Source organism: Mycobacterium sp. ELW1, from assembly GCF_008329905.1.
Taxonomy (GTDB): Bacteria; Actinomycetota; Actinomycetes; order Mycobacteriales; family Mycobacteriaceae; genus Mycobacterium.
The window spans coordinates 1,486,289-1,714,919 of record NZ_CP032155.1; the positions used below are offsets into that span (position 1 = coordinate 1,486,289).

The window sequence follows — 228,631 nt, forward strand, 5'->3', positions numbered from 1 at the left end:
GCCGCCACACAACCGAGCGCGTACATGGCGGCGAAGACGTTGCCGAGTTCCTTGTTGCCTGAGCCCGCATCGAAGGCGAAGCCAATTGTGGTGGCGATCACAGCAATCAGGACGGCGGCCCACCATGGCACGCCGGACAGGTTCGGGTGCGCCGAGCGGTTCGCGGGCGCCACGGAGGACCTCGCTCGCTGTGCTGACACACGTAGACCGTACCGGCTCCGGCTGAATGTGGACCGTCAGCGGGGCCGCAAGCGGAGGGGTCGTCCGGGGCTTTCTCCTAGACTGTCTTCTCTGTGAGCCTGAGCCTGGGAATTGTCGGTCTGCCCAACGTGGGAAAATCCACCCTATTCAATGCGCTGACCCGCAATAACGTGCTGGCAGCCAACTATCCGTTCGCCACGATCGAGCCGAATGAGGGCGTCGTCCCGCTGCCCGACCCGCGGCTGACCAAACTGGCCGAGATCTTCGGCTCCGAGCGGATCCTGCCGGCGCCGGTCACGTTCGTCGACATTGCCGGCATCGTCAAAGGCGCCTCGGAAGGCGCGGGGTTGGGCAACAAGTTCCTGGCCAACATCCGCGAGTGCGACGCGATCTGTCAGGTGGTCCGGGTGTTCGCCGACGACGACGTCGTGCACGTCGACGGCAAGGTGGACCCGAAGTCCGACATCGAGGTCATCGAGACCGAGCTGATCCTGGCCGATCTGCAAACCCTCGAGAAGGCCGTGCCGCGGCTGGAGAAGGAAGCCCGCAACAACAAGGACCGCAAGCCGGTGTTCGAGGCCGCTGTGGCTGCGCAGGAGCTACTGAACGGCGGCACGACCCTGTTCGCCAGCGGCAAGGACTGGTCGCTGCTGCGCGAGCTGAACCTGATGACCATCAAGCCGTTCCTGTACGTGTTCAACGCCGACGAATCGGTGCTCACCGATGACGCGCGCATCGCCGAGCTGCGTGCGCTGGTGGCGCCGGCCGATGCGGTGTTCCTGGACGCGAAGATCGAGGCCGAGCTCCAAGAACTCGACGACGAGTCGGCAGCCGAGCTGCTGGAGTCGATCGGCCAGAGTGAGCGCGGGCTGGATGCGTTGGCGCGCGCCGGTTTTCACACGTTGAACCTGCAGACCTATCTGACCGCGGGGCCAAAAGAGGCGCGCGCCTGGACAATTCACCGTGGGGACACCGCGCCGAAGGCGGCCGGAGTGATTCACACCGACTTCGAGAAGGGCTTCATCAAGGCTGAGGTCGTGTCCTACAACGACTTGGTGGAAGCGGGCACGATGGCCGCGGCGAAGGCGGCAGGCAAGGTGCGGATGGAAGGCAAGGACTACGTCATGGCCGACGGTGACGTGGTGGAGTTCCGGTTCAACGTGTAGGTCGCGTCCCTGAAATGACACCGCAAGTCGTCCTCAGCGGGCAGTTGGTGTGTGCGACTGATGACGAAGCGGCGACAGTCCACCGGCATCTGCCACGTCACGTCGAGCTGACGCGTGCCGAGTCGGGGTGTGTCTCATTCGAGGTACATCGGACCGATGATCACTATGTCTGGCAAGTTGACGAACGGTTTGTCAACGACGCAGCATTCGACGCGCATCAGGCGCGGGTTGCCGCGAGCGAGTGGGGTCGGGTCACCGCAGGAATCGAACGCCGGTACTCGATCCGTCGAACGATGGATGAATCGTGACTCAGAGGTTGAACGTCTAGTCGGACGGTTCACCATCGAGATTGCCCTGAAGGCTGCGATCCGACGAAAATCACGACCATAGCGGCGGTCTCGACGTTGATTGGCAGCGGAATGCGGTGGAGTTCCGCTTCAACGTCTAGGGGACCTGTCGGTGGGCGGGTCTAGCTTGGGCGCCATGAAGCTAGTGTCGATCCGCGTCATCACCGCAGATGTGAAGCGTCTCGTCTCGTTCTACGAGATGGTCACCGGGGCCGAGGCGATCTGGGGCAACGAACTATTCGCCGAGATCCCTACACCGGTGGGCACGCTGGCCATCGGCAGTGACAAGACCGTGCCGTTGTTCGGCGCGGGATCTGCCGAACCGGCCGCCAATCGCAGCGCCATCATCGAGTTCATCGTGGCTGACGTAGATGCCGAATACGTACGCCTGCAGGGACAATTGGACGAGGTCGTCACCGAGCCGACCACCATGCCATGGGGCAATCGCGCGCTGTTGTTCCGCGACCCCGACGGCAACCTGGTCAACCTGTTCACCCCGGTCACCGACGATGCTCGGGCCAAGTTCGGCGGCTGATCTAATGACGGGTATGTCGCTCGTCGACCGCGCGCTCGCCGGGTTGTCTCGCCAGCTCGGTGACCCCACCGGATTCGCAGGCCGAATCGTCGGTCGGGTCCTCAACCGTGGCAATCGGTCACTTGTCGTCGCCGCCGTCGCTGCCACGGAGTGCGGGCTGGCCGCCGACATCGCTGACATCGGATTCGGCGGGGGCGTCGGACTCGACATCTTGCTCGATCGCGAGGGCACGGCTGTGCACGGCGTCGAGATGTCGGAGACGATGCTCGCACAGGCGCGGCGTCGGTTCGCTGATGACATCGCTCGCGGTCGGTTACGCCTGTACGCCGGCCGGATGGAGAGTCTGCCTCTCGACGATTCCGCACTGGACGCGATCATCTCGACGAACACGATCTACTTCGTGCCCGATCTCGCCGCGGCGTTCGCAGAGCTCGCTCGCGTACTGCGCCCGGGCGGGCGATTGGTGCTCGGGATCGGTGATCCGGATCAGATGGCCAAGATGCCCTTCACCCGCCATGGTTTTCGGCTGCGGCCCGTCGACGAACTCGTGTCGGCTATCCGTGAAGCTGGTTTCGATCAGATCGAGGACAGGCGGGTGGGTAATGGCCCACGTGCCTTCCATCTTCTGGTGTGCGACCGTCCGGTGATCTAACGGCAGCAGTTCGGGTCCAGGACAGTGCAGAGCGCCACCAGCGCTTCGCGGCACGGTCGGTGGTAGACGTTCATTCCGCGGCGCTCGGATTCGACCAGACCTGCGCGACGCAACTGGGACAGATGGTGGCTGACGGTTGACTCGCTCAGTTCGACCGCCGCTGCCAGGTCGCAACTACACACCTCGCCCGCGTCCGAACCGAACAGCAATGAGACCAGCTTGACCCGAACAGGGTCCGCTAAAGCCTTGAGCCGCAACGCGATCTCGAGTGCCGCCTGATCGCTGACGGGACCGGCGGCCACCGGCGCGCAGCAGACCGGCGCGGACATGTCCACCGTGGGCAGTGTCTTCGGCATGACCACATCTTGCCATGGATATTGACATACGTCGAAGAGGTGGCATCATCGTGTATGTCCGTAGTTCGACATAAGCCACATAGGTAGGAGCCGTCATGTCCCGCGCTCAACTGGCCCTCAACGTCGATGACCTGGCCGAGGCCATCACGTTCTATTCGAAGTTGTTCAACACCGAACCGGCCAAGGTGAAGCCGGGTTACGCGAACTTCGCTGTCGTCGACCCGCCGTTGAAGCTGGTCCTGCTTGAAAACCCAGGAAAGGGCGGCACCATCAACCACCTTGGCGTCGAGGTCGAATCAAGCGAGACCGTCCACGCTGAGATCGCCCGCCTCACCAACGAAGGTCTGTTCACCGACGAGGAGATCGGCACCACCTGCTGCTTCGCCACCCAGGACAAGGTCTGGGTGACGGGACCCGCCGGAGAGAAATGGGAGGTCTACACCGTCCTTGCCGATTCGGACACCTTCGGCAACAGCCCCGAACACTCTGAGGGAGGCACCGCCGAGGGCGGCGTCTGCTGTGGCGGCGCCGCTGCCGATGCCGACGAATCGACCGCTACCAACGCCTGCTGCTGATCGTGAACGCCCCCTCAGCAGTCGGCGTCGACACCGCGGTCGTCGGGAAGCTGTCGCTACTGGACCGATTCCTGCCGGTATGGATCGGCCTTGCCATGGCGGTCGGTCTACTCCTGGGTCGTCTGGTACCCGGGCTGAACACCGCGCTGGACAAGGTGCAGGTCGACGGCATCTCGCTGCCCATTGCGCTGGGCCTGCTGATCATGATGTATCCGGTCCTGGCCAAGGTCCGCTACGACCGCTTGGACACCGTCACCGGGGACCGCAAACTACTCATCAGTTCGCTGCTGTTGAACTGGGTCCTCGGGCCCGCGCTGATGTTCGCCCTGGCCTGGTTGCTGCTGCCCGATCTACCCGAGTACCGCACCGGACTCATCATCGTCGGCCTCGCCCGCTGCATTGCCATGGTCATCATCTGGAATGACCTCGCCTGTGGCGACCGCGAAGCCGCCGCCGTCCTCGTCGCCCTCAACTCGGTGTTCCAGGTCGTCATGTTCGCAGTGCTCGGCTGGTTCTACCTGTCCGTGCTGCCTGGCTGGCTGGGGCTGGCACAGACCACCATCAGCACCTCGCCGTGGCAGATCGCCAAATCAGTGCTGATCTTCCTGGGCATCCCACTGCTCGCCGGCTACCTATCCCGGCGGCTGGGGGAGAAAGCCAAGGGCCGCGAGTGGTACGAATCCACATTCCTGCCGAGAATCGGACCGTGGGCCCTCTACGGGTTGCTGTTCACCATCGTCATTCTTTTTGCGCTGCAAGGTGATCAGATCACCAGTCGCCCGCTGGACGTCGTCCGCATCGCTCTGCCGCTCCTGGCTTACTTCGCGATCATGTGGGGCGGTGGATACCTGCTCGGCGCACTACTCGGGCTGGGCTATCAGCGCACCACCACCCTGGCGTTCACCGCAGCGGGCAACAACTTCGAGCTCGCGATCGCTGTCGCCATCGCCACCTATGGCGCAACGTCCGGGCAGGCACTCGCCGGAGTGGTCGGCCCCCTGATCGAAGTGCCCGTCCTCGTTGCCTTGGTCTACGTCTCGCTCGCACTCCGACGCCGTTTCACTGACGCCGCTTCACCGCGGACCCCGAAGCCTGACAGGAGCACACCATGAATGACGCCACCACCACGAAGCCCACCGTGCTCTTTCTGTGCACCCACAATGCTGGCCGTTCCCAAATGGCGCTCGGATACTTCAACCACCTCGCCGGAGACCACGCAGTGGCGAGGTCGGGAGGCTCGGAACCAGCCAACGAAATCAACCCCGCCGCCGTGGCCGCAATGGCCGAGATCGGCATCGACATCGCGCGGGAGTTCCCCAAGCCATGGACCGATGAGATCGTCCGGGCCGCCGACGTCGTGGTCACCATGGGGTGCGGTGACTCTTGCCCGTTCTTCCCCGGAAAGCGTTATGAGAACTGGGAACTGCCCGACCCCGCAGGCCAGGGGATCGACGCCGTCCGCCCGATCCGCGACGAGATCGAGGCGCGGGTGCGCGGGCTTCTCGCCGAACTCGGCATCCAACCCGCCGTGTGATCTCCACACCAGTCGAGTTCCGCGATGAGTTCGGCCTGATGCGAGAGTCTCAAAGGCATGGGAAAGCTGATTTTCACCGCGAGCATGTCCATCGACGGCTACGTCGCCGATACTGCCGGCGACTTTCAATGGTCGGCCCCCGAGGGGGCGGTGTTCGCCGTCCACGTCGAGCGGATGGGCGAAATATCGACCGAGGTGCTGGGGCGCCGGACCTTCGAGTTGATGGAGTACTGGGAGACCGATCCCGTCGACCAGGTCTGGACCGCGGCCGAGCAGGAGTTCGCCCGCCGCTGGCGGCGCATCGACAAGGTGGTGGCGTCCTCGACCCTCACGCGCGACGACATCGGATCGGACCGCGTCCGTCTGGTGCCGGACTTGAGCCTGGCAGAGCTGAAGCGAATCGTCGACGACGCGCCCGGAGTGGTCGAGATCTTCGGGCCGACCGTCGCGGCCGACGCGATCCGGGCCGGCCTGATCGAGGAATTCCAGTTCTTCGTGGTCCCGAAGGTGGTGGGTGGCGGGCTGCGCGCACTACCCGACGATGTGCAGCTCGATCTGGCGCTCGCCGGGCACGAGACGTTCGACAACGGCATTGCTCATCTGCGCTACGTACCTCGCGGAGGCTAGCCGTTAAGCAAGGCAACCCTTATGTGTGACAGCAAGATTCGATGTCGGGGTAACGCGCCCGAAGCGGGCGGTGAAACCTAGACTCACGCAAGACAAGGTCAGCGGCGGCCAAGGGGGTCGGGTGGACGGGGGTGCACAGGTCTCCGTCGACGCGCTGGCGGCAGAGGCGGGTTTCGCAGCACTGCCGCCAGACGCCGGCATCGTCGTGCAGAACTCCGAGGGTGAGATCATCGCCGCCTCCACAGTGGCCCAGGAGATCCTCGGGTTGTCGTCCGACCAGATGCTCGGTCGGACGTCGCAGGATCCGCGCTGGGCCGCCGTGGACGAAGACGGCCGATTCCTCGAAGGGGAAGAGAACCCCGCCATGGTCGCTCGGCGCACCCGGGTCGCGGTGCGGGACAGGATCATGGGCGTCCATCGCCCCGGCAGTGACGCCGCGGGACGCCACGTCTGGCTTCGCGTCGACGCCGTACCGCTCTTCCGAGCCGACAACCCCGACCCGTGGGTGGTGGTGGCGGCCTTCCGGCCGCTCAGCGGCGAACCCTTGCACGCTCTTCAGCTACGCGATCCGAGCGCCTCTTTCGGATGATTGCCGAGTACAGCTCCGATATGGTCGCCTGGCAGCTGGTCGTGGACACCACATTCCTGTGGGTGTCGCCGGCGTCGCGCACCGTCCTGGGCTTCGAGCCGGACGCGCTGATCGGGACCTACGGGATCGATCTGGTCCACCCCGACGAACGTGCCTCGCTGGCGGAAAGCTGGAAGACCACCAGCGGTGCGGTGACGAGATTCACGATGCGAATGCGGCACGCGGATGGCCAGTACCGCTGGATCGAGACCACCGCGCACGTCCTGCCCGCCGACGGGAACATGCCGCAGCAGATGATCACCGCTCACCGCGACGTGAGCGACCGCGTGCAGGCCGAACGTGCCCGCGACGCCGCGGTGCGGATGTTCGAACTGGCGATGAGCCATGCCACCATCGGCGTCGGCTGGCGCAGGCGTGACGGAACACTCTCTCGGGTCAATCCCGCGCTGTGCAACATCCTCGGAAGACGCGCCGAGCAGCTGATCGGACACTCGCTGGAAGAGTTCGCCACAGACGGATCCGAATTCGAGGACGCCATCGCCGCCGTGCACAGCGGAGCGCATAGCCACCACGAAGGTGAACGCCAGTTCGTCCGGCCGGACGGGACGGTGGCCTGGTGTCTTCACACCGAAATCGGGTTGCCCGACGAGTCCGGAATGGTCACCCATTTTCTGGTTCAACTCCAAGACATCACCGAACAGAAGCGGGCCGCCGCTCAGCTCGAACACGCTGCGTCGACTGACCCGCTCACGGGACTGTCCAACCGGACTGTTCTGGAAGATCGACTCACTCGCGCTCTTGCCAGGGCGAGACTCACCAAGACCCAGGTTGGCGTGTTGTTCATCGACCTGGACAACTTCAAGAGTGTCAACGACCGATACGGCCATGATATGGGCGATAAAGTGCTGTGCGAGATAGGAATTCGTTTATCCACCGCGGTGCGTGACGCCGACACGGTTGTCCGCCTGGGCGGCGACGAGTTCGTCGTGGTCCGCGAACGGCTACACGACCTCACCCAGTTGGACGACCTCGCCGAGCACATCCGTCGCCGTCTGTTGGCACCCTTCGACCTCGATTCCCACGCGCTGAGCATCAGCGCCAGTATCGGCCGCGCCGCCGGCTCTGATCTCACTGCCGCGCAACTACTTTCCCGGGCCGACGAAGCGATGTACCGAACCAAACGCGACCGGCCCGGCCGGGGTTAGGCACTCAGGCGTAGCCGACCCAGCCGCGAAAGGTGAACGCCGTAAAGAACTCGGTGACATCGGTGAAGCCCGCCTCTCGCAGAATGGCACGGTCCTCGTCCGGCGAGAGAACAGGAACCTCGCCGGCAATGGCGTTGCGCGCCTTGTCGACATCCGCAGGATCGATGCCCGCAGCGATGAGGTTCGCGACGTGCCTGCCGATCCACAAGTCCCGTTCACCACCGTCGTGCGGAAAGCTCATGTGCGCAACGACGAACGGTGCACCGGGCGCCAACCGCTGCCGGACCTGTGCGACCGTCTCGAGGCGGAGCTCCCGGGGCAGGAAGTGCAGTGTCAACAGACTTGTCGCGGCGGCGAATGGGCCGTCCGGAGCGTCCTCGATGTATCCATGGTGCATGCGCACCCGCGCCGCATGCGGTCCGAGGTTTCGCGCCGCAAGCTGCAGCATTGCCGCCGACGGGTCCACGGCGTCGAACGTCCACCCCGGCTGGGCTTGGGCGAATGACTTGGTTTCCAGGCCTCCGCCGGCCCCGAGCACCAGAACCCTGGCATCGGACGGCGCGCGTTCATCGATGAGAACCGTGGCCATCCGGTGGATGTCGCGGTAGGCGGGCACCATCTGCGCCGCGCGGTCGGCGTACATCTCGACGTGGCGCGGATCATCGAACGGGTTCGTGGTTGAGGTCACCTCCCGATGGTGCTGACGGACGAGCGATATCGGCAAGGGGATTTGCTAATCAGGCAATGCGGCGGCGTCGGGCTGGCCGCTGCCACCCGCGCGCTAGTATCCGCCAATGCGCGGAACACGTTTGGTCGGAGTCCCTCTCGGCCTGTTGGCCATCGCACTCATGAGTGCGGCGTGCGGGAATTCCAACCAGACCGCCCAACAGTCGCCTCCCAGCACACCTGCCAGTACGTCGATGGCGCCCACGCTGGAAGCGGTCGCGTTCGGCACCAAGGTCGACATCGCGTCGTCCGACGGCACGGCGGCCTACATCGTCGACAACCTGCAGCCGGTGCCGCCCGACGCCCAGATCGTCCCGGCCAAGGGCGCGATGTACGCCGTCGACGTCACGATCGTCGCCAAGAGCGGCACACCGACCTACAACGGCTTCTACCTCGTCGCGCGCGCCGCCGACGGGTCGAACATCGCGCCCGCCGTCGGTGCTGTCCGGCCCGGCATCACCTCAGGCCAGCTCGCGCAGGACCAGCAGGTCGCCGGCCACGTCGCCTACGACGTCCCGCCGGGCCAGACCATCACCGCGATCCAGTTCCGCGACCCGAAAGGCAAGGTGCTGGCGGTCTGGGGCGCGGGGTAGGTTCAGCTCGGGAGGTGGGTCATGCGATGGGGGATCGGACGATCGGTGACCGCGCTGTGCGGCGCGGCCGCTGCTCCGATCGTGTTCGCGTCGGTGGCCTCGGCCGACACGGCGCAGGCCACCATCGACGACCTGCAGTCCCAGGGCTACGTCGTCGCGATCAACTGGGTCGACGGCAATACCGGTGCGCCGTTGTCATCCTGCCGGGTGGTCGCCGTCCACAATCCCGACAGCTCGCCCGGGGAGTCGACCAGCGCGACCACCGTCTACGTCGACCTGTCGTGCCCGCACCGTGAGTCGCCGGTCGGTATCGGCGTCGGCGTCGGCTTCTGACGAATCAGTCTGCCAGGACCTGTATTTCGGCACCGAGTCGATAGCTGTCGACCAGGGGTAGCGTGTCGCCGCTCCAGAACCGGCCGGGATCGAACCAGTTCTCGTTCTTCTCGGTGTCCAGCAAGCCCATCTCCTCATAGGTGATGGCCACCGTCTCCGCGCAATAGGCCGTCTGCAACCCGACTTCACGCTCGGCCTGCTTGCGCCGCTCCGCGGATTGTCGAACCTTCTTGTGTACGACCGGGATTCCCCGCGTCCAATCGCTCACCGTGGGTAGCCGGCCGCGCAGCCAGCGGCCGGTCAACCGCGCGGTCGACGGGAACGGGGTGCCGTCCATCCGGGCGATCACCTTGAGCAGCTGATCTTCGTGCTCGCGGCTGACGTCGGGGGTGAGCTGGCGCAGCCAGCACCGCTGACCGTAGTGGTGCAGCCATTGCTCGACGGCCTCCCGGGCATCGTTGAGCTGTACCCCGCGGTGATTGGTGCCGGTCCACAGGTCCAGCAGCTTGTGGCCGAGCTCGGCATGCCAGATCAACGGCGGCAGATCGTCGATCGCCACCGTCATGCCGACATGGTTGACCGGCGCGTTGGTCAAAGTCTGGATCGCCCGGTCCGGGCCCGACCCGCCGCGGAACAACCAGACGTCACCGGTTCGGGTTTCGTTCAGCGCCTGTGTCAACGACACGGTGTGCTCACTCACCAGCGCAGCATAATGTGATCGCATGCGCGGTATCTGGAAGTGGATCGGTCTGGCCGGTGCGGCCGGCGTCGTCGCGGGCGGGGTACTCGTCGCCCGGGACCAGCGGCGCCGCAAGGCATACACCCCCGACGAGATCCGCGCCCGGCTGCACCAGCGGCACGTCGAAGCCGCTAAAAACCAGGTGGCACCGAAGAACTAGGCCACCGCGTAGAGCCGGTGGGTACCGCTGAATCCCTTCAGTTCGGCGTCCCGCCCCTCGTCGAAGGTCTGCTGATCGCCGACGGCGGTCCGCACCGACTCGCTCACCAGGATCTCGCCGCCGTCGGCCTGACTGGCGACGCGGGCTGCCATCGCGACGTTGCGGCCAAACAGGTCGTCACCGCGGCGCACCGACTTGCCCATGTGGATACCGATCCGCACTCGAATGCTGTTGTTTCGCAGCCTTTTCGCGTCGCGGGCCAATTCCCGCTGCATCGCCGCCGCGCAGCTCACCGCAGCGGCGGGATCGGCGAAGGCCACCATGAACCCGTCGCCCTGACTCTTGACAACGTGGCCGTCGTGTTTGTTCACCAACCGCCGGACCATCCGGTCGTGGCTACCGATGAGCTTGACCCACGCTCGGTCCCCGATGCGTTCGTTGAGTGCCGTGGACTCCTCGATGTCGGAGAACATCACCACCACCTTGCCGTCGGGTGCCAGCCGGGCCAGATCGGGCCGCTCCACGTCGGCCCAGTCGGCGAGCTCCTCGATCGACGATCGCACCGCGCCGCCCAGGCCCTGGGTGCGGACCAGGTTGGCGGTCTGCCACACCTGCTTGACCGCCTCCCGGCCGCCCGTCCACAGCATGTTGCGGGTGTCCAGGCGCCCGCGCAGCTCCTCGGTTTCCCGCCGGCTGGCGGCCAGCCGTGAGCGCATCACCAGCAGCGCGATCGCCTCGGCCACGGCCAGCACCGCCAACACCGCAGCCACGATCGTCCAACCCACTGTGCGCCGCCCTTCTGTCCGCGATCCTGAACAGATGATGCCTCCTTACTACGAGAGCAGATTCATCCGTGCGAATCACCCCCGGCGCGCGCAGGCCATCTGGCTGCGCTGGACGCGACTGCTACCCCAACCCGGCGACGCGGTGGCCGACGTCTGGGTGATGCTGTTCGACCCCGACGGCGCAGGCAACCGCGCCCTCAAGGTGGCCCACCCGCTGTCCGACGCCGACTACCTGTCCGATCCGTGGTCGGCCAGGATCGCCGACACCGTGATCGACGACGTGCACGCCCGCGCGACGCTCGACGGCGCGTCATGCGACCTGGCCATCACCCCCGGTGACGAACCGCCGGTCAAACTCCTCACCGACCGCTCCTATACGGCGAAGTTCCCGACCGCCAAGACGCAGGTACGCCACCCGCTGGCCCGTTTCGACGGCACGGTGACCCTCGGCGACACCCGAGTCGCCGTCGACTCGTGGACGGGCAGTGTCAACCACAACTGGGGCAGCAAGCACACCCCGGCGTACGCCTTCGGCCAGGTGTGCGGATTCGACGAGCACCCGAAGTCCAGCCTGGAGGTGGTCACCGCGCACGCCGCCCTCGGACCGCTGCGGTTGCCTGCCACCACCCTGTTCGTCCTGCGCCACGCGGGCTGGGAGGTGGCCGTGCGGTCGATACTTGGCACCCGGCGCACCCACGGTTCGTACGAGCCGTTCCGGTGGTCGTTCGGCGGCCGTACCGACGGATTCGAGCTGCACGGCGAGATCCGCACCGAAACCGGCGATGTCATCGGGCTGACCTACACCGACACCAACAGTGCCATCAAGTACTGCTACAACTCCGCGCTGGCGAACTGTCGAATCACCCTGTCCGGCAACGGTCTTGATGCCGAGCTGACCGCGTCGCGCCGCGCGATGTTCGAAATCCTGACCGACCAGCGGCACGGCGGCGTGCCGCTGTTGGCCTAGCCGCGGTCGCCGGACCTTGAGCAATCCGCCCAGTTCAGGGCTTTCGCCTGCGTAAACTGCGGCCGTGGGGGACAGCCGCACCTGGCCCGTCATGCGTCGAGGCAAGGAACTCGCCGCGATCCAGGCGAGCCTGCAGGGCCGGCCTGGCCAATGCGGAACTCTCCTTCTGGGCGATGCCGGTGTCGGCAAGACCACGTTGGCACGGATGGCCGCGCGCACGCTGCGCACCGCCGCGGTGTGGGTCGCCGGCACCGAGTCCGCGCGCGATGTGCCGCTGGGGGTGTTCGCCCATCTGCTCGCCAGCCCGATGCCCACCGACCCGGTAGCCATGCTGGCCGCCGCATTCCACACCGTTCGCCGGGAGAAGCTGGCGCTCATCGGCGTTGACGACGTGCACCTGGTCGACCATCTGTCCGCGACGCTGCTACACCAGCTGGCTGTCGAAGGCGCGGTGCGCATCGTGGCGACCGCCCGCAGCGGCGAGCCGATTCCCGAGACGATCACCGCGCTGTGGAAAGACGGCTACCTGGCCCGATTGGATGTCGCTCCCTTCAGCAAGGCCGAGTCGGTGGCGCTGGTCGAGACGGCGCTCGGGGGCCACCTCGAGCGGCTCTCCGCCGATCTGATGTGGGAAGCCTCCAGCGGCAACGCGCTGTTCGTCCGGCACCTCGTCGAAGGGGCGCTGGAAGCCGGGACCCTGCGCCAGGTCAACGGTGTCTGGCAGCTCCGCGGCGAGACAGCGGTGGCCTCGAAACTGGCGCCGTTGCTGAACAGTCGGCTCGACCGGTTGCCCGACGACGAACGGCGGGCTCTGCAGTTGCTGGCGGTATCGGAGCCGCTGACATTGGCGGTGATGTCCGAACTCGTCGACACCGACACGTTGGAACGTGCCGAGCGGCGAGGGCTGATCCGCGTCGTCGATATCAGCGGCACAGCCGAAATTCACTTCACCCACACGGTGATCGGTGAAGTCATCCGGCAGAGCCTCGGCCAGGTCGCGAGTCGCCGCCTGCGGACCGAGCTGGTGGGCGCGATGGATCTGCACCCGCCGGAGGCGCCGGTGCAACGCGTGCGTCGCGCTGAACTTGCACTCCACTCCGACACCACAATGGACGCCGAATTCTTCTCCCGCGCAGCGGAAGACGCGATCGCCCTGATGAACATCACGCTCGCCGAGCGGCTGGCCCGGGCCGCCGTCGACGCCGGTGGCGGCCTGGTGGCCTCCGAACTGCTCGCGCGGACATTGCTGTGGCAGGGGAGGGCCCCGGAGTCCGAAACGATCCTGGAATCCTTCGACCCCGACACCCTCACCGAGTTGGAACTGGCCCGCTGGGGCATGGCGCGAATTGCGAATCTCCAGTGGTCGATGGGAGATGCCGCGGCCGCCGCCGAGATCCTGAAGATGTTGCAGCAGAGGATCACCCACCCCCGCATCCGGGTGGGGGTCGACAGCCTCGCGGCGGCGCTGGCCGTACTCGACAACCGACTCGACGAGGCCGCAGAGCTGGCAGACAAGGTGCTCGCCGATCCGAGCGCGCCACCGATCGCCGTCGGGTGGGCGGTCTTCGGCGGTGGAATGGCGGCCGCGCTCAAAGGATGCACCGCCGACGCGGCGCGGCTGGCCGCGCGAGGCCACGAGGTCTACGACAAGATCGACGGGCTGCTGCGGTTCCTGCTGGCACTGGGTGAGGTACGCGCCCTGACGCTGGCCGGGGATTTCGCTGCCGCGCAGGCCCGTTCGGGTGACATCGTGCGGATCACCTCGCCCAGCCAGTACCGTGCCCGCGCGATGGCGAACGTCCTGGCCGGCACCGTGGAACTGGGCAGGGGACAACTGCGGGTGGCGATGGGCCGCCTCGAGGAGACTCTGGCCGCCCTCAGCGGTGAGGCCGCCGCCTCCTGGAACGTTCCGGCCAGATTGCTTCTGGTGCAGTGCTATTGCGGACTCGGCTACGATTCGGCCGCCGCACCGCTGGTCACCGAACTACGGGACCTGGTGAGCCGCGCGGCGACGATGTTCGAACCTGCGGTGCGGATCGCCGAGGCGTGGCTGGCCGCAGCCATGGGCCATGTCAGCGGCGCGGTCACGATGGCCCTGCGCGCCGCCGACGTCGCCGCCGAGTCGGGCCAACGTGCCATCGAGCTGATGGCGCTGCACGCCGCCGCACGATTCGGTGACACGACCTGCCTGCCGCGGATAGTCGAGGTGGCCGCGGTGATCGGTGGGCCGCTGGCGGCGATCGATGCGGCACACGCCACCGGTCTGATGAACAACGATGGCGCAGCGGTGTTTTCAGCGTCACAAGAGTTCGAGCGAATCGGCGCCCTGTTGTCGGCGGCCGACGCCGCAGCGCAGGCCGCGGCACTCTTCGATGCCGCCGGACAGCGCAGGCATTCACTGGAAGCCGCGGCGGCCGCCGACCGGCTCGGCAAGGAATGCGGCGGATTGAAGACTCCTGCACTGATGGCCACCTCGAAGCCGCTGCCACTGTCCCGGCGGGAACGCGAGATCGCCCAACTGGTGGTGCGCGGATTGTCCAACCGCGACATCGCCGAACGGCTCGTGGTGTCGACGCGCACCGTCGAGGGGCACCTCTACCGGATGTACCTCAAACTCAACGTGACCAGTCGCGAGGACCTGCGCGACATCATCCGCCACGCGCTCGATGACGGCGGGCCTGGTTGACTGGCGGCATGGCCATCCTCGTCGTCGGCAGGCTCGAACCATCGCTGGAGAAGCAACTGACGGCCAAGCACACACCGCTGCGCCACCCCGTCGACGCGCAGCAGGCCGACGAGGTCACGGTGATCGTGTGCGGTGGCCGGCCGGGTGTCGATGCCGCGCTGATTGATTCGTCGCCCGCCTTGGGTGCCATCGTGAACTTCGGCGCCGGGTACGACGCCATCGACGTCGACGCGGCGCGGGAACGGGGGATCGGGGTGAGCAACACGCCCGACGTGCTCAACGACACCGTCGCCGACACCGCTCTCGGGCTGATCCTGGACACCATGCGCCGGTTCAGCGCCGCCGACCGATACCTGCGGGCCGGCCGCTGGGCCACCGAGGGGCCGTTCCCGTACACCCGCGACCTCAGCGGCAGCCGCGTCGGCATCCTCGGGCTGGGCCGGATCGGCTCGGCGATCGCTACCCGATTACGCGGATTCGACTGTGCCATCGCCTATCACAATCGCCGCGAGCTACCCGACAGCCCGTACCGCTACGCCGCCTCACCGGTGGAGCTGGCCGCTTCCGTCGACGTCCTGGTGGTCGTCACCGCCGGAGGACCCGACACCGCGCATCTGGTGGATCGCGACGTGCTGGAGGCGCTCGGGCCGGACGGTTTCCTGATCAACGTCGCCCGGGGCAGCGTCGTCGACCAGGACGCACTGATCGAGTTCCTGGAAGCGGGCCGGCTGGCCGGCGCCGGTCTCGACGTCTACGCGGCCGAGCCCGACGTGCCCGTCCGGCTGTGGGAACTCGACAACGTGGTCCTGTTGCCGCACATGGGCAGCGCCACCGCCCGAACCCGAACAGCCATGGCCACTCTGGCGATGCGCAACCTGGAGGAGTTCCTCGCCCGCGGTCAGCTGGTCACACCGGTCTAGCGGGTGACGAAGGAGACGACGGCCTCACTGAAGGCGTCGTTGTCGTCCCCGGCGGCGGTGTGGCCGGCATCGGAGAGTTCGACGAACTCCGCGCCGGGCACCTTCGTCAGGAAGTCTTGCACCCCTTCGGCACTGACCACATCGGACAGCTTCCCCCGGATCAGCAGGATCGGGATGGTCAGGTCGATGGCGGCCTGTTCGAGCCGCTCCACCCGGCCGAACGGATCGTCTTTCGGGGCGGTCAGGAACGCCGGATCCCAATGCCAGAACCACCGGCCGTCCCGGAACCGCAGGTTCTTCTTGAGACCGTCGAGGTTCTTCGGCCGTGTGCGGTGCGGAAGGTATTCGGCGATGGCGTCGGCGGCCTGTTCCAGGTTGTCGAAGCCGTCCACATTGCTGAACATGAAGTCCCGGATCCGGGCGCTGCCGTCCTTCTCGAAGCGGGGCACCACGTCGACCAGTACCAACTTCGTCACCACGGCAGGACCGGCCTCCTTGGCCACCAGAATGCTGGTCAGCCCGCCCATGCTGGCCCCGATCAGCACCACCGGGCGGCCGATCTGCTCGAGCACCCGAAGCACGTCGGCGGACAGCGAGTCGACGCTGTAGTCGGCGTCCGGGGCGCGGTCGCTGTCGCCGTGCCCGCGGGCGTCCAGCGCGATCACGTGAAAACCGTGGTCGGCGAGCACCTGCCCGGTGTTCTTCCAGGAGAACCGGTTCTGCCCGCCGCCGTGCAGCATGAGGATCGTCGGGCGCTCGGCCGCCGAGGCGGCGCCCCGGTTCCACTCGTCGGCCACGAGGGCGAGCTCGTCGGTGCCGCGGAACTCGACTGTCTGACCGCTGTTCGTGCTGCTCACCGGCATCCTCTCGACCGAACCTGAACAGCACGTTACATAGCGGTCCTATCGATGAGTTTCGGGACCCCGGCCGGTCAATCCCTTCGACTGTCCCGGAGAGGAGACCCCCATGCCCACGATCACCCCGTCGCTGTGGTTCGACAACGACCTCGAGGAGGCGATGCGGTTCTACACCGGCATCTTCCCGAATTCGTCCATCGAGTACGTGAATCGCTACACCGACGCGGGTCCCGGCACCGCCGGCCAGGTCGTGTCGGCCGGCTTCACCCTGGACGGCAGCCGGTTCGTCGGCATCAACGGCGGCCCGGTGTTCTCGTTCACCGAAGCGGTGTCCTTCCTGATCGAGTGCGCTGACCAGGCCGAAGTCGACTACTACTGGGATGCGCTGGTCACCGGTGGCCAGGAATCGCAGTGCGGTTGGCTCAAGGACCGATTCGGGCTGAGCTGGCAGGTGGTGCCCACCCGGCTCTATGAGCTGTTGTCCGACCCCGACCAGACCCGGGCGGCCGCCGCGACCAAGGCGATGCTCGGGATGCGCAGAATCGTCATCGCCGAGCTGGAGGCCGCTGTGGCGAACCCGTGACGGCCCTCACAGCGCCTACCGGTAGCCTTTCGCCCCAAGTGCGGGTGATCGGAGCCCGGTAACGCCGCAGAGGGAGAAACATGGCCGACGAGCCTGCCGAGCCTGCCGACGAGGCCACCACGGCCGTCGAGCTCGGGGTTGACGGGGAGACGCCCGCACCGGCGAAACCGGCGCGCTCGCATGTCCAGCTGGCGCTGATCGTCGGCACGGCCGTCGTGGTCGCGCTGGCCGCGTTGACCGGGTGGCTCGGCTACCGGGCCTACGAGTCCAGGCAGACTGCCCAGCTGCAGAACCTGCTGGTCGGAGTGGGCCGCCAGGGTGCGATCAACCTGACGACCATCGACGCCGCCGAGGCCGACAAGGATGTGCAGCGCATCCTCGACTCGGCCACCGATGCGTTCTACGACGATTTCGCGAAGCGGGCCCAGCCGTTCATCGAGGTGGTCAAGCAGGCTCAGTCCAAATCGGTGGGTGAGGTGACCGAGGCGGGCCTCGAGTCGGTCTCGGGCAACGAAGGCCAAGTTCTGGTGGCCGTCACCGTCACCACCTCCAATCGGGGTGAACCGAACCAGCCGAAGCGCTCCTGGCGGATGCGTCTGACGGTCAAGAAGACCGGAAACGACGAAGCGAAGGTTTCGAAAGTGGAGTTCGTACCGTGACGACTGACGATGCCAAACCAGACGAGGCCAAGTCGGATCCCGAGGTGATCGAGGACGAGACCACCGCGGCCGCAGTCACCGACACCGACGGTGATACCGAGGCGCCGGCTGCTCCCGAAGCCGCTCCGGCCAAGCGGTTCAGCGTCGCCCGGGCGGTGGCCTTCGGGGTGCTGCCGATCGTGGCCCTGCTGCTCGCGGCGGCGGCCGGCTATCTGCGCTATGAGGATTCGTCGCGCCGGGACGCCGACACCGCCCGCACCGAATCGGTGCAGGCGGCCAAGGACTCCACCGTCGCCCTGCTGAGCTACAAGCCGGAGTCGGTCGAAAAGGACCTCGGCGCGGCGCGCGACCGGCTGACCGGAAGCTTCCTGGACGCCTACACGCAGCTGATCAACACCGTGGTCATCCCCGGCGCCAAGGAGAAGAAGATCTCCGCCCTGGCGGCCGTGCCCGCGGCGGCGTCGGTCTCGGCCAAGCCCGATCACGCGGTGGTGCTGCTGTTCGTCGATCAGACCGTGGTCGTCGGCACCGATGCACCGACCAACACCGCCTCCAGCGTGCGGGTGACCCTGGAGAAGGTCAAAGACCGGTGGCTCATCTCGGGATTCGATCCGATCTAGTGAACTCCGGCGTTCGATGACCGAGCCGCGCTGGATTGACGTCTCCGCGCCGGCCGTGCAGCTGCGCGCGCTCAGCTGGGGCCCCGACGACGGCCCGATCGCGTTGTGCCTGCACGGTTTTCCCGATACCGCCTACGGCTTCCGGAAGTTGGCACCCCATCTGGTGGCCGCCGGCTACCGGGTCATCGCGCCGTTCATGCGTGGCTACGTGCCCTCGTCGCTTCCCGCCGACGGCAGCCAGCACATCGGGGCCGTGATGGACGACGCGCTGCGGGTGCTCGCCGCGTGCAATCCCACCGGAGCCGACGTGGTCATCGGCCATGACTGGGGTGCGATCGCCGCGACCGGCCTGGCCGCGATGCCGGACAGCCCGTTCACCAAGGCCGTCGTGATGTCGGTGCCGCCGTCGGCGGCGCTGCGTCCCGGGGCCGGCAGGAAGCTGGCCAACCGGGGCCGGCTGCTGCGCCTGCTTCCGGCCCAACTCCTGCGCAGCTGGTACATCACCTACTTTCAGCTGCCGTTCGCCCCGGAGCGCTCGTCGTCGTGGATCGTCCCGCTGCTGTGGCGCCGCTGGTCGCCCGGCTACAACGCCGCGCAGGATCTGCGCCACGTCGACGCCGCCATCGGCACGCCGGATCGCTGGCGCGCCGCGCTGGGCACCTACCGGGCCACGATCCGCAACACCCGCCCGCCGAGCCGCTACGCCGAGCTGAACCGGCTGTGGCTGGAGGTGCCGCGGCTGCCCACGCTGTACCTGCATGGCAGCGACGACGGTTGCATGACAGCGGAATTCACCCCCTGGGTGGCGGGTGTCCTACCGCCGGGCAGCGCGGTGGCGATCGTCGAGCACGCCGGGCACTTCCTGCAGCTCGAACAGCCTGACGTGGTGGGCGGGCAGATCGTCGATTTCCTGCGCGCTACTTCTTCTTGAAAGCCGGATGCTGGCTGGCCAACAACGGCAACAACAGCCGCCGCGGTGTCAGGTGATAGATCGCCGTCGCCGCCCGGTTGAGCCGTCCGGGCACCACGACCGGTTTGCCTGCCGCCAGCCCGTCGACGGCCGCCCTGGCGACGTCCTCGGGTGACACCCACAGTGGCTTGGGCAGTGCGGCCTCGGCGTCTTCGGTGGAAAACCCGGCGGCTTCGCCGAACCCGGTGTGCACCGGGCCCGGGCACAACGCGGTGACGGTGATGCCACTGGCTGCGAGTTCCTGGCCCAACGCCCGGCTGTAGGAGAGCACGAACGCCTTGGCCGCGCCGTAGACGGCCTGCCCGGGCAGCGGGCCGAAGCCGGCCACCGAGGCGACGTTGAGCACCGCCCCGCGCTGCCGGCTCACCATGCCCGCCACGAAGCGGGTACACAGATCGACGACCGCCGCGACGTCGACCTCCACGACGTTCAGTTCCGCGACGGGGTCGGCCGCAGCGACCGGGCCCATCGTGGACAGCCCGGCGTTGTTGACCAGGATGTCGACGTCCAGCCCGAGTTCGGCGACCCGGCCCGGAAGCGCTGCCCGCTCGCGGGGCTGCGAAAGATCAGCGCCGACAACAGAACTCGGTCCGGGAAGTGATTCGGCGAGCGCGGTGAGCTGCTCGGTGCGGCGCGCCACCAGTACGACGTGATGGCCGCGCGAGGACAGCACGCGGGCGAGTTCAGCGCCGATGCCGGAGGAGGCTCCGGTGATCAGCGCGGCGCGGGCGGGACCGGGAGTCGGCAGCACCAGGCCAGCCTAGGACAATGGCCGCCATGGCTGCCAGCAGAGCGATGACCGCGGTTGACGCGCAGATGTTCTGGATGTCGGCCGTCGTTCCCAGCGATCAGCTGGTCTTGTACGCCTTCGACGGGTCGCCCGAGTCGCCCGAGGTCGCCGTCGACGAACTGCGCCGGCGGGCCGAGGCGTGCGACGAGCTGCGGATGCGGGTGGTGGACGGCAGCCGGTGGCGATACCCGCGATGGTGCCGCGGTGACGTCAGCGCTGATCAGTTCGTGCTGCACGACGCCGGGGTAGTGGACTGGCAGGGCTGCCTCGACGCTGCCGCCCGGTTCCGTGGTGACCCGCTCGATCTTCACCGAATGACTTGGCGCGCACACATTTTCCCGCAGGTTGTAGGTGTGCCGGGATGCCGAGGGACGGGATCGGTGGTGGTCATGCAGACCGGTCATGCGTTCGCCGACGGCACCAGGGGGACCCTGCTCGGCGGGGCGCTGCTCGGCCGGCGGCAGCCGGTGCCGGTGCCCGCGCCCGTGCGGCGTGGTTTTCTGCCTGCCCGCGGTGTGGCCGCTGCGCGGGCGTATCGCCGGCTCGTGCGCGACACCGAGGCCGGGCGGGTGCCGCCGGCCGCTGCGGGCGTTCCGCTGCTCAGCATCAATCAGCGGCCCCGCGCCACGCCGGTACTGCGGACGCTGGTGCTGGAGCGTGACCAGCTGACGAAACCCACCGTCACCATCGGAGCCTTGGTGGTGATCGCCGAGGCGCTGGGTGGCTACCTCGCCGCGCGTGGTGAGGACACCTCGGGGTTGGCGGCCGAAGTGACGATGGCCGGACCACAGAGTTCGGGCGGGCACAACAACTTTCGCAATGTCGGCATCCGATTGCACCCGGAGGTCGACCGCGCCCGGCGGACGGAGCTGATCTCCGCCGAGCTGGCCGCCCAGCGCCTGCGCGGTGAGCACCCGGCGCTGCGGGCGTCGGCCGCGGCGTCCGCCGCCGTCCCCGCGGCGCTGTTGCGCTGGGGTGTGCGGCAATTCGACCCGGACGCGCGGTCCGCGACGGTCACCGGCAACACCGTGGTGTCCAGCGTGAACCGCGGGCCGGCCGACCTGTCCTTCGGCGGATGCCCGGTCCTGCTGGCCGCCGGGTGGTCGGGGCTCTCGCCGATGATGAGCCTGACCCACGGAGTGCACGGCCTTGGCGACACCATCGCACTCAGCGTGCACGCCGATCCGGGCAACGTCGACATCGAGGACTACCTTGACCGGTTACGCGTTGCGTTTGGCCGCTGAGGTGTAACGCCGACAGGCGCCGATGCTCTAGGTTTACCTGCGTGACTGCCTACAGTGTCGGACTGCTCATCCTTCGTGTGGTGCTCGGCGTGACCATGGCCGCCCACGGTTACAACAAATTCTTCGGCGGCGGCCGGATCAAGGGCACCGCCGGTTGGTTCGAGAGCATCGGCATGAAGCCCGGGACCTTTCATGCCCGGGTGGCGGCGAGCACCGAGATGGCCGCGGGCATCGGCCTGGCGCTGGGGTTGCTGACGCCGATCCCGGCCGCGGGCTTCGTGGCGCTGATGCTGGTCGCGGCCTGGACGGTCCACCGGCACAACGGCTTCTTCATCGTCAAGGAAGGCTGGGAGTACAACCTGGTGCTGGCAGCGGCGGCCGTCGCGATCGCCGCGACCGGTGCGGGCAAGTACAGCCTGGACTATCTGCTGTTCCACGGCACGGACCTGGCGCACTGGCTGCGCGGTTGGTGCGGTCTGCTGATCGCACTGGTGCTCGGACTGGCCGGCGGCATCGGCCAGCTCGCGATTTTCTACCGCCCGCCCGCCAAGTCCTGACCCTCGCAGTCCCGCCGCGCGGGAATTCGCACCCGCCCGACTAGAACACGTTCTAGTCTTTTTGCCATGGGATTTCTGAAGCAGGAAGTGCCCGTCATCGACTTCGAGTCGTGGAGCAAGGGCACGCGCGCGGAGAAGATCAAACCGATGGCGCGGCACTGGGCCGAGGTGGGCTTCGGCACGCCGGTCGCCCTGCACCTGTTCTACGTCGTCAAGATCCTGCTCTACGTGTTCGTCGGAGCGCTGTTCGGTCTGGCCACCTCGGGCATCGGCGGACTGACCGACATCGGGTCGTGGTGGTCGGAACCGATCGTCTACGAGAAGGCCGTGCTCTACACGATGCTCTTCGAGGTCGTCGGGCTCGGCTGCGGCTTCGGACCGCTGAACAACCGGTTCTGGCCGCCGATGGGGTCGATCATCTATTGGTTGCGCCCCAACACGATCCGGCTGCCACCGTGGCCCAACCGGGTGCCGCTGACCAAGGGCGACAACCGCGGACCCGTCGACCTCGCGCTCTACGCGGCGCTGATCGTGATGATCCTGGTGGCGCTGTTCTCCGACGGCACCGGGCCCGTCCCGGAGCTGGGCACCGAAGTAGGTCTGCTGCCGACCTGGCAGATCGCGACGGTCGTGGCGCTGCTGGCGCTGGCCGGTCTGCGTGACAAGGTGATCTTCCTGGCCGCCCGCGGCGAGGTGTACGGCGCGTTCGCGGTGGCGTTCCTGTTCAGCGGCGTCGACATCATCATCACCGCCAAGCTGGTGTGCATGGCGATCTGGATCGGCGCCGCGACCTCCAAGCTGACCCGGCACTTCCCGTTCGTCATCTCCACGATGATGTCCAACAGCCCGGTGGTGCGGCCACGCTTCCTCAAGCGGATGTTCTTCAAGAAGTTCCCCGAAGACCTTCGGCCCGGCCCGATGTCGCACACGCTGGCCCATGTGAGCACCGCCATCGAGATGGGTATTCCGTTGGCGCTGTTCTTCTCCCACGGCGGATGGCCGACCACGATCGCGGCCATCGTGATGGTGTGCTTCCACCTCGGCATCCTGTCGGCCATTCCGATGGGTGTGCCGCTGGAGTGGAACGTCTTCATGATCTTCTCGGTGCTCTCGCTGTTCGTCGCGCACGCTCAGATCGGGATCACCGACATCACCAGCCCATGGCCGATCCTGTTGTTCTTGGCATTGGCCACCACCGTCGTCCTCGGAAACACGGTGCCGCGCAAGGTGTCCTTCCTGCCCGGCATGCGCTACTACGCAGGCAACTGGGACACCACGCTGTGGTGCGTGAAGCCGTCAGCTGAGGCGAAGATCGAGCAGAACTTGGTGACGATTGCCAACATGCCGGCCGCGCAGCTCGAAAAGTTCTACGGCAGTAAGGAAGCCGCGCAGATCCCGCTCTTCATGGGGTATGCGTTCCGCGCCTTCAACACTCATGGCAAGGCGTTGTTCACCTTGGCTCACCGTGCGATGGCCGGTGCCAATGAAGAGGACTACTCGATCACCGACGGCGAGCGCATCTGCAGCATGGCGATCGGCTGGAACTTCGGCGACGGGCACATGCACAACGAACAGTTGATCGCGGCCATGCAGAAACGCTGCCACTTCGAACCCGGCGAGGTGCGCGTGGTGCTGCTCGACGGCCAGCCGCTGCACCGGCAACGCCAGGAGTACCGGCTGGTGGATGCCGCGACCGGCGAATTCGAGACCGGCTACGTCAACGTCGCCGACATGGTGAACCGGCAGCCGTGGGACGACACCCTGCCGGTCCACGTGACTTCGGAGCGGCGGGCAGGAGCGTAGCGACTCGGGGATCGGCACGGCTGACCGAACGGTTGGTTGACCCGCGTGACGGCCGTCAAACGACGTGTGTTTTGATCCAAAGATCACCCCGTCGTAAAGGAGTAGGCCGATGGCTGAAGCGGTAATTGTCGAAGCTGTACGTTCACCAGTTGGAAAGCGCAACGGTGGTCTGTCCGGTGTGCACCCCGCCGAGCTGTCGGCCCAGGTGCTCAACGGTCTGGCCCAGCGCGCCGGCATCGACCCCGAGATCGTCGACGACGTCATCTGGGGCTGTGTCATGCAGGCCGGTGAGCAGGCCCTCGACATCGCGCGTACCGCGGTGCTGACCGCAGGCTGGCCCGAGTCGGTTCCCGGTGTCACCGTCGACCGCCAGTGCGGCTCCAGCCAGCAGTCGGTGCACTTCGCCGCCGCCGGTGTGGTGGCCGGCCACTACGACGTCGTCGTCGCCGGTGGTGTCGAGTCGATGTCGCGCACCCCGATGGGCGCCTCGCTGGCCAACGGCGGCAATCCCTACTCGGCCGGTTTCAAGGGCCGCTACGACCGCACGCCCAACCAGGGCATCGGCGCCGAGATGATGGCCACCAAGTGGGGCCTGAGCCGCACCGATCTCGACCAGTTCTCCCTGGACTCGCACGAAAAGGCGGCTGCCGCACAGGATTCCGGCGCCTTCGAGGATCAGATCGTCGGCATCAAGGATGCCGAAGGAAATGTGGTGCTCAAGGACGAGGGCATCCGCCGCGGCACCACGCTGGAGAAGATGGGCCAGCTCAAGCCGGCGTTCTCCGAGGACGGCGTGATCCACGCAGGCAACTCCTCGCAGATCTCCGACGGCTCGGCCGCGCTGCTGTTCATGTCGGCCGAGAAGGCAAAGTCGTTGGGGCTCAAGCCCCTCGCCCGCGTGCACACCGCAACGCTGGCCGGCTCTGACCCGGTGATGATGCTGAGCGGCCCGATCCCGGCCACCCAGAAGGCTCTCGCCAAGTCCGGCCTGAGCGTGGCCGACATCGGCGCCTTCGAGGTCAACGAGGCGTTCGCACCGGTTCCGATGGCCTGGCTCAAGGAGATCGGCGCCGACGAGAAGAAGCTCAACCCCAACGGCGGCGCGATCGCGCTGGGCCACCCGCTCGGTGGCTCCGGCGCGCGCCTGATGACCACGCTGCTCTACCACATGCGCGACAACGGAATTCGCTACGGTCTGCAGACCATGTGCGAAGGCGGCGGCCAGGCCAACGCCACCATCCTCGAGCTGCTGTAGTGACCGACGTCGAAGCCCCCGCCGCTCTCGGAGAGCGGCGGGGCAACGTCCTGCTCATCACCATCAACCGCCCGGACGCCCGTAACGCGGTGAACGGCGCGGTCAGCACCGCCGTTGGTGACCTGCTTGCGCAGGCTCAGGACGACGCCGACGTCTGGGCGGTGGTGATCACCGGTTCCGGCGACAAATCCTTTTGCGCCGGTGCCGACCTGAAGGCGATCTACCGGCGGGAGAACCTTTTTCATCCGCAACACCCGGAGTGGGGTTTCGCCGGCTACGTCGGGCACTTCATCGACAAGCCCACCATCGCCGCGGTCAACGGCACCGCGTTGGGCGGCGGGACCGAACTGGCATTGGCCAGCGACCTGGTAATCGCCGAGGAGAGCGCCAAGTTCGGGTTGCCAGAAGTCAAGCGGGGCTTGGTCGCCGCGGCGGGCGGCGTGTTCCGCATCGTCGAGCAGTTGCCGCGCAAGGTGGCCATGCAGCTGCTGTTCACCGGCGAACCGATCACCTCAGCCGAGGCGCTGAAGTGGGGCCTGATCAATGAGGTCGTGCCGGACGGCACCGTCGTCGACGCGGCTTTGGCTCTGGCGCAACGCATCACCGTCAACGCGCCGCTGGCCGTGCAGGCCAGCAAGCGCGTCGCGGTCGGTGTCGACGACGGCGTGATCACCGCGGACGAAGCCGGCTGGACTCGCACCATGCGCGAGATCGGCCCGCTGATGAAGTCCGAGGACGCCAAGGAAGGGCCGCTGGCCTTCGCCGAGAAGCGCCAACCGGTCTGGAAGGCGCGCTGACCTAGTTAGGCCGTCGCTGGCTTGGTCGTCGTCGGCGTGGCCGACGGCGACTCGGTCGGCGACGACGTGGTCGTGGTCGGCGTAGTGCTCGTCGTGCTGGTCTCCGTGTTCGGGGCGGGCGCATCGGCCGGGCTGAGCACGGTGTCGATCATGTAGATGTACGCGCCCCGAGCGGTGTAGCCGCACACCAACTTCGCGGTGTCGTTGACCTTGATGTCGCCGCCCTTGCCGGTCACGTTCACCGGGCTGCCCTGTTGCGTCGGCATCTTGCCGTGCAGATCATCGGGACCCAGGTAGCCCAGCACCAGGTGGTAGTACAGCGTGGACGTCAGTGCGGCCGGGTCGCTCTTCAGCTGCGCCAGTGTCGCCTCGTCGAGCTTGGCGAAGGCGTCGTTGGTCGGGGCGAACACCACGTACGGGCCGCCGTCGATCACGCTGCCGATGTTGACGGCCGGGTTGAGGCCACCGGAGATCGCCGCGCTGAACGTGCTCAGGTCCGGGTTCGCGGCGATGGCAGCCGTCGCGGGCTGGTTGCCCATGCTCGTGAACGAGCCGGAGCCGCTCGGGATGCGGTTCTTGTACGCGTCGCAGCCGGAGCCCTGCGGATCGGGCAGCTGGCTCATGCTCGGCACCGGGATCTCCGACGTGGTCGGGGCCGCCGGGGTGGTGGTGCTCGGCGTCGGATCGGCGTAGGCCTGGACGGCCGTCGGGATCGCGACGGCGATGGCGGCCAGTGCTGCGGCGACGCCAAGGGACTTGGTACGAGTGCTCACTTCGGCTCCTTTTGAGTCTCTAGTGGAGTCGGCGAAATGCGGGTCCCCGTTACCGCTGCGCCCCGAAGAATCGTACTGGCAGCAAAGCGTCAGTCTCAAAACAGCTGGTTAAGCCCTAGTCAGAGCGCTGCCCGGCGCACCCGCCAGCACAGCAGCGCGGCCAGCGCGCACAGTGCCGCCGCCAGGTAGAAGGCCAGGTTGTAGGTGCCCTGCACGTCGCGCAGTCGGCCCGCGCCGGCGGCCGCCACGGCTGCGCCGAGCTGATGGGCGGCGAATACCCAGCCGAAGACAACCGGAGAGCGGGCGCCGAAGTACTCACGGCACAGCACGATCGTCGGCGGCACGGTGGCCACCCAGTCCAGGCCGTAGAAGATGATGAACACCCACGTGCCCGGTTCGGCGTGCGGCGACAGCAGCGCGGGCAGTGCCAGCAGCGACAGCCCGCGGCCGAGGTAGTAGACGACCAGCAGCACCCGCGGGTCGACCCGGTCGGTGAGCCAGCCGGACAGGATGGTGCCCGCGACGTCGAGCACGCCGACGGTCGCCAGCAGTCCCGCCGCGACGGTGGTGGGCATGCCGTGGTCATTGGCCGCCGGAATGAAATGCGTCCCGATCAGACCGTTGGTGGTCATACCGCAGATCGCGAAGCTGCCGGCCAGCAACCAGAACGCCGGCACCCGCGCGCCGATCAGCAGGCCGTCGAATGCCGCCCGGAAACTGGATGCCGGAACTGCTTGCGGCGCTTGGGCTTCCGTCGCGCCGTAGGGGAGCAGGCCTTTGTCGGCCGGGTAGTTGCGCATCAGCAGCAGCACCGGTGGCACAACGGCCAGCGCTGCGCCCGCGACGATCAGCGAGGCCCATCGCCAGCCGTGGCGAGTGGTGACCTCGGCGACCACCGGCAGGAAGATCAGCTGCCCGGTGGCGCTCGCGGCGGTGAGCACCCCGGTGACGAGTCCGCGGCGCTGTTCGAACCAGCGCACCGCGATGGTCGCGACGAAGCCCATCGATATCGCGCCGGTGCCGCCGCCGACCAGCACGCCCCACAGCAGCACCAGCTGCCAGCCGGCGGTCATCAGCACGCTGGCCGCCGATCCCGTCGCGATCAGGACCAGGGCGCCCGCCAGCACCGGGCGCACGCCGAACCGATCCATCAGTGCGGCCGCGAACGGCGCGGTCAGCCCGAACAGCGTCATGTTGACCGCCATCGCCAGCCCGACCACACCGTGCGACCAGCCGAACTCGTGGTGCAGCGGGTTCATCATCACGCCGGGCACCGACCGGAAGCCCGCGGCACCAAGAATCGCCACGAAGCTGACGGCGGCCACCACCCAGGCCCAATGCAGGCCAGTGCGGGCTTTCGGAGTGGAAGTCGTGGTCACGGGATCACTCTGACGGACCGCGCGATCGGCGGCTAGTGGCAAGAAAGACACCATTCGTCAAAAACATGCCAGACTGGTCGAGTGCATCGGATAGCCGTCCTGTGGGTCGAACCCGTCGTCGGCTTCGACGCGGCAATCGCACCGACACTGTTCGGCGCTGCCACCGGCGCCGACGGGAAGGCGCTCTACGAGGTGGTGACCTGCGGACTGAGCAGGGCTCCGGTCGCCACCACGAACGGCTACGCGATGGTGCCCGCCGCCGGGCCGGAGGTGCTGGCGACCGCGGACACCGTCGTCATCCCCGGCACCCGCTACGCACCCGCCCGCGCGCGCGGCGAGCTCGACGCCGATCTGGCCGCCGCGCTGGCCACCATCCGGCCCGGGACCCGCATCGTGTCGATCTGCACCGGCGCGTTCGTGCTCGCCGCCGCAGGGTTGCTCAACGGCCGGCCGGCCACCACGCACTGGCGCTTCGCCGACGACCTTCGCGCACTGCACCCCGAGGTCATGCTGGACGAGAACGTGCTGTTCGTCGACGACGGCGACGTGCTCACCTCTGCGGGTCTTGCCGCGGGAATTGACCTGTGCCTGCACATCATTCGCCGTGACCACGGTGCTGCTGTAGCCAACGAGGCGGCCCGCTACTGCGTGGTCCCGCCGTGGCGGGAGGGCGGTCAGGCGCAGTTCATCGAACGGCAGGTGCCGCCCGACCCGCATGGGCACACATCCACTGCGGCCACGCGGCAGTGGGCCCTGGGCCACCTCGACGAGCCGCTGTCGATCGAGCAGCTGGCCCGCCACGCCCAGATGAGTGAGCGCACTTTCTGCCGCCGGTTCCGCGACGAGACCGGGCAGTCACCCGGCGGGTGGGTGCGCAGCCGGCGGGTGGAGCGGGCCCGCGAACTCCTCGAGACCCACGACCTGCCTGTCGACGAGGTGGCCCGCCGCGCGGGGCTCGGATCCGGCGCGAATCTGCGGCACCATCTGCGGCGAGGTCTGGGCATGTCGCCGTCGAGCTACCGCAAGGTCTTTCAGGGCTCCTGACCACGTCTGCCTACGATGTCGGCCATGGCCGAACCATTGATCATGTCCGTCGGCGGGCACAGCCCCGAACTGCACGCCGAATCCTGGGTCGCACCCAACGCGGCGGTGATCGGCCAGGTGCGCCTCGCTGCGCGGGCCAGCGTCTGGTACTCGGCGACGTTGCGCGCCGAGGCCGAATGGATCGACGTCGGCGAGGGCAGCAATATCCAGGACGGCTCCACCGTGCACGTCGACCCGGGCTTCCCGGTGAAGATCGGGGCGGGCGTGACGGTCGGGCACAACGCCGTGCTGCACGGCTGCACGGTCGAGGACGGCTCGCTGGTCGGCATGGGGTCGATCGTGCTCAACGGTGCCGTGATCGGCGCGGGATCGATCGTCGCCGCCGGCGCGGTGGTGCCGCAGGGCATGATGGTGCCGCCTCGATCCCTGGTGGCCGGGGTGCCCGCCAAGGTCCGCCGCGAACTGTCCGACGCCGAACTGGATGGCAATCGGATGAACGCCGCTGTCTACGAACACCTCATCGACCTGCATCACGACTCCGCCTAGCCGCCGGCGGGATCGATCTCACACAATGGTCAGGTTTGCGCCAGGGCAAGACTGCCGATATGTCCTAGCGTGAAGTCGATGCGGATCTTGGTCACCGGTGCCACCGGATACGTCGGTTCCCGGCTGGTGGCCCGGCTGCTCGACGAGGGTCACGAGGTCGTCGCCGCGACCCGCAACCCGGAGAAACTGGGCCGGTTCGGCTGGTGTGACCGGGTGACGGCGGTCGTCTTCGATGCCGACGATCCGACCTCCGTCGAGACGGCGCTCGCCGTCTCCGGGCACATCGACGTCCTCTATTACTTGGTGCACGCCATCGGCCAGCCCGGCTTCCGTGAGCGCGACAATGCGGGCGCGGCGAATGTCGGGAAGGCGGCGGCTGCTGCCGGCGTGGGGCGCATCGTGTACCTCGGCGGCTTCGTGCCCGCGGACGACACGCTGTCCGAGCATCTGGCCGGCCGCGCCGAGGTCGCCGCGGCCCTCGCCGTCGAGGGCGGCGCCGAACTGGTTTGGCTCGGGGCGGCGGTGATCATCGGCGCGGGCTCGACCTCGTTCGAGATGGTCCGCTACGTCGGCGACCGGTTCTGGGTGATTCCGCTGCCGCCGTGGGCCGACCACGACATCGAGCCGATCTCAATCAGCGACGTGCTGTACTACCTGCTGGCCGCGGCCGACCCGGCCGCCGTGCCGGCGGGGGCGTACGACATCGTCGGGCCCGACGTCGTGACCTACGGCGAGCTGTTGCACACCTACATCGATGCGGCGGGTGAACTGCGGGCCGGGCTGCCGGTACGCGACATCGTGCCGCAGGCGGTCGTCGGCCGGGTGGCCGGTGCTGCCGTACCGGTTCCCAGCGGATTGGCCGCCGATCTCATCGAATCGCTGGACCATCCGATGACGGCCTCGGACACTGTCCTACGTGATCACGTCCCGGACCCGCCCGGTGGACTCACCACCGTCGAGGACGCCGTCGCCGCCGCGGTGGCCAGCCCGCCGCCGTGTCCGGTCGACCGACTGGCCGACCCGCATCATCTGGCCGACAGTGATCCGATGTGGGCCGGTGGAGACGCGCTACGACTACGACGGGTGGCCGCCACGGTGACGCCCGGGGTGGCGCGCCCCGCGCTGCGACTGCTGAACTCGGTGCCCGGCCCGCTGGCCGGGGTGCTGCGGACGGGGCTGGACCTGTTGCTGGCGAAAGTTCGCCTGTTATGACGATGCTGGCTGAGCTTCGGTCGGTGGCTTCCAATGTTGCTGTACCGCATCAGGAGTGGCCGTCGGCGATCCGCCGGCGGCGCATCGCCGTGTGTGTGGTGCTGGTTCTCGGCGCGGCGCTGCTCGGCCTGTCGCTGACGCGCAGGCCCGGAGACGCGGCGTTCTATTGGCTGACGATGGCGTTGGCGGCGACGTGGGCGTTCGGTGCGCGGGCGTCCGGTCCGGTGCATCTGGGGTGCATCCGCTGGCGCGGGCGAAACCAGCGCCCGGTCATCACCGGGCTCGCGATCGGATTGTTGCTCGGCGGCATCTTTGTGCTCGGCGGTTTGGTGACCCGTGAGATACCGCCGGTGGCCGAGGCCATCACCCGCGTGCTGGAGTACGCCAATCACGGCAGCCTGCTGCTGATCGTGGTGATCACCCTGGTGAACGGTCTGGCCGAGGAGATGTTCTTCCGCGGCGCGCTGTACACCGCATTGGGCGCCTTCCACCCGGTGGTGATCTCGACGGTGCTGTACACCATCGCGACGTGTGCCAGCGGCAACTGGATGCTCGGCTTCGCCGCGATCATCCTCGGCACGGTGTGCGCCCTGGAACGCCGAGCCACCGGCGGCGTGCTGGCACCCGTGCTGACCCACGTGGTGTGGGGTCTGATCATGGTGCTGGCACTGCCGCCGATGTTCGGCATCTGGCACTAACGCAGCGGGTGGGCGATCTCGTCGTGCGGCATGCGCGCCGCGACGAGCGCGACCGCGGCCAGTAGCACCGGAGCGATACCGGTCACCGCGAAGATGAATTCCACCGGAACCACTTTCGACAGTGGGCCCGCGACCGCCATCGACACCGGCATGAACGCCAGCGAGACGAAGAAGTCCAGACTCGACACCCGGCCCAGCATCTCCGGCGGCACCCGCCGCTGCAGCAGCGTGCCCCAGATGACACCCGCGCCCTCGCAGAGGCCGATGACGAACAACGCCACCAGCATCACCGGCAGTGAGGACGTCACACCGACGATCACGAAGGGCAGTGATCCCGCGCCCCACATCGTCATCATCACGGTGAGGTAGCGCCGCGGCAGCGGCCGGGAGGACACCGCCACGGCCCCGATCGCACTGCCCAGCCCGAACGAGGCGAGCATCAGGCCGTACACCTGCTCCCCGTGGGCGAAGCGGTCTCGCGCGATGAACGGCAGCAGCACCTCGATCGGCCCCATCGCCAGAAACACCCAGGTGCAGGCGAACAGCAGCGTCCAGCGCAACCACGCCGTGTGGAGAACGAACCGCAGGCCGTCCCTGAGATCGGTGAGCGCATGCGGCTTTTCGCGTGCGACCGTCATGAGCATGTGGGAACCTTCGCCGGGTCGCATGGACACCAGCAGGGTCAGCCCGACTGCGAACAGCACGGCCACGGTCACCGAGCCCAGTGCAGGAAAGGTGAGTCCGACGACCACGCCCGCCGCGGCGGGGCCGATGGCCTGCTGCAGGGTGGGCCGGATCGCGCCTTCGACGCCGTTGGCGGCCAGGAGTTGCTCGGCAGGCAGGATGCGCGGCAGGTAGGCGCTGTAGGCCGGGAAGAAGAACGCCGCGCCGATACCGAGAACCGCTGCCGCAGTTGCCATGTGCCACAGTTGCAGCTCGCCGAGCATGCCGAGGACGGCGACGGCGCCGGTGGCGGCGAGGTTGGTGAGCTCGACGGCGATGATGATCGCGCGCTGCGATACCCGGTCGGCGACAATGCCGCCGACGAGGATGAAGGCCAGCATGCCCACGGCCAGGCAGGCTGCGACCAGAGACAGGGCGGCCGGGTCGTCGGCCAGGGCGATGACTTGCAGAGCCATCACGACGGTCCACATGCCCTCGGCGAACAGTGAGATCGACATCGCCGCGATGAGCAGCCGGAATTCCCGGTATCGGAATGGCGCGAGCACGCGCCAGCGGCCGGTGGATCTCACCGGCTCGATGTCATGGTGCGTACTCATGCCATCGATGGTCGCTGACCGGTCTGCGCCACGTCCAACGATTTTCGGTCAGCCGAACAGGTCGTCGAGCGACGGCGCGGGGCGGCCGGCGAGTTTGTAACTCACCCACTGGTTCAACGAGATTCCCTGCTCGGCGGCCTCGACCACCAGTCGTTCGTGCAGCACGGGCGAAGTGCGGACCGCGAACTTGCCGCTGTAGCGGTGGTCGGTCAAGGACTCCGGCGGGTCCATGCCGATCTCAGCCAGTTCGTCGAGTTCCTGGGCGATCAACTTCTCGACACGCTCGATCGCTTCATGGGGCGTGAGTGCCGTCGCGTACCGGCCTTTGAACTCCAGGCAGAGTCCGAGGTACTGGCAGTAGTCGTCAGACCATTCGGCGCGGTACGTGTAGTTCGGCATCGCCCCATGATGGCCAGGTGGTCCGACATTTCCGGTGGCCGTGTGCGTCCGGGGGTCACGGGGGTGACTGGCTTTTCCGGAACGTGATATCACCGGCGATATCACGTTCTGGAAAAGAGTGGTACAGCCTGCCCGGTCAGTCGTCGGTGAACGTGGGCGAGCGGTGCTCCTGGAAAGCCCGGGTTCCTTCACGGAAGTCCTTGGAGTTCAACAGGATCAGCTGGCCTTCGCTCTCGCGGCCGATGGCGCTGTCCAGCTCGGTGAGCGTCGCGGCGTTGATCGCCTGCTTGGTCTTGCGCAGCGCGATCGCCGGGCCGGATACCAGCTTGTCGAGCACCGCGGCCACACCGGCCTCCAACTCGTCGGCCGGATACACCTCGCTGACCAGACCGAAGTCGAACGCGTCGGCCGCTGAAATGCGTTCGGCCAGAAGTGCCATCTTCATGGCGCGGGCCCGCCCGATCGACGCAGCCACCAACGCCGACGCGCCACCGTCGGGCATCAGGCCGATCTTGGTGAACGCCAGCAGGAAAAACGCCTTCTCCGAAGCCAATACGATGTCGCACGCCAGCGCGAGCGACACCCCGACCCCGGCCGCCGGCCCGTGCACCACCGACACCACCGGCTTTGGCAGGTTCACGATCGCGCGCACCGCACGGTTCGCCTCCTGCAGCACCTCGTCCGGGGTGTCCGGGCGGCGCTCGGACTGATCCTCGGCGCTGATGCCCGCACCGGAGCTGAACCCCCGCCCGGCCCCGCCGAGCCGCACAGCGCGGACCGCAGCGTCGCCGGCCGCATGCTCGAGGACGTCGGCCAGCGTTCGCAGCATGATCGCGTTCAGCGAGTTCAGGCTGTCCGGCCTGTTCAGCGTCACCGACAACACCCCGCTGTCGAGCGACACGGTCAGTTCCGGGACACCGGTGTAAGCGTCGATGGTCGTCATGGCAGCACCTTAGCCCCGGCGGGGGCGCAACCCACGACGGGTCGGGCCAGGTGTAAATAGTTAAGGCGGCGATCAATCAACTGGAGGGTAGACACCTATGGCCGGACCACTGCACGGCTTGCGCGTCATCGAATTGGCGGGCATCGGACCCGGCCCGCATGCCGCGATGATCCTCGGCGACCTGGGCGCAGACGTCGTCCGCATCGACCGGCTCGGCAAGGGCACCGGCACCCCCAGCAACGACTACCTGCTGCGCAACCGTCGCTCGATCGGCGCCAACCTCAAGGACCCGAACGACCGCGACATGGTTCTGGGTCTTATCGCCAAGGCCGACGTCCTCATCGAGGGATTCCGTCCCGGCGTCACCGAACGCCTCGGGCTGGGGCCGGAGGACTGCGCCAAGGTCAACGACCGCCTGATCTACGGCCGCATGACCGGCTGGGGCCAGGACGGGCCGCGCAGTCAGCAGGCCGGCCACGACATCAACTACATCTCGCTCAACGGCCTGCTGCACGCCGTCGGCCGGGTCAACGAACGTCCCGTCCCGCCGCTGAACCTGGCCGGTGACTTCGGTGGCGGGTCGATGTTCCTGCTGGTCGGCATCCTGTCCGCGCTGTGGGAGCGGGAGCGCTCCGGCAAGGGCCAGGTCATCGACGCGGCCATGGTCGACGGCTCCAGCGTGCTGGCCCAGATGATGTGGGCGTTCCGCCACATGGGCATGTGGAGCGACGAGCGCGGCACCAACATGCTCGACACCGGAGCGCCCTACTACGACACCTACGAGTGTTCCGACGGCCGGTACGTCGCGGTCGGCGCGATCGAACCGCAGTTCTACGCCGAACTGATCGAGAAGCTCGGGCTCACCGCCGCCGACCTGCCCGACCAGAACGACACCACCCGCTGGCCGGAATTGCGCGCGGTGCTCACCGACACCTTCGGCAAGCACGACCGCGACCACTGGGCCACAGTGTTCGCCGGCAGCGACGCCTGCTGCACGCCGGTGCTGTCGTTCGCCGAGGTCGACACCGAACCGCACAACACCGAGCGCAAGACCTTCTACACCGAGGCGGGCTCGACGTTCCCCGCTCCCGCCCCCCGGTTCTCCCGGACCGCGCTCGACACCCCGGCCGCACCCGGCGTACCGGGAGCCGACAACGAGGCCGTCCTGCGCGACTGGGTATAGTCCCCAACCAACCAGTAGGTCGACGTATCTGAGTATGTGAAAGGAAACCATTCGTGGAGATCAAGGACGCCGTAGCCGTCGTCACCGGCGGTGCCTCAGGTCTGGGCCTGGCCACCACCAAGCGGCTGCTCGACGCAGGCGCCTCGGTGGTCGTCATCGACCTCAAGGGTGAAGAAGTCGTCGCCGAGCTGGGGGAGCGCGCCAAGTTCGTCGCCGCCAACGTCACCGACGAAGAGTCCGTCACCAAGGCGCTCGACATCGCCGAGTCGCTCGGCCCGGTGCGTATCAACGTCAACTGCGCCGGCATCGGCAACGCCATCAAGACCCTGGGCAAGGACGGTCCCTTCCCGCTGGACGGTTTCAAGAAGGTCGTCGAGGTCAACCTGATCGGCACCTTCAACGTGCTGCGCCTGGCCGCCGAGCGGATCGCCAAGACCGAACCCCTGAAGGGCGAGGAGCGCGGCGTCATCATCAACACCGCCTCGGTCGCGGCCTTCGACGGCCAGATCGGGCAGGCCGCCTACTCGGCGTCCAAGGGCGGTGTGGTCGGCATGACCCTGCCGATCGCACGCGACCTGTCGCGCAGCCTGATCCGCGTCTGCACCATCGCCCCGGGCCTGTTCAAGACCCCGCTGCTGGGCTCGCTGCCCGAGGAGGCGCAGCGCTCGCTCGGCCAGCAGGTGCCGCACCCGGCCCGCCTCGGAGATCCCGACGAGTACGGCGCCCTGGCCGTGCACATCGTCGAGAACCCCATGCTCAACGGTGAAGTGATCCGCCTGGACGGCGCGATCCGGATGGCTCCGAGGTAGGACCATGGCCATCACGACGAAGTTCACCGAGACCTTCGGTGTCGAGCACCCGATCGCCCAGGGCGGCATGCAGTGGGTCGGTCGCGCGGAACTCGTTGCCGCCGTTGCCAATGCGGGCGGACTCGGCTTCATCACCGCGCTCACGCAGCCGACTCCGGCGGATCTGAGCAGGGAGATCCAGAAGACCCGCGAGCTCACCGACAAGCCGTTCGGGGTGAACCTGACGATCCTGCCGGCCATCAACCCGCCGCCCTATGACGAGTACCGCCAGGTGATCGTCGACGAGGGCATCAAGATCGTCGAGACGGCCGGCTCCAATCCGGCGCCGCACCTGCCGATGTTCCACGACAACGGCATCAAGGTGCTGCACAAGTGCACCTCGGTGCGGCACGCAATCAAGGCGCAGAGCCTGGGCGTGGACGGCATCAGCATCGACGGTTTCGAGTGTGCCGGACATCCGGGTGAGGACGACGTTCCTGGCCTGGTGCTGATCCCGGCGGCGGCCAAGGAGATCGAGATCCCGATGATCGCCTCCGGCGGTTTCGGCGACGCGCGCGGCCTGGTGGCCGCGCTGGCGCTCGGCGCCGACGGCATCAATATGGGGACGCGCTTCATGTGCACCGTCGAGTCGTGCATTCACGACAACGTCAAGCAAGCGATCGTCGACGGTGACGAGCGCGGCACCGAGCTGATCTTCCGCAGCCTGCACAACACCGCCCGGGTGGCCTCCAACGTCGTCTCGCGTGAGGTCGTGGAGATCCTCAAGGGCGGCGGGCAATTCGAGGACGTCAAGGATCTGGTCGCCGGTGTGCGCGGCCGCAAGGTATTCGACGACGGCGACATCGATGCCGGCATCTGGACTGTCGGCACCGTGATGGGCCTGATCCACGATGTCCCGACCTGCGAGGAACTGATCAGCCGGATCGTGACCGAAGCCGAAGAGATCATCGGCGGACGGCTGGCGGGAATGATCGACAGCCAAGACGCAAAAGTGCCCGCCTGATCCCAGGCGGGCACCACCCACATCAAAGCTCCGGACGGCGCGTCACCGCATCAGCGGTGAGGCGCCGTTTGGCGCTGCGCTCTAGCTCGCGTTGGCGAGCGGGGGCTTGTCCTCGAACTGCTCGGAGGTGTCACCCTCCACGAGGAAGTCGCCGTGATACAGCGCGTCGAAATCGATTTTGATGACATCTGCACTGGTGTCGTCGATCCACATACCCAGGACTCTATGAGTCGCCATTAAGGAATCTTTGAGCCCCGATTCGGAGTTCCCTGGCAATTCTTACTCCCGAGTCAGGTCGTGGCTTACTCAAAAGTCAGGTTGGTCACACGTGACGCCAAAAACCGCCTGCGACTAGGGTGGCTCTGAGCAGGGAGGACATCACAGACATGTCACAGCAGACCGTCGACAACCCGTTCTTCGCCCGCTTCTGGACGGTGTTGTCCGCCCACGAGTCACAGGCCATGCGCAAGCTCCGCCGAGAGAATCTCTCAGGGCTGCACGGGCGTGTCCTGGAGGTCGGCGCGGGTACCGGAACCAACTTCGAGTTCTACCCCGACACGGTGACGGAGGTGGTCGCGCTCGAGCCGGAAACCCGACTCGCGCCGCTGGCCAGACAGGCCGCCGACGCGGCCCGGGTTCCCGTCACCGTGGTCGAGTCGACCATCGAGACCATGCCGGCGACCGAACCCTTCGACGCGGTGGTGTGCTCGCTGGTGCTGTGCTCGGTCGCCGACCCCGACGGCGTGCTGCGGCAGCTCAACTCCGTGCTGAAGCCGGGCGGCGAGCTGCGCTACTTCGAGCACATCGCCGCCGGCGGATGGCGCGGTCAACTGCAGCGACTGGCCGACGCCACGATCTGGCCGCGGTTCGCCGGTAACTGCCATACCCACCGCGACACCGAGCGCGCGATCTCCGGGGCCGGATTCGTCATCGAGACCGCCCGCCGCGAGGCGCAGTTCCCGGCATGGGTGCCCCTGCCCGTGCACGAGGTCGCATTGGGGCGGGCGACGAAGAACTAGTTCTTCAACAATTCGGGCAACTGCTGCAGCAGCGTCGGCAGCGCGGTGCTGGCCGACTCCCGGATCGTGAGCGTCGCATTCTCCGACAGCGGAGTCGGTTCGGGATTGACCTCCACGACGACGGCCCCGCGGGCCAGCGCCACATCCGGCAGGCCGGCCGCCGGATAGACGATCCCGGACGTGCCGACCACCACCAGGACGTCGGAGGTGGCCACCGCTTCGACGGCGGACTGCCACGGCTCGTCGGGCAGCTGTTCGCCGAACCAGACGATGCCGGGACGGATCAGTCCGCCGCATTCGCATTGCGGCGGCATCTTCTCCAGTTCGGGCTCGGGCATGTCCGGCAGTGGACTGTGGTAACGCGAACCGCAGGTGTCGCACCAGAACTCGAAGAGGCTGCCGTGCAGGTGATGCACCGGTTTGCTCCCCGCCCGCTCGTGCAGATTGTCGACATTCTGGGTGATCACCGAAACTTCGGCGTAGTCCTGCCAGGCCGCCACCGCGCGATGCCCGTCGTTGGGCTCGACTTGCTGCACCAGGTGATGGCGCCACAGATACCAGGCCCACACCCGTTCAGGGTGGTTCTGCCAACCGTCTGTGCTCGACAGTTCGTAGGGGTCGTACTTGGCCCACAAACCGGTCTTGTCGTCGCGGAACGTCGGCACGCCGCTCTCGGCGGAGATCCCCGCCCCGCTCAGTACCGCGATACGCACATCCCCCAAAATAGCCGGTCTAGGCGATACTTAGCATGTGTCGGATTTGGGGGTCTGGTTACGCGTCGACGGACAGGCCTCGCGGCCGTTGTTCGATCAGCTCAGAACACAGCTCATCGAGGGGATCCGGGACGGGCGACTCTCGCCCGGCACCAGGCTGCCCACGGTGCGCGAGCTGGCCGGTCAGCTGAATCTGGCCGTCAACACCGTCGCGCGGGCCTACCGGGAGCTGGAAACCGCGGGCATCGTCGAAACTCGCGGCCGCTTCGGAACCTTCGTGGCCCGCGCCGATCCGGCCGACGCCGCGATGGCCGCGGCGGCCCACGCCTACGTGGAAGCCGCCCGCGCGCTGGGGCTGGGCAAGCAGGAGGCGCTGCAATATCTGGACAACGCGTTCGGCTGAACCGTCAGCCGAATTCCAGCAGGGTGTAGGAGCCGCGGAACCGCTTCGTCGGGCCGAAATTCCAGATCGCCGGCCACACCTTGTCGAAGAAGAAGCCGCGGCCCTTGGGCATCGGGATGTCGTGGACCGCGGTGATCCCCGGCACCGTGTTGACCAGGTCGGCCAGCTGGACGGTGGTCAAGCTGAACGGCATCGGTGGGACGCGGTAGTGCTTCGAGGACTTCATGCCCTTCGGGGCAAGCTTCTTGACGAACACCGGCGGCACGTCGAAGAACATCTGACCGCCCGGAAAACGCTTGGCGCACTGGGCAATAAGATCCATCGCCTCATTCGGCTGTAGGTACATCAACAGGCCTTCGGCGGTGATGAACACCCCGTTGGCGGTTTCCACCCGGTCCATCCAGCTGTAGTCCAGCGCGGACTGCGCCAGCGCGGTGATTCGCGGTGACGACGGCAGCAGGCGCTGCCGCAGCTCGATCACCGGCGGCAGGTCCACCGACACCCAATAGAACTGAGGATCCGCTATGGCGTCGCTCAACCGCCAGAAGCTGGTCTGGAAACCTTCGGCCAGCGCGACGACGGTGGCCTGCGGGTGCGTGCGCAGATAGTTGACCGCGCAGGAGTCGACGGCCAGCGAGCGCAGCGCCATCTCCTGGCCCTTGCGACCGAACTTGTCGAAGTCGAAGTCGATGGACTCGACGACCTTGATGGCCATCGGATCGCGCAGGATCGCACCGGGCAGGCTCGCCTGGTGGGCGCGACCGTTGAGGGTCAGCAGCGCGGTTTCGGAGACGCCACCCAGCTGGCTGGCGTCGATCTTTTCCGTTGTCATGTCAATACCTTCGCCAGAGTGCGCAAGTTGCGCGTGGTGGTCGACGACTTGTAGCGCTTCTTACCCATCGTCTTACCGATGGCCGAGTCCAACGTCGAAGACTTGGGGACCTGCCAGTACAGGACGCCGTCACCGCGTTCGATCTTCTCCTTCGGGCCGGCATCGCCGGCCAGGCCGGCGAGCTCGTCGAGAACTTTCCCGTCGCTGACGAACGTCACGTACGAGTGATACCCCTCGACCTCGGGTTCGAACGGATAGCCGTCGGCGATGGCGCGAAGAGTCTCGACGTCGTAGACCAGCACCCAGGCTTCGTAACCGAACGCATCCCGAAGTGCCGCTTCGGCTTTCGTGCGCACCGTCGTGGCGGCGGCACCGCTGTCGAGCAACACGTTGCCGCTGGCGAGGATGGTCTTGACGTTCTTGAAGCCGGCGTCGGTGAAGGCGGCGGCGACGTCGGCCATCTTCATCGTCGTTCCGCTCACGTTCACACCGCGCAGGAAAGCCGCGTAGCGGGTCATGTTCTCGATGCTAGCGACGTAGGCTCGAAGTATGTCCCGTCAGGTGTTCGACGACAAACTGCTGGCGGTGATCGCGGGCAACTCACTGGGCGTGCTCGCGACCATCAAACGTGACGGCCGCCCGCAGCTGTCCAACGTGACGTATCACTTCGACCGGCGCAATCTCGTCGTCGAAGTGTCCATCACCGAACCGCGCGCCAAGACCCGCAATCTGCGCCGCGACCCGCGGGCCTCGATCCTGGTGTCCTCCGACGACGGCTGGTCCTATGCCGTCGCCGACGGCAACGCCACCCTCACTCCGCCCGCCGCGGAACCACACGATGACACCGTCGAAGCGCTCGTCGCGCTGTATCGCAACGTCGCCGGTGAGCATCCGGACTGGGACGACTACCGACGCGCCATGGTCACCGACCGCCGGGTGCTGCTGAAGCTGCCGATCTCGCACCTCTACGGAATGCCGCCCGGCATCCGCTGACTTGCACGTTTATGCGCGGCCTTCGGCCGTGGGTTCCGGCGCCGCGTTAGTCTGACCGCATGGCCGAATCAGAGTCCGAACCGCAGGACGACAACAAGCGCAAGTTCCGTGAGGCGCTGGAGCGCAAGAAGGCGAAGTCGGCGGGCGGCTCAGCGCACACGGACAGCGGGCCCAAGCAGCCCCGCTCGCACGGGCCGGTGGAGAACCGGCGGGAATTCCGCCGCAAGAGCGGCTAGCTGTACTCGGTTAGGACGTTGGTGTCAGTCTGCTGATCGGTGGTTGGCCTCCGATAGCTGAGTGGCGTCGTTGATTGTTGTAGTCCTCGAGCCACGGGGCAAGGGCGGCAGTGCGGGCGGCGTTGGTGGTGAATATCTGCCGGTAGGCCCATTCGGTCTGCAGTGTGCGGTTGTAGCGCTCCACCTTTCCGTTTTGCCAGGGGCAGTGCGGCTTGATGAAGACGTGTTTGGCGCCCAGGTTTGCGATGACTGCGGCGACATCGGCGGAACGCCGATAGCTCCAGTGGTTGTCGGTGATGACTCGCTCGATGGTCGAGATCCCGTGGGTTCTGAAGTACTCGGCGGCTCTGGCCAGAAACCCACCGCAGGTCGCGCCCTTTTCGTCGGGCAAGATCTCTGAGTACGCCAGCCGCGAATGGTCGTCGACAGCGGAGTGCACGTAGTCGAACCCGATGCGCGCGTTCTTACGGGCGGCGGTGTCGCCCATCTTTTTGCCGTGTGCCTTCCAGCCACCCCCGTCGGGGATGCGCCCAATCTTCTTGACGTCCATGTGAATCAGTTCGCCGGGGTGCGCCCGCTCGTAGCGCACCGCGGTTGTCTTCGATGCCCGGATTACCTCACCGGTCAGCGGGTCACAATCCCGCAGATACGGCATCTGGCGACGGCGCAAGATCGCCGACACCGTCCGGGCCGGCAGACCCAACTCGGCGGCGATCCAGTCCTGACCCCGCCTGCTGGTGCGGCGCAGCTCTATCACCGCATCTTCAACCACAGATGGTGTGCGACGTGGGCATCGACGCGGTCGTGAGGACCGATCCGACAGGCCGGCAAAGCCTTCAGCGTGGAACCGGCGAACCCACCGGTGAGCGCACTGGCGAGAAACTCCCAGTTCGGCGGCGACATGAGACACCGGACGGTGTCCCTCAACGATCCGCTCAACGAGCAGCAGACGACCATGAACGGTCAAACGGGCATTAGCGTGGGACACGAGGACCTCCGTGGACTGGTGAAGACGTCAGACATCTCCACTAAGCCCGGAGGTCCTCCCTACAGCAATAGCGATCCGTCACCAATGTCTAAGCCGAGTACAGCTAGCCGGCGGCCTGCTCGGAAACCTCTGCCGCAGGACGTGATTCCTGCCAGAGAATGGCCGCCAGACACGCCAGGGCCAGCACCCCGACGCCGATCGCGAACATGGTGCCCCCGGTGCGTAGCCCCCACGCCTGCGCGGCGAAACCCTCCCCGATCACCGGGATCGAAATCGCGACGTAGGCGACCACGAAATAGGTGGAGCTGACCTCGGCTCGCCGCTCCGCCGGGGTACGTTCGGCGACCGCGGCCAAGCCGCGGCTGAAGCTGATGCCTTGACCGACGCCGGCGACCACGGCCGCGGCGATCAGGCCGACCAGCGACGAATAGTGCAGGGCGACAACCAGAATGCCCATGCCGACCGCGAGGATGGCGCAGCCCAGCGCCACCGCACGCTGCGGCTCGATACGGGTTCCGGCGATCTGCGCGATCGCCGAGGCGCCGAAGATCGAGCCGGCCATCACACCGGCCAGCGCATGGTTCCCGATCCCGATGACGTTGGTCAGCAGCGACGGCGCCACCGAGGTGAACAGCCCGGTGACGGCGAAGCCGGCAAAGGCGGCCAGCGCGGCGGTGATGAACACCGATCGCACCTCGGGCGGCACCGAAAGCCGTTGCAGGCCCAGCTTTCCGGTGCGGCTCGACGTCTCGGGCACCGACAGGATCGCGACCGCGGCCAGCACCATCAACCCGATGTGGACGAGGTAGGTGAGCTTCAGTGGGCTCGGCGCGTACTGCGCCAGGATGCCGGCCAGGATGGGCCCGGTGCCGAGGCCGCCGATGTTGGCGATGGTCGCCACCGCCGCCGCGCGGGTCCGCCAGTTCGGCGGCGCCGCTTCGATGACCGCCGCGGTGGCGGTGCCGGTGAAGAGGCCCGCCGACAATCCGGACAGCACCCGGGCCACGAGAAGCTCGGGCACCGAATCCGCGACCAGGAACACCACCGCACTGGCCAGCGCGGCGCCGACGCCGGCCAGCAGCACCGGCCGTCGGCCGATGGCGTCGGACCAGCCGCCGAACACCAGCAGCGCGAACAACACTCCGCCGGCGTACGTGGCGTAGACGACGGTGGTCGTCAGCACAGTGAAGTGCATCTGCTCGGAGTACAGCGCGTACAGCGGGGTCGGCAGCGTGGTGCCCACCATGATCGCGGCGAACGCGTAGGCCAACAGGGCAAAGTCGAAACCCCGCCGGGTTCTGGTCATGTTGTCTTGGAACTCATCGGCACCTAGACACCATTCCCGTCCCCGGCGGGATTCTCACCTCAACATCTAGTGGTGTGTGGCCTTCTCCGCACCCACACCGGTCAGCGACCGGACCTCCATCTCCGCGTTGAGCTCCGGATCACCGGCGTCCTTCGACGTCAGCGTTCCGACGATGCCGAGGATGAACGCCAGCGGGATCGACACGATGCCGGGGTTGGCCAGTGGGAACCAGTCGAAATCGGCGCCGGGGATCATCGCGGTCTTGTTGCCCGAGACGGCCGGCGAGAAGACAATCAGCACCAGGCAGCTGATCAAACCGCCGTACATGCTCCACAGGGCGCCGCGGGTGTTGAACCGCTTCCAGTACAGCGAGTACACGATGGTCGGCAGGTTGGCCGAGGCCGCCACCGCGAACGCCAGCGCCACCAGGAACGCGACGTTCTGGCCGTTGGCCAGGATGCCCAGTCCGATCGCGGCGATACCGAGCACCACTGCGGTGATGCGGGAGACCTTGACCTGTTCCTCCTCGGTCACCTTGTGACTCTTGAGCACGCTGGCATAGACATCGTGGGCGAAGGACGCCGACGCGGTGATGGTGAGACCCGCGACCACGGCCAGGATGGTGGCGAAGGCCACCGCCGAGATGACGCCGAGCAGGATCACCCCGCCGAGCTGGAATGCGAGCAGCGGTGCGGCCGAGTTCTGTCCGCCGGGAGCCGCCAGGATCTTATCGGGGCCGACCATCGCGGCCGCGCCGTAGCCCAGCGCCAGGGTGAACAGATAGAAGGCGCCGATCAACCCGATCGCCCACACCACCGAGCGCCGAGCCTCTTTCGCGGTCGGCACCGTGTAGAAGCGCATCAGCACATGCGGCAGGCCCGCAGTGCCGAGCACCAGCGCCAGCCCCAGTGACAGCAGGTTGATCTTGGAGGTGGTGTTGGCGCCGTACTGGGCGCCGGGGGCCAGCACGTCACGGCTGGCGACACCCTTGGTGGTGGCCTCATGCACCATCTGCTGCGCCGAGCCGAGGATCTCGGAGAAGTTGAACCCGAACTTCACCAGTACCAGAGCGGTCATGATCGCCGCACCGGCGATCAGCAGGACGGCCTTGATGATCTGCACCCAGGTGGTGCCCTTCATGCCGCCGACCAGGACGTAGACGATCATCAGCACGCCGACCACCGCGATGACCAAGGACTGGGCTGTGCGGCCGTGGACGTCGAGCAGCAGCGCGACCAGTCCGCCCGCGCCGGCCATCTGGGCCAGCAGGTAGAACAGTGACACCGTGAGCGTCGAGGTGGCCGCGGCCACCCGCACCGGCCGCTGCTTGAGCCGGAAGCTCAACACATCGGCCATCGTGAATTTGCCGGTGTTGCGCAGCAATTCGGCGACCAGCAGCAGGGCGACCAGCCAGGCCACCAGGAAGCCGATCGAATAGAGGAAGCCGTCATAGCCGTACACCGCGATAGCGCCGGCGATGCCGAGAAAGCTTGCCGCAGAAAGATAGTCACCAGCGATGGCGATGCCGTTCTGCGGTCCGGAGAACGCCCGCCCGCCGGTGAAGAACTCGGTGGCGTTGGTGTTGGTGCGGCTGGCGCGGATCACGATGAACAACGTGATGAGCACGAAGGCCACGAAGATGCTGATGTTGACGACCGGATTGCCGATTCGGGCTGCCTCGGCGAGGACGGTGGTGCTCACTTCGCCGTGCCTTCCATCTCGGTGCGGATGGCCTCGGCGCGCGGGTCGAGTTCCCGATTGGCGAACCGCACGTACAGGCCCGTGATGACGAACGTCGTCACGAACTGGCCCAGACCGATGAGCAGTCCGACGTTGATGTTGCCCCACACCTTGATGGCCATGAAGTCGTGGGCGAAGGCGCCCAGCAGCACATAGGTGGCATACCAGATCAGGAAGAAGACCGTGGTGGGGAACACGAAGCGGCGCAGCGTGCGGCGCAGCTCCTGAAACTCGGGACTGGCCTGCATGGCCAGGTATTGGGCCCCGCTGGGATGGGTCTCCCGTGGCGGCAGGTCGGTTGTGGACACCGCGTGCTCCTCAGCTCGAAAAGGTGTGAACTCCGGTCGTGTTCACAGACTATTGAGAGGTGCATCACAGTCCTAGAGCGCGCACGGACCATGCGTTGAACGGTTGGCGGTCGGCGCTGAACGGTCTCGATTCCCCGGGCCGCTTCGCTCCACCCCGCCGGTCCGCTCAGCCGCGGGGGACTCGTTCCAGACCCATGCCCATGCGCTCCGGCACATGCATGCGGGCGAAGATGCGCGCCACATCGGGGGGCACATCGGTCCGGGTGATGCGGCTGACGAGCACCATCGTCGCGAACGCCAGCGGAACGGTGATGGCGGCGGGGTAGCCGATCAGCGTCGTCAGCCAGCCGCCGAGCACGTCGTCGCCCACCCGGCCGGTGATCGCGACGAGGATGGCCAGACCGGAGGCCAGTGCGCCGACGGCCAACCCGGCGATCGCCCCGGCCGCGGTCAGCCCGCGCCACCAGATGCCGAGGACCAGCAGCGGGCACAGCGTGGACGCGGCGACGGCGAACGCCAGACCCACACCGCGCGACAGCTCCAGGACCGGCGCGACGACCGACAGCGGAATCGGGATGAGGCCGGCGATCAGCGCCACCATCCGGAAGTCGCGGACCCGCCCGCGCAGCACGTCGGTGGACAGCGCGCCGGCGATGCTGACCAGCAGACCGGGCGAGGTCGCCAGGAAGGCCGCGATGGCGCCGGCCGCGACCAGCGCGCCGAGCAGTTCGCCGGGCAGCCCGGCGATGGCGGCCGACGGCAGCAGCAGCACCGCGGCGTCGGCCTTGCCGGTGATGAGCAGCTGCGGCACATACAACCGGGCGAACACCCCGAGCAGCACGGGGAACAGATAGAACAGTGACAGTAGGGCGATCACGCTCAGCGCGGTTCGGCGCGCGGCGCGCCCGTCGGTGTTGGTGTAGAAGCGGACCAGCACATGGGGGAGGCCCATCGCGCCGAGGAATGTCGCCACCATGATGGAAAACACTTGGTAGAGAGGATGTTTCCCACCCAATCCACCGCCGCTGACGATCCACGCCGAGCCGTCGGCGGGTGCGCCGACGACGACGGGGGTCTGAGCTCCGGCAGCCAGCGTCAGCTTGCTGCCCTTCTGCAGTTGGTATTCGCCGGAACTGGGCAGGGTGCCGCTGTGGGTCGGGCCGTTCACCGTCACACCGGCCGGGTCGGCGACCGTGACGACCACGTCGGTGTCGATGCTGACGACGGTCGGCTGGTCCACCGTGGGCGGGAGCGGACCGCCGAGTGCGGGGTGTTCGTGTCCGAAGTGCATGAGCAGCGCCAGCGCGGGCACCGCGACCGCGGTCAGCTTCAGCCAGTACTGGAACGCCTGGACGAACGTGATCGAGCGCATGCCGCCGCCGACGACGTTGGCGATCACGATCCCGCCGACCGCCAGCGGGCCGATCCAAACCGGCACGCCGAGAAGGGCTTTCAGGGCAAGTCCGGCGCCCTGATATTGGGGGATCAGGTAGAAGATGCAGACGGTGACGACTACGAGCATCGCGACCCGGCGCACCCTCGGCGACCCGAGCCGGAACTCCGCGAAATCCGGCACGGTGTAGGCGCCGGAGCGGCGCAGGGGAGCGGAGACGAACAGCAACAGACCAAGGTAGCCCGCGGTGAAGCCGACCGGGTACCACAGCGCGTCGGCGCCGTACTTGGCGATCAAACCGGCGACCCCGAGAAACGAGGCCGCGGAGAGGTATTCACCCGAGATCGCGGCGGCGTTCCATCGTGGGCCAACGGTACGGGACGCCACCAGGAAGTCGGATGTGGTGCGCGAGAGCCGGACACCGTAGGCGCCGACGGCCACCGTCGCCACCGCCGCGGCCAGCAAGCCGCCTGCGGTCAGTGCCGTCGCCGTCGGCCCGCTCATGGCGGACTCTCATCGTCGACGACGCCCATGAAGTCTCGCTCACCTTGTTCGGCCAGCTTGATGAACAGCCGGCCGATCGCGTAGAGCGCGGGATAGACCAGGACCGCCAGGGTCAACCAGTTCAGCCGAACCCCGAATATGGTGGCGGCGGACAGTTCTGGGAACACCGCGTTGATCAAGGGCAGTGCCGCCATCCCGCCGGCCACCAGGGCGGCCAGTCGCAGCGCCAGACCGAGCTGGGCGCGCATCAGTCCGCGCACCAGCGCGTCCCCGACCTCGGTCTGCTCCTGCACCTCCACGCGGGTGTGCACCAGGCGGCTGCCGCGCCGGTGGGCCAGCACCACACGCTCGCGCTGCGGGCGACCCGGCCTAGTCATCGGCCGTCCCCGGCCGGAAGGTCCGCATCGGATCACGGATCAGCCGGTCGCGCAGTTCGCGGGCCTGGCGGCGGCTGACCGGAAGCTCGACCGGCGCCGACGCCCCGTTGGCCCGCAATCGCACCATCGTCGAGGCGCCGGAGGTGCGCAGCCCGGTCACCATGTTCAGCGCGACGAGATATGACCTGTGCACCCGCTGGAACCCGCGGCTGCGCCAGCGGTCCTCCAAGGTGCTCAATGGAATCCGCACCAGATGCGAGCCGGAGGCGGCGTGCAGGCGGGCGTAGTCGCCTTCGGCCTCGACCCAGCCGATGGTGTCGCAGCGCACCAACTGGGTGACCCCGCCGAGCTCGACCGGGATGGTGTCGGCCTGCGGTTCGTCGGCAGGCGGGGCCGGCTCTGCGGCGCGTGCGGACACCACCCGCCGGACCGCCTCGTCGAGTCGCTCCGTGCGGATCGGTTTGAGCAGATAGTCCAGCGCGCCCACCTCGAAGGCCGCCAGCGCCTTGTCATCGTGCGCGGTCACGAACACGACAGCAGGTGGGTGAGCGAAATTGCCCAGCACACTGGCCAATTCGAGTCCGGAGAGCCCCGGCATGTTGATGTCGAGGAAGATCGCGTCCACGGTGCGCTCGTTGATGATGCGCAACGCCGACGTGGCATCGCCGGCGCCGGTCACCTCGGCGACGTCGGGATGCTCGCCGAGCAGGTAGGTGAGCTCGTCGAGCGCCGGGGCCTCGTCGTCGACCGCCAGCACCCACAGCCCTGCCATGGTTCTCCTTAAACCCGTACGCCCGCGCGGAACTTGGGCACCCGCATGATCACCTTCGTGCCCGCACCCGGGGCGGTCTCGACCACCAGACCGTAGTCGTTGCCGAACGCCGCGCGCAGGCGATGGTCGACATTGCTCAGCCCGACGTGGGCGGCCTGCTCCCCGTCGCCCAGAACGTCGCCGTGCCCGGAGCGCAACGTCTCGGGGTCCATGCCGATGCCGTCGTCCTCCACGCTGATGACGCAGTCGGAACCCTCATTGCGAGCGATGATTTCGATCGATCCGGCCTGCCGCCCGGCCAGACCGTGGCGCACCGCGTTCTCGACCAGCGGCTGCAGCGCCAGGAAGGGCACCACGACGGTCAGCACCTCGGGAGCGATCTGCAGGGTCACCGAGAGATTCGGCCCGAACCGGGCCCGTTCGAGGGTGAGGTATCGATCGATGTTGCGCAGCTCGTCGGCCAGCACCGTGTACGGGCCCGCGGAGCGGAACGAGTAGCGGGTGAAGTCGGCGAACTCCAGGATGAGGTCGCGGGCCCGGTCGGGGTCGGTGCGGACGAACGAGGCAATCGTGTTGAGCGCGTTGTAGATGAAGTGCGGGCTGATCTGCGCGCGCAGCGCCAGCACCTCGGCGCGGTCGAGGCGGGCCCGCGACGCGTCGAGCTCGGCCAGCTCGAGCTGGCTGGCGGCGTACCGCGCGACCTCGGCGACCGCACCCAGCATGCCCGGCGACGGTTCGGCGGTGTTGACCACGACGAGCACGCCGATCACCATGTCGTCGTCGTCGAGCAGCGGCTGGGCCACCACCGCGGGGGTCTGATCGCGGGCGAGCACCCGGCGCTGCCCGGAGATCGCGTCCCTGGCCGTGTGGTGACAGACCTCGAGGATGGCCGGCGTCCACACCGCGGCACCGGGCGGATCGATTGCCAGCAGGGCGGTGTCGCCGTCGTAGAGCGCGACACCGTCCGAGCCGGTGAGCCCCCGCAGGTGCGGGGCAGCGCCCGTCGCGGAGTCGGCGTTCAGGCCTTTGCGCAGCGAGCGCGCCGCCAGCGACGCGGTGTGCAGCGCGGCGTGCACCGTCCGCTCGGCCGGTGTGGTGACCACGCTGCGGGTCAGTACGGCGATCGCGCCGACGATCAATGCGACCGCGGCGAGCGCGACGGCCAGCGCGAGCGCTACCGCACCCGACATGTCGGCGCCTCGCTTACTGGACGGGGCAGATCACGCCTTGCGCCGCCAGCTCCAGGCCGATGTATCCCGGTATGCCGCCGATGCATGCCTGATGCGCGACCGCAGGAGCAATCACCCGTCTCATGCGTTCACGATTGCACACCTGAGCGGCCCAGATACCCGAACCGATCCGATCGTCGTCCTAGACTGTCGGCCATGGCGAGATTGCAGCTCACCGGAGATCCCGCGTCCGACGATCTGTTGAGTGAGGATCCGTTCGCGCTATTGACCGGCATGCTGCTTGATCAGCAGATCCCGATGGAGACGGCGTTCGCCGGGCCCCGCAAGATCGCCGAGCGGATCGGCGGTATCGACCCCCGGCTGATCGCCGACTGCGACCCCGAGCAGTTCACTGAAGAGTTCTCGAAAACACCTGCCGTGCACCGGTTTCCGGGATCGATGGCCAAGCGTGTGCAGGACCTGGCCCGCGAGATCGTCGACCGCTACGACGGCGACGCCGCGCAGCTGTGGCTCGACGGCGATCCCGACGGCGCCGAGGTCCTGCGCAGGCTGAAGGCGCTGCCCGGCTTCGGTGAGCAGAAGGCCAAGATCTTCCTGGCCCTGTTGGGCAAGCAGTACGGCGTCACCCCGAAGGGCTGGCGCGAGGCGGCCGGTGACTACGGCAAGGCCGGCACCCACATGTCGATCGCCGATGTGGTCGACAAGGGGTCGCTGGACGAGGTCAGGGCGTACAAGAAGAAGATGAAGGCCGCAGCGAAGGCGAAAGCCTGAGTCATAGAGTGGGCGAAGGCGAAGGCCGGATAACGGAGGATCCATGAAGACTCACATCAATTGCCCGTGTGGCGAAGCGATCAGCGCCAAGGACGAGGACGAACTCGTCGACCTCACCAAGCAGCACCTCGCCGCGGCGCACCCCGGCATGGATTACGGCCGGGACGAAATCCTGTTCATGGCCTACTAGGCACTGTCATCGAACCAGAACTGAGAGCGACGTTTCGCCGAAATTTTCGCTCTCAGTTCTATCTCGATGCGCTCAGGCCACCCCGACGGCGGCCTCGAGTTCCGCGAGCGCGGTGTCGGTCAGCGGAATGAGGTCGTCGACGTCGGCCATCACCTCACGGTCGGCGATGTACCCGACGCCGATTCGGTCGGCGTAGGAGCACAACGTCACGTTGAGCGCCATCCCGTCGTACACCACGGACACCGGATAGATCTCGTCGACGCTGGCGCCGTTGAGGTAACTCTGCCTGGGCGGCCCCGGCACGTTCGAGATCGGCAGGTTGTAACTGGGCCGCACCCATGAGCTGAAGGGCAGCAGCGGAGCCAGCGCCGTCGGCACGACAGCCGGCATGAGGACCATCAGCATCGCGCCCGGGCCCCGAGCCGCAACCTGGTGCTTGACCCCTGCCATCGCCTCGTGGATCAGCCGCAGCCGCTCCGCCGGGTCATCGCGGTTCGTGGCCAGCGGGCACAGCCCGAGCCCGAACTGGTTGCCGTGCCCGTTGTCGCCGGCGTCCGCGTCGCGATCGCGCACCGTCACCGGGCACAGCGCCACCAGCGACTGTTCGGGCAGTTCGTCCTGTGCGGTCAGCCACTCCCGCAGCACACCGGCGACCAACGCCGTCACGACGTCGTTGCCGGTGACACCGGCTACGTGCTGGATGGCGCGAATTCTGTTGTGGTCCAGGCTGGTTGCCGCAAAGGCCCGCTGGTGACCCAGCTTGGTGTTGAACCGGGTGTGCGGTGCGCCGAACGGCGCCGCGATCGTGGGCGTGATCAGTCCGCCGACCAGGGTGGTCACTTCCGCCGATGCGACGTTGCGGGCCAGACTCAATCCGGACGCCGCGACACCCGCGACGTCACGCACCACCGACAGCGGATTGAGACCGCGGCGGCGGGGCGGTTCGGGCGGCGAGGCGTCGGCGTAGAACGGCGGCATGTCGCGCCGGTCCGGATCTTCCGAGAGCGAATCGGCGACCATCTTCAGGCCCGCGACGCCGTCGATCACGATGTGATGGATCTTGATGTACAGGGCGAACCGGCCACCCTCCAGCCCGTCGATCAGATACGCCATCCACATCGGCGCCGACCGGTCGAGCGGCTCGGCGTGCAACTCCGACACCAGCTCCCACAGTTCCGTGGTGCCCGCATCGGGCGGCAATGTCAGCCGGTGCAGGTGGTGGCCCATGTCCAGCTCGTCGACTTCGCGCCACACCCACAAGCCGCCGGTGTCCACGCCGCGGTGCGGGCGCCGGCGCAGCCGCGGGTCGACCGGGTCGGAGGCGGTCAGGGCTTGGTCGTAGAGCTCGTCGACGAAGGTCGTGCTCGAGGTCCCGCTCGGCGGGGTCATGATCAGCGCGACGGCGACGTGCATCGGGCTGGAGATCAGCTCAGCCGTCAGCATCATCGCGTCAAGTGGGTCGAGCGTCTCCATGTGGTACCGACCCCCGTCGGGTTGGAATGCCGATCCCCAACCCTAGCGCGGCTTTTCGCGCCTCAGGGGACGACGGTGGAACCGATGGTCGGCATGAAGGTGCACTGCTTGTCGACAGTGGTGACCTGGCCGAAGATCGTCGACATGATGCTGCCGGAGCCGGTGTCGGCGATGGCGGTCAGCGTGGTCGGGCCCGCGGAGTTGATGTCCGGGTTGGGCTTCAGCGTGACGCTGCCCGACTTGCCGCTGGTCAGGTTGACCCAGGTGACGTTGAGGGGGAGCTTCTGCTCGGCGGCGGGGGCGGGAGTGCCGACCGCGGTGAAGACGTAGGCGGTCTGCCCGGCGGCCGGACCCGGGGTCGGGATCTTGGCCGGCCCGGCGACGGAGATCGCGGTCGCGATCACATTGCCGCCGTCCTTGAGGCAGCCGTTGCTGATCGACGGATACATGAAGTCCTGGGTCGGCGGGCTGGCCGGGTCGTAGTTCGGCGGAGTCGCCGCCGCGGGCGCCGGGGCCGGCGTGGCGACGTTGATCGAGTTACCGGCCGGCGTCGCCGACGGGGTGGGCGGGGCGGCCGGGTTCACGACGGTCACCGGGGTGGGGACCTCGGGCAGTGCCTCCGGTGCCGGGCCGACGGCATGCGCAGGGTCGATGCCGACCGGCAGATGTGCTTCGGTGCCGAAGATCGAGCTGGGTGCGGCGCCATCGGGCAGATGTTCAGGCAGGGGGACAGGGCCGTTACCCGTGCCGGGCGTCAGCAACGGCGTGGTGCCGTGCGCGACGCCGAGCGCCTGGGGGGCGGCGGGGGGAGCCGCCGCAGGCAACGCGGCCGACGGGCCGGCGGCCCCGCCCTCCTGCACGAACTTGGTCACTTGCTGGGCCAGCGCCGCCGAGCCGCCCGGCGTGGTGGCACCACCAGCGAGTTGCGAAGCCGCCGCGAGCAGCAGCGACTGCGCCGATGAGGGGTTCCCCGCGGCCTGCTGGACAACCGGGCCGAGCATCTGCATGGCGTCGAGGCCGGGCAGCTGGCCGGGATCCAGCGGGATGGCCGGATCCGCGGCCGCGACCGGGCTGAACGCCAGGTTGGTCGCGGCCACGAACGCGGCGGTGGTCAGCCCGATAGCCATTTTGGCGATCTGCGGCACGGTGAACTCCCTCATCGGGTGGTGGTTGGTCAGGGCAGAGCGGACAGCGGCAGCAGCTGGCCGAGGCCGGCGCCACCCGGGGTGGTCGGCGCGACCGGGCCGCTGGCCGGCGGTACCCCGGCCGGTCCGGCAACCCCGGTCGCCACGGGGGCGATGGGGGCCGGGTTACCGACCGACAGGCTGTCGCCGACCTTGACCGGGAACGGCATGTCCGTCGGCGTCAGGCTGCCCAGGTCACCGGGCACTCCGAGCTGATTGAGCAGCGGGGCGACGGCCCCGGTTATCCCGCCCGGTGCAGGAGCCGCCGGTGCGGCCGCGGGGGCGGCCGGGGCCGGCATGCCCGGCAGGGTGGCGGTGGCCGGAGCGCCGCCGATCGGCGAGACCGGCAACGTCGACGGTGCGCCGGTGAGAGCCGACGCGCCGCCGAGAGCGGTCGCGGCGGATTGCAGGATCGCCGCGGCGCTGGCCGGGTTCGTGACGAACTGCTGCAACATGTTCAGTGCGGGCACGCCGGGAACAGCCGGCGAGACACCGGGGTCGGCGGCGGCCGACGGGCTCAGTGCGAGTGCGGCCGAGCACAGCCCGGCAGCCGCAATCGCGTTGGCGGCGAACAACTTTGAAATACGTGACATGGTCATCCCAATCCCTCGATTGCAGGTCTGAACCCGAAGGTAGTCCGTTACTAGAGTTACTCAAGTGACACGTGTGGTGTTTATGCAACCGTTACGGCAGTGATGGTCTTGTGTGATGCGCGGGCCCGTCGCACCGGCCTCGGGTCCGGCGCGCTCACGTGCGCGTAGCGCCTGTCAGCGCGCCGGATTCGCCGCGTCGCTACAGTCGCCACGTGGACACGAAGGCCCGGGCGCGGCCAGCCTGGCTGGCCCCGGTGCTGCTGATCGTCAGCGTGACCGCGCGGCTGGGGTGGACCTACCTGGCGCCCAACGGCGCCAACTTCGTCGACCTCCACGTCTATCTCGGCGGTGCGGGAGCGCTCGACCACCCCGGCACGCTGTACTCCTACGTCTACGCCGACCAGACCCCAGACTTCCCGCTGCCGTTCACCTACCCGCCGTTCGCGGCGCTGGTGTTCTATCCGCTGCACCTGCTGCCGTTCGGACTGGTCGCGTTCTGTTGGCAGCTGGGCATCATCGCCGCGCTGTACGGCGTGGTCCGAGTCAGCCAGCGGCTTCTGGGCACACCCGCCACGGATGGCCGCGCCGTCGCGATGGTGTGGACCGCCGTGGCGATCTGGCTCGAACCGCTGCGCAGCAACTTCGACTACGGCCAGATCAACGTGATCCTGGTGCTGGCGGTCCTCTGGGCGGCCTACAGCACCCGCTGGTGGCTATCGGGTCTGCTGGTCGGACTCGCGGCAGGCATCAAGCTGACACCGGCTGTGACGGGGCTGTACTTCCTGGGCATGCGCCGCTGGGGCGCGGCGGTGTTCTCCGCGGTGGTGTTCTTCGGCACCGTCGGGCTCTCGGTGGCGGTGATCGGTCAGCAGGCCCGCTTCTACTTCACCGACCTGCTCGGTGACGCGCGGCGGGTCGGCCCGATCGGAACCTCGTTCAATCAGTCGTGGCGTGGAGCCATCTCCCGCATCCTCGGCCACGACGCCGGCTACGGACCGGCGGTGCTGGTCGCGATCGTGGTGAGCGCGGTGCTGGCGCTTTTGGCGTGGCGCGCGCTGGACTCGGACCGGCTGGGGTGCCTGGTGGTGGTGCAGCTCTTCGGCCTGCTGATCTCGCCGATCTCGTGGACTCATCACTGGGTGTGGTTGGTGCCGCTGATGATCTGGCTCCTGCACGGGCCGTGGCGAAATCGATTGGGCGCCAAGGTGCTCGGCTATAGCTGGCTGGCACTGACAGTGGTCGGGGTGCCGTGGCTGCTCAGCTTCGCCCAGCCCACGATCTGGCAGATCAGCCGGCCCTGGTACCTGGCGTGGGCGGGGTTGATCTACGCCGTGGCGACGCTGGCCACCCTGGCCTGGATCGCGGCTACACCTCGCCGAGAACCTCGTTGATATCGGCGGCCATCTGTACATCCTTGTCGGTGATCCCGCCTTCGGAGTGCGTGACGAGCACGAAAGTAACTGTGCGCCAACGGATGTCAATGTCGGGATGATGGTCTTTACGCTCGGCGTGTTCGGCGACCCGGCGCACCGCCTCGATCCCGTCCAGGAACGACGGGAACTTCACCGAGCGGCGCAGCGCACCGTCGGCATGCTCCCAGCCGTCGAGCTTCGTGACGGCGGAGTTCACTTCTTCATCGGTCAGCACGGTCATAACGTTCAGTCTTCTCCGGTCTGAACGCTGACGGAAGGCCGGAAGAAAACAGGGACATCTGTCTCAAATTCGGGATTCGTCGCCATAAGTGATGTTAGGTTGCCAAAGTTGCTCGACCTGTCGTCTCAAGAAACGGGACGGGTTCGCATTCGCACGTCAACCTCGGGGGTCTTGATGAATTCCGTTGCGATGTCCACGCTCGCCCGACGGCCCGCGTGGTTGCGGGCACTCCCCGTTGAGTTCGGTGGCTGGCTCGGTGCATCGGCGGTCGCACTCGGCATCGGCGCGGCACTGGCCTCCATGCCCGCTACGGCGTCGGCCGATTCGACCGGCTCGGCCGGTACCAAGGGGCCGAGCACATCGAGCAGCTCCACCAAATCCACCGGACAGCACCGGCCCAACGTCGGCTCCACGCCCTCGGCCGCGGCGAAGGTATCCATGCCGGCCTCGAAGTCGGCCGCTGCCACCGAGGTCGTCACCCCCAAGACCACAGCGGCGGCAAAGGCGACGCTGCCCAGAGCGGCCGCGGTGCCGGGCCTGCCGACGCCGGAAACCGTCGTCGCATTCTTCGTCAGCAACGGGACCGCCGCGCACCCCAATGCCGGGATCATCGCCGGCAACGGCTACTCATGGACGGCTGAGACCTGCACGGGCACCGCTGCGTGCAAGGGCGGCAACGGCGGGTTCTTCGGTGACGGCGGAGCCGGGTTCAACGGCGGCAACGGCGGAGCGGCGGGCGGATTCGGCAACGGCGGCGCCGGCGGCGCAGGTGTGGAAGCCGGCAACGGCGGCAACGGCGGTGCCGGTGGTCTCATCATCGGCAACGGCGGCGCGGGTGGTGGTGGCGGCGAGGCGTTCGCGCAGGGCACCAAGGGCGGCAACGGTGGCGCGGCCGGCATGTTCGGCAACGGCGGCAAGGGCGGCGCGGGCGGTGTCCTCGCCGGCGAAGCCGCGGAGGGCGGTACCGGCGGCCAGGGTGGCAATGGCGGCAATGGCGGCCTGTACTACGGCAACGGTGGCGCTGCGGGCAAGGGCGGCAACGCGATCCCGATCGGCGCGACAGCCGGCGATGGCGGCCACGGTGGCAATACCGGGCTGCTGTCGATCTGGGGCACCGGCGGCGCCGGTGGCGCGGGCGGCGCATCCACCAACGGCGGCAAGGGTGGTGACGGCGGCAGCGGCGGGTTGTTCTCGATCTTCGCCAACGGTGGCGCGGGTGGCGCCGGCGGAACCAGCCCGTACTACGGCGCGACGGGTGACCACGGCGGCGACGGCGGGCACGGCGGCAGCGGCGGGCTGTGGGCGGGCAACGGCGGCGCGGGTGGTGCCGGCGGTTTCGGCGGCGGTGACGGTGGCAACGGCGGAAGTGTCGGCATGTTGTCGGTCTTCGGTCAGGGCGGCAACGGGGGCAACGGTGGCATCGGCCAGACCGGCGTGCCGGGTACCAGCCCGACGATCGGCCCCGTCGACGGCGGTCCCGGTGGGGACGGCGGACCGGGCGGCAAGGGCGGTCGGGGCGGCAACGGGAGCTTCGTCTTCGGAAGCGGCGGCGACGGCGGCGCCGGCGGTCAGGGCGGCTGGGGTGGCCAGGGCGGCAACGCGCGCTACCCCGGAACCGTCGCGGTCGGCGACGGCGCACCGGGCGGTAACGGCGGCGACGGCGGCAACGGTGGTGCCGGCGGAGCATCCGGCGGAGCTGCCGGCGTAGGTCGCTATCTCTTTGTCGTTGCGGCCAACGGCGCCAACGGAATCAGCGGTGCCGGCGGCAACGGCGGCAACGGCGGCGTCGGCAAATGGGGTGGTTACACAACGGATCCCGATGGCAACGGCGGCCTCGGCGGCTACGGCGGCCGGGGTGGTAACGGCGGCGTCGGCGGTGCCGGCGCGGCAGGCGGCCGGGGTGGTACCGGTGGCGCAGGCGGACCGGGCGGCAAAGCCGGAATCAACGGCAACGGCGGGGAAGGCGGCGCCGGTGGTGACGGGGGTACCGGTGGCCAAGGAGGTGCCGGCGGCGGCGACGGCGGCAACGGTGGCTGGGGCGCCGCAGCCGGGTCGGGCGGCGATGGGTTCAACGGCGGCAAGGGCGGCAACGGCGGCTGGGGCGGTGACGGCGGCCAGGGTGGAGTTGGCGGCGGTGACGGCGGCTCGGGCGGCGGCTGGGCCAGCGGTGGCTACGGCGGCTCGGGTCTGCCCGGCGGTAGCGGCGGTGCGGGTGGCATCAACGGTTCGAACGGCAACAATGGCGCACCCGGCCCGGCAGCCACAGCGGCCGCGGTCAGTGACGACATCACCGCACAGCGCGCGGTTGCTCCGTCGGCCAACGCGACGCCGTCCGCCACTCCGATGCAGACGCTGCAATCGATGTGGAGCGATCTGTCTCGCCAGCTGACCTACATTTTCTTCAACCGGGCACCCTCGCTCTCGCCCCAGTACTACAACCAGTCCACCGCCGGGACGATCCGAGTGGACGCCAACGGGGTAAGCAACAACGGCTATGCCGTGACCTACGGCGTGAGCAAGCAGCCCACGCACGGCACGGTCACGTTCGACAACGCCACCGGCCGCTACGTGTACACGCCCAACTCGGAGCTGGTCACCCCCGGCATCACCGATCGGTTCACGATCAGGGTCGACAACGGAACCGCAGCCGATCTGCCTGGCGCACTTGGCATGGTGCAGCAGGCGCTGCACACCATCGCCGTCCGGCTGGGCGTGGCCAAACCCGATACCGTCGAACGCGAAATCGTGGTGACGGTCAAGGGCACCGGCTATTACGGCACTCGCGCCAACAAGGCATGGTGGGTCAAACAGAGTTACAACAACTGCACGCTCATGGCGACAGCGATGGCGATCGGACAGGTCAGCGGAACCGAGCCTTCCGAGGACGAGATGGTGTATCTCGCCAAGACGACCGCCAGTGTCGTCTTTCCGGGTCGTCGGATGTACCTCGACGAGGACATCGCCAATGGCGTGGCGGTCAAGGATGCGGTCCAGCTGATGAACACCAACGCCGATTGGGGCGTCACCGCGACGACCAAGCGATACGGAACCTACGACGAGAACGGCACCAGGATCACCGGAGCCACCGCCGCGGATTCTCAGGTGGCCCTGGGTGATCTGGAAGCCGCACTGGCCGCCGGTAACGCGACGATGGTCACCGTCGACGCGAACATCATCTGGAGCACACAGTCGAAATATCAGTCCTCGGGAACGCCGAACTACACCGCTGCCGTCCATGAGGCGGTCGTGATCGCCGTCGACACGGCGAAGGGTGTCGTGTATTTCAACGACAGCGGACCCGAATACGGCCAGGACATGGCGGTCCCGATCGGCGCCTTCCTCAACGGGTGGCAGAACAATGACTACGAGCTGACCATCGTCAAGGCGAAACCCGCCACGACATAAGCTCATTGGTGTGTCCCAGATCGTCGTCGCCGGAGCGCTGATCTCCGGCGCGTCGCTTCTGGTCGCCCAGCGGCAACGTCCGCCCGAGCTGGCCGGATTGTGGGAGTTGCCGGGCGGCAAGGTCGCGACCGGAGAGTCCGAAGCCGACGCGCTGGTGCGCGAACTCAGTGAAGAACTCGGGGTCGACGTCGTCGTTGGGGAACGCCTCGGCGCCGACGTGTCGATCGGTGAGTCGATGATCCTGCGGGCGTACCTCGTCACCCACACCGGCAGGACCCTGCACCCGCACGACCACCGTGCCCTGCGGTGGGTGAGCGCCGCCGAGCTGGAATCCCTGGACTGGGTGCCCGCCGATCGGGCGTGGCTGCCGGAGCTTGCGAAACGCCTTGGCAGGTGAGCCCGCCGCCCTATGATCTGGGGCGTGCTCATGGACGTCACAGCCGACGTTGATCTCACCGACGGCCGGTTCTATGCCAGCGGCGCGGCCCGCGAGGGGTACCGCTGGATGCGTACCCATCAGCCGGTCTTCCGCGACCGCAACGGCTTGGCCGCCGCCGCGACCTATCGCGCGGTGATCGACGCCGAGCGGCAGCCGGAGTTGTTCTCCAACGCGGGCGGGATCCGCCCGACGACTCCGCCGCTGCCGCACATGATCGACATGGACGATCCCGCGCATCTGTTGCGGCGCAAGCTGGTCAACGCCGGCTTCACCCGTAAGCGGGTGCGGGACAAAGCGAAATCCATTGATGCGCTGTGCGATACGTTGATCGACGCGGTATGTGAACGCGGTTCGTGCGACTTCGTCCGCGACCTGGCCGCGCCGCTGCCGATGGCCGTCATCGGCGACATGCTCGGCGTCGCCCCCGAAGACCGCGACACCCTGCTGGCATGGTCCGACGACATGGTGGTGGCGCTGAGCTCGGTGGCCACCGAGGAGTCGCTGCTGGCCGCGGCCACCGCATTGGCCGCCTACAACGAGTTCATGACCGGCTTCGTCGCGCAGCGCCGTCGCGAACCGGCGGACGATCTCGTCAGCGTCCTGATCGCCGCCGACGTCGACGGTGAGCGGCTCACCGACGAGCAGATCTACGCCGAGACACTGCTGATCCTCATCGGTGGTGACGAGACCACCCGGCACACCCTGTCCGGCGGAACCGCCGAACTGAGCCGCCACCCCGACCAGTGGCAGGCGGTGCGCGACAACCCGGACCTGTTGCCCGGCGCGGTGGAGGAGATGCTGCGCTGGACCTCGCCGATCAAGAACATGTGCCGAACTCTGACCGCCGACACCGACTTTCACGGCACGGCGCTGCATCAGGGCGAGAAGATCCTGCTGCTGTTCGAATCGGCCAACTTCGACGAGACAGTCTTCGGCGATCCCGATACCTTCCGCATCGACCGCACTCCCAACAACCACGTCAGCTTCGGCTTCGGCACCCACTTCTGCCTGGGCAACCAGCTGGCCCGCCTGGAGCTGACGGCGATGACCCGCCGGGTGCTGGCGCGGCTGCCGGATCTGCGGCTGGTCGACGGCGCGGATCTGCCGCTGCGGCCGGCCAACTTCGTCAGCGGGCTGGAGGCCATGCCCGTCGAATTCACGCCAACCGCACCGGTTTCACGCTGAGGATTCGGCGTGGGTGTGCTCCGGTTCATCTGGCGGCGGGTCCTGGCGTTCGACCGGATTGGCTCCCGGATTCCGCAGCTCATCCAAATCTGGCTGCTGGAACTGTTTTTCGCGTTGCCGCTGGCGTTCTTCGTCGGTAAGGCCATCGACATTCACGGTGCGCTCGGGGTGCCGGGCACGGGGGGGCGATGCCCGGCACCTTCTGGGGGGCGCTCGTCGTCGCCCTGATCGCCGGCTTCTTCTTCGTGCGCGCACTGGTCACGCCCAGGATCGTCAAGGGTTCGTGGGCGCCGGTGGTGCACGCCGACGTCGGCGACTTCACCGTGTACGCCGCCAACAGCCAAGCCCGGGTCGACTACGTCTACCTGAGCAGCCACCCGTCGTACGCGCTGCTGCTCCTGCTGACCGCGCCCATTCCGGCGGTGATGGTCGCGGCGACCACCAATCAGGGTGACAGCACCTTCTACTGGCGCATCACCGGCATCGTCGGTCTGGCCATTCTCGGCTGCATGGCGCTGGCGCGGGTATTGGCTTGGTACGTCTTCAGATTCGGACGGCGGCAGCTCGACGATCAGCTGTCGGGTCTGCCGGTGTCGGCGCGCCGGCTCGGCTGGGAGATCGCCTGGAAACCGGTGCTGATGCTGGTGGTGTTGATGTACGCCATCGTCTGCATCCCGCTGGGCTGGATGTGGATCGCCGAGAAACGCACCATCGCGCGGCTGCCCCAGGTGACCGTGGCCGACGCCCGGGACCACGTCGGCGACTATCGCCGGGTGCAGGGCACGCCGGCGTCCCCGCCGCAGTACTGGGCGCCTCGCGGTACCGGACGCGGAGGCAACAACTATGCCGGGGCCGGGATCCTCGTCGACCTCGACGCCGGAGGGCAGGCGCTGCTGCTGGCGGAATCGATGTCGGTGCCCGACTTCCGCGGCGTCCTGCAGCACACCGACGGCGGTCGCCTGAACGCCACCGGGAAAGTGATCGACCAGATCACCGCCGACCAGCGCACGTACTACGGGTTCGACCCGGACGCGTTCGGCGCGGCACCGCCGGGCGGCCGCGTCATGCTGCTGCTGTCCTACCCCTAGTACTTGAGGGCGTCACCCGCGACCCGCACATCGGCGAACTGTCGCGGGTGATGCGCGGCGTGCACCGGGTGCATGAGCACGGGGTGGCGGCAGTGCGGGCACGTTTCCGGCTGCCGGCGATCCGACGAGACCGTCAGGTGGCGACAACCCGCGCACCGGACGACGTATGCCGCGCCGATCCAGTTGAGCAGCCCGAGATAGATGGCCGCGGTGGCGGCTGTGCCGAGCACCACGATGAGGGCAACAGTGAGAACTTCGTAGACCGTCATGTCCGAACCTCCTTTGACGGTATGCATTAACGGTAACTCCGCTGAGTTTGCGAATGGTGTGGAAAGCCTGTTGGAATGCCGTGCGTGGGGACGCTGGCGACTCTTTCGCGGCAATGCTGGCTGTTCGCGGTGGGTTCGGCGTTCTTCGCCGCGGCAACGGTCCCCGGCTTCCCGGCTGTCGCCGGTGCGGATGCCGCCAACTGGCTCTGCTTCGTCGGCTCCTGGTTCTTCACCGCGGCGGCCTGGATGCAGCTGGTGCTCGCCACGCCGCCGTGGAAGCTCGAATGGCTCTCGGCGGCAATCCAATTCGCAGGCACTGTGCTGTTCAATATCAGTACCGGCGCCGCGGTGTGGGCACATGCGACCGGGGTGCGCCGGCACTACGTGTGGGCACCGGACGCGTTGGGGTCGGTCGCCTTCCTGGTGAGCGCGGCGCTCGGGGTGGCGGCGGCCACCATCGCGGTGGGACTCATCGCGTTCGGTTCGCGCGACTGGCAGGCGGAGTGGATCAACATGATCGGCTCGATCGCGTTCGGCGTCTCCGCCGTGGGAGCATTCGTGCGGCGCACCGGGATCACCGAGGACGAGCTGGTGGCGAACCTCGGCACCTTCGTCGGGGCGCTGTGTTTTCTCGGTGCGGCCCTGCTGGTCCTCCCTCGTTTTCGCAAAAGGGCACCTGCGCTGCGAGAATCAGGGCCGTGAACAACCGAGACTTCCGCAATGTCGCCATCGTGGCGCACGTCGACCACGGCAAGACCACGCTGGTGGATGCCATGTTGCGGCAGTCCGGCGCCCTGACCCACCGTGGTGACGACACCATCGAACGCCTGATGGATTCCGGTGACCTGGAGAAGGAAAAGGGCATCACGATCCTGGCGAAAAACACCGCCGTGCATCGCCACAACCCCGACGGCTCGATGACAGTGATCAACGTCATAGACACCCCCGGTCACGCCGACTTCGGCGGTGAGGTCGAGCGCGGCCTGTCCATGGTCGACGGTGTGCTCCTGCTGGTCGACGCCTCGGAAGGCCCGCTGCCGCAGACCCGGTTCGTGTTGCGCAAGGCGCTGGCCGCGCACCTGCCGGTGATTCTGGTGGTCAACAAGACCGACAGGCCCGACGCCCGGATCGCCGAGGTCGTCGAAGAAAGCCACGATCTGCTGCTCGACGTCGCCTCCGACCTCGACGAGGAAGCCCAGGCGGCCGCCGAGAAGGCACTCGACCTGCCGACGCTGTACGCGTCGGGACGCGCCGGAATCGCCAGCACCACCCAGCCCGCCAACGGGGAGAACCCCGACGGCGAGAACCTCGATCCGCTGTTCGACGTCTTGCTCGAGCACATCCCGCCGCCGCAGGGCGACCCCGAGGCCCCGCTGCAGGCACTGGTGACCAACCTGGACGCCTCGGCGTTCCTGGGCCGGCTCGCGCTGATCCGCATCTACAAGGGCCGCCTCAAGAAGGGCCAGCAGGTCGCCTGGATGCGCGAGGTCGACGGCCACCCGGTGATCACGAACGCCAAGATCACCGAGCTGCTCGTCACCGAGGGTGTCGAACGCACCCCCACCGACGAAGCCGTCGCGGGCGACATCGTCGCGGTGGCCGGCATTCCCGAGATCATGATCGGCGACACCCTGGCCGATCCCGACCACGCGCACGCGCTTCCGCGCATCACCGTCGACGAGCCGGCGATCTCGGTGACCGTCGGCACCAACACCTCGCCGCTGGCCGGCAAGGTGTCCGGCCACAAGCTGACGGCGCGAATGGTCAAGAGCCGCTTGGACTCCGAACTGGTCGGCAACGTCTCGATCAAGGTCGTCGACATCGGCCGGCCGGATGCCTGGGAAGTGCAGGGCCGTGGTGAGCTGGCGCTGGCGGTGCTCGTGGAGCAGATGCGCCGCGAAGGCTTCGAGCTGACCGTCGGCAAGCCGCAGGTGGTCACCCGCACCATCGACGGCAAGCTGCACGAGCCGTTCGAAGCGATGACGATCGACTGCCCCGAGGAGTTCGTCGGCGCGATCACTCAGCTGATGGCCGCCCGCAAGGGCCGCATGGAAGAGATGGCCAACCACGCAGCCGGATGGGTGCGGATGGACTTCATCGTGCCCAGCCGCGGTCTGATCGGATTCCGCACCGACTTCCTGACGCTGACCCGCGGCACCGGCATCGCCAACGCGGTGTTCGACGGGTACCGGCCGTGGGCCGGGGAGATCCGGGCGCGGCACACCGGTTCGCTGGTGAGTGACCGCTCCGGTCAGATCACCCCGTTCGCGATGATCCAGCTCGCCGATCGTGGGCAGTTCTTCGTCGAGCCCGGGCAGGAGACCTACGAAGGCCAGGTCGTCGGAATCAACCCGCGCGCCGAGGACCTCGACATCAACATCACCCGCGAGAAGAAGCTCACCAACATGCGGTCCTCCACCGCTGACGTGATGGAGACGCTGGCCCGGCCGCTGGAACTCGGTCTCGAGCAGGCCATGGAGTTCTGCGCCGAGGACGAGTGCGTCGAGGTGACGCCGGAGATCGTGCGGGTGCGCAAGGTCGAGCTGGACGCCACCAGTCGTGCGCGGGCGAAGTCACGGGCCAAGGCCAGGGGCTGACCTGCGACCTATCGCTACTCTGAGGGGCGTGCCGACCGGACCGCGCAGCCTTCAAGCCCTGGCTGTGCTGCTGTCAGTGCTGGTCACGGCCGCCTGTACGGTCAGCCCGCCGCCGGCCCCGCAGAGCACCGAGACCACCAACGCGCCGGCGCCGCTGCCCCCCAAGGCGACCCAGATCATCATGGGCATCGACTCGATCGGCGCCGGGTTCAACCCGCATCTGCTGTCGGACCAGTCCCCGGTCAACGCGGCGATCAGCGCGCTGGTGCTGCCGAGCGCGTTCCGGCCGGTGCCCGACCCGGCGACGTCGACCGGCTCCCGCTGGGAGATGGACCCGACGCTGCTGGTCTCGGCGGAGGTGACCAACCAGAACCCGTTCACCGTCACCTACAAGATCCGTCCCGAGGCGTCGTGGACGGACAACGCCCCGATTGCGGCCGACGACTTCTGGTATCTGTGGCGCCAGATGGTCAGCCAGCCGGGCGTGGTCGACCCCGCGGGCTATGACCTGATCACCGGCGTGCAGTCGATCGAGGGCGGCAAGACCGCGGTGGTGACGTTCGCGCAGCCGTACCCGGCGTGGCGTGAGCTGTTCAACGATCTGCTGCCTGCGCACATCGTCAAGGATGTGCCGGGCGGTTTCCCGGCCGGCCTGGCCCGCGCGATGCCGGTGACCGCCGGCCAGTTCCGGGTGGACAACATCGACCCCCAGCGCGACGAGATCCTGCTGGCCCGCAACGACCGGTTCTGGGGACCGCCGGCGCACCCCGACCAGATCCTGTTCCGCCGCGCCGGGGCGCCCGCCGCACTGGCCGACTCGATCCGCAACGGCGACACCCAGGTGGCGCAGGTGCACGGCGGCGCCGCCGCATTCGCCCAGCTGTCGGCCATTCCGGATGTGCGTACCGCGCGGATCGTCACTCCGCGGGTCATGCAGCTGACGTTGCGGGCGCGCGAGTCCAAATTGTCGGATCCGGCTGTGCGCAAAGCGATTCTGGGGCTGCTCGACGTGGATCTGCTGGCCGCCGTCGGCGCCGGCAGCGACAACACCGTCACCCTGGCGCAGGCTCAGGTGCGTTCGCCGAGCGATCCGGGCTACGTGCCCACCGCGCCGCCGGCGCTGGGCAAGCAGCGGTCGCTGGAACTGCTCGAGCAGGTCGGCTTCCAGATCGACCGGACACCCACCGAGTCGCCGGTGCCGTCGCCGCCGTCGGCCGGGTCACGCACCGAGACGCCGCAGCCGGGCCCGCCGGAGATCACCCGCGGACGGGTCAGCAAGGACGGCGAGATCCTGTCGCTCGTGATCGGCGTGGCCGTCAACGACCCGACGGCGGTGGCAGTCGCCAACACCGCCGCCGATCAGTTGCGCAGTGTCGGCATCGCCGCGACCGTGCTGGCGCTGGATCCACCGGTGCTCTACGGGGAGGCGTTGGTGAACAACCGCGTCGACGCCATCGTCGGCTGGCACGCCGCGGGCGGTGACCTGGCCACCTCGCTGGCCTCGCGCTACGGCTGCCCGGCCCTGGAGGCCACGCCCGTTCCGACGGCGGCTCCGACCAGCACCACCGCCAGCCCGTCGACGACCGCCCCGACCAGCCCGCCGCCCGCGGCGACCACCATGACACCGACGAGCCCGCCGCCGCCCGCCCCCGAGTCGGGTGCGCTGGTGCAGGCGCCGTCGAACCTGACCGGAATCTGCGATCGCAGCATTCAACCCAATATCGAAGCCGCCCTTGATGGTTCGGCAAAGATCGACGACGTCATCAATCTGGTCGAACCGCGGCTCTGGAACCTGTCGACGGTCCTGCCGATCCTGCAGGACACCACGATCGTCGCGGTCGGCCCGAGCGTGCAGAATGTCAGCCTGAGCGGGGCGGTGCCGGTCGGCATCGTCGGTGACGCCGGCCGATGGGCCAAAGCCGCGCAGTAGACCGCGGTGCAGTACCCCTATGGGGCCGAGGCGGCCTTGTGCGCGCGCTTCGAACCGGCGACCCCACCCTTCTTGGCGGTGGACTTGCCGTTGTCCGCGGCGTTGGCCGGACTCGCCTTCGACGAACTGGTCGTCTTGGCCGTTCGCAGAGCCGCGCCGGCCGGCGGCGGCACGGTCGGAATCGGCCGGGTGGTCGCCCCGGGGCCGCCGATCAGGTCGCCGTAGATCGTCGTGCGCCCCTCGTTGATCTCGTTGACGAGGTCGGTGGAGGCGGTGGTGACCGCGTTCTGGATCGGGACGCGACCGGCGGCGAACGCGGCCGCGACGTCACCGGTCTGAGCCAGTGTTCCGGCGAACACCGTCGTCCCTTCGACCGCACCCGCCAGCACCGTCAGCGGGCCGGTGACGAACGCCTGGGCGGCGATGTTGACCGCGTAGTCGACGGCGTGTTTGTAGGCCGCGAACGCCCGATCCAGGGTCTCCCGCAGGGCGAATCCACCGGACGGCGTGCGCGGCGCGAGCAGCAGGCTGAAGGTGTTGGCGATCGGCACCTGGACGGCCAGCAGCGCGACGCCGAGCGCTTGGGCGACGTCTCGGCCGGCCTGCAGCGCGCCGATGAACGCGACCGGGCTGCTGATCAGCCCGTTGCCCACGCCGACCAGACCCCACCCGGTGAACGGCGCGTACGTCGGGGCGGGCGCCGGAGTGTTCGGTCCCAGACAGTAGGTGGCGCACTGCTGCGTGCTGCCGATCAGGATCGGCGTCGCGGCGAGGATGTCGCCGAGGAGGTTGATGCCGATCTGGAAGGGGATAGCGCCGACCGCCGGGACGGACAGATCGGTGAGCTGGATCCGGGGGAGGTTCACAGAGGTGACGGGCGCGCTGTGGCTGGGGATCAGCGGACTGACGGCGATGACGCCCGCCCCCGCGAGCGCGATGCTGGTCTTATAGAGCGAGTTGACAGCGGCAGGCATTTCTGGCTCCTTCGCCGAGGTGTACCGACCAGGCGAAACTTACCTGACAGCAAACTGATAAACGGCGAGTTGGCAGAAGTCGCGGGCGGTGCTTGAGCGGTCAACCAGTTCGGCCCGCGCGGGCCGGGTCAGTCGGTCGACGAGCCGGCGCTGGGGGAGTTCTTCGAGTCCCGGGCCGATCCCGCCTTCGGGCGTGTCGTGCCCGTCGCCGGCTTGCTGTCACCACTGCCCTTGGTCGGGGTCGAGGTGTCGGTGCCCGAGTCGCTGGAGTCGGTCGACTTGGTCGCGGGGGACGTCGCGGTGGTGGGCCGCAGGCTGGCTGCCGTCGGTGTCGTGGCCGTTTTGCGCGCGGAGCCGGCCTTGTTGTTCTGGCCGGACGGCGCCGGTGTCGCGGTATCGGTGGTCGGCTCGCTGGTGGCGGGTTTGGCCTCGGTCCCGGCGCTCGCGGTCGCGGAGGCGACCAGATTCTTGAGTGCGGCGGGCGGCGGGATGGCCGGCGGCCGACGCCCGTATAGGACGTCCCTGATGCCGTCGAGAATGATCAGCCCCGGGCCCCAGAACGCGCGGATCGCGGCCTTGACGGTGTCCACCGCCCCGGCGATGTCACCGTTGAGCAGATCGAGGGCAGCGGTGATGACGAATTGCGGAACGCGGATGATCACGGCCACCACGGCGTAGGCCGCCTCGACGACCTTTCCGCCCAGATATGAGGTGTCCAGGACCAGGCCGTTGAGTGCCTGCACCACGTCGGAACTGACGACTGACGTGACAAAGCCCGTGGTGGATGGGGCAGGAGTGGCATTTGCCGACTCGATGAAGCCGGAACCTATCGGGTCGGGCCGATACGCAGTTTGCTCGGGGAGGGCCGCGACCATCGAGGGCTCGGGGTTGATCGCCGAGCTGACCTCGCGGCTGATCCGATCGGCGTCCGCGGCCAGTGCGGCCAGGATCTGCGCGAGCGCAGGGCCGATGTCGGAACTCGGCAACTTCGGCGTCAGCGCGCTGAGCAGGGATTTATCGGACGGACTCAGCAGATCGGGACTGGTGGACAGCTGCGTGGTGGAGATCTGCATGTCCCTGGATGGAGGCGCGAGGGGGTTGGCCACGACCACAGTCGCCGCCACGAGTGCCACCCCTGTAGTAAGGAATGGCCCCAACGCCCGTCGCATGCCGTCTCCCTAATCCGTGTTTGCGGCACCGGCTAGGAGAACGATACCTGAGAATAGGCTGATAAGGGTAAAGACGCCGCCTGAGAATTTTTTTTAGCGAAAATTCCTGATTGCCGGGGTGCGGGCAGAAAATCCTTGTGAGCCAACCCAATTAGTACGCCCCCGTACCTTAAGGTCGGCTGAGGAAATTTGCGTACGCACAGACTGGCTAATTTCGGTGCGTCACGCCGGCGGCGCACCCGCTTTTTCGTACACCAGCCACCGCATCTCGATCGGGCGTTGATCGCGGGGAACGTCGAACACATCCTGCCCGCTGACCCATTCGGCGTACCAGCTGGTCGGCGGCCAGGTCCCGGCCGGCAGATGCTCCTTCTCGTAGTCGTGGACCGACATGTCCGACACCAGTGCCAGCGCAGACCCCGCCAGCGCCGCTGCCATCTGAGGCTGGGTGAAGATCGTGGTGTAGCACTGTTGGCCCAGCTGGAGGGCCCCGTCGTCGGGGGTGTAGTCGCGGTGCGCGACGAACGCGTTGAAGACCAGGCGACCGCCCGGGGCCAGGCACTGCGAGGCCAACTCGAAGACCCCGCGCAGCTGATCGGTCGACCGGAAGTCCGACACCACCTCCGACAGCAAAATCAAGCGGTAGTCGCGGCGCAGATCCTCCAGCGTCGCGAAGATGTCGCGCTCCAACACACGGACGGCCAGGGACTCGCTCTGCGCGGCCGCGCGGATGCTCTCGGCGAACGACGCCGTCATCTCCACCGCGTCGACCTCATGACCGCGCCGCGCCAGCGCCAACGCGTTGCGCCCGGTTCCGGCGCCCAGGTCCAGGATCGGGAAGGAGCGGGGATCGGCTGCTTCGCCGGCCAGCGCCCAGACCCGCGCGTCGGGCTCGGATCCGAACAGCGGTGGTTCGCGGGTGGCGATCCAGTTCTCGTACGCACCTTCGACCGTCCACCAGCGGCTCTTGACGTGGTAGTTCAGCACCGTTCCGACCGGGGCCGCATACGAGATGACGATCTCCGAGCGTGGTGACGCGCCGAACGCCTCGGTCAGCTGGTCGTGCAGGATGCCCCTGAGCTCATCGATCTGCTCGACGCTGAATTCGCTGCCCAACGCCGCGAACAGGTTGGCGCACATGGTCACGTACGCCTCGAGGAGGCCGGGAACGGCGGGCAGGCTGATCTCACCGGTGGCGACCGAACGCCGGAGTAGCCGGCGCGTCATGGCGCCCTGAAGCGACGGATCGGCGGTCGGGGACAGCGGCACGTTCTCCACCTGAGTCCTTCTACCCGATCCGGCGGCGGTTGTCAGTGATCGGTTTGCTCGTTCACCTGAATTTCGCGGCGGCGCGTCAGCAGACCGTCGAGCACGCTGGCGGCGCCCGCGGCGGCGGCGAAGACGATCAACAGCCACCACGGGGGACGAGCCAGCTCCCAGACGAACAGCGCGGCCCAGGCGGGCGCACCCTGGGTGACGGCCAGTACGCCCGCGGCGCAGGCCAGTGACACCGCCGGGACGCTGACCGTCACCGGTGTCCAGGTGTTGATCGCCACGGCCACCAGCGAGCCCATCGCCGCGCCGGTGGCCAGTGCGGGAGTCAGCATGCCGCCGACCGCGCCGGCGCGCAGGAACAGAGCGGTCACCAGAGGCTTGAGCAGCAGCAGGGTCCCCGCCGAAGCCAGCGTCAGCCCGGAGGCGACGCTGACCGTCAGCACGCTCTTGCCGTTGCCCGGCAGTTCGGGCCACCAGTGCGACAGCACACCGACCAGCAGCCCGGCGGCTGCGATGGCGGGGATCAGCAGCCACGAGTCGCCCACGCGGCGATCCTTGGCGTACTGCATCAGCCGGTTGAAGCCCCGGCCCACCGCGAGCGCCAGCGGGGAGATCAGGACGGCGAATCCGGTCAGCAGATAGGAGAGCTCGGGATCGGGCCAGTGCAGCGGCACCTCCAGGTGCGTGACCGGCGCGGCCACCGCGACCGCGATGCTGGAGGTGATCATCGCCGTTCCGACGGCGCGGATATTCCAGGTGCGCAGCACGATCTGGATGGCGAACAGGGCACCGCCCATCGGCACGCTGTAGACCGCCGCCAGACCTGCTCCGGCCGCGCAGCCGAGCAGGATCCTGCGATCGTCGGCGGTGAGCGCCCACCTCGAGGTGCCCAGATCGCCGAGCGCGGCGGCGAACTGGCGGGGCGCGCCCTCCCGGCCGAGCGACGCACCGGCGCCCACCAGCAGCACCTGCAGGAAGGCGTCGAGCGACAACGTGAGCCGCGGCAACGGCCGGGGAGATTCGATGGCGTCCGACAACGACGGCACCCGGGTCCGTCGCCGCAGCAGCCACCAGCCGAGGCCGGCGAGCGCCCCGCCGATCGTGGGGCCGATCGCGCGGCGCACCGGGCTCGACCCCGTCACCCCGTCCAGGAGGGTCCCGAAGCTGTAGTGGAACGTGAGGTGCTCGACGGCATGCAGCAGCAGGGTGGTCGCGGCGCCGGCGACCCCGGCCAGCAGCCCGATCGCGACGACCGCGCAGCCGAACTCCAGGTGGCGCCGGTTCACGCGCCGAATCTATGCCACCTGCGGCGGTAGGGTGGCCGACGTGGCTGAGCAGGAGACCCCGCGGTTGTTGTTCGTGCACGCACACCCGGACGACGAGACGATGAACAACGGGGTCACCATTGCGCGCTACGTGCAACGCGGCGCCGAGGTCACCGTCGTCACCTGCACCCTCGGTGAAGAGGGCGAGATCATCGACGACCGCTGGCTACGGCTCGCCGTCGACGAAGCTGATCAGTTGGGCGGCTACCGAATCGGGGAACTGACGACGGCCCTGCAGGCGCTGGGCCTGTCCGGCCCGCGGTTCCTCGGCGGCGCAGGCAAGTGGCGCGACTCGGGCATGCCCGGCACCCCGGCGCGCAAGCAGACCAAGTTCGTCGACGCCGACGTCGACGAAGCCGTCGGTCTCCTGGCCGACATCATCGACGAGCTGCGCCCGCACGTCGTCGCCACCTACGACCCCGGCGGCGGCTACGGCCACCCCGACCATGTGCAGACCCACCAGATCACCACCGCCGCGGTCGCGGCCGCGACGTGGACAGTGCCGAAGTTCTACTGGGGTGTCATCTGCGCCAGCGCTTTTCGCGACGGCGTCAACGCGCTCGGCTCCGACGATGTGTTGGCCGACTGGATCATGCCGCCCCCCGACGTCGAATTCGGATTCCCCGACGACAAGATCACCGCGATCGTCGAGGCGCCCGAGCACGTCGAAGCCAAGGTCGATGCGATCGCCGCCCACGCCACGCAGATGCTGGTCGGTCCGACCAGGCGGGCGTTCACGCTGTCCAACAAGCTCGTGCTGCCGGTGCTGGCCGCCGAACACTATGTGCTCGTCGAGGGCACGGCGGGTCCGACCAACGAGTCCGGTTGGGAGACCGACCTTCTCGGTGGACTCGGCTTCGGGCACTAGGTTGACGCCATCTCCACCCCGGCCAGGGTCGCCGGTAGGTCCGGGCCGCACGGTGGTGCTCGCCCTGCTGGCCGTCGACGGTGTCCTCTCGGCGGTCGCCGGCTCGCTGTTCCTGCCGCTCTATGTCGGTGTGGTGCCGCTGCCGATCAGTGCGCTGGCCAGCGGTCTGGTGAACCTCGCCCTGGTGTGGGCGGCCGCCTACTGGACGGACTCCGACCGGCTTGCCGCGCTACCGCTGATGACATGGCTGGTCACGGTCGCCGCGCTGACCCTGGGCGGGCCGGGCGGTGACATCGTCTTCGGCGGCCCGGGACTGATGGCCTACTCGGTGCTGATCTTCCTGGCATTGGGAGCGGCACCGCCCGCGGTGTTCCTGTGGCGGCGCACCCGCTAGCTGTACTCGGTTAGGACGTTGGTGTCAGTCTGCTGATCGGTGGTTGGCCTCCGATAGCTGAGTGGCGTCGTTGATTGTTGTAGTCCTCGAGCCACGGGGCAAGGGCGGCAGTGCGGGCGGCGTTGGTGGTGAATATCTGCCGGTAGGCCCATTCGGTCTGCAGTGTGCGGTTGTAGCGCTCCACCTTTCCGTTTTGCCAGGGGCAGTGCGGCTTGATGAAGACGTGTTTGGCGCCCAGGTTTGCGATGACTGCGGCGACATCGGCGGAACGCCGATAGCTCCAGTGGTTGTCGGTGATGACTCGCTCGATGGTCGAGATCCCGTGGGTTCTGAAGTACTCGGCGGCTCTGGCCAGAAACCCACCGCAGGTCGCGCCCTTTTCGTCGGGCAAGATCTCTGAGTACGCCAGCCGCGAATGGTCGTCGACAGCGGAGTGCACGTAGTCGAACCCGATGCGCGCGTTCTTACGGGCGGCGGTGTCGCCCATCTTTTTGCCGTGTGCCTTCCAGCCACCCCCGTCGGGGATGCGCCCAATCTTCTTGACGTCCATGTGAATCAGTTCGCCGGGGTGCGCCCGCTCGTAGCGCACCGCGGTTGTCTTCGATGCCCGGATTACCTCACCGGTCAGCGGGTCACAATCCCGCAGATACGGCATCTGGCGACGGCGCAAGATCGCCGACACCGTCCGGGCCGGCAGACCCAACTCGGCGGCGATCCAGTCCTGACCCCGCCTGCTGGTGCGGCGCAGCTCTATCACCGCATCTTCAACCACAGATGGTGTGCGACGTGGGCATCGACGCGGTCGTGAGGACCGATCCGACAGGCCGGCAAAGCCTTCAGCGTGGAACCGGCGAACCCACCGGTGAGCGCACTGGCGAGAAACTCCCAGTTCGGCGGCGACATGAGACACCGGACGGTGTCCCTCAACGATCCGCTCAACGAGCAGCAGACGACCATGAACGGTCAAACGGGCATTAGCGTGGGACACGAGGACCTCCGTGGACTGGTGAAGACGTCAGACATCTCCACTAAGCCCGGAGGCCCTCCCTACAGCAATAGCGATCCGTCACCAATGTCTAAGCCGAGTACAGCTAGCTGTTGCCCTTCGCGGCTTTGCTCCGCGCCGAACCGGCCGTCGACTTCTTGGCGCCGGGGGACGTGCCCGACTTGGCCGAGCCGCCCTTGTCCGAGCCCGGGCTGCTGCCGGCCTTGGCGGACTTGTTGGTGCTGACGGCCTTCGGGGTGGGCGCGTCCTGCGATGCGGTGGTGTCGGTGACCGCTTGCGCGGTGACCGTGGTGTCGTCGGCGGCATCGGCCGTCTGGGTGACCGCCTGCGGACGGCCGGAGTGGGCGAGGCCGGACTTGGCGGTCGCTGTTTCGGTCTTCTGCTCGACGGCGGCGCCGGCACTCGCGGCCGCGGCGGGAGTCTTGAGTGCGGCGAACGGCAGCGGCGGCAACGGAGGCAGGGGGAACGGGAACCACTGCAGGCTCCAGAAGTACGCGACCTCCTGGGTGCCGACCACTCCCAGGCTGCTCACGGTGGTCTGGGCGATTGCGGTCAGCCCGTCCCGCCAGACGGTCGGGTTCCAGAAATCGTTGACCACCGGATCCAGGAAGTCGTAGACGAAGCTGTTGGCCACCGGGATCGTGAAGTTGGGATACCAGATGTAGATCTGGTCACTGATGAGATAGCCGAACGGGATCCATCCGAGTAAATACGGGCTCAGCTCCAGGGCGAAATAATTGCCCCAGTAAAGGATCCACTGATACGCCGCGTCTATCGCGTCCGAGGCGGTGTTGTTCGCCTGCGCCGTCTTGTGAGCTCCCGGCTGGGCGGGGGCGGCAGCGACGTCGGGCGCGCCGATGGTCGCTGCGGCGGCATTGACCTGGTTGACCAGCGGCTGAACCGCAGCCGAGAGGCGGACGGAGTCCAGCGACATGGCTGTCGGCGCCGACGGCTGCACGGGAGTCAGGGCCACGGCGCCGACGACTGCCGCCGCTATCCCAGCGGTCAGATATGAACGGACGGACACGGTCATGGCGAACCCCCTGCTTCAGGCACAGCTAATACTGACAACTTACGTTGCGCGCGCGTAAGTGTTACAGATTTTCGGGCCATGTCCCGGTCACTGAGCGGGGCCGACGGGCAAGGCCGCGCGGCCACGTGCGAGGACTACTGTGTGCAGCATGTCAGTCGCCGGAGTTTCAGATTGTGGGACGTGCGGATGATTTCGCTGCTGTCGACGGTTACCGGGGAGTGGCCCTGAACTCGCAGCCAAGTAGCCCGTTGCCCACACCGGTGGTTCCGCAGCGGTCTGATGCTCCATCACCCGCTGCGCTGAGGCGCGTCCTGCGTCGAGCCCGGGACGGTGTCGCCCTCAACGTCGACGAGGCGGCCATCGCCATGACCGCCCGCGGTGAGGACCTCGCCGACCTGTGCGCCAGCGCGGCCCGGGTCCGCGACGCCGGGCTGGACTCCGCCGGCCGCCGGGGCCCGGGTGGGCGCCTGCCGGTCACCTATTCGCGCAAGGTGTTCATCCCGGTGACCCATCTGTGCCGCGACACCTGCCATTACTGCACCTTCGTGACGGTGCCGGGCAAGCTGCGTGCCGAGGGCAAGGGCATGTTCATGGAGCCCGACGAGATCCTCGACGTGGCACGTCGAGGCGCGGAATTAGGCTGCAAGGAAGCTCTTTTCACCCTTGGCGATCGTCCCGAGGCACGCTGGGACGAGGCCAAGCAGTGGCTGGACGAGCGCGGCTACGACTCCACCTTGGATTACGTGCGCGCCATGGCGATCCGAGTGCTCGAAGAAACCGGCCTGCTGCCGCACCTGAATCCCGGGGTGATGAGCTGGACCGAGCTGTCCCGGCTGAAGCCGGTGGCCCCGTCGATGGGCATGATGCTCGAGACGACGTCGCGGCGACTGTTCGAGACCAAGGGGCTGGCGCACTACGGCAGCCCGGACAAGGATCCCGTGGTGCGGCTGCGCACGCTGGACGACGCGGGCCGGCTGTCCATCCCCTTCACCACCGGCCTGCTGGTCGGGATCGGGGAGACGCTGACCGAGCGCGCCGAGACCATGCATGCGATCCGGCGATCGCACAAGGAGTTCGGGCACGTCCAGGAAGTGATCGTGCAGAACTTCCGGGCCAAGGACCACACCGCGATGGCGTCGGTGCCGGATGCGGGCATCGACGACTTCCTGGCCACCATCGCTGTCAGTCGCCTGGTGCTCGGCCCGAAGATGCGCATCCAGGCGCCCCCGAATCTGGTGTCGCGGGAGGAATGCCTGGCGCTGGTCGGGGCCGGTGTCGACGACTGGGGTGGGGTGTCGCCGCTGACACCCGATCACGTCAACCCGGAGCGGCCGTGGCCCGCCCTGGACGAGCTGGCCGACGTGACTGCCGCGGCGGGTTACGAACTGGTGGAACGTCTGACCGCGCAGCCGTCCTACGTGCAGGCGGGCGCGGCGTGGATCGATCCCCGGGTGCGCGGACATGTGGATGCGCTGGCCGATCCGGACACCGGATGGGCGCTGGACACCAAGCCGGTGGGCCGGCCCTGGCAGGAACCCGACGAGGCGTCGGAGTCCTTGGGCCGCACCGATCTTCATTCGGCCATCGACACCGAGGGCCGGTTGACCGAGACCCGCAGCGATCTGGGCAGTGCGTTCGGGGACTGGGAGTCCATCCGGGAGAAGGTATCCGAGCTGGCGGCCCGCGCGCCGGAGCGCATCGACACCGACGTGCTGGCGGCTCTGCGGGCGGCTGAACGCAACCCGGGCGGCTGCAGTGACGACGAATACCTGGCCCTGGCCACCGCCGACGGTCCGGCGATGGATGCGGTTGCCGCCCTTGCTGATTCGCTGCGCCGCGACGCGGTCGGCGATGACGTGACGTTCGTGGTGAACCGCAACATCAACTTCACCAACATCTGCTACACCGGCTGCCGGTTCTGCGCGTTCGCCCAGCGCAAGGGCGACGCCGACGCGTACTCGCTGTCCACCTCCGAGGTCGCCGACCGCGCCTGGGAAGCGCACGTCGCCGGAGCCACCGAGGTGTGCATGCAGGGCGGGATCGACCCCGAACTGCCGGTCACCGGCTACGCGGATCTGGTGCGGGCGGTCAAGGCGCGGGTGCCGTCGATGCACGTCCATGCCTTCTCGCCGATGGAGATCGCCAACGGCGTGACCCGCAGCGGCCTCTCGGTGCGCGAATGGCTGACCTCGCTGCGCGAGGCCGGGCTCGGCTCCATCCCCGGCACCGCCGCGGAGATCCTCGATGACGAGGTGCGCTGGGTGCTGACCAAAGGCAAACTGCCCACCTCGGAGTGGATCGACGTGGTGACCACCGCGCACGAGGTGGGGCTGCGTTCGAGCTCGACGATGATGTACGGACACGTCGACACCCCCAAGCATTGGGTGGGGCACCTCAATGTGCTGCGAGGCATCCAGGACCGCACCGGCGGGTTCACCGAGTTCGTGCCGCTGCCGTTCGTGCACCAGTCATCGCCGTTGTACCTGGCGGGCGGCGCCCGGCCGGGCCCGACGCACCGGGACAACCGTGCGGTGCACGCCCTGGCGCGAATCATGCTGCACGGCAGGATCTCTCACATCCAGACGTCGTGGGTGAAACTGGGTATCGAGCGCACGCAGGTGATGCTGCAGGGCGGCGCCAATGACCTGGGTGGAACGCTGATGGAGGAGACCATCTCCCGGATGGCCGGCTCGGAGAACGGCTCGGCGAAGTCCGCGGAGGAGTTGATGGCCATCGCCGCGGGCATCGGCCGCCCGGCACGTCAACGCACGACGACCTACACCGACCTGGCGGCCTGAGCTCAGACTCCCAAGTCCTGCGCCTTCAGCCAGCTCAGTGCGATGTCGGCGACCTCCGGCCAGCCGTGGTCGACGGTCAGGGAGTGGCCCTTTCCGTCGAACTCGTGAAAGTCGGTGACAGCGGGCGACTTCGCGTACCGCTTGTAGGCGCCCCGCGCGGTGACCAGGGGCACCGTGTGGTCCTCGGTGCCACCGGTGATCAGCAGCGGCCCGCGCCCGGTGTTCGCGGTGTCCGCGGTGGCGGCCGAGTTCGGCACGAAGTTGGCCGTCCCCACTTCGAAGAGTGGCTTGCACGGTGACGGAGTCGCCCACTGTTCCCACAGCGCATCGGATTCCGTCGCGCTCAGCGCATTGCCGAAACCGTAACGCCATTGACCGCGGGTCAGCCCTTTGGCGCGGCCGTGGTTGAGCGGGTTACCCAGCACCGGGAACGCCGAGCGCAATTGCGCCAGCGGCAGCGCCCGGATGCCCTTGATCGGAGCAGGATTGATGGCGACCGCGGCGGCCAGCTTGTTCTGGCCGAGTAGCAGTTGGGCGATCAGACCCCCGAACGAGTGCCCGACCGCGATGGGCGGGGTATCGAACTGCTCGACGATCGCCGCGAAGTGATCGGTGATCTGACGCAAGCCGAATCCGGCTTGCGCGGTAGGGTTTTCGCGGGTGGCGGCTACTGTCTCTGCTTCACCGGGCCACCGCGGCGCGATCGCGTGGTGACCTTCGTGGGCGAACCGTTCGATCCAGGGCTGCCACGAGGTGTGCGATACCCACAGTCCGTGGATGAAGACGATGTTGGTCATGGGCACAACGTATGTGGGCGCTGTTTACTACCAGTGGATCATCAGTGAAGCGGTTGGCTGGTGGCAGCGTCGCGCAGCGAGTGACCGAACTGCGTGCTCAAGAAAGTGCGGGCCCGGGCCTCGGGCCAACCCAGCACCGTGACGGTGAAGTGGTATCCGTTCTGCGGGCCGTAGTGGTAGAGGGTGATGTCGGCGAAGTCCTCGTCGGTGAACGAGGCGGGGAAGTCGCCCAGAGTGCGCACCTTGCGCGCGATTTCGTAGAGCGCACCGCGATGCCGCGCCGTCGCCTGCCCCAACGATTCGGCGGCCGCCTCGTCATGGACGGCTGTCGCGAGAACCAGTTGCACGATGTCGTCGTAGCGGCGCCAGAACTCCAGGTAGGAGTCGGACAACACGGTAGCCACGTCGGCGAGTGACTCGGCGCGCTCGACCTGGACGAGGGTGTCCTTCACCAGCTCCGAGGTTGTCCACATGTCCATCAGGGTGCGGAGCAGGCCCTGCTTGCCGCCGCATTGCTGATACACCGTTCCCGCGGACACCCGGCTGGCCGCGGCGATGTCGTTGATCGTGGTCGCGTAATACCCACGCTCGGCGAAGAGGGTGCGCGCAGCCGAGACCACCGCCTCGCGGGTCTGTTCGGCGTATTCGTCGCGTCGTGAGCGGGGACGCTCTGCCGGCTGCTCGGTCATGCGGGGAGCCGTCGTGCTGTCATATCGGGCCACATCGTAACAATGAAGTGTAGGTCCATTGATGGAACACTCGGTGAATTGGTTGTTGATCGTCTACACTCGCTGTAGTGTCACTTCAGTGACGTCGATGGTCTAATCGCGCACTGTCCGACGGTCAGGGGTCGCAGGTGATTGCAGGAGCTTCCTCATCCGGCGTGGATGACCAGCTGCTGCGGTTGCAGATCCTGGGCCCGCTGCGGGTGTGGCGCGGCCAGGCCGAACTGGACGCCGGACCGCGTCAACAACTCTGTCTCCTCGCGGTGCTGCTCGGGCGGGCCGGGGAGCCCGTGAGCACCGGTGCGCTGATCGATCTGATCTGGGGCGAACACGCGCCGGACAGCGCGCTCAACGTCATTCACAAGTACGTGGGGGCGCTGCGCCGCGTCTTCGAACCATCGCTGCCGGCGCGGAGTTCCGGAGCACATCTGTTCCGGCGCCGCAACGGCTACATGTTCATGCCCGGATCGGCTGTCCTGGACCTGACCGAATTCCAGCAGTGCGTCGACGTCGCACGGCGCGCTGTCGGGCAGCGGCAACCCGAGGTCGCCCTGGGACATTACGAACAGGCGCTGGCCCTGTGGAAAGGTGCCGCCGGCGACGGCCTGGACTACACATCCTCGGCGGCCCCGATATTCGCCGAACTCAACAACCGGTTCTTCGACGCCTGTGTGGCCGCAGCCGAACTGGCGCTATCGCTGTCCCTGCCGCAGCGGATCGCCGTGCCCCTGCGCCTCGCCGCCGCGATGGCGCCACTGAATGAGCCGGTGCATGCTGCCCTCATCTCGGTCTTGGCGGCCGACGGGCAACAAGCGGAGGCGCTCAACCTGTTTCGCGTCACCCGCCGGCGACTCGCCGATGAACTCGGTATCGAGCCGGGTCAGACGCTGCATCGTGCCCATCAGCGGGTGCTGCGTCAACAACCGGTGTGTGCCGAAACGCTCGTTGCCCAGTCGCCGGCGGTCATCGGCGCAATAGCGCGGACCGCGGGTTTTGTCGGTCGCTTTCGAGAGGCGGCAGCCGTCGCCGAATCGGTGAATGGTGCGATCGCGCGCGGCACAGGACTGGTGCTCGTGGAGGGTGAACCCGGAATCGGCAAAACGCGTCTACTGGAAGAGATTTGCGCCACCGCCGGGCAGCACGCGCTGATCGCGTGGGGTGACAGTCCACCGTCGGCCGGCACTCCGGCGATGTGGCCGTGGGTCCAGGCACTCAACGCAGTTGTGGCGGCACTTCCTGAGGAGGCGCGGCACCGCTGGCGCGCCGGGGAGATCGGCCACCTTCTGGATTCGGCTTCTGACGCGTTGCCGCCCCTGTTGCCCGACAGCGGGGCGCGGTTCCGTCTGTTCGAGCGGGTGACCGCGCTGATGGGGGAGTCCGCGGCTGCACGACCTGTCGTGCTGGTCATCGACGATCTGCACTGGGCTGACCGGCCCTCGCTGGAACTGTTCGCGCACTTGGCATCCAGACTTCCCGACGGTGTTGCACTCGTCGGCGCGCTGCGAGATAAAGCGCCCGCACCGCGCGCCGACCTCACCCGGATGCTCGCCCTCGTCAGTCGCGTGCCAGGTGTGCGGCGAATCCGGCTGGAACCCCTGACCCCGTCTGATGTCGCCGATCTGATCCGGATCGAGATCGGGCGAGAGCCCAGTGCCAGTGCGGCCGGCAGCATCCATCGGCGCACGGTGGGCAACCCGTTCTTCGTGCGGGAGTTGTCACGGCTGCTGGCCCACCGTGAGACGGCGGTCGGTGACAGCGCGGGCAGCGCGGAAGTGCCTGCCACGGTGCGCGACATCGTTCACGATCGGATCACCCACGTCGCCGACACCGACAGGGTCCTGCTGTTCACCGCTGCGTTGATCGGCCGCGACGTCGACCTCCGGGTGCTTGCCCACGCCGCGGGCCTCGATGCCGGGGACTGCCTCGACTGCCTCGAACCGTTGGACGAACTCGGCATTCTTGCCGCCACTGCAGATCCGTTCCAGTTCCGGTTCGTCCACGACCTGGTGCGGGAAGCGGTTGTCGAGCTCATTCCCGCACACCGCACCAGTCGCATGCATGCCCGCATTGCCGATGCGCTGCAAGCCTTTTCGGGGGAAGGCGAAGTACTGCTGGAGCGCCTCGCCCACCACCTGTGGGCCGCAGGGCCCTGCGTGGAACCGGATCGGACAGCAGACGCGCTCATGCAGGCCGCCCGGCGCGCGGTGAACAAGTGCGCATTCGAAGCGGCCGAGCACCACCTCTGCGCGGCCATCGAGTTGTCCAGGCAGGCCGGCGCGCCGGAAGTGGAGCTCGCTGCCCTGACCCAGCTCACCGCGATGGTGGGCATGCAGTCGATGTACGGCGCGCACGGATTGCGGGACATGCTGGAACGTGCGGAGCGGCTGGCGGTCGGGCTCGGACGGGAGCGCGATGCCGCCGGGTTTCTCTATTCACGGTGGGCGGCTCATGCGCAGGCGATCGAGCTCGATGTCGCTCGCCCCCTGGCACAGCGGCTACTCGAACGAGGGTGTGCGTCCGCTGATCCCGTGGTGCGCTCGTACGGCTTCCAGGCCGGGGGCATCCAGCAATGGAATGCCGGCCACATCGGTGAAGCATTCCGTTATCTCGTGCGCTGCAGGCAGTCGTTGCTCGACGAACTCCGCAACGACGAGGACCCGGTGTGCCGGGATCTGCACTGGCTGATGACGGGAATGCTGGCGGAGACCACTGCGCTGCACGGCGATATCGACTCGGCGAAAGAGCTGTTCGACGTTCTCGAGTCCGCCGCGGGCGCGGAACCGTACTTGATCACCGTGTGGGCGGCAATGGTGTGCCGGACCGCAGTGCTTGCCGGCGACCCGCACTGGGCGCTGCAGGTGGTGGCGCGCGGCCTCGAAGTGGACCCGGGCTTCAACTTCGTGTTTCTCGGGACGTATCAGAGATTGGCCGGCTGCTGGGCGGCGGCGATGACCGGTGATCGACCCGTCGATGCCGCCGCGCGCGACGCCGAGGCGCTCATCGCGGCGAACCTGCTGGATCCGCCGCGTTCCTGTGTGGCGACCTGGTGTGCGCTCGTGGCCGAAATGTGGCTTGATGCAGGCGAATCCGACCTTGCCGCGACCGCACTCGAGCGGGCCGAGCAACATATGCGTGACCACGGCCAGCGGTACGCGGAGGGGCTTGTACTTCTGATGCGCGCGCGGTTGACGCACGCCCGCGGGGCGCCGTCGGCTCAGGTGCGGGTAGCGGCGCAGCACGCCCGAGCGGTATCGGTTGACCGTGAGGCGCATCTGTTCGCCAGGCGAGCCGAGGCGTTTCTCGCCGAGCTCGATTCAGCCGCCATGCAACGCGCGGTCTGAGCGCCTGCAGTCCATTGCCAGTCCATTAGGTGTCAACAAGGACCACCTAACTTGGCAGGCAATCCCGACTACAGGAGCCTGCCATGAGTCTTGTCCGGTATCACACCGCCACGATCGACGGTATCGACGTCTTCTATCGCGAAGCCGGCGACCCCGCCAACCCCACGATCCTTCTGCTGCACGGGTTTCCGTCGAGTTCGCACATGTTCCGCAACCTGATGGTGTCGCTGGCCGATTCCTATCACCTCGTGGCGCCGGACCATGTCGGTTTCGGCCAGTCGTCGATGCCGACGATCCACGAATTCGACTACAGCTTCGACAACCTGACCGCGGTGACCGAGAAGCTGATCGCCCGGCTGGGCCTGGAACGTTTCGCCATCTACATCCACGACTACGGCGCACCGATCGGCCTGCGGATCGCCAGCGCGGCTCCGGAGCGGATCACCGCGATCATCACGCAGAGCGGTAACGCCTATCTGGAGGGCTTCACGCCCTTCTGGGACATTCTGTTCGCCCATGCCAAGGACCGCGCCGCCAATGAGCGCGGCGTTCGCGAATACTTCACCGCGAGCAAGACGTACTGGCAGTACACCCACGGCGTACCCCAGGATCGCCTGGACCGCATCGCACCCGAAGCGTGGCAACTCGATCAGGCCGGGCTGGACCGGAAAGGCAACGACGAGGTCCAGCTGCAACTGTTCTGGGACTACCAGTTCAACCTCGACGGGTACCCGGGATTCCAGGAGTACTTCCGCACCCATCAGCCTCCGCTGCTGGTCACCTGGGGCCGCAACGACGAGATATTCGGTGCCGCAGGGGCCGAGGCGTTCCGGCGCGACCTGCCCGACGGGGAGTTTCACCTTCTCGACGGCGGCCACTTCGCGCTGGAGACACACGGTGAGGAAATCAGCGGATACATCCGGGAGTTTTTGGGCAAGGTGACCGGGTAGGTCCGGTCAGAGGTTTGCGGTGAGGAAAGTGCGGATCAACGGCAGCGCTTCGTCGAGCGCACTTTCCAACAAGAAGTGACCGCCGTCGATCAGATGGATCTCGGCGTTGGGCAAGTCGACCGTGAATGCTGCGGCGCCGTGTGGGCCGAACACCGGATCGTTGCGACCCCAGACCGCGAGGAGCGGGACGCCGGACGCGCGAAAGTACTCGTGGACAGCGGCATACAGCGGGGGATTGCTGGCATAGTCGCGGAACAGTGCGAGCTGGATGAGGTCGTTTCCCGGCCGGGACAGCCGCGCGTAATCGGTGATCCAGGTGGTCGGATCGACCAACGTCTCGTCGGCGACTCCGGCCAGATATTGCCAGCGAGTCATGTCCAGCGTCAGCGCCTGGCGGACCCCCGACTCGGTCTGCGGATTCTGATGCGCCCAGTAGGCCCACACCACCCTGAAGAAATCGGGTTGGAAGCCCTCCTGGTAGGCGTTGCCGTTCTGGGTGATGATCGCCGCGATCGACGCCGGATCGCGGAGTGCCAGCCGCCAGCCGATCGGCGCGCCGTAGTCGTGGACGTACATCGCGTAGCGGTGCACACCCAGGTGACGCAACAGTCCGGCGGTCAGGTCGGTGAGTGCGTCGAACGTGTAGGTGAATTCGCCGACCGGCGGGTCGTCGGAGAGGCCGAACCCCAGATGGTCCGGGGCGATCAGGTGCCAGCGGTCGGCCAGCAGCGGCAAGAGGTTGCGAAACATCGACGAACTGGCCGGAAAGCCGTGCAGCAGGAGGAGAATCGGCGCACCGACTGGACCCGCCTCCCGGTAGAAGATCCGGTACCCGTCGATGACCGCGAAACGATGGTGGATGGCGGGCATACCGCGGATGCTACGAACGCTCAGTTGACGATCACTGGATCGGCGGCTGCACGCTCCGGTGCCGCTGCATACCGCTGCCGGCATAATCGCCCGGTGTGCTGCCGTACCGGCGGCAGAACTCCTTGATGAAGTGCGAGACGCTGCGGTACCCGACCGCGCCGGCCACCGCGGATACCCCGAGGCCGGGGTCGGCGAGAAGATCCTTCGCCAAGTCGAGACGACGGTCCTTGATGTACTGGTAGGGCGGTCGGCCGGTGGCGTCGCGGAACGCGCGGGAGAACGCCGAGGGACTCATGTTGACGCGGGTGGCCAAGGACTCGACAGACAACGGCTCGGTGAGATGATCCGAGATATGGCCCAGGGCCGCGGCAATGGGGTTACGCCGCAACTCCTCCGTGGCGAGGCGCACGAGCCGCAAACGCTGCTGACGTTGTAGCAGCCGGTACACCAGTTCATTCATCCGAAGTGGGGCCAGGACACGGCGATCGCAGCCCGTGGACAGCGACGTCAGGAAACCGACCGCCGCCACCATCAACTGGCCGTCGAGTGCTGACACCGATGGTGCATCGTTCAGATCTTGTCGTTCCCGGGCAACGCTGAGCGGGTACATGCTCGACGAGATCGACCGAGTCAGATGTGGATCGATGCGTAGGGAGCAGTACAAGACGGGGTGCCGCACCGATGACGCCGTGATTTTCACATCTACGTTCGAGCCTGCGCCGGTGATGAGGTATGCGGGCTGAGAGTCAATGCGCCGTCCGCAGACATGGGTGGTCGCACCGTTGGCCTGCGCGACGAATCCGACTGATAGTGAATCAAACTCGTACCGAAGGCGTCCCGGGGCGCAGCGGCGGTCAACCGTCAGCCCGGGCCAGGCGTCGACACCGTTGGGTCCCGGCGCGGACGCAAGTTCGGACAGTGTGGTGAGGAATCGGTCGTGGTCTGCCAGAGGTGATGCGCCGGAGGGCGAGTACTGAGTGGGTTCACTGAGTGTCACGACGCGCTCCTGTCTTGCCGAGCGGCCTTACTCGAACACGATGACTGCACGGCCGACGATGTCTCCGCGCCCCAAAGCGTCGAGGGTCTCGTTGATGTCGCTGAGGTTGGTCGGGGTCACGTGGTGTTTGATCGCGCCCTGCTTGGCCGGGGCCAGCACCTCGGTGAGGTCGTTATGGTTGCCCCAGAACGAGCCGAGGTAAGACTTTTCTCCGCTGACGAAGGGAAACAGCGGCAATTCGACGCGTTGGCCCATCAGGCCGACCTGAGCCAGCGCACCCTCGGTCCCTAGAATGGCCGCCGCGAGGCCGAGGGATTCCGCCGATCCGGCGCAGTCGAGTACGGCGTCGACCGTGCGTCGGCCGGTCAGCGACTCGAGCTCGTCCTGCACGGCCTCGGCCGACTTGTCTCGGACGTTGACGGTGTGATCGGCGCCGTTTTCGGTTGCTACGGCCAGTTTTTCATCGCTGCGGGCGAATCCCAGCACCGTGGCTCCGGCGCCGAGCAATTTGGCGTACTGAACGCCGTAGCTGCCCAGACCGCCGATGCCGTTGATGACGACCGTGCGACCCGCGCCGAGCTTTCCCGCTCGGGCAAGCTTTTTCGTCGCGCGGTACGGCGTGAGTCCGGCGTCGGTCAATGGCGCAAGGAACGCGGGGTTGACGTCGCGCTGGTCGCCGACGGAGATGACGTGATCGAAGGGCGCCACCATGTACTCGGCGAATCCGCCGTTGGGGCCGAAGCCCACGAGTTGTCCGTTGCTGCACAGTTGTTCGTTGCCTTCGTGGCACTGCCGACAGGTGCCGTCGCCCCAGTTCGGGTTGACAATCACGAGATCACCCTCGGCGAGACCGGATGCGTCGGGGACCTCGGCGCCCAATGCGGCGATGTGGCCACAGATCTCGTGTCCGGGGGTGAACGGCAACTCGACCGGGAGCCCTTCGCGGAAATAGCCGTCCAGCAGTTGGTAGTCGCTGCGGCACATCCCGGTGGCGGCGACCTTGAGCAGCACCTCGCGGGGGCCGGCCTCGGGCACGGGGATCTCGTCGAGGTGTAGCGGCTTGTTGAATTCGTGGATGCGTGCGGCGAGCATGCCGCCGAAGCTAACGAGACGCTATGGACGATCAGTGGACAAGCACTGGATGTAGCGCGTTCGTCGTGGATCGTTGTCCCTTCCGGCCCGATCCGTACCGGGGGTGGGCCTGCCACGCGCCCGTCGTGTTCGGCTGATGCCGACAGCCGGCAACCGCAGCCAGAGGAGATGCATCCATGAGCGTCCCGTACGTTTTGTTCGTCGCGACCAACGCGGCCGTCATCGGGCCGAACAATCGAGCCACCGGCTTCTTCTTTCCGGAGATCGCCCATCCGTTCCAGGAGCTGGACAAAAAGGGTATCGCCGTCGAGTTCGCCACGCCGTTGGGCGGAAAACCGCCGGAGGACGGCTTCGATGAGTCCGATGACACCCAGACCTCGTTCCTGGAAACGAAGGCATATCGGCGGCTTTCACGAAGTCGGAGGCTGTCCGAGGTCGACGTGCTCGACTATGACGCGGTGTTCTTTCCGGGTGGGCTCGGTCCGATGGTCGACATCACCGGCAACCCCGAGGTGCAGGACACTGTGCGCCGCGCATGGGATGCGGGGCTGATCGTCTCGGCGGTCTGCCACGGACCCGCGGCATTCCTGGGTGTCACCATCGACGACGGGACCCCGTTGGTTCGCGGCCGCAGGTTGACCTCGTTCTCGGACGCCGAAGAGAACGGGTACGCCGACAAGGACGTACCGTTCGATCTGGAGGCGGCCTTGCGAGAGGAGGGCGCTCTCTACGAGGCCACCGACCCGTGGCATCCCCACCTTGTCGTCGACGGGCGATTGATTACCGGGCAGAACCCGCAATCCGGCACCGTGATCGGCCAAGCTCTGGCGGATGCGTTGAAGCGGATCTGATGGAGTCCTCCACGGCGGTGGTGGTGATCGCACGCTGGGACACGACAGAAGCAGACCTCGAGAACCTGTTGACCCAGATTGCCGCATTGGGCGCGCTATCCCTCGCCGAACCCGGCTGCCTGGGGTACGAGGCTTTTCAGGATGCGGATGAGCCCACCTCACTGCTGCTCATCGAGCGCTATCGCGACGAGGAATCTCAGGTGGCACATGTGTCCTCACCGCATTATCAGGAATATGTGGTGGAACGGATCCGCCCCCTGCTGACGTCACGGCAGGTGGAGATCAAGCGAGTCCGAAAACTGGTGTAAGAGAACGAACGCATGAAACGGGTGGTGGGATCGAATCCGCTGCAACCACAGGTGCCGCTGTGGGTCGGGGAGTGCAATCGAAACGTCCGACGGTGTCGGCACGATCAGCGCGGGTATGGCTGGTTAATATACGAAACGTCTAGTATCAGTAACCACTCGCAACACCTGTTCGAACCGGTACTCCGATGGACGACAAGTTAGGGCACACTGAGTCGGCCATCCGGTCACCGGCATCGGATACTAGGCGTTCCCAGCAGCCCTGCAGACATACAGCCCCCGATTAGAGCAGACCGAGGAGAACCTCAAGTGACGTACACGATCGCCGAGCCCTGCGTCGACATCAAGGACAAGGCATGTATCGAAGAGTGCCCGGTCGACTGCATCTATGAGGGTGCGCGCATGCTGTACATCCACCCCGACGAGTGCGTCGACTGCGGCGCGTGCGAACCGGTCTGCCCCGTCGAGGCGATCTACTACGAGGACGACGTCCCGGATCAGTGGGCGTCCTACACCCAGATCAACGCTGACTTCTTCGCTGAGCTGGGTTCGCCGGGCGGTGCCTCCAAGGTCGGCCAGACCGACAACGACCCGCAGGTGGTCAAGGACCTGCCGCCGAAGGAAGAGGCCTGACGGCTCCCGTCCCGTTGCGCGCGCGGCGTCGTCCGGTTTCTGAGGCGCTGCCGGTTTTCCCGTGGGACACCCTCGCTGAGGTGACGGCGACCGCGCGGGCTCACCCGGGCGGCATCGTCGACCTTTCCGTGGGTACACCGGTCGATCCGGTGGCCCCGGTGATCCGGGAGGCTTTGGCTGCGGCCAGCGCGGCACCGGGATATCCGACGACGGCGGGGACGCCCGCGCTGCGGGCCTCGGCGGTGGCCGCGCTGCACCGGCGCTACGGCATCACCGAACTACCGGAGCACGCCGTCCTGCCGGTGATCGGCACCAAGGAACTCATCGCGTGGCTGCCGACCCTGCTGGGCCTGGGCGCCGACGATCTGGTCGTCGTTCCCGAGCTGGCCTACCCGACTTATGACGTGGCCGCGCGGCTGGCCCACGCCAGGGTGATGGCGGCCGACTCGGTGACCCAGCTCGGTCCCGAGTCGCCCGCGGTGTTGTTCATCAACTCGCCGAGCAACCCGACCGGCAAGGTCCTGGGCCGCGACCATCTGCGCAAGGTCGTCGAATGGGCCCGCGAACGCGGCACGCTCGTGGTGTCCGACGAGTGCTATCTGGGCCTGGCCTGGGAGGAAGAGCCGACGTCGGTTCTGCATCCGTCGGTCAGCGGCGGCGACCACACCGGCCTGCTGGCGGTGCACTCGCTGTCGAAGAGCTCGTCGCTGGCGGGGTATCGCGCGGGGTTCGTCGCCGGTGACCCCGATGTGGTGGCCGAGTTGCTCGCGGTGCGCAAGCACGCCGGGATGATGGTGCCGGGGCCGGTGCAGGCGGCGATGGTGGCCGCGCTCGACGACGACGCCCACGAAATAGAGCAGCGGCAGCGCTATGCGCGCCGCCGCGATGTCATGCTGGCCGCGATGCGGTCGGCGGGCTTCACCGTCGACCACTCCGAGGCCGGTCTGTATCTGTGGGCCACCCGCGGTGAGCCGTGCCGGACGACGCTGGCGTGGCTGGCCGAGCGTGGCATCCTCGTCGCTCCCGGGGAGTTCTACGGAGCCCGGGGTGCCCAGCACGTTCGGGTGGCTCTGACCGCGACGGACGAACGTATCGCCGCCGCTGTGGGGCGGCTGGCCTGAGCCAGCCGCCCCACCCAAGCGGGGTCAGTAACGCATCGTCAGTTCATGTTCCAGGGTTCGCCGTAGGTGGTGACGCTGTCGCCGGCCTTGGAGATCAGGCGGGCGAAGGGGCGCAGCAGCACGCCGCCGGCCGCGCCGGTGACGGTGCCGTGGGCGTTGGCCACCGCGACCGAGCCGTTGGGGCCTTCGACGTCGACGGAGAACGTGGCGACTTCCTGGATACCGGGGCCGTTGCCCAGGTCCGCGGAGATCGACACACCCGGGAACAGGTTCGGGGTGATCACCGAACCGAGCGGGTTGAAGCCCGTCGGGGAGATGTTGGCGTCGTCGAGCAGGATGTTGGGGGTGGTGTAGCTGAAGTTGATGCCCACACCCAGCGACCACGGGAAGCCCACCTGGTAGCCCAGCTCCAAGGTGCCCGCGAACTCATCGGCACCCGGGCCGACCACGCTGTAGACAGCCTTGCCGGAGTGGAACCACTCCCGAGTCAGCCGGTTGCGGTCCAACGGGAACACACCATTGAGGAAGGTGTCCCACTGCTGCACCGTCATCGTCCGGCCACCGCCGTCGACCAGACTCAGCTCATTATCCAACCCTGCGTGCGACGTGCCCGTACCGACGAAGAGTGCCGCGACGGCGGCGATCATCGCCACCAGCACTCGACCCATGTATTTCATCCTGACCCCTTGTGCTCAGTGGTTCGACGGTGATCGGGGGGCCCGGTTCACCGAGGTTTCTGGCGCCGTGACGGGCCTCACAGCCAGTCATGACAAAAGCCTCATCGGCAACAGATGCAACAGTGTTACCAGGTTCATCAAAAAATTTCTCGCTGAATGCGGCGCGGCTGCTTGACTGCTCCGATCAGGCGGTCGCCCGCAGGCTTAGTGACAGTAATAGCCGGACGTCGGGATCGCTCAGTGAAGTGGATAGTGCCTGCTCCAGGCGGCGTACCCGATAGCGAACCGTATTGGGGTGCACATGCAGGCCCGCCGCGGCCGCGGCCACGTCGCCGAAGCAGTCCAGGTAGACCTGCAACGTCTGGGCCAGCGTGGGGTCGGCCTCCCGCAGGTCGCGCACCCGCGGATCGATCAACCGCTCGTCGGCGGCCACCAGCGTGACGATCTCGTCGAGCAGCACCGTCGTGCGCGCCTCGGCCAGCGTGGTCACCTTGCCGAACACCGGATGCCGCTGGGCGCTGTCGAAGACGCGGTCGATCTCGCGGCGTGCCCCGGCGACGGCGGCCAGCCCGGCGATCGGAGCGGCGATCACCGCGTGCAGGTCAAGCCCGAGCTCGGCATGCAGCGCGGCGATGGTGCCGCGGATCCAGGACACCACCGCGGCGGTGCGCCCGGAGTCCGGCAGCACGACGTAGACCCGCGAACCGCCGGCGGCCACCTGCGCGTCGGGTCGGAAAGCGCTGGCGCTCAATGCCAGAACGTCGGGCAGCCGAGGGTCGGCGCCGGTGGTGACGAAGCCGATCACCGCGGCGCGGCCGTCGAGGGGGATGCGGAGGTCCCGGGCCACCCCGGCCACGTCCACGCCGTCGGGGTCGGCCAGCCCGAGCAGGTGCTGCACGGCCAGCAGGTGCGCCGACGGTCGTGCGGCCAGTCGTGCCATGCTCCGGGCGGCCAGCACCGCCGCGCCGCGCAACACGTCCTCGGCGTCGTCGGCCAGTGGCCGGCTGCCCTGCTGGACCCAGATGGTGCCCTCGAATATCGGCGGGCCGTCCTGACGATGGATGCCGATCGCCAGCCGCGGCCGCAGCCCCAGTTCGGGCCGCTCGTCGACCGCCACCACCTCGGGGCCCGCGCGCAATCGGTCGAAGATGCCCCATTGGGCGATCCACCGCAGATGCTCCGGTGGGCCGGCCCGGCCCAGGATCGACAGCCGCCGCAAATCGTCGGCCTCGTCGTTGGACGCCGAATAGGCCAGCACGTGCGACTGCGCGTCCTCGATGCTGACCATGCCGTGAGTGCGGTCGGCGATCGACTGCGCCAGCGCGAACAGATCGGTACCCGAATCGGTGAGCGAGTCGGTCCGTCGGTGGTCGAAGACATGGTTGACCAGGCGATACAGCCGCTCCCAGCGTGCTTTCGGGTCGACGGCGACGACCGCGGCACCGGCGGCGACCGCCCGGGCGACCACGGCGTCGGACGGCTCCTTGACGAAGATCGCCGCGGGGGAGCCGTGCGCGGCGACCTGGCGGTCCAGCCATCGGACGGCGTCGGCGGCGGACACACCGAGAAGGAAGAACACGTCCGCCGAGCCGGCGCTGACCGCCAGGCCCAATCGCACGTCGTCAGAGTCGATCAGCGCCGCCGAACGGACCGGCCGGTCCAGCCCCCGCGGTGCCTCGACGAGCCGCACCAACGTCGCATCCAGGGCCAACACCAGTTGACCCAGGCTGACGCCGGCTTCCCGCATGTTGTCCGATGCTACTAGCGAGCGGGTTCAGTCTTGGCGGATCAGCCAACAGTTCCGGACGCGTCGGACGCCATCCTGAAGGGCATGGACGCCCGCACCGATGTTCCCGCTCCGGCCAACGAGCCGGTTCACGACTACGCCCCCGGTTCTGCCGAGCGGGACCGCCTCACCGCGGCCCTGAACGATCTGTCCGCCAACCCCATCGACCTGCCGCACGTGATCGGCGGCGTGCACCGCCTCGGCGATGGCGACCGCATCGACGTGGTCCAACCGCACCGGCACAGTGCCCGGCTGGGCACTGTGGCCAACGGCACGGCCGCCGACGCCACCGCTGCGGTCGATGCGGCGATGGCCGCCAAACACGACTGGGCCGCCACCCCGTTCGATGAACGGGCCGCGGTGTTCCTGCGCGCCGCCGACCTGCTGGCCGGCCCGTGGCGGGAGAAGATCGCCGCGGCCACCATGCTGGGCCAGTCCAAGACCGCCTACCAGGCCGAGATCGACGCCCCCTGCGAGCTGGTCGACTTCTGGCGCTTCAACGTCGCCTTCGCCCGGCAGATCCTGGCCCAGCAGCCGATGAGTGGTCCGGGCGTGTGGAACCGCACCGACTACCGCCCCCTGGACGGCTTCGTCTACGCCGTCACCCCGTTCAACTTCACCGCGATCGCCGCCAACCTGCCGACGGCGCCGGCGCTGATGGGCAACACCGTGGTGTGGAAACCGTCCGTCACCCAGACCTTCGCGGCGTACCTGACCATGCAGTTGCTCGAAGCCGCCGGCCTGCCTCCCGGGGTGATCAACCTGGTGGCCGGCGACGGGCTTGCGGTGTCCGACGTCGTGCTGGCCGACCGGCGGCTGTCCGGTATCCACTTCACCGGATCGACCGCCACCTTCCAGCACCTGTGGCGCGAGGTCGGCACCCGCATCGCCGACTACGACAGCTACCCGAGACTGGTGGGCGAGACCGGCGGCAAGGACTTCGTCGTCGCGCACAGCTCGGCCGATCCGGATGTGTTGCGTACCGCGCTGATTCGCGGGGCGTTCGACTATCAGGGTCAGAAGTGCTCGGCCGCCTCGCGGGCCTTCATCCCGCGGTCGGTGTGGCAGACCATGGGCGACGACTTCCTCGGCGCCACCGAGGCGCTGACCTACGGCGACGTCACCGACCTGTCGAACTACGGTGGGGCCGTCATCGACGCCCGTGCTTTCACCAAGAACTCGCGTGCTTTGGAACGAGCCAAGAGCGCCCCCGGTGTCACCGTCGCCGTCGGCGGTGAATGTGACTACAGCGAGGGCTATTTCGTGCGCCCGACGGTTCTGCTCTCCGACGATCCGACCGACGAGGCGTTCAGCACCGAGTACTTCGGACCGATCCTGGCCGTCCACGTCTATCCCGACGACGACTTCGACGCTGTTCTCGACGTCGTCGACGGCGGGTCACGCTACGCGCTGACCGGTGCGGTGATCGCCGACGACCGGGCCGCCGTCCAGAAGGCGGCCGAGCGGCTGCGATTCGCGGCGGGCAATTTCTACGTCAACGACAAGCCGACCGGTGCGGTCGTCGGGCAGCAGCCGTTCGGCGGATCGCGGGCCTCGGGCACCAACGACAAGGCGGGCTCACCGCTCAACCTGCTGCGCTGGACGTCGGCACGGTCCATCAAAGAGACGTTCGTTCCGCCCACCGATCACACCTATCCGCACATGGGGGTGCAGTGATGAGCGCCTTCAACCGGATTGCCCGACCGGCCATCCTGGCCGCCAGCCGCTCGAATCGGTTGCGGCACAGTGCCGAACACCTACCGATCGCGCGTGACGTGGTCGGCCGGTTCGTACCGGGGGAGACGACAGACGCTGCACTGACCGCCGTCTGCGCGCTGCGTGACTCGAGACGAATGGTCAGCATCGACTACCTCGGTGAGGACGTCACCGACACCGACGCGGCCGGGGCCACCGTCGAGGCCTACCTCGACCTGCTCGACGCGCTCGGTGCCCGATCCGAGAATGCGGCCACCGTCCGGCCGCTGGAGGTGTCGCTCAAACTCTCCGCGCTCGGCCAGGCGCTTCCACAAGACGGCGACAAGATCGCCTTCGAGAACGCGCATACGATCTGCCACCGGGCGCAGCAGGTCGGCGTGTGGGTCACCGTGGACGCCGAGGATCACACCACCACCGACTCGACGCTGTCGATCGTGCGCGAGCTGCGCACCGAATTCGACTGGGTCGGAACCGTTGTGCAGGCCTACCTCAAACGCAGTGAGGCCGACTGCGCCGAGTTCGCGGCAGCCGGGGCCCGGATCCGGCTGTGCAAGGGCGCCTACGACGAACCGGCGTCGGTGGCCTACCGTGATGCCGCCGAGGTGACCGCGTCCTACCTACGGTGTCTGCGCACCCTGATGACCGGCAACGGATATCCGATGGTCGCCTCGCACGATCCCGCGGTCATCACGGCCGCCACCGAGATGTCGAACGAATTTGGCCGGGATACAGACCATTTCGAGTACCAGATGCTCTACGGCATCCGGGACGACGAGCAGCGCCGGCTCGCGGCGGAGGGCAACCAGGTCCGGGTGTACGTGCCGTTCGGCACGCAGTGGTACGGGTACTTCGTGCGCCGACTTGCCGAACGCCCGGCCAACCTGATGTTCTTTCTGCGAGCTCTGACCCATCGCTAGACAAGGATTCGCACCTGAGCGCACTCGACGCCGTCACCTTGCTGATCGCCGGTGTGCTCGGTGGGTTGACGGGCAGCATCGCCGGGCTGGCCTCGGTGGCCACCTACCCGGCCCTGCTGGCGATAGGGTTGCCGCCGGTGACGGCGAATATGACCAACACGGTCGCCCTGGTGTTCAACGGGATCGGCTCGGCGTGGGGGTCCCGGCCCGAACTGGTCGGTCAAGGACGCTTCATCACCCGGATGGCGCCGGTGACCATCGCGGGCGGGGCCGCCGGCGCGGTGCTGCTGCTGACCACCCCGGCCGACGCGTTCGAGAAGGTGGTTCCGATCCTGCTCGCCCTGGCCTCGGTGGCGATCGTCGCTCCGCGCGGCACACCCCATCCCGGGCGACGGCGCCGACTCGTTGTGGTGGCGGAGAGCGTCGCGATCTTCGGAATCGCGTTGTACGGAGGCTATTTCGGTGCCGCGGCGGGCGTGCTGTTCCTGGCGCTGCTGCTCAACGCGGGAGCCGACAGCCTCGCGCACGCCAATGCCGCCAAGAACATCCTGCTCGGGCTGGCCAACACCGTTGCGGCGGTGCTGTTCGCGTTCCTCGCGCCGGTGCACTGGCTCGCCGTCATCCCGCTGGGCGCCGGCTGCCTGATCGGATCCCGGCTGGGACCTGTGGTGGTCCGGCGCGCTCCGGGCACCCCGCTGCGCATCCTCATCGGTGTCGCGGGTCTGGTGCTGGCGGTCAAACTCGGGATCGACGCGTACTGACCGGGGTCAGCGAGACCAGCAGCACGCCAAGGGCAAAGGCGATGCTGATGGCGAGGGGGAATCGCCCGCCGGGGGCGAATCCGAGTGTCGCGAACACCGAGATGGTCACCGCGATCGTCAGCGTGCCGGCGAACAACAACCCTTCGCCGAGCCGGTATGGGATCGCCACTGCGACCGTGGGCAGCGGCGCCGAGAACACTCTGCGGCCCCACCACAACAACAGCAGCTCGATCGCCGCCACCACCGCAAGGATCGCCACCCACTCCAGCCGGAACCACCACCAGGCCGCGGTGCCGAGTGTCGGTTGCGGCAGCAGCCCGGTCGGATACCCGGCGACCGCCACGATGACGACCGGGACCATGTGCCATAGATAGAGAGCCATCACGTTGTCGTTGGCGATGGTCAGAAGGCGCTGCGTACGAACGGATTTCACCATCCGGTTCACCGTGGGCGCCACCGCCAGAGCCACCCCGGCCTGCACCCCGCCGAGCGCCAGCAGCGCCAGATTGGGCGGTCCGGTGTTGTTCACCACCGCGCCCGGGACCCCGATCATGCTGACCGGATAGGGCCCGACGGTGACCGCCAGCGCCAGCACGATCGCCGACAGAACGGCCACCGCGATCGCCGCGCGCCGGCACAGTGTACCGTCGTGCCAGGCGATGCCGAGCTGGTAGAGCACCCCCCAGACCAGCAGATAGTTCAGCCAGCCGACGTAGGGCAGGTGCGCGCCGATGCTCGCCACATCCACCGCCGCGACCGCGAGCGTCATCGCGAACGGCACCCATTTGCCCCACCGTCGGTGTGCGGCCACCGCGACCGGGGTCAGCGCGACCACCACCACGTAGATGCCCAGGAACCACAGGTGCATTGCCACTGCCCAGGCGCCGAAGTCGAGCTCCGCGCCCGCCACCCCGACCCGGCCGAGGACCGCCACGACCAGTAGAGCGAACACGACGTAAACCACGGTCGGTCCCAGCGGGCGGACCAGTCGCCGCCGCAGCCACGCCTGCCTGGACTCGTCGGAGGTGCGCTGGGTCCACGACACCGCGCTCGCGTAGCCGGCCACCACGAAGAACACCGGGACGACCTGGAAGATCCACGTCAACCACTGCGTCCACGGCATGTCGACCAGCGGGTTGTCCCGCCAGAACCCGCCGTCGGAATAGGTCAGCGCCGCCGCGATCCAGTGCCCGATGACGACGAACACCAGGGCGACCACCCGGTAGAGGTCAAAAGCATGGTTGCGCGCCGTCGTCGTGGTCGCCGTGTCGGTCACGTTCTCCATTGTGCGGGCGATGCGGCCCGAGGTCAGGCGGGCACTGCCGCGACGGGCATGACGACGCTGCCGCGGCAGGGTCCGGACGCGATGTCGGTGTGCCACGTGCCGCGCAGGGAGCCGTCGGGCTGTGGGGTGTAGAACGCCCAGGAGGTGGCCGGGCTCCACTGCTTCTGATAGCCGTCGCCGAGGAAGCAGTCCCACACCCAGTCGTAGGTGGTGGCCCACTCGGCACCGTTCCAGGTGTAGCGGGTCGGCTGGGGGATCGTCGGGTTACTCGGTGCGGGGCCGTCGACGACGGTGGCCACACAGGCGCCACCCGAGCACGCTGTCGACAGGGTGAACACCGCGCCGAAGTCGTTCTCCTTCTGGCGGGTGGCCGGGCTGGTGCCGGCCTTCTGGGAGGCGTAGGTGGTCATCTGGAAGCGCCCGTTCCAGGCCAGCGGCTGACCGTGCGCCGAGGCGGGGGACACCAGTCCTGCGGCGCAGATCGTCGCGGCGGCCACCAGCGTGGCACCCCAACTTTGGCGGTTCATGACTCCTCGGAACGTCGTTGCGAGTTATCAGCGTAACCGTCAGAAAACCTCACCTGTCACATCTGCCCCACGCGCGCCGGTCACGATTAGGCCTCGAAACGCTCCTTGAGCAGCAGTTGTGCGTATGCCGCGAGCGACTGGGCATCGGTGATCTCGCCCGTTCGGACCATCTCCTCGAACCGGCTGCGCTCGAACCATGCGAAGTGCATGTCCTGCTCCTCGTGCTCGCGATCGGGCTCACCCTCGACGATGTCGGTGGCCAGGAACACCCAGCCGCGCTGGCTCATGATCCCGGGCGCGACGTCGAGGCGGCCGAGCACCGTCAGCGAGCCTGCCGTGAGGCCGGTTTCCTCGCGTAGTTCGCGGGCCGCCAGATCGGCCGGTTCGATGTCGGGGTCCCCCGGGACGGTGCCCATCGGGAACTCCCAGCGGCGGGCGCCCATCGGATAGCGGTACTGCTCGACCATCGCCAGCCGGTCGCCGTCGACGGCGATGACCACCGCATAGTCGGGCCGGTCGACGACGCCGTGTATGCCGGTGGAGCCGTCTGGCCGTTCGACGATGTCCTCACGCACCGACATCCAGCGGTTGCGGTACACCTCGCGCGATGAGAGCTGGGTGATGGGCTTCACCAGGCCAGTATCTTCGGTAGCGTCGGCGGCGTGCTGCTGGCCTCCCTGAATCCCGCCACCGTCGCCGCCGGAGCCGACATCGGCGACGCCGTTCGGATCGACGGCGCCGTGTTGTCCCGCAGTGATCTCGTCGGGGCGGCGACGTCGGTGGCCGAGCGCATCGGCGGTGCCCGCCAGGTCGCTGTGCTGGCCACCCCCACCCCCGCCACGGTGCTCGCCGTCACCGGCTGCCTGATCGCCGGCGTCCCGTTCGTGCCGGTGCCCGCCGACGTCGGGGTCGCCGAACGCGCGCACATTCTCACCGACTCCGGCGCCCAGGCCTGGCTGGGGGAGTTGCCCGCCGATCTCGGTGGCCTGCCGCATGTTCCGGTGCGGATGCACGCGCGGTCGTGGCATCGCTATGCCGAGCCGGCGCCGTCGAGCACCGCGATGGTCATGTACACCTCCGGCACCACCGGCCTGCCCAAAGGTGTGCTGATCAGCCGGCGCGCGATCGCGGCCCAGATCGACGCACTGGTCCAGGCCTGGCAGTGGACCCCCGATGACACCCTCGTACACGGGTTGCCGCTGTTCCATGTACACGGCCTGATCCTCGGACTGCTCGGGTCGCTGCGGGTGGGAAATCGCTTCGTGCACACCGGAAAACCCACCCCGGCCGGTTACGCCACCGCCGGCGGCAGCCTGTACTTCGGGGTGCCCACCGTGTGGTCGCGGGTGGTCGCCGACACCGGCGCGGCCACCGCGCTGGCTTCGGCCCGGCTGCTGGTGTCCGGAAGCGCTGCGCTCCCGGTGCCGGTGTTCACTCGGCTGACCGAACTGACCGGCCAGCCCCCCGTCGAGCGCTACGGCAGCACCGAATCGCTGATCACGCTGAGCACCCGCGCCGACGGTGAACGACGTCCCGGCTGGGTTGGCTTGCCGCTCAACGGGGTCGAGACCCGGCTGGTGCACGAGGACGGTTCGGTCGCACCCCACGACGGCGAGACCATCGGCAGCCTTCACCTCAAGGCCCCGACGGTGTTCGAGGGCTACCTCAACCGGCCCGATGCCACCGCAGAGGCGTTCGATCCAGAGGGGTGGTACCGCACCGGGGACGCCGCCGTCGTCGACGGCGACGGCATGCACCGCATCGTCGGGCGGGAATCGGTGGACCTGATCAAGTCCGGCGGCTTTCGGGTCGGCGCCGGTGAGGTCGAGACGGTGCTGCTCGGTCATCCGGGCGTCGAGGAGGTCGCGGTGGTGGGCCTGCCCGACACCGATCTCGGCCAGCGGATCGTCGCATTCGTCGTCGGCGACGCCAACCCCGACGACCTCATCGCCTTTGTCGCCGAACAACTTTCGGTGCACAAGCGGCCGCGGGAAGTGCGGTTGGTCGACTCGCTGCCGCGCAACGCGATGGGCAAAGTCGTCAAGAAGGAGCTGATGAAGTGACGCTGCGGTTCAGCGAAGTCTGCATCGACGCCCACGACATCCATGCGCTCTCCGCGTGGTGGTCGACGGTGCTGGGCTGGCCCGCCGAGCCGACCGAGGACGGCGACGTGGCCCTGCGCGCCCCCGCCGGCGCCGGGCCCGACTGGCTGTTCCTGACCGTGCCCGACGACAAGGTGATCAAGAACCGCATCCACTTCGACTTCACGCCCGACGATCAGCAGGCCGAGGTCGACCGGGTGCTCGGGCTCGGAGCGCGCCACGTGGACATCGGCCAGGGCGAGCAGAGCTGGGTGGTGCTGGCCGATCCCGAGGGCAACGAGTTCTGCATCCTGTCGGCGAAGTAGCGCTCACCACCCAGGTTTCTAGCGCCGAAAGGCCGCGGCGATCTCGGCAACCCGCGGATCCGCCCGGAGCTCCTCGAGGGTCTCAGCCAGCGGCAGCCGCCAGTTCGGGTATTCGTCGATTGTGCCCGGAAGGTTCGGCTGCCGAACCTCGCCGATGACGTCGTACGGCGAGATCAACTTCAGCCGGCTCGGCGTCGACGCCAGAAAACGGTGCATCGCAAGGATGATCGACGCTTCGTCGGGTTCACCGTCGGCCAGCAGCCCTTCGCTGCGCAGCAATGCAACCCATTCCGCGCGCTCGGTGGCGGCGTTCGCTTCTTCGGCCGGGACGTCGTCGAGCAGGCCCAGGTCGGCGCGGGCGCGCACATGCTCGCCGCGGAGAAACCCTGCGGCAGTGGGCAGGTCATGGGTGGACAGGCTGGCCGCCGCACGTTCCGGCCACGCCGCCGAAGGGAGCAGCGGCTGGTCCGGGTCGGCCTCGTCGCGGGTGAACCACGAGACCGCCGAGCCGAGCATGCCGTTGGCGGCCAACGCCTCGGTGACCTCCGGTTCGACGGTGCCCAGGTCTTCACCGACGACGACCGCGCCGGCCCGGTGCGCCTCCAGGGCGAGAACCGCGAGCATGACGTCGGCGTCGTAGTGCACGTAGGTGCCGCGATCCGGGGTGTCGCCGGGCGGTATCCACCACAGCCGCCACAGACCGGCCACATGGTCGATGCGCAGACCATCCGCGTGAGACAGGATGGCGCGCAACATGTCCCGCAATCCCACGTATCCGGTGGCGGCCAGGCGGTCGGGACGCCACGGTGGGAGGCCCCAATCCTGACCGCGAGGGGTGAAGTTGTCCGGCGGCGCGCCGACGCTCACGCCGGCGGCGAGCACATCAGCCAGCGCCCACGCGTCCGCGCCGTCGGCGTCCACCCCGACGGGCAGGTCGTGCAGCACGCCGAGGGCCATGCCTGCGGTTCGTCCGGCCGCGCGTATCGCGGCCAACTGCTCGGCGCACTGCTGCTGCACCCAGGCGTGAAAGTCGACTCGCGACGCCAATTCCCGACGGGCAGCCAGGACGGCGGAACCCGTCACATCGCGCAGCAGGGCGGGCCACCGGCTCCACCGTCCGCCATGCCGCTCAGCGAGCGCGCAGTAGGTCGCCCAGTCGGTCAACCCCTCCGTGCCCGGGGATCCATCGAGCGGAGTGGGCCGGCCCACCGCGCGCCAGAGTGCTTCCAGCGCAGAGCGTTTGGCCGCCCACACCAGATCGTGATCGATGCGCTCGGTGCTTGCCGAGACGCGCAGCGCGTCCACCTCCGCGCGGGTGCCGGGGTCGGCTTGGTGATACGCCTCGAGATCCTCGATGCGCAGCGCCAGGGGATTGGAGAACCGCCGGCTCGACGGCGTGTACGGGGAGGGTTGCACCGGATGCGTCGGGCCCGGTGCGTGCAGCGGATTGAGCAGCACCGCGCCGGCACCGTGCTCGGCGACCGTCCACTCCAGGAACTCCCGCAGATCGCCGAAATCACCGATACCCCAGGATCGCTGTGAACGCAGGGCATACAACTGCAGCATCCAGCCCCACGTGTCGGGCGTCCGCGGCACCTGCGCGGGCGCGGCCACCAGCGTCACCTGCTGGCCGTCGTGGGTGTGCAGCCGGTACCAGCCCGGTGCGAGATCGCCGGGCAGCTCGTCGCTGACCGCGATGCGGCTGCCGTCCTCACCGACCAGCAGTTCGGCGCCGGGCACCGAGTGCGGGGCGCCGGTCAGCCGGACAGCGATCGTCGGGGCCAGTCGCCCTGCGCGTCGGAGCTCGGCGAGCGCGGAAAATTCGGCGCGCCGGGCGGCCTCGGTGGTCGCGTCTACGTCGAGTAACCCCAGAACCCGGATCACCACGTCGGCGTCGACCTCGACCGGCTCCCGTCGCTCGTTGCGATAGGAGGTTGCCACGCCATGGGCCGCGGCCAACTGCCGCAAGTCATCCGGAAACACGCTGCTCCTATACCCGAGCAGTCGTCTTTCACACCCGGAGCTAGTTGGCGTGCAAAGGCCCGCCTAATTCGCGTGCAAAGCCTCGTTCAGCGCGATGCCCTTGCCGTCGCGGGCGACCACCTCGACGGCGCCGGTCACCGAATTGCGGCGGAACAGAAGGTTGTTCGCGCCCGACAGTTCGCGGGCCTTGACCGTCGTGCCGTCCGGGGTGGTGACCTTGGTGCCCGCGGTCACGTACAGGCCGGCCTCGATGATGCAGTCGTCGCCCAGCGAGATGCCCAGGCCGGCGTTCGCGCCCAATAGGCAGCGCTTGCCCACGGAGATCACCTGCGTGCCACCGCCGGACAACGTGCCCATGATCGAGGCGCCGCCACCGATGTCGGAGCCGTCGTCGACGACCACACCCGCCGAGATGCGGCCCTCGACCATCGACGCACCGAGTGTGCCCGCATTGAAGTTCACGAAGCCTTCATGCATCACGGTGGTGCCCGGCGCCAGGTGCGCACCGAGGCGCACCCGGTCGGCGTCGGCGATGCGCACTCCGGTCGGCAGCACATAGTCGACCATCCGGGGGAACTTGTCCACGCCGTAGACCGCCACGTGACCTCGGCTGCGCAGCCGCAGCCGGACGTCTTCGAAGCCCTCGATCTGGCACGGCCCGAAGTTGGTCCACACCACGTTGGTGAGCACACCGAAGATGCCGTCCAGGTTCAGGCCGTGCGGCTCGACCAGCCGGTGCGACAGCAGGTGCAGCCGCAGGTAGGCGTCATAGGTGTCGAGCGGCTTGTCGGCCAGGTCCGCGATCACCGTGCGCACCACGATCGTCTCCACGCCGCGGGCCTGATCGGGGCCTGCGGCGGCTGCCAGATCGTCGGGCACTTCGGCAACGGAGAGCCGGGTGCTGCCCGACGGGCTGTACGCGCCCAGTTCCGGGTCCGGGAACCAGGTGTCGAGGACGGTCCCGTCCTCGGTGATGGTGGCCAATCCGACGCCAGCAGCAGAAGTCACGGTGCTCCACCGTAATGCATCGCGCTGCCCGCTAGCCTGGTCAGTTGTGTTGGATCTACACGCTGACCCGATCGCGCTGACCGCCGCGCTCGTCGATATCCCGAGTGTGTCGCGTGACGAGGCGCGGATCGCCGGCGAGGTCGAATCGGCGCTGCGCGCGCAGACGTCCGGCTACGAGATCATTCGCAACGGGGACGCGGTGCTGGCCCGCACGAACTTCGGTCTGCCGTCGCGGGTGGTGCTGGCCGGTCACCTCGACACGGTCCCGATCGCCGACAACGTGCCGTCGCGGTTCGACGCCGACCACTTGTACGGGTGCGGCACCTCGGACATGAAGTCCGGTGATGCGGTGTTCCTGCATCTGGCCGCCACCATCGCCGAACCGGCCCACGACATCACCCTGATCTTCTACGACTGCGAAGAGATCGAAGCCTCGGCCAATGGATTGAATCGGATCCAGCGCGAGCTTCCGGACTGGCTGACCGCGGACGTCGCGATCCTGGGTGAACCGTCCGGCGGCTACATCGAGGCGGGCTGTCAGGGCACTTTGCGGGTGGTCGTCTCGGCGACCGGTACGCGGGCGCACTCGGCGCGATCCTGGTTGGGCGACAACGCGATTCACAAGCTCGGCCCGGTACTCGACCGACTGTCCAATTATCAGGCCCGGATGGTCGACATCGACGGTTGTACGTACCGCGAAGGACTCTCGGCGGTGAAGATCGACGGCGGCGTGGCCGGCAACGTGATCCCCGACGCCGCCGCGCTGACCGTGAACTTCCGGTTCGCGCCGGACCGTACGCCGGAGAACGCACTGGCCCACGTGCGGGACGTGTTCGACGGTCTCGACGTACATCTGGAACAGACTGATGCGGCCGCCGGTGCGCTCCCCGGGCTGAGTCACCCCGCGGCGGCGGCGCTGGTGGCGGCCGCCGACGGGATGGTGCGTGCCAAGTTCGGCTGGACCGACGTCGCCCGGTTCGCCGCACTGGGCATTCCCGCCGTGAACTACGGACCGGGCGACCCGAATCTGGCGCACAAACGCGACGAACGGGTGGCGCTGGCCCAGATCACCGCCGTCACCGAGACGTTGCGGCGCTACCTCACCGGGTGAACGCGCAGTCCACCGTCTCCGCCAGTTTCGCGATCGCCCCGGCGGCCTGCGCATCGCCAAGCCGTGCCGCCTCGTTCCACGCCCACACCGCGACCCCCAACTGGCCGCTGCGCTCGGCGCCGCGGGCCGCCTCGCGTGCCGCATCGATCGCGGCGTGGGTGCCGTCGCCGACCGTGGCCAGCTGCCATGCCCGCGCCACACCCAGCTCGGGGGCGAATAACGCTGATTTGGTGCCGTGCCGGGAGTCGGCCCGGCTCAGCGCCTTCGCCGAATCGGCGATCTCGCCTTGCTGGGCCAGCGCGGTGGCCAGGTACATCAGCGACAGCGGCCCCCACGAGTAGCCGGTGCGCTCCAGTGTCGCCGCGGCTGGGCCGAGCAGTCGCGCCGCGCCGGCGGGGTCGCCCCGCGCGATCAACACCTGCGCCAGCAACACGTCACCGATCGCGCGACCCGGCTGGGCCAGCTCGGCGAAGTCGGTGAACTCACCCGCGGCGTCGAGCGCGGCGTCGGGCCGCCCGGTCATCAACAGCGTGGTGGTCTGCGCCAGGCCGACGGTGAACCGCAGCAGGCCGGGATGTTCGGCATCCAAGGCCCGCTCCACCAGTGCGTCCACCTGATCGAACCGGCCCATCCGTGCCGAGCACAACGCCGAGGCGCTGGCCGCCCACGCCACCGCCATGTCCTCGGCCTCCGGGGCCGCCAGCACGCCTGCCGCGATCTCCAGTGCGCGCGCCACATTGCCGGCGTTCATCGCAAAGGTCGCCGACAACGCCTCCAGCGTCAGCCTGGCCGCCGGCGTGCTGACCTGCTTGCGGATGTTCTGCAGAAACGCGGTGGCGCGCTCGGGTTCGGACAGCATCCAGAACTGGTTGGCCGCCCGCGGCAACGCCCAGGCCATCACTTCGTCCTCGGTGAGTGCGGCCGCATCGACCTCGGCGAGCACCGAATCCGCTTCCCGGCCGCGGCCCTGCCAGGCCAGCGCGTAGCTGAGCGCGAGCCGCGCGTCGAAGCGTTCGGACCGCGCCAGGGCCGCCCCGGCGAGCCGTTCACTCAGGGTCAGATCGCCGAGCCGCAGTGCCTGCTGTGCCGCCGCCACCACGTCATCGACGGGCTCGGGGGAGTCGCTGTCCAGTGCGAGCGCTGCGCGGCCGAGGCGATCACAGAGGTGGCGGTGGGGCTGGGCGGCGAGCTGGGCCAGGATCTCGGTCCGCAACCGCCTGGTGTCGGCCGGGTCGGCGTCCTGGGCCATCCGCTCGACGAACAGCGGATGACCGGCATACACCGTCTCGCCGAATAGCTCTGCAGCACCGGCTGTTTCGGCCTGTGCGACGGCGTCCTCGCCGGCGAGTGCGGCAAGGTCGTCGCGTGACAGCGGTTCATGCACGGCCAGGTAGCTCAGTGCGGTGCGGGCCCCGGCCGGTAGCTCGGCTACATACGCATCGACCAGACCGTCCAGTGACGTTGCCGCCGAACGGGTCTGCAGGTGCAACCGCAGTTCCAGCGGATTGCCGCCGGTGCGGCGGTACTCGTCGCCCAGGGGCTGGCCCAACGCAGCCAGCACGGCGCCGGTTTCGTCCTGATCGAGCGGGCCGACCTCGAGCGTGGTCAGCAGCCCGTCGTCGGCCAGCGCGGTCACCGCCGACGGCAGCGTCGCGCCCGCCCGGACCGTGACGATCAGCCGGGCCGACGCGTGCCGCGCCAACTGATAGACCAGGCTGGCCGACAGCGGATCGAGCAGCTGAGCGTCGTCGACGATGATCAACGTGCTATCCGCTTGGGAGAGTAGAGATTCCAGCGCCGAATGGATCAGCGCCGCCGGCTTGCCCACCTCATGGACCTCGACCAGTGGGCCGAACGCCCCGAACGGCACGGCGGCCTGGGTGGCGGTGGCCTTCACCCGGACCGGCGTCGCCTCCCCGAGCCGCTCGGCGATCTGGCCGGCCAGCGTCGTCTTGCCGACCCCGTCGGCGCCCACCAAGGCCAGCCCGCGATGACTGTCGAGCAGCTCGATCGCGCGGTCGCAGGACTGGCGCGGCACGAGCGGCCACCGATTCGGCATAGCCGGACTGTATTTGCCTCCACCGCACCGGCACGGCAATAGCCGCAAATCGGCTGCGTTAGGTTTGCCGGTGTGGAACCCGAGAACCGCGACGACGAGTGGGCGGTGTGCGTCTACTGCGCATCCGGCCCGCGTCACCCCGACCTGCTCGACCTCGCCCGACGGGTGGGGGATCTGCGCGAGCGGCGGTGCGGCGGCTGCGTTAGGTTTGCCGGTGTGGAACCCGAGAACCGCGACGACGAGTGGGCGGTGTGCGTCTACTGCGCATCCGGCCCGCGTCACCCCGACCTGCTCGACCTCGCCCGACGGGTGGGGGAGGCGATTGCCGACCGCGGGTGGACGCTGGTGTCCGGCGGCGGCAACGTTTCGGCGATGGGCGCGGTGGCCGAGGGTGCCCGGTCCCACGGCGGGCGCACCGTCGGGGTCATCCCCAAGGCGCTGGTGCACCGGGAGCTCGCCGACGTCGAGGCCGACGAGCTGATCGTCACCGACACCATGCGCCAGCGCAAACAGGTTATGGAAGACCGCAGTGACGCCTTCCTGGCGCTTCCCGGTGGGATCGGCACGCTGGAGGAACTTTTCGAAACGTGGACCGCTGGGTACCTGGGTATGCATGAAAAGCCGGTGGTGCTCCTCGATCCCACCGGCCACTACGACGGTCTGCGCACCTGGTTGGGGTCACTGGTCGAGCCCGGTTTCGTCGCGCAGGCAGCACTGGACCGGCTGGTGGTCGTCGACGTCGTCGAGGCGGCGCTCGACGTCTGCGCACCCCGGACGTGACCAGGGTTACTCTGACTCGCGGGACGGGCGACACACGGGAGGTGGCATCGATGGCCAGCAATAGTTCTGCCGAATCCGGCGATTCCGGCGCGGGAAAGTCGGGTGCGAAGCATTCGGTAGGGCTGCTCGACCTGGCCACCCGGCTGCCTGCGGTGGTGATGGATGCGCCGGTGATCGTGCGCGGCGCGCTGACCGGCCTGCTGGCGCTGCCGACCACGAAGACCTCCATCGGCAAGGTGTTCCAAGATCGCGCCGCGCGCTATGCCGACCGCGTGTTCATCCGGATGGGTGACGACAAGATCACCTATCGCGAAGCCAACGAGACGGCGAACCGGTTGGCGGCGGTGTTGGCCGACAAGGGAGTTGGCCGCGGCGACGTCGTCGGCATCATGCTGCGCAACTCGCCCCACGCCGTGCTGATGATGCTCGCCGCGGTCAAGTGCGGTGCGGTGGCCGGCATGCTGAACTACCACCAACGCGGAGATGTGTTGTCGCACAGCATCGGTCTGCTGGATGCGAAGGTCGTGATCGCCGAGTCCGACCTGATCGATGCGATCACCGAAAGCGGCGCTGAGGTCGCCGACCTGGTGACCATCGAGGATTTCGAAGAGCAGGCGAAGGGCAAGCCCACCGACAACCCGGCGTCGGCGTCACAGGTCCAGGCCAAGGACACCGCGTTCTACATCTTCACCTCGGGTACCACCGGGCACCCCAAGGCCAGCGTGATGACCCACCACCGGTGGCTGCGCGCGCTGGCGGCGTTCGGCGGATTGGGGTTGCGGCTCAACAGCAATGACACCCTGTACTGCCCGCTGCCGCTCTACCACAACAACGCGCTCACGGTCGCGGTGTCGTCGGTGATCAACGCGGGCGGCACACTGGCACTGGGTAAGTCGTTCTCGGCGTCCCGGTTCTGGGACGACGTGATCCAAATGGAAGCCACCGCGTTCATCTACATCGGCGAGGTGTGCCGCTATCTGCTGAACCAGCCGGCGAAGGACACCGACCGCGCCCACAAGATCCGCGTCATCGCCGGCAACGGGTTGCGCCCGGAGATCTGGGACGAGTTCACCCGTCGGTTCAACATCGGCCGGGTCGCCGAGTTCTACGCCGCCAGCGAGGGCAACACCGCGTTCATCAACATCTTCAACATCCCCAAGACCACCGGCATCAGCCCGATGCCACTGGCCTACGTCGAGTACGACGCGGAGACCGGCGAACCGGCCCGCGACGAGAACGGCCGGGTCCGCAAGGTGGCGCCCGGTGAGCCGGGCCTGCTGATCAGTCCGGTCAACAAGCTCTCGCCCTTCGACGGCTACACCGACAAGGAAGCCAGCGAGAAGAAGCTGGTGCGCAACGCGTTCAAAGAGGGCGACGTCTGGTTCAACACCGGCGACGTGATGAACCCGCAGGGCATGCGCCACGCCGCCTTCGCCGACCGGCTCGGTGACACCTTCCGGTGGAAGGGCGAGAACGTCGCCACCACCCAGGTCGAGGCCGCGCTGGGACAGGACAAGAACGTCGAGGAGTCGACGGTGTTCGGCGTCGAGGTGCCCGACACCGGCGGCCGGGCCGGGATGGCGGCGGTCAAGCTGCGTGACGGGGTGGAATTCGACGGCAAGGCGTTGGCCGACACCGTCTACGGCAACCTGCCCGGCTACGCCGTTCCGTTGTTCATCCGGATCGTCGAGTCGCTGGAGACCACGTCGACCTTCAAGAGCCGCAAGGTCGACCTGCGCAAACAGGGCTACGGGGCCGACGGCGAGGAGATCGAGGACCCGCTCTACGTGCTGAAGGGCCGCGACGAGGGCTACGTGCCGTTCTACGACGAGTATCCCGAGGAAGTGGCGGCCGGCTCCCGGCCCAAGGGATAGGCAGCCGCCATTTCGTCGAACTCGGCGCCACCAGGCACCATGGTGGAGTGAAGTCGACGTTCTGCGGACGGCCGGTGGCCGGTGATCGCGCGCTGATCATGGCGATCGTCAACCGCACCCCCGACTCGTTCTACGACCGGGGCGCGACCTTCACCGACGAGGCCGCCAAGGACGCCGCCCATCGGGTGGTCGCCGAGGGGGCCGACGTGGTCGACGTCGGGGGAGTCAAGGCCGGGCCCGGAACCGTGGTCGACGCCGACGAGGAAATCGCCCGGGTGGTGCCGTTCATCGAGTGGCTGCGCGCCGAGTATCCCGACCAGCTGATCAGCGTCGACACCTGGCGTTCCGCGGTGGCCAAGCAGGCCTGCGCGGCCGGAGCGGACCTGATCAACGACACCTGGGCCGGTGCCGACCCGGCCCTTCCGGAGGTCGCCGCCGACTTCGGGGCCGGGTTGGTGTGCTCGCACACCGGGGGCGCGACACCGCGCACCCGGCCGTTCCGGGTCAGCTACGGGACGACCGTGACCGGCGTGGTCGACGAGGTCATCGCCGAGGTCACCTCCGCCGCCGAACACGCGGTGGCCGTCGGGGTGGCCCGGGACGCGATTCTGATCGACCCGACCCACGATTTCGGCAAAAATACTCATCACGGTCTTACTTTGTTGCGCCACGTAAAAGATCTTGTTAATACCGGATGGCCCGTCCTGATGGCGCTGAGTAACAAGGATTTCGTCGGGGAGACTTTGGGTGTGGAGCTCACCGAACGCCTCGAGGGCACGCTGGCAGCGACCGCTTTGGCCGCCGCCGACGGAGCCCGGATGTTCCGGGTGCATGAAGTGGGACCCACTCGGCGTGTGCTGGAAATGGTCGCGTCGATCCGTGGGGAGCGTCCGCCTGCGCGGACGGTGAGGGGCTTGGCATGACCGAACTCGCCAACGACACACTTCCCGGCGACACCTGGCTGTCTGACCACAGCTGGAGCCGGCCGACCTGGACCATCGCTGAACTGGTGGCCGCCAAACGCGGCCGCACCATCTCCGTCGTCCTTCCTGCGCTCAACGAGGAGGAGACCGTCGGATCGGTGGTGGACACCATCCGCCCGCTGCTGGGCGGCCTGGTCGACGAGCTGATCGTGCTGGATTCCGGCTCCACCGACGACACCGAGATCGAAGCCATCGCCGCCGGCGCCCGGGTGGTCACCCGTGAGCAGGCGGTGCCCGAGGTGGAGCCGCAGCCCGGCAAGGGCGAGGTGTTGTGGCGCTCGCTGGCGGCCACCACCGGCGACATCATCGTGTTCGTCGACTCCGACCTGATCGACCCGGATCCGATGTTCGTGCCGCGACTGGTCGGTCCGCTGCTCACCGGCGATGGGATTCACCTGGTCAAGGGCTTCTACCGGCGCCCGCTGAAGGTCGGCAAGGGTGAGGACGCGAACGGCGGCGGCCGGGTCACCGAACTGGTCGCCCGTCCGCTGCTGGCCGCGCTGCGCCCCGAACTGGGCTGCGTGCTGCAGCCGCTGGGCGGCGAGTACGCCGGCACCCGCGAGCTGCTGACCTCGGTGCCGTTCGCCCCGGGCTATGGCGTGGAGATCGGCCTGCTGGTCGACACCTACGACCGCCTCGGCCTGCAGGCGATCGCGCAGGTCAACCTCGGCGTGCGCAGCCACCGCAACCGGCCGCTGATCGAGCTGGGTGCGATGAGCCGTCAGGTGATCGCCACACTGCTGTCCCGGTGCGGCATCACCGACTCCGGGATCGGGCTGACGCAGTTCCTGCCCGACGGGCACGACGGCTACCTGCCGCAGACCACCAAGGTCTCGTTGGCCGACCGGCCGCCGATGAACACCCTGCGCTGACCGCGTCGCTCGCCCACACCGACATTTCGCCGCAGAAATGCGAGTGCAAGCATGCGGAACGTCGATCTCGGCGCAAGTAATCTCGTGACGTGACATTGATCCTGCTGTACCTGGTGGTGCTGATCCTGATCGGCATCGTCCTGTTCGGGGTGGCCAGCCTGGTGTTCGGGCGCGGCGAGGAGCTGCCGCCGCTGCCACGGGCGACCACGGCCACCGTGCTGCCCGCCTCCGGGGTCACCGGCGCGGATGTCGAGGCCGTCAAGTTCACCCAGGTGCTGCGCGGCTACAAGACCAGCGAAGTGGACTGGGTGCTGGACCGCCTCGGCGCCGAACTGGACCAGCTGCGCGGCGAACTCTCCGCGGTGCGTGCAGCCGCCGGGCTCGACGAGCCGGTACACACCCACCACGCCGCGCCTGTTGCCGACGAGGAATCGGTGTGACGGAACCGGTGCCGGACGACGGCCGCACCCGCTGCGGCTGGGCGCAAGGGTCGCAGCTGTACCGCGACTACCACGACGACGAGTGGGGCCGGGTGCTGCGCGGCGAGGTGGCGCTGTTCGAGCGGATGAGCCTCGAAGCGTTCCAGAGCGGCTTGTCGTGGCTGATCATCCTGCGCAAACGGGACAACTTCCGGCGGGCGTTCAGCGGCTTCGACATCGAGACGGTGGCCGGCTACAGCGACCGTGATGTCACCCGGTTGATGGCCGACGAGGGCATCGTGCGCAACCGCGCCAAGATCGAGGCCACCATCGCCAACGCCAGGGCCGTCGCCGACCTCGACGTCGACCTGTCCGACCTGCTGTGGTCCTACGCCCCGCCACGGCGCCCGCGGCCCGAGACGATGGCCGACGTGCCGGCGATCACGCCGGAGTCCCAGGCGATGGCCAAGGACCTCAAGAAGCGTGGTTTCCGCTTCGTCGGCCCCACCACCGCCTACGCGCTGATGCAGGCCACCGGGATGGTCGACGATCACCTGGCATCGTGCTGGGTTCCCGGCCCGACCGCGGGGTGACGGGGCAAATCGGACCCCCTTAATCGGCCCTTTCACACCAATGCCCGCCGATAAGGAACAATAGAATCGAAAACAAGCAGTTCAGTGCCGACGCACCAGCCAAGTGCCCGGCGCTGGACCGGGTCCGTGAGCACGGGCCGGCTCGAACCTGGAGGGAGCACTCGATGGCGGCGATGAAGCCCCGGACCGGTGACGGTCCGCTGGAAGCAACCAAGGAGGGGCGCGGCATCGTGATGCGAGTACCGCTGGAAGGCGGCGGACGACTGGTCGTCGAGCTGACGCCCGACGAGGCAGCCGCCTTGGGTGACGAACTCAAGAACGTCACCAGCTAACTGATCCACCTTCGAAACCCCGCGTGGACCCGCGGGGTTTCGGTCTGCCGGTCGCCTTAAGCCGAGACCTTGCGGTAAATCTCGAGCGTCTGCTCGGCGATGTGCGCCCACGAGAATTCGTCGATACAGCGCTGCCGGCCGGCCGCCCCGAAGCGGCGCGCCTTCTCCACATCGCCCACCAGCGCATTGACCGCCTCGGCGAGCCCGGTCTCGAAACCGACCGGGTCCGTCGACTCGTAGTGCACCAGAGTTCCGGTCACGCCGTCGTCGACCACCTCGGGTATGCCTCCCACGTCGGACGCCACCACGGCCGTTCCGCAGGCCATCGCCTCCAAATTCACGATCCCGAGCGGCTCGTACACCGAAGGACACACGAAAGCCGTTGCCGCCGAGAGTATTTCGCGGATCTTCCCGATAGGGAGAAACTCCTGTACCCAGAACACGCCGCTGCGCCGCCCGGCCAGTTCCTGCACGGCTGAGCTCACCTCGGCGGCGATCTCCGGGGTGTCCGGCGCGCCCGCGCACAGCACCACCTGGATCTCCGGGTCGAAGCGGTGCGCCGCGGCGATCAGGTGCGGGACGCCTTTCTGCCGGGTGATGCGTCCGACGAACGCCACCATCGGCCGCGACGGGTCGACGCCGAGTTCGGCGAGCACCGACTCACCCCGCTCGGACGGGGCCGGGTACCAGACGTCGGTGTCGATTCCGTTCTTCACCACGTGAACGCGGTTGGGGTCCAACGCCGGATACACCGACAGAACGTCGTCGCGCATGCCGGAACTGACCGCGATCACCCCGTCCGCCGCTTCGACCGCGGTGCGCTCCACCCACAGCGACACCCGGTAGCCGCCGCCGAGCTGTTCGGCCTTCCACGGCCGCAACGGTTCCAGGGAGTGCGCGGTGAGCACGTGGGGGACGTCGTACAGCAGCGACGCGAGGTGACCGGCCATCCCGGTGTACCAGGTGTGCGAATGCACCACCGTCGCCTCGGCGGCCGCATTGGCCATCACCAGATCCGCGGACAGCGTCGACAGCGCCGGGTTGGCCCCCTTGAGGGCGGGGTCGGGCTGGTGGACGAAGACGCCTTGGCGCGGGGCGCCCATACAGTGCACGTCCACCTCACACAGCCGCCGCAACTGTGCGACGAGTTCTGTCACGTGTACGCCCGCCCCGCCGTAAACCTCGGGTGGATACTCCCGAGTCATCATCGCCACCCGCATACGCCCGACGGTAGTGGCCCGCGCTGCGCGGCGCGACCTCTTTCCCGTCGCTTCGCTCGCCCCGACCTTGTGGGTCAACGTGCTTGCGCCCGACCCCAAGTCGCTTCGGCCGCGACACGACGACCTGCAATAGAGCCGTTGGTCTAGCCGTCGGTTGCGTGTGCCGATAGGTTTGCAGGATGAGGGAATTGCCACACGTGCTGGGCATCGTCCTGGCGGGCGGAGAGGGCAAACGGCTCTACCCGCTGACCGCGGACCGGGCCAAGCCGGCGGTTCCCTTCGGCGGCGCGTACCGCCTCATCGATTTCGTGCTGTCGAATCTGGTCAACGCGCGCTACCTCCGCATCTGTGTGCTCACCCAGTACAAGTCGCATTCGCTCGACCGGCACATCTCGCAGAACTGGCGGCTGAGCGGTCTGGCCGGTGAATACATCACGCCGGTTCCCGCCCAGCAGCGTCTCGGCCCGCGCTGGTACACCGGCTCGGCCGACGCGATCTACCAGTCGCTGAATCTGATCTACGACGAGGATCCGGACTACATAGTGGTTTTCGGTGCCGACCACGTGTACCGGATGGACCCCGAGCAGATGGTGAAGTTCCACATCGAGAGCGGGGCCGGGGCCACCGTCGCCGGTATCCGGGTGCCTCGCGCCGAGGCGCACGCATTCGGGTGCATCGACGCCGACGAGTCCGGCCGCATCCGGGAGTTCATCGAGAAGCCGGCCGATCCGCCGGGCACGCCGGATGATCCCGAGCAGACCTTCGTGTCGATGGGCAACTACATCTTCACCACCAAGGTGCTCATCGACGCCATTCGCGCCGACGCCGACGACGACAACTCCGATCACGACATGGGCGGCGACATCATCCCGCGGCTGGTGTCCGACGGGATGGCCGCGGTGTACGACTTCAGCAACAACGAGGTCCCCGGCGCCACCGAGCGCGACCACGGCTACTGGCGTGACGTCGGGACGCTGGATGCGTTCTATGACGCGCACATGGATTTGGTGTCGGTGCACCCGGTGTTCAACCTCTACAACAAGCGCTGGCCGATCCGCGGGGAGTCGGAGAACCTGGCGCCCGCGAAGTTCGTCAACGGCGGCTCGGCACAGGAGTCCGTGGTCGGCGCCGGCAGCATCATCTCCGCGGCGTCGGTGCGCAATTCGGTGCTGTCGAGCAACGTCGCGATCGAGGACGGCGCCATCGTCGAGGGCAGCGTGCTGATGCCCGGTGTGCGGGTGGGCCGTGGGGCGGTGGTCCGGCACGCCATCCTGGACAAGAACGTGGTCGTCGGCCCCGGCGAGATGGTCGGCGTGGACCTGGAGAAGGACCGCGACCGCTTCGCGATCAGCGCCGGGGGTGTGGTGGCTGTCGGTAAGGGCGTCTGGATCTAGCCGGCCGGAAGCAGGTCAGGTCCGATGATCTGGACGCTGCTGCTGCCACCCCCGTCGCTGGCGGTCACAACGATGGCACCGGAATTCGGTTCGACGGCAACGGAATTGGGTTGGCGCACGGTGGCCACATCGGCGAGGATCCGGCTCGCCGCCGGGTCTTCGATATCGACCACCCGCACCGCGTTCCGCTCGGTGAGCGTGATGAACAGGCGGTGGCGCCGGGCGTCGTAGGCGAGCCCGTAGGGCTTGCCGGGTGCCTCGATTCTGGCCACCTCGGTGACCTTCGGATCAACACGTTCGAGGTAGACGGCACCGCCGTCGGTGTCGGCGAATGCGGCCAGATCACCGGAGAGCGAGACCGCGTGGGTGAGTTTGGCCCCCACCGGGGCCTGGCTGACCAGCTCACGTGTCGAGCCGTCGTACACCCACACCCCGTTTCCCTGCACATCGGCGACGGCCGCGTAGTTGCCGACGGCCGCGACACCGCCGGGCTGCGGGGGGCCGGCGGGCAGCGAGGCGACCACCTGACCGTCGCGGACGAACACGACGCCGCCGCCGCCTTCGTTGGTCACCACGATGGTTCCCGACGCCGTCGCCGCCGCGTCGTGCGGTTGCCGTCCGACCCCGGTGACGGTGGTGGTGATACGGCCGTCGGCGAGGGTCACTTCGAGGAGCTCGTCGGTGCCCTCCAGCGGGGCCAGCACGGGGCCGTCCGGACCGGCCAGGCTCAGGTGGCGCGCGGCGCTCGGGGTCGGGATCCGCTGGCGTTGCCTGCCGGTGGCGGCGTCGAACAGCACCACCGCGTTGGGATCCCGTACCGCGACGGCGGCGATACCCGACGTGCCGACGACGACGCCTTCCGGTGCGTTGCCGAGCGGGACGACGATGCCGACCGGCGCCGCGGTGGGCGGACCCGCCCTGGCCGGCTCGGCGGGCGGGGCATGCGTCGTGGTGACCGGCTGGGGTTCATCGGCGTGACCGGCGCACCCGGCTGCCACCGAGCACGCGACCGCCAGTACGCACAGAGAAGTTCGGATGCGGCGGCCCACCTGCGCTCAGTGCCCCACCCCGGTGCCGGTTAAACCGGCCGCCGCGCAGCCTTTCGCCGTCGCCGGCGCCGCCACAGCGCGACCGCGGCCCACGCCAAGGCGACCATCACCACGAGCACCAGTGCGGGGATGAGGATCGCGATGAACACCAGTGCGACGCTGACGATGTCCTCGATGGTGCTGAGCACCGGCGCCGCGGTGCCGGCCGAGGCGACGTTGGCCGCCGGGCGGACCGCGGTCTTGGTCAGGTGGACCACGAGGGCCGTGACGACGCCGATCGCGACCGGAACCCACTGACCGGTGCGGGCGAACTCACCGGGATCGGTGACCGCGGCGGTCTGCGCGGCGGTGCCCGACCCGAAGACGATGCCGCCGGCCGTCGGGCGGACGAACGTCTGGACTACGTCGTTGACCGAGTCCAGGGCAGGGATCTTGTCGGCGACGATCTCGATCAGCAGCAGGACCGCGACGATGGCGATCACCCAGCCGTTCTCCAGCCACGACCAGCCGGCCGGCAGGGAGACGAGGTCGGTGAACCGGGCCAGCAGGGCAAGGGAGAGCAGCGGGATGTAGGCGTTGAGGCCCGCGGCGGTGGCCAGCCCGAAGCCGGTCATCAGCTCCATGACGTCTCCTCATGCCGTGACGGTCTTCCCGTACAGGATGACGCGTCACCGCACGCGGCGTCAGGCGTCGGTGAGATCCATGTCCGCCGGCGTGGCGCCGCTGATGGGTTGGGAGATGAAGCTGCGGGTGGTCAGCGGGCCGCCGAACTGCTGCAGCAGGCCGCCTTGGTCGTTACGCCCGAGGTCGATCGCTTCGAATCCGAACCGCTCGATGAGTTCCGCCACCTCGCCGTTGGCGCCCGCGTCATTGCCGGATACGAACAGCACGCGGCGTCCGCCGTGACCGTCGCCGGGTTCGTGGGCGAGCACCTTGGCCCAGGTATGTCCGAACGCCTTGACCACGCGAGCGTTGGCCGACCACTCCTCGACCAGGTCCGAGGAGGCGGGGCCGCCCAGGTCGGCCGGCGAAAAGGTGCTGTAGTCAATGGCATTGGTGGCGTCGACGATGATGCGCCCGTTCCAGTCGGGCACCTGTCCGACCAGACTCTCGACCGCGTCGAACGGAACGGCCAGGACGACGACGTCGGCGAGCAGGGCATCGGAGACTTCGGTGGGCACGATGTGCGAGCCCAGTGTGTCGGCCAGCAGCGCGACTCCCGCCGGTCCTCGCGATGCGGCCACCGCGACGTCGAGGCCGATCCGCGCGAAGTGGCCCGCGACCGCCGATCCGATGTTGCCGGAGCCGATGATGGCATAGGTCATGTCAGCGTCCTCGCAGTTTTGTAGTAACCGTTAAAGTTATTTGTTGCGACGTTAGCAGAGTCCGCGATCGGGCGACGCCTAGGATCGACGCCATGGCTCGGCCCCCGAAGTTCGACCGCGCAGAAGCGTTGCGTCGTGCCATGCACCTGTTCTGGGAGCATGGATTCGAGGGCACCTCGGTCAACGACCTCACCACGGCGATGGGCATTTCGGCTCCGAGTCTGTATGCCGCATTCGGGGACAAGCAGGCTCTCTACGACGCGGCGGTCGACCTCTACGAGCTGACCGCCGTGGTGCCGCCCGCGCTGGAAGCGGCCACCGCGCGCGAGGCGTTCGAGATGATGCTGGACCGCGCGGTCGAGCTGTACACCCGGCCCGGTCATCCACGCGGCTGCTTCGTCATCGCCGACCCGCTGCTGCGGCAGCGCAGGGGAGTTGGGCGCGCCGCCATCGCCGACCGGTTGCGGCAAGCTCAGCGGGCCGGCGACCTCGACGCCGAGGCGGATGTCGAGGCGCTCACCGATTTCATCGACACCGTCTTGCGGGGTTTGTCGGCCAAGGCCCGAGATGGTGCCAGCCGCAAGCAGTTACGGGCCGCCGCCGATGTCGCCCTCAGCGCCTGGCCTAAGCGGTCGAAGCGCCGGGCTCTCTCGTCACCACGGTGAACAACTGGGCAATGCGGTCGTTCTCGACGATCGCCACATCGAAACCGGAGATCAACGGCTGCGTTCCGTCGGAATCGGGGGCGAAGACGTCGAACGCGAGAAACCCCATGTTCGCGGTCTGACGCACGGGTCCGGACTGGACGAAACTCAGGCCCGCCAGGGGGCCGTCGAGTAGTGCCTGAGCCTTCTCGTGCAGCCGGTCTTGGCCTGTGACGGTCTCGTCGGCATCCGACCACCGCACGTCCTGCGCATAGTTGCGCCGAATCACCTCGAGCCGTCGTTGCGCATCCCGCTCGTTGAACACCGCCAGCAGATTCTCCTGCATGAGTCGAGTGATGTTCGGATTCAACGAGTTTCCTCTCTGGTGCACGCTTGGGGGCACTCGCAAACTTAAATGGTCATGCAAGTTAGGTCAAGTGCTCACCAGATCAGCGGCAGCAGGCGGTAGCGGACCTTCTGGGTGTACTGCCGATAACCGTCCAGCTCCTCGGTGAGCATCTTCTCCTCGTCGACGATCCGCGCCGCCATCAACAGCAGCCCGACGACGACCAGCAGCAGAGCCCAGTACGAGCCGAGCGCCAGCGCGATCCCGATCATCAGGATCACATTGCCGAAATACATCGGGTGCCGCACAAAGCCGTACAGGCCGGTGCTCACCAGCGGCTGGCCCTCCTCGACGGTGATGTTTGCCGAGGCGTATTGATTCTGGACCACCACCCACATCGCCAGGCCCAGACCGATCGCCACCAGCACGTCGCCGACAACCGACACCCACGCAGGCACATGCGACCAGCCGAAGCGGTAGTCCAAGGCCGGCACAATGAGCATTGCGGCGAACACCACGAACGTCCCGGCGATGATGATTTTCTGGACGGGCCGGCTCTCCGCCTTCACGCCGGCATGGGAGCGCCGTTCGACGGCCTCGGGATACTTGCGGCCCAGGTACAGCGTCGGGCCGAGGCTCGCGGCGCTGAACACCGCAAGGAAGGCCCAGCCCTGCCAATAGCTCACGGTCCCCGCGGGCACGAACAGCAGTACAGCGAAGGCTGCGATACCCGCGATCGACGAGATCGCGATGCGAACCGACGTTCTCATGACTCTCCTAGACGACGTCGCGGCGCCGGTAGACGACACCGGCGATCAGTGTGATGACGACGGCGATCAGCACCATCACGCCCAGTGCCACAACGGAAACCGATGACGGTGCGGTGGTACGCCCGACCGGCGAAGCTTCGATGAGCCACCGCGGCAGCCGCAACAGTGCACCGAGATACAACGCGACGATCACGAATGTCACGGCCAGCCAGCCGATGCCGGGGTGGCGCAGCGCCACGCCGAGGGCGGCGACGCCGGCTATCACCGCCATCGCGGGCAGGAAGGCCAGCGCGGCCGCGGTCAGCCGCGGGATCGTGGCGGGTTCGCCCAGCGTCAGGCCTGCACCGATGCCGTTGCCCAGGCCGGCGCAGGTCAGCAGTATTGCCGCGCCGGTCAGCGCCGCGCCGACCGCCGACAACAACCACGCCCAGCGTGACACCGCACCGGCCAGCACCGCCTCGCCGATCCCGGACTCTTCGTCGTGGCGTAGGCGTACCACCACCGTGACCACGTACGCGGTGGTCGCCGCGGCCAGGAACTGGGTCATCGTGGTGTAGACGCCGTCGGTGCCCTGCGCCGAAAGTACCCGGGCCAGAAGCTGATTGCCCTTGGCCGCGTCCAGCAGTGACTTGGTCATCGAACCGAATGCGGCCCCGGCGATCAGCAGCCCGATCGCCCAGCCCATGGTCAGGCCGCGGTGAATCACCAGCTGGAGTCCGAAGACCCCGCCGACCGGGCGCGCATGGGTGTGCTCGCCCGAGGAGGCCAGGACACCGTCGTCGTACTGACGTCGGCTCTCCAGCGCCACGGTGGCCGCGACGAGCACAACGGCCAGCGCGGCCAGCAACCCCAGCGGCCACCAGCGCAACGCGACGAACGGGCGCATCTGCTGTGCCCAGGCGATGGGGGAGAACCAGCTCAGGGCGCTGCCGGAATTGTCGATGACGTCGCCGGCGCCGCGCACCAACACGGCTGCGGCCAGCACCCCGAGCGCGGCTCCGGTGGCCGTTCTCGCTTGCCGCCACAACTGCGCACTCAGTGCCGCAACCGCACCGAAAATCGTTGCCACGGCGGTGATTCCCAAGCACATTGCCGCGGTGTCGACCACCGCGAAACCGCTGGCGGCCATGGCGATCGTCATGGTCACCGACAGCACGGCGTTGACCAGCGCCATGACGATCAGTGCGGCGGCGGTGCGGGCATGACGACCGACGATCGAGGACAGCACGAGTTCGGCGGCACCGCTTTCCTCTTCGGCGCGGGTGTGGCGAATGACGGTCAATATCGCCAGGATCGATGCCGCCACCATCAACGTCAAGGTCAGTTCGTTGGCCATCATGACGCCGAGGTCGGTCTCGTTGCCCCCGAACATTGGACCGCCCAACATGATTCCGGCCGGGGTCTTGAGTAGATCCACCCGGGCCTGGCGCTGTGCCACATCCGGGTAGGCGAGTTTGATCGCATTGGGGGCGTACACCATCATCAGTGTCAGAGCCGAGATCCACCCGGTCAGCCGGATCCGGTCGCGACGCAGCGCAAAGCGGACCAGCGTGCCGGTTCCGGTCAGCCGGGTCGGGGCTGCGGCAGTCGCGATCATGATGCCGGCGTCCGGTATTCCCGCAGGAACAGGTCTTCCAGTGAGGCCGGCGTGACTGTCAGGTCCGCGATCCCGAGCTGGGTGAGATGCACCATCGTCGCGTCCAGCACATCGCGGCCGACGGTGAACCGGACCTGGCCGTCAGTGATGTCCACGTCGTGCACGCCCGGCCATCGGGTCACCACGGTGGGGTCGCGGTGGGTGCGTGCCGTCACGGTGGTGCGCATCAGGTGCTGGAGCTGGGCCAGTGGCCCGGATTGCACGGTGCGCCCGGCACGGATGATGGTGACTGTGTCACAGACCTTTTCGACCTCGGCCAGGACGTGACTGGAGAGCAGTACCGCGGCGCCGCGACCGGCCACCTCGCGCACGCACTCCTGAAAGACGTTCTCCATCAACGGGTCGAGGCCCGACGTCGGTTCGTCGAGAATGTAGATGTCGGCGTCGGTGGCGAAGGCGGCAACCAGCGCCACCTTCTGGCGGTTGCCCTTCGAGTACGTGCGGGACTTCTTGTTCGGGTCGAGTTCGAAGCGTTTGATCAGCCAGTCTCGGCGGCGGGGGTCCGCGCCACCGCGCAGGCCGCACAGGAAGTCGATCACCTGACCGCCGGTCAGGTTCGGCCACAGCGTCACGTCCCCGGGTACGTAGGCGATACGCCTGTGCAGCGCCACCGCATCGTGCCACGGGTCGCCGCCGAGCAGACGCACGTGCCCTCCGTCGGCCCGCAGAAGTCCCAACAGGATGCGGATGGTGGTGGACTTGCCTGCCCCATTGGGTCCCAGGAAACCGGCGACCGAGCCGGCGCGGACGGTCAGGTCCATACCGTCCAGGGCTCGGGTCCGGCCGAAAGTCTTGACCAGACTGTGGATTTCGACCGCCGCGGTGTCAGTCCGCGCTGTCGGTGCCGATGCCGTCGTCATGTTGTTCTCCCTCGGTGTGGGTCACAATTTCGCCGTGTGCGGCGAAGCTGTCGAACATCGTCGAATCGGTGAGCAGGCCCTCGGTGTACAGCTCGAGGGCCGGCAGCATCATCTCGTTGGCGTAGTCGTGCAGAACAGCCCGTAAATCCGTTGGGTTGTCATGCAATTGGAGATAGAGCAGGAAGGCGCCGCCGCCTGCCATGCCGAGATACTTCGCCCGAGCGGCCGGGTCGCGGCTCGGCTTGATGGTGCCGGCGCGGACACCGTCGTCGAGGTAGCCCTCGACGTTGGCGAACATGGTGCGCCACAGGTTCCTGGCCAACTCGCCGCCGGTCTGCATGCTGCGCACCAGGTAGGCCATCATCGGCGCGAACGACTCGATCTCCGCCGCCGCGGCCAGCCAGGTGGCCGGGTCGGTGGAGCGGATCGTCTCCGATTTCTCGCTGCGGATCTCTTCGGCGATGTAGTCGTCGCACGCTTGGCGCAATCCGTCCTTCGACCCGAAGTGGTGGATGACGAGCCCGGGGCTCACCCCGGCCGCCTCGGCGATCGCCCGAACCCCGACGTCGAACCCGCGCGCGCCGAACAGCTCGATGGCGGCGTCGCGGATCCGGGCCACGGTGGTCAGGTCCGTTGAACGCATGTTTAGGATGCTAAACACTTGTTCAATCGGCGGTCAAGCACGTACCGCCGTCGAGTCGAGGATTTCGTGGTGAGGCGGTCGCCGACGCCTCAGGCGGCAGCGCGCAAGGTGACTGGCTCGACTGCCACCGGCGCGGGCCGGGCGGCACGGTTGAGCAGGATCTCGAATGTTCGGGCGGCGCCGATCGACCCGTAGGAGTAGGGCTGCTCCCGGTGGAGCGATTCGCCGGCGCGGTCATCGATGGTGACCCGGACCCGGTGGCTGTTCGGGTCGCCGGTCGAGCCGGTCTCGGTGACGGTCGCCGACAGACCGGCCAGTGGGATTCGCACCGCGTCCTGGCGGCAGCCCACGATGAGCAAACTCTTCGTGATGCGCAACTCACCCCACGTTGCCAACACGCCGTCGCGGCGGTTACGGCGACTTTGCGAGAGATCGAAAAAGACGGCGGTAATTCCGAGGAGGACGAAGGGCACGATCAATGACGCCACCATCACGGGGCTTATCCGTGGATCCATATTCTCCCCCCAGAAACACCGTGCGGTGCCAGCCGTTAACGGCCGGACATATTCCCGCAATATTTCTGCCTCGCACCGACTTTGGCGTAAGGATGCCCACGAAAACAGTAAGGCAAACGCGCTTGCGATGACTCTTGTCGAGCAGAGTCGCCCTCAATCACGATGACCTCACGGTTGGAAATCCTATTGAGTCGAAGGCGCGGATAACTGCACTTTTGGAGAGTTTGCTGGAATTGCACATAGTGGACTCATAGCAACGATTTACCAGCTGAGAATTTGCCCTGATGCGCGCGAACATCGGGTCTGACGGTTCCGAAATTGGCATGTTTCTGCTGGTGGCAGGATTTCCTCGCGCACGACGGCAAGATCGAGTACCGCGCAATCTGCACGCTCGTTGAATATCAGCAAACTTCAAGCGTGAACATGAAGTGGAAGGGTCCGCCGTCCACGGTGATCACCGGATCATCCGCACTGCGGATCAGTCGCGGGCGGCGACCAGGATTCCGTCGCCCAGCGGGATCAGCACGGGGGTGAGGCGCTCGTCCTCGGCGATCAGTCGGGCGGCCTCCCGCACGGCAGCGACCTCGGCATCGTTGGCCGCCGGGTCCCCGGCGCGGCCGCCGAGCGCGGAGCGGTGCACGACAATCGCGCCGCCCGGGCGCAGCAGACGGATGCCCTCGACGATGAAATCGGCCTGATCTGACGGTGCAGCGTCGAGAAACACCAGGTCATAGGACTCGTCGGCCAGCCGGGTGAGCACTTCCTGAGCTCGTCCGGCGATCAGCCGGGTGCGGGACGGGCCGATCCCGGCCTCGTTGAACGCCTGCTTGGCGATGCGCTGGTGCTCGGGCTCGATATCGATGGTGGTCAGGACACCGTCGTCGCGCATGCCCGACAGCAGCCACAGCCCGCTCACGCCGGCACCGGTACCCACCTCGACAACTGCTTTGCCGCCGGACAGCCGGGCCAGTACGCTGAGCAGCGCTCCGACCGCCGGTGTCACCGCTCCGGCGCCGGCGTCCACAGCTCGCTCCCGGGCGGCCGCAACAATGGCGTCCTCGGAGATCGAACCCTCCGCATGGGCGAGTATCCGGTCGGCGCGGCTGGCCTCCGGCTGGCCTGTTTGGTCCTCGTTAGTGGCCATTCTCAGCAGCGTAGGCGCAGTTGGATCGGCGGGTGGGCAGGCGCGCCCGGCGCCGAATGAGTGCCGAATCGGCCGGTCCGAGGGGTCGGGCGGGAACGTCAAGGATGACGCGCCGTCCAGCAGTGAAAGAGCTGGACACGAATAGATAACGAAAGTATTTCTTAGTCAAACCTTAGTTAGCTCAAATCGCTCCCACACAGGATTGGGGAACGGTAGCGGGCATGGAACAGAGCCCCCGCTGGTCGGGGAATATGCCCGACAACGGTCGCGTTGTCAGGCTTGATGCGGTCGACGGCACCCAGCCGTCAACGCAGATCAACCAGGAGGATCCGACGACCACCACATTGATGGCTCCGGCGCACATGTCGCACCCCGAGCAGCTGGGGGAAGCCGAGTGGGTTGAGCCGTCCGAGGAACTGCAGGGCACTGCGGTGTTCGATGCCACCGGCGACCGGACGGCCATGCCGTCGTGGGACGAGCTGGTGCGGCAGCACGCCGACCGGGTGTACCGGCTGGCCTATCGCCTGTCGGGCAACCAGCAGGACGCCGAGGACCTCACCCAGGAGACCTTCATCAGGGTGTTCCGCTCTGTGCAGAACTACCAGCCCGGCACGTTCGAAGGCTGGCTGCATCGCATCACCACCAACTTGTTCCTCGACATGGTCCGTCGCCGCGGCCGCATTCGCATGGAGGCGCTGCCCGAGGATTACGACCGGGTCCCCGCCGACGAGCCGAACCCCGAGCAGATCTACCACGACTCTCGACTGGGTGCGGATTTGCAGGCTGCTCTGGATTCGTTGGCGCCGGAGTTCCGTGCCGCCGTCGTCCTGTGTGACATCGAGGGTCTGTCGTACGAGGAGATCGGTGCGACGCTCGGCGTCAAGCTGGGCACCGTGCGCAGCCGCATCCACCGCGGCCGTCAGGCGCTCCGCGACTATCTGGCAGCCCATTCGGGCCAGCGGGGACTGGCTGACTTCACGGCCGAATCGGCGTAGACCGACAGGCAGCGGCCAAACTGTGGCCGGCATGTCATGTCGCCGAGGGTTTCGCGCGCTACATTCGATCTAGCGGCGCGGCGCGCCAGCCATGGGCACCCATGGTCAGCGACGCGGCCGACGCGAACCCCGAGAGGAGCGCAGTGATGGTCGACCGTGGACACATGTTCCGTCGAGCATTCTCCTGGTTGCCCTCACAGTTCGCCTCGCAGAGCGACGCGCCCATCGGGGCGCCGCGGCAATTCGGTTCCACCGAGCATCTGTCCATGGAGGCGATCGCCGCGTATGTCGACGGCGAGTTGCGGATGAAGTCGTATCTGCGGGCGGCGCACCATCTGTCGCTGTGCCCGGAGTGTGCCGCCGAGGTCGAGGGTCAGAGTCAGGCCCGCACAGCGTTGCGGGATTCCCTTCCGATCAGCATGCCGAGCAGCTTGTTGGGACTGTTGTCGCAGATCCCGCAGGCGGCGCCGGACGATCCCGGCGCCCCGGACGGCCGGAGTCGCCCGGGCGGCGACATCCAGTCCGGACTCGCCGATCAGTTAGCTGAACGCACAGACCGTGACCGGCGTAAGCGCCGGTAGGGTGGATGTGAAATCGGGCAGCGTCGTGCCCGGTCCCACAGTGCGCGCTCGCGGCTGAGCGCTTGGATAGAGGTTGAACTTGAGCCCCAATCAGGACAACTCCGGCAGCAGCCCCCGGCTGGCCCCGCGTCCGGTCTCCCGGCCTGCCGTCGACCCGGCCGCCACCCGCACGTTCGGGCGCCCCCAGGGTGTCGACGGCTCGTTCGTGGCCGAGGAGCTGCGTCCCGCCAAGTTCCGCGGCGAGGTCGAATTCCAGCCCAAGGACCATGTCCCGGATCCGGTGCTGGGGGAGGCGTTCGGAAGGCCCTATCCGGGTGGTGACTCGCTTCAGCGACATCCCGCCGACGCCGGGGCGCTGGACGCTGAGCGCGATGGAGATGCCGACGACGTCGACGATCCCTGGCGGGATCCGGGGGCCGCGGCCGCGCTCGGCACGCCGGCACTGCAGCAGGCGGCACCTGTCGTCGTGGCCGGGCCCACCGGCAAGCTCGGCGTGCGTGACGTGCTGTTCGGGGGGCGGGTGTCCTATGTGTCGTTGGCCCTGTTGGGCATCATCGCGCTGCTGATCGGGTTCGCTGGCGGCTGGGTGGGCCGCAAGACGGCCGAGGTCGTCGAGGCGTTCACCACCTCGAAGGTCTCCCTGGCCACCAACAGCACCGGTGAGGTGCCGCCCGGCCGGTTCGCCAAGGTGGCCGCGTCGGTCGCCGACTCCGTCGTCACCATCGAGGCGGTCAGCGACGACGAAGGCGCCCAGGGCTCCGGCGTCGTCGTCGACGGCCGCGGCTACATCGTCACCAACAACCACGTGATCTCCGAAGCTGCCACCAATCCGAGCAAGTTCAAGATCTCGGTGGTGTTCAACGACGGCAAGTCGGTGCCGGCCAACCTGGTCGGCCGCGACCCCAAAACCGACCTGGCGGTGCTCAAGGTCGACAACGTCGACAACCTGACGGTGGCCCGCTTCGGGGATTCCGACAAGGTTCACGTCGGTGACGAGGTGATCGCCGCCGGTGCCCCGCTGGGCCTGCGCAGCACCGTCACCCACGGCATCATCAGCGCGTTGCACCGGCCCATCCCGCTCTCGGGTGAGGGATCGGACACCGACACCGTCATCGACGCCATCCAGACCGACGCCTCGATCAACCACGGCAACTCCGGTGGCCCGCTGATCGACATGAACTCTGAGGTGATCGGCATCAACACTGCCGGAAAGTCGTTGTCCGACAGTGCAAGTGGCCTCGGCTTCGCGATCCCCGTCAACGAGGTCAAGCAGACTGTCGAGGCGTTGATCAAGGACGGCAAGGTCGCGCACCCGACGCTCGGGCTCTCGGCGCGTTCGGTGAGCAACGACCTCGCCCAGGGTGCTCAGGTGGCCAACGTCAAGGCGGGCAGTCCCGCCGAGAAGGCCGGCATCCTCGAGAACGACATCGTGGTCAAGGTCGGCAATCGCACCGTGGCCGACGCCGACGAGTTCGCGGTCGCCATCCGCCAGCTCAAGATCGGTCAGGATGCGCCCATCGAGGTCATCCGCGACGGCCGCAAGGTCACGCTGACGGTGAACCCCGCGCCGGACAACTGACCCGATGTTCGCGAACGTCGGGTGGGGCGAAATGCTCGTGCTGCTGGTCATCGGGCTGGTCGTTCTGGGCCCCGAGCGGCTGCCGGGCGCCATCCGGTGGACGTCGAACTCGTTGCGGCAGGCCCGCGACTACGTCAGCGGCGCCACCAGTCAGCTGCGTGACGATCTCGGCCCGGAGTTCGAGGATCTGCGCCAGCCGCTGAGCGAGCTGCAGAAGCTGCGCGGTATGACCCCGCGGGCCGCGCTCACCAAACACCTTCTCGACGGCGACGATTCGTGGATCGGCGAGGCGTTCCAGGCGCCGGACACAGTGAAGCCGCACAGCGCGCCGCCCCCGCACGCGGTGGTGCCGAAACCCGAGCCGTTGCCGCCCGGCACGCCAGCGCCGTTCGACGCCGACGCCACCTGATCGCCTACAGGTGGCGGGTGGTGTCCAGGCCCAGCGACATCCCGGCCAGCCCGCGCCGTCGTGCCGCCAGCTTGTCGGCGATGCCCCGCAATTCCTTGCCGGCCGCCGAATCGGGCGCTGAAAGAACAAGCGGCACACCGGAATCGCCGGCCGCCACCAACGCGGGGTCCAGCGGCACCTGTCCGAGCAGGGGCACATCGGCGCCGACCGAACGGGTGAGGCTCTCGGCGACCTGGCGGCCGCCGCCTTCGCCGAAGATCTGCATCGTGGTGCCGTCCGGCATGAGCAGCCCCGACATGTTCTCCACCACGCCGACGATGCGTTGGCGGGTCTGCAGTGCGATCGCCCCGGCGCGTTCGGCCACCTCGGCGGCGGCGAGCTGCGGTGTCGTCACCACCAGGATCTCGGCGCCCGGAACAAGCTGAGCCACCGAGATCGCCACGTCGCCGGTGCCCGGCGGCAGGTCGAGCAGCAGCACATCGAGATCGCCCCAGTACACGTCGGCAAGGAACTGTTGCAGCGCCCGGTGCAGCATCGGTCCCCGCCACACCACCGGTGCGTTGCCCTGGGTGAACTGGGCGATCGAGATGACCTTCACGTCGTGGGCGACCGGCGGCAGGATCATCGACTCGACCTGGGTGGGGCGGTCGTCGGTGCCCATCATGCGCGGCACCGAGTGGCCGTAGATGTCGGCGTCGAGCACGCCGACCGACAAGCCCCGAGACGCCAGCGCCGCGGCCAGGTTGACCGTCACGCTCGACTTGCCGACACCGCCCTTACCGGAGGCGACGGCGTACACCCGGGTCAGCGAGCCGGGCTGGGCGAACGGGATCACCGGTTCGGGCGCATCGCCGCGCAGTTGCTTGCGCAGTTCGGTGCGCTGCTCGTCGTTCATCACATCGAGCGCGACGGTCACCGCCGCGGTGCCCGGCACATCGGCGACGGCCTGGGTCACCCGCTCGGTGATCTCGGTCTTCTTCGGGCACGCGGACGTGGTGAGGTAGATCTCGACGTGCACGGCGCCGTCGTCGGCGACCGAGATGCTCTTGACCATGTTGAGCTCGGTGATCGGCTTGCGCAGTTCGGGATCGATCACTTTGCCCAGCGCAATGCGCACCTGGGTCTGCAGTTCGCTCTTTTCGGACATCAGGGCCGAGTCTAGGTTGTGCGACCCCTGTCAGCGGAAACGGCCTGAGAAGTGACGCGACGTCCGTTCAAGTGCAACCTAGCTGGCCGGGCCCGGCAGCGCACCGTGCACGGCAGGCAGCGGCGCCACCGGCACCTCCGCGACCGGCTCGGGGGCCGGCGGCGGGGGTGGCAACAGCCACGGCGGCTGCCACGGGGGCGGCGGCGCTTCCGGCATCGCCTGAGGCTGGACGGCCACCGGCGGGGGAGCCTGCGAACCGAGGCAGATCACCTGGCACGGCTGCGACGGTAGCTCACTGACCGGGCCGGGCAGCGGGCCGAGCGCCAGCGATCCGGCCGTCTCGGTGTTGTTGATGCTGAGCTGCGCCAGCGGATCGGTCGGCGGCAGGCCGATGGCATTGAGCGGCAGACCCGGGCCCAGGCCCTCCGGGTTCTCCAGGTGGGCGTCCCCGAGAGCGGGTGCCGGTCCGACGATCGGCGGCAGGTTGATCGGTTCCACGCCGGTGGCGTAGGCGGCGGCCCAACCCAGCACGTTCTGGGCGTAGGCCATCGAGTTGTTGTAGCGCAGGATCGCGGTCAGCACCTGCGACTGGTTGCGTAGGTTCAGCCCGCCGCTGCACAGGTAGCGGGCCGCGGCCAACGCCGCGTCGTAGACGTTCTGCGGATCGGCCTTGCCGTCGCCGTCGCCGTCGGCGGCGTAGCGCGACCAGGTGCCGGGCAGGAACTGCATGGGTCCCATCGCCCGCGCATACACCGGGCGGCCCGCCTGGACGGTCTGGACGATGACCTCGTTGCCCGACAGGGTGCCGTCCAGCGTGGGGCCGTAGATCGGGTTGATCGCGGTGCCACGGGCATCGGTGGCGCCGCCGTTGGCGTGCATGGATTCGATGCGGCCGATACCGGCCAGCAGGTTCCAGCTCAGCCCGCAGCCCGGTGCGGCCACGGACATCTTCTGTTCGGCATTGCGGTAGGCGGCCAGCGGAACCGACGGGATGCGCAGGGACCCGATCGAGCTGACCACCATCGCCGGCGGCGGAGCCGACGGGGTGGCCGCGGCGAAGTGAAAGTTGGTGGGCTGCTTGGTCAACGCGACGACGGTGACACCCGAGGTGTCGACTTGCGGTGACACCGCGGCCAGGGGCATGACTTCCTTGCCGACCACCGGCGCGTGCGGTAGGTCGGGGGCTGCGCTGACCGCACCGGCGAGCACGACCGGGGTGAGCACAGCAATTCCGAACGCAGGCTTCCGCACCATCCGGCTGACGCGGTTTCCTATGCCCACTCGTCCGTCCTCAGATCATGCCGCCTGTGTGAACCAAGTCACCATACATATCTTCGTGACCTCAGTGGTATCCAATGGTCACCTTTGTCACTAACTCACCTCGTCGTCGACGGGCTCGACGGCCGATCGGGCCTTCTTCGCTTTGTCCTTCTTGGCCTTGCCGCCGTTTTCGGACTGCAGCGATTCCAGCAGGTCGCGGATCTCCTCGAGTTCGCGGCGAAGGTAGTCGCGGGTGGCGACCTCACCGACGGCCAACCGCAGCGACGCCAGCTCGCGGGCCAGGAACTCGGTGTCGGCTTTGGTCTGCTCAGCGCGCCGGCGATCCTCCTCGAGCGAGACCCGGTCGCGGTTCTCCTGCCGGTTCTGCGCAAGCAGGATCAGCGGCGCGGCGTAGGCGGCCTGGGTGGAGAACGCCAGGTTGAGCAGGATGAACGGGTAGGGGTCCCACCGCAAGCTCACCGCGAACAGGTTCAGCCCGATCCAGACGATGACCAGGATCGTCTGCCACGCGAGGTAGCGCCCGGTGCCCAGGAAGCGGGCGATCGATTCACTGAACCGGCCGACCGCCTCCGGATCGACGTTGAACGACAGCCGACGCGACGAGCGGGGGGTGTCGAGGCGTTGGCGCGCGGACGACTCGCTCACGTCGCCCCCTCTGCGCTGGCCGTCCGCTCGGACAGTTGTGGATCCTCGTAGCTTTCCCGCCAGTCGTCGGGCAGCAGATGGTCGAGCACGTCGTCGACGGTCACCGCGCCGAGCAGGTGGTTCTCCTCGTCGACCACGGGACCGCAGACCAGGTTATAGGCGGCGAAGTACCGCGTCACCCCTGCCAGCGACGTGTTCGGCGTGCAGCTGGGCAGGTCGGTGTCCACGATTCCGCTGACCAGGTTGGCGGGCGGTTCGCGCAGCAGCGCCTGCAGGTGCACGCAGCCCAGATAGCGACCGGTGGGGGTGGCGGTCGGGGGTCGGACCACGAACACCAGCGACGCCAGCGCCGGCGTCAGGTCGGGGTCCCGCACCCGGGCCAGTGCTTCGGCGACGGTGGTGTCGGGCGCGAGCACCACCGGGTCGGAGGTCATCAGACCGCCCGCGGTGTCGGGTGAGTGGCTCAGCAGGCGTCGCACCGGCTCGGAGTCCTCGGGGTCCATCCGCCGCAGCAGCACCTCGGCCTCGGTCGGATTCAGCACACCGAGAAGGTCAGCGGCGTCATCGGGGTCCATCGCCTCGAGGACGTCGGCCGCTCGTTCGGTGTCGAGCTGCAGCAGCAGAACGGTCTGGTCGTCCTCGGGCAACTCCTGGAGGATGTCGGCCACCCGCTCGTCGTCGAGCGCGTTGATCACCTCGGTGCGGCGCTTGGCGGGCAGATCGCGGATCGCGTCGGCCACCTCGATGGGGCGCTGGCCTTCGAACTGGTGCAGCAGCTGGGCCACGCCCTGGCCGGGCATCGACAGCGCCGACGGGGTCAGGCCCTGCACGTTGTGCCAGTCCACCACCTGGATCGTCGAACGACGGCCGAGCCGGCGGTGGCTGCGCACTGCGACCCGGGTGACCACCCAGTCCCGGACGCGGGACTGCTCGATACCCAGGTCGACGACGATCACGTCCACACCGGACATCTGCGGCAGCTCGGGGTCGTTGACCCGGACCCGGCTGTCGAGGACCTGGCCGAGCACCAGGACCTCACCGGGCCGCTGCGCGAAACGGCGCAACGACACATTGCCGGTGGTGAGGGTGACGGCGTTCGGCTCGATCGCGGTCACTCGCAGTATCGGCACGAAAATTCTTCGGCGAGTGAGCATTTCGACCACCAGGCCGAGGACGCGCGGTTGCTGGCGGACGATGCTCATGCTGATCACGACATCGCGAACGCGGCCGAGGGATTCTCCATCCGGACCGAGCACGGCCAGTCCCGCCAGCCGCGCCGCGTACACCCTGTTCACCGACGCCATAAGTCAAAGGGTAGGAGTGTAAGCGTGGAGAACGCCTATCGACCCCGTCGAACCTGCTTGTCGGTTCCGGGCAGCAGTCTCAAGATGATCGAGAAGGCCAAGGCATTGCCTGCCGACGAAGTGTTCCTCGACCTCGAGGACGCGGTCGCGCCAGATGCCAAGGCGCAGGCCCGCAAACAGGTCGGTGCGGCGTTGGCGAGCCCGGGCTGGGCAGGTCAGCTGCGGGGGTGCGGGTCAACGACTGGACCACGCCGTGGACGTACTCCGATGTGATCGACGTGGTGTCCGAGGTGGCCTCGGCCCGCGACGGGCATCTCGACGTCATCGTGCTGCCCAAGGTGACCGACGCCAGCCACGTCCATGCCCTCGACCTGTTGCTGACCCAGCTCGAGCTGACCCACGGCCTGCCGGTCGGGCGGATCGGTGTCGACGCCCAGATCGAAGATGCCAAGGGACTGGCCAACATCCATGCGATCGCCGCCGCGCCGCGGGTGCAGGCGTTGGTGCTCGGCCCGGCGGATCTGATGGCGAGTCTGAACATGCGCACCCTGGTGGTGGGTGAGCAGCCGGAGGGTTATGACGTCGGCGACGCGTATCACCACGTGTTGATGACGATCCTCGTCGCCGCCCGCGCACACGGCATCGCCGCGATCGACGGGCCGTATCTGAAGGTGCGCGACGTGGCGGCGTTCCGGCGAGTGGCGGGCCGCGCGGCAGCGCTGGGCTACGACGGCAAGTGGGTGCTCCACCCCGACCAGATCGCCGCGGGCAACGAGATTTTCTCACCCGCCCAAACCGAATACGACCGCGCCGAGCTGATTCTGGAGGCCTACGACTGGCACACGTCGACGGCGGGCGGGGCTCGCGGCGCGGTGATGCTCGGTGACGAGATGATCGACGAAGCCAGCCGCAAGATGGCGCTGGTGGTGGTCGGCAAGGGCCGGGCGGCCGGCATGCAACGTCAGGGTGAGCGGTTCACCCCGCCGAGCTAATAACTGCTGGGTGACGTAGCGGTACTGGCCGCGAGGATGACGACGAACGCGATGTAGAGCACGATCAGGGCGACGATCACCGCGCCGATGGCCACGCCGGCCACCGCGAGCCCGAAGCCGTCCTGCCCGGTGCGCTTGGTTTCCCGCATCGCGACGATCCCGAGAATGATGCCGGCGACCGAGGGCAGCCCGCACAGCAGCAGGCCGGCCAGCGACGTCACCAGCGCCGCGATGGCTTTTCCGTTGGTGCCCGGCGGTTTCGTCGGCCGGTACGGGTCGTAGGGATCGCCATAACCGGGGTAGCCGGGGTAGGCAGGCGGCGGGTACGGGTAGCCCGGGTATCCCGTCGGCGGGGGGTAAGGCGCCGGGTACACCGGCGGTGGCATCGCGGGGAAGTTCGCCGGATAGTCCAGCGGCGCGTACGGATCAGCCGGCGGCGGTGTGCCCTCCGGGTGTGGGGGATACGTCATCGGGTCAGCGCCAGGCGTAGATCGCCCAGATCATGCTGATGATCAGGGTTGCGACGCCCACCACGATCCCGGCGATGGCCAGGCCGTAGCCGCCCTGCCGGGTTCGCTTGATCTGGTTGAGCGCGAGGATGCCGCAGACGATCCCGACGATCGAGCCGATCCCGCACAGCAATCCGATGACCGACGCCACCAGCGACGAGATCGCCAAGGTGTTGGTGCCCGTTGGCGGGGCCGGGTAACCGTAGCCGCCTTGATACGGCGCCGCGCCGTACTGCGGCGGCGGAGGCGGGTAGCCGCCGGGTTGCGGAGGCGGATAGGCCGACGGTTGCTCGGCATAGCCGGGTGCCCCGTACGCCCCGGGGGACGGCGGCGGGTAGCCCGGCTGCGGGCCGTAACCCGGCGGCGGATAGCCGGGCGCGCTGTAGCCCGGCGGCGGCGGGTAGGCACCCGGCGCGTCGTAGCCGGGATAGGCCGGCGGGGTGGGCTCATAGCCCGACGGGGCACTCTCGTAGCCGGGTGACGCCGGGCTCTGTTCGATGGGCGGGGCTTCGTGCGTCCCCTCGGACGGGCCCTGTTCGCCCGCGTTCTGCGGCTTTTCGCCGGAGTCGCCGCCGGAAGCTGTCATGCTGTTCAACCTAGCGTATGTGCAGGTGGCGCGGGGCTGGCTTGCTGTTGGGGCACCAACGCCCGCGGTACCACGTTGATCAGGTTGATCAGGGATCTCACCCGCTTCGAGCGGGTGCGACACGACACGACAAACGCCGCGCACGACAGGAGAATGAGCAGTTATGACCAGCCCCTTCCCACAGGGTCAGAACCCGGGTGGCGCAGCCGCCGCGTCACGCCGCGGGCCGGTCGGCCTGCCCACCCCGCCCAAGGGGTGGCCGATCGGCTCGTATCCGACCTACGCCGAGGCCCAGAAGGCCGTCGATTACCTGTCCGACGAGCAGTTCCCGGTGGAGCAGGTGACCATCGTCGGCGTGGACCTGATGCAGGTCGAGCGTGTGACCGGCCGGCTGTCCTGGCCCAAAGTGCTGGGCGGTGGCGTGATCACCGGCGCCTGGCTGGGCATCTTCATCGGCCTGGTGCTGGGATTCTTCAGCCCCAACCCGTGGGCGTCATTGATCACCGGCGTCGTCGCCGGCGTCATATTCGGATTGATCACCTCGGCGGTCCCGTACGCGATGGCGCGTGGGACAAGGGATTTCAGCTCCACCATGCAACTGGTCGCGGGCCGCTACGACGTGTTGTGCGATCCGCAGAGCGCCGAGAAGGCGCGGGACATGCTGGCGCGCTTGAAGATCTGACGCGCTGATCACGGCGAATGCGGTCACGATCTGGCCGCATCCGGCGTGGGAGTGTTGCACATCACGGCAGGAGAGCTCTACGGTTTGGCCGCGGGGCACTGTCCTGCCGTGATGCAGCCTGCGCCGAGCGCGGACAGCTGCCGCACGTATCGCGAAGGCGGGTGAAGACAGGAGGCGGTTGGGAGATGGCTTGCCCAGGCGCACGCGCTCGGCGGGTTGGCGCGGCCGCGATCGCCGCACTGACATGCGCCTCGTTGGTCTCGTCGTGCAGCTCCGGCGACCAGGGTCTGGTGGTCAGCTTCTACACACCGGCCAGTGAGACGGCGACGTTCACCGCGGTTGCCAAGCGCTGCAACTCCGAACTCGGCGGCCGCTTTCGCATCGAACAGCGCAGCCTGCCCAAGGCTGCCGACGACCAGCGGCTGCAGTTGGCGCGCAGGCTGACCGGAAACGACCGCACGCTCGACGTGATGGCTCTCGACGTGGTGTGGACCGCGGAGTTCGCCGAGGCCGGCTGGGCGCTGCCACTGTCCGACGACCCGGCCGGACAGGCCGAGTCCGATGCGACCGACAACACCCTGCCCGGCCCACTGCAGACGGCCAAGTGGCAGGACAAGCTATACGCCGCACCGGTCACCACCAACACCCAATTGCTCTGGTATCGAGCCGATTTGGTGGCACCACCGCCGGACACCTGGGACGGTATGGTCGCGGAGGCCACCCGGTTGCACGCCGAGGGCAAGCCCAGCTGGATCGCGGTACAGGCCAAGCAATACGAGGGCCTGGTGGTCTGGTTCAACACCTTGCTGGAAAGCGCTGGCGGACAGGTGCTTTCCGATGACGGCAAGCGGGTCACGCTGACCGATACGCCCGAGCACCGGGCGGCGACGGTCAAGGCGCTACAGATCATCAAGGCCGTCGCCACCGCGCCGGGGGCCGACCCGTCGGTCACCCAGACCGACGAGGGTACGGCGCGACTGGCCCTCGAACAGGGCAAGGCGGCGCTGGAGGTCAACTGGCCCTTCGTATTCGCCTCCATGCTCGAGAATGCCGTCAAGGGCGGGGTGCCGTTCCTGCCACTCAACGACAAGCCCGAACTGAAGGGCAGCATCAATGACGCAGGCACCTTCTCCCCGAGCGACGACCAGTTCACCGTCGCCTTCGACGCGTCCAAGGAGGTGTTCGGGTTCGCCCCCTATCCGGGGGTGATCCCGGGCCAGCCCACTCGCGTCACCCTGGGCGGGCTGAACCTCGCGGTGGCCAAGACCACCCGGCATGCGGCCGAGGCGTTCGAAGCGGTGCGCTGCATTCGCAACTTGGAGAACCAGAAGTACACGTCGATCGAGGGTGGTCTGCCCGCGGTGCGCGCCTCGCTGTATTCCGATCCCGCGTTCCAGCAGAAGTATCCGCAGTACGCGATCATCCGCGATCAGCTGACCACCGCGGCGGTGCGTCCGGCGACACCGAACTATCAGGCGGTGTCGACCCGAATTTCGGCGACGCTGGCTCCCATCACCGCGATCGACCCGGACAAGACCGCCGACGAGCTCGCCGAGCAGGTGCAGAAGGCGATCGACGGAAAGGGGTTGATCCCGTGACCGCCCCAGGGCGATTACCGAGCGAGACCGCCGCGCGGTCTGATCCGCGTCGGACCGAGTCGCGTCCGCCACCCCCGCCCGCGCGTCGGCGAGTACTGCGATCCGCAGCGACGATCGCCGGTCCCAGCGCAAGCTCGCCTACCTGCTGATCACCCCGGCCGTCGTTCTCATGCTGGCGGTGACCGCCTATCCGATCGTGTACGCGCTCTGGCTGAGCATGCAGCGCTACAACCTGGCCAGCCCGGCCGACACGAAGTTCATCTGGTTCGAGAACTACCAGACCATCTTGAGCGACAACTACTGGTGGACGGCGTTCGTCATCACGCTGGTCATCACGGTGATCTCGGTGGCCATCGAATTCGTGCTCGGCATGGCGCTCGCACTGGTCATGCACCGCACCATCTTCGGCAAAGGGCTGGTGCGCACCGCGATCCTCATTCCGTACGGCATCGTCACAGTTGCGGCCTCCTACAGCTGGTACTACGCGTGGACGCCGGGCACCGGCTATCTCGCCAACCTGCTTCCGGACGGCAGTGCGCCACTGACCCAACAGATTCCGTCGCTGGCGATCATCATCCTGGCCGAGGTGTGGAAGACCACCCCGTTCATGGCGCTGCTGCTGCTGGCCGGGCTGGCGCTGGTGCCCGAGGATCTGCTCAAGGCCGCCGAGGTCGACGGGGCAGGTCCGTGGACCCGGCTGGTCAAGGTGACATTGCCGTTGATCAAACCGGCGATCCTGGTGGCCCTGGTGTTCCGCACGCTTGACGCGTTCCGCATCTTCGACAACATCTACGTGCTGACCGGTGGCGCCAATGACACCGCCTCGGTGTCGATCCTCGGTTACGACAACTTGTTCAAGGCATTCAACATCGGCCTCGGCTCGGCGATCAGCGTGCTGGTGTTCCTGTCGGTGGCCGTCATCGCGTTCGTCTACATCAAGCTGTTCGGCGCGTCCGCGCCGGGCACCGACAACGAGGTGCGCTGATGGCTGAGCGGGTCGGCACCCGGCGGGCGGTGAGCTGGATCGTGATCGACGCGATCGTGGTGATCTACGCACTCTTTCCGGTGTTGTGGATTCTGAGCCTGTCGCTCAAGCCCACGTCGACGGTCAAGGACGGCAAGCTCATTCCGTCGGAAATCACCTTCGACAACTACAAGGGCATCTTCAGCGGCGACGCGTTCAGTTCCGCGTTGATCAATTCGATCGGCATCGGACTGATCACCACGGTGATCGCTGTGGTGATCGGGGGCATGGCGGCCTACGCGGTGGCCCGGCTGGAGTTCACCGGTAAGAAGGCGCTGATCGGCGCCGCGCTGCTGATCGCGATGTTCCCCCAGATCTCCTTGGTGACACCGCTGTTCAACATCGAGCGCCGGCTCGGTCTGTTCGACACGTGGCCCGGATTGATCATTCCGTACATCACGTTCGCGCTGCCGCTGGCGATCTACACGTTGTCGGCGTTCTTCCGGGAGATTCCCTGGGATCTGGAGAAGGCCGCCAAGATGGACGGCGCGACACCGGCTCAGGCGTTTCGGCGGGTGATCGCGCCGCTGGCCGCACCGGGCATCGTGACGGCGGCCATCCTGGTGTTCATCTTCGCGTGGAACGACCTGCTGCTGGCGCTGTCGCTGACCGCCACCAACGCCGCGATCACCGCGCCGGTGGCCATCGCGAACTTCACCGGCAGTTCGCAATTCGAGGAGCCGACCGGGTCGATCGCCGCAGGCGCGATGGTGATCACGGTTCCGATCATCGTGTTCGTTCTGATCTTCCAACGAAGGATCGTCGCCGGGCTGACCTCCGGCGCGGTGAAGGGGTAGCGAGGTTTTCGATGGCCGAGATAGTCCTGGACCATGTCAGCAAGAATTATCCGGACGGCGCAGTCGCCGTGAAGGACCTGAGCCTGACGATCGCCGACGGCGAGTTCGTCATCCTGGTCGGGCCGTCCGGCTGCGGTAAGTCCACCACCCTCAACATGATCGCCGGCCTGGAGGACATCAGCGCCGGAGAACTGCGGATCGGCGGTGACCGGGTCAACGAGAAGGCACCCCGCGAACGTGACATCGCGATGGTCTTCCAGTCCTACGCGCTCTACCCGCACATGACCGTCCGGCAGAACATCGCGTTCCCGTTGACGCTGGCCAAGTTGAACAAGGCCGACATCGCCAAGAAGGTCGAAGAGACAGCGAAAATCCTTGACCTGACCGAACTTCTGGACCGCAAGCCTTCGCAGCTGTCCGGCGGCCAGCGCCAGCGGGTCGCTATGGGCCGGGCGATCGTTCGCCAGCCCAAGGCGTTCCTGATGGACGAGCCGCTGAGCAACCTCGACGCGAAACTGCGTGTGCAGATGCGCGGTGAGATCGCCCGGCTGCAGAACCGGCTGGGCACCACCACCGTCTACGTCACGCACGACCAGACCGAGGCGATGACACTCGGTGACCGGGTCGTGGTGCTGCGCGGCGGCGAGGCGCAGCAGATCGACACGCCAAGCGAGCTCTACGGGCGGCCGGCGAACCTGTTCGTGGCCGGCTTCATCGGTTCGCCGGCGATGAACTTCTTCCCGGCAACGCTCGACGGGATGAGCCTGCGGCTGCCGTTCGGCGAGGTGACGCTGAGCCAGGACGTGCAGAACGTCCTGAGCCAACATCCCAAGGCCGCCAACGTCATCGTCGGCATCCGGCCCGAACACTTCGAGGACGCCGCACTGCTCGACGCCTACGAACGCATCCAGGCCACGACCTTCGAGGTGACGGTGGATCTGGTCGAGTCGCTGGGCGCCGACAAGTACGTGTATTTCAGGACCGCCGGTGACAGCGCGAAGGCGGCCCAGCTGGCCGAACTGGCCGCCGAGTCCGGTGCCGGTGAGAACGATTTCGTGGCAAGGCTTTCCGCGGATTCGAAGGCGGCGATCGGGCAGTCGGTCGAGTTGGCGTTCGACACGACCAAGCTGCACATCTTCGACGCCGACAGCGGAGTGAACCTCACCATTGCACCCGCGGGTTAAGTGAGCGAGCCCCTGGATTCGGTCCGCGCTCACGTACGCGGCCACTTCGCCGACACCGGCATCGACGCCGAGCCGGATTCGGCCAGCGTGACATTCCTCGGGCTGGAACGCATCGAGGTGTTGCGCTTCGGGCCGGACGCCGGCGGTGTGGCTCACTATGTGACGCTTGGCTGTTCGCGGCACCCGATGACCGAGCCGACGGCCGGCATCGCCGACCCGTTGCACGGCCCGCGCGCCGAGGTCGTCCTCGCCCTGCGCGCCACCACCCCGCCCCCGGGACTGGCCCGCAGCCTGGCCGTCGTGGCGGCCACGCCCGCCGTCGAGGGGGTGGTGCTGGTCGCCGACGCTCTGATCGACCTGTCCGCGCCGCTATGGGACGGTGCCGCGTTCACCGCTGTGCTGCTGGGTGATTCGGCTCTTCCCGACCTGCCGTTGGAGGCACCCCGCGACCCGGTGCGCTTCCTGGCGGCGATCCCGGTGACGCAGACCGAGGCGGCGTGGGTACGACTCAAGGGTGCCGACGCGATGCGCCAGGCCTGGCTCGACGACGGAGTCGACGTGCTGGATCCGAACCGGCGTGCAGCGCAACCGGGTTAGGCCATCACAGCCAGTTGTTGCGCCGGAAGTTCAGGTAGAGGAACCCGCAGACCGTCGCCATGAGGGCGAGCACCGCCGGGTAGCCCCAGGTCCATGACAGTTCCGGCATGTGCTCGAAGTTCATGCCGTAGATGCCCGCGATCATCGTCGGCACCGCGGCGATCGCGACCCACGCCGAGATCTTGCGCATGTCGACGTTCTGCTGCATGCCCACCTTCGCCAGCGCGGCCTGCACCAACGACGACAGCATCTCGTCATAGGACTCGATCCGGTCGGCCGCCTGCGCCGCGTGGTCCAAGACGTCGCGCATATAGCGCAGCACCTCTTTGGACATCAGGTCCTTGAAGTCGGGATTGAATCGGCCGAGTGCGACGGTGAGAGGTGAGACCGCCCTTCGCAATTCGACGACTTCCCGCTTGAGCAGATAGATCGGCTCGATGTCGGTCTTCTTCAGCGGTGAGAAGGTCTCCGACTCGATGGCGTCGATATCGCATTCCATCAGCTCGCTGACGTCGCGGTAGGTGTCCACGACGTGGTCGGCGATCGCGTGCATGACCGCGTACGGGCCCAGGGCCAGGTGCTGGCGTTCCTCTTCCAGGTGTTTGCGAAGCCCGGCCAGTCCGGTGTGGTCGCCGTGGCGCACCGTCACGACGAAGTCGGGGCCGACGAACACCATGATCTCGCCGGTTTCGACGATTTCACGGGCCAGCGCGACCGACTCGTGCGGCACGTAGGTCACCGTCTTGAGGACCAGGAACAGCGTGTCGTCGTAGCGTTCGACCTTGGGGCGCTGGTGGGCGTGCACCGCATCCTCGACCGCCAGCGGGTGCAGGCCGAACACCTCGGCCACCGCCTGCATCTGATGTTCGTCGGGTTCGTGCAGACCGATCCAGACGAACGCCTTCTGTCCGCCGGCCTCGAGTTCGCGAACGCGTGCCAATGCGGCGGCGTGCGTGAACTTGCCGGCAAGCCGGTCGCCCTCGACGTAGACGGCGCAGTCGACCATGGCCCGCGCGACGGGCACATGGATGCGTTTGACGTCGACGGGGGTGGATCGGGTACGGGTCACTCCCAGCAGAGCCTGTGGGCGTGGACGAAACGACGGCATGACCCGACCTCCCCTTGAGCGGCAGGCGGGGCCCTGACGGGCCCCTCGGAAATGTTACGCGCCAGTAGTGTTGTCGGCGTAGTTCACGCCGGGGAGACCCTGGTCGGTGAGGTTTTGGGGGCGAGTACCCTGACGCCGTGTCCGAAACAGTGAGTACCCCCCGCGTCGTTATCGACGACGAAGAGATCTTCGCCGCTCACGTGGGCGGCAAGCTGTCCGTAGAGCTGAAGGCGCCGCTGGACACCCAGCGCGCACTGTCGATCGCCTACACCCCCGGCGTGGCCCAGGTCAGCCGCGCGATCGCCGCCGACCACACACTGGCTGCGCGGTACACCTGGTCCAATCGACTGGTCGCGGTGATCAGCGACGGCACCGCCGTGCTCGGCCTCGGTGACATCGGGCCCGCGGCGTCGCTGCCGGTGATGGAGGGCAAGTCCGCGCTGTTCAAGACGTTCGGCGGGTTGGACTCGATCCCGATCGTGCTGGACACCAAAGACCCGGACGAAATCGTCGAGACGATCATCCGTCTGCGCCCGACCTTCGGCGCGGTCAACCTCGAGGACATCTCCGCGCCGCGCTGCTTCGAGATCGAGCGCCGCCTGATCGAGGCGCTGGACTGCCCCGTCATGCACGACGACCAGCACGGCACCGCCATCGTCGTACTCGCGGCGCTGATCGGCGCCACCAAGGTGCTCGATCGCGACATGCACTCGCTGAAGGTGGTCATGTCGGGCGCGGGCGCCGCGGGCGTGGCATGCACGAACATCCTGCTGGCCGCGGGCATCACCGACATCACCGTGCTGGACAGCCAGGGCATCCTGCACGCCGGTCGCGACGACATGAACGCCGTCAAGGCCGAGCTGGCCACCCGGACCAACCCGCGTGGGCTCACCGGCGGGATCGCCGAAGCGCTCAACGGCGCCGACGTCTTCATGGGGGTCTCGGCCGGACTCGTTCCCGAGGAACTGATCGCAACGATGACCCCCGGCGGCATCGTGTTCGCGATGTCGAACCCGGACCCCGAAATCCACCCGGATGCGGCGCGCAAGCACGCGGCGATCGTGGCGACCGGGCGAAGCGACTTCCCGAACCAGATCAACAACGTTCTGGCGTTTCCCGGTGTGTTCCGCGGTGCGCTGGACGCGGGCGCGCGGCGGATCACCGAGAAGATGAAAGTCGCAGCAGCAGAGGCGATCTTCTCCGTCGTCGGCGACGACCTGGCGGCCGATCACATCGTGCCCAGCCCGCTGGATCCGCGGGTTGGGCCCGCGGTGGCTGCAGCGGTGGCGGCGGCATCCGAAGCCTGAGCGAAACTTGTTGAGGCCGACGATGTTTCGCCGGCTGATGCTGGGACTTCTGGTCCTGGCGGCGGTCGCCTGCGGGTCGCCGGCGCCGGGGCCGTCGATGGCGGTGGGCACTACAGCCGACCCGGAATACACCCTGCTGGCCAATCTGTACGCCGCCGCGCTGCGCTTCTACGGGACAGGCGCGCACGTCGAGATCGTCGACGATCCCTTGAGCGCTCTGGATTCCGGAGCGGTCAGCGTGGTTCCGGGATTCACCGGGAGGCTGCTGCAGAAGTTCGCGCCCGGCACGACGGCCCGCTCAGACACCCAGGTGTACCGGGCGTTGCTCGGGGTGTTGCCGGAAGGTGTGGGTGCCGGTGACTACACCACCGCGGCCGATGACAAGCCCGCGCTGGCCGTGACCGACGCGACCGCGTCGGCGTGGGGCAGCCGCGATCTGACCGCCCTGGTGAGTCATTGCGCGGGGCTGCGCATCGGGGCTGTCGCCTACGCCCGAGGGCTGCCGACCACGGTCGGTGGCTGCACACTGCCCCCGGTGCGCGAATTCCCGGACAAGGCAACCATGTTCGCCGCACTACGGGTGGGGGAGATCACCGCGGCCTGGACGGGGACCGCCGACACCGGTGTGCCGAGTGATGTGGTCGTCCTGGCTGACCGCAAACCCGAGCTGGTGACGGCCGAGAACATCGTGCCGCTCTACCGTCGCAACGAACTCGCTGATCCGCAGGTTCGCGCGATCAACGAACTCGCTGGCGTGCTCGACACCGGCTCGCTGGTCGACATGCGCCAGCATGTCGCCGACGGGCGCGACCCGCGGTCGGTCGCCGAGGAGTGGCTGTCCGCGCACCCGTTGGGGCGCTGAGGAGATTCAGCGCATCGGTGGGGCGAGCTTGGGCAGCACGGAGGAGAACAGCTGCTGGTAGCCCGAGCCGGTGATGCGGACGATCACGTCGAGGATCTTGGCGTCGGCGCCCACGAGGACCCGCGCCTTGTTCTTGCGGACGGCCTCGAGGATGATCTGGGCCGCGCGCTCCGGCGTCGTCCTGGCCAGCTTCTTGTCGAAGGCGCTTGCCATCGCTGCCTGATCGAGGCCTTCAGCCACGGTGGAATTTCGCGCGATCGCGGTCTTGATGCCGCCCGGGTGCACCGTGGTCACCTTGACCGGGTGCTTGGCCAGGATCATCTCCTGGCGCAGTGCTTCGGTGAAGCCGCGCACCGCGAACTTGGCCGCGTTGTAGGCGGCCTGTCCGGGTACGGAGAAGATGCCGAACAGGCTGGAGACGTTGACGATGTGGCCGTCGCCGGACTCGATCAGGTAGGGCAGGAAGACCTTGGTGCCGTTGACGACGCCCCAGAAGTCGACGTCCATGATCCGCTCGATGTCCTTGTACTGGCTGATCTCGACGTCACCGGAGTACGCGATGCCGGCGTTGTTGTAGATCTGGTTGACCTTGCCGAAGTGCGCCTTGACGCCGTCGGCGTAGGCCTGGAAGGCCTCGCGCTCGGTGACATTCAGCCGGTCGGCCTTGACGTCCACGCCGATCGCCTTGAGGCGCTGCTCGGTGATTGCCAGTCCTTCGGTGTCGATATCGCTGATGGCCAGCTTGGCGCCCGATCGGCCCAGCTCGATCGCCAGTGCCTGACCGATGCCCGACCCGGCTCCGGTCACCACCGCTACCTTTCCGGCGAACCCCTGCATGAACGACTCCTCCGAGTTGTTTGACGCGTGTTTAATGGGACCTAGGGTATCGGGTGATCGACCCGGGGGTAACAGCGGGATGGTCGTCCGCGATGCTTAGAGCATGACATTTCGCCGTATGGCCAGCGCCGGGGCGGTTGCCGGACTGATCGCCGGCGCCGTCGCGCTGGCGGCGCCCGCGCAGGCCGACACCACCACCGATGACTTCTTGGCCGCGTTGGGCAATGCCGGTATCACCGGGATGGACCCCGCCCAGGCCGTCGAGATGGGTCAGTCGATCTGCCCCCTGCTGGCCGACCGCAGCCAGAACACCGCCGACATCGCCTCCACCGTGGCCGACCGGATGGGCCGGCCGCTGGGCGCGGCCACCATGTTCACCGGCATCGCCGTGTCGTTCTTCTGCCCGCGCGCCATGCAGGACCTGGCGAATGGCAACTCGCCGATCCCGCTGGACTTGCTGAACAACTTCGGCTTCTAAAGCGGCTGCCGCTGGCTGGCGGACAGGTGTGTGCCGGATCAACCCAAGGCCCACAGTGGGTTCATCGGTCCGAAACCGATGTTGAACCCGAAGGGCTGCGGCGCCCGGGACGGCTTGTCGACTTTGATGGACGCGTGGCCCTGCCTCTGGCAGAGCGATGCGCCGCCATTGTCGCGGCATGCCGCCGTATTCGATGCCGCCCCGGCGACCGGTGCCAAAGCGGCCGTCACCGCGGTGACGCCCGCGAGAATGAGCGGCGCGATAGCGCCCTGGAGTCTGGTCGTCATCGGTGGTTCCTTTCCGCGAGATCTGGGACAGGCCATACATTTGGAAGTGACTGTCACACAGTCTGTTTGACGGTGAACTTCCCTATGCATCCAGGTTAAGCCGGTGTCTGCGCCGTTTCACGTGACTCATATCGAACGCAAAGTTCTGTGCTGCAACGGATCTGAACGCCGAAAGGCCGCGGGGAAGCCTCCAGGTGGAGGCTCCGTCGCGGCCTTGGTCGATCTAGCGCAGAGATGCTATCCGAGCGCCCAAATCGGGGCGAGGGGACCGGCTTGGCTGCCGAACCCCCACTGCATTCCAGAGTCACGCGGAGTCGTCACGATCGAAGCGTGCCCCTGCTTCTGGCACACCGACGTTCCGACGGACTCACTGCACTCTGGTGAACCACTGGTTGACGCCTGAGCGGCTGGTGCGGCCGCAATCGCGGCGGCAGCGGCCCCGGCGATGATGAACGGGCTCAGGCGGCGCAAGGTAGTGGTCATCTCGATTCCTTTCATCGGTTGTACTCGTTCTGGGCTGAATTCGAGCGGCGGGCTGCGTCAACGAACTCCGTTGTTCTGTAGTCGATTCCGCTCGTCGTCCCACGCCTCTAGCCTAGAAGGTTTCGGCCGCTTGCTCATTCAACTCATAGCGGAAACAAATGTGAGAAGCGCTTGCGGCCCGAAGCCTTCAGGCGACGACATGAGGAGGTCGATGACACCGGCGCGGCTGTCGAAGGTCGGGTGGGATCAACGCGGCCAGCGCATCGACTAAACAGCCTGTCCGCGAGCGGCTTTAGCCTTGCCGTTCCACATCTCGAGTCTAGAAACGGCTGGCCAACCTGCCATCCAGCTCATGGGAAGTTCAAATTTTGAGGACTCGGCGAGTGTAGAGGAATCGAAACTGTGAATCGGGTGTTCCCCGGTTTCGACTCCACCTCCACGGTTCCCCTGTGGGCCTGAACGATGGAGCGCACGATCGCCAATCCCAAACCGCTGGAACCAGACTCACGTGCGCGAGCTCTGTCAGCGCGGACGAATCGATCGAAGAGATTGGGTATGACCTCGGGGGGAATGCCGGGCCCGTCGTCACTGACGACCATCTTCACCGTGGCCGGGTCACCGGGTGCGATGTCGACCGCCGCCGTGACATTGACGCCGGCCGGAGTGTGGATGCGCGCGTTGGCCAGCAGATTGGCCAGCACTTGATGTAGGCGTGCTCTGTCGCCGCGGATCCGTACCTGGTGATCGGGGAGCTGGAGGTGGAAGCGGTGATCGGGCGCACTCACCGCGGCGTCGTTCACCGCGTCGGCCACCAGGTCGCACAACTCCACTTCCTCGATATCGAGATCATCTCGTTCCTCGAGGCGAGACAGCAGCAGCAGGTCGGCGACCAGGACGGACATCCGGCGGGACTCGGCCTCGATGCGCGCCAGGGCGTACTCCGTGGTCTCCGGCAGCGTCGCGCTGTCCTGCCGGGTCAGCTCCGCATAACCGAGGATCGAGGCCAGCGGGGTCCGCAGCTCGTGGCTGGCATCAGCCAGGAACTGCCGCATGCGCCGGTCGGAGGCAGCCAGGTCTGCGAGTGCGGAGTCGACGTTGATGAGCAGCCTGTTCAAGGCGTGTCCGACGACTCCGACATCGGATTCCGGGTCGGTGTCGGATTCATCGACACGCGCAGTGATGCGGGTCTCTGTTCCATCCAGCCGCAGCGTCGCTACCTGACCGGCAACTGCGGCGATGCGGCGCAGAGGCTTGAGGGCGTGACTGACCGTCCACACCGTGCCGATTCCGGTCGCCAACAGCGCCAGCACGACAAGGACGACGACGATGAGCGTCTCGTGCGCCACCGTCTTCTCTGCCGGTCCCAAGGAAACGGCTGCCACCAGCCGTTCTCCGGCACCGACGTCCCGGCTGTCCGCCCGATACGGACCGAGTTCACCGAGTTGGACGGTACGCGGCCCGCCATCAGCCCAATTCACGGCTTCCATGGCGCGCTGGGCATCGGCCGACGCCGGTAGTTGTGCGCCGTCGGCGAACACATTGGAGTAGACCACGGCGCCATCACGAACCACCGCGATCGCTGTGCCCGGCGCCTGGTTCTGGAAGGCGCTCGCGCGTCCCATCGGCATGCCGGTCGCGTCGGGGGCAATGGTGCGCTGGGCGTCCCACTTGGCATAGGCATAGGAGAACGCCGCAAGAGAGTTCGCCACCTGGGTGTCGCTGAGGCGAATCGCCTCGTCGCGCAGACTCACCACCGCCACCGTGCCGACGACGATCAAGGCGACGCTGACGATGGAGGACACTCCGATGGCGAGCTGGCGTCGAAGGGAGCGACGCCTCCACCACCGTTTCGAAGGGGTCATTGCTCCTCGGGCGGGCGCAACATGTAGCCGACCCCGCGCACGGTCTGAATCATCGGCTTCCGTCCGTCGTCGATCTTGCGGCGCAGATAGGAGATGTAGAGGTCGACGATGCTGGAGCGACCGCCGAAGTTGTAGTTCCACACCCGGTCGAGAATTTCCGCGCGGGTGACGGCGCGCCGGGCGTTGCGCATCATGTAGCGCAACAACTCGAACTCGGTCGAGGTCAACGTGATTCGCTCACCGCCCCGGGTTACCTCCCTGCTAGGGCCTGAGAGAACCAGGTCAGCAACTTTGAGGGTTTCCTCGCTGGGATCGGTCATCGCGTTGGCCCTTCGCAGCAGGCCCCGCAACCGTGCGACGAGTTCTTCCAAGCTGAACGGCTTGGTCAGATAGTCGTCGGCTCCCGCGGTCAGTCCTTGGACGCGATCCATCACCGAGTCCCTAGCGGTCAGGAAGAGCGTCGGGGTGTACCGGTCGTTCTCGCGGATCTGCTTCAAGATCTGCAAGCCATCGGTGTCGGGCAGCATGATGTCCAGGACCAGCAAATCCGGTTCGAAGTCGCGGAATTTCTCAGCGGCCTGTTCACCGTTGTGTGCCACCTCGATGTCCCAGCCCTCATAGTTGAGAGCCATCCGCACGAGATTGGTCAGCGCCGGCTCGTCGTCGACCAGCAGCACGCGGATCGGCGTTCCATCCGCGCGGGTGATCCGCGGCGATTGACCGAGCACGGCCTGCCGACGTGGACGAGAACCGGGCGCCTGAGAATTTACCGACGTAGCCATGCCATCAATGTTGGCCAAACACATGATGAATTGTCATGAAATCCATACTTGCTTCAAATGTGCGGATTTCACACCGACGTCATCGAATCGTCATGCCGTCCCGGCTGGCGGCTACATTGATCGCAGAGGCTGAGGCCTAGCCGAACGCCTCGTCGATGATCTCCTGCTGCTCGACGGCGTGCACCTTCGACGAGCCCGACGACGGCGCAGACATCGCGCGCCGCGAGATCCGCTTGATGCCGGTCAGCTTCTCCGGCAACAACTCCGGCAGCGTCAGGCCGAACGTCGGCCAGGCGCCCTGGTTCGCCGGCTCCTCCTGCACCCAGAAGAATTCCTTGGCATTCGGGTACGAGTCCAAGGTGTTGCTCAGCCGCCGCTTGGGCAGCGGCGCCAGCTGCTCGACGCGGACGATCGCGACGTCGTCGCGCTTGTCCTTGTCCTTGCGCGCCGCCAACTCGTAGTAGATCTTGCCGCTGGTCAACAGGATTCGGGTGACCTTGTTGCGGTCGCCCTCGCCGTCGGTGTAGGTCGGCTCCTCCAGGATCGACCGGAACTTCTGTTCGGTGAAGTCCCGGATGTCGCTGACGGCAGCCTTGTTGCGCAGCATCGACTTCGGCGTGAACACGATCAGCGGACGGTGCACCCCGTCGAGGCCGTGCCGGCGCAGCAGGTGGAAGTAGTTCGCCGGGGTGGACGGCAGCGCGATCGTCATCGAGCCCTCGGCCCACAGCTGCAGGAACCGCTCGATGCGGCCCGACGTGTGGTCGGGGCCCTGGCCCTCGTGGCCGTGGGGGAGCAGCAGCACCACATCGGAGAGCTGGCCCCATTTGGCCTCACCGGAGCTGATGAACTCGTCGATGATGGATTGCGCGCCGTTGACGAAGTCGCCGAACTGCGCTTCCCACAGCACCAGGGCGTCCGGATTGCCCACCGAGTAGCCGTATTCGAAGCCGACCGCCGCGTACTCCGAGAGCGCCGAGTCGTACACCAGGAACCGGCCGCCGGTCGGGGTGCCGTCCGGGTTGACGGTCAGCAGGTCCAGCGGGGTGAACTCCGCACCGGTTTTGCGGTCGATGATCACCGAGTGCCGCTGGGTGAACGTGCCGCGTCGGGTGTCCTGCCCGGAGAACCGGATCAGTTTGCCCTCGGCCAAAAATGTTCCGAGCGCCAGCAATTCGGCGAAGGCCCAGTCGACCTTGCCCTCGTAGGCCATCTCGCGGCGCTTCTCCAGCACCGGCTTGACGCGCGGGTGCACGCTGAAGCCCTCGGGGAACGCCAGGTGTGCATCGCCGATGCGGGCCAACAGCGACTTGTCCACCGCGGTGGTCATACCGCGGGGGATCATCTGGTCTTCTTCGACCGACTCGCTGGGTTCGACCTCGTGCTTCTCGAGATCGCGAACCTCGTTGAACACCCGCTCCAGCTGACCCTGGTAGTCGCGCAGTGCGTCCTCGGCCTCTTTCATCGAGATGTCGCCACGGCCGATGAGGGCTTCGGTGTAGGTCTTGCGGACACCGCGCTTGGTGTCGATGACGTCGTACATGTAGGGCTGGGTCATCGACGGGTCGTCACCTTCGTTGTGCCCGCGACGGCGGTAGCACAGCATGTCGATGATGACGTCCTTGTTGAACTTCTGCCGGAAGTCCACCGCCAGGCGGGCCACCCAGACGCACGCCTCGGGGTCGTCGCCGTTGACGTGGAAGATGGGCGCCCCACCATCTTTGCGACGTCGGTGCAGTACTCCGAGCTGCGCGAGTCCTGCGGCGAGGTGGTGAAACCGATCTGGTTGTTGACGATGATGTGGATCGTGCCGCCGGTGCGGTAGCCACGCAGCAGCGCCAGGTTGAGCGTTTCGGCCACCACGCCCTGGCCGGCGAAGGCCGCATCGCCGTGCAGCATCATCGGCATGACGGTGAAGCCCCGAGAATCTTCGGAGCCGTCTCCGTTGTATTCCAGCAGATCCTGTTTGGCCCGGACGATGCCTTCCATCACCGGGTCGACAGCCTCGAGGTGGGACGGGTTGGCGGTCAGCGACACCTCGATGTCGTTGTCGCCGAACATCTGGATGTAGTCGCCTCGAGCGCCGAGGTGGTACTTGACGTCGCCGGAGCCGTGCGCCTGCGAGGGGTTCAGATTGCCCTCGAACTCGCTGAAGATCTGCGAGTAGGGCTTGCCGACGATGTTGGCCAGCACGTTGAGCCGACCGCGGTGCGGCATGCCGATGACGACCTCGTCGAGCGCGTGCTCGGCGGCCTGGTCGATCGCGGCGTCCATCATCGGAATGACGGTTTCCGCGCCTTCCAGCGAGAAGCGCTTCTGCCCAACGTATTTGGTCTGCAGGAAGGTCTCGAAGGCTTCAGCCGCGTTCAGCTTGGACAGGATGTACTTCTGCTGGGCGACCGTCGGTCCCTCGTGCTTGACCTCGATGCGCTCCTGTAGCCACTTCTGCTGCTCGGGTTCCAGGATGTGGGTGTACTCGACGCCGATGTGGCGGCAGTACGCGTCGCGAAGCAGCCCGAGCACATCGCGCAGCTTCTTGAACTCCTTGCCGGCGAACCCGTCGACCTTGAACACCCGGTCGAGATCCCACAGCGTCAGCCCGTGGGTGTTGACGTCGAGGTCGGGGTGGCTGCGGAAGCGGGTCTTGTCCAGGCGCAGCGGGTCGATATCGGCCATCAGGTGCCCGCGGTTGCGGTAGGCCGCGATCAGCTCCATGACCCGGGCGTTCTTGTCGACGATCGAATCGGGGTTGTCGGTGCGCCAGCGGACCGGCTCGTAGGGGATACCGAGCTCGAAGAAGATCTCGTCGAAGAAGTCGTCGGAGAGCAGTAGTTGGTGGATGGTCCGCAGGAAATCGCCGGACTCCGCGCCCTGAATGATGCGGTGGTCGTAGGTCGACGTCAGCGTGATCAGCTTGCCGATACCGAGTTCGGCGATGCGCTCCTCGCTGGCGCCCTGGAACTCCGCCGGGTATTCCATCGCGCCGGCGCCGACGATCGCACCCTGCCCGGACATCAGCCGGGGCACCGAGTGCACGGTGCCGATGGTGCCGGGGTTGGTCAGCGAGATCGTCACCCCGGCGAAGTCTTCGGCGGTCAGCTTGCCGTCGCGAGCGCGCCGCACGATGTCTTCGTAGGCCGCGATGAACTGGCCGAACCGCATGGTCTCGCAGTTCTTGATCGCCGCGACGACCAGCGACCGCTTGCCGTCCTTGCCTTGGAGGTCGATCGCCAGGCCGAGATTGGTGTGCGCCGGGGTGACGGCGTTGGGCTTGCCGTCGATCTCGGCGAAGTGGCGGTTCATGTTGGGGAACGACTTGACCGCCTGCACGATCGCGTAGCCGAGCAGGTGGGTGAAGGACACCTTGCCGCCGCGGGTGCGCTTGAGGTGGTTGTTGATGACGATGCGGTTGTCGATCATCAGCTTCGCCGGGATGGCCCGCACACTGGTCGCGGTCGGGATCTGCAGCGAGCTGCTCATGTTCTTGACGACGGCCGCCGCCGCGCCACGCAACACCTGGGTCTCGTCGCCGTTATCCGACGACGACGCCGGTGCCGGCTTGGCCGCCGGCTCCTTGGCAGGCGCTTCCTTGGCGGGAGCTTTGGCCGGGGCGGCCTTCGCCGCGCCGTTGTCGGCCGGTGCGGGCTTCGCGGGGGCCGGCTTGGCCGGCGGGGGAGCCGGTGCGGCCTCCGGCGGAGCGACGGGCGCCCTGGTCGCCGTGGACTGCCCGTTGCCGCCGGCGGTCGAGTCGGTGGTCGGCTCCGGGTTGTAGTCGACCAGGAACTCGTGCCAACTCGGATCGACCGAGGAGGGGTCGTCGCGGAACTTGCGGTACATCTCCTCGACCAGCCATTCGTTCTGTCCGAATGGTGAACTAGTACTGCTCACGGCAGTTCCTCGCCTCAATTCCTTCGTCCCGGCAAGCCGTGCTCGGACGGTTTGCCCCACTCTTGCGCCACTTCACCTGGCCGCCGCCTAAAAGGCTATCGCTTCTCGGGTGTTCCCGAAGCACGTCAGCTCCATGCCCGAAGGTGGTGCGACAACCGGTCGTCGGAGGTCGGCGAACGGTTATCCGCCCGGCTCGATCGCAGGCAGCAGGTGCAAGCTCACCGGCCACCGGCTGGGCGCGGGCCCAAATGCCGCGCGGGCGTTGTTCACTATCTTTTTGCCCATCATTCGGTTGCCACCGCCACCGACCGCGGCGCCGATGCCGACGGGCAGCATCTTGCCGAATGCCATCGCCGACCGCTTGAGCGTGAACCGCTTGACGAAGTAGCGCATCAGGCGGGTGTTCAGCTGGGCCAGCGCTGGCAACGGCAGCATGTCCGCACCCTCGGCCAGCCACGCGCCGCTGGTGCGGCTCGGGCCGATCAGGTCGGCGATCGCGCCCCTGCTCTCCTCACCGACGAGCACCGCCAGCACCAGCGCGCGGCGGCGCTCCCGCTGCTCGAGCGGGATGCCATGGACGTCGGCGACGGCGAGGACGAACACCGTGGTGGCCTCCAGGAACACCAGCGTCTCGCCGGCGACCGCCGATAACGCCGCCAGTGTGCCGATGCCGGGGAACGCCGCCGCCGATCCGACGGCGGCACCGCTGGCCATCACCGCGGCCAGGTAGCGCTTCTCGAGCTTGGTGACGATCTCGGCGGGGGTGGCTTCCGGGTTGGATCGACGCAGCCGCGCGACGTAGGCCCGGACGGCCGGCGCCTGGGCGCGGGTGCTGCGCTCGAGGATCTGGGAGAGCACCCGCGCGGACATCGTCGCGTCGTCCTCGACCTTGGCCGGCAATTGCTCGCGACGGAGCTTCATGGGTGTGCCTTCCTGATAGGCGTAACACCAGGCTAACGAACGACCACCAGGGAAAGGTGCCTCGCGGTGATCCCGGTCACCGTGCGTCGGATAGCCGCAGGAGGAACAAATAAACGGCTGGGCGTGCTGTGGTTCGGCATGGCAGCATCGCGAATTGTGACGGCCACCGATAACGCGACGTCCGAGGTCGCCGAGGTGGCAACGCCGAGCCGGCTGCGGATGATCGTCGTGCTGGGCGCGCTGGTCGCGCTGGGGCCGCTGACGATCGACATGTATCTGCCTGCGCTTCCGCGGATCGCCGACGAGCTGGGGGTGTCCTCGTCGGTGGCGCAGTTGACGCTGACCGGAACGCTGGCCGGGTTGGCGCTCGGGCAGCTCATCGTCGGCCCGCTATCGGATTCGCTGGGCCGCCGCCGTCCGCTGATGGCCGGGATCGCGTTGCACATGCTGGCGTCACTGCTGTGCTTGTTCGCGCCCGACGTCGCCGTGCTGAGCCTGGCCCGCGGTCTGCAGGGGATGGGCGCGGCCGCCGCGATGGTGGTCGCCGTCGCTGTCGTCGGTGACCTGTTCGACGACAGCGACGCGGCAACCGTGATGTCGCGGCTCATGCTGATCCTCGGGGTGGCGCCGATCGTCGCGCCGTCGCTCGGGGCGGCGGTGCTGCTCAAGGCGTCCTGGCACTGGATATTCGCGGTGTTGATCGTCCTGGCGGGCGCACTGCTGCTGGTCGCCGCGCTCGCACTGCCGGAGACCCTCCCGGTCGGCAACCGTCGCCCGCTGCGAATCCGCTCGATCGTCGCGACCTACGGGACGCTGCTGCGCGATGTGAAGTTCGTCATCCTGGTGATCGTCGGGGCGCTCGGGATGGCCGGGCTGTTCGCCTATATCGCCGGCGCGGCGTTCGTCCTTCAGGGCCGCCATGGCCTGGATCAGCAGACCTTCGCGTTGGTGTTCGGCGCGGGTGCGATCGCGTTCGTGATCGCCACCCAACTCAATGTCGTTCTGCTGCGCCGGTTTTCACCCCAACGCATCCTGCTGTGGGCGCTGGCCGCCGCGACCGTGGTGGGCGCGAGCTTTATCGTGCTGTCGGTGACGCACACCGGCGGCATCTACGGCTTCCTGGTGCCCGTGTGGGCGGTGCTGGCGATGATGGGCTTCGTCATCCCGAACGCTCCCGCCGTCGCGCTGTCACGCCACCACGAAGCCTCCGGAACCGCCGCCGCCCTGCTGGGCGCTGCGCAGTTCAGTGTCGGCGCGGCCATCGCGCCGGTCGTCGGCCTGATGGGCAATGACGAGATCGCACTGTCGGTGGTGATGACCGCCGGTGTGGCCATCGCATTGGTGGCGCTGCTGTTCGTCGGCGGCACCGACGACATCGCCCACGACGTCCCCGCGTTGAGAACGCACTGAGGGCGACGACATCGCGAAAGTCTCGCCCTCGGTGCGATGTCAACGGCTTGGGGCCGCGCCCTGGGCCCGCGGGAGGCTCGATAGGCTCGATCAGGCGGCGTGACGGCATGAGGCGCGGGGGCCCACCACACGTTTGACGGGGGTTTGGCGGGAGCGCGCGCCGACACCATCGCAGTAGCCGAAACGAGGTAGTGGATATGACCAGGAACATGGCCGGCCCGGCGCCGGACGTGGACTTGGACCCCGATCCGGTCGTGGCGCCCGACGTGCCGGCCAACCCGTGGCCCGCCCTGTGGGCCATGCTGGTCGGCTTCTTCATGATCCTGGTCGACTCGACGATCGTCGCCGTCGCGAATCCCAGCATCATGGACGGGCTCCAGATCACCGACTACGACACCGTGATCTGGGTGACCAGTGCGTACCTGCTGGCCTATGCCGTGCCGTTGCTGTTGGCCGGCCGCCTCGGTGACCGCTTCGGTCCCAAGAACCTCTACATCGTCGGGCTGGCGATCTTCACCGTGTCGTCGTTGTGGTGCGGTCTGGCCGGCTCGATCGACACGTTGATCGCCGCCCGTGTGGTTCAAGGGCTCGGCGCGGCGCTGCTGACGCCGCAGACCTTGTCGACGATCACCCGGATCTTCCCGCCTGAGCGTCGCGGCGTGGCGATGAGCCTGTGGGGTGCGACCGCCGGGGTGGCCACTCTTGTCGGCCCGCTGGCCGGCGGTGTGCTCGTCGGCCGGCTGGGCTGGGAGTGGATTTTTTTCGTCAATGTCCCCGTCGGTGTGATCGGTCTGGGGCTGGCGGTCTGGCTGATCCCGGCGCTACCCACCCGCACACACCGGTTCGACGTGGTCGGGGTGGCGCTGTCCGGGATCGGCATGTTCCTGGTGGTGTTCGGCCTGCAAGAAGGCCAGGGTCATCACTGGGCGGCGTGGATCTGGGCTGTGATCGTTGCCGGCATCGGGTTCTTCACCGCGTTCGTGTACTGGCAGTCGATCAACCGCAATGAGCCGCTGATCCCGCTGCAGATGTTCGCCGACCGGGATTTCAGCCTGTCCAACATCGGTGTGGCCGTGATCGGTTTCGTCGTCACCGCGATGATGCTGCCGGTGATGTTCTACGCCCAGGTGGTGTGCGGGCTGTCGCCGACGCGCTCGGCGCTGCTGATCGCACCGATGGCGGTGTCCAGCGGTGTGCTCGCCCCGTTCGTGGGCCAGCTGACCGACCGGGTTCACCCCCGCCCGATCCTGGGCTTCGGTTTCTCGGTTCTGGCGATCGCATTGACATGGCTGTCGATCGACATGACGCCGACGACGCCGATCTGGCGGCTGGTGCTGGCGCTGACCGCGATGGGGGTCGGGATGGCGTTCATCTGGGCGCCGCTGGCCACCACCGCCACCCGCAACCTGCCGCCGCACCTGGCCGGCGCCGGTTCCGGGGTGTACAACGCGACCCGTCAGGTCGGCTCCGTGCTGGGTAGCGCCGGGATGGCCGCGTTCATGGCGTCCCGGATCAGCGACGAGATGCCGGCCGCACCGACCGATGCCGCACCGAGCGACCTTGCGGTGCTTGCGCTTCCGGCATTCTTGCGGGAACCCTTCTCCGCTGCGCTGTCGCAGTCGATGCTGCTGCCGGCGTTCGGGGCGCTGTTCGGGATCGTGGCCGCCCTGTTCGTCGTCGGCGGGTTCGGCGGACCGCGCCCGGTCCGCGACGACGACGAGATCACCGACGAGATTCCCGTCTACGACGACGGCTATGACGACGACCATTACCTGGAATACGTGGTGGACCGGGAATCGGTCGCCCCGCCGGTGCGCGACGAGCGCGACGACGCGACCGAGGTGATCAGGTGGCACCCACCGATCGCGCAGCCCGAGCCGGTTGTGGAGCCGATTGGTCTGGCGCACAACGGTTTCCCTGTGGATGGTGACGGATCACGGCATCGTCTCGGCGATCCGGGTGAGCCGCGTCGGGCCCGCCACTACCGCGACGAGCCCGCGGAGGCACAGAGCTACGGCAGGCACTCGCGGCCGGGTGACTGACCCGAGGCGTCAATTTTCGGGTTCGCCGCGCGATCTGCCGCTAGCCTGACGGCAGCATTTTGAGATCGGTAGCGCCACGAACTGTCTTCACTGTGTTGATCGCTGCAACCGGCAGCGCCGACAGCAACGGACACGCAATGACATCGATCAGGCCGGCTTCGACCGTCGCCGCGGTGGGACTTGCGACCACGGGTTTGTCGCCGGTTGTGACGCGCGGGCCGGCCTTGGGAAGGGGCTTCGCCATGACCAACTATCGCGTCGTGGTGGCCGCAGTGGCGGCCGTCAGCGTTGTGGCCGGATGCTCGTCATCGACCACATCGCCTGCCGCGCACACATCGTCATCCGCGGCGCAGGCTACCCCGGGTGCCCCGGCGGCTCCGACGGGCCCATCGGTCCCTGCGACACCTGCCGCCTCCCGCGGCACCGAAGGCACTCTCGCCACCGTGCCGTGGTCTCAGGTCGGCCCCGGGTGGCTGCTGGCCGAGTGGAGTCCGGTCACCCCGCATCAGCCTGGGGAACAACCGCCCCCGGACGAACCGACCAGCGAAACCGCCGACACCACACTGTTTCTGGTCGACCCGACCGGCAATCGGTACATCATCACGACATTCGGGCCGGGTGGCAATCTCAGCCTGGCCGATTGGTCCGGGGACGGCAGTCACGCGCTGTTCACCCACGGTGGGATGACGCCCAACTCGGCGATCTCCGTCGACCTGCACACCGGCGAGCAGACCACCATTCCGGTTGCCGGATACCCGCGCTACACCCGGCCCACCGGTACCGCCCTGCTGGTGTCGACGTCGTTCAACGGCAATGAGCCCGGAACCTTGAAAAGGGTTGACCTGAAGGGAAATGCGCAGTTCACCTACCCGACCGCCGATCTCGATGGGGCCGGCCAGTTCAGCGGTGACTACGCGGAGTCACCAGACGGCACCCAGTTGGTGCTCGGCACCGCCAACCTCGGCAACGAGGTGGTGGCGAGGAAGGACAACAGCCTTGTGGTGATGGGCAACGACGGGAAGGTCATCCGTAAGCTGCCCGTGCCGATGGCGGCGGCCATGTGCGGTCCGATCAAGTGGTGGTCCCCGGGTTCGGTGCTGATTCACTGCTCGTCCCAGCACGGCTCCGGCAGTCAGTTGTGGGAGCTGCCGCTGGACGGTAGTGCGCCCACACCACTGACCGCGCTGAACTCCGGGCAGGAGAACGACCCAGGTTTCGGCGGTGACCTCGGTGACAGCGACGCCTGGACGCTGCCAAGCGGCACCTTCCTCCAGTCGCTCGGTGCATGCGGCACTGTGTTCCTGTCCAAGCTCACCGCGGACGGGCACACGACCCGGGTGAAGATCCCCGGAGTGTCCGACAACGTGGTTGTGGCCGGCGCGGCCGACGACCGGCTGCTGGTGCGGGGCCAGGTGGGTTGCAGCGGAACGACATCGCTCGTCAGCTATGACCCGGCGGCGAATACGTCGACCGTCCTGCTCGGACCGCCGGTCAACGGCGGCGGGGTCAGCGACGCGCTGCTCTATCCGACCCGGAAGCCCTAGCCCTCCGGCTGATTCTTCCCGAACGAGTACTATGCTCGCTGAAAAAGAGAATGTAGTTTTCAGCGAGGAGAATGATGGCCGAGAAGCATTCGCTCACCGACCGCACGCTGGTCGTGTCGGGCGGTAGCCGGGGGATCGGGCTGGCCATCGCATCGGGCGCAGCCCGGCGCGGCGCCAACGTCGTCCTGCTGGCCAAAACCGCCGAGCCGCACCCGAAGTTGCCGGGCACGGTGTACACCGCGGCCGCCGAGATCGAAGCGGCCGGCGGCAAGGCCATCGCCGTCGTCGGTGACGTGCGCAGTGAAGAAGACGTCGCCCGCGCTGTCGACGCCGCGGTGACAGAGTTCGGCGGGGTCGACATCTGCATCAACAACGCCAGCGCGATCGCCACCGACCCCACCGAGACGCTGTCGGCCAAGAAGTTCGATCTGATGCAGCAGATCAACATTCGCGGCACATTCCTGTTGACCAAGGCGTGCCTGCCGCATCTGCGGAGATCGCCCAATGGCCACGTCGTCACCATCGCCCCGCCGCTGAACCTCAACCCGCGCTGGCTCGGCGCGCACCCGGCCTACACCCTGTCCAAGTACGGGATGACGCTGCTGTCGCTGGGCTGGGCGGCCGAATACGCCGACACCGGAATCGGTTTCACGTGCCTGTGGCCGGAGACCTACATCGCGACCTCCGCCGTGGCCAACTCGGCCGACTTCGAGAATGCACTGGCATCGTCGCGCAGTCCCGAGATCATGGCCGACGCGGCGGTCGAGATCATCACCTCGCCCGGCTCGAAGGTCAACGGCCGTTGCCTGATCGACTCCGAAGTCCTGCGTGCCGCCGGTGTCGAGGACCTGTCCCGCTACGGCGGGGGCGACAACCCGATCATCGACATCTTCGTCGACCGCTAGCTGACGGGCATCAGGTCCTGGTACTCGGTGCGAACACACTGGCCGTAACTGCGGAACGCCTCGAAGGGGCCGACCGCCGAGTCCAGTCCGGCCGCGACCACCGCTTGCGCCTTGAACACCCTTGCCGCAGCGCTCAGTTCGTGGCGGACCTGGGCTCCTCGCCGACCCACGCTGGGCAGCCAGACATCGCCCCAGACGGTGACCTCGGTGCGTGCCGAGCGGACCGACGCGGCCAGCGCGTCGCGGACCCGGTCGTCCTCCCCGCACATCGCGCCGGCCAGCGCGAGCGCGGTCGGCGTGTCCGCCCGGTCGAACATCGAGCGCAGCGCGATGGGCTGCACGCCGAGGATGCGCAGAGCGGCGAGGTCGCCGGCACCGGCGACCGCGACGCGCACATCCCAGCCGGCCATCACCCGGTCGAACAGCCAGCCGCCGGCCGAGTCGACAACATCGGCGACGTGGGCGCCGACAACATCGAGTTGGTAGCGGGCCGGCCTGGGTGTCCGCTGACGCGACCCGGCCACCCCATGCTGCCGGTCTCGTTGGTCGAGTTCATGCACGCCCCACAGCGTGACACTTCATCGCTAATCTGTAAAGGTCATGACAGGTTGAAGAACCGCTGGAGCGCCTGGGCCTGCATCGCCAGCAACGTCTGACTCACCTCCCAGTCCGGACACAGCGAGTCGAAACCGTGACAGGTGCCCCCGAAGACGTGCACATCGGTGCGCACACCGGAACTCATCAACAGGCCGGCATAGTCCAGCGCCTCGTCACGCAGCGGATCCAATTCCGAGCAGGTGATGAAGGTGCTTGCCGCCCCGATCATTTGGTGGCTGCGCGCGGGTACCGCGGCGGCGCTCGGTGCGGTCTCGCCGAGGTAATGCCGCCACATCGTCTGGGCCGCGGCACCGTCGAAACCGGGGGTGGAATCGAACTCCGCCTTCGATGCCGTGGGGCGATCGTCGAGCACCGGCTGGTGTAGCAGCACGCCGGCGATCGGCGGGGTCTGGCCGGCGGCGGCCCGCTGCGCCAGACCGGCGGCCAGCGCCGCGCCCGCGCTGTTCCCCGCGAGCACCAGGCGGTCGCGGTCGAGCCCGAGGTCCGGCCCCGTCGTCCAGGTCCACTGCAGCACTGTCATCGCATCGTCCAGCGCGGCGGGGAAGGGGTGCTCGGGGGCCAGCCGGTAGTCGACGGACACCACGGTGCAACCGCCACGGCGGGCCAGTTCGACGCACTGGCGGTGATCGGTGTCGAGATTGCCGAGCATGAATGCGCCGGCGTGGCAATAGATCACCGCGGGCGACGGGGATGGCGCACCGTGATAGATGCGCACCGGAACTCCTGCGGCATGGTCGTCGACGATGTCGATCCCGGTCGCGTCGAGCTGGGCGATGGTCTCGGCGCGCCGGATGTCGAGCGAGTCCCGCATGGCGGCAAGGGTGTTCAGCGACAGGTCAGAGCGTGCGGTGGCGAACGCATGCAGCGCGGGATCCAGTCGGCGGAGCAGCTCGGGGTCCGGTTCCATGGCTAGGCGACCGGCGAGGTGAACGTGTAGTCGCGTGCGCGGAACCGTCGGGTCATGGCCCAGAACGCGCCCGCGCTGCGCGGCCACTGCGTGACCACCCGGCCGTTGGGCGCCCGGAAGTAATTGCTGCACCGCGTCATCCACACGGTGCCCGCCATCCACCGGTCGACGTCGGCCAGGAAGGCCGCCATGGTCTCGGGGCGCACCGCGACGTAGCGTCTCCTGGTGCGGCGCAGATGTTTCAGGGCCCGCACGATGTAGCGGGCCTGCGCCTCGAGGACGAAGATCACGCTGTTGGAGCCGACGTTGGTGTTGGGCCCGTACAGCATGAAGAAGTTCGGGAAGCCCGGAACGGCCATGCCGAGGTAGGCGAAGGCGCCGTCGCGCCAGGTGTCGTGCAGCGATCGGCCATCCTCACCGCAGACCTCGATCTGGCCCAGGTAGTCGGTGGCGGCATAGCCGGTGGCGCACAGCACCACATCCACGTCCAATTCGGAGCCGTCCTCGGTGACCAGTGCGCGTGCCCGCAGTGCACGAGCCGGACTGGACACCACCTCGACGTGCGGTTGGGTCAGCGTGGACAGGTAGTCGGCGGCGAACACCAGCCGCTTGCAGCCCAGCGGGTGGTCCGGGGTGAGCTTCGACCGCAGTTCGGGATCGGCGACCGAGGATTCCAGATACCGAAGCGAAATGTCTTTGAACTCTTGTGTTTTGTCGCTGCCGTTCTCGATCACCGAGATGTTGCGCTCACTGCGCAGCCACAGCCGGCCCGGTAGAACTTCTTGGCGAACGGAATCCACCGGAAGACCCAGCGCTCCCGGTCGCTGTAGGGCCGGTCCGGCTTGGGCAGGATCCAGGTAGGGGAGCGCTGCACGGAGTACACCTTGTCGGCGACCTTGGCCACCTCCGGCAGCAGCTGCGACGCGGTGGAGCCGGTGCCCAGCAAGGCCACCCGGGCGCCGGTGAGGTCCACCGAATGATCCCAGCGTGCCGTGTGCATCAGCGTCCCGGTGAACGGTTCCTGCTCGCGCAGCTCGGGCAGCAGTGGGCGGGTGAACATCCCCACCGCCGAGACCACGATGTCGAAGGTGTGCTGGGCGCCGTCCGAATCGGTCAGCGTCCAGGTGTTGACGCTCGAATTCCACTGTGCCGAGGTGATTTCGGTGTTCAGTCTCAAGTGAGGCCGCAGGCCGTGGCGGTCGGTGGAGCGTTCGAAGTACTGCAGCAGCTCGGGCTGCCCGGGCCACATTCGGCTCCACTGTGAGTTCAGGTCGAAAGAGTACGAGTACAAGTGCGACTTCACGTCGCACGCCAGGCCCGGATAGGTGTTGATGCGCCATGTGCCGCCGACGCCGTCTTCACGGTCGAAGATGGTGAAGTCCCGAAACCCGGCCTTGGCCAAAAAGATTCCGAGCGCCAGACCGCCGGGGCCGGCGCCGATGATGCCGACCGACAGCGCGGTCACCCGATCCGCAGGCACTGGCCACCGTCGACGACGAGCTCTGCTCCGGTGATGAACGACGCGTGCTCGGACACCAGGAACGCCACCGCATCCGCGACTTCCATCGGCTGGCCGAGGCGGCCGCTGTAGGACCGTTCGATCAGCCGCTGCCGCGCGGTGTCATCGAGCATCGGGGTGTCGATCGGCCCGGGGAACACCGCATTGACCCGGATGCCGTCACCGGCGAGCTCGGCTGCCGCGATCTGGGTCAGGCCACGCAACGCCCATTTGGACGATCCGTACGCCGCGTGGAACGGGAAGGGCCGGATCGCGCCGGTGCTGCACGTGTTGACGATTGCCGCACCCTCGGCTGCGCGGAGATGGGGAAGCGACGCCCTGATACCGAGGAACGGGCCCAAAGTGTTGAACCGCCAACTGCTTTCGAAACCCTCTGCGGTCTCCTCGGACAGCGACGCCCGGTGCAGGACGCCGGCATTGTTCACCAGCGTGCTCAGGCCGCCGAACCGCTCGACGGTCTCGGCCACCGCGGTCGCCCAGAGCTCCTCGGAGGTGACGTCCAACTCGACGGCGATCACCCCCGGGTCGTCGAGCGCCTCGACCTGGTTGCGCAGATCGTCGATCAGCCGGTCGGCGGCCGCGACTTCGAACCCGTCGGCCCGCAACCGTCTCACCAGCGCCGCGCCCTGGCCGCGCGCGGCGCCGGTGACCAGTGCGATCTTCTCGCTCATACCCGGCCCTCGGCTTCAGCGAGGTGCGCGATCGCCCCGCGGCGCAGGGCCTGCGACTCCGGGGCCAAGGTGATCAGCTGAAATCCCAACGCGGCCAGTTCCTTTCCTGTGTTCCCATCACCGGCGTGGATACCCGCAACGATGCCTGCCGCTGCTGCGGCCTGGTGGACGCGCACGATCGCATCCCTCACCTTCGGCCGGCTGGTCGCCTTCACCACCTCATCACCCAAGGAGATCGCCAGGTCTGCGGGACCGACGTAGACGCCGGCCAGACCGGGGACCGCACAGATGTCGGCGACCGCGTCCAGGCCTGCTGCGGTCTCGATCATCGCGAACACGCTGACTCGATCGGCCAGCGCGACCGGGTCGATCCCCAGACTCGCGCGCAGTGGGCCGAAGCTCCGGATGCCTCGGGGCGCGTAGCGGGTTGCGGCAACCGCCTCGGCGGCCTGTTCGGGACGGTCGACCATCGCGACGATGATCGCGTCGGCACCGGCGTCGAGCACACGTCCGATCGGTGCGGCAGCCGCCGAGGGCACCCGGACCGCGGTGGCGATCGGGACGTGCTCCATACGGCGCAGGACCTGCGCCACGTCGGCGTCGTCGAGGTAGCCGTGCTGGATATCGAAACCGACGTAATCGTAACCGGCGCGGGCGAATTCGTCCGGACCGAGGAACGACGGGCCGGTGATCCAGCCACCCCACACCTGCGGTTTGCCGGCGAGCGCCTGCTGCAGTCTGCTGGCGGTCATGAGGCCACAATCGAGATCTTGACCCGTCCCGGGGTCGGGCGGCAGGCGAACTCGAACGCCTCTTGCACATCGGCGACGTCGAAGGTGTGCGTGACGTAGCTGCTCAACAGGTCGGGGTGCTTGCGGGCGAACGCGTCGGCGGCGTCGAGCACGCGCCGGCGGTCCAGTGTCACACCGGATTTCAGCGTGAGGTTGTTGCGCAACATGGTGCGCATACTGATGGGGTAGCTGTCGTCGTCGGGCACACCGAAGTAGAACACGGTGCCGCCGAAGCCGGCCGCCTCGACCGCGTTGTTGAGGGTCGCGACCTGATGGCCGACGGCCTCGATGACGACGTCGGGTTTGTCGTGTGGTGCCAGGTGCGCCACCCAGCGGTCGCTGGTGGACCGCACGACGGTGTCGACACCGAATGTCGCGCCGACGTCGTCGCGGTAGATGGGGTCGACGCCGGTGACGTGCGCGGCGCCTGCGGCCTTGGCCGCGAAGGAGAACAGCAACCCGATCGATCCCTGGCCGATCACGGCCACCCGCTTGCCGTCCAGCGGCGGAAGTTGTTCGAGCGCATACAGAATGCAGGCCAGTGGCTGCAGGCCCACCGCGTGCGCCGGGCGCAGCGACGGGTCGTAGGGGGCCAGTCCGTTGCCATCGGAGATCACGAATTCCATCAGGCCGTCGAAGCCGGACGCCCAGCCGACCACGCGGTCACCGGGACGATGGTCGGGGTGGCTGCTGGCCAGCACCTCGCCGACGATTTCGTGGACGGGGAAGCCCGCCATCTCGGCCGCGAGCGCTCCGGTGTCGCCGGGTAGGCGGCCCTGCACGCCCTTGAAACCGGGGATGTCGCTGCCGCAGATTCCGGCGGCCAGGAACTTCAGCAGCACCTGTCCGTCACGCAGCCGGTCGTGCGGCGGGTCGGGCACCGTGACCCGTTCGAACGTGTACGGCGCGACAAGCCGATAACACCACACAGGCTCAGGCCTCCGATAACGCGTGGGTCGTTGACAGTGCCACGTACGGAGCGTGACATTTGTGCGATGTTTTGTAAAGGTAGGGCATGACCGTTCTCGGCTCCTTGTCTCGCGCTCAGCTTGCCAGCGGATTCTGCTTCGGTGAAGGCCCACGCTGGTTCGAAGGCCTGCTGTGGCTGTCTGACATGCTTGGCGACGCCGTGCACACGATCAGCATCGACGGGTCGGTGACCACGGTGGAGTTGCCCGGACACGCGCCGGCCGGTCTGGGGTTCCGTCCCGACGGCACGCTGTTGATCGTGTCCACCGAACGCCGGGTGGTGCTGGGCTATGACGGGGAAGCGGTCACCGAGATCGCCGACCTGTCCGGGATCGCACCGGCCGGCCTGGGCGACATGGTGGTCGACGCGCACGGCCGGGCCTATGTCGGATCGCAGGCCCGCGAGGGTGGCGTCATCGCCCGGCTCGATCTCGACAATTCGGTGACCGTGGTGGCCGGGGACCTCGATTTCCCCAACGGCATGGTGGTCACGCCGGACGGCGGCACGCTGATCGTCGCCGAATCGATCGCGCGGCGGCTGACCGCGTACGACATCGGCACGGACGGGGCCCTGTCCGGGCGTCGGATCTTCGCCGACGGGCTCGACGGTCCGCCGGACGGGATCGCGCTGGACGAGGCCGGCGGGGTGTGGACGTCGATGACGCTGGCGCATCAGTTCGAGCGAGTGGAAGCCGGTGGTGCGGTCACCGATCGGATCGACATCGGTGACCGCGCGGCGATCGCCTGCATGCTCGGCGGCCCGGACCGTCGCACCCTGTTCCTGGTGTCGGCCCCCGACGCCTATCCGCAGCGGCTCGTCGGCACCCGGGGATCGTGCGTCGAGATGGTCAGGGTCGAGACCCCCGGCGCGGGCTTTCCGTCAATCGAAAGGTGACCATGACCGACAGCTACTACGAACTCGTCGACCCGGACGATCCCCGCGGAGAGATGTTCCGGGCCACCGACATGGTTCGCAGCACGTGGACGTCGCACATCCAGCACGGCGGCCCGGTGTCGGCTCTGCTGGTTCGTGCCTTGCAGCGGTGTCAGCGTCGAGACGACACCCGGCTCAGCCGGGTGGTCGTGGATCTGCTCGGCCCGGTTCCCGCGGATGGTGACCTCTGGATGACCGCGACCGTCGAACGACGCGGCAAGCAAATCGAATTGGTGTCCGCGCAGATGCTCGCTACAGGCCCCGACGGACAGCCCCGCCCGGTCGCCCGCGCCAGCGGATGGCGGATGCTGACCCTGGACACCGAAGCACTGTTGTCGGCGCCGGTCGCGCCGCTGTCACCGCGCGCGGCGGGCGTGAACCGCAACCTCGCCGACAACTTCGACCGCAACTACGTACACAGCCTGGAGTGGCTGTGGCTGACCGACCCCTTGGCGCCCGGTCCGGGCGGATCGTGGCTGCGCCCGCAGGTCGATCTGGTGCAAGGTGAGGAGATCACCCCGCTGGAGCGGCTGTTCGCGGTCGCCGACTGTGCCAATGGCATCGGCTCGAAGATCGACATCAGGAAGTACACGTTCCTCAACACCGATCTGGCGGTGCATCTGCACCGGGTCCCGGACGGTGAATGGACGGGTATCCGCGCCGAGACGATGTACGGCCCGGATGGGGTGGGTACGACGGTCGGCACCCTTTTCGACGACGACGGCGCGGTCGGCGTCATTGCGCAGTCGGTGCTGGTGCGCCCGCGGTAGTTCGGTCGCGCTGCGCCTAGTCGAACAGCACCGCAGGATTCAGGTAGCCCGTCGGGTCGAAGGCGGCTTTGATGGTGCGCATCGCGGCGATGTCTTCTTCGGTGCGGGCCATCGACAGATACGCACGCTTGCGGCTGCCCACGCCGTGCTCCGAGCTGACGTTCCCGCCATGGGCGGCAATCAGATTCATCATTGCGGCGTACAGGTGGGCTTCCTGTTCGGCGCCGCAGCGCAGCACGTTCAGGTGCAGGTTGCCCTCGCCGATATGACCGAACAGCACCGGGATGGCGTCGGGTGCCTGCTCGGCGACCAGCGCGGTGGAATCCGCGGCGAACGAGGGGATCGCCGACAGTGGCAGGGAAACATCGAATTTCAGCGGCGGCCCGAACAGCCCGACCACCTCGGCGGTGGACTCCCGGACCTGCCAGAGCCGCTGCTGGGCGGTGCTGTCCACGCCGACGGCCGGCTCGCCGGCCAGGTCGGCGTCCTCCAGCGCATCGGCCAGGCGCTCGGTCAGGTCGGTCTCACCGGCCAGCTCGATCAGCAGCAGCCAGGCGCCGTCGGTGGGCACCGGTACGTCGAGGTGCTCGGCGGCCAGCGCGGCTGCCCGCCCGTCGATGAGCTCAAGGGCCCCAATGGATTCAGTGTCCCGCAGCGCACGCCCGGCGGTCACCAGAGCGTCCAGATCACGGAATCCGCACACCGCCGTCACGCGATGGGCGGGCGCCTGGTGCAGCCGAAGGTCCAGCGCCGTGATGACGCCCAGAGTGCCCTCCGCGCCGATGAACAGCGAGGCCAGGTCGTAGCCGGTGTTGTCGGCCCGCACCTGGCTGTGTCGGTGCACCACCGATCCGTCGGGGAGTGCGATGTCCAGACCGAGCACCTGTTCGCCCATGTTGCCGTAGCGGACGGTCCGCAGACCACCGGCGTTGGTGGACGCCATTCCGCCGACGGTGGCCGAATCCCGCGCGGCGAGGTCGACACCGAACAGCAGTCCGGCCGCAGCTGCCGCGCGCTGGACGGCCGCCGCGGTCACGCCTGCCCCGACCCGGACGCGCCGCTCGACGACGTCGACATCACCGATCTGCGTGAGCCGCTCGGTGGACAGCAACACATCGTCGTGTTCGGGAACGGTGCCCGCCACCAGCGACGTGCGGCCGCCCTGGACCGTCACACACACCCCGGACTCGCGGCATTCCCGCAGCACCGCAGCGACCTCGTCGGCCGAGCCGGGCCGAACAAGCGCGCTGGCCGTGCCACGGTAACGCCCGGTGTGGTCGACGCTGCGGCCATCGAGGACGTCGGCGTCGGTGACGACGTGCGCCTCACCCACGATGCCCCGGAGCCGTTCGGCCAGCGAAGAACTCATGCCGTGGGTTTACCACACATGGCCAGGAATGCTCCCAACTCGACCAACCCCGCCGGGGTGGACGGCAGATAGTCGGTCAGCAGTGCCGAACGCACGATCACCGCCGCATACTTGGCCCGGCTCACCGCGACGTTGAGCCGATTACGGTTGAGCAGGAACGAGATTCCGCGTGGCACTTCGGCAATCGAGGAGGCCACCAGCGATACGAACACCACCGGGGCCTGCCGTCCCTGGAACTTGTCCACCGTGCCGGCCTGCACGTCGGACAGTCCGGCCGAGTCGAGCAACCGCCGCAGCAGCACCACCTGCGCGTTGTACGGGGTCACGATGAGCACATCGGCGGCGGTCAGCGGCCGGGTGCCGTCCTCGTCGGTCCAGGCCGATCCCAGCATGCCCTCGATCGCGGCGACGATCGCCTCGGCCTCTTCGCGGCTGTCCGTCGAGTTGCCGTCGTGGTCGACGGTCATCACTTGCACCCCCGGCCGGACTCCGTCGAGGTGGCGGGCCGCGGTGCGCTCCTCGACCGAGTGCAATCGGTTGTCGTAGGACAGCCGCGACACCGCCGCGCACACCGCCGGATGCATGCGGTAGGAGCGGTCCAGGAAGTAGCCGAGGTCCTCAGGCAGGGTGTGCTGCCCGTCGACCAGCCAGCCGAGCGCCGAGGCGTCCACCGGTTCGGGGTGGGTGCCCTGGCTGACCTGGGGGAGTTGCTGCGGATCGCCGAGCAGCAGCAGGTTGTTCGCAGATCGTGCGACGGCGATGGTATTGGCCAGGCAGAACTGGCCGGCCTCCTCGATGACCAGCAGGTCCAGGCTGGCCGGGGGCACTCTCGACGAGTTCGCGAAATCCCATGCCGTGCCGCCGATCACGCAGCCGTCGTTGTCGGTGATGAAGGCGGGATAGGTCTTCTCGTCGATTTCGGTCCACGGCCCGGTGCCGCTGGGTTTCTTGGCCACCAGGGCCGGGTCCACGCCTGCGCCGATGATGTCGCGAAACAGGTTCTCCACCACGGCATGTGACTGCGCGACCACGCCGACGCGCCAGCGATGTTCGTTGACCAGGGCGGCGATGACCCGGGCGGCGGTGTGCGTCTTGCCGGTACCGGGCGGCCCGTGCACCGCCACATACGACGAATCCAGTGCCAGCAGCGCGGCGGTGATTTCCGCGACGCAGTCCTCGGTACGCGGCAGCGGTCCACCGGTGCGGGGTGGGCGTCGCAGCAGGATGTCGACCACCGCCGACTGCGGCAGGGCGGGCAGTCCGGCCGCGATCTGCCCGGCAGCCGCGTCGATCGATTCGCGCAGCGCCTTCGTCGGAAACGGCGGACCTGGCGTCAGCGCGAACGGGACGGCGTCGAAAACCCCGCCGCTCTTCGGTTCTCGTTCCATCACCAGCACCTCGGTCGGCGCGGCCGGGTCGTCGCACCCGAGCACGGTGACCGAGGAGTACGCCCGCCGCTCCGGGTCGTCGGACAGGCCGGCCGGGGTGGGCGGCTGGTACATCGCGTACATGTCGCGGTCGAGCTCGCCGGCAGCGATCGACCCGGTCAACACCAGCCGGCGCTGCTGTTTGCGGGCCCGGGGTGGCACGCACCATTCGGTGTCCACAATTGCGTCCTCGGCAAGAAAAACACCAGGGGTATCCGACCATTCGTCAACGGGACTGTTCAGCCGATCGAAGTGACCCCACCAGAACGGCTTGTCCTCGCGGCGGTGATACCCGCGGGCTGCGGCGATCATCGCCACCGCCCGCTGCTCGGGACTGCGCGCGGTGACATCCTCGCCGGCGAACGCGCCCAGTGCGCGGGACAGATCGTCGTCGACGTCGACGTTCCCGGCATCGGCGACCGGCTGTGCGCCCAGCGGCGGTACCCCAGCCTCAAAGGCACGCTGCAGCAACCAGTCTCGCAATATCCGAGTGGACCGGCAGTCGTAGAGGTTGTAGTCCTCGATCTGCTTGAGTACCGTCGCGGCCTCGTCGGGCCGGCCGTCGGCGAGCAGTTCGCAGTAACGGGCGTATTCGGTGATCGAGTCGGTCGCTGTGGTGACGTCGCCGCCCCGCAGCTCGGCTCCCATGTACAGCGGCTCGAGCGACTTCAGGCTGTAGTTCTCGGTGCCGACACGAATGCTCTTGCGTACCAATGGATACAGGTCCACCAGCACACCATTGCGCAACAGGTCGTCGACCTCGTTCTCGCCCTCTCCGTAGCGTCCGGCCAGCCGCAACAGGGCTGTCCGCTCGTACGCCGCGTAGTGGTAGATGTGCATCTTCGGGTACCGCTTGCGGCGCTTGCGCACCATGTCCAGAAAAGCCTTGAGCGCCTTGCGTTCTTCGCGCCGGTTGTGGGCCCACAGCGGCCGGAAGTCCCCGCCCGCGCCGAGTACCCCGAACATGTATTCCAAACCCCAGTCGGTGCCGTCGGCCGTCCACAGCGGGTCGCCCTCGAAATCGAAGAACAGGTCACCCTTGTCCGGGTCCGGCAGCAGCATCAGGGGCTGCGGATCGGCGACCTCGTAGGGCGGTTTGCCGCCCACTCGCGGGGCGATCTGCAGCCGGGCTTGGCCTTTCAGCGTGTCGACCATCCGGGCCGGCATGTCCGGCACCGGGCCGGTGTGCTGTGCCAGCTGGTGCAGCGTGGTGATGCCGGCCTCGAGCAGGCGCGCGCGCTGGCTGACCCGAATTCCCGCGACCAGCAGCAGGTCGTCGGACTGGCGTACCTGCGTCTCGCATTCCGGGCAGCGCATGCATGCCCGCACGCTCTCGTCGGCCCAGCTGACGGCGGCATCGCCGGCGAGGTGGCGATCCAGCAGCCGCTGCAGCTCGGCGCGACGGGAACGGTAGACCGGCAGTAGTTCGTCGACGCAGTAGGACGTCGTCGACCCGTTGCCCAGGACCAGCTCGACCTCGTCGTGGACGGGCACGTCGGCAGCCGCGAGTGTCTCGGCGTACGCGGCCAGCTGCAGGAGCGCCTCCACCTTCACCGACCGGGCGAGTTTGGTGTCGCGCAACCGGTACCGGTCACCGTCGAGCACCAGGAAATCCGCGAATCCGACGAACCGGCCGTCGAACATGGCGGCCTGGTAGATGACGGGTGCGCGCCGCTCGACCGCGCTCAGGGTGGCCTCGGCGGCGGCGGTCAGCCCCCCGACGGAGTAGGACGGCCTGCCGATGACGGCGACGTCGGCCAGTGAGCGCAGCTCGTCGAGATGACGCTGCTCGTGCTGGTCGCCGAGTTCCGCGGTGCGGGCCAGCAGCTCGTCTTCGACCGACACCGCCGGGCCGCGGCCGAGCTTGGCGTCGAAGGCGCGCAGCAGCGCGTACTCGCATCGCGCGGCGGCGGCGAGGTCGGAGGCGCTGTAGACGACCCGGTCGTCGGCGACGAACACAGACTCACTGTAGGCGGGCCGACCGACGCTCTCGGCCGTGGTGACTATGCGCGTTTCGGAACCCTGCCGCGCGGGGACTCGTACCGTGTATTCGTGCGGCTGTTCGCGGATTGTGCCGTCGACGGCCCGCCGGAACTATCCCGGTGAAGGGAAGATCATGGGGCGCACAGCGATACTGATGGCGTCATCCCTACTTGCGGCGGTGATGCTGAGCGGGTGCGGCGGCGATACTCAACCGTCGCCTCAGTCTGCGGCGCCACTGGCGTCGGCGACGTCGGCGCCGATCTCGTCGAGTGTCTCCCCGGCCGCCAGCGGCGACATCGTCATCTCGAACATGAGCTATACGGTGCCGCCGTCAGTCAAACCGGGCCAGCAATTGACGATCGTCAACAACGACTCGGAGAACCACACCGTCACGGCCGACGAGAACAACCTGTTCGACGTCCGGATCTCGGGTGGCGGTAGGGAGACTCTGACGGCCCCGACGACGCCAGGCACCTATCCGTTTCACTGCAAGTACCACGCCAACATGCAGGGCGTGCTGACCGTCGCGTAGAGCGAGCGGACCGACTCCTCAGCCGTTGCCGATCAGCTCGACCCCATTGCCGTTCCAGCGGAACTTCACCACGCTCTGCATGCCCAAGCCGTTGACGTAGGACAGGGCGACGGTGTCGCCGGTGCTCTGCGTGGTGTCGACGCCGTTGAAACCGTAGGTGTCGGGCACGCCGGTCGGGATGAACTTGCCGAGGTGGAACATCACCGCCCGGGTGTTCGGATTTGCGGCGTTGGTGTTGGCCTTGATGATCACTGCCGACAGCTGCGCGCACTCGTTGTAGTTGCCTGCCACCGGCACCGGGTTCCACGGTTGGTCGCTGCGCGGGTCGCGGGGCAGTTCGGAGACGGTCTGCGCGATCGCGGGGGCCGTCAGGTTCACCGCGCACGGATCGGGCGGCGGCGTGGTGGTCGTCGGCGGGGGCGGGGGCGGCGGTGCTTCGGTGGTGGTCACCGCGCTCGTCGTCGGCTGCGGAGTCTTGGCCACCGTCGAGTCACCCGAGCTGCAGCCCGCGAGCGCTGCCCCCACCACGACTGCCGCCGCCGCTAGCCGAACCCACACACCGGCCGACGGTACCGGCCTTTCCGAGCAGAAGCGGGTTACGGCACGCTGCGGCAGTAGACTGCAGATCCGATGACAACCCCGGACGACGCCCCCCAGACCTTCGCCGACCTGCAGATCCACCCCGCGGTGCTGCAGGCCGTTTCCGATGTCGGCTACGAAACCCCCTCGGCGATCCAGGCCGCCACCATCCCGGCATTGCTGGCCGGCTCCGACGTGGTGGGCCTGGCGCAGACCGGCACCGGCAAGACGGCCGCCTTCGCGATCCCGATTCTGTCCAAGATCGACCCCGCCAACCGCACCACCCAGGCCCTGGTGCTGGCGCCGACACGTGAGCTGGCCCTGCAGGTGGCCGAGGCGTTCAGCCGCTACGGCGCTCACCTCAAGGTCAATGTGCTGCCGATCTATGGCGGCTCCTCGTACGTGCCACAGCTGGCCGGCCTCAAGCGCGGCGCACAGATCGTCGTCGGGACGCCGGGACGCGTCATCGACCATCTGGAGAAGGGCAGCCTCGACCTGTCGCACCTGGACTACCTGGTGCTCGACGAGGCCGACGAGATGCTGCAGATGGGTTTCGCCGAGGACGTCGAGCGCATCCTGGCCGACACCCCGGAGTACAAGCAGGTCGCGCTGTTCTCGGCCACCATGCCGCCGGGCATCAAGAAAATCACCACCAAATACCTGCATGACCCGGTCGAGGTCACGGTCAAGTCGAAGACCCAGACCGCCGAGAACATCACCCAGCGCTATTACCTGGTGTCCTATCCGCGCAAGATGGACGCGCTGACCCGGCTGCTCGAGGTCGAGCAGGGCGACGGGATGATCGTGTTCGTCCGCACCAAGCAGGCCACCGAGGAGGTTGCTGAGAAGCTGCGGGCCCGCGGGTTCGCCGCGGCGGCCATCAACGGCGACATTCCGCAGGCCGTGCGTGAGCGCACGATCAGCCAGCTGAAGGACGGCTCGATCGACATCCTGGTCGCCACCGATGTGGCCGCCCGCGGATTGGACGTCGAGCGCATCTCGCATGTGGTGAATTTCGACATCCCGCACGACCCCGAGTCCTACGTGCACCGGATCGGGCGCACCGGCCGCGCCGGCCGCTCGGGCACCGCACTGCTGTTCGTCACCCCGCGCGAGAAGCACCTGCTGAACTCGATCGAGCGGGTCACCCGGCAGAAGCTCGTCGAGGGCCAACTGCCGTCGGTCGAAGACGTCAATGCCCAGCGGGTGGAGAAGTTCAAGGACTCGATCACCGATGCGCTCAATGCCCCCGGGGTTGAGATGTTCCGCCGGTTGATCGAGGACTACGAGCGCGACAACGATGTGCCGTTGACCGATATCGCCGCGGCACTGGCTCTGCAGAGCCGCAACGGCGAAGAATTCCTGCTGACCGAACCGCCGCCGGAGAAGCGCCGCGAACGGCCCGACCGGCCGGATCGCCCGGACCGCGAACGTGCGCCCCGCAAGACCCGCGATGATCTGGCCACCTACCGCGTCGCGGTCGGCAAGAAGCACAAGGTCGGTCCGGGGTCGATCGTCGGTGCGCTCGCCAACGAGGGCGGGCTGCACCGCAGCGATTTCGGGCACATCACGATCAAGAACGATTTCTCGCTGGTCGAGCTGCCCGCCAAGCTGTCCAAGGAGACGCTGAAAGCGCTTGAGAAGACTCGTATTTCCGGTGTGTTGATCGATCTGAAGCCTGATCGCGGCAGCCCACGATACGACGCGCGTCCAGACTCGCGTCCCTCCGGCGGGAAGCCCCGGCGCACGAGCCGATGACCGTGTCCGGTCAGGTCGACCAAGGCGGACTGGAAGCAGTTTCGGGAGTCGACCGGGTCGCCTCGCTGACCGGTGTCCGCGCGGTCGCGGCGCTGCTGGTGCTGGGTACGCACGCTGCCTACACGACCGGCAAATACACGCATGGGTTTGTGGGCCTGGTGTATTCGCGGCTGGAGATCGGCGTGCCGATTTTCTTCGTGTTGTCCGGCTACCTGTTGTTCGGCCCGTGGGTGCGCGCCGCCGCGGCTAGGCAGGCGGCACCGTCGCTGCGGCGGTATGCCTGGCATCGGGTACGGCGCATCATGCCGGCCTACGTGATCACCGTGCTGGCCGCCTACCTGATTTACCACTTCCGTTCGGCGGGACCCAATCCCGGCCACACCTGGATCGGGCTGCTGCGGAACCTCACGCTCACCCAGATTTACACCGACAACTACATGTTCAATGGCTATCTGCACCAAGGGCTTACGCAGATGTGGAGCCTGGCGGTCGAGGTTGCGTTCTACATCGCGCTGCCTTTCCTGGCCTACCTCCTGCTGGTCGTGGTGTGCCGCCGGCGCTGGCGCCCTGGCCTGCTGCTGACCGGGCTGGCGGTATTGGCGCTGATGAGCCCCGCCTGGATGGTGCTGGTGCACACCACCGACTTCCTACCCAGCGGGGCTCGGCTGTGGCTGCCCGGTTACCTGGCCTGGTTCATCGGCGGCATGCTGCTGACGGTGTTGCAGGCCATCGGAGTTCGGGTCTTCGGGTTCATCGCGGTGCCGCTGGCCGTGGTCAGCTTCGTGATCGTCTCCACCCCGATCGCCGGCGAGCCGACCACGTCGCCGACCGGCATCGCCGAGGCGTTGGTGAAGACTGTGTTCTACGCCGTGATCGCGACGCTGGTCGTCGCGCCGCTGGCACTGGGCAACCGCGGTTGGTACGCCCGGGCGCTGGCCACCCGGCCGATGGTGTGGCTCGGCGAGATCTCCTACGAAATCTTCCTTGTCCACCTGGTGGTGATGGAGATCGCCATGGTCGAGGTGCTGCACTGGCCGGTCTACACCGGGTCCGCGCCCGCGCTGTTCGTGGTCACGCTGATCATGACGATCCCGGTGGCGTGGCTGCTGCACCGCTTCACCCGGGTGCGCACCTAGTGATTGCGTAGTCGGTTCGCGACCGTTCCACGAATCGAGTAGTCCAATACTCGGGTCCAGGACGTCTCCGGGACCGACGATCTCCCTCTATAAGCAGCTTCGTCCTTTGCAGTCATAAGGGTGCAGCAGGACGAGCTTGAACCGGGGGAGTCAGACATGAATTGGAAGCAACGGACGATGCGTCCGATACGGACCGTTGGGCTCGCGGTCGGCGTGCTGATCTGTGCATCCGGGGGTGTCGCCGCAAAGGCTCACGCTTCGGGAGGATGTTCCGCCACTGGCGGTCAGGTCATCAAACCCACTCTGTATCGAGCTTTCGGGACGATGGGTGCCAGATGCACGCCCGGCTTCGGTGCTCTTTTTCAAGGCTACTTCGCCCGAAATGGGCAAGTCGTCTACCGGATCAGTACGCGGGTTCCCAACACGGTCTACAACACCCCGTGGGTACCGGTGAACCCGGGTGATCGTCTGCAAATGGTGCAGACGGGAATCACGGTGATCCCTCCGGTGTGACCGCAGAGTCGCTGGGGCACACCATCGGAACGACGAACTCCTCGAGAATCGCTCGCTCGTCTTCGGCGTCACGGCCGGGGAAGATCAGCAGAGACGTCAGCACACGAACCAGCCAGCGGGCGCGGCGGTGGACGACCTCGGGGTCGTCGGGCCGCAGCGACAACAGGAAGCCCGATGTCAGCGCCTGAATGACTTCGGACTGCTCAGCCATCTCCGCGCCGATGGGGGAGTCGGCGGTGGCGAACCAGGATGACAGCGCAGGGCTTTCGCGCACCAGCGTCATCGACGTGGTGAGCCCGGTCAGTAGCCGCTCCCGCGGGTCGGGTATGCCGTCGATCAATTCGGTCAACTGCTCGTAGAGCCGGTAGGCCTCGCGGTGCACGTATGCGGTGTACAGCACCTCCCGGTTCTCGAAGTAGCGGTACAGCGTGGCTCGCGAACACCCTGCGGCACGGGCGATGTCATTCATGCCGACGTTTCGGACGTCGTTGCTTGCGAACAGCTCGCCGGCCGCGTCCAGGATGCGGTCGGAGGCCACCTCTGCCCGCCGCGAGCTCAGCCAGTCGCCCGCCATCAGCCGCGCACCCGGAACGGCACCGACAGGGGGCGTCGCACATAACCGCCGCCGGCCCACTCGATGCCCGCCTCGTCGATCTCGAAATCCGGGCAACGCGAGAGCAATTCGGTCAGGGCCACTCGCGCCTGCATACGCGCGGCGGCCGCGCCGAGGCAGTGATGCGCGCCGTGGCTGAAGGTGAGGATGTTGCGCGGACGCCGGGTGACGTCGAGTTCGCCGGCGTCCGGGCCGTATTGGCGTTCGTCGCGGTTGGCTGATCCGTACAGCAGCAGCACCTTGCGTCCGGCCGGAATGGTCTTGCCGTGCAGTTCGACGTCGCAGGTGGTGGTCCGGGCCAGACCCTGTACCGGAGAGGTCAGCCGCAGCAGTTCGTCGACGGTGTCGGGGATCAGCTCCGGCTGGTCGACGAGCATGCGGCGCTGGTCGGGACGCCGGTGCAGCAGCGGCATCGATCCGCCGAGCATGCCGGTGGTGGTGTCGTTGCCGCCGGTGACCATGGTGAAGGTGAAGGCGAGCACCGACAGCGTCCCGGCGATGTCGCCGTCGGCGCCGACACCGGCAGCCACCAGGTGCGACACCGTGTCGTCTTCGGGCTCGCGCCTGCGCCGTTCGATCAATTCGGTGAAGTAGCCCATCATCGAACCGATGGCGTCGCCGACCGATCCCAGAGCGCTCAGTCCGCTGGCGTTGGCCGCCACGATCGCCTCGGTCCAGATATCGAACTGGTCGCGATCCTGCTCGGGCACGCCGAGGTAGTGCGCGACGACCATCGACGGCAGTGGCTTGAACAGTTCGGTGACGATGTCCCCGCCGCCATCGGCGCGCAGCCGTTCGATGCGTTCGACGACGAAGTCGCGCACCTTGGGCTCGACTGCCTCGACCTGCCGTGGGGTGAACCCGCGTGACACCAGCCTGCGAAACTCGGTGTGCACCGGGGGATCCTGCATCACCATGGGCGGGTTATCTTGCAGGCCAATCAGTTCCAACTCGTTGTAGTTGACGGTCAGGCCCTGGGCCGACGAGAACGTCTCATGGTCGCGGGCCGCGGCGAAGATGTCGGCGTGCCGGGACAACACCCAATAGTCGTGGTCGGGATTCTCTGGGACGACGTGGTGCGCCGGATCGTGGTCACGCAGTGCCCGGTACATCTGCCAGCGGTCACCCCAGGTCTCGGCGGTGGCCAGCTCGAAGCGGGCCTCGGCTTCGTGAGACACAACAGCGGTCATGTCTTATAGTTACGACAGGAAGGGCCTTGTGTCAAGGCTGTCTGTCGTCACGTGCGGCCGCGAAGGGAACTACTCGTCCTCGGGCCAGAGGATGAACTCGTCGCAGACGTACCGCACGGGTTTGGGGCCGGCGTCGCGCAACGCGGTCTGGACCGTGCGCAGATGCTCGACGGTCATTTCCAGCGGCGGTTCGTCGGGCTGAAAGGATGTCAAGACGGGATAGTCCACGCCTGCGGTATTTGTCATCTCGATGTGACACCCGATCACATGGGTTACCGGGCGGGAGTCACAGAACGCGACCAAGCGGTCGACACTGAGCGTAAACGCGTGCCAGTCAACGATATAGAGACGGCCGCGGTAGATTGTGTCGCCGGTGAACAAGATACCGGTCGCACGGTCATAGAAGGTGACCGCTGAGTCCTGGTGGCCCGGCGTGGCGAGAACGTCGAGGGTGCGATCCCCGAGATCCACCGTCTTGACCGCGTCAGGTTCACCGGCGAAACCGAAATAGCGCCACGCCGTGGTTTTATCGGCCGGCACCAGAACCGTGGCGGGGCGGCCGGCGAACTGGTGATCGCCGGCGACGTGGTCATCGTGCGAGTGAGTGTGAAGTATCAGCAGCTCGTAGTCCTGTCGCCCTGCGTGGCCGCGGCGGCTGGTCCAACGCTCGATCAGTTCGTCCACCACGGCCCGCAGAGGAAAGAACTCCGAAGATGCTGTCGCGCCGGTGTCGAGGAGCACAGCGCGGTCGCGTCCGAAGAGCAGGAACATGAACGGCGCTTCGTAGTCGATGGCCATGTTCTGGCGCAAGATGACTGTGTCGTCGTCGTACCAATAGACCTGTATGTCGGGATCAGCGTTGTGCTTTGCGGAGATCGAACCGTGGATCCATCGCACATCCAGAGGTCGCGCTGCAGGTAGGCGGCATATATCGCTGACAGACATCAACCCTCCAAGGTGCGTCGTCTTAACGAGCCGGGTACGGCGCACATCTCGTCCGGGGAAGCGCTGTCGCGCATCGACAGCTGTGGACGGTAGCACCTCTCTGTGCGATTCGTCGAGCAAAAGGAAACGGGTTGTCTCTCAGACGTATCGGCGCAACGTGGCTTTGGCCAGTTCTACGGCGTCGTGGCCGCTGAGAACCGTTGCCAGCTCCCGTTGGACTGCGGCCGGCCCCCCGAGTGGCGGTTCACGGCCGGCCTCGACGAGTGCCCGGTGCAGCGCCGCAGCTTCCGCGTGCGCGCCAAGACGTGCCAGAAGGCGCGCCACATCCGCCAGCGTGTCCCACTGGTAGGAGCCGATTCCTGCGCTGCCGAACTCCCAATGGTCGACGAGGTCGGCGAAAATACCTGCCGCGGTTACCGGATCTCCGTGCACAGCGCGGATCGCGGCATCCTCGGCGCAGGCGATACCGATCAGCCAGTTGTTGCCCACACCGGCGGCGAGCTCGCGGGCTCGCTCGAACAACGTCATCGCCCGCTCGGGCTGGCTGGAGGTCAGCGCCCGTCCGAGCGCGCAGTGCGCCATCGCCCGGATCGTGGGATTGGCGACCCTGTCGGCGACCTGCATGGCCTCGCTGCCGGCGGCCACACCCGCGCCGGGATCACGCAGCGCCACATGGCACACGGTGATGTTGTACAGAACCCAGACCAAGCGGTGCGGATCGGTCCCCACGCGAGCGGGGATCAGCTCGCGCTGGTAATGCTCCAGAGCCGCGGCCGGGTCGCCTTCGTAGAGTGCGATATCGGCGAGGATGTCGGCGGGATCAGCGCAATAGGAGACGTCGGCACTCGCCGACCGCTGCGGGACCAGCGCGACCAGTTGTCGTGCACGGTCATAGCTCCCGGCGAACCATGCTGCGCGCGCGGCGGTTCCCACCGCAGCGGAATACAACGGATGATCCTCGTCGGCGATCTCCACTACCGTCTCGGCCCACTCACCGGAATGCACTCCGATGCGCATGAACATGACCTCGGGAAGTGAGACGACCAGTCGCAGCGCGCGGTCGACGTCACCCACGGTGACCATGGTCTCGAACGCCGAGCGCAGGTTGTCGTAGTCCGGTGCGGTGTATCTGGCCGGTTCGGTGACGAACCGTGCGATCCACTCCGCCTCCTGCGCACCTCTGACTCCGGCAGCGGCTGCAGCGATGAGATCGGTGAAGTAGTGCGCATGGCGCATCCTCATCTCGGCAAGCCGCCCCGTGTCCGCAAGACGTTCGAGGCCATAGGCCCGCAGTGTCTCGAGCAGTCGATAGCGGGTGGCGCCGGGGCCGGTGTCGACCTCCACCATGGACTTGTCGACCAGCCCCATCAGCAGCTCGACAGAATCGTCTTCGCTCATCAGATGGGCGGCGCACACCGCGTGTACGGCGTCGAGATCGAATCCGCCCGCAAACACCGCCAGGGTCGCGAACAGCGTCTGTTCCTGATCCGTCAGCAGCTGATACGACCAGTCGATCGTTGCGGTCAGGCTCTGATGACGTGGATGAGCGCCGTTCCCGCGACCACTGAATAGTCGCAGTCGATCGAGCCTGCGCACGACGTCGGCACTCGACATCGCCCGCATCCGAGCCGCCGCGAGCTCGATGGCCAGCGGCAGTCCGTCGAGCCGACGGCAGATATCGGCGACCGCCCCAGCCCGCTCACGCTCGGGATCGAAATCCGGCCGACTGGCTCTGGCTCGTTCGACGAACAGCGTGGTGGCCGCTTCCTCGTTCAGAGGTTTGACCGGCACCACCCACTCAGCTTCGATCCCCAACGATTCCCGGCTCGTCGCAAGAACTTTCACCTCAGGACAGTGTGTGGTGATGCGGTCCATGAGCCCAGCGGCATGGGGCAGGACGTGTTCACAATTGTCTACCACCAGCAGCATTCGCAGCCTCTGCAGGAATTCGACGAGCGCATCGTCAGGGCTGCGATCCGCTCCCGGTTGAAATCGCAGAGCAGTGCATATCGCGCGACTGACGGCTGTCCCGTCGGACAGTGGGGCAAGGTCGACGACGACCACACCGTCGGCAAATCGGTCTACCACCTCGTGCGCGACGGCCAGTGCGAGCCTGGTTTTGCCGACGCCTCCGACGCCGGTGAGAGTGACCAGTGCGCTCTCGTCCAGCGCGGTGAGCGTCGAGCGCACAACACCGGCGCGGCCGATGAGGCGCGTTGGGCGCCTTGGGATGTGGCGAACTGAAGGCGGTGGCGACGCGGTCATCGGCGAGCCACCGTCACGGTGAAGGATCTGAACGTATACCGCCTCCAGCGCCGGACTCGGGTCGACGCCGAGCTCGTTGCCCAGGCGTTCGCGCACGAGCCGGTAGGTCTCGAGGGCTCGGTCCTGCCGGCCGCTGCGATACTGCGCAACCATCAGTTGACCAGCGACCCGTTCATCGAGTGGATGGGCTTGCGCTGTCTCGAGGAGCTCACCGAGAATTTCTGCGTGCCGGCCCGCGCGCAGGGCAGCGTCATTTCGGTCTAGGATCACCGAAAGGCGTTCAGCAGCAAGCGAATTGCGCAGCTGATTGGCCCAGGGTGTATCGATTGCGGACAGTGGTTCCCCGGCCCACATGTCAAGCGCGTCGTTGAACAGCATCACCGCGTCGACGGAGTTCTGCGTCTTTCGGGCGTCGCGAACCTGGTGCCGAAAGCGATGCAGATCTACTGACTGCTCATCGGCCTGCAGCATGTAACCGCCAGGTCCGTGGGTGATGCGCGCCTGGCCGACCTCGACGGCGAGCGCTCGGCGTAACCGAGAGACGTACGCTGCCAGAGCATTACGCGCCCTCGCAGGTGGCGCATCGGCCCATACCCGGTCAATCAGTGCATCTGGCGACACCGGGCGGTTCACGTCGACCAGCAGGCACACCAGTACGCTGCGTTGCCGGATATGACCGATGTCCACACGGCGTCCATCGACAAGCGCGTCGACCTCGCCGAGCATCCGAAACATCAGCCCCACGCCCTACAGGTTTCACCATTGGCCGGCGCACGGCAATCAGCCGGTCATTGCACCCGTCTGCGGCCCTTGCCCGGCACACCATTGGCGCCGTTGGCGGTCTTGCCCAGCCCGCCGGCGCCACCAAGGCCGGCCAGCCCGCCGGGCCCGGCATTGCCGCCGTTGCCACCGCCACCGCCGATTCCGGGTCCGTTGGTAGACCGGCCTTGGCCGCCTTGGCCGCCGGTTCCGCCCGCGGAGAGCAGGCCTCCGTTTCCGCCTGTCCCGCCCTGCCCACCGAAGCCCTGACCGTCGGTGCTCTGCGCGGTGCCGCCGAAGCCGCCGTTTCCTCCTATCCCGGCCTGGAACCCGCCATGTCCGCCGCTGCCGCCATTGCCGGCTTCCGTCAGCGTTCCACCGTTGGCGCTGCCGCCGGAACCGCCGTTGCCGCCGTTGCCTCGCACGACAGTGTCGCCACCCTGACCGCCAGACCCGCCCGTGGCGCTCGTCTTGCCCAATGCTGAGCCGCCGGTACCGCCGTTGCCTGCGGCACCGAGGTAGGAGTCGCCACCTCGTCCACCCGCACCCCCGAATCCGGCGCTGTTCGTGCTGACCGCTTTGCCACCGTTTCCGCCGTTGCCGCCCCTGCCGGAGAACAACCCTGACCGGCCGCCGTCGCCGCCCTTGCCGCCCCCGGCCGACTCGACGCCGTTGGTGCCACTGCCGCCCTGACCACCATTACCGCCGTTGCCCGCCAACACTCCGGCGGCGCCCCCCTGGCCGCCGTTGCCGCCGGCGCCCAGGAAGTTGGTGCCAACGTCCGCTCCGGCTCCGCCGTTGCCGCCGTTTCCGAACAAACCGGCACTGCCGCCGTCGCCGCCGCCGCCTGCTCCTTTTGCGTTTCCGCCGTTTCCGCCATTTCCAACCAGCAGCCCGCCGCGGCCGCCGTCGCCGCCGCTGCCCAGAACGGTCGCCGAGCCTCCGTTGCCGCCGTTTCCGAACAGCAAACCGCCCCGCCCGCCGTTCTGGCCGGGCCCGCCGTCGGCGCCGTTGCCGATCAGCAGACCGGCGTTCTCGCCCGGTTCGTCCCCGTTGCTGATGAAGATGGCGATGAAGTCGCGGACTGGGTTGGCCGCGGCAGCGTGAGCGATCACCGCTACCGGGCGAGATTCCGCCGCTGTGCGATTGCGGCGGTCGCGCCGCGGCACGGTCGGCAGTGTCGCCGGGCCTGGGATGGCGGCGAATGTCGTTGTGACGGTGCGGCCGCGCTCGAGTGCGGAAACTGCCGGGACCGACGACGACCCTCGGCCGGCGCTCGACGGCGGCACCACGAGAAGCGAGGACCGCTGGGCCGTGCGGGGGCTTTCTGGCAGCGGTGGAAGAGCTGGTGACAGCGGTGTCGCCGACGCAGCGTCGTCGTGCACCACGATTTGCAGGTTTGCCTGGTGTAGCCCCACCTCGTAGTTGTTCGGGGCGAGTGCAACCTCGGCGCCGAGGAGCGCGGTGAGCACTCCGATCCGCGCGAGCGGGGCGATGTAGTGGTCAAACATGGGTGTCTTTCGTTGGCTGTGGTCTCACGTTGATTTCGGGGCGGCCGACGGTGTGCGCGACGCGCCGCGATGCCCGGGACCTACCGACTGTGGGGCACCGATGTTCAGCGGTCCTGAAGCATTCGTGAAATAGCCAGCTAAGGGGTTGTTTCGCCCCCAACTTCGCAATGACCTACGAGTCGCTGGGGTCCTCGGGCAAGGTCGCCAACAGCGCCGCCAGGCCGTACTCGAAGACAGCGTCGTAGTCGGTGGGTGACTGCAATGCCCGGACCAGGTCACGGTCCGGCCAGTCGTCGGCCCACAGCGTCGGGTCTTCCTCGTCGTGCTTGGGGCCGCGCACCGCCGAGAACTGCATGATGGCCGACGAGATGACGTGGACCTCGATGGCCCGCAGCACCAGCGCGCCGTCGGTTCCGGTGACGCCGAGGCGGGCAAGTTCGGTGGCCAACCGCTGCTGCACCGGCAGGAACAACGCCGGGGTGCGGTTACGCTCGTGCGCGATGCCCAGCAGATGCTGCCGGTCGATGAGCGCCCGGCGCTGGGTGCGGGCCAGAGCCGCGATGCGCTCGGCGGGGTCGTCGGCGTCCGCGGGCAAGGCTGCCATGTCGCCGAGCAGCCGTTCGACCAGGCTGTCGAGCAGCTTGTCGCGACCGCCGACATGCCAGTAGATCGAGGTCACCGCGACACCGAGCTGCTCGGCGAGCCCGCGCATCGTGAACGCGTCGACGCCGTCGTGCTCGATCATCCTGGCCGCCGCGTCGAGGATCGACTCCGCGGTGACCGGGTCAGGACTGCGGGCCACCCGGCTCACCTCCGGTCATGCGGTCGGCCGCCGGAAGGTCGAGGTAGCGCTCGAGATTGCGGTGCAGGTTGATCACGCGCCGCTCCTCATTGGACAGCGTCAGGTGGGTGAACCCCGGCTGACGCAGCCCGCGCTGCAGCCCCGCCAAGACCGAAATATCCTGCGTCAGAACCAGACCGGGATGAGCCTCCTCGGCTGTCATGCGCACGTCGACAGGACGGGTACGCGGTGCGCTCGGCGCCATCCGGGTCCACAGGTACATGACGAGCTCGCCGTGGTCGGGATCGGGGCCCGGGTGTGACGTCATGACCGTCAGGTGGTCGGCGTTGGTCAGCAACGTCAGGTTGGGGAACACGTTGTACTGGTGTAGCAACATGATCTGTTCGGTGCTCGCCCAACCGAGGTCGACCCCGCGACTGGCCGCGAACTCCCTTGTGCGAGAGGCAATAACATCAGGTACCGAATCGCCACCCGGGTACGGCGTGCCCTCCTCGACGCCCATCAGCATGCCCTGGGTTGTCACATACGCATCCCAGACATCGTCGTCGGAGATGGGCTCCTTCAGGTGCGGGCTCGGCACGCCGTAGAACTGCTCCGACTTACCGGTATGACCCCAGATCTGCTGCGGTGCAAAGACATCATCCATGCACCGGTGCAGCTCGGGGTGCAGCGTCTGGATGTGGTAGGTCTCGCTGTAGCCGTCGGCGATCGTCTTCCAGTTGGCGTCCACCTCGATCGTCATCGTGGCGTAGCAGTGGAAATCCTCGAGCCGGTTCCATGCGATATCGGCGGGCAGCGCCTCCAGATACTCGGCGAGCGGCATCGCGTCGGTGTCGAGATTGACGAATACCAGTCCTGCCCAGACCTCGACGGAGGCCGCGATCAGGGGGAAGTCCTCCAGGTGCAGTGCACCGAAACCCTTGCGGTTGGGTACGCGCTTCAACGCCCCGGCCAGGTCCCACGTCCAGCCGTGGTAGCCGCAGCGGAGCTCGCGCACCTCCGAGCCGGCGCCCGTGCACAGCGAATTGCCGCGGTGCCGGCAGACGTTCTGGAATGCCCGCAGCTGCGTGTCGTCGCGGACGATCAGGACCGAAAACGTCCCGCACCGGTATTCGAAGTAATCCCCCGGCTCCGCGACATGATCGAGTGTGCACGCGAGCTGCCAGACGCGCGGCCAGAGGTGTTCGCGCTCGAGGTGGGCGAACTCGGGGGAGTAGTAGCGCGCGGCGGGCACGCGGGTCGGGCTGGCCGGAGGCGGGCCGATCGCGTCTTCGCGTCGAACATCGTGCGCCGTGTGGGTCACCATGCGCCTCCTTGGAAATCTTCTCCAAACGGTATTACACGAGGCCCTGTAACGGTGTTACATTGGCGACGGAATCCCATTGACATCGTGTGTCGAGGAGTAGCCATGTTCGACCTCAAGATCACCGGCGGGACCGTCGTCGACGGAACGGGCGCCGACCGTTACATCGCCGACGTGGCCGTCAAGGACGGGAAGATCGTGGAGGTGCGGCGCCGCAGCGCGTCCGACGCGCCGCTGGCGGGCGAGGCAGCCGAAACCATCGACGCCACAGGCAAAGTCGTGGCGCCGGGATTCGTCGACATCCACACGCACTACGACGGTCAGGTCAGCTGGGACAGCCTGCTCGAACCGTCGAGCAACCACGGCGTGACCACCATCGTCGCGGGCAACTGCGGTGTCGGCTTCGCGCCGGTGCGGCCCGGGTCCGAACAGTGGCTCATCCAGATGATGGAGGGTGTCGAGGACATTCCCGGCAGCGCGCTCACCGAGGGCATGACGTGGGGCTGGGAGAGCTACCCCGAGTACCTCGATGTGATCGGCAAGGGGAACTACGCCGTCGACGTCGGCAGCCAGGTGGCGCACGGCTCGGTGCGGGCCTACGCGATGGGCGAGCGCGGGGCGCGCAACGAGCCCGCGACGCCGAGACATCGAGCGGGGCGCGCAACGAGCCCGCGACGCCCGACGACATCGAGGCGATGGGCCGCCTGGTCCGCGAGGCAATCGAAGCCGGGGCGCTCGGGTTCTCGACGTCGCGCACCCTCGGCCACCGCGCCATGGACGGTGAACCCGTGCCCGGCACCTTCGCCGCCGAGGACGAGTTGTTCGGCCTGGGCCGGGCGATGGCGGCCGGCGGTCAGGCGGTCTTCGAGCTGGCGCCGCAGGGCGTGGCCGGTGAGGACATCATCGCTCCGAAGAAGGAATTGGAGTGGATGCAGCGTCTGGGCGCCGAGATCGACCGGCCGATCTCCTTCGGCCTGATCCAGGTGGATGCCGCGCCCGACCTGTGGCGCGAGCAGATGGACATCTCGGCGGCCGCGCACGCCGCGGGCGCCCGGCTCTACCCGCAGATCGCGGCGCGCCCGTTCGGCATGCTGTTCGGATTCCCGGGCCACCACGCGTTCACGCACCGCCCGACCTTCCGAAAGCTGAAGGGGGAGTTGGGTCGTGAGGAGCTGGCGCACCGGCTCGCCGACCCGGCGGTGAAGGCCGCGATCCTCGGCGAAGACGATCTGCCGCCCGATCCCAACAAGCTGTTCGACAATATGAACATCCTCGTCCAGTACGCCCTGGGTCGGATCTACCACCTGGGCGACCCGCCGGACTACGAGCCCACCGACGAGCGGACGGTGGAGAAGATCGCCGCCGACCGCGGCGAGGACCCGCTGGCCACGCTGTACGACCTCATGCTGGAGGCGGACGCCACCAACATGCTGATGCTGCCGTTCTTCAACTACTCCTACGGCAACTGCGACGCCATTCACGAGATGCTGACCCATCCGGCCGGTGTCGTCGGGTTGTCCGACGGTGGTGCACACTGCGGAATGATCTGCGACGCTTCCTATCCCACGTTCCTGCTGACCCACTGGGCCCGCGACCGGCACCGTGGTGCGAAGCTGCCGCTGGAGCATCTGATTCGCAAGCAGACCCACGACACGGCGCAGCTGTTCGGCCTCAGCGATCGCGGCGTCATCCAGGTCGGCAAGAAGGCCGATCTCAACGTCATCGACATGGACGCACTGCGGTTGCATCCGCCGAAGATGGCCTACGACCTGCCGGCCGGCGGAAACCGTTTGGTGCAAGGCGCTTCCGGCTACGCCGCGACGATCGTCAGCGGCACCGTCACGCGCCGCGACGGCGTCGACACCGGCGCGCGTCCGGGCCGGCTGGTCCGCGGGGCCCGCTGACGCGGACCGTCACTCGCTGAAGACGCCCATCTCGTCGAGCACATCGGCGTAGGCAAGCACGTCCGCGGCGAACAGTTGCGGCTGCTCGAACGCCGCGAAGTGGCCACCGCGGTCCTGAATCGAGTAGTGCACCAGGTGATAGTGCTTGTGCGCCCACACTTTCGGGATCCGCACCAGCTCTGCCGGGTACACCGCATAACCGGTCGGGACGTCGACCCGGCCCGACCAGGGGCTGAGCGCACCGGTGCCGGCGTGGGCGGCCTCGTAGTACAGTCGCGCGGCCGAGGTGGCGGTACCGGTCAGCCAATACATCATCAGATTGTCGATAAGCCGGTCGGTGCGGATCGGCATGCCGTCGCGGACGTCGCTCCAGGCATGGAACTTCTCCAGAATCCAGCCGGCCAGACCCACCGGCGAGTCTTCGAGCCCGTAGCCGAGTGAATGTGGCCGGGTGCCTTGGATTTCCATGTATGCGGTGCCTTCTGCCATCCGCTCGGCGGAGGCGATGAATGCGGCCATCTCCTCGTCGGTGACACCGTCCATGGCGTCGGGACCCTCGGCGGACGCGAACAACATGTTGGTGTGGATGGCGACCGTGCGATCCGGGTAGTGCTCGCCGAGGTATCGCACCACCAGGGCGCCCCAGTCGCCGCCCTGAGCCAGAAAGCGCTGGTAGCCCAGTTGCGTCATCACGTCGGCGACCGCCGCCGCGACGACCGAAGTGTCGACGCCGCGTTCGGTGGTCGGGCCGGAGAAGCCGTATCCGGGCATCGAGATCACCACGACGTGAAACCGCGCGTGCAGCAGCGGTAGGGCGTCGAGGAACTCGATGATCGACCCCGGCCACCCGTGCACGAGCACCAGCGGGATCGCGGTGCTGTCGGCGGACCTGCGGTGCAGGAAGTGGACGCGTTGGCCGGCGGCTGTGGTGACGAAGGAGCCCACGGCGTTGAGCTCGGCTTCGGTTGCCCGCCAGTCGTACTCGTCGCGCCACCTCTCGACGAACGCCTTCAAGTACGACTGATCGGTGCCGTAATCCCAGCCGCTGCCGGCCAGCTCGGCGGGAAATCGGGCGGAGTCAAGGCGGCGGCGCAGGTCGTCGAGATCGGCTTGCGGAACTGCGATCTCGAACTGCGTGGGGGAGTGAGTCATCGCCGTCCACCCTAGCCAGGCGGTAGAACCCGCGCGCCACCTTGCGTCAAATGACCGCGCCCGGATTCAAAATTCCGTCGGGATCCAGCGCGGCCTTGATCCGGCGGTTGAGTTCCATGGCTTCGGGACCCAATTGACCTGCCAGCCATGGCTTCTTGAGCCGGCCGACGCCGTGTTCGCCGGTGATCGTCCCGCCCAGCGACACCGCCAGGTCCATGATCTCACCGAACGCCTTGTCGGCTCGTTCGGCCATCGCGGCGTCGGCGGGATCGAAGACGATCAGCGGATGGGTGTTGCCGTCGCCGGCGTGGGCGATCACCGAGATCGTCAGGTCGCGCTCGGCCGCGATCTTGGCCACCCCGCCCACCAGCTCGGCGAGCGCGGGCAGCGGCACTCCGACATCTTCCAGGAGCAGCGAACCCTTGGCTTCCACCGCTGGGATGGCGAATCTGCGGGCCGCGACGAACGCCTCGCCCTCGGCCGGATCGGAGGTCGAAAAGCATTCTTTGGCACCGGCTTCGGTGAAGACGCGGGCCATGTACTCGGCGTCCTCGGCGCCGGCCGGGCCCCGGTCGTCGGATGCGGCCACCATCATCGCCGCCGCCGAGCGGTCCAGGCCCATCCTCAGCTTGTCTTCGACGGCATTGATGGCCACCGCATCCATGAACTCCAGCATCGAGGGCCGAATGCGTCCGGTGATCGTCACCACCGCACCGGCTGCGGCCTCCACCGAATCGAACGTCGCCACCACCGTGCACGCCGACGGCTGGGGAGGCAGCAGCCGCAGCGTCACCTCGGTCACCACCCCGAGGGTGCCTTCACTACCGACGAACAGCTTGGTCAGCGACAGCCCGGCAACATCTTTCAGGCGCGGTCCGCCGAGGCGCACCGCGGTGCCGTCGGCCAGCACCACCTGCAGGCCCAGCACGTAATCGGTTGTCACGCCGTACTTCACGCAGCACAGACCACCCGCATTGGTGGCGATGTTGCCGCCGATGCTGCAGATCTCGTACGACGACGGGTCTGGCGGATACCACAGGCCGTGCTCGGCGACCGCCTTCTTCACCTCGGCGTTGAGCAGGCCGGGCTGTACGACGGCGGTGCGCGTCACCGGGTCGACGGTGATGTCGCGCATCTTCTCCGTCGACAACACGATCCCGCCGTCGACGGCGGTCGCGCCGCCGGAGAGTCCGGTGCCCGCTCCGCGTGGCACCACCGCGATGCGGTTCGCCGATGCCCAGCGCATCACCGCCTGCACCTCTTCGGTGCGGCTGGGCCGCACCACGGCCAACGGCATCCCGGCCGCAGGGTCGGCGGCGCGGTCGTGGCGATAGGACGCCAGGATGTCAGGGTCGGTGACGACGACCCCGTCGGGAAGCTCGGCGGCCAGGCCGGCCAGAGCGCTCACGGCCATTGCGCCATCCTAGGCGGCGTCGTCGTCCAGCTCCTTGAGGGCAGGGAGCCAGGGACACAGCACGCCGATCGCCAGGATCGGCACCGCCAGAACCAGGAATGTCACCGTCAGACCGAACGCGTCGACCAGCGGGCCGGCCACCGTGAACCCGATCGGGCCCGCGGCGTAGGTCATCGACGTCATCACCCCGACCACCCGGCCGCGCAGCTGCTCAGGGGTGCGAGTCTGCATCACCGAGTTGTAGATGGGCCCGATCGGCCCGTACACCAGGCCGACCAGGGCGGCGAACGACAAGATGACCGGCAGCGGCGGCAGGAACGCGATGACCGTCACCGCGATCCCGAACGTCAGCACTGCCGTCAGCACCGTCGTCCGCTTGCTGGCCACCTTCGACAGCACGGTCCAGCTCAGCGCCCCGATCAGCCCGCCGATCGACAACGCCATCAACACCCAGCCCAGCTGGGCCGGCTCGTTGCGGTCGGTGAAGTACTTGGGGAACAGCACGCTTTCCATCGGCAGGTATAACCCGGTGACGGCGAGGTCGACCAGGCCCAGGGTGCGAAGAACCCGGTTGCGCCAGACGAACTTCAAGCCTTCGACAACTCCGGAAACCACACTCTCCGGCAGCTTTTCGCGCGCCGGGCGCCCGGTGCCCTCCAGCCGCAGCACCGCCATTGCCAGGATCGCCAGCCCGAACAGCGCCGCGGTCACCCACATCGCGTTGACACCGCCGAGCGTGGCGATGAGCAGGCCGCCAACACCCGGGCCGGTGATGTAGGCGAGGTTGAACACGGCCTCGTAGACGCTGTTGGTGTGATCGAGGGTCCAGCCCGCGCGAACGGCCGCCTCGGGCAGCATCGACTGCCGCGCGGTCATACCGGCCGGATCGAAGAACGCGCCGAGGGCGGCCAGTGCGGCCAGGACGAGGGTGGTCAGCACGTCGGTGCCGAACGCGATCGCCAGGACCGGGATCGCGGCCACCGCGAGGGCCGACAGCGCGTCGGAGAGCATCGCCACCCGGCGTCGGCCGACGAAGTCGACGGCGGCGCCGGCGATGAGGGTGGCGAACAACAGCGGCAGGGTTGCCGCGCCCGCGACGATCGAGGCATCCACCGCACTGCCGGTGCGCTGCAGCACCAGCCAGGGGAAGGCGACCATGGAGATGCCGTTGGCGCCCGCGGCCAGGAAGGTCGAGGACAGGATCAGCAGCGCGGGGACGCGCGTGGTGGTCACCGGCAGAGCTTAAGTTCTCGCGCGGCGCGCGAGACCCGGGCAGAGTGGACCGGTGACCCTCCTTCCCCATCCGCGGACCAGGGTGTTGTTCTCCTCGCCCGTTCCACCGGGTACGGGCTGGCCCGGGGACCCCGCCGTGCCCGAGACCCCGGTGGCTGCCGACGCCGCCCAGGTGGCGACTCTGGCCGCGGCGGCCGGCGACATCGCAGCGGTGGATGCGCAGGTCAGCGTCTGCCGGGCATGTCCCAGGCTGGTCTCCTGGCGGGAAGAGGTGGCGGTCACCAAACGTCGCTCGTTCGCGGGTGAGCCGTATTGGGGCAGGCCGATCACCGGGTGGGGCTCGGCGCAGCCGAAGATCCTGGTGCTGGGCCTGGCCCCGGCCGCGCACGGGGGCAACCGGACGGGGCGGGTGTTCACCGGTGATCGCTCCGGCGATCAGCTGTTCGCCGCGCTGCACCGGGCTGGCCTGGTGAACCAATCGACCAGTGTCGACGCGGCAGATGGTTTGTCCACCAAGCACATTCGGGTGGCTGCCGCCGTCCGGTGCGCGCCTCCCGCCAACAAGCCGGAGCCCGCCGAGCGATCGACCTGTGAGCCGTGGCTGACCGCCGAGTGGCGGTTGATCGCGCCGTCGGTTCGGGTGATCGTCACCCTGGGCGGGTTCGGCTGGCAGGCCGCGCTGCGGTTGCTCGCCGACGACCTGCCTGCGCAGGCCAAGCCCAAGTTCGGGCACGGGGTGGTCGTCGAGTTGCCGTCAGGCCGGCAGCTGCTGGGCTGCTATCACCCGAGTCAGCAGAACATGTTCACCGGGCGACTCACCCCGGACATGCTCGACGACGTGTTCACCGACGCTGCTGTGCGGGCGGGCCTGCGGGGGTGAGGGGAAGCATGCGCGCACTCGTATCGTTGAGGTGACTATGCGGCTTTCTGTCCTCGACCTCGTTCCGGTACGCACCGACCAAACCACCGCCGACGCGCTGGCGGCCACCGTACGGCTGGCTCAGACCGCCGACCGCTTGGGATTCACCCGGTATTGGGTGGCGGAACACCACAACATGCCCGCGGTCGCGGCCACCAGCCCGCCGGTGATCCTCGCCTACCTGGCTGCCCAGACCACCCATCTGCGGCTGGGTTCGGGAGGGGTGATGCTGCCCAACCATGCGCCGCTGGCGGTGGCCGAGCAGTTCGCATTGTTGGAGGCCGCCGCTCCGGGACGGATCGATCTCGGGATCGGCCGCGCGCCCGGCTCCGACCCGGTGACGTCGTACATGCTGCGGGGCGCACGAGACGATTCCGACATCGAGAACTTCCCGCAGTACCTCGATGACGTCGCGGCGCTGATGAGCGCGCACGGGGTGCGCATCCCGATCCGCAACCAGGACTACATCCTCAAGGCCACGCCCGCGGCGGTCGAGGAGCCTCGGCTGTGGCTGCTCGGCTCGTCGATGTACTCGGCACATCTGGCCGCCGCCAAAGGGCTGCCGTATGTGTTCGCGCATCACTTCGCCGGGCAGGGCACCGTCGAGGCGCTGGCCACCTACCGGTCGGAATTCCGGCCCAGTGCGGTGGCCGCCGAGCCGGTGACGTTCATGACGGTCAATGCGGTGGTCGCGCCGACGCGGTCCGAGGCCGAGGCATTGCTGCTGCCGAACCTGCAGATGATGGCGCGGCTGCGCACCGGCCAACCGCTCGGGCCGCTCGACCTGGTCGAGGACGCGGCGGCGCTGACCATGCACCCGCAGGCCGAGGCGATCATCGCCGCCGGGCGCAGCAAGGCCGTCGTCGGCTCACCGTCCGAGGCGGCCGACCAGGTTCGTGCCGTGGCCGACGAGTTCGACGTCGACGAGGTGATGGTCAACCCGGTCGCATCCGCGCATCGCGGGACCGATTCGGCGACCGCCCCGGACCGGGAGACGACGTTGGAGCTGCTGGCGAAAGAGCTGTTCTAGCAGGATTTTTCGGGACCACGTCGCCGAGATCGACGCTGGCGTGACGTTTACTCGACCTTTCCCGCGCTGCCGTCGATCTCGATGTCAGCCGGTGGGGGGATGACAAGGATTGTCGCTCAGAGGCGGACGCTCAGGGTGTCAGGCGTACGACCGGGATGGGCCGCGTGGTGCCGCGCTGGTACGAGCTGTAGCGGCCGCCGTTGTTCGAGTCACAGATGTGCCACAACCGCCCGTAGTCCGGGTCGCCCGGCATCACGATCTGTGCGGTGACCGCCAAACGCTTTCTGCCCACATTGATTTCGATCTTCGGATGTGCGCGCAGGTTGTGATACCACGCCGGGTTGCGGTCCGCTCCGCCGTTGGACGCGACGATCAGGTAGTCGTCCCCATCGCGGAAGTACGCGAGCAGATTCGACCGGGGCTGGCCGGTCCTCGCCCCGATGGTGTGCAGCATCAGGGAGGACGGAACCCCGGGCATCCGGTGCCCGATCCAGCCGTTGGTGCGCCGGTACACCCAGTCGTGCACCTTCACGAACGTCATCAGTGCGGAATCGGGCATGACTCTCTCATCCGGTTGTGTCGAGTTGGGACAGGGCGGCCCGCAGGATTCGTCCGGTGCCCTCGCGGTCGGGGTCACGGCGCAGCAGCATCCCCTTGGCGAACGACAGCTTGTCGCCGTCACGCCGCGGGATCACATGCAGGTGAATGTGAAACACCGTCTGCATGGCCGACTTGCCGTCGTTGATCGCAATGTTGTTGCCGGTCGCGCCGAGATCAGACGCACGGGTCGCCTGCGCGATCCGCTGCCCGACGGCGAGCATCCCGGCCAGGGTCTCGGCCGGAGTGTCGGTGAGGTCGACCGTGTGCCGCTTGGGCACCACCAGGGTGTGGCCCCGGGTGAACGGGCGGATGTCGAGGATGCCGAGGAAATCGTCGTCCTCGTGAACGCGGATGGCGGGTGCCGTACCGGCGACGATCTCGCAGAACACGCATGCCATCTGGTCACCGTAGCGGGCAGCGTTAGGCTGCGGGAGATGGACTCCACCGACATTGCCTTCGCCGGTGCTGCCGAGCAGGCACGCATGCTCGTCAACGGCACCATCACCGCCCCGCCCTGCTGGAGTTGTACCTCGACCGGATAGCGCGCGTCGACCGGGAGTTGCGGGCTTACCGCGTGGTGTTCACCGACAGCGCGCGCCGGGAGGCCGCCGCCGCGCAGGAGTTGCTCGACGCCGGCGAACGCAAGCCGCTGTTGGGCGTCCCGATCGCGATCAAGGACGACGTCGACGTCGCGGACGAATTCACCTGCTACGGCAGCAGCGCCTACGGCCAGGCGCCGACGAGCGACGCACTGGTGGTGCGCCGGTTGCGCGAGGCCGGCGCGGTGATCCTGGGCAAGACGTCGGTGCCGGAGATGATGCTGTGGCCGTTCACCGAAACGGTCTCCTTCGGCGCCACCCACAACCCGTGGGATCTGGAGCGCGCACCGGGCGGCAGCAGCGGCGGCAGCGGTGCGGCCGTGGCCGCGGGGCTTGCCCCCATGGCGTTGGGTTCCGACGGCGCCGGCTCCATTCGTATTCCCTCCACCTGGTGCGGGCTTTTCGGACTCAAGCCGCAGCGTGACCGGGTGCCGATGGCTCCGCACGACGACGCCTGGTGCGGCTTGTCCGTCAACGGCCCGATGACACGCACGGTGGAGGACGCCGCGCTGTTCCTCGACGCGACCTCGACGCTGCCCGGGCCGTCGGGCGGGTTCGTCGCAGCGGCCAACCGCGAGCCTGGCAGACTGCGAATCGCCTTGAGCGCCAAGCTCCCTCCGACCATGCTCGGTCGGGTCGGCAAGGCGCAGCAGAGGGCACTCGACGGTGCCGAGACGCTGTTGCGCGATCTCGGCCACGACGTGGTCTGGCGCGATCCCGACTATCCCGCGTGGGCGGTGTACGGCCATGTGCTGCCGCGGATGTGGCGCGGCGCCTTCCAGGACGCCACCGCCCTGCCGCACCGGGAACGGCTCGAGCCGAGGACCAAAGGCATTGCCCGACTGGGCCGGCTGATCTCCGACGCGCAGATCGCCAAGGTGCGCGCCGCCGAGCCGGCACTTGCGGCGCGGGTCCAGTCGATATTCGACCATGTCGACGTGTTGGTCACCCCCGGCACCGCGACCGGTCCGTCGCGCATCGGGCAGTATCAGCACCGCGGCGGGGTCGCGACGCTGGCGATGGTGTCGGCCCGGGTGCCGTTCAACGCCATGTTCAACGCGACGGGCCAGCCCGCCGCCGTCGTCCCGTGGGGGCTCGACGACGCCGGGGTGCCGATGTCGATCCAGCTGGTCGGCCGGCCGTCGGACGAGGCGACGCTGCTGTCGCTGAGCCACCAGATCGAGATGGCGCGTCCATGGGCGAACCGGAGACCGCCGGTCTCTTAGCCGGTCAGCGCCGCGCGCCAGGCCGTCAGTTTGTCGGCGTAGCGCATGGTCTGCGCCGGACTGGTCGACGGCAGCCGCACGAACGTGGCCGGCACGTCGAGGTGGACGAGCCGGGCGAAGTTGCGCTCGGCGGCCGCGCCGTTGAACAACACCCGCTCGATGCCCGGTCGGGCGGCAAAGTAGGTCCCGAAGTCGTTGGGCACCATGCTGTCCGGCTCGACGGAGGAATCCAGGCTGCCGACCCGCCGACAGTGCTTGAGGACGTCCCAGACGGCGACGTCGTGGCGGGTGAGGACCTCGGTCCGATGCTGGTACGGCGCGTCCGGCTCGCATCCGAACACTTCACCGATGATGCGCCAGAATGCATTTCGTGGGTTTCCGTAGTACTGCCCGCTCGCCAGCGAGAGCACGCTGGGCATATTGCCGAGGATCAGCAACCGCCCATCGGGCGAGCCGATGGGCGGTAGCCCCTCCAGGAGCGGGGATCGTGACATCGGGGTCGACGGTATACGTTGGGTCGGTGACCGAAACCGTCGACCCGGAGGCCGCCGGGCTGCTCGACGGGCTCACGGGCGATGCCCGTGCCCAACGGGCCGAATTGATTCCCTGGCTGGTGGAGCAGGGCATCACCGTCGAGGAGATCCGGGCGGCGTTCGCGCCGATGCTGCTGCCCGGCCGCCGGATCTTCGGTGATGACGGAACGAGGCTGTCGGCGCGGCAGATCAGCGAGCAGACCGGGCTGGACCTGGATCTGCTCCGGCGCTTCCAGCGCGCCAGCGGGCTCGCGACCGTCGACGATCCCGATGCGGCGGTATTCCTCAAACCCGATGCCGAGACGGCCGTGCACGTGAAGCGGTTTCTCGATCTGGGGTTCGACCCAGACCGGCTGCTGACCGTGTACCGTCTTCTGGCAGAAGGCCTTTCGCGTGCCGCCGAGGCCATGCGATACACCGCGGTCGCCACGACGATGCAGCATCCCGGCACCACCGAACTCCAGATGGCCCAGAGCGCGCAGGTGCTGGTCAGCGCCGCGGCGCCGCTGCTGGGCCCGATGGTCCAGGACATGCTGATGCTGCAGCTACGCCACGCCATGGAAACCGAGGCGATCAACGCCAACGAAAGAGCCGTCGGCGCATCGCTTCCCGGCGCCCGCGACGTCGCGGTCGCCTTCGCGGACCTCGTCGGATTCACCAGGCTGGGCGAGACGGTTCCGCCCGAGGAACTCGAGCACCTGGCCAACCGCCTCGCCGACGCCGCCCGCGATGTGGCGGTGCCACCGGTGCGGTTCATCAAGACGATCGGCGACGCGGTGATGATGGTGTCCACGGACACCGCGGCGTTGCTCCGCGCGATGTTGACGCTGGTGGAAGCCACCGAAGCCGACGACGCCCTGCCGCAACTGCGGGTGGGCCTGTCTCATGGGCAGGCTGTCAGCCGCGCGGGCGACTGGTTCGGCAGCCCGGTCAACCTGGCCAGCCGGGTGACCTCGGTGGCCCGGCCCGGATCGGTCCTGCTGTCCGAGGCGGCGCGGGAACAGATCGGGGACGACCCGTCCTTCAGCTGGTCGTTCGCCCGGGCGCGGCACCTCAAGGGCATCCAGGACGAGGTGAAACTGTTCCGGGCTCGCCGGGCCGAAAAGCTCTGATACGCAGACTTTTTAGCGCTTATCGCGTTTACGCAGCAACGACCAGCCGCCGAAGATGACTGCCGCGAGCACCATCAGCACCGCCGTGCCGGGTCCCAGTAGCCACCACACCAGCCCGACGGCCGCGACCGTCGGGACACCCACCACGAGTGCCACCATTGCGGGGTGCATCCGCGCCACGTCGCGCGCAGCGCGAGCGCGGTCGGGATCGAGACCGTCGCCTGTCATTCGACCATTATCCGTGCCTGCCACCCGGTCGTGACCGTTCGCCCAGAGAGAATGCCTGGCGGTCGCTTTGTAACGGTGTAATCATGTAATTCATGAAGCATCAGCACACACACCGTCGCCCCGGCCGCCCCGGCGGGTGGCAACAGGCCGACCAGCCCGACGCCACCGACGCCAGTGAGTGGTTCGCCGGTCGTCTGCCCGAAGGGTGGTTCGCCGGAGACCCGACGGTCATCGTCGACCGTGAAGAGATCACCGTCATCGGGCGCCTGCCCGCGACGGACACACCGGACAGTGACGCGCGCGCAGCGGGCCGGGCTTCCCGGTTCCGGGAGGACACCCGCTCCGAGCGGATCCGGATCGCCGAGGAGGCCCAAGACAAATATGGCCGCAAGGTCTCCTGGGGCTTGGACATCGGCGCCGAAGGCTCCGCAGAATCGGAACGAATTCTGTTCACGCACATCGCCGTTCCGGTGATGACCCGCCTCAAGCAACCCGAACGCCAGGTGCTCGACACCCTGGTCGACGCGGGCGTTGCCCGGTCGCGCTCGGATGCGCTGGCCTGGAGCGTGCGACTCGTCGGTGAGCACGCCGAGGAATGGCTGGCCAAGTTGCGCTCGGCGATGTCCCAGGTGGACGACCTTCGGGCCGAAGGCCCCAACCTCTAACTACGCCTGCGTCATCGCGTAATAGGCGCCCCGGCGAGCGAGAAGCTCGGCGTGGCTGCCGGTTTCGACGATCCGGCCGGCTTCCATGACCAGGATGCTGTCGGCGTCGCGGATGGTCGACAGCCGGTGGGCGATGATGAAACTGGTTCGGTCCCGGCGCAACTTGGTCATCGCATGCTGGATCAGCAGCTCGGTGCGGGTGTCCACCGAACTGGTCGCCTCGTCGAGGATCAGCAGCTGGGGACGGGCCAGGAACGCCCTCGCGATGGTGATCAGCTGCTTTTCGCCGGCACTGATGTTGCCGCCGTCATCGCTGACCCGGGTCTCATAGCCGTTGGGCAGCGTGTGCACGAACCGGTCGACATACGCTGCCCGGGCCGCCTCGATGACCTCGTCTTCACCTGCGCCGGGCTTCCCGTAGGCGATGTTCTCGGCGATCGTGCCGCCGAACAGCCAGGTGTCCTGCAGAACCATCCCAATTCGCGAGCGCAGGGACTCTCGGCTGACGTCTCTGATGTCGGTGCCGTCGAGCAGGATCCGCCCGGCGTCGACGTCGTAGAACCGCATCAGGAGGTTGACCAGAGTGGTCTTGCCGGCCCCGGTCGGACCGACGATCGCCACCGTGCTCCCCGGCTCGGCGATCAACGACAGATCCTCGATCACCGGAGTGTCAGGCCGATAGCTGAACGACACGTTCTGGAACTCGACACGCCCGTCGCCGTTGCCGGCCAACGCGATTGGCACGTTCGGCGCTTCCTCGGGCTCGTCGAGAAAGTCGAAGACCCGTTCGGCACTGGCCACCCCGGACTGCAGAGTGTTGTACATGCCGGCCACCTGGGTCAGTGGCTGGTTGAACTGGCGGACGTACTGGATGAAGGCCTGGATGCTGCCCAACGTGATCTGGCCGGTGGCGACCTGATAGCCACCGACGACGGCAACCGCGACGTAGCTGAGGTTCCCGATGAACGTCGTGGCCGGGGCGACCAGGCCGGAAAAGAACTGTGCACCAAAGCTCGCGTGGTAGACGTCCGCGTTGAACTCGCGGAACTTCTCCTGGGCGGACGCCCGGTGCCCGAAGGTCTTGACCACGGTGAAGCCGCTGTACGTCTCCTCGATGTGGGCATTCAGCCTGCCGGTGTTGGTCCACTGGGCGATGAACATCCGCTGCGAGCGGCGTGCGATCACCCGGGTCACCCACAGCGACAACGGAACCGTCACGACGGTGATCAGTGCCAGCAGTGGGGAGATGCTCAGCATCATCGCCAACACCGCGAGCACGGTCAGCACCGACGTCAGCAACTGGCTGATCGTCATCGACACCGAGGTCTGGATGTTGTCCACATCGTTGGTGACCCGGCTCAGCAACTCGCCGCGCTGCCGGGAATCGAAGTAGGACAACGGCAACCGGTGGATCTTGTCCTCGACGTCGGCACGCAGCGCGGTGATCGTGCGCTGCACGATCACGTTGAGCAGTCGGGCCTGCGCCCAGATCAGCAGTGCGGCAACCACGTACAGCGCCAGCGCCAACAGCAGGGTGCGGCCCACCGCGGTGAAGTCGACTCCGCGGCCGGGCACCACATCGGTTCCGGACAGCAGGTCGGCGAACGTGCTGTCACCGCGCGCTCGGGCCGCGGCGACAGCCTGGTCCTTGGTGATGCCGACCGGTAGCTGTCGGCCGATCACTCCGTTGAACAGCAGGTCGGTGGCGTGCCCGAGGATGCGGGGACCGATCACACCGAGCGCGATCCCGACGATGGACAACGCGATGACGGCTGCTGTCGGCCACCTGTGCGGTGTCAGCCGCCGAATCAGCCGCAGCGCGGAACCCGTGAAGTCGCGCGATCGGGCCTGCCGAGGGTCTTGGCTCATCGCGCGCATGCCGCCGCCGCGGAACGCCGGCCCGGTCATCGGCCACCCCCGACGCGTACGTCGACCGACTGGGAATCGGCGAACTGCGCATAGGTCTCGCAGCCTGCCAGCAGCGTGTCGTGAGTTCCGGTGCCGACCACCCGGCCGCCATCCATCACGACGATCGTGTCGGCGTGCATGACGGTCGAAATGCGCTGGGAGACAATGATCACCGTGGCATCAGCGGATTCTTCACGAAGCGCCGCCCGCACCCTGGCGTCGGTGTGGACGTCGAGCGCGGAGAACGCGTCGTCGAACAGGTAGATCGCCGGACGCCGGATCACCGCGCGCGCGATCGCCAGTCGCTGGCGCTGCCCGCCGGAGAAATTGATTCCCCCCTGGGCGACCCTCATCCCGAGACCGTCGGGATGGGCGCGGACGAAGTCGTCGGCGGCGGCAACCCGCAGCGCCCACCACATCTCGTCGTCGCCCACCACCTGTCCGGGGGCCGCACCGAGCGCCAGATTGTCGGCGACGGTGCCGGAGAACAGATATCCCCGCTGCGGGACCAGACCCAGGGCGGCCCAGAGGTGCTCGGGGTCGTAATCACGTACGTCGATGCCGTCGACCCGGATCGCGCCGTCGGTGACGTCGTAGAGACGGCAGATCAGGGATATCAGCGTCGACTTCCCGGACCCGGTGCTGCCGACGATCGCCGTCGTCGTGCCGGGCCGCGCGGTCAGCGAAACGTCTTCCAGCACTGGGCGCTCCGCACCCGGGTAGCAGAATGTCGCGTTGTCGAGTACGACCGCACCGCGGATACCGCCGTCCGGGAGTTGCGGCGAGGAGGGACTGCTGATCGCCGGCTGGGTGTCGAGCACCTCGGTGATCCGTTCCGCGCAGACCGAGGCCCGGGGCAGCATCACCAGAATGAGCGTAGCCATCAGAACCGCCATCAGGATCTGCATGAAGTACGACAGGAACGCGATCAGTGACCCCACCTGCATGTGGCCGGAGTCGATGCGAAGGCCGCCGAACCAGATCAGGGCGACGCTGGAGATGTTGATGGTCAAGGTGGTCACCGGCAGCATCAGGGCCTGCCACCGCCCGGCGGCCAGCGCTGTATTGGACACGGCGGCGTTGGCGACTGCGAACCGGTCGCGCTCGAACGGTTCGCGGGCGAATGCCCGGATCACCCGGATGCCCGAGAGCTGTTCGCGCATCACCCGGTTGATGCCGTCGATGAGCCGCTGCATGCTGCGGAAGATCGGCAGCATCCGCGACACGATCCAGAAGTTGGACAGCGCCAACACCGGAACGCTGACCACCAGAAGCCATGAGAGCCCGGCGTCCTGGTGGATCGCCATGATGATGCCGCCGACGCACATGATCGGCGCTGTCACCAGGGTCGTCGTGGTCATCTGGATCAGCACCTGGATCTGCTGAACGTCGTTGGTCGTCCGGGTCAGCAGCGACGGTGCCCCGAACCTCGCGGTCTCCCGCTCGGAGAATGTGGTGACGTGGTGGAACATCGCCGAGCGCAGGTCACGGCCGAACCCCATGCCGGTGCGGGAACCGAAGTACACCGCGACCACCGCGCACACCACCTGAAGTCCGGTGACGGCCAGCATGACCAGTCCGAGTTCGGTGATCAGTCCGGTGTCGCCCTTGGCCACGCCGTCATCGATGATCGCGGCGTTGACGGTCGGTAGATACAAGGAGGCCAGGGTGCTGACGGTCTGCAGCGCCATCACGGCCGCGACCAGCCACCGGTACGGCCGGACATAGTGTCTCAGCAGCGCCAGGAGCATTTCGCTACTGTTGCACACCGCTACCTCGGCGCCGCCGATGTTGTCGGGCCGCGCCGCTTTTTGACGCCGAGAATCGCGACAAAGCGGCAGGTCAAGCGGCCTGTCGGTGGTTGCGCCGAGGGGCTGCCGCTACAGTGCATGCTGTGACTTGCAGCAGGTGCGCATGACAGCGACGCGCAAACTCGCGTTGGCTGCCGGGGTCGTAGCCATCGCAGCCTCTATCGGCGCATGCTCGGACTCGGGCAGCGGCCCCGGTCAGCCACAGGGTTCGCAGGCCCCCGCGCCGCAGTCGGCCAACGCCAAACATGGTCCGATGTTCCCCGAATGCGGTGGCATCACCGACCAGACGATGGCCGAGCAGACGCGGGTGACCGGCCTGGTGAACACGGCGAAGAACTCCGTCGGCTGTCAGTGGCTGGCGGGCGGCGGGATCCTGGGCCCGCACTTCTCCTTCACCTGGTATCGGGGCAGCCCGATCGGGCGGGAACGCAAGACCGAAGAGCTGTCGCGCACCAGCGTCGAGGACATCAACATCGAGGGCCACAGCGGCTTCATCGCCGTCGGTACCGATCCGACTCTGGGGGACAACCTGTGCGAGATCGGCATCCAGTTCAACGACGACTTCATCGAATGGTCGGTCAGCTTCGCCGAGAAGCCCTTCCCGCCGGCCTGCGATGTGGCCAAGGAATTGACCCGCCAATCGATCGTGAATTCCAAGTGAGCCCGCGCCGGGTAGCGACCGCGGTGGGTGCGGCGCTGTGCGCCCTCGTGATGGTCAGCGGCTGCGCCAAGACGGTGGACGGCACCGCGGCGAAGTCGGGCTCGGGCAGTGTGCCGCGCAACGACAACTCGGCTCAGCAGTACCCGAACCTGCTCAAGGAATGTGACGTCCTCACCACCGACATCCTGGCCAAGACGGTGGGCGCGGACCCGCTCGACATCCAGAGCACCTTCGTCGGTGCCGTCTGCCGCTGGCAGGCCGCCAACCCGGCCGGCCTGGTCGACATCACCCGCTTCTGGTACGAGCAGGGCAGTCTCGACAACGAGCGGTCGGTCGGTCAGTTCCTCAAGTATCAGATCGAGAACCGGTCGATCGCCGGTGTGCCGTCGATCGTGATGCGGACCAGTGATCCCAACGGTGGCTGCGGCGTCGCCAGCGACGCAGGCGGTGTCGTCGGGTGGTGGGTCAACCCGCAGGCCCCCGGCATCGACGCGTGTGGTCAGGCCATCAAGCTGATGGAACTGACGCTGGCCACCAACTCCTAGCGCGGCACGTGGAATGAGGTGAGCTCAGCGCTGCTGAGTTCCAGAGCCGCCCAGCCGACGGGCACCCGCAGTACGGCGATGGCCGACGTCGGATACTTCATCGCGATGCCGTCGGCCGCGGCGCGATCGGAGCGGTCGGGGTCGGCCAGGCCGAGTGACAGCTGGCTCATCGTCGGTTCGTGACCGACCACCATCAGGGTCGCGACATCGTCAGGCACCTGGTTGATTTCGACGAGCACCGTTCCCGGGGTGGCGCCGTAGAGACGTTGGGAGTAGCTGACCGGCGCGGTGATACCGGTGCGCTCGAGGGTTTGGCGGGTGCGGGTCGCCGAGGAGCACAGCACCAGATCGATCGCCGGGATGTTGGCCCGCAGCCAGTCGCCGGCGAGACCGCCCTCTCGGATACCGCGGGCCGCCAGCGGCCGGTCGTGGTCGGGCACCCCGTTCGGATAGTCCGACTTGGCGTGGCGCATCAGGACGAGCGTGCGTTCTCCAGCAGTCACCGGCCCAGGCTAAACCCCGATCGGTACATGCCGGACGAGGTCCACGGACTTGTCGGCGCCGCGCCCTACACTCGCCGCAGCACCCACCGAGAACAGGAAGGACGCCCGGAAATGCGATTTCTGCACACCGCCGACTGGCAACTCGGCATGACGCGGCACTTCCTGGAAGGCGAAGCCCAGCCGCGGTACTCCGCGGCCCGGCGCGATGCGGTCGCCGGGCTCGGCGCGCTGGCGCGGCAGACTTCAGCGGAGTTCGTCGTCGTGGCCGGTGACGTGTTCGAGCACAACCAGCTTGCGCCCAAGGTGGTCAGCCAGTCCCTGGAAGCCATGCGCGCCATCGGCGTTCCGGTGTATCTGCTGCCGGGCAACCACGATCCGCTCGACGCGTCGTCGGTGTACACCAGTGCCCTCTTCCGGGCCGAATGCCCGGACAACGTGACCGTGCTGGACCGCGACGGAGTCTGGGACGTGCGGCCCGGGGTGCAGCTGGTCGTGGCGCCGTGGCGAACCAAGGCGCCGACCACCGATCTGGTGGCCGCGGTGCTGGGGGACCTGCCGGCCGACGGCACCACACGCGTTCTGGTCGCCCACGGCGGGGTCGACGTCCTCGATCCCGACCCCGGCAAGCCGTCGCTGATCCGGATGGCCGCCGTGGCCGACGCGGTCGAGCGCGGGGCGATCCACTATGTCGCCCTGGGGGACAAGCACTCCCGCACCTGCGTCGGCGACAGTCACAGGGTGTGGTACTCCGGCTCGCCGGAAGTGACCAACTTCGATGACGTCGAGGCCGATCCGGGTCATGTGCTGCTGGTCGACATCGACGAGGCGGACTCCGCACATCCGGTCACCGTCGAATCCCACCGTGTCGGACGGTGGCGGTTCGTCACGCTGCACCGGCAGGTCGACGACACCCGCGACATCGCCGATCTCGACCTCAACCTGGATCTGCTGGCCGACAAGGACCGCACAGTCGTGCGGTTGGGATTGACCGGCTCGCTGACCGTCACCGACCGCGCGGCGCTGGATGCCTGCCTGGACAAGTACGCCCGGCTGTTCGCCTGGCTGGGGACCTGGGAGCGGCACACCAACATCGCGGTGATGCCGGCCGACGGCGAGTTCGACGACCTCGGCATCGGCGGGTTCGCCGCGGCCGCTGTCGACGAGCTGGTGAACACCGCCCGCTCCGGCGACGACGAAGCCGCTCAGGATGCCCAGAGCGCACTCGGGCTGCTGCTCCGGCTGGCCGGGGGGAGTGCGGCGTGAAACTGCACAGGCTGGCCCTGACCAACTATCGCGGAATCACCCACCGCGACATCCAGTTTCCCGACCACGGCGTGGTCGTCGTGTGCGGTGCCAATGAAATCGGCAAGACGTCGATGATCGAAGCGCTCGACCTGCTGCTGGAATCGAAGGACCGCTCGACGAAGAAAGACGTCAAGCAGGTCAAGCCGACGCACGCCGATGTCGGATCCGAAGTCCTGGCCGAAATCAGTACCGGCCCATACCGTTTCGTCTACCGGAAACGCTTCCACAAGAAGTGCGAGACCGAACTCACGATCTCGGCGCCCCGGCGCGAACAGCTCACCGGGGACGAGGCGCACGAGCGGGTGCTGGCCATGCTCGGCGAGACGGTCGACACCGAGCTGTGGCATGCGCAGCGGGTTCTGCAGGCCGGCTCGACGTCGGCGGTGGACCTGTCCGACTGCGACGCGCTTTCGCGGGCACTGGATTTGGCGGCGGGCGACGACGCGGCGCTCTCGGGCACCGAACCCCTGCTGATCGAACGGATCGACGCCGAATACGGCAAGTACTTCACCGCGACGGGCCGCCCGACCGGTGAGTGGGCGGCGGCGATCGCGCAACTGCGTGCGGCCGACGAGGACGTGGCCCGGTGCGCGGCCGCGGTCGCCGAAGTCGACGAACGGGTGCGCAGGCATGCTGACCTCGCCGCGCGGCAAGCCGCGCTGGCCGATCGCGGCCCGAGCGTCGCCCAGCGGCTGACCGCCGCCCAGACGGCGGCCACCGCGCTGGCCGCGCTCGGCGACCAGCTGCGTCAAGCCGAGCTTGTCGCGACCGCGGCGCAGGGCACCCGTGCCGCGTCGAGCGCTGCGCAGGCTGAACGGTCTCGCCTGCGCGACGATGTGGCAGCGCGCACCGCCGCCGTTGCCGAGGTCCAATCGCGGCTGGCAGCCGCCATCGAGGCCGAACACACCGCCCGTGAAGTCGTCGAAATGGCGTGTGCGGCAGCGGCGGAATCGACTGCCGTCCTTGCCGCCGCTCAGGAGACCGTCGACGAGGCCCGTCGGGTGGTTGATGCGCTGGCCGCCGATGAGCAGGCGCAGCGCCTCGCCGCGCGGCTGGAGCGGATCGAAACGATCGAACAGCAGCTCGCCACGCTGACTCAGGAGCTCTCCGAGATCACGCTGACCAGCGACGTCATGGCCGATGTCGAGTCGGCCGCGGCACTCGTCGAGCGGATCGAGGCACAGCTCACCGCCACCGCGACCACGGTGGAGTTCACGGCGGCGACCGACCTCGAGTTGACGGTGGGGGAGCGGACCATCCGGCTGGCCGCGGCCGCGGCGCGCCCCACGCCCTTGGGCGCGCCACCACACACACCACACGCCCCACCACCAGACACCGCGACCACACTCATCCACGCACCACACGGACCCGCACGCGTCGACACGCATCAGCCCCGCCACACTGCGGCGCACACTTCAGCAGGCGGGGAGCGGACCATCCGGCTGGCCGCGGGCCAGAGTTGGGCGCCGCCCACCTCATCGCCGACAGCCGTCGAGCTGCCCGGGATGCTCAGCGTGCGGATTGATCCGGGCGCTACCACGTCCAGCGTTCAGGCCAAACTGGAAGCGGCACAACTGGTTCTGGCCGAGGCGCTGCGACAGGGTGGTGCCGGCGACCTCGAGAGTGCGCGGCATCTCGACCGGCGCCGCAGGGAACTCGTCAGCAATCGCGATCAATTGGCCGCGACACTGGCCGGGTTGTGCGAAGACGAAGGGGTGGTGGAGATGCGCGCGCGGCTGGCATCTCTGCGTGAGGCGATCTCGCCCGTCCTACTGGCCGCGGGCGTCGACGGTTCCGCCGCGCGCGCGGCGTTCGTGAGCGCCATAGAGGCGCGTGAAACCGCACGTGCCGACGCCGATCTGCATCAGCGGGCGATGGCAGGCGCCAACGTTCGGCTGACCGAAAGCAGCACAGCGGCAACGGTTCTACGTGCCAAGGTGGCCGACGCCGGTGCCGAACTCGATGCGGCGAAAGAGCGGCTGGCGGCATTGCGAGCCGACAGCGATGATGAGCAGCTGGCGGTCCAGGCGGCTGCCGACGTCGAGGCTCAGCGACAGGCCGACGCCGCGGTGGCCGAGCTGGCCGGCGCGTATGCCGCCTGCGATCCCGCTGCCGTACAGGCGGAGTTGGCCGAGGCCAGCACCGCGGCCGCCGCGCTGGAAGGCGAGCACGCACAGGTGGGCCAGGCGCTCAACGACATCACCGTCGAGCTCGGTATCATCGGCAACGAGGGACGCCAAGGCAGCCTCGACACCGCCCAGATCGCCCGCGAACATGCCTTCGCCGAGCATTCGCGGGTGTCCCGCCGGGCTCGGGCCGCGCAGTTGTTGCGGTCGGTGATGGCCCGGCACCGGGACAACACCCGACAGCGGTACGTCGCACCGTTCCGCAACGAAATCGAGCGGCTGGGCCGCCCGGTGTTCGGGCCGAGCTTCGAAGTCGAGATCGACAGCGATCTCCGAATCTGCAACCGCACCTTGGACGGTCGGACTGTTCCCTACGACTCGCTGTCCGGCGGAGCCAAAGAACAACTCGGCATTCTGGCCCGGCTGGCGGGTGCGGCGCTGGTCGCGACGGAAGACTCCGTACCGGTGGTCATCGACGACGCGCTGGGCTTCACCGACCCCGACCGGCTGACCAAGATGGGTGCGGTGTTCGACACCGTCGGAGACAACGGACAGGTGATCGTGCTGACCTGCACCCCGGCCCGCTATCTGGGCGTGCAGGACGCGCACGTCATCGAGCTGATCGCCTGAGCGGCCCTCGCGGGTCGGCGATGCGGGCCCGTCCTCAGACGGCCGATCTGGGGAATTGCTGTGTGACGTGGACCATCTCGTCATGACCGAGTGAGGCGAATTACAAGATCACACCGTCCCACTTATCTAGAATGTCTAATATTGTTTGCGAATGAGTCGGGATACCCTGTGTTGCAATACCACTGACGATCTGTTGGCGCAGTACATGTCGCCGGACGGCACCATATCGGTACCCGACGACCTCACCCTCACCTCCTTTCTCGCCGGCCATGCCGAGCAGGAGGAGTACCGCGCCGCATATCGCTTCGTCGACTACTCCCGCGATCGTGACGGCAACATCGAGGAACTGAGCTGGCGATCGTTGGCGACCGCGTGCAATGCGGTGGCGGCCAGACTCCGGCAGATCACCGCACCCGGAGACCGGGTGGCGATACTGGCCCCCCAAGGGCTGCACTACGTCATCGGCTTCTTCGCCGCCATCCACGCCGGAACCATCGCGGTGCCGTTGTTCGTGCCCGCACTCTCCGGCCATGCCGAACGGCTGAGAGCGGTTCTTGCGGACTCGAATCCGCGCGTGATTCTGACCACCTCGGGTGCAGCAGAATCGGTTCGTGACATGCTACGCGCCGTAGCCACCGCAGATCGGCCGCGCGTCATCGCCGTCGATGCCGTCCCGGTTTCCCTGGGACAGAACGCGATCGACATTGAACGCACTGCCGACGACATCGCCTACCTGCAGTACACGTCTGGATCGACGCGTACACCGGTCGGCGTCGAGATCACCCATCGGTCCGCGTGCACCAACGTCGCACAGATGATTCTGGCGGGCCGGCTGGACATGGGAATTCGAAGCGTGAGCTGGCTTCCGCTCTACCATGACATGGGGCTGGTCATGATCATGTTCCCGATGTTGTGCGGCGGGCAGATCACGCTGATGGACCCGATGGCATTCGTCCGCCGCCCCTATCGATGGATCCGGCAACTCGCCGACGAAGCGGTGCACGGTCGGACTTTCGCAGCAGCACCGAATTTCGCCTTCGCCCTCTGCGCCGAGCGCGGCCTCCCGCCGGCTGGCGAGCACTTGGACCTCGGCAACGTCGCTGGTTTGCTCAATGGCTCGGAACCCGTGACGATGGATGCGATCGATAAGTTCACCGCTGCGTTCGCTCCCTACGGCCTGCCCGCCACGGCAATCAAGCCCTCGTATGGAATGGCCGAGGCGACCTTGTCGGTGGCCAGTATCGCCGACGGTGCCGCCGCCTCCGCGATCTACCTCGACAGGAGCACGTTGGCCCAGGGCCATGCGGTTCCGGTGGCCGCAGGCACTCCGGGGAGCGTGTCACTCGTGTCTTGCGGCCAACCCATACCCGACCAATGGCTCGTCATCGTCGACCCGGCTTCCGGCGCCGAGTTGCCCGATGGGTGCGTGGGAGAGATCTGGCTGCACGGCAACAATATTGGACGGGGGTACTGGGGACGCGCCGACGAGACCCGACAGGTATTCGCGAACAAGCTGCAAACCCGTGTGGAAACCTCGAGCCACGCCGAGGGTGTGGCTGAAAGCGGAACATGGCTTGCGACCGGAGATCTCGGTGTGTATCTCGACGGTGAGCTCTACATCACCGGCCGCAGCAAGGACCTGATCATCATCGATGGCCGCAACCACTACCCGGCCGACATCGAGGCCACCGTGAGCCAGTCCGCCCCGGCAATTCGGGACGGATACGTGGCGGCGTTCGCCATTGCGTCGAAACCATCGAACTCGCAATCCGGCACTGCAGGAGAGCGTCTCGTCATCGTGGCCGAACGCGCGGTCGGTGCGAGTCGGACGGACTCCGCCGTTGTCGCGGAAGCGGTACGGGCGGCAGTCGCCCGCACCCACCACATCCCGGTCAGTGATTTCCGGCTGGTTCCCGCGGGACGATCCCGCGCACCACCAGTGGCAAGCTGGCACGAAATGCCTGTCGCGCGGCGTATCTTGCCGGGGAAGTCGGCTGAGCCTCAGTCCGCCAACTCCAGAATTTCGTCGAATCCCGCTGCCAGACAGTCGTAGAACACGTCGAAGTCCGGGATAGCGCCCGCGTCGACGTCGATGCCGAGTGCACAGGTATCGACGTAGGTCAGCAAGGTCACGTTGACCGCCGCACCCACGGTCGGGCCGAAGGCGTATTGCTTGCGCACCCGCGCGCCGCCGAGATAGACGGGCACCGGAACCCCCGGGACGTCACTGCACAGGAAGTCGACGTTGCGCAGGATCGATCCGATGTACCAGCGCGGCATCGCGTTGAGGGCACCGGCGATCAATTGCGTGTACGGAATCGACTTTTCGTTACGCACCCGACCGGTGCACTCGTGAATGCTCCTGATGCGTCGCGCCGGATCGGTGATCCCGGCGTGAACGTCGAACCGCATCAAGGTGATCCGGTTACCGCCGGTCTCGTCGTCTTCGGTGCGTAGGTTGATCGGCATCGTCAGATGCAGGTCGAAGACGCCGACACCGTGTTTGTCGTGGTAGCGGCGCAGGCCGCCGGCCACCCCTGCGACGAACGCGTCGTTGAGTGCGCCACCGCTGCGGTGGGCGGCTTCGCGCAGTCGCGGCATCGGAACGTCGAGCACGCTGAGCCTGCGAACCAGTGTCCGGTCTTTCATCAGCGCAGAGCCCGGTTTGTTCACCGGGCGAATCGTCCGATACACCGACGCGGCCAGTTCGCCCGCGGACTCGACGGTGTGCCGGGGACGTCGAATGATGTTGAACAACAACCTCGGAGCGATCTTGACCGACTCGCTGAGCAGAGTGCCGATCACGCCGGCGTCGTAGCGCAGGGCATCGCCGTACTCCGCCAGGGGTTGGCGCGCAGGAACGGCCGGCGCCGCGGGCATCGTCTCGACGCCCTGAGCATCCTCGCTCAGATCGAAGAGCCGCATCGCGATCTGAACGCCACCGACGCCATCGGTCAATGCATGGTGGAATTTGCACAACACGGCAGCAGCGCCGTCGTCGAGGCCCTCGATCAGAGTGACCTCCCACATCGGCCGGGCCCGGTCGAAGTCAGACATCGCGGCCAGCCGGGCCATCTCGAGCACACCGTCCAGATTCCCCGGCTCCGGCGCCGATACCCGGCGCATGTGATAGTCCAGATCGAAGTCGGGGGCATACTCCCAGCGCGGCGGAGTCGGCGGCGGTGAGTTCACCACTCGCTGACGGAACATCGGTAGTTCGCGGCTGACCAGATCGAACCGCTCCCGCACCAGATCCCAATCCGGGGTCCGGTCGAGAAGTATCACCGTCACCACCGTGGATCTCAGCCGCGGATCGGCTTCCATCGACCAGGTGAACGCGTCTGTATTGCGCATGAATTCGGTCATGATCTGCTCCCACCCTGAACGTACGACGCCATGGCATCGGGCAAAGCGTCACCGGGTCAGTTGGTGACTTTGTTCCCTAATACCGAGGCCCTCAGGCGGGGCAGAAGGAGAGCGTCAGCCTGCCGCGGGCAATGGCACTCCCCGCGCACCCACGTTCCAAGCGGCGACGTCGCCGAGCCCCAGGTGCTCGCGCAGCGTCGTGCCGGTGTACTCGGTGCGGAACAACCCGCGCCGCTGCAGCTCGGGGACGACCGAGTCGACGAAGTCGTTGAAAGTGCCGGGCGTTGTCGCCGACGACACCATGAAGCCGTCGGCCTCCCCGGCAGTGAACGATTCCTCGATCTGGTCGGCAACCTGCGCCGCCGTCCCGACGAACTGCGGCAACAACACCCCCTGCGCGTACCAGGCGCCGACGTCGCGCAACGTCAGGCTGTCCCGGTTGGCCACCCGGCGCACCGCGTCGAAAAGCCCTTGGGTGCCGCTGACTTGGACGTCTTCGACCGGCGCGTCCAGGTCGTAGCCGGAGAAGTCGTGGTCGGTGTGGACGCTCAGTGTGATCAGCCCGGAGATCGGGTCGGCGAGTTCGTTGTGATAGGCCTGCTTCTCGCGAGCGATGGATTCGGTCTCCCCGATGAACGGGATGAACGCCGGGAAGATCAGCACCGTGTCGGGATCGCGGCCGAAGTTCACCGCCCGCGACTTGATGTCGTCGTAGTAGGCGCGCCGGCCCTCCGGGGTGGGGTCGATCTCGAAGATCGCCTCAGCCCAGCGGGCCGCGAAGTCCCTGCCGGTGCTCGACGACCCGGCCTGGATCAACACCGGCCTGCCCTGCGGGGAATGCGGAACATTCAGCGGCCCGCGGGATCGGAAGTAGCGGCCGTTGTGGTCGACATGCCTGATCCGGTCGGGGTCGGCGAACACCCCGGACTCTTTGTCCAGGACCAGTGCGTCGGGTTCCCAACTCGACCACAGCTCGAGGGTCGTCCGGACGAACTCGTCGGCACGCTCGTACCGGAACTCGTGACCGAGGTGCTCGTCGTGGCCGAAGTTCTGCGCCTCTCCTTGGGTCAGCGATGTCACGATGTTCCACGCCACGCGTCCGCGGGTGATGTGATCGAGGCTCGCGAAGATCCGCGCCAGCTCGTACGGATGAAAATAGGTGGCGGATTTGGTGATTGCCAGTCCCAGCCGCGACGTGACGGCCGCGATACTGGCGGCCACGATCGACGGGTCCAGGGTGGCAGTGGCTTGAGTGCCGCGCCGCAGGGGTTCGGCGATTCCGTCACCGAACCGGACCGGCGCGGCCAGCAGGTCGGCGAAGAACAGGAAGTCGAACTTTCCGCGCTCCAGGATGCGCCCGATGCGGTGGTAGTACTCCGGGGTGAGGAAGCCGGTGTCGCTGGCCGGATGCCGCCAGGCGGCGTGTGAGTGGGTGACCTGGGAGGCGATCTGGAAGCCGCCGAGGTGCAGTTGCCGGGTCATGAGGTGTCCTCCAGGTACGTCGAGATCGACGAAATGTAGGGATCTACTCGCCCTTCCGCTGCGAAACGTCGGTTTGGGCGAAAGAGGGATCAGAAGTAGGCGTTGGCCGGGATCGGCGTGCCGTGTAACAGGTTCTGCCCGACGACCCGAGCCTTGTACGCAACCGGGTTGTGCAGGGTGATGGTGCGGATGTTGCGCCAGTGCCGGTCCAGATTGCGCTGACGGCTGGCCGCGCTGGCCCCGCCGAGCTCGAGCAGCCGGGTGGCCGCGTCCAGCGCGACCTCGTCGAGGTGGACCTTCACCTTCGCGACCTTGAGCTGCGCCTCGGACGCCAGGTCGGCGTCGGGCACGCCGTCTTGCACCGAGTCCGTCGCCGCCTCGATGGCCGACGCCGCGTCCAGCACGGCCGCCCGCGCGATGTAGGCGGTGCTGGCCAGCTCGCCGAGCTGACGCTGATACAGCGGATCGTCGACCGGACGCTCGGTCAGTGCGTGGCTGAAGCTGCGGGTGCGCGAGCGCAGCAGCTCGGCGCCGTCGTCGACGATCGACTGCAGCACACCGGCGACGACGGCGTGGATATACAGCTGCAGCGCCGCGTACTGCACCGTCGGCACCGGCTCGGCGTCGTACGGCGTGTCGGCCAGAACCTCGTCGGGTGCGACGTCGACGCTGGTGAACACGGTGGTCCCGGTACCGGTCCGGCGCTGGCCGAAGCCGTCCCAGTCGTCGACCAGCCGTACCCCGTCCCGGTCGGCGGGCACGATCACGGTGGCCACCGAGTCGTGGTCGGTGGTCGCGGTCACGGTCAGATAGTCGGCGAACAGCGTCCCGGTGCTGTAGTACTTCTCGCCGGTCAGCCGATAGCCGCCGGGTACGGGCAGCAGCCGGGTGTTGAACACCAGGCTGCCGACTGCGTTCGCCCCCTTCTCGCTGAAGGCGTTGCCCACGATGTAGCCGTCGGCGACCTTGGCCAGCCACTGCCGCGACCGGGGTTCGGAGAGGGTCCTGAGGCGTTCTTCCACGAACCAGAAGTGGGTCCGGAAGATATGAGCCACAATCGGATCCGCTGCAGCGACATCGATCACGGTCGAAAACAATTGACGGACACTGAAATTCGATCCGCTCAGCTCGGTCGGTAGTCGCAGGCTGCCGAACCCGGCCTGCTTGAGCGCGTTGACTTGGTCAAAGGGGTTCTCGTCGTTGAGGTCTCGGTCCTGGGCGCCGGATCGGATCTGGGTCAGCAGATCATCGAACTCCGCTGTGCCGGGCAGGATGCGGTGGACAGGCTGCACTGTGGTCATGGTCTCGTTCTACGCCGAAGCCGCTCCCGCGAGCACTGCTTTGACTCACCCCGAACCTAAGGAGCGCGACGGCGCATTCCATTCCCGCCCCCGGCGAGGCAGAATCGACGGCATGACAGGCCGGCGGCGATGACTCTGAACGAGAAGCGCCGCCGCGCCCACGACAAACTCGCCGCGCTACCCGGGGTTCGGCCGATCCGCCGCCCGGTCACAGCGGCCGGATCCGACGAATTCGACCTGTACTACGTGCGCACCGGCCGCAAGACCAAGCATCCGCTGGTCATCATCCCCGGTGGGCCGGGTGCGGCGTCGATCGCGCTCTACCGGGGCCTGCGCCGCCGGGCCGCCGCCGAGGGTCTCGACGTGATCATGATCGAACACCGGGGCATCGGGATGTCGCGGCACGACGACAACGGCGCCGACCTGCCGCCCGAGGCGTTGACCATCGAGCAGGTGGTCGACGACGTCGCCGCGGTGCTCGATGACGCCCAGGTGGACAGCGCTGTCATCTACGGCACGTCCTACGGCACGTATATCGCCGCGGGGGTCGGGGTGCGCCACCCGTCTCGGGTGTTCGCGATGGTCTTGGATTCGCCGCTGCTGGCCGGTGACGACATCGAGGTGGTTCGCCAGACCGTGCGCAGCGTGCTGTGGCACGGCCGGGAGTCCGACACCCAGGAACTGGCGGACAAGGTCCGCCGGCTGGCCGATGAGGGCGTGATGACCCCGGCCGGGGCGCAGCTCGCCGCCACCGTGTACGGCTTCGGTGGTGCGCAGCTGCTGGACCGGCAGTTGGACCTGCTGCTGGCCGGCCGCAACCTGGTCTGGACTGTCATGGGGCACTTCGGGGATTTGATGGTGAACCGAAAAGCGCCGTACCGCAACGAGAGCGACCTGGTCGGACGGATCGGCTATCGCGAGCTCAACTACGCGGCCGATCCGGACGGTCTGCCGCTGGACCCGGCTGTGGCCATGCACGAGTTCGCCGCCGGCGAGGCGACGCGGTTCGAGGCTGAGCCGTTCGACCTGGTTGCGGAGATGCCGAAGTTCACCTGGCCCACCGTGGTGGTCTCCGGCGGGCGCGACCTGATCACGCCGCCCGCGGTTGCCGATCGCATCGCCGAGCTGATTCCCGGCTCTGTGTTGGTGCGATTACCGACCACCGGTCACAGTGTGCTCGACACCAAGGAGCGGGCTGCGCTGCGGATCGCCGAGGCGGCAGCCATCGGCCGGATCGACACTCTGCGGACACAGGAGGCGGCGCTCGACGCGATGCCGAACGTGCCTGCGGTGCGGCTGATGGTGTCGGCGTTGGCTGTGGCGGCCCGGGTCGAGGCGGTGCTACCCGCAGCGGTCCCGCGCGTGGTGACCCGGACTCTTCCCAAGCCTGTTACTTCGTGAATCCGATTGCGGTGTAATTCAAGTCACCCAAGCCCGCCGGCCCGTAGTTGGCCAGGTTGCTGCGCACCGCGACATTGCCCGCTGACTGGAACAGCGGCAGGCTGAATCCCTCGCCGAAGATCAGTTTGTCCACCTCGTTGGCCAGGCCGCGCGCCTTGTCCGGGTCGAGTTCGTTGAGCACCAACTCGACCTTGGCGTCGATGTCGGGGCTGCTGATCTTGCCGAAGTTGCTCTCGGCTCCGGTGGTGTAGATCTGATTCAGGCAGCACAGCGCGAAAGCGTCACCCACCCAGGAGAATTGGGCGATATCGAAATCGCCCGGGATGATGTGGTTGGTGAAGAACCCGTTACCGGGCTTGGCATCGATCTGCAGGTTCACCCCGATCTGGGCCAGGCTGTTCTGCGCGACGAGCGCTACCTGCCTCGTGGTCTGCGCGTCATAGAGGACGTCGCGAATGACCAGCTGTTTGCCATCCTTCTCCCGGAACTGCCCGTTGAGCTTCCAGCCGAGAGCATCGAGTTCTTGTTTTGCCTTCTCCGGGTTGAAGGCCACCACTTCACTGTTGTCCTGGTAGCCCTTCTGGCCCGCCACGTAGATATGGTTGTTCAACGGAACGGGCTTGTCGACCAAACCGCGTTGTGTCACATCGGCGATCGCCTGCCGGTCGATGCCCTTGGAAACGGCCAGCCGCAGCGCCTTGTCCGACAAGATCGAGCCGGGTGCGCCGTTGAAGGTGAAGTGATACCAGCTCAGCCCCGGCGACCGCCGGATCGAGATGCCTGCGGTACGCCGGGCGATCGTCAGTTCGTCCAGGGAGCCCAGGCCGGTGGCATCGATCGTGTTGTTCTGCAGCGCAGGGAGTCTCGCCGCATCGTCGAGCACCAGGAAGGTGAACGAGTCGAGCAGCGGGGGAGTGCCCCACCACTTCGGGTTGCGGGTCAGCACGATGCGCTGGGCGGTGCGATCCAGCGACGAGATCAGGAACGGGCCTGCCGACGGTCCGGGGCCGTTGAGTTGTCCCTTGTTGAACACGTCAGGGTTGGCGGTCATGGCCTTGGGCAGCAGCATGGTGTTGCCCGCGAACATCCCGCGCCATTCGGCGTAGTGCTTGGCGAAGGTGATGACGGCCTGGCGGTCATCGACACCCTTCGTGACCGATGCGACCCGATCGCTGCCGTTGGGCGAAGCGATCGCGAAGGCCTTGTCCTTACCACTGGTGGCGTTGATCTGAGAGGCGATGTCCTCCCAGGTGATAGGGGTGCCATCGGACCAGACGGCTTTCGGGTTGATCGTGTAGGTGACAACCTGCGGGTCGGTGCCCGTGAGTTCGACGCTGGTGAAGTAGTCGTTGTTGACCTTCATCGAACCGTCGGCGGCGATGACGAACGCACGTGGCATGGTAGGCCGCAGAATCCCGCCGGTGTCGGCCTCGTTGCCGTCGATGTTCAGGGTGTTCCAGTTCGACGGGAACGACGACAACGCCAGTCGCAGGTTGCCGCCGTTGCGCAGCGTGGCCGGGTCTTGTGGATTGATATCGCTGGTCGAGCCCAGCTCGGCGTTGCCGCCCGCGGACGGGACGTCGCGCTTGCTGCCTGAGCAGCCCGCCACCACCAGACTTGCCACGACTGCCAGCACTGCAATTCGGCCGGCGCTCCGGCGGATCGATCGGGTCACGCCACTGATGCTAACGGCGAGTGGGATCCGGTTGCGGGATAGCGGCCAGCAACTTTCTGGTGTAGTCGTGCTGCGGGTTGGCGAAGATGTCGTCGGCGTCGCCGTACTCCACCATCGCGCCCCGGTACATCACGACGACGCGATGGGCGAGGTGCTTGACCACCGACAGGTCGTGCGAGACGAACAGATACGACAATTCGAACTCGCGCTGCAGGTCCAGCAGCAGGTTGATGATGCCGGCCTGGATGGACACATCCAGCGCCGACACCGGTTCGTCGAGCGCCAGGATCTTGGGCTGTAGCGCCAATGCCCGGGCGATGCCGATCCGCTGCTTCTGGCCGCCGGAGAACTCACCGGGGTAGCGGCTGGCGTCGGCTCGGCGCAGGCCGACGATCTCGAGTAGTTCGGCGACCCGTGTGTCGCTACTGGTCTTGTCGAAACCGTTGGCGCGCAACGGTTCAGCCAGCAGTTCGAATACCGGCAGCCGGGGGTCCAGGGATGCCACCGGATCCTGGAACACCACCTGCAGATCGCGGCGCAGTTCCCGGCGGCGCGAGCTCGTCAGGGTGGCGACGTCGTTGCCGAGCACCTCGATGGAGCCGGACTCCGGCGCCGCCAGGTCGAGGATCTGGTGCAGTGTGGTGGATTTGCCGGAGCCGGATTCGCCGACGATGCCCAGAGTCTGCCCGCGCAGCAGATCGAAGCTGAGGCCGTCGACGGCGCGAACCTCGCCGATGGTGCGGCGGAACACCACGCCCTTGGTCAGCCGGTAGGTCTTCACCAGGTCCCGCACCGTGATCACCGGAGCCGGATCCGCGGGGTCGTCGACGGTCACCGGCTGGGTGGACACGCCATAGATCTGCTCGGCCGTGCGGCCGGTGACCTCGTCGGTGCGGATGCACGCCGCCAGGTGGTCTGCGGATGCCGGGTCGATGGTCACCAGTGCCGGTTCCGCAGCGCGGCACTCGTCGACGGCCAGCGGGCAGCGCGGGGCGAACGGGCAGCCGGGTGGCATATCCACCAGCGAGGGCGGTGCCCCGGGAATTGGCACCAGTCGCGTTCCCTGCGGCGAATCCAGGCGCGGCACGGAGCCCAATAATCCTGCGGTGTAGGGCATTCGACGGTCGCGATACAGGTCGTCCACCGAGGCGACCTCGACGGGCCGCCCGGCGTACATCACCAGAGCCCGGTCGGCGAACTCCGCGACCACGCCCAGATCGTGGGTGATGATCAGCACACCGGCACCGGTGACGTCGCGGGCGGTCTTGAGTACCTCGAGGATCTGGGCCTGAACGGTCACGTCGAGCGCAGTCGTCGGCTCGTCGCAGATCAACAGGTCCGGATCGTTGGCGATCGCGATCGCGATGACCACGCGCTGGCGCTCACCGCCGGACAGCTCATGGGGAAAGGCGCGGGCCCGTCGCTCAGGCTGGGCGATGCCGACCAGCTCGAGCAGGTCGACGGCACGCTTGCGGGCCTCCTGCTTGCCGACGTCCCGGTGGTGCACGGTGATGGCCTCGGCGATCTGGTCGCCGACGGTGTAGACCGGGGTCAGCGCCGACATCGGATCCTGGAACACCGTTCCGATGCGCCGCCCCCGGATCTTCGACATCTCGCCGTCGGACAGGCCGAGCAGTTCCTGGCCGGACAGCCGCACCGAGCCCGACACCGTGGCGTACTCGGGCAGCAGGCCGATGACGGCCATGGCCGCCGCGGACTTGCCCGACCCGGATTCGCCGACCATTGCGACGACCTCGCCGGGACGCACCTGATAGGTCAGCCCGCGCACCGCAGTCAGGTCGTCGCCGTCGGTGGGGAAGCTGACGGCGAGGTCGGTGACCTCTAGCAGGGCCTCGCTCATGGCTTCGTCTTCTTCTTACGGCCTCGGCGCAGTGTGGCGCTGCCGGGGTCCAGCGCGTCGCGCAGCCCGTCACCGGTGAGGTTGGCGCACACCAGGATCAGCACCAGAACACCGGCGGGGAATAAGAACACCCACGGGAATGTCGTCGCCGACTGTGTGCCGTCGGCGATCAGCGTGCCGAGCGAGATGTCGGGCGGCTGGATTCCGAAACCCAGGAAGCTCAACCCGGTTTCGGCGAGGATCGCCACCGCGACGTTGAGTGCGGCATCGATGATCAGGATCGAGGCCACATTCGGGATGATGTGCCGGGTGATGATGCGCCGGCTCGGGACGCCCATATACCGTGCGGCTTGGACGAATTCGCGCTCCCGCAGGCTCATCGTGAGGCCTCGCACCATGCGCGAGCTCACCATCCAGCTGAACCCGGCCAGCAGCACGATCAGCAAAATGACGTTGGCCGAGCTCTTGGTGATCGGCGTGAGGATCGCGATCAGGATGAACGACGGCACAACCAGCAGCAGGTCCACCAACCACATCAGCGTCCGGTCGCGCCAACCGCCGAAGTAACCCGCGATGGAGCCGACCGTCGCGGCGATCCCGGTCGAGATCACCGCCACGCACACGCCGATGAGCATCGACTTCTGCATACCGCGCAGGATCTGGGCGAACAGGTCCTGACCCAACGCGTTGGTGCCGAACCAGTGGTCGGTGCTGGGCGGGTCCTGCAGCGCATAGAAGTCGAGATCGGTGTAGGACCAAGGCAACAGCGGCGGCAGGGCGTAGCAGCCGATGAACAGCACGATCAGGATCACCAACGAGGCCATCGCGCCCCGATTGCGGGCGAAGCGGCGCAGCACCAGGGTGCGCCGCGAGGCGAATTCCTCGGGCTTGACCCCCGAGCGGGCGCTGTCGGTCGTCTCGGTCACGTCACCCTCACCCGGGGATCGAGCATCGCGTAGATGACATCGGACAGCAGCCCGGCCAGAAGCACTACCGCACCGGAGAACACCGTGATCGCCGCGACGATGTTCGTGTCCTGGGTTGCGATGCCCTGAACCACCCACTCGCCCATGCCGTGCCAGCCGAAGATCTTCTCCACGAACACCGCCCCGGTGACCAAACCCGCGACGCCGTAGGCGAACAGCGTTGCCATCGGGATCAGTGCGGTCCGCAGCCCGTGTTTGAACAACGCCCTGCGCCGGGTGAGGCCTTTGGCCCGCGCGGTGCGGATGAAGTCCTGGCCCAGCACGTCGAGCATCGCATTACGTTGGTAGCGGCTATAACCCGCGATCGCGCCCAGTGCCAGCGTGATCGAGGGCAGGATCAAGTGCTGCATCCGGTCGACGAACTGATTCCAGGAACCGCCGACGGCGTCCGGGGAGGTCTCCCCGATGTATTCGAAAATGTGCACTCCGAGAATCGAATTCACCCGCAGTGCGGCCAGGATCGCCAAGTTGGCGATGACGAACGTCGGTGTGCTGATCACCAATAGCGACAGCAGAGTGATCACCCGATCCGACAATCGGTATTGCCGAATCGCCCCCCACGCGCCGACCACGACGCCGATCACGGTGCCCAGCACCGAGCCGATCACCAGTAGTCGCAGGCTGACCCCGATGCGGCGGCCCAGTTCGTCGGACACCGGCTGACCGGTCACGGTCGTCCCGAAATCACCGCGCACCGCGCCGGCCACCCAGTGGGCGTAGCGCAGCGGGATCGGCTTATCGAGATCGAGTTCGGCGGCTTTGGCATCGATCACCGCCTGCGGCGGACGCGGATTGCGTTGCATCAGACTGTTCAACGGCGCGAACGTCAACGACGTCAGCGTGAACGTGAGGAACGACGCCAGGGCCAGCAGCACCACATAGTTGAGTAGCCGACGCGCCAGAAAACGCGTCATTGGCCGCTGCCCGGCGCAGGGTGCATGCAGCACAGGGTAGGAGATGGGCGGTCGAAACGACGCCAGGACCCTTCGTGCGGGGCAGGGTTTAGCTGCGCGGGGCACGGGAAGACTGCGTGCGTGCACGTGAAGCAGCTCACACACCGACTGGTTCCAGCCCTGCTCGTCGCAGTGGCGCTCCCGGCGCTGGCGGCATGCCAGGACAAGGGCACCAGCGTCGATCCGACCACCATCAGTCTCAGCCCGACGACAGTGCAGACGTCGAAGCCGATGCTCCCGAGTTCGTCGGTGGCGTCGGCCAGTCCGCAACCTCCGACGCCGAGCAGCGGCTAATCCGCAGGTCAGCGGCTTGCAGGTTTGGTCTCACAGCTTCGGGTTAACCAATTCCCAGCGGTTTGGCAGGGGAGCCGGCCCGCAGAACTGGTCCGAGACCGATTGGGAGTGTCGAGATGACGAACATCAAAACGCTGTCCGCCGTGGTCGGCGGCAGTGCGATTGTGGCGATGGGTGCACTGGGCATCGCAATGACCGAGCAAGGTAGCGGCATGATCGTGTCCGATCCCGGCACGTTCACCTCGCCCGTGACGTCCTCGATGACGACGGGCGAGACCACCAAGGACACCGCCGTGGAGCCGACGAAGACGCCGGAGGTCGCGTCGCCGCCGGTCACCGCGACGACTCCCGAAGCGCCATAGGCCCACGGCGTACTTAGAATCAGCTTGATCGTTCGTGGTGGCCTAAGGCGCGCGCGTCGCTAGCCTCGCGGCCATGAGCGTTACCGACCAATACCTGGCCAACAACGCCGAGTACGCGAAGACGTTCAGCGGCCCGCTGCCTTTGCCGCCGAGCAAGCACGTCGCCGTGGTGGCGTGCATGGACGCCCGGTTGGATGTGTATCGGATCCTGGGTTTGGGCGACGGCGAAGCACACGTCATCCGTAATGCCGGGGGAGTGATCACCGACGACGAGATCCGCTCGCTCGCGATCAGCCAGCGGCTGCTGGGCACGAAAGAGATCATCCTGATCCATCACACCGATTGCGGGATGCTGACGTTCACCGACGACGTCTTCAAGGGTGAGATCCAGGATGAGGTCGGCATCAAGCCCGAGTGGGCTGCCGAAGCGTTCGCCGATCTCGACGACGATGTGCGCCAGTCGCTGAGGCGCATCGAGGCCAGCCCGTTCGTCACCAAGCACGAGTCGCTGCGCGGGTTCGTCTTCGACGTGGCAACCGGCAAGCTCACCGAAGTCACTCTGTAGTTCAGTCACGCGGTAGTTCTGCCTGCGCTTAATCCTTGACTTGATCCGTCATGCTCGTTAGATTCCGGGTTGGCTTTGTAATTCTGGTCAAATCTACCAACTTTACGAGGAAATCATGGCGAGTCCGGTGGTCGAACGCCCCAAGCCGGGGCAGTACGAGCTGAGCCACCTTCGGTCCCTGGAGGCCGAGGCAATTCACATCATTCGCGAGGTCGCGGCCGAGTTCGAACGGCCCGTGCTGCTGTTCTCCGGCGGTAAGGACTCGATCGTGATGCTGCACCTGGCGATCAAGGCGTTCGCGCCGGGCCGGCTGCCGTTCCCGGTGATGCACGTCGATACCGGTCACAACTTCGAGGAAGTGATCGCCACCCGCGACGATTTGGTGGAGCGGTACGGCCTGCGCCTGGTGGTGGCCAGTGTCGAGGAGGACATCGAGGCAGGCCGGGTGGTCGACAACGGGCCATCGCGCAACCCGCTGCAGACCGTCACGCTGCTGCGCGGCATTCGGGAGAACAAGTTCGACGCCGCCTTCGGCGGTGCCCGCCGCGACGAGGAGAAGGCCCGGGCCAAGGAGCGGGTGTTCAGTTTCCGCGACGAGTTCGGCCAGTGGGATCCCAAGGCGCAGCGTCCCGAGCTGTGGAACCTCTACAACGGGCGTCACCGCAAGGGCGAGCACATCCGCGTCTTCCCGTTGTCCAACTGGACCGAGTACGACATCTGGGCCTACATCGGTGCCGAGGAGATCACCCTGCCGGGCATCTACTACGCCCACCCCAGGCAGGTCTTCCAGCGTGACGGGATGCTCCTGGCCGTCCACGAGTTTTTGCAGCCCACGCCCGACGAACCGGTCTTCGAGACCTCGGTGCGGTTCCGCACGGTAGGCGACGTGACCTGCACCGGCTGCGTGGAGTCCACCGCCTCCACCGTCGAGGAAGTGATCGCCGAGACCGCGGTGTCGCGTCTCACCGAACGTGGCGCCACCCGCGCCGACGACCGTATTTCCGAAGCCGGCATGGAAGACCGCAAGCGCGAGGGGTATTTCTGATGAGCACTCTGTTGAGGATTGCCACCGCCGGCTCCGTAGATGACGGCAAGTCGACCCTGATCGGCCGCTTGCTCTACGACTCCAAAGCCGTGATGGAAGACCAGCTCGCCGCTGTCGAGCGGACGTCGCGTGAGCGTGGCAATGACTACACCGACCTCGCACTGGTCACTGATGGCCTGCGCTCCGAGCGCGAGCAAGGCATCACCATCGACGTCGCCTACCGCTATTTCGCCACGGCGAAGCGGAAATTCATCATCGCCGACACCCCTGGCCATATTCAGTACACCCGCAACATGGTTACCGGAACCTCGACCGCGCAACTGGTGATCGTGCTCGTCGACGCGCGGCACGGCCTGCTCGAGCAGTCCCGCAGGCACGCGTTCCTGGCCTCTCTGCTGGGCGTTCAACACGTCGTGCTGGCGGTCAACAAGATGGATCTCATCGATTGGGACCGTGAGCGTTTCGAATGGATCCGCGAGGAGTTCCACGCCTTCGCCGCCCGCCTCGACATCCACGATGTCACCACCATCCCGATGTCGGCGCTCAAGGGCGACAACGTGGTGACGAAGTCGGACAAGGCGCCCTGGTATGACGGTCCGCCGCTGCTGAGCCACCTTGAAGAGGTCTACATCGCCGGCGACCGCAACCTGGTCGACGTGCGCTTCCCGGTGCAGTATGTGATCCGGCCGCAGACCGTCGAGCACGCCGACCATCGCAGCTACGCGGGCACGATCGCCGGCGGTGTGATGCGCCCCGGGGACGAGATCGTCGTATTGCCGAGCGGAAAAACCAGTCGTATCACGACAATCGACGGCCCGACCGGACCTGTCGAGGAGGCGTTCCCGCCGATGGCGGTGTCGATCAGTCTTGCCGACGACATCGACATCTCCCGCGGAGACCTGCTGGCCCGCCCGCAGAACCAGCCGGTGGCCACCCGGGAATTCGACGCCACGGTCTGCTGGATGGCCGACGAGTCGTCGCTGGAGCCCGGACGCGACTACATCATCAAGCACACCACCCGCACCACGCGGGCACGCGTCGGTGCGCTGGACTATCGCCTGGACGTCAACACCCTGCACCGCGACAAGAGCGCAACGGCGTTGAAGCTCAACGAACTCGGCCGGGTCACCCTGCGCACCCAGGTGCCGCTGTTGCTCGACGAGTACTCCCGCAACGCCGCGACGGGATCGTTCATCCTGATCGATCCCGACACCAACGTGACGGTGGCCGCGGGCATGGTCCGCGACACCGCGCCGACGGCCGCTCGCAGCGCGTCGCCGAACACGGTGCGCCACCAGTCGCTGGTGGACTCCGGTGACCGGCTGACGAAGGGGCGCACCCTGTGGTTCACCGGTCTCTCCGGCTCGGGGAAGTCCTCGGTGGCGGTGCTGGTGGAGCAGAAGCTGCTCGAACATGGTTGCCCCGCTTATATTCTCGACGGTGACAATCTGCGCCACGGGCTCAACGCCGACCTCGGTTTCTCGATGGCGGATCGGGCCGAGAACCTGCGCCGGTTGGCCCACATCGCCACGCTTATGGCCGATGCCGGCCTGACGATCCTGGTACCCGCGATCAGCCCGCTGGAAGAACACCGGGAGCTGGCCCGCAAGGTGCACGCCGACCAGGGGGTGGAGTTCTACGAGATCTTCGTCGACACTCCGCTGGAAGACTGTGAGCGACGGGATCCCAAGGGGCTCTACGCCAAAGCCCGGGCCGGGGAGATCACCCACTTCACCGGAATCGACAGCCCCTATCAGCGGCCGAAGAATCCGGATCTGCGGCTGACCCCCGATCACGAGTGCGACGAGCTGGCCCAACAGGTCATCGATCTGTTGGAGGGTCAGGAGTGAGCGACCACGACCTCGCGGCCGAGCTGGCCACCCAAGCGGGCAAGCTTCTGCTCGACGTTCGCGTCGAGCTGGCCGAGGCCTCGGGTGCGGAGCGAAAAGCTGCGGGTGACAAGCGTTCTCACGACTACCTGATGGAAGCACTGGCTGCGGCACGCCCCGACGACGCGGTGCTGTCGGAAGAGGGGGCCGACGATCCGATCCGGCTGCGCAGCCAACGGGTATGGATCGTCGACCCGCTCGACGGCACGCGCGAGTTCTCCGAACTCGACCGTGACGACTGGGCGGTGCACGTGGCCCTGTGGGAGGACGGCGAGTTGATCGCGGGCGCGGTTGCGCTTCCTGCCCAGGGCGTTACGTTGGCAACCCCTGCGGTGTCGCCGCCCCCGGCGGCGCCGAGCGCTCCGCGGATCGTGGTGTCGCGGACCCGACCTCCGGCGGTGGCGCTGCAGGTGCGCGACGCGTTGCGCGGCGTGCTGGTCGAAATGGGTTCTGCCGGAGCCAAGGTCGCGGCCGTGATTCAGGGCCGCGCTGACGTGTATGTGCATGCGGGCGGCCAATACGAGTGGGATTCGGCGGCCCCGGTGGCCGTCGCCCGAGCCGCCGGGCTGCACACCTCACGTATCGACGGCTCACCGCTGCACTACAACAGGCCCGACCCACTGCTACCCGATGTCGTGGTGTGCCGGCCCGAATTGGCCGAGGCGGTGCTGGCCGCCACGCAGTAGCGTGGCGCCATGACTGAACTCAACACCCTGCGGGCGCTCGCGGGCCTTCCGCTCGATCCGCCGAGTCTGGCCACGTCGACGCTGATCCTGATCGACTGCCAGAACACGTACACCCAGGGCGTGATGGAACTCGAAGGTGTTCAGGCCGCGCTGGACGAGGCGGCGGCGCTGTTGGATCGTGCACGGACTGCGGGCATTCCGGTGATCCACATCCAGCACGACGACGGTCCCGGCTCGCTGTATGACATCAGCGGCGAGAGCGGTGCGATCGTGGCCAGGGTCGCCCCGCGCGACGGGGAACCGGTGGTGGTCAAGAACTACCCCAACTCATTCGTGCACACAGATCTCGAAGAGCGGCTCAAATCGGTCGGCGCCGAGAACCTGATCATCGGCGGATTCATGACGCATATGTGCGTGAATTCGACCGCTCGAGGCGCATTCAACCTCGGCTACGCGCCCACGGTGGTCGCGGCCGCCACAGCCACGAGGTCATTGCCAGGCGTGGACGGTGCGGCCATCCCTGCAGTATCGCTGCACTCCGCGAGTCTTGCCGCTCTCAAGGATTTGTTCGCTGTGGTCGTCACCGATTCGGACGCCATCTCAGACTGAGACCGGCTCTTGGCCCTTTCCTGAGAGATTTGGGCCACGAACCTGAGAGTCGGATCCGGCGACGTCGCGCCTCGACACGCTCGGCTCAGATACGTTTGTGCGCGTTTCTGACGAAACAGAAATTTGCTGAAGCCTGTTAAATCGGGTGTTTCTGCATGTCAAACCCGGTGATGAGCTTCGCTGTGGGGCGCCTGCATGAAATCTGACGTTCTGGTCAGAAAATATTTTCGACAAAATCGTCAATTACCGTTTTCCCTCAGGTTTTTCTCAGGTACCTTCAGCTTTGTCAGTGTTGACCCCAGCCCGGGAGGGATTGAAATGCAAATCTCCATACGCTCACAGCTCATTGCGGGGACCGCTGCCGTTGTCGGCGCCAGCGCGATTGCAATGACGCCAGTAACGCAGGCCAATCTCGCTCTGCCCGACCTTCAGATGCCATCGGTTAGCCAGGTGGCCCTGGCCGGGTTCGACAGCCCGCTATCGGAACTCCTCGGCACGTTCAGCTCCCTCAATCAGTGGGTGCTGAGCGCCGATAACACGACTGCTGGCTATACCGACCTCGGCGGCTTGGTCACCGCCGGCGGCGTCGCCATCGCGAAGGGCGGCTACCAGTTCAACGCGGTCGGTCTGCTTCCGCAGATCATCAACGACCACCTGCCGATCATCAGCCAGCTCGGATACAACGGGGCGGCATCCCTCGGGAGCGCCGCCAACGCCGCGACAACGATCGGGTTGATCGCCAGCGAAGGCCTGTGGAACCTGCCCGGCGCATTCGTGACGGCCACTCAGCAGGCGCTCACAGGTGACATTCCCGGCGCCATCGCGACGTTGCAGTCCGCGATCGTGGGACCGTTCGTGGCCGCCGGCCAGGTCGCCCTCGCCAGCGCGAACTACATGCTGGACAACGCGGTCGCGCGGGGTACCGCCCTGCTCGGTGCTGTTCCGGAGCTGGTCAACCTGGTCGTTCAGAGTTCCATCGGGCAAGCTCAGGTGCTTGCCGGCACGTTCAGCGCCGTCGTGCAGAACGTGATCACCGGCATCACGAACGGCAATGCCGAGGAGGCGTGGAACGCCGCGGTGGACGGCTTCTTCGGACCGCGGGGAATCCCGGGCGCGATCCTCAACCTGACGGTCGGCGCCGGTGTGCAAACGGATGCGGCCACGGTGGTGCCGAGCGTCCGCGGCGTGATCCAAGCGGCCGTCCACGGTATCGCCGACGCGCTGTCGCAGACCGGATCGGCGCCGCCGGTTCCGCCGCCGGCCGCCGCCGCGAAGACCGCATCCCCGTCGGCGTCGGCACTGCGTGTCGCCGCCGTGGAGGAGTCGTCGCCCGCTGCTGACAGCGGTTCCGGCAACGTCAAGTCGGGTAGCGGCAGCGACGCTTCCGCCTCCGATCACTCCAACAACAGCAACGCGAAGAGTTCCAGTGCGGGCAAGTCCGGTGCCAAGAAGGGCGTTGCCGGTTCGAAGCGGCCCGCCAAGGCCTCGGCCAGCAAGTCCGCGGGGTAATCTGCGGGATCGTCGGAGTGCCCCTCCTTTTCAAGATCGTCGAAAAGGAGGGGCACTCTGTTTTCCCCTTCGTCAAATTAAGTGAATTACTCGAATAGCAATTGGGTCTTTCTCTCTAAGTTTCCTCTCAGGTATTCTTAAGGCCGCAATTGGCCTGAGTGCCGGGAGGTGAGCACGCGGTGCGGCGCGGCATTGGTGCGATTTTCACGACTGGAGTAGCCCTCGTGGGCGCGACGGTTGTCGTTGCGAACCCGGTGTCGGCACCCCAGTCCGACGTACGGGTTCCCCCGGTGAAGCTGTCGGCCGACAGCACGGCATCGACCACCGCTCTCGACCGGGCTCTGCTCGAGACCCTGACGCGAGACGCCAGTGGCACGAGCCCGGCGGACCCGCTGAAAAGAGTTGTCGCCGGCGTCGTCACCAATGTCACGATGCTCAGCGGCCGGGCGGTGGACGAAGCCTTCTGGAGCGACGTGCCCGGGACACCGACCCCGATGCGCGCCCCGTCCCCGCAGTTGCCGGTGCCGCCCAAAGCGGTCGCCGATCTGCTCAGCGGTAAGCCGGCCACCGTTCCGTCAGCCAGTGCGTCCCCTGCGGTCATCGAGGATCGCGCCCTGCAGCATGCCGTGACATCGGTCGCCGACTACGTCGGCTATGTCAGCGTTCAGGTCGTCGAGGCCACCGTCGCGGCTGCTCGGATCGCGGTGGCCAAACCGCGGCTGATCGCGGACACGCTGGCTGCGCTCACCGACGGTGACGTCGACGCCGCCATCACCACCGCCCTTCGGGTCGTCGCGGTGCCGGTCGGGCCGCCGTCGAAGATCGTGAAGGCGATCCGTACCGAGGTCCGTCAGCGGCTGACCGAACTGACGGACATCTTGCGGCGGCCCGCGCCATCCCGGCCGAAAGTGACCCCGACGGTGACCCTCTCGGCAGTCGCCGACAGCGTGGCATCGCTGCGCCGCACGCTGGGCCACCGCCGCGGCCTGACCGTCACCGCCAAACCCGGTGCATCCTCGAAGCCGGGAAGTTCCACCGAGTCGGAGACAGCGACCAAGCCCGAGACATCGGCCGAGGGCACCGACGCCGGCACCGTCACCGGTCCCGACACCAAGCCGACGGCCTCCAACGGCGCGACGGATTTGAGCGACGGCAACAAGGCGGTACCGCGCACCAAGGCTTCGCAATCCCCGGTCCAGCAGCGGGTCGACAACTCGGTCACCCAGGTCCGTACCTCGCTGGACCGGTTCGCCGAGACCCTCCGTAAGGCGCTCACGCCCCATCGGGCGCCGCAGCGCACCGGCGCCACACCCGCACCGGCATCAGACGCCTCGTGAGCCTGCTGCCGACCAGGCAGTGGCACAATTCGCGGAATGCGGATGTCAGCGAAGGCGGAATACGCCGTCCGCGCCATGATCCAGCTCGCCTCAGTCGACTCGGGTGTGCTGGTCAAGACCGAGGACCTGGCCAAGGCCCAGGGCATCCCCGCGCAATTCCTGGTCGACATCCTGTCCGGTCTGCGCACCGACCGGCTGGTGCGCAGCCACCGCGGCCGCGACGGTGGTTATGAGCTGGGCCGACCGGCTGCCGACATCAGCATCGCCGACGTGTTGCGCTGCATCGACGGGCCGTTGGCAAGCGTGCGCGACATCGGCTTGGGCGACCTGCCCTACAGCGGGCCCACCGCTGCGCTGACCGATGTGTGGCGGGCGCTGCGCGCCAGCATGCGCTCAGTGCTGGAGGAGACCAGCGTGGCCGATGTCGCCAACGGGCAACTGCCCGCCCACGTCGCCGATCTGGCGCAGGACTACCTGCGGCAGGAGAACCGGCGCGGGCACAACGGTTAGCCCGTGCCCGAGCCGTACGGCCGGGTGATGATCTCCAGGTAGTGGCCCGCCGGGTCGCGGAAATAGACGCCGCGGCCGCCGTCGTTGTGGTTGATCTCGCCGGGGCGAGTGGCGCGGGGATCGGCCCAGTGCGGCAGCTTTCGATCGGAGATCTTGCGGTAGATCGCGTCGAAATCGTCTTCGGACACCAGGAAGGCGTAGTGCTGCGGGTGGATTGGTTCATCGGCAGGCACGTCGGCGAAGTCCAGGCTCAGCCCATGCTCGAGGGTGACGACGAGGAAATGTCCGAACGGCATCGCATCCGGTAGCCCGAACAGCTCGGTCAGGAAGTGGGCGGACCGCTGCTTGTCATGCGCGGCGACGATGGTGTGGTTCAGTTCGATTGCCATTACCCTTGCCAGTCAAGCACTTTGGGCCATCCCGTGCAATGATCGGCGACTTACCTGGTGGCGGCCTTCGGATGCCGTACCGTCTGTTGCTTATGGCAACACCGCAGACCCGGGTCGAAGTCCTGGGCAACATCGGACCCAACTGGTTCGCATCGGTGATGGGTACCGGAATCGTTGCGACCGCGGGTGCGACGCTGCCGATACAGCTCCCCGGACTGCGCGGGTTCGCCGAGGTGGTCTGGGTGATCGCCGCGGCGCTGCTCGTCGTGCTGATCGCGATCGTCGGCCTGCATTGGCTGCGCCATCCCACAGTCGCGCGCACCCATGCCCGCAATCCGCAGATGGCGCACTTCTACGGTGCGGCACCGATGGCGCTACTGACCGTCGGCAGCGGTGCGGTGCTGATCGGCCGAGATCTGATCGGCGAGCGGCTCGCCGTCGACCTGGACTGGGTGCTGTGGACAGCCGGCACGGTGGGCGGGCTGTTCACCGCGGTGAGCATCCCGTTCCTGATGTTCACCCAGCACAACGTCGAACCCGACGCCGCGTTCGGCGGCTGGCTGATGCCGATTGTGCCGCCGATGGTCTCGGCGGCCGCCGGTGCGTTGCTCATTCCCCACATGGCGCCGGGCACCGGTCGCACCACCATGCTGTACGGCTGCTACGCGATGTTCGGACTGTCCCTGGTCGCCGCGTTCATCATCATCACGCTGATCTGGAGCCGCCTGGCTCTCTACGGAACGTCGGGAACCGCGCGGGTTCCGACGCTGTGGATCGTGCTCGGTCCACTCGGTCAATCCATCACCGCCGCAGGGCTTCTCGGCCACGTCGCGGCAACGGCCGTCGAGCCCGAGCTGGCTGAGGACCTGAATGCGTTCGCCGTGATCTTCGGAGTTCCGGTGTGGGGCTTCGCGATGCTCTGGATCGCGCTCGCGGCCTCACTGACGATCCGCACCCTGCGCCGCGGCATGCCGTTCGCCCTGAC

215 protein-coding genes, 10 pseudogenes and 1 riboswitch (2 of these 226 cut by a window edge) are annotated in these 228,631 nt (G+C 67.5%); of the genes and pseudogenes, 117 read left to right on the forward strand and 108 right to left on the reverse strand.

Annotated features, from left to right (window positions below):
* Positions 1-173 carry the beginning of a DUF6542 domain-containing protein gene (locus tag D3H54_RS06945; RefSeq protein WP_286199152.1) on the reverse strand. It extends 940 nt beyond the left edge of the window, so only the first 173 of its 1,113 coding nucleotides appear in the window; its start codon is at positions 171-173; its stop codon lies beyond the left edge, outside the window.
* A 120-nt stretch (positions 174-293) separates the two neighbouring features.
* Between D3H54_RS06945 and ychF the strand changes: the two genes are divergently transcribed.
* From ychF to D3H54_RS06965, 4 genes are all read left to right on the forward strand, one after another.
* Positions 294-1,367 carry a redox-regulated ATPase YchF gene (gene ychF, locus D3H54_RS06950; RefSeq protein ID WP_149378425.1) on the forward strand — a complete coding sequence of 358 codons (1,074 nt, stop codon included), beginning with the start codon at positions 294-296 and terminating at the stop codon, positions 1,365-1,367.
* Positions 1,368-1,381: 14 nt separating this feature from the next.
* Positions 1,382-1,675: a putative quinol monooxygenase gene (locus tag D3H54_RS06955; RefSeq protein ID WP_149378426.1), complete on the forward strand. Its 294-nt coding sequence runs from the start codon at positions 1,382-1,384 to the stop codon at positions 1,673-1,675.
* Positions 1,676-1,850: 175 nt separating this feature from the next.
* Positions 1,851-2,249, forward strand: a complete 399-nt coding sequence (locus tag D3H54_RS06960; RefSeq protein ID WP_149378427.1) for a VOC family protein — start codon at positions 1,851-1,853, stop codon at positions 2,247-2,249.
* Between the two features lie 13 nt (positions 2,250-2,262).
* Positions 2,263-2,901, forward strand: coding sequence for a class I SAM-dependent methyltransferase (locus D3H54_RS06965; protein WP_149378428.1), 639 nt, complete (start codon positions 2,263-2,265; stop codon positions 2,899-2,901).
* Here D3H54_RS06965 and D3H54_RS06970 read toward each other — a convergent pair.
* Positions 2,898-3,257 carry an Rv2640c family ArsR-like transcriptional regulator gene (locus D3H54_RS06970; RefSeq protein ID WP_149378429.1) on the reverse strand — a complete coding sequence of 120 codons (360 nt, stop codon included), beginning with the start codon at positions 3,255-3,257 and terminating at the stop codon, positions 2,898-2,900. The two genes, D3H54_RS06965 and D3H54_RS06970, sit on opposite strands and share 4 nt — an antisense overlap.
* A 95-nt stretch (positions 3,258-3,352) precedes the next feature.
* On the opposite strand from D3H54_RS06970, the gene D3H54_RS06975 reads away from it, so the two are divergent.
* The 6 genes and pseudogenes from D3H54_RS06975 (at position 3,353) to D3H54_RS07000 (ending at position 7,787) form a co-directional block, all read left to right on the forward strand.
* A complete protein-coding gene (locus D3H54_RS06975; RefSeq protein ID WP_149378430.1) occupies positions 3,353-3,832 on the forward strand; it encodes an ArsI/CadI family heavy metal resistance metalloenzyme in 480 nt (159 codons plus the stop codon).
* A 2-nt stretch (positions 3,833-3,834) separates the two neighbouring features.
* A pseudogene (gene arsB / locus D3H54_RS06980) lies at positions 3,835-4,891 on the forward strand (ACR3 family arsenite efflux transporter); the annotation flags it as partial.
* A gap of 70 nt (positions 4,892-4,961) precedes the next feature.
* Positions 4,962-5,366 (forward strand): annotated as a pseudogene (locus tag D3H54_RS06985) (arsenate reductase ArsC); the annotation flags it as partial.
* 57 nt (positions 5,367-5,423) lie between these two features.
* On the forward strand, positions 5,424-5,993 hold the full coding sequence (locus tag D3H54_RS06990; protein WP_149378433.1) for a dihydrofolate reductase family protein: 570 nt from the start codon (positions 5,424-5,426) through the stop codon (positions 5,991-5,993).
* A 121-nt stretch (positions 5,994-6,114) separates the two neighbouring features.
* Positions 6,115-6,582 (forward strand): PAS domain S-box protein, encoded by a 468-nt coding sequence (locus tag D3H54_RS06995; RefSeq protein ID WP_168214800.1) that lies wholly within the window; start codon positions 6,115-6,117, stop codon positions 6,580-6,582.
* A 20-nt stretch (positions 6,583-6,602) separates the two neighbouring features.
* Positions 6,603-7,787 (forward strand): sensor domain-containing diguanylate cyclase, encoded by a 1,185-nt coding sequence (locus D3H54_RS07000; protein ID WP_286199153.1) that lies wholly within the window; start codon positions 6,603-6,605, stop codon positions 7,785-7,787.
* A 4-nt stretch (positions 7,788-7,791) separates the two neighbouring features.
* Here the strand turns inward: D3H54_RS07000 and D3H54_RS07005 are convergent, their stop codons facing one another.
* Positions 7,792-8,475, reverse strand: coding sequence for a class I SAM-dependent methyltransferase (locus D3H54_RS07005; RefSeq protein ID WP_149378436.1), 684 nt, complete (start codon positions 8,473-8,475; stop codon positions 7,792-7,794).
* A 106-nt stretch (positions 8,476-8,581) separates the two neighbouring features.
* Between D3H54_RS07005 and D3H54_RS07010 the strand changes: the two genes are divergently transcribed.
* Entirely contained in the window at positions 8,582-9,106 is a 525-nt protein-coding gene (locus tag D3H54_RS07010; RefSeq protein ID WP_149378437.1) for a DUF1942 domain-containing protein, read from the forward strand.
* 21 nt (positions 9,107-9,127) lie between these two features.
* Positions 9,128-9,439, forward strand: a complete 312-nt coding sequence (locus D3H54_RS07015; RefSeq protein WP_168214801.1) for a hypothetical protein — start codon at positions 9,128-9,130, stop codon at positions 9,437-9,439.
* Between the two features lie 4 nt (positions 9,440-9,443).
* Here D3H54_RS07015 and D3H54_RS07020 read toward each other — a convergent pair whose 3' ends face one another.
* Positions 9,444-10,124, reverse strand: coding sequence for a guanylate cyclase (locus D3H54_RS07020; RefSeq protein WP_149383390.1), 681 nt, complete (start codon positions 10,122-10,124; stop codon positions 9,444-9,446).
* Positions 10,125-10,161: 37 nt separating this feature from the next.
* Between D3H54_RS07020 and D3H54_RS07025 the strand changes: the two genes are divergently transcribed.
* A complete protein-coding gene (locus D3H54_RS07025) occupies positions 10,162-10,338 on the forward strand; it encodes a hypothetical protein (protein WP_149378439.1) in 177 nt (58 codons plus the stop codon).
* Here D3H54_RS07025 and D3H54_RS07030 read toward each other — a convergent pair.
* On the reverse strand, positions 10,335-11,123 hold the full coding sequence (locus tag D3H54_RS07030) for an adenylate/guanylate cyclase domain-containing protein (protein ID WP_149378440.1): 789 nt from the start codon (positions 11,121-11,123) through the stop codon (positions 10,335-10,337). The genes D3H54_RS07025 and D3H54_RS07030 overlap by 4 nt on opposite strands.
* Positions 11,124-11,157: 34 nt before the next feature.
* Here D3H54_RS07030 and D3H54_RS07035 point away from each other — a divergent pair, with 34 nt between their 5' ends.
* The 3 genes from D3H54_RS07035 to D3H54_RS07045 all read left to right on the forward strand — a co-directional run bounded on the left by D3H54_RS07035 (position 11,158) and on the right by D3H54_RS07045 (position 15,696).
* Entirely contained in the window at positions 11,158-12,090 is a 933-nt protein-coding gene (locus D3H54_RS07035) for a hypothetical protein (RefSeq protein WP_149378441.1), read from the forward strand.
* Between the two features lie 64 nt (positions 12,091-12,154).
* On the forward strand, positions 12,155-14,776 hold the full coding sequence (locus D3H54_RS07040; RefSeq protein WP_149378442.1) for a helix-turn-helix transcriptional regulator: 2,622 nt from the start codon (positions 12,155-12,157) through the stop codon (positions 14,774-14,776).
* A gap of 8 nt (positions 14,777-14,784) precedes the next feature.
* A complete protein-coding gene (locus D3H54_RS07045; protein WP_149378443.1) occupies positions 14,785-15,696 on the forward strand; it encodes a 2-hydroxyacid dehydrogenase in 912 nt (303 codons plus the stop codon).
* Here the strand turns inward: D3H54_RS07045 and D3H54_RS07050 are convergent.
* Positions 15,693-16,553, reverse strand: a complete 861-nt coding sequence (locus D3H54_RS07050) for an alpha/beta fold hydrolase (RefSeq protein WP_432246508.1) — start codon at positions 16,551-16,553, stop codon at positions 15,693-15,695. The two genes, D3H54_RS07045 and D3H54_RS07050, sit on opposite strands and share 4 nt — an antisense overlap.
* A 109-nt stretch (positions 16,554-16,662) precedes the next feature.
* On the opposite strand from D3H54_RS07050, the gene D3H54_RS07055 reads away from it, so the two are divergent.
* The 4 genes from D3H54_RS07055 to D3H54_RS07070 all read left to right on the forward strand — a co-directional run bounded on the left by D3H54_RS07055 (position 16,663) and on the right by D3H54_RS07070 (position 19,346).
* A complete protein-coding gene (locus tag D3H54_RS07055; RefSeq protein WP_149378445.1) occupies positions 16,663-17,136 on the forward strand; it encodes a VOC family protein in 474 nt (157 codons plus the stop codon).
* Positions 17,137-17,216: 80 nt separating this feature from the next.
* Positions 17,217-17,795 carry an Rv1363c family protein gene (locus D3H54_RS07060; RefSeq protein ID WP_210419656.1) on the forward strand — a complete coding sequence of 193 codons (579 nt, stop codon included), beginning with the start codon at positions 17,217-17,219 and terminating at the stop codon, positions 17,793-17,795.
* Complete coding sequence (locus D3H54_RS07065; protein WP_149378446.1) at positions 17,792-18,415, forward strand: hypothetical protein; 624 nt, start codon at positions 17,792-17,794, stop codon at positions 18,413-18,415. Before D3H54_RS07060 ends, D3H54_RS07065 begins: the two co-directional genes overlap by 4 nt.
* 16 nt (positions 18,416-18,431) lie before the next feature.
* Positions 18,432-19,346, forward strand: coding sequence for an alpha/beta fold hydrolase (locus tag D3H54_RS07070; RefSeq protein WP_149378447.1), 915 nt, complete (start codon positions 18,432-18,434; stop codon positions 19,344-19,346).
* Here D3H54_RS07070 and D3H54_RS07075 read toward each other — a convergent pair.
* The gene (locus D3H54_RS07075) at positions 19,333-20,139 is read right to left on the reverse strand and encodes an SDR family NAD(P)-dependent oxidoreductase (RefSeq protein ID WP_149378448.1); all 807 of its coding nucleotides are present in this window, start codon (positions 20,137-20,139) and stop codon (positions 19,333-19,335) included. The genes D3H54_RS07070 and D3H54_RS07075 overlap by 14 nt on opposite strands.
* A gap of 23 nt (positions 20,140-20,162) precedes the next feature.
* On the opposite strand from D3H54_RS07075, the gene D3H54_RS07080 reads away from it, so the two are divergent.
* The 5 genes from D3H54_RS07080 to D3H54_RS07100 all read left to right on the forward strand — a co-directional run bounded on the left by D3H54_RS07080 (position 20,163) and on the right by D3H54_RS07100 (position 25,831).
* A complete protein-coding gene (locus tag D3H54_RS07080) occupies positions 20,163-21,419 on the forward strand; it encodes a WS/DGAT domain-containing protein (protein WP_286199154.1) in 1,257 nt (418 codons plus the stop codon).
* 41 nt (positions 21,420-21,460) lie between these two features.
* A complete protein-coding gene (locus D3H54_RS07085; protein ID WP_149378449.1) occupies positions 21,461-21,976 on the forward strand; it encodes a DoxX family protein in 516 nt (171 codons plus the stop codon).
* A 66-nt stretch (positions 21,977-22,042) separates the two neighbouring features.
* Positions 22,043-23,779: a DUF3556 domain-containing protein gene (locus tag D3H54_RS07090; RefSeq protein ID WP_149378450.1), complete on the forward strand. Its 1,737-nt coding sequence runs from the start codon at positions 22,043-22,045 to the stop codon at positions 23,777-23,779.
* Between the two features lie 109 nt (positions 23,780-23,888).
* Positions 23,889-25,034, forward strand: a complete 1,146-nt coding sequence (locus D3H54_RS07095) for a thiolase family protein (protein WP_149378451.1) — start codon at positions 23,889-23,891, stop codon at positions 25,032-25,034.
* Entirely contained in the window at positions 25,034-25,831 is a 798-nt protein-coding gene (locus tag D3H54_RS07100) for an enoyl-CoA hydratase-related protein (RefSeq protein ID WP_149378452.1), read from the forward strand. Before D3H54_RS07095 ends, D3H54_RS07100 begins: the two co-directional genes overlap by 1 nt.
* Positions 25,832-25,836: 5 nt before the next feature.
* Here D3H54_RS07100 and D3H54_RS07105 read toward each other — a convergent pair whose 3' ends face one another.
* Positions 25,837-26,604, reverse strand: a complete 768-nt coding sequence (locus tag D3H54_RS07105) for a fasciclin domain-containing protein (protein WP_149378453.1) — start codon at positions 26,602-26,604, stop codon at positions 25,837-25,839.
* A 119-nt stretch (positions 26,605-26,723) separates the two neighbouring features.
* A complete protein-coding gene (locus D3H54_RS07110) occupies positions 26,724-28,037 on the reverse strand; it encodes an MFS transporter (protein ID WP_149378454.1) in 1,314 nt (437 codons plus the stop codon).
* A 27-nt stretch (positions 28,038-28,064) separates the two neighbouring features.
* Here D3H54_RS07110 and D3H54_RS07115 point away from each other — a divergent pair, with 27 nt between their 5' ends.
* The 4 genes from D3H54_RS07115 (at position 28,065) to D3H54_RS07130 (ending at position 31,483) form a co-directional block, all read left to right on the forward strand.
* Entirely contained in the window at positions 28,065-29,027 is a 963-nt protein-coding gene (locus D3H54_RS07115) for a GlxA family transcriptional regulator (protein ID WP_149378455.1), read from the forward strand.
* Between the two features lie 24 nt (positions 29,028-29,051).
* The gene (locus tag D3H54_RS07120) at positions 29,052-29,573 is read left to right on the forward strand and encodes a gamma carbonic anhydrase family protein (protein ID WP_115321781.1); all 522 of its coding nucleotides are present in this window, start codon (positions 29,052-29,054) and stop codon (positions 29,571-29,573) included.
* A gap of 69 nt (positions 29,574-29,642) precedes the next feature.
* Positions 29,643-30,785, forward strand: coding sequence for an NAD(P)H-binding protein (locus tag D3H54_RS07125; RefSeq protein WP_149378456.1), 1,143 nt, complete (start codon positions 29,643-29,645; stop codon positions 30,783-30,785).
* Positions 30,782-31,483 (forward strand): CPBP family intramembrane glutamic endopeptidase, encoded by a 702-nt coding sequence (locus D3H54_RS07130; RefSeq protein WP_149378457.1) that lies wholly within the window; start codon positions 30,782-30,784, stop codon positions 31,481-31,483. Before D3H54_RS07125 ends, D3H54_RS07130 begins: the two co-directional genes overlap by 4 nt.
* On the opposite strand, the gene tet(V) is transcribed toward D3H54_RS07130, so the two are convergent.
* From tet(V) to D3H54_RS07145, 3 genes are all read right to left on the reverse strand, one after another.
* On the reverse strand, positions 31,480-32,763 hold the full coding sequence (tet(V), locus tag D3H54_RS07135) for a tetracycline efflux MFS transporter Tet(V) (RefSeq protein ID WP_149378458.1): 1,284 nt from the start codon (positions 32,761-32,763) through the stop codon (positions 31,480-31,482). The two genes, D3H54_RS07130 and tet(V), sit on opposite strands and share 4 nt — an antisense overlap.
* Positions 32,764-32,811: 48 nt before the next feature.
* Positions 32,812-33,162 (reverse strand): type II toxin-antitoxin system HicB family antitoxin, encoded by a 351-nt coding sequence (locus D3H54_RS07140; RefSeq protein ID WP_149378459.1) that lies wholly within the window; start codon positions 33,160-33,162, stop codon positions 32,812-32,814.
* Between the two features lie 136 nt (positions 33,163-33,298).
* Positions 33,299-34,105 (reverse strand): enoyl-CoA hydratase, encoded by an 807-nt coding sequence (locus tag D3H54_RS07145; protein ID WP_149378460.1) that lies wholly within the window; start codon positions 34,103-34,105, stop codon positions 33,299-33,301.
* A 97-nt stretch (positions 34,106-34,202) separates the two neighbouring features.
* Between D3H54_RS07145 and D3H54_RS07150 the strand changes: the two genes are divergently transcribed.
* From D3H54_RS07150 to D3H54_RS07160, 3 genes are read left to right on the forward strand one after another with little or no spacing between them, the layout of a single operon-like run.
* Positions 34,203-35,288 (forward strand): CaiB/BaiF CoA transferase family protein, encoded by a 1,086-nt coding sequence (locus tag D3H54_RS07150; RefSeq protein WP_149378461.1) that lies wholly within the window; start codon positions 34,203-34,205, stop codon positions 35,286-35,288.
* Between the two features lie 53 nt (positions 35,289-35,341).
* On the forward strand, positions 35,342-36,097 hold the full coding sequence (locus D3H54_RS07155) for a 3-hydroxyacyl-CoA dehydrogenase (RefSeq protein ID WP_149378462.1): 756 nt from the start codon (positions 35,342-35,344) through the stop codon (positions 36,095-36,097).
* Between the two features lie 4 nt (positions 36,098-36,101).
* Positions 36,102-37,100: an NAD(P)H-dependent flavin oxidoreductase gene (locus D3H54_RS07160; protein WP_149378463.1), complete on the forward strand. Its 999-nt coding sequence runs from the start codon at positions 36,102-36,104 to the stop codon at positions 37,098-37,100.
* Between the two features lie 81 nt (positions 37,101-37,181).
* Here D3H54_RS07160 and D3H54_RS31695 read toward each other — a convergent pair whose 3' ends face one another.
* On the reverse strand, positions 37,182-37,313 hold the full coding sequence (locus D3H54_RS31695; RefSeq protein ID WP_096312721.1) for a hypothetical protein: 132 nt from the start codon (positions 37,311-37,313) through the stop codon (positions 37,182-37,184).
* A gap of 173 nt (positions 37,314-37,486) precedes the next feature.
* Between D3H54_RS31695 and D3H54_RS07170 the strand changes: the two genes are divergently transcribed.
* Positions 37,487-38,119, forward strand: a complete 633-nt coding sequence (locus D3H54_RS07170) for a class I SAM-dependent methyltransferase (RefSeq protein ID WP_149378464.1) — start codon at positions 37,487-37,489, stop codon at positions 38,117-38,119.
* Here D3H54_RS07170 and D3H54_RS07175 read toward each other — a convergent pair.
* Entirely contained in the window at positions 38,116-38,832 is a 717-nt protein-coding gene (locus D3H54_RS07175) for an NAD-dependent deacylase (RefSeq protein ID WP_149378465.1), read from the reverse strand. The genes D3H54_RS07170 and D3H54_RS07175 overlap by 4 nt on opposite strands.
* Positions 38,833-38,869: 37 nt before the next feature.
* Here D3H54_RS07175 and D3H54_RS07180 point away from each other — a divergent pair, with 37 nt between their 5' ends.
* Positions 38,870-39,235, forward strand: a complete 366-nt coding sequence (locus tag D3H54_RS07180) for an Rv1152 family transcriptional regulator (protein WP_149378466.1) — start codon at positions 38,870-38,872, stop codon at positions 39,233-39,235.
* Between the two features lie 4 nt (positions 39,236-39,239).
* Here D3H54_RS07180 and D3H54_RS07185 read toward each other — a convergent pair whose 3' ends face one another.
* Entirely contained in the window at positions 39,240-40,067 is an 828-nt protein-coding gene (locus D3H54_RS07185; protein ID WP_149378467.1) for a class I SAM-dependent methyltransferase, read from the reverse strand.
* Entirely contained in the window at positions 40,064-40,585 is a 522-nt protein-coding gene (locus D3H54_RS07190; protein WP_149378468.1) for a DUF1697 domain-containing protein, read from the reverse strand. Before D3H54_RS07190 ends, D3H54_RS07185 begins: the two co-directional genes overlap by 4 nt.
* A 31-nt stretch (positions 40,586-40,616) precedes the next feature.
* On the opposite strand from D3H54_RS07190, the gene D3H54_RS07195 reads away from it, so the two are divergent.
* Positions 40,617-41,060, forward strand: a complete 444-nt coding sequence (locus D3H54_RS07195) for a PPOX class F420-dependent oxidoreductase (protein WP_149378469.1) — start codon at positions 40,617-40,619, stop codon at positions 41,058-41,060.
* 59 nt (positions 41,061-41,119) lie between these two features.
* Positions 41,120-41,296, forward strand: coding sequence for a DUF5302 domain-containing protein (locus tag D3H54_RS07200; protein WP_102809812.1), 177 nt, complete (start codon positions 41,120-41,122; stop codon positions 41,294-41,296).
* A gap of 10 nt (positions 41,297-41,306) precedes the next feature.
* On the opposite strand, the gene D3H54_RS07205 is transcribed toward D3H54_RS07200, so the two are convergent.
* From D3H54_RS07205 to D3H54_RS07245, 9 genes and pseudogenes are all read right to left on the reverse strand, one after another.
* Positions 41,307-42,284, reverse strand: coding sequence for an IS481 family transposase (locus D3H54_RS07205; protein ID WP_149378470.1), 978 nt, complete (start codon positions 42,282-42,284; stop codon positions 41,307-41,309).
* A gap of 103 nt (positions 42,285-42,387) precedes the next feature.
* The gene (locus tag D3H54_RS07210; protein ID WP_149378471.1) at positions 42,388-43,590 is read right to left on the reverse strand and encodes an MFS transporter; all 1,203 of its coding nucleotides are present in this window, start codon (positions 43,588-43,590) and stop codon (positions 42,388-42,390) included.
* 66 nt (positions 43,591-43,656) lie between these two features.
* Complete coding sequence (locus D3H54_RS07215; RefSeq protein ID WP_149378472.1) at positions 43,657-45,291, reverse strand: monocarboxylic acid transporter; 1,635 nt, start codon at positions 45,289-45,291, stop codon at positions 43,657-43,659.
* Positions 45,288-45,638 (reverse strand): DUF485 domain-containing protein, encoded by a 351-nt coding sequence (locus tag D3H54_RS07220; protein WP_149378473.1) that lies wholly within the window; start codon positions 45,636-45,638, stop codon positions 45,288-45,290. The genes D3H54_RS07215 and D3H54_RS07220 overlap by 4 nt, the downstream gene beginning before the upstream one ends.
* Positions 45,639-45,804: 166 nt before the next feature.
* Positions 45,805-47,535, reverse strand: coding sequence for a sodium/solute symporter (locus D3H54_RS07225; RefSeq protein WP_149378474.1), 1,731 nt, complete (start codon positions 47,533-47,535; stop codon positions 45,805-45,807).
* Positions 47,532-47,912, reverse strand: a complete 381-nt coding sequence (locus D3H54_RS07230) for a hypothetical protein (protein ID WP_149378475.1) — start codon at positions 47,910-47,912, stop codon at positions 47,532-47,534. Before D3H54_RS07230 ends, D3H54_RS07225 begins: the two co-directional genes overlap by 4 nt.
* Positions 47,905-48,684: a LytR/AlgR family response regulator transcription factor gene (locus D3H54_RS07235; protein ID WP_149378476.1), complete on the reverse strand. Its 780-nt coding sequence runs from the start codon at positions 48,682-48,684 to the stop codon at positions 47,905-47,907. Before D3H54_RS07235 ends, D3H54_RS07230 begins: the two co-directional genes overlap by 8 nt.
* Positions 48,685-48,692: 8 nt before the next feature.
* Positions 48,693-49,874 (reverse strand): sensor histidine kinase, encoded by a 1,182-nt coding sequence (locus D3H54_RS07240; protein WP_149378477.1) that lies wholly within the window; start codon positions 49,872-49,874, stop codon positions 48,693-48,695.
* Between the two features lie 13 nt (positions 49,875-49,887).
* A pseudogene (locus D3H54_RS07245) lies at positions 49,888-49,974 on the reverse strand (DUF732 domain-containing protein); the annotation flags it as partial.
* 95 nt (positions 49,975-50,069) lie between these two features.
* Between D3H54_RS07245 and D3H54_RS07250 the strand changes: the two are divergent.
* Together D3H54_RS07250 and D3H54_RS07255 are read left to right on the forward strand one after the other, a co-directional pair.
* Positions 50,070-50,645 (forward strand): HhH-GPD-type base excision DNA repair protein, encoded by a 576-nt coding sequence (locus tag D3H54_RS07250; protein WP_149378478.1) that lies wholly within the window; start codon positions 50,070-50,072, stop codon positions 50,643-50,645.
* Positions 50,646-50,688: 43 nt separating this feature from the next.
* A complete protein-coding gene (locus D3H54_RS07255) occupies positions 50,689-50,835 on the forward strand; it encodes a hypothetical protein (protein WP_005147085.1) in 147 nt (48 codons plus the stop codon).
* A gap of 72 nt (positions 50,836-50,907) precedes the next feature.
* Here the strand turns inward: D3H54_RS07255 and D3H54_RS07260 are convergent, their stop codons facing one another.
* The 3 genes from D3H54_RS07260 to D3H54_RS07270 form a co-directional block, all read right to left on the reverse strand.
* Positions 50,908-52,308, reverse strand: a complete 1,401-nt coding sequence (locus D3H54_RS07260) for a wax ester/triacylglycerol synthase family O-acyltransferase (protein ID WP_149378479.1) — start codon at positions 52,306-52,308, stop codon at positions 50,908-50,910.
* A 62-nt stretch (positions 52,309-52,370) separates the two neighbouring features.
* Positions 52,371-53,468, reverse strand: a complete 1,098-nt coding sequence (locus D3H54_RS07265) for an Rv1157c family protein (RefSeq protein WP_432246509.1) — start codon at positions 53,466-53,468, stop codon at positions 52,371-52,373.
* Positions 53,469-53,482: 14 nt separating this feature from the next.
* Positions 53,483-54,085, reverse strand: a complete 603-nt coding sequence (locus D3H54_RS07270; RefSeq protein WP_149378480.1) for a hypothetical protein — start codon at positions 54,083-54,085, stop codon at positions 53,483-53,485.
* Positions 54,086-54,297: 212 nt separating this feature from the next.
* On the opposite strand from D3H54_RS07270, the gene D3H54_RS07275 reads away from it, so the two are divergent.
* Positions 54,298-55,476 (forward strand): mannosyltransferase, encoded by a 1,179-nt coding sequence (locus tag D3H54_RS07275; RefSeq protein ID WP_286199156.1) that lies wholly within the window; start codon positions 54,298-54,300, stop codon positions 55,474-55,476.
* Here D3H54_RS07275 and D3H54_RS07280 read toward each other — a convergent pair.
* Entirely contained in the window at positions 55,451-55,738 is a 288-nt protein-coding gene (locus D3H54_RS07280) for a 4a-hydroxytetrahydrobiopterin dehydratase (RefSeq protein ID WP_149378482.1), read from the reverse strand. The genes D3H54_RS07275 and D3H54_RS07280 overlap by 26 nt on opposite strands.
* A gap of 174 nt (positions 55,739-55,912) precedes the next feature.
* On the opposite strand from D3H54_RS07280, the gene D3H54_RS31110 reads away from it, so the two are divergent.
* From D3H54_RS31110 to D3H54_RS07320, 5 genes are read left to right on the forward strand one after another with little or no spacing between them, the layout of a single operon-like run.
* Positions 55,913-59,143: an Ig-like domain-containing protein gene (locus D3H54_RS31110; protein ID WP_168214803.1), complete on the forward strand. Its 3,231-nt coding sequence runs from the start codon at positions 55,913-55,915 to the stop codon at positions 59,141-59,143.
* 10 nt (positions 59,144-59,153) lie between these two features.
* A complete protein-coding gene (locus D3H54_RS07310; protein WP_149378487.1) occupies positions 59,154-59,540 on the forward strand; it encodes a (deoxy)nucleoside triphosphate pyrophosphohydrolase in 387 nt (128 codons plus the stop codon).
* A 30-nt stretch (positions 59,541-59,570) separates the two neighbouring features.
* Positions 59,571-60,767, forward strand: coding sequence for a cytochrome P450 (locus tag D3H54_RS07315; RefSeq protein ID WP_168215045.1), 1,197 nt, complete (start codon positions 59,571-59,573; stop codon positions 60,765-60,767).
* A gap of 9 nt (positions 60,768-60,776) precedes the next feature.
* A complete protein-coding gene (locus tag D3H54_RS31700; protein WP_286199157.1) occupies positions 60,777-60,995 on the forward strand; it encodes a hypothetical protein in 219 nt (72 codons plus the stop codon).
* Positions 60,956-61,855 (forward strand): hypothetical protein, encoded by a 900-nt coding sequence (locus D3H54_RS07320; RefSeq protein WP_286199158.1) that lies wholly within the window; start codon positions 60,956-60,958, stop codon positions 61,853-61,855. Before D3H54_RS31700 ends, D3H54_RS07320 begins: the two co-directional genes overlap by 40 nt.
* Here D3H54_RS07320 and D3H54_RS07325 read toward each other — a convergent pair.
* Positions 61,852-62,124 (reverse strand): hypothetical protein, encoded by a 273-nt coding sequence (locus D3H54_RS07325; protein ID WP_036343782.1) that lies wholly within the window; start codon positions 62,122-62,124, stop codon positions 61,852-61,854. The two genes, D3H54_RS07320 and D3H54_RS07325, sit on opposite strands and share 4 nt — an antisense overlap.
* A gap of 75 nt (positions 62,125-62,199) precedes the next feature.
* Here D3H54_RS07325 and D3H54_RS07330 point away from each other — a divergent pair, with 75 nt between their 5' ends.
* Genes D3H54_RS07330 through D3H54_RS07340 form a run of 3 tightly spaced genes read left to right on the forward strand, consistent with a single transcriptional unit; the run spans position 62,200 to position 66,651 of the window.
* Positions 62,200-62,826 carry a hypothetical protein gene (locus tag D3H54_RS07330; RefSeq protein ID WP_149378489.1) on the forward strand — a complete coding sequence of 209 codons (627 nt, stop codon included), beginning with the start codon at positions 62,200-62,202 and terminating at the stop codon, positions 62,824-62,826.
* The gene (typA, locus tag D3H54_RS07335; protein ID WP_149378490.1) at positions 62,823-64,721 is read left to right on the forward strand and encodes a translational GTPase TypA; all 1,899 of its coding nucleotides are present in this window, start codon (positions 62,823-62,825) and stop codon (positions 64,719-64,721) included. The genes D3H54_RS07330 and typA overlap by 4 nt, the downstream gene beginning before the upstream one ends.
* A gap of 19 nt (positions 64,722-64,740) precedes the next feature.
* A complete protein-coding gene (locus tag D3H54_RS07340; protein ID WP_168215046.1) occupies positions 64,741-66,651 on the forward strand; it encodes an ABC transporter family substrate-binding protein in 1,911 nt (636 codons plus the stop codon).
* Between the two features lie 17 nt (positions 66,652-66,668).
* On the opposite strand, the gene D3H54_RS07345 is transcribed toward D3H54_RS07340, so the two are convergent.
* The 4 genes from D3H54_RS07345 to D3H54_RS07360 form a co-directional block, all read right to left on the reverse strand.
* On the reverse strand, positions 66,669-67,625 hold the full coding sequence (locus tag D3H54_RS07345) for a hypothetical protein (protein ID WP_149378491.1): 957 nt from the start codon (positions 67,623-67,625) through the stop codon (positions 66,669-66,671).
* A 128-nt stretch (positions 67,626-67,753) separates the two neighbouring features.
* Positions 67,754-68,749 carry a hypothetical protein gene (locus D3H54_RS07350; RefSeq protein ID WP_149378492.1) on the reverse strand — a complete coding sequence of 332 codons (996 nt, stop codon included), beginning with the start codon at positions 68,747-68,749 and terminating at the stop codon, positions 67,754-67,756.
* A gap of 267 nt (positions 68,750-69,016) precedes the next feature.
* On the reverse strand, positions 69,017-70,072 hold the full coding sequence (locus tag D3H54_RS07355; RefSeq protein ID WP_432246510.1) for a class I SAM-dependent methyltransferase: 1,056 nt from the start codon (positions 70,070-70,072) through the stop codon (positions 69,017-69,019).
* A 32-nt stretch (positions 70,073-70,104) separates the two neighbouring features.
* Entirely contained in the window at positions 70,105-71,355 is a 1,251-nt protein-coding gene (locus D3H54_RS07360) for a chloride channel protein (RefSeq protein ID WP_149378493.1), read from the reverse strand.
* A 40-nt stretch (positions 71,356-71,395) separates the two neighbouring features.
* Here D3H54_RS07360 and mshB point away from each other — a divergent pair, with 40 nt between their 5' ends.
* Both mshB and D3H54_RS07370 read left to right on the forward strand, forming a co-directional pair.
* Positions 71,396-72,262: an N-acetyl-1-D-myo-inositol-2-amino-2-deoxy-alpha-D-glucopyranoside deacetylase gene (mshB, locus tag D3H54_RS07365; RefSeq protein ID WP_149378494.1), complete on the forward strand. Its 867-nt coding sequence runs from the start codon at positions 71,396-71,398 to the stop codon at positions 72,260-72,262.
* Position 72,263: 1 nt separating this feature from the next.
* Complete coding sequence (locus tag D3H54_RS07370; protein WP_149378495.1) at positions 72,264-72,656, forward strand: DUF6113 family protein; 393 nt, start codon at positions 72,264-72,266, stop codon at positions 72,654-72,656.
* Between the two features lie 10 nt (positions 72,657-72,666).
* Here the strand turns inward: D3H54_RS07370 and D3H54_RS07375 are convergent, their stop codons facing one another.
* The gene (locus D3H54_RS07375) at positions 72,667-73,644 is read right to left on the reverse strand and encodes an IS481 family transposase (protein ID WP_149378470.1); all 978 of its coding nucleotides are present in this window, start codon (positions 73,642-73,644) and stop codon (positions 72,667-72,669) included.
* A gap of 103 nt (positions 73,645-73,747) precedes the next feature.
* Positions 73,748-74,695, reverse strand: a complete 948-nt coding sequence (locus tag D3H54_RS07380) for a hypothetical protein (protein WP_149378496.1) — start codon at positions 74,693-74,695, stop codon at positions 73,748-73,750.
* A 218-nt stretch (positions 74,696-74,913) separates the two neighbouring features.
* Here D3H54_RS07380 and D3H54_RS07385 point away from each other — a divergent pair, with 218 nt between their 5' ends.
* Positions 74,914-77,493: a bifunctional FO biosynthesis protein CofGH gene (locus D3H54_RS07385; protein ID WP_149383395.1), complete on the forward strand. Its 2,580-nt coding sequence runs from the start codon at positions 74,914-74,916 to the stop codon at positions 77,491-77,493.
* A 2-nt stretch (positions 77,494-77,495) separates the two neighbouring features.
* Here the strand turns inward: D3H54_RS07385 and D3H54_RS07390 are convergent, their stop codons facing one another.
* Together D3H54_RS07390 and D3H54_RS07395 are read right to left on the reverse strand one after the other, a co-directional pair.
* Complete coding sequence (locus D3H54_RS07390) at positions 77,496-78,290, reverse strand: alpha/beta hydrolase (RefSeq protein ID WP_149378497.1); 795 nt, start codon at positions 78,288-78,290, stop codon at positions 77,496-77,498.
* A 41-nt stretch (positions 78,291-78,331) separates the two neighbouring features.
* The gene (locus D3H54_RS07395) at positions 78,332-78,979 is read right to left on the reverse strand and encodes a TetR/AcrR family transcriptional regulator (protein WP_149378498.1); all 648 of its coding nucleotides are present in this window, start codon (positions 78,977-78,979) and stop codon (positions 78,332-78,334) included.
* A gap of 194 nt (positions 78,980-79,173) precedes the next feature.
* Here D3H54_RS07395 and D3H54_RS07400 point away from each other — a divergent pair, with 194 nt between their 5' ends.
* Both D3H54_RS07400 and D3H54_RS07405 read left to right on the forward strand, forming a co-directional pair.
* A complete protein-coding gene (locus tag D3H54_RS07400) occupies positions 79,174-82,356 on the forward strand; it encodes an ATP-binding protein (RefSeq protein ID WP_210419657.1) in 3,183 nt (1,060 codons plus the stop codon).
* 83 nt (positions 82,357-82,439) lie between these two features.
* Entirely contained in the window at positions 82,440-83,306 is an 867-nt protein-coding gene (locus D3H54_RS07405) for an alpha/beta fold hydrolase (protein ID WP_149378499.1), read from the forward strand.
* A gap of 6 nt (positions 83,307-83,312) precedes the next feature.
* Here the strand turns inward: D3H54_RS07405 and D3H54_RS07410 are convergent, their stop codons facing one another.
* Genes D3H54_RS07410 through D3H54_RS07420 form a run of 3 tightly spaced genes read right to left on the reverse strand, consistent with a single transcriptional unit; the run spans position 83,313 to position 86,265 of the window.
* Positions 83,313-84,176 (reverse strand): alpha/beta fold hydrolase, encoded by an 864-nt coding sequence (locus D3H54_RS07410; RefSeq protein WP_149378500.1) that lies wholly within the window; start codon positions 84,174-84,176, stop codon positions 83,313-83,315.
* Between the two features lie 31 nt (positions 84,177-84,207).
* Entirely contained in the window at positions 84,208-85,173 is a 966-nt protein-coding gene (locus D3H54_RS07415) for a helix-turn-helix domain-containing protein (protein WP_149378501.1), read from the reverse strand.
* A gap of 27 nt (positions 85,174-85,200) precedes the next feature.
* On the reverse strand, positions 85,201-86,265 hold the full coding sequence (locus D3H54_RS07420; RefSeq protein WP_149378502.1) for an NAD(P)-dependent alcohol dehydrogenase: 1,065 nt from the start codon (positions 86,263-86,265) through the stop codon (positions 85,201-85,203).
* Positions 86,266-86,441: 176 nt separating this feature from the next.
* On the opposite strand from D3H54_RS07420, the gene D3H54_RS07425 reads away from it, so the two are divergent.
* The 4 genes from D3H54_RS07425 (at position 86,442) to dapC (ending at position 89,175) form a co-directional block, all read left to right on the forward strand.
* On the forward strand, positions 86,442-87,116 hold the full coding sequence (locus D3H54_RS07425; protein ID WP_149378503.1) for a type 1 glutamine amidotransferase domain-containing protein: 675 nt from the start codon (positions 86,442-86,444) through the stop codon (positions 87,114-87,116).
* On the forward strand, positions 87,116-87,424 hold the full coding sequence (locus D3H54_RS07430) for a putative quinol monooxygenase (protein ID WP_149378504.1): 309 nt from the start codon (positions 87,116-87,118) through the stop codon (positions 87,422-87,424). The genes D3H54_RS07425 and D3H54_RS07430 overlap by 1 nt, the downstream gene beginning before the upstream one ends.
* A gap of 306 nt (positions 87,425-87,730) precedes the next feature.
* Entirely contained in the window at positions 87,731-88,054 is a 324-nt protein-coding gene (fdxA, locus tag D3H54_RS07435) for a ferredoxin (RefSeq protein ID WP_036343792.1), read from the forward strand.
* A gap of 14 nt (positions 88,055-88,068) precedes the next feature.
* On the forward strand, positions 88,069-89,175 hold the full coding sequence (dapC, locus tag D3H54_RS07440) for a succinyldiaminopimelate transaminase (protein ID WP_168214804.1): 1,107 nt from the start codon (positions 88,069-88,071) through the stop codon (positions 89,173-89,175).
* A 38-nt stretch (positions 89,176-89,213) separates the two neighbouring features.
* Here dapC and mspA read toward each other — a convergent pair whose 3' ends face one another.
* Together mspA and D3H54_RS07450 are read right to left on the reverse strand one after the other, a co-directional pair.
* The gene (gene mspA, locus D3H54_RS07445) at positions 89,214-89,852 is read right to left on the reverse strand and encodes a porin MspA (protein WP_115321667.1); all 639 of its coding nucleotides are present in this window, start codon (positions 89,850-89,852) and stop codon (positions 89,214-89,216) included.
* 184 nt (positions 89,853-90,036) lie between these two features.
* The gene (locus D3H54_RS07450; protein WP_149378505.1) at positions 90,037-91,599 is read right to left on the reverse strand and encodes a PucR family transcriptional regulator; all 1,563 of its coding nucleotides are present in this window, start codon (positions 91,597-91,599) and stop codon (positions 90,037-90,039) included.
* An 84-nt stretch (positions 91,600-91,683) separates the two neighbouring features.
* Between D3H54_RS07450 and pruA the strand changes: the two genes are divergently transcribed.
* The 3 genes from pruA to D3H54_RS07465 are packed head-to-tail and all read left to right on the forward strand — an operon-like array spanning position 91,684 to position 95,032.
* On the forward strand, positions 91,684-93,315 hold the full coding sequence (gene pruA, locus D3H54_RS07455; RefSeq protein ID WP_149378506.1) for an L-glutamate gamma-semialdehyde dehydrogenase: 1,632 nt from the start codon (positions 91,684-91,686) through the stop codon (positions 93,313-93,315).
* Positions 93,315-94,271: a proline dehydrogenase family protein gene (locus D3H54_RS07460; protein WP_149378507.1), complete on the forward strand. Its 957-nt coding sequence runs from the start codon at positions 93,315-93,317 to the stop codon at positions 94,269-94,271. Before pruA ends, D3H54_RS07460 begins: the two co-directional genes overlap by 1 nt.
* Before the next feature lie 38 nt (positions 94,272-94,309).
* Entirely contained in the window at positions 94,310-95,032 is a 723-nt protein-coding gene (locus D3H54_RS07465) for a sulfite exporter TauE/SafE family protein (RefSeq protein ID WP_286199159.1), read from the forward strand.
* Here the strand turns inward: D3H54_RS07465 and D3H54_RS07470 are convergent.
* The 3 genes from D3H54_RS07470 to D3H54_RS07480 form a co-directional block, all read right to left on the reverse strand.
* Positions 95,007-96,317 carry an acyltransferase family protein gene (locus D3H54_RS07470; RefSeq protein ID WP_149378508.1) on the reverse strand — a complete coding sequence of 437 codons (1,311 nt, stop codon included), beginning with the start codon at positions 96,315-96,317 and terminating at the stop codon, positions 95,007-95,009. The genes D3H54_RS07465 and D3H54_RS07470 overlap by 26 nt on opposite strands.
* A 23-nt stretch (positions 96,318-96,340) precedes the next feature.
* Positions 96,341-96,844, reverse strand: a complete 504-nt coding sequence (locus D3H54_RS07475) for an Rv2253 family sensor-like surface protein (RefSeq protein ID WP_210419658.1) — start codon at positions 96,842-96,844, stop codon at positions 96,341-96,343.
* Positions 96,845-96,930: 86 nt separating this feature from the next.
* Entirely contained in the window at positions 96,931-97,425 is a 495-nt protein-coding gene (locus tag D3H54_RS07480; RefSeq protein WP_432246580.1) for an NUDIX domain-containing protein, read from the reverse strand.
* Positions 97,426-97,506: 81 nt separating this feature from the next.
* Here D3H54_RS07480 and D3H54_RS07485 point away from each other — a divergent pair, with 81 nt between their 5' ends.
* Positions 97,507-98,907: an acyl-CoA synthetase gene (locus tag D3H54_RS07485; protein WP_149378510.1), complete on the forward strand. Its 1,401-nt coding sequence runs from the start codon at positions 97,507-97,509 to the stop codon at positions 98,905-98,907.
* Positions 98,904-99,251 (forward strand): VOC family protein, encoded by a 348-nt coding sequence (locus tag D3H54_RS07490; protein WP_149378511.1) that lies wholly within the window; start codon positions 98,904-98,906, stop codon positions 99,249-99,251. Before D3H54_RS07485 ends, D3H54_RS07490 begins: the two co-directional genes overlap by 4 nt.
* 18 nt (positions 99,252-99,269) lie before the next feature.
* On the opposite strand, the gene D3H54_RS07495 is transcribed toward D3H54_RS07490, so the two are convergent.
* Positions 99,270-101,234 (reverse strand): 4-alpha-glucanotransferase, encoded by a 1,965-nt coding sequence (locus tag D3H54_RS07495; RefSeq protein WP_149378512.1) that lies wholly within the window; start codon positions 101,232-101,234, stop codon positions 99,270-99,272.
* 63 nt (positions 101,235-101,297) lie between these two features.
* Entirely contained in the window at positions 101,298-102,242 is a 945-nt protein-coding gene (dapD, locus tag D3H54_RS07500; protein ID WP_149378513.1) for a 2,3,4,5-tetrahydropyridine-2,6-dicarboxylate N-succinyltransferase, read from the reverse strand.
* A 46-nt stretch (positions 102,243-102,288) separates the two neighbouring features.
* Here dapD and dapE point away from each other — a divergent pair, with 46 nt between their 5' ends.
* The gene (dapE, locus tag D3H54_RS07505) at positions 102,289-103,353 is read left to right on the forward strand and encodes a succinyl-diaminopimelate desuccinylase (RefSeq protein ID WP_149378514.1); all 1,065 of its coding nucleotides are present in this window, start codon (positions 102,289-102,291) and stop codon (positions 103,351-103,353) included.
* On the opposite strand, the gene D3H54_RS07510 is transcribed toward dapE, so the two are convergent.
* On the reverse strand, positions 103,343-105,412 hold the full coding sequence (locus tag D3H54_RS07510; RefSeq protein ID WP_149378515.1) for an ATP-binding protein: 2,070 nt from the start codon (positions 105,410-105,412) through the stop codon (positions 103,343-103,345). The genes dapE and D3H54_RS07510 overlap by 11 nt on opposite strands.
* 216 nt (positions 105,413-105,628) lie before the next feature.
* Between D3H54_RS07510 and log the strand changes: the two genes are divergently transcribed.
* The 7 genes from log (at position 105,629) to D3H54_RS07545 (ending at position 111,265) form a co-directional block, all read left to right on the forward strand.
* A complete protein-coding gene (gene log / locus D3H54_RS07515; RefSeq protein ID WP_149383400.1) occupies positions 105,629-106,192 on the forward strand; it encodes a cytokinin riboside 5'-monophosphate phosphoribohydrolase in 564 nt (187 codons plus the stop codon).
* 50 nt (positions 106,193-106,242) lie between these two features.
* Entirely contained in the window at positions 106,243-108,066 is a 1,824-nt protein-coding gene (fadD6, locus tag D3H54_RS07520) for a long-chain-acyl-CoA synthetase FadD6 (protein WP_149378516.1), read from the forward strand.
* A gap of 98 nt (positions 108,067-108,164) precedes the next feature.
* Positions 108,165-108,989, forward strand: coding sequence for a dihydropteroate synthase (folP, locus tag D3H54_RS07525; protein ID WP_286199262.1), 825 nt, complete (start codon positions 108,165-108,167; stop codon positions 108,987-108,989).
* Positions 108,986-109,921 (forward strand): glucosyl-3-phosphoglycerate synthase, encoded by a 936-nt coding sequence (locus tag D3H54_RS07530; RefSeq protein ID WP_083121248.1) that lies wholly within the window; start codon positions 108,986-108,988, stop codon positions 109,919-109,921. Before folP ends, D3H54_RS07530 begins: the two co-directional genes overlap by 4 nt.
* Positions 109,922-110,010: 89 nt before the next feature.
* The gene (locus D3H54_RS07535) at positions 110,011-110,361 is read left to right on the forward strand and encodes a DivIVA domain-containing protein (protein WP_149378518.1); all 351 of its coding nucleotides are present in this window, start codon (positions 110,011-110,013) and stop codon (positions 110,359-110,361) included.
* Between the two features lie 8 nt (positions 110,362-110,369).
* Entirely contained in the window at positions 110,370-110,933 is a 564-nt protein-coding gene (locus tag D3H54_RS07540) for a DNA-3-methyladenine glycosylase I (RefSeq protein ID WP_149383401.1), read from the forward strand.
* A gap of 164 nt (positions 110,934-111,097) precedes the next feature.
* Entirely contained in the window at positions 111,098-111,265 is a 168-nt protein-coding gene (locus D3H54_RS07545) for a DUF3117 domain-containing protein (RefSeq protein WP_005059648.1), read from the forward strand.
* Positions 111,266-111,321: 56 nt separating this feature from the next.
* Here the strand turns inward: D3H54_RS07545 and glgA are convergent, their stop codons facing one another.
* Entirely contained in the window at positions 111,322-112,485 is a 1,164-nt protein-coding gene (gene glgA, locus D3H54_RS07550; protein WP_149378519.1) for a glycogen synthase, read from the reverse strand.
* A gap of 179 nt (positions 112,486-112,664) precedes the next feature.
* On the opposite strand from glgA, the gene glgC reads away from it, so the two are divergent.
* The gene (gene glgC, locus D3H54_RS07555) at positions 112,665-113,879 is read left to right on the forward strand and encodes a glucose-1-phosphate adenylyltransferase (protein ID WP_036343821.1); all 1,215 of its coding nucleotides are present in this window, start codon (positions 112,665-112,667) and stop codon (positions 113,877-113,879) included.
* Here the strand turns inward: glgC and D3H54_RS31115 are convergent.
* The 3 genes from D3H54_RS31115 to D3H54_RS07570 all read right to left on the reverse strand — a co-directional run bounded on the left by D3H54_RS31115 (position 113,876) and on the right by D3H54_RS07570 (position 116,253).
* Positions 113,876-114,877 (reverse strand): NHL repeat-containing protein, encoded by a 1,002-nt coding sequence (locus tag D3H54_RS31115; protein ID WP_168214805.1) that lies wholly within the window; start codon positions 114,875-114,877, stop codon positions 113,876-113,878. The genes glgC and D3H54_RS31115 overlap by 4 nt on opposite strands.
* Before the next feature lie 80 nt (positions 114,878-114,957).
* Entirely contained in the window at positions 114,958-115,551 is a 594-nt protein-coding gene (locus D3H54_RS07565) for a DUF4126 domain-containing protein (protein WP_149378520.1), read from the reverse strand.
* A 60-nt stretch (positions 115,552-115,611) separates the two neighbouring features.
* Complete coding sequence (locus D3H54_RS07570; RefSeq protein ID WP_149378521.1) at positions 115,612-116,253, reverse strand: NADPH-dependent F420 reductase; 642 nt, start codon at positions 116,251-116,253, stop codon at positions 115,612-115,614.
* Between the two features lie 92 nt (positions 116,254-116,345).
* Between D3H54_RS07570 and D3H54_RS07575 the strand changes: the two genes are divergently transcribed.
* A complete protein-coding gene (locus D3H54_RS07575) occupies positions 116,346-116,918 on the forward strand; it encodes a TetR/AcrR family transcriptional regulator (RefSeq protein ID WP_149378522.1) in 573 nt (190 codons plus the stop codon).
* On the opposite strand, the gene D3H54_RS07580 is transcribed toward D3H54_RS07575, so the two are convergent.
* From D3H54_RS07580 to D3H54_RS07610, 7 genes are all read right to left on the reverse strand, one after another.
* Entirely contained in the window at positions 116,878-117,267 is a 390-nt protein-coding gene (locus D3H54_RS07580; protein WP_286199162.1) for a nuclear transport factor 2 family protein, read from the reverse strand. The genes D3H54_RS07575 and D3H54_RS07580 overlap by 41 nt on opposite strands.
* Positions 117,268-117,338: 71 nt before the next feature.
* Positions 117,339-118,013 (reverse strand): methyltransferase family protein, encoded by a 675-nt coding sequence (locus tag D3H54_RS07585; RefSeq protein WP_149378523.1) that lies wholly within the window; start codon positions 118,011-118,013, stop codon positions 117,339-117,341.
* A 7-nt stretch (positions 118,014-118,020) separates the two neighbouring features.
* The gene (locus tag D3H54_RS07590; protein WP_149378524.1) at positions 118,021-119,610 is read right to left on the reverse strand and encodes an ABC transporter permease; all 1,590 of its coding nucleotides are present in this window, start codon (positions 119,608-119,610) and stop codon (positions 118,021-118,023) included.
* On the reverse strand, positions 119,607-120,530 hold the full coding sequence (locus D3H54_RS07595; protein ID WP_149378525.1) for an ABC transporter ATP-binding protein: 924 nt from the start codon (positions 120,528-120,530) through the stop codon (positions 119,607-119,609). The genes D3H54_RS07590 and D3H54_RS07595 overlap by 4 nt, the downstream gene beginning before the upstream one ends.
* The gene (locus tag D3H54_RS07600; protein ID WP_149378526.1) at positions 120,496-121,173 is read right to left on the reverse strand and encodes a TetR/AcrR family transcriptional regulator; all 678 of its coding nucleotides are present in this window, start codon (positions 121,171-121,173) and stop codon (positions 120,496-120,498) included. Before D3H54_RS07600 ends, D3H54_RS07595 begins: the two co-directional genes overlap by 35 nt.
* An 89-nt stretch (positions 121,174-121,262) precedes the next feature.
* On the reverse strand, positions 121,263-121,688 hold the full coding sequence (locus D3H54_RS07605; protein WP_149378527.1) for a hypothetical protein: 426 nt from the start codon (positions 121,686-121,688) through the stop codon (positions 121,263-121,265).
* A gap of 478 nt (positions 121,689-122,166) precedes the next feature.
* Positions 122,167-122,832 (reverse strand): O-methyltransferase, encoded by a 666-nt coding sequence (locus tag D3H54_RS07610; RefSeq protein WP_149378528.1) that lies wholly within the window; start codon positions 122,830-122,832, stop codon positions 122,167-122,169.
* Positions 122,833-123,053: 221 nt separating this feature from the next.
* Between D3H54_RS07610 and sigE the strand changes: the two genes are divergently transcribed.
* From sigE to tatB, 4 genes are all read left to right on the forward strand, one after another.
* Positions 123,054-123,827 carry an RNA polymerase sigma factor SigE gene (gene sigE / locus D3H54_RS07615; RefSeq protein ID WP_432246511.1) on the forward strand — a complete coding sequence of 258 codons (774 nt, stop codon included), beginning with the start codon at positions 123,054-123,056 and terminating at the stop codon, positions 123,825-123,827.
* Positions 123,828-123,973: 146 nt separating this feature from the next.
* A complete protein-coding gene (gene rseA / locus D3H54_RS07620; RefSeq protein ID WP_149378529.1) occupies positions 123,974-124,408 on the forward strand; it encodes an anti-sigma E factor RseA in 435 nt (144 codons plus the stop codon).
* Between the two features lie 79 nt (positions 124,409-124,487).
* Positions 124,488-125,987: a serine protease HtrA gene (gene htrA / locus D3H54_RS07625; protein WP_149378530.1), complete on the forward strand. Its 1,500-nt coding sequence runs from the start codon at positions 124,488-124,490 to the stop codon at positions 125,985-125,987.
* A gap of 4 nt (positions 125,988-125,991) precedes the next feature.
* Positions 125,992-126,396, forward strand: a complete 405-nt coding sequence (gene tatB / locus D3H54_RS07630; RefSeq protein ID WP_149378531.1) for a Sec-independent protein translocase protein TatB — start codon at positions 125,992-125,994, stop codon at positions 126,394-126,396.
* 4 nt (positions 126,397-126,400) lie between these two features.
* Here tatB and D3H54_RS07635 read toward each other — a convergent pair whose 3' ends face one another.
* The 4 genes and pseudogenes from D3H54_RS07635 to D3H54_RS07650 all read right to left on the reverse strand — a co-directional run.
* Positions 126,401-127,543: an Mrp/NBP35 family ATP-binding protein gene (locus D3H54_RS07635; protein ID WP_149378532.1), complete on the reverse strand. Its 1,143-nt coding sequence runs from the start codon at positions 127,541-127,543 to the stop codon at positions 126,401-126,403.
* 78 nt (positions 127,544-127,621) lie between these two features.
* Positions 127,622-128,797, reverse strand: coding sequence for a lytic transglycosylase domain-containing protein (locus tag D3H54_RS07640; protein ID WP_149383404.1), 1,176 nt, complete (start codon positions 128,795-128,797; stop codon positions 127,622-127,624).
* A gap of 117 nt (positions 128,798-128,914) precedes the next feature.
* Complete coding sequence (locus D3H54_RS07645; RefSeq protein WP_149378533.1) at positions 128,915-129,469, reverse strand: DUF1003 domain-containing protein; 555 nt, start codon at positions 129,467-129,469, stop codon at positions 128,915-128,917.
* A 4-nt stretch (positions 129,470-129,473) separates the two neighbouring features.
* Positions 129,474-130,773: pseudogene (locus D3H54_RS07650) on the reverse strand (magnesium transporter MgtE N-terminal domain-containing protein); the annotation flags it as partial.
* A gap of 24 nt (positions 130,774-130,797) precedes the next feature.
* Between D3H54_RS07650 and D3H54_RS07655 the strand changes: the two are divergent.
* Positions 130,798-131,765: pseudogene (locus tag D3H54_RS07655) on the forward strand (HpcH/HpaI aldolase/citrate lyase family protein).
* Here the strand turns inward: D3H54_RS07655 and D3H54_RS07660 are convergent.
* The gene (locus tag D3H54_RS07660) at positions 131,762-132,235 is read right to left on the reverse strand and encodes a DUF4190 domain-containing protein (protein WP_149378535.1); all 474 of its coding nucleotides are present in this window, start codon (positions 132,233-132,235) and stop codon (positions 131,762-131,764) included. The pseudogene D3H54_RS07655 and the gene D3H54_RS07660 overlap by 4 nt on opposite strands.
* A 4-nt stretch (positions 132,236-132,239) precedes the next feature.
* On the reverse strand, positions 132,240-132,860 hold the full coding sequence (locus D3H54_RS07665) for a DUF4190 domain-containing protein (protein WP_149378536.1): 621 nt from the start codon (positions 132,858-132,860) through the stop codon (positions 132,240-132,242).
* A gap of 163 nt (positions 132,861-133,023) precedes the next feature.
* Between D3H54_RS07665 and D3H54_RS07670 the strand changes: the two genes are divergently transcribed.
* From D3H54_RS07670 to D3H54_RS07695, 6 genes are all read left to right on the forward strand, one after another.
* Entirely contained in the window at positions 133,024-133,542 is a 519-nt protein-coding gene (locus D3H54_RS07670; protein ID WP_036343845.1) for a general stress protein, read from the forward strand.
* 185 nt (positions 133,543-133,727) lie between these two features.
* Entirely contained in the window at positions 133,728-135,140 is a 1,413-nt protein-coding gene (locus D3H54_RS07675; protein ID WP_149378537.1) for an ABC transporter substrate-binding protein, read from the forward strand.
* A 100-nt stretch (positions 135,141-135,240) separates the two neighbouring features.
* On the forward strand, positions 135,241-136,125 hold the full coding sequence (locus D3H54_RS07680) for a carbohydrate ABC transporter permease (RefSeq protein ID WP_149378538.1): 885 nt from the start codon (positions 135,241-135,243) through the stop codon (positions 136,123-136,125).
* The gene (locus D3H54_RS07685; protein WP_149378539.1) at positions 136,125-136,961 is read left to right on the forward strand and encodes a carbohydrate ABC transporter permease; all 837 of its coding nucleotides are present in this window, start codon (positions 136,125-136,127) and stop codon (positions 136,959-136,961) included. Before D3H54_RS07680 ends, D3H54_RS07685 begins: the two co-directional genes overlap by 1 nt.
* Positions 136,962-136,972: 11 nt before the next feature.
* Entirely contained in the window at positions 136,973-138,145 is a 1,173-nt protein-coding gene (locus D3H54_RS07690; protein ID WP_149378540.1) for an ABC transporter ATP-binding protein, read from the forward strand.
* The gene (locus tag D3H54_RS07695; protein ID WP_149378541.1) at positions 138,146-138,742 is read left to right on the forward strand and encodes a suppressor of fused domain protein; all 597 of its coding nucleotides are present in this window, start codon (positions 138,146-138,148) and stop codon (positions 138,740-138,742) included.
* Between the two features lie 4 nt (positions 138,743-138,746).
* Here D3H54_RS07695 and corA read toward each other — a convergent pair whose 3' ends face one another.
* Positions 138,747-139,850: a magnesium/cobalt transporter CorA gene (gene corA / locus D3H54_RS07700; protein WP_149378542.1), complete on the reverse strand. Its 1,104-nt coding sequence runs from the start codon at positions 139,848-139,850 to the stop codon at positions 138,747-138,749.
* Between the two features lie 137 nt (positions 139,851-139,987).
* Between corA and D3H54_RS07705 the strand changes: the two genes are divergently transcribed.
* Complete coding sequence (locus tag D3H54_RS07705; RefSeq protein ID WP_149378543.1) at positions 139,988-141,157, forward strand: NAD(P)-dependent malic enzyme; 1,170 nt, start codon at positions 139,988-139,990, stop codon at positions 141,155-141,157.
* A gap of 22 nt (positions 141,158-141,179) precedes the next feature.
* Positions 141,180-142,019, forward strand: a complete 840-nt coding sequence (locus D3H54_RS07710; RefSeq protein WP_149378544.1) for a glycine betaine ABC transporter substrate-binding protein — start codon at positions 141,180-141,182, stop codon at positions 142,017-142,019.
* Between the two features lie 6 nt (positions 142,020-142,025).
* Here the strand turns inward: D3H54_RS07710 and D3H54_RS07715 are convergent, their stop codons facing one another.
* Positions 142,026-142,856 (reverse strand): SDR family NAD(P)-dependent oxidoreductase, encoded by an 831-nt coding sequence (locus D3H54_RS07715; protein WP_149378545.1) that lies wholly within the window; start codon positions 142,854-142,856, stop codon positions 142,026-142,028.
* 103 nt (positions 142,857-142,959) lie between these two features.
* Between D3H54_RS07715 and D3H54_RS07720 the strand changes: the two genes are divergently transcribed.
* The gene (locus tag D3H54_RS07720; RefSeq protein WP_149378546.1) at positions 142,960-143,334 is read left to right on the forward strand and encodes a DUF732 domain-containing protein; all 375 of its coding nucleotides are present in this window, start codon (positions 142,960-142,962) and stop codon (positions 143,332-143,334) included.
* Positions 143,335-143,372: 38 nt separating this feature from the next.
* Here the strand turns inward: D3H54_RS07720 and D3H54_RS07725 are convergent, their stop codons facing one another.
* From D3H54_RS07725 to D3H54_RS07745, 5 genes and pseudogenes are all read right to left on the reverse strand, one after another.
* Positions 143,373-143,621 carry a hypothetical protein gene (locus D3H54_RS07725; protein ID WP_149378547.1) on the reverse strand — a complete coding sequence of 83 codons (249 nt, stop codon included), beginning with the start codon at positions 143,619-143,621 and terminating at the stop codon, positions 143,373-143,375.
* Between the two features lie 833 nt (positions 143,622-144,454).
* Positions 144,455-145,966 carry a sensor histidine kinase gene (locus tag D3H54_RS07730; protein ID WP_149378548.1) on the reverse strand — a complete coding sequence of 504 codons (1,512 nt, stop codon included), beginning with the start codon at positions 145,964-145,966 and terminating at the stop codon, positions 144,455-144,457.
* Positions 145,963-146,748: a response regulator transcription factor gene (locus tag D3H54_RS07735; protein WP_149378549.1), complete on the reverse strand. Its 786-nt coding sequence runs from the start codon at positions 146,746-146,748 to the stop codon at positions 145,963-145,965. Before D3H54_RS07735 ends, D3H54_RS07730 begins: the two co-directional genes overlap by 4 nt.
* A 136-nt stretch (positions 146,749-146,884) precedes the next feature.
* Positions 146,885-150,636 (reverse strand): annotated as a pseudogene (locus D3H54_RS07740) (multifunctional oxoglutarate decarboxylase/oxoglutarate dehydrogenase thiamine pyrophosphate-binding subunit/dihydrolipoyllysine-residue succinyltransferase subunit).
* Between the two features lie 180 nt (positions 150,637-150,816).
* On the reverse strand, positions 150,817-151,557 hold the full coding sequence (locus D3H54_RS07745; protein WP_149378550.1) for a hypothetical protein: 741 nt from the start codon (positions 151,555-151,557) through the stop codon (positions 150,817-150,819).
* A 219-nt stretch (positions 151,558-151,776) separates the two neighbouring features.
* Between D3H54_RS07745 and D3H54_RS07750 the strand changes: the two genes are divergently transcribed.
* Together D3H54_RS07750 and D3H54_RS07755 are read left to right on the forward strand one after the other, a co-directional pair.
* Positions 151,777-152,967 (forward strand): multidrug effflux MFS transporter, encoded by a 1,191-nt coding sequence (locus tag D3H54_RS07750; RefSeq protein WP_210419717.1) that lies wholly within the window; start codon positions 151,777-151,779, stop codon positions 152,965-152,967.
* A gap of 299 nt (positions 152,968-153,266) precedes the next feature.
* Positions 153,267-155,009: an MFS transporter gene (locus D3H54_RS07755; protein ID WP_286199263.1), complete on the forward strand. Its 1,743-nt coding sequence runs from the start codon at positions 153,267-153,269 to the stop codon at positions 155,007-155,009.
* A 40-nt stretch (positions 155,010-155,049) separates the two neighbouring features.
* On the opposite strand, the gene D3H54_RS07760 is transcribed toward D3H54_RS07755, so the two are convergent.
* Positions 155,050-155,253: a hypothetical protein gene (locus tag D3H54_RS07760; protein WP_168214806.1), complete on the reverse strand. Its 204-nt coding sequence runs from the start codon at positions 155,251-155,253 to the stop codon at positions 155,050-155,052.
* Between D3H54_RS07760 and D3H54_RS07765 the strand changes: the two genes are divergently transcribed.
* Positions 155,252-156,553, forward strand: coding sequence for a hypothetical protein (locus D3H54_RS07765; RefSeq protein ID WP_149378553.1), 1,302 nt, complete (start codon positions 155,252-155,254; stop codon positions 156,551-156,553). The genes D3H54_RS07760 and D3H54_RS07765 overlap by 2 nt on opposite strands.
* Positions 156,554-156,627: 74 nt before the next feature.
* The gene (locus tag D3H54_RS07770) at positions 156,628-157,458 is read left to right on the forward strand and encodes an SDR family oxidoreductase (RefSeq protein WP_432246515.1); all 831 of its coding nucleotides are present in this window, start codon (positions 156,628-156,630) and stop codon (positions 157,456-157,458) included.
* On the opposite strand, the gene D3H54_RS07775 is transcribed toward D3H54_RS07770, so the two are convergent.
* From D3H54_RS07775 to D3H54_RS07800, 6 genes and pseudogenes are all read right to left on the reverse strand, one after another.
* A complete protein-coding gene (locus D3H54_RS07775) occupies positions 157,455-158,018 on the reverse strand; it encodes a hypothetical protein (protein ID WP_149378555.1) in 564 nt (187 codons plus the stop codon). The genes D3H54_RS07770 and D3H54_RS07775 overlap by 4 nt on opposite strands.
* Positions 158,019-158,056: 38 nt before the next feature.
* Complete coding sequence (locus D3H54_RS07780) at positions 158,057-158,983, reverse strand: alpha/beta hydrolase (protein ID WP_149378556.1); 927 nt, start codon at positions 158,981-158,983, stop codon at positions 158,057-158,059.
* A 2-nt stretch (positions 158,984-158,985) separates the two neighbouring features.
* Positions 158,986-160,463, reverse strand: a pseudogene (locus D3H54_RS07785) (flavin-containing monooxygenase).
* Positions 160,445-161,173 carry an SDR family NAD(P)-dependent oxidoreductase gene (locus D3H54_RS07790; RefSeq protein ID WP_149378557.1) on the reverse strand — a complete coding sequence of 243 codons (729 nt, stop codon included), beginning with the start codon at positions 161,171-161,173 and terminating at the stop codon, positions 160,445-160,447. Before D3H54_RS07790 ends, D3H54_RS07785 begins: the two are co-directional and overlap by 19 nt.
* Positions 161,170-161,925 carry an HpcH/HpaI aldolase family protein gene (locus D3H54_RS07795; RefSeq protein WP_149378558.1) on the reverse strand — a complete coding sequence of 252 codons (756 nt, stop codon included), beginning with the start codon at positions 161,923-161,925 and terminating at the stop codon, positions 161,170-161,172. Before D3H54_RS07795 ends, D3H54_RS07790 begins: the two co-directional genes overlap by 4 nt.
* Positions 161,922-162,893, reverse strand: coding sequence for a zinc-binding dehydrogenase (locus D3H54_RS07800; RefSeq protein WP_149378559.1), 972 nt, complete (start codon positions 162,891-162,893; stop codon positions 161,922-161,924). Before D3H54_RS07800 ends, D3H54_RS07795 begins: the two co-directional genes overlap by 4 nt.
* A gap of 86 nt (positions 162,894-162,979) precedes the next feature.
* On the opposite strand from D3H54_RS07800, the gene D3H54_RS07805 reads away from it, so the two are divergent.
* Positions 162,980-163,828, forward strand: a complete 849-nt coding sequence (locus D3H54_RS07805; RefSeq protein ID WP_149378560.1) for an SMP-30/gluconolactonase/LRE family protein — start codon at positions 162,980-162,982, stop codon at positions 163,826-163,828.
* A gap of 2 nt (positions 163,829-163,830) precedes the next feature.
* Positions 163,831-164,637, forward strand: coding sequence for a thioesterase family protein (locus tag D3H54_RS07810; protein ID WP_149378561.1), 807 nt, complete (start codon positions 163,831-163,833; stop codon positions 164,635-164,637).
* Positions 164,638-164,653: 16 nt separating this feature from the next.
* Here D3H54_RS07810 and D3H54_RS07815 read toward each other — a convergent pair whose 3' ends face one another.
* Together D3H54_RS07815 and D3H54_RS07820 are read right to left on the reverse strand one after the other, a co-directional pair.
* The gene (locus D3H54_RS07815; protein ID WP_149378562.1) at positions 164,654-166,006 is read right to left on the reverse strand and encodes an FAD-binding oxidoreductase; all 1,353 of its coding nucleotides are present in this window, start codon (positions 166,004-166,006) and stop codon (positions 164,654-164,656) included.
* Positions 166,003-169,392 (reverse strand): TM0106 family RecB-like putative nuclease, encoded by a 3,390-nt coding sequence (locus D3H54_RS07820; RefSeq protein ID WP_149378563.1) that lies wholly within the window; start codon positions 169,390-169,392, stop codon positions 166,003-166,005. Before D3H54_RS07820 ends, D3H54_RS07815 begins: the two co-directional genes overlap by 4 nt.
* A gap of 334 nt (positions 169,393-169,726) precedes the next feature.
* Here D3H54_RS07820 and D3H54_RS31705 point away from each other — a divergent pair, with 334 nt between their 5' ends.
* Positions 169,727-169,948, forward strand: coding sequence for a cupredoxin domain-containing protein (locus D3H54_RS31705; RefSeq protein ID WP_286199163.1), 222 nt, complete (start codon positions 169,727-169,729; stop codon positions 169,946-169,948).
* Positions 169,949-169,966: 18 nt separating this feature from the next.
* On the opposite strand, the gene D3H54_RS07830 is transcribed toward D3H54_RS31705, so the two are convergent.
* Positions 169,967-170,506: an LppP/LprE family lipoprotein gene (locus D3H54_RS07830; RefSeq protein ID WP_149378565.1), complete on the reverse strand. Its 540-nt coding sequence runs from the start codon at positions 170,504-170,506 to the stop codon at positions 169,967-169,969.
* A gap of 72 nt (positions 170,507-170,578) precedes the next feature.
* On the opposite strand from D3H54_RS07830, the gene D3H54_RS07835 reads away from it, so the two are divergent.
* Together D3H54_RS07835 and D3H54_RS07840 are read left to right on the forward strand one after the other, a co-directional pair.
* Entirely contained in the window at positions 170,579-172,285 is a 1,707-nt protein-coding gene (locus tag D3H54_RS07835) for a DEAD/DEAH box helicase (RefSeq protein ID WP_149378566.1), read from the forward strand.
* Positions 172,282-173,421: an acyltransferase family protein gene (locus D3H54_RS07840; RefSeq protein ID WP_149378567.1), complete on the forward strand. Its 1,140-nt coding sequence runs from the start codon at positions 172,282-172,284 to the stop codon at positions 173,419-173,421. The genes D3H54_RS07835 and D3H54_RS07840 overlap by 4 nt, the downstream gene beginning before the upstream one ends.
* 490 nt (positions 173,422-173,911) lie before the next feature.
* On the opposite strand, the gene D3H54_RS07845 is transcribed toward D3H54_RS07840, so the two are convergent.
* The 7 genes from D3H54_RS07845 to D3H54_RS07875 form a co-directional block, all read right to left on the reverse strand.
* The gene (locus D3H54_RS07845) at positions 173,912-174,508 is read right to left on the reverse strand and encodes a TetR/AcrR family transcriptional regulator (RefSeq protein WP_149378568.1); all 597 of its coding nucleotides are present in this window, start codon (positions 174,506-174,508) and stop codon (positions 173,912-173,914) included.
* On the reverse strand, positions 174,508-175,737 hold the full coding sequence (locus D3H54_RS07850; protein ID WP_149378569.1) for a cytochrome P450: 1,230 nt from the start codon (positions 175,735-175,737) through the stop codon (positions 174,508-174,510). Before D3H54_RS07850 ends, D3H54_RS07845 begins: the two co-directional genes overlap by 1 nt.
* A gap of 69 nt (positions 175,738-175,806) precedes the next feature.
* Positions 175,807-176,682, reverse strand: coding sequence for an MBL fold metallo-hydrolase (locus tag D3H54_RS07855; protein WP_149378570.1), 876 nt, complete (start codon positions 176,680-176,682; stop codon positions 175,807-175,809).
* A gap of 11 nt (positions 176,683-176,693) precedes the next feature.
* Positions 176,694-176,759: riboswitch (guanidine-III (ykkC-III) riboswitch) on the reverse strand.
* Positions 176,760-176,820: 61 nt separating this feature from the next.
* Positions 176,821-179,682 carry an AfsR/SARP family transcriptional regulator gene (locus tag D3H54_RS07860; RefSeq protein ID WP_286199264.1) on the reverse strand — a complete coding sequence of 954 codons (2,862 nt, stop codon included), beginning with the start codon at positions 179,680-179,682 and terminating at the stop codon, positions 176,821-176,823.
* Between the two features lie 53 nt (positions 179,683-179,735).
* Complete coding sequence (locus tag D3H54_RS31460; protein ID WP_210419659.1) at positions 179,736-181,217, reverse strand: hypothetical protein; 1,482 nt, start codon at positions 181,215-181,217, stop codon at positions 179,736-179,738.
* A 172-nt stretch (positions 181,218-181,389) separates the two neighbouring features.
* Positions 181,390-182,019 (reverse strand): TetR/AcrR family transcriptional regulator, encoded by a 630-nt coding sequence (locus D3H54_RS07870; protein WP_286199164.1) that lies wholly within the window; start codon positions 182,017-182,019, stop codon positions 181,390-181,392.
* Positions 182,003-183,325, reverse strand: coding sequence for an aromatic ring-hydroxylating oxygenase subunit alpha (locus tag D3H54_RS07875; protein WP_149378573.1), 1,323 nt, complete (start codon positions 183,323-183,325; stop codon positions 182,003-182,005). The genes D3H54_RS07870 and D3H54_RS07875 overlap by 17 nt, the downstream gene beginning before the upstream one ends.
* A 102-nt stretch (positions 183,326-183,427) precedes the next feature.
* On the opposite strand from D3H54_RS07875, the pseudogene D3H54_RS07880 reads away from it, so the two are divergent.
* Positions 183,428-185,226 (forward strand): annotated as a pseudogene (locus tag D3H54_RS07880) (N-acyl-D-amino-acid deacylase family protein).
* Between the two features lie 9 nt (positions 185,227-185,235).
* Here D3H54_RS07880 and D3H54_RS07885 read toward each other — a convergent pair.
* Genes D3H54_RS07885 through tap form a run of 3 tightly spaced genes read right to left on the reverse strand, consistent with a single transcriptional unit; the run spans position 185,236 to position 189,025 of the window.
* Positions 185,236-186,378 carry an epoxide hydrolase family protein gene (locus D3H54_RS07885; RefSeq protein WP_149378574.1) on the reverse strand — a complete coding sequence of 381 codons (1,143 nt, stop codon included), beginning with the start codon at positions 186,376-186,378 and terminating at the stop codon, positions 185,236-185,238.
* A 46-nt stretch (positions 186,379-186,424) separates the two neighbouring features.
* On the reverse strand, positions 186,425-187,792 hold the full coding sequence (locus D3H54_RS07890) for an FAD-binding oxidoreductase (RefSeq protein ID WP_149378575.1): 1,368 nt from the start codon (positions 187,790-187,792) through the stop codon (positions 186,425-186,427).
* Positions 187,793-187,801: 9 nt separating this feature from the next.
* Complete coding sequence (gene tap / locus D3H54_RS07895; protein WP_210419660.1) at positions 187,802-189,025, reverse strand: multidrug efflux MFS transporter Tap; 1,224 nt, start codon at positions 189,023-189,025, stop codon at positions 187,802-187,804.
* Between the two features lie 52 nt (positions 189,026-189,077).
* On the opposite strand from tap, the gene D3H54_RS07900 reads away from it, so the two are divergent.
* Together D3H54_RS07900 and D3H54_RS07905 are read left to right on the forward strand one after the other, a co-directional pair.
* The gene (locus D3H54_RS07900) at positions 189,078-189,905 is read left to right on the forward strand and encodes a uracil-DNA glycosylase (protein ID WP_149378577.1); all 828 of its coding nucleotides are present in this window, start codon (positions 189,078-189,080) and stop codon (positions 189,903-189,905) included.
* A 37-nt stretch (positions 189,906-189,942) separates the two neighbouring features.
* Positions 189,943-190,974: an LLM class flavin-dependent oxidoreductase gene (locus tag D3H54_RS07905; RefSeq protein ID WP_149378578.1), complete on the forward strand. Its 1,032-nt coding sequence runs from the start codon at positions 189,943-189,945 to the stop codon at positions 190,972-190,974.
* Between the two features lie 130 nt (positions 190,975-191,104).
* Here the strand turns inward: D3H54_RS07905 and D3H54_RS07910 are convergent, their stop codons facing one another.
* Both D3H54_RS07910 and D3H54_RS07915 read right to left on the reverse strand, forming a co-directional pair.
* On the reverse strand, positions 191,105-191,533 hold the full coding sequence (locus D3H54_RS07910; RefSeq protein WP_149378579.1) for a nitroreductase family deazaflavin-dependent oxidoreductase: 429 nt from the start codon (positions 191,531-191,533) through the stop codon (positions 191,105-191,107).
* A gap of 7 nt (positions 191,534-191,540) precedes the next feature.
* Entirely contained in the window at positions 191,541-191,972 is a 432-nt protein-coding gene (locus tag D3H54_RS07915) for an HIT family protein (protein ID WP_149378580.1), read from the reverse strand.
* A gap of 36 nt (positions 191,973-192,008) precedes the next feature.
* Between D3H54_RS07915 and D3H54_RS07920 the strand changes: the two are divergent.
* Positions 192,009-193,399, forward strand: a pseudogene (locus tag D3H54_RS07920) (amidase).
* On the opposite strand, the gene D3H54_RS07925 reads toward D3H54_RS07920, so the two are convergent.
* Complete coding sequence (locus tag D3H54_RS07925) at positions 193,396-193,893, reverse strand: DNA-deoxyinosine glycosylase (protein ID WP_149378581.1); 498 nt, start codon at positions 193,891-193,893, stop codon at positions 193,396-193,398. The pseudogene D3H54_RS07920 and the gene D3H54_RS07925 sit on opposite strands and share 4 nt — an antisense overlap.
* 26 nt (positions 193,894-193,919) lie before the next feature.
* On the opposite strand from D3H54_RS07925, the gene D3H54_RS07930 reads away from it, so the two are divergent.
* Positions 193,920-195,044 carry an adenylate/guanylate cyclase domain-containing protein gene (locus D3H54_RS07930; protein WP_149378582.1) on the forward strand — a complete coding sequence of 375 codons (1,125 nt, stop codon included), beginning with the start codon at positions 193,920-193,922 and terminating at the stop codon, positions 195,042-195,044.
* Positions 195,045-195,056: 12 nt separating this feature from the next.
* Here D3H54_RS07930 and D3H54_RS07935 read toward each other — a convergent pair whose 3' ends face one another.
* Positions 195,057-195,272: a hypothetical protein gene (locus D3H54_RS07935; RefSeq protein ID WP_149378583.1), complete on the reverse strand. Its 216-nt coding sequence runs from the start codon at positions 195,270-195,272 to the stop codon at positions 195,057-195,059.
* 92 nt (positions 195,273-195,364) lie between these two features.
* Here D3H54_RS07935 and abmR point away from each other — a divergent pair, with 92 nt between their 5' ends.
* Complete coding sequence (gene abmR, locus D3H54_RS07940; RefSeq protein WP_149378584.1) at positions 195,365-195,937, forward strand: ATP-binding transcription factor AbmR; 573 nt, start codon at positions 195,365-195,367, stop codon at positions 195,935-195,937.
* Here abmR and D3H54_RS07945 read toward each other — a convergent pair whose 3' ends face one another.
* Both D3H54_RS07945 and D3H54_RS07950 read right to left on the reverse strand, forming a co-directional pair.
* Positions 195,938-197,845 carry an ABC transporter ATP-binding protein gene (locus D3H54_RS07945; protein WP_149378585.1) on the reverse strand — a complete coding sequence of 636 codons (1,908 nt, stop codon included), beginning with the start codon at positions 197,843-197,845 and terminating at the stop codon, positions 195,938-195,940. It abuts the gene before it with no gap.
* A complete protein-coding gene (locus D3H54_RS07950; RefSeq protein ID WP_149378586.1) occupies positions 197,842-199,596 on the reverse strand; it encodes an ABC transporter ATP-binding protein in 1,755 nt (584 codons plus the stop codon). Before D3H54_RS07950 ends, D3H54_RS07945 begins: the two co-directional genes overlap by 4 nt.
* Before the next feature lie 163 nt (positions 199,597-199,759).
* On the opposite strand from D3H54_RS07950, the gene D3H54_RS07955 reads away from it, so the two are divergent.
* A complete protein-coding gene (locus tag D3H54_RS07955; protein ID WP_149378587.1) occupies positions 199,760-200,317 on the forward strand; it encodes a DUF3558 domain-containing protein in 558 nt (185 codons plus the stop codon).
* 50 nt (positions 200,318-200,367) lie between these two features.
* Positions 200,368-200,862, forward strand: coding sequence for a DUF3558 domain-containing protein (locus D3H54_RS07960; RefSeq protein ID WP_149383406.1), 495 nt, complete (start codon positions 200,368-200,370; stop codon positions 200,860-200,862).
* Here D3H54_RS07960 and D3H54_RS07965 read toward each other — a convergent pair.
* Positions 200,859-201,335, reverse strand: coding sequence for a SixA phosphatase family protein (locus tag D3H54_RS07965; protein WP_149383407.1), 477 nt, complete (start codon positions 201,333-201,335; stop codon positions 200,859-200,861). The genes D3H54_RS07960 and D3H54_RS07965 overlap by 4 nt on opposite strands.
* 141 nt (positions 201,336-201,476) lie before the next feature.
* Between D3H54_RS07965 and D3H54_RS07970 the strand changes: the two genes are divergently transcribed.
* The 3 genes and pseudogenes from D3H54_RS07970 to D3H54_RS07980 all read left to right on the forward strand — a co-directional run bounded on the left by D3H54_RS07970 (position 201,477) and on the right by D3H54_RS07980 (position 207,424).
* A complete protein-coding gene (locus D3H54_RS07970) occupies positions 201,477-202,628 on the forward strand; it encodes a metallophosphoesterase family protein (RefSeq protein ID WP_149383408.1) in 1,152 nt (383 codons plus the stop codon).
* Positions 202,625-205,426, forward strand: coding sequence for an AAA family ATPase (locus tag D3H54_RS07975; protein ID WP_149378588.1), 2,802 nt, complete (start codon positions 202,625-202,627; stop codon positions 205,424-205,426). The genes D3H54_RS07970 and D3H54_RS07975 overlap by 4 nt, the downstream gene beginning before the upstream one ends.
* A 151-nt stretch (positions 205,427-205,577) precedes the next feature.
* A pseudogene (locus D3H54_RS07980) lies at positions 205,578-207,424 on the forward strand (AMP-binding protein).
* 3 nt (positions 207,425-207,427) lie between these two features.
* On the opposite strand, the gene D3H54_RS07985 reads toward D3H54_RS07980, so the two are convergent.
* The 3 genes from D3H54_RS07985 to D3H54_RS07995 all read right to left on the reverse strand — a co-directional run bounded on the left by D3H54_RS07985 (position 207,428) and on the right by D3H54_RS07995 (position 211,575).
* Positions 207,428-208,792, reverse strand: a complete 1,365-nt coding sequence (locus tag D3H54_RS07985) for a wax ester/triacylglycerol synthase domain-containing protein (protein WP_149378589.1) — start codon at positions 208,790-208,792, stop codon at positions 207,428-207,430.
* A 114-nt stretch (positions 208,793-208,906) separates the two neighbouring features.
* Positions 208,907-210,274 (reverse strand): LLM class flavin-dependent oxidoreductase, encoded by a 1,368-nt coding sequence (locus D3H54_RS07990; RefSeq protein ID WP_149378590.1) that lies wholly within the window; start codon positions 210,272-210,274, stop codon positions 208,907-208,909.
* Between the two features lie 89 nt (positions 210,275-210,363).
* Positions 210,364-211,575 (reverse strand): acyl-CoA dehydrogenase family protein, encoded by a 1,212-nt coding sequence (locus tag D3H54_RS07995; protein WP_149378591.1) that lies wholly within the window; start codon positions 211,573-211,575, stop codon positions 210,364-210,366.
* Positions 211,576-211,704: 129 nt separating this feature from the next.
* On the opposite strand from D3H54_RS07995, the gene D3H54_RS08000 reads away from it, so the two are divergent.
* A complete protein-coding gene (locus D3H54_RS08000) occupies positions 211,705-212,976 on the forward strand; it encodes an alpha/beta fold hydrolase (protein WP_149378592.1) in 1,272 nt (423 codons plus the stop codon).
* Here the strand turns inward: D3H54_RS08000 and D3H54_RS08005 are convergent.
* Genes D3H54_RS08005 through D3H54_RS08020 form a run of 4 tightly spaced genes read right to left on the reverse strand, consistent with a single transcriptional unit; the run spans position 212,966 to position 218,412 of the window.
* The gene (locus D3H54_RS08005) at positions 212,966-214,639 is read right to left on the reverse strand and encodes an ABC transporter family substrate-binding protein (protein ID WP_149383409.1); all 1,674 of its coding nucleotides are present in this window, start codon (positions 214,637-214,639) and stop codon (positions 212,966-212,968) included. The two genes, D3H54_RS08000 and D3H54_RS08005, sit on opposite strands and share 11 nt — an antisense overlap.
* A gap of 22 nt (positions 214,640-214,661) precedes the next feature.
* Positions 214,662-216,512: a dipeptide ABC transporter ATP-binding protein gene (locus D3H54_RS08010; protein WP_149378593.1), complete on the reverse strand. Its 1,851-nt coding sequence runs from the start codon at positions 216,510-216,512 to the stop codon at positions 214,662-214,664.
* On the reverse strand, positions 216,509-217,438 hold the full coding sequence (locus D3H54_RS08015; protein WP_149378594.1) for an ABC transporter permease: 930 nt from the start codon (positions 217,436-217,438) through the stop codon (positions 216,509-216,511). The genes D3H54_RS08010 and D3H54_RS08015 overlap by 4 nt, the downstream gene beginning before the upstream one ends.
* The gene (locus D3H54_RS08020; protein ID WP_149378595.1) at positions 217,435-218,412 is read right to left on the reverse strand and encodes an ABC transporter permease; all 978 of its coding nucleotides are present in this window, start codon (positions 218,410-218,412) and stop codon (positions 217,435-217,437) included. Before D3H54_RS08020 ends, D3H54_RS08015 begins: the two co-directional genes overlap by 4 nt.
* A gap of 126 nt (positions 218,413-218,538) precedes the next feature.
* Between D3H54_RS08020 and D3H54_RS08025 the strand changes: the two genes are divergently transcribed.
* The 10 genes from D3H54_RS08025 (at position 218,539) to D3H54_RS08070 (ending at position 227,257) form a co-directional block, all read left to right on the forward strand.
* Complete coding sequence (locus D3H54_RS08025; RefSeq protein ID WP_168214807.1) at positions 218,539-218,745, forward strand: hypothetical protein; 207 nt, start codon at positions 218,539-218,541, stop codon at positions 218,743-218,745.
* 116 nt (positions 218,746-218,861) lie between these two features.
* Complete coding sequence (locus D3H54_RS08030; protein ID WP_149378597.1) at positions 218,862-219,107, forward strand: hypothetical protein; 246 nt, start codon at positions 218,862-218,864, stop codon at positions 219,105-219,107.
* Positions 219,108-219,180: 73 nt separating this feature from the next.
* Positions 219,181-219,672: a beta-class carbonic anhydrase gene (locus tag D3H54_RS08035; RefSeq protein ID WP_149378598.1), complete on the forward strand. Its 492-nt coding sequence runs from the start codon at positions 219,181-219,183 to the stop codon at positions 219,670-219,672.
* A gap of 115 nt (positions 219,673-219,787) precedes the next feature.
* Positions 219,788-220,717, forward strand: a complete 930-nt coding sequence (gene cysD, locus D3H54_RS08040; protein WP_149378599.1) for a sulfate adenylyltransferase subunit CysD — start codon at positions 219,788-219,790, stop codon at positions 220,715-220,717.
* Positions 220,717-222,567, forward strand: coding sequence for an adenylyl-sulfate kinase (cysC, locus tag D3H54_RS08045; protein ID WP_149378600.1), 1,851 nt, complete (start codon positions 220,717-220,719; stop codon positions 222,565-222,567). Before cysD ends, cysC begins: the two co-directional genes overlap by 1 nt.
* Positions 222,564-223,292 (forward strand): 3'(2'),5'-bisphosphate nucleotidase CysQ, encoded by a 729-nt coding sequence (locus D3H54_RS08050; RefSeq protein ID WP_149378601.1) that lies wholly within the window; start codon positions 222,564-222,566, stop codon positions 223,290-223,292. The genes cysC and D3H54_RS08050 overlap by 4 nt, the downstream gene beginning before the upstream one ends.
* 9 nt (positions 223,293-223,301) lie before the next feature.
* Complete coding sequence (locus tag D3H54_RS08055) at positions 223,302-223,901, forward strand: isochorismatase family protein (RefSeq protein WP_149378602.1); 600 nt, start codon at positions 223,302-223,304, stop codon at positions 223,899-223,901.
* 195 nt (positions 223,902-224,096) lie between these two features.
* Complete coding sequence (locus D3H54_RS08060) at positions 224,097-225,410, forward strand: hypothetical protein (protein ID WP_149378603.1); 1,314 nt, start codon at positions 224,097-224,099, stop codon at positions 225,408-225,410.
* A gap of 224 nt (positions 225,411-225,634) precedes the next feature.
* Positions 225,635-226,747 (forward strand): hypothetical protein, encoded by a 1,113-nt coding sequence (locus D3H54_RS08065; protein ID WP_149378604.1) that lies wholly within the window; start codon positions 225,635-225,637, stop codon positions 226,745-226,747.
* Between the two features lie 36 nt (positions 226,748-226,783).
* Positions 226,784-227,257 (forward strand): Rrf2 family transcriptional regulator, encoded by a 474-nt coding sequence (locus D3H54_RS08070; protein ID WP_149378605.1) that lies wholly within the window; start codon positions 226,784-226,786, stop codon positions 227,255-227,257.
* Here D3H54_RS08070 and D3H54_RS08075 read toward each other — a convergent pair.
* Positions 227,254-227,646, reverse strand: coding sequence for a VOC family protein (locus D3H54_RS08075; RefSeq protein ID WP_149378606.1), 393 nt, complete (start codon positions 227,644-227,646; stop codon positions 227,254-227,256). The genes D3H54_RS08070 and D3H54_RS08075 overlap by 4 nt on opposite strands.
* A gap of 92 nt (positions 227,647-227,738) precedes the next feature.
* Between D3H54_RS08075 and D3H54_RS08080 the strand changes: the two genes are divergently transcribed.
* Positions 227,739-228,631 carry the 5' portion of a TDT family transporter gene (locus D3H54_RS08080; protein ID WP_286199166.1) on the forward strand. 232 nt of this gene lie beyond the right edge of the window, so 893 of the gene's 1,125 nt are visible here — the first part of the coding sequence; it begins with the start codon at positions 227,739-227,741; its stop codon lies off the right edge, out of view.

Coding starts and splice junctions, on each gene's coding strand:
- D3H54_RS06955 (WP_149378426.1), top strand. CDS start 1,382: ATGACACCGCAAGTCGTCCTCAGCGGGCAGTTGGTGTGTGCGACTGAT.
- D3H54_RS06960 (WP_149378427.1), top strand. CDS start 1,851: ATGAAGCTAGTGTCGATCCGCGTCATCACCGCAGATGTGAAGCGTCTC.
- D3H54_RS06965 (WP_149378428.1), top strand. CDS start 2,263: ATGTCGCTCGTCGACCGCGCGCTCGCCGGGTTGTCTCGCCAGCTCGGT.
- D3H54_RS06970 (WP_149378429.1), bottom strand. CDS start 3,257: ATGCCGAAGACACTGCCCACGGTGGACATGTCCGCGCCGGTCTGCTGC.
- D3H54_RS06975 (WP_149378430.1), top strand. CDS start 3,353: ATGTCCCGCGCTCAACTGGCCCTCAACGTCGATGACCTGGCCGAGGCC.
- D3H54_RS06990 (WP_149378433.1), top strand. CDS start 5,424: ATGGGAAAGCTGATTTTCACCGCGAGCATGTCCATCGACGGCTACGTC.
- D3H54_RS07000 (WP_286199153.1), top strand. CDS start 6,603: ATGGTCGCCTGGCAGCTGGTCGTGGACACCACATTCCTGTGGGTGTCG.
- D3H54_RS07010 (WP_149378437.1), top strand. CDS start 8,582: ATGCGCGGAACACGTTTGGTCGGAGTCCCTCTCGGCCTGTTGGCCATC.
- D3H54_RS07015 (WP_168214801.1), top strand. CDS start 9,128: ATGCGATGGGGGATCGGACGATCGGTGACCGCGCTGTGCGGCGCGGCC.
- D3H54_RS07025 (WP_149378439.1), top strand. CDS start 10,162: ATGCGCGGTATCTGGAAGTGGATCGGTCTGGCCGGTGCGGCCGGCGTC.
- D3H54_RS07035 (WP_149378441.1), top strand. CDS start 11,158: ATGATGCCTCCTTACTACGAGAGCAGATTCATCCGTGCGAATCACCCC.
- D3H54_RS07045 (WP_149378443.1), top strand. CDS start 14,785: ATGGCCATCCTCGTCGTCGGCAGGCTCGAACCATCGCTGGAGAAGCAA.
- D3H54_RS07055 (WP_149378445.1), top strand. CDS start 16,663: ATGCCCACGATCACCCCGTCGCTGTGGTTCGACAACGACCTCGAGGAG.
- D3H54_RS07060 (WP_210419656.1), top strand. CDS start 17,217: ATGGCCGACGAGCCTGCCGAGCCTGCCGACGAGGCCACCACGGCCGTC.
- D3H54_RS07070 (WP_149378447.1), top strand. CDS start 18,432: ATGACCGAGCCGCGCTGGATTGACGTCTCCGCGCCGGCCGTGCAGCTG.
- D3H54_RS07080 (WP_286199154.1), top strand. CDS start 20,163: ATGGCTGCCAGCAGAGCGATGACCGCGGTTGACGCGCAGATGTTCTGG.
- D3H54_RS07090 (WP_149378450.1), top strand. CDS start 22,043: ATGGGATTTCTGAAGCAGGAAGTGCCCGTCATCGACTTCGAGTCGTGG.
- D3H54_RS07095 (WP_149378451.1), top strand. CDS start 23,889: ATGGCTGAAGCGGTAATTGTCGAAGCTGTACGTTCACCAGTTGGAAAG.
- D3H54_RS07110 (WP_149378454.1), bottom strand. CDS start 28,037: ATGGTGTCTTTCTTGCCACTAGCCGCCGATCGCGCGGTCCGTCAGAGT.
- D3H54_RS07120 (WP_115321781.1), top strand. CDS start 29,052: ATGGCCGAACCATTGATCATGTCCGTCGGCGGGCACAGCCCCGAACTG.
- D3H54_RS07130 (WP_149378457.1), top strand. CDS start 30,782: ATGACGATGCTGGCTGAGCTTCGGTCGGTGGCTTCCAATGTTGCTGTA.
- D3H54_RS07140 (WP_149378459.1), bottom strand. CDS start 33,162: ATGCCGAACTACACGTACCGCGCCGAATGGTCTGACGACTACTGCCAG.
- D3H54_RS07145 (WP_149378460.1), bottom strand. CDS start 34,105: ATGACGACCATCGACGCTTACACCGGTGTCCCGGAACTGACCGTGTCG.
- D3H54_RS07150 (WP_149378461.1), top strand. CDS start 34,203: ATGGCCGGACCACTGCACGGCTTGCGCGTCATCGAATTGGCGGGCATC.
- D3H54_RS07160 (WP_149378463.1), top strand. CDS start 36,102: ATGGCCATCACGACGAAGTTCACCGAGACCTTCGGTGTCGAGCACCCG.
- D3H54_RS31695 (WP_096312721.1), bottom strand. CDS start 37,313: ATGTGGATCGACGACACCAGTGCAGATGTCATCAAAATCGATTTCGAC.
- D3H54_RS07170 (WP_149378464.1), top strand. CDS start 37,487: ATGTCACAGCAGACCGTCGACAACCCGTTCTTCGCCCGCTTCTGGACG.
- D3H54_RS07185 (WP_149378467.1), bottom strand. CDS start 40,067: ATGACAACGGAAAAGATCGACGCCAGCCAGCTGGGTGGCGTCTCCGAA.
- D3H54_RS07190 (WP_149378468.1), bottom strand. CDS start 40,585: ATGACCCGCTACGCGGCTTTCCTGCGCGGTGTGAACGTGAGCGGAACG.
- D3H54_RS07195 (WP_149378469.1), top strand. CDS start 40,617: ATGTCCCGTCAGGTGTTCGACGACAAACTGCTGGCGGTGATCGCGGGC.
- D3H54_RS07200 (WP_102809812.1), top strand. CDS start 41,120: ATGGCCGAATCAGAGTCCGAACCGCAGGACGACAACAAGCGCAAGTTC.
- D3H54_RS07210 (WP_149378471.1), bottom strand. CDS start 43,590: ATGACCAGAACCCGGCGGGGTTTCGACTTTGCCCTGTTGGCCTACGCG.
- D3H54_RS07225 (WP_149378474.1), bottom strand. CDS start 47,535: ATGAGCGGGCCGACGGCGACGGCACTGACCGCAGGCGGCTTGCTGGCC.
- D3H54_RS07230 (WP_149378475.1), bottom strand. CDS start 47,912: ATGACTAGGCCGGGTCGCCCGCAGCGCGAGCGTGTGGTGCTGGCCCAC.
- D3H54_RS07235 (WP_149378476.1), bottom strand. CDS start 48,684: ATGGCAGGGCTGTGGGTGCTGGCGGTCGACGACGAGGCCCCGGCGCTC.
- D3H54_RS07240 (WP_149378477.1), bottom strand. CDS start 49,874: ATGTCGGGTGCGGTAGCGCTCGCGCTGGCCGTCGCGCTCGCCGCGGTC.
- D3H54_RS07250 (WP_149378478.1), top strand. CDS start 50,070: ATGGCGAGATTGCAGCTCACCGGAGATCCCGCGTCCGACGATCTGTTG.
- D3H54_RS07255 (WP_005147085.1), top strand. CDS start 50,689: ATGAAGACTCACATCAATTGCCCGTGTGGCGAAGCGATCAGCGCCAAG.
- D3H54_RS07260 (WP_149378479.1), bottom strand. CDS start 52,308: ATGGAGACGCTCGACCCACTTGACGCGATGATGCTGACGGCTGAGCTG.
- D3H54_RS07265 (WP_432246509.1), bottom strand. CDS start 53,468: ATGAGGGAGTTCACCGTGCCGCAGATCGCCAAAATGGCTATCGGGCTG.
- D3H54_RS07270 (WP_149378480.1), bottom strand. CDS start 54,085: ATGTCACGTATTTCAAAGTTGTTCGCCGCCAACGCGATTGCGGCTGCC.
- D3H54_RS07280 (WP_149378482.1), bottom strand. CDS start 55,738: ATGACCGTGCTGACCGATGAAGAAGTGAACTCCGCCGTCACGAAGCTC.
- D3H54_RS31110 (WP_168214803.1), top strand. CDS start 55,913: ATGAATTCCGTTGCGATGTCCACGCTCGCCCGACGGCCCGCGTGGTTG.
- D3H54_RS07315 (WP_168215045.1), top strand. CDS start 59,571: ATGGACGTCACAGCCGACGTTGATCTCACCGACGGCCGGTTCTATGCC.
- D3H54_RS07320 (WP_286199158.1), top strand. CDS start 60,956: ATGCCCGGCACCTTCTGGGGGGCGCTCGTCGTCGCCCTGATCGCCGGC.
- D3H54_RS07325 (WP_036343782.1), bottom strand. CDS start 62,124: ATGACGGTCTACGAAGTTCTCACTGTTGCCCTCATCGTGGTGCTCGGC.
- D3H54_RS07330 (WP_149378489.1), top strand. CDS start 62,200: ATGCCGTGCGTGGGGACGCTGGCGACTCTTTCGCGGCAATGCTGGCTG.
- D3H54_RS07345 (WP_149378491.1), bottom strand. CDS start 67,625: ATGCCTGCCGCTGTCAACTCGCTCTATAAGACCAGCATCGCGCTCGCG.
- D3H54_RS07380 (WP_149378496.1), bottom strand. CDS start 74,695: ATGACCGTGTCCGTCCGTTCATATCTGACCGCTGGGATAGCGGCGGCA.
- D3H54_RS07390 (WP_149378497.1), bottom strand. CDS start 78,290: ATGACCAACATCGTCTTCATCCACGGACTGTGGGTATCGCACACCTCG.
- D3H54_RS07395 (WP_149378498.1), bottom strand. CDS start 78,979: ATGACCGAGCAGCCGGCAGAGCGTCCCCGCTCACGACGCGACGAATAC.
- D3H54_RS07405 (WP_149378499.1), top strand. CDS start 82,440: ATGAGTCTTGTCCGGTATCACACCGCCACGATCGACGGTATCGACGTC.
- D3H54_RS07410 (WP_149378500.1), bottom strand. CDS start 84,176: ATGCCCGCCATCCACCATCGTTTCGCGGTCATCGACGGGTACCGGATC.
- D3H54_RS07420 (WP_149378502.1), bottom strand. CDS start 86,265: ATGCTCGCCGCACGCATCCACGAATTCAACAAGCCGCTACACCTCGAC.
- D3H54_RS07425 (WP_149378503.1), top strand. CDS start 86,442: ATGAGCGTCCCGTACGTTTTGTTCGTCGCGACCAACGCGGCCGTCATC.
- D3H54_RS07430 (WP_149378504.1), top strand. CDS start 87,116: ATGGAGTCCTCCACGGCGGTGGTGGTGATCGCACGCTGGGACACGACA.
- mspA (WP_115321667.1), bottom strand. CDS start 89,852: ATGAAATACATGGGTCGAGTGCTGGTGGCGATGATCGCCGCCGTCGCG.
- D3H54_RS07450 (WP_149378505.1), bottom strand. CDS start 91,599: ATGCGGGAAGCCGGCGTCAGCCTGGGTCAACTGGTGTTGGCCCTGGAT.
- pruA (WP_149378506.1), top strand. CDS start 91,684: ATGGACGCCCGCACCGATGTTCCCGCTCCGGCCAACGAGCCGGTTCAC.
- D3H54_RS07460 (WP_149378507.1), top strand. CDS start 93,315: ATGAGCGCCTTCAACCGGATTGCCCGACCGGCCATCCTGGCCGCCAGC.
- D3H54_RS07470 (WP_149378508.1), bottom strand. CDS start 96,317: ATGGAGAACGTGACCGACACGGCGACCACGACGACGGCGCGCAACCAT.
- D3H54_RS07475 (WP_210419658.1), bottom strand. CDS start 96,844: ATGAACCGCCAAAGTTGGGGTGCCACGCTGGTGGCCGCCGCGACGATC.
- D3H54_RS07480 (WP_432246580.1), bottom strand. CDS start 97,425: ATGTCGGTGCGTGAGGACATCGTCGAACGGCCAGACGGCTCCACCGGC.
- D3H54_RS07510 (WP_149378515.1), bottom strand. CDS start 105,412: ATGCCGAATCGGTGGCCGCTCGTGCCGCGCCAGTCCTGCGACCGCGCG.
- fadD6 (WP_149378516.1), top strand. CDS start 106,243: ATGGCCAGCAATAGTTCTGCCGAATCCGGCGATTCCGGCGCGGGAAAG.
- folP (WP_286199262.1), top strand. CDS start 108,165: ATGGCGATCGTCAACCGCACCCCCGACTCGTTCTACGACCGGGGCGCG.
- D3H54_RS07530 (WP_083121248.1), top strand. CDS start 108,986: ATGACCGAACTCGCCAACGACACACTTCCCGGCGACACCTGGCTGTCT.
- D3H54_RS07545 (WP_005059648.1), top strand. CDS start 111,098: ATGGCGGCGATGAAGCCCCGGACCGGTGACGGTCCGCTGGAAGCAACC.
- glgA (WP_149378519.1), bottom strand. CDS start 112,485: ATGCGGGTGGCGATGATGACTCGGGAGTATCCACCCGAGGTTTACGGC.
- glgC (WP_036343821.1), top strand. CDS start 112,665: ATGAGGGAATTGCCACACGTGCTGGGCATCGTCCTGGCGGGCGGAGAG.
- D3H54_RS07565 (WP_149378520.1), bottom strand. CDS start 115,551: ATGGAGCTGATGACCGGCTTCGGGCTGGCCACCGCCGCGGGCCTCAAC.
- D3H54_RS07570 (WP_149378521.1), bottom strand. CDS start 116,253: ATGACCTATGCCATCATCGGCTCCGGCAACATCGGATCGGCGGTCGCG.
- D3H54_RS07575 (WP_149378522.1), top strand. CDS start 116,346: ATGGCTCGGCCCCCGAAGTTCGACCGCGCAGAAGCGTTGCGTCGTGCC.
- D3H54_RS07585 (WP_149378523.1), bottom strand. CDS start 118,013: ATGAGAACGTCGGTTCGCATCGCGATCTCGTCGATCGCGGGTATCGCA.
- D3H54_RS07590 (WP_149378524.1), bottom strand. CDS start 119,610: ATGATCGCGACTGCCGCAGCCCCGACCCGGCTGACCGGAACCGGCACG.
- D3H54_RS07595 (WP_149378525.1), bottom strand. CDS start 120,530: ATGACGACGGCATCGGCACCGACAGCGCGGACTGACACCGCGGCGGTC.
- D3H54_RS07600 (WP_149378526.1), bottom strand. CDS start 121,173: ATGCGTTCAACGGACCTGACCACCGTGGCCCGGATCCGCGACGCCGCC.
- D3H54_RS07605 (WP_149378527.1), bottom strand. CDS start 121,688: ATGGATCCACGGATAAGCCCCGTGATGGTGGCGTCATTGATCGTGCCC.
- D3H54_RS07610 (WP_149378528.1), bottom strand. CDS start 122,832: ATGGCCACTAACGAGGACCAAACAGGCCAGCCGGAGGCCAGCCGCGCC.
- sigE (WP_432246511.1), top strand. CDS start 123,054: ATGGAACAGAGCCCCCGCTGGTCGGGGAATATGCCCGACAACGGTCGC.
- rseA (WP_149378529.1), top strand. CDS start 123,974: ATGGTCGACCGTGGACACATGTTCCGTCGAGCATTCTCCTGGTTGCCC.
- tatB (WP_149378531.1), top strand. CDS start 125,992: ATGTTCGCGAACGTCGGGTGGGGCGAAATGCTCGTGCTGCTGGTCATC.
- D3H54_RS07635 (WP_149378532.1), bottom strand. CDS start 127,543: ATGTCCGAAAAGAGCGAACTGCAGACCCAGGTGCGCATTGCGCTGGGC.
- D3H54_RS07640 (WP_149383404.1), bottom strand. CDS start 128,797: ATGGTGCGGAAGCCTGCGTTCGGAATTGCTGTGCTCACCCCGGTCGTG.
- D3H54_RS07660 (WP_149378535.1), bottom strand. CDS start 132,235: ATGACGTATCCCCCACACCCGGAGGGCACACCGCCGCCGGCTGATCCG.
- D3H54_RS07665 (WP_149378536.1), bottom strand. CDS start 132,860: ATGACAGCTTCCGGCGGCGACTCCGGCGAAAAGCCGCAGAACGCGGGC.
- D3H54_RS07670 (WP_036343845.1), top strand. CDS start 133,024: ATGACCAGCCCCTTCCCACAGGGTCAGAACCCGGGTGGCGCAGCCGCC.
- D3H54_RS07675 (WP_149378537.1), top strand. CDS start 133,728: ATGGCTTGCCCAGGCGCACGCGCTCGGCGGGTTGGCGCGGCCGCGATC.
- D3H54_RS07685 (WP_149378539.1), top strand. CDS start 136,125: ATGGCTGAGCGGGTCGGCACCCGGCGGGCGGTGAGCTGGATCGTGATC.
- D3H54_RS07690 (WP_149378540.1), top strand. CDS start 136,973: ATGGCCGAGATAGTCCTGGACCATGTCAGCAAGAATTATCCGGACGGC.
- corA (WP_149378542.1), bottom strand. CDS start 139,850: ATGCCGTCGTTTCGTCCACGCCCACAGGCTCTGCTGGGAGTGACCCGT.
- D3H54_RS07710 (WP_149378544.1), top strand. CDS start 141,180: ATGTTTCGCCGGCTGATGCTGGGACTTCTGGTCCTGGCGGCGGTCGCC.
- D3H54_RS07715 (WP_149378545.1), bottom strand. CDS start 142,856: ATGCAGGGGTTCGCCGGAAAGGTAGCGGTGGTGACCGGAGCCGGGTCG.
- D3H54_RS07720 (WP_149378546.1), top strand. CDS start 142,960: ATGACATTTCGCCGTATGGCCAGCGCCGGGGCGGTTGCCGGACTGATC.
- D3H54_RS07725 (WP_149378547.1), bottom strand. CDS start 143,621: ATGACGACCAGACTCCAGGGCGCTATCGCGCCGCTCATTCTCGCGGGC.
- D3H54_RS07730 (WP_149378548.1), bottom strand. CDS start 145,966: ATGACCCCTTCGAAACGGTGGTGGAGGCGTCGCTCCCTTCGACGCCAG.
- D3H54_RS07735 (WP_149378549.1), bottom strand. CDS start 146,748: ATGGCTACGTCGGTAAATTCTCAGGCGCCCGGTTCTCGTCCACGTCGG.
- D3H54_RS07745 (WP_149378550.1), bottom strand. CDS start 151,557: ATGAAGCTCCGTCGCGAGCAATTGCCGGCCAAGGTCGAGGACGACGCG.
- D3H54_RS07750 (WP_210419717.1), top strand. CDS start 151,777: ATGATCGTCGTGCTGGGCGCGCTGGTCGCGCTGGGGCCGCTGACGATC.
- D3H54_RS07755 (WP_286199263.1), top strand. CDS start 153,267: ATGCTGGTCGGCTTCTTCATGATCCTGGTCGACTCGACGATCGTCGCC.
- D3H54_RS07765 (WP_149378553.1), top strand. CDS start 155,252: ATGACCAACTATCGCGTCGTGGTGGCCGCAGTGGCGGCCGTCAGCGTT.
- D3H54_RS07760 (WP_168214806.1), bottom strand. CDS start 155,253: ATGGCGAAGCCCCTTCCCAAGGCCGGCCCGCGCGTCACAACCGGCGAC.
- D3H54_RS07770 (WP_432246515.1), top strand. CDS start 156,628: ATGGCCGAGAAGCATTCGCTCACCGACCGCACGCTGGTCGTGTCGGGC.
- D3H54_RS07780 (WP_149378556.1), bottom strand. CDS start 158,983: ATGGAACCGGACCCCGAGCTGCTCCGCCGACTGGATCCCGCGCTGCAT.
- D3H54_RS07790 (WP_149378557.1), bottom strand. CDS start 161,173: ATGAGCGAGAAGATCGCACTGGTCACCGGCGCCGCGCGCGGCCAGGGC.
- D3H54_RS07795 (WP_149378558.1), bottom strand. CDS start 161,925: ATGACCGCCAGCAGACTGCAGCAGGCGCTCGCCGGCAAACCGCAGGTG.
- D3H54_RS07805 (WP_149378560.1), top strand. CDS start 162,980: ATGACCGTTCTCGGCTCCTTGTCTCGCGCTCAGCTTGCCAGCGGATTC.
- D3H54_RS07810 (WP_149378561.1), top strand. CDS start 163,831: ATGACCGACAGCTACTACGAACTCGTCGACCCGGACGATCCCCGCGGA.
- D3H54_RS07815 (WP_149378562.1), bottom strand. CDS start 166,006: ATGAGTTCTTCGCTGGCCGAACGGCTCCGGGGCATCGTGGGTGAGGCG.
- D3H54_RS31705 (WP_286199163.1), top strand. CDS start 169,727: ATGAGCTATACGGTGCCGCCGTCAGTCAAACCGGGCCAGCAATTGACG.
- D3H54_RS07835 (WP_149378566.1), top strand. CDS start 170,579: ATGACAACCCCGGACGACGCCCCCCAGACCTTCGCCGACCTGCAGATC.
- D3H54_RS07840 (WP_149378567.1), top strand. CDS start 172,282: ATGACCGTGTCCGGTCAGGTCGACCAAGGCGGACTGGAAGCAGTTTCG.
- D3H54_RS07845 (WP_149378568.1), bottom strand. CDS start 174,508: ATGGCGGGCGACTGGCTGAGCTCGCGGCGGGCAGAGGTGGCCTCCGAC.
- D3H54_RS07850 (WP_149378569.1), bottom strand. CDS start 175,737: ATGACCGCTGTTGTGTCTCACGAAGCCGAGGCCCGCTTCGAGCTGGCC.
- D3H54_RS07855 (WP_149378570.1), bottom strand. CDS start 176,682: ATGTCTGTCAGCGATATATGCCGCCTACCTGCAGCGCGACCTCTGGAT.
- D3H54_RS07860 (WP_286199264.1), bottom strand. CDS start 179,682: ATGTTTCGGATGCTCGGCGAGGTCGACGCGCTTGTCGATGGACGCCGT.
- D3H54_RS31460 (WP_210419659.1), bottom strand. CDS start 181,217: ATGTTTGACCACTACATCGCCCCGCTCGCGCGGATCGGAGTGCTCACC.
- D3H54_RS07875 (WP_149378573.1), bottom strand. CDS start 183,325: ATGGTGACCCACACGGCGCACGATGTTCGACGCGAAGACGCGATCGGC.
- D3H54_RS07885 (WP_149378574.1), bottom strand. CDS start 186,378: ATGACTCACTCCCCCACGCAGTTCGAGATCGCAGTTCCGCAAGCCGAT.
- D3H54_RS07890 (WP_149378575.1), bottom strand. CDS start 187,792: ATGGCCGTGAGCGCTCTGGCCGGCCTGGCCGCCGAGCTTCCCGACGGG.
- D3H54_RS07905 (WP_149378578.1), top strand. CDS start 189,943: ATGCGGCTTTCTGTCCTCGACCTCGTTCCGGTACGCACCGACCAAACC.
- D3H54_RS07910 (WP_149378579.1), bottom strand. CDS start 191,533: ATGCCCGATTCCGCACTGATGACGTTCGTGAAGGTGCACGACTGGGTG.
- D3H54_RS07915 (WP_149378580.1), bottom strand. CDS start 191,972: ATGGCATGCGTGTTCTGCGAGATCGTCGCCGGTACGGCACCCGCCATC.
- D3H54_RS07925 (WP_149378581.1), bottom strand. CDS start 193,893: ATGTCACGATCCCCGCTCCTGGAGGGGCTACCGCCCATCGGCTCGCCC.
- D3H54_RS07935 (WP_149378583.1), bottom strand. CDS start 195,272: ATGACAGGCGACGGTCTCGATCCCGACCGCGCTCGCGCTGCGCGCGAC.
- abmR (WP_149378584.1), top strand. CDS start 195,365: ATGAAGCATCAGCACACACACCGTCGCCCCGGCCGCCCCGGCGGGTGG.
- D3H54_RS07945 (WP_149378585.1), bottom strand. CDS start 197,845: ATGACCGGGCCGGCGTTCCGCGGCGGCGGCATGCGCGCGATGAGCCAA.
- D3H54_RS07950 (WP_149378586.1), bottom strand. CDS start 199,596: ATGCTCCTGGCGCTGCTGAGACACTATGTCCGGCCGTACCGGTGGCTG.
- D3H54_RS07955 (WP_149378587.1), top strand. CDS start 199,760: ATGACAGCGACGCGCAAACTCGCGTTGGCTGCCGGGGTCGTAGCCATC.
- D3H54_RS07960 (WP_149383406.1), top strand. CDS start 200,368: ATGGTCAGCGGCTGCGCCAAGACGGTGGACGGCACCGCGGCGAAGTCG.
- D3H54_RS07965 (WP_149383407.1), bottom strand. CDS start 201,335: ATGCGCCACGCCAAGTCGGACTATCCGAACGGGGTGCCCGACCACGAC.
- D3H54_RS07970 (WP_149383408.1), top strand. CDS start 201,477: ATGCGATTTCTGCACACCGCCGACTGGCAACTCGGCATGACGCGGCAC.
- D3H54_RS07985 (WP_149378589.1), bottom strand. CDS start 208,792: ATGACCGAATTCATGCGCAATACAGACGCGTTCACCTGGTCGATGGAA.
- D3H54_RS07990 (WP_149378590.1), bottom strand. CDS start 210,274: ATGACCCGGCAACTGCACCTCGGCGGCTTCCAGATCGCCTCCCAGGTC.
- D3H54_RS07995 (WP_149378591.1), bottom strand. CDS start 211,575: ATGACCACAGTGCAGCCTGTCCACCGCATCCTGCCCGGCACAGCGGAG.
- D3H54_RS08000 (WP_149378592.1), top strand. CDS start 211,705: ATGACTCTGAACGAGAAGCGCCGCCGCGCCCACGACAAACTCGCCGCG.
- D3H54_RS08010 (WP_149378593.1), bottom strand. CDS start 216,512: ATGAGCGAGGCCCTGCTAGAGGTCACCGACCTCGCCGTCAGCTTCCCC.
- D3H54_RS08020 (WP_149378595.1), bottom strand. CDS start 218,412: ATGACGCGTTTTCTGGCGCGTCGGCTACTCAACTATGTGGTGCTGCTG.
- D3H54_RS08030 (WP_149378597.1), top strand. CDS start 218,862: ATGACGAACATCAAAACGCTGTCCGCCGTGGTCGGCGGCAGTGCGATT.
- D3H54_RS08035 (WP_149378598.1), top strand. CDS start 219,181: ATGAGCGTTACCGACCAATACCTGGCCAACAACGCCGAGTACGCGAAG.
- cysD (WP_149378599.1), top strand. CDS start 219,788: ATGGCGAGTCCGGTGGTCGAACGCCCCAAGCCGGGGCAGTACGAGCTG.
- cysC (WP_149378600.1), top strand. CDS start 220,717: ATGAGCACTCTGTTGAGGATTGCCACCGCCGGCTCCGTAGATGACGGC.
- D3H54_RS08055 (WP_149378602.1), top strand. CDS start 223,302: ATGACTGAACTCAACACCCTGCGGGCGCTCGCGGGCCTTCCGCTCGAT.
- D3H54_RS08060 (WP_149378603.1), top strand. CDS start 224,097: ATGAAATCTGACGTTCTGGTCAGAAAATATTTTCGACAAAATCGTCAA.
- D3H54_RS08070 (WP_149378605.1), top strand. CDS start 226,784: ATGCGGATGTCAGCGAAGGCGGAATACGCCGTCCGCGCCATGATCCAG.
- D3H54_RS08075 (WP_149378606.1), bottom strand. CDS start 227,646: ATGGCAATCGAACTGAACCACACCATCGTCGCCGCGCATGACAAGCAG.